The organism is Streptomyces sp. Z423-1 (assembly GCF_013009255.1).
GTDB classification, from domain to species: Bacteria; Actinomycetota; Actinomycetes; order Streptomycetales; family Streptomycetaceae; genus Streptomyces; species Streptomyces gossypiisoli.
The window spans coordinates 5,212,441-5,441,636 of the sequence record NZ_CP053109.1 but is presented as its reverse complement, the minus strand read 5'-3'; the positions used below and the strand labels follow the sequence as shown (position 1 = coordinate 5,441,636).

Sequence of the window (229,196 nt, the reverse complement as noted above, 5' to 3'; positions counted from 1 at the left end):
AGTCACTCAGAGTATTCATCCACGTTTTACGCAAGGCCCTGCCTTCGTAGCTCAGGGGATAGAGCACCGCTCTCCTAAAGCGGGTGTCGCAGGTTCGAATCCTGCCGGGGGCACAGAGAAACACCAGGTCAGGAGCCCTTCCGTCCGGCGGACGGGAGGGCTCCTGCGCTTGCAGCACACATATGGCACACATGCCGTGCGCGCGGATGGTGGGGAGCTGTGCAGGATGCCCGTCAAGGATGAGCTGGCCCGGCGCCGGTTCGAGAAGCTGGTCGACCGCCTTGAGTCGCTGATGCGGACCGCCCTCAAGCCCGAGTACCAGGGCTACTACGGACAGCTGTTCCTGAGCGGCGACGATCTTGCGGAGATGGGCGAGCTCAAGGATGTCCGGCGTGCCGCTCGGGAGGCGGGGCGCCGCCTGGGCTGGAAGGCGACCACCCACCTCGTCGGCGGCCGGCTCTTCGTGCTCGACGAGCGGGAGGTGCCCGAGGAGATCGAGCGGATGGCCGGGGACGCTGCCGCTGCCGCGATTGACCGAGCCTGGGAGGAAAGCCGCCGACCGCGAGGGTGAAGCTACCCGAGGAAGACGCATGGGCCCGCCCCACCACAACAGTGCGGTGGGGCGGGCCCTCCGGTTACGGCTCCCCGGCACGGATCAGGCACACATCACGCGGCATCTTCCTCCAGAGCAGCCACCGCCTCGGCGGCCTCGCGAGCCTTCCGCTCGGCCTTCTCCAGCTTGGCCTTCGCCTTGGCCAGCTGCTTGGCACGGCGCTTGTGCATCTTCTTGGACACCTCGTCGAGGCGGTCCGGGAAGAGGTGTCCGTACGTGTCCAGCGTCAGGGTCGCTGCCTTGTGGCCCAGCATCGTCTGTACGACGTTGACGTCCGCGCCGCTGGCGATGGCGAGCGAGGCCGCCGTGTGGCGCAGCTTGTGCGGGGTCACCTTGAGGTGGCCCAGCCCGGCCTTGACGACCGCCGGCGCGAAGAACCGCTGGCGGAAGTTGCGAGCCCGCAGCGGGCCGCCCTGCGGGGCGGTGAAGAGGAGCTCACCGTCGCTCCGCCCCTCGATGTGGAGCTTCAACTCTTCGGCGAGGAACTTCGGGATGGGCACGGACCGGCGCTCGTGGTTCTTCGGGGTGTCGAGGTAAAGCTTGCCGTTGTCCTCACCGTACGCCTCGACGATGTGCGCTCGGCAGGCGTCGAGGTCCACCCGTCCCACCTTCAGCGCGGACGCCTCGCCCCAGCGCAGGCCAGTGTAGGCCAGCAGCAGGATGAACACCCGGTAGGCGCCTGCCGCGTTCGCCAGCGCGTCGACCTGCATGTCATCGAGGTAGACGTGGTCAGCCGGCACCGCCTTCGGCAGGGGAACACCGACGGCCGGATTTACTGCCAGGCGACGGGACTTGACCGCGTAGCCGAGGACGCGACTGAGGACGACGTACGCCTTGCGGACCGAACGCGGGCTGAGCTTCCGGCCACCGGCCGCCTCGCCGGACAGCATGGCCGCGAGCCACTCGGCGATGTCCTCGAAGTTGATGCGGTCCAGCGGGGTGGTGCCCCACTTCGGGATCACATGGACGTCGAGAACGCCCCGGTATCGGTTGCGGGTTGAGCGCTTGAGGTGGAGCTGGGCGGCCAGCCAGGAGTCCGCCACCTCGGCGAACTTCACGCGTGCGGCAGCCGGATCGCGGTAGGAGCCGTCGTTCAGGCGGGTTTCCATCCTCAGCCGCTCGGCTTCGGCGTCGACCTTGCGGGCCAGGGTCTTCATCTTCGGCTTGCCGTCAGGGTCGTACCAGCGCACGCGGTAGCGCCCCGGCGGCGTACGGCCCACCCGCTTGGCCTCGGCCACAGCTCGTACGTACGCCGTGTGCCCAATGCGGTCCTCAATCCAAACGCGCGCCAACTAGCGCCCCCTCCGGTCAGCATCGGTTGCCAACGCGAGCGGCAGGAGCAGGTTCGCGGGAGGGACGCCGAGTGCGGCGGCGATTGCGATCAGGTCGTCGATGTCGCAGCGGCGGCGGGCGCGCTCGGTGCGGCTGAGAGCGGTGTTGGTCATCGGGCGGCCCAGTGCGGCGCAGCGGGCGGCGAGCTGGTGCTGGGTCAGGCCGCGCGCGAGACGGACGTGCTCGATGGCGCGGGCGGTGTGGAGGCCGGCGGGGCCAATTTCGACAGGTCGAGTTGCCATGACGTGTAGCTGTAACTCGCATCCGGGCGTTATGGCAAGAGTTAGCTCACAAATCCCAAAGAGGTTGCCCGGGGCCAGAGTGGCCCTCGTCTCAGTGCTCCAAGGTGCGCGGCATTTCATTTCGCGGAGGTGCCGTGCTAACTTCCCTCGGCGCGTACGAGATGGGCGATTTGAGCAAGTATCGGATTGAGTGTCCGGCGGCGGGCTGTAGGAGATGTGTCGCCTCTCTGTAGTGCACCGAGCTGTGGCGATGCCAGTCGCCGTTCAATGGCGCGGTCGTTCGGAACGCGACGGCAGGGTCGTGAGGTATACCTCTGCACCCAGGGTCTGCCCGAGGAATTCCGGGCTACCGAGAGCGATTTCGGTAACCGGAGATCGGCCCTTACTGTTATGGCCCCCACCGGCCACACCGAAGGAATTACTACAGACTTCTTGAACTAACTCTGGACTTCTTCGCCCGAGGTGTGGCTGTGTTGTCCAGGCCCGCTGTCCAAGACCGAAAAGGAGCCCTGTGCCGAACCCTTCTCCCCGCCGCACGACCCGCGGCACCACCGCCGCTACCGCCGAGCGCGGCCCGCTGGCCACCCCGGCCGAGGTCGCCGTCTACCTCGGGGTGCCGGTGAAGACCCTCTACCAGTGGAAGTACCGGGGCATCGGCCCCAACGTGCACAAGGTCGGCCGTCACCTGCGCTACCGCTGGAGCGAGGTGGACGCCTGGGTGAACTCCCAGTCCGCGTACGACCTCGCGGTGTGACCCCGCCCTGCCGGGACAGCGAAACGGCTCTCCGCGAGCCACCGCCGAGAGCCGCAGAGTCCCTGCCCCATCGCCCTTGAACCATCGAACCGGTGGGCCGGGCCTTGCCCGTCCGGCCCACCAGGGAGGAACGCCTGTGGACGAACCTACGCCCTCCACAACCCACACAGCATCCTCGACGCCCGCCCTGCCGCCGGTCGTCGCCATCCCCGGCCAGCTGGCCATCCTCGCCGCTCCTCCCGCTGACGGAGACCGCGACGACCGGCCCTCAGCACTATCCGTGCCCGAGGGAACGCGGATTCTGGCCGACCTGCGGGCGCAGGTGAAGCGGTATGTGGTGATGCCGAGCGAGGAGGCCCTCACCGCCGTCACGCTGTGGATCGCGGCGACGCACCTGCAGCGCGCCTGGCAGCACGCGCCGCGGCTGGCGATCGTGGCTCCGGAGAAGCGGTGCGGGAAGTCGCGGTTGCTGGACGTGGTGACCGAGACCGTGTGCAGCCCCCTGATCACGGTCAACGCCAGTCCGGCGGCGATCTTCCGCTCGATCACCGACGAGGACCCGCCCACCCTTCTGGTCGACGAGGCCGACACCCTCTTCGGCACCCCCAAGGCGGCGGAGCGAAACGAGGACTTGCGCGGCCTGATCAACGCCGGCCACCAGCGCAACCGCCCCACCCTGCGCGTGTCCGGGCCCGAGCACAAGCCCACCGCGTTCCCCACCTTCGCCATGGCAGCGCTCGCCGGGATCGATGACCTGCCCGACACGGTGATGGACCGGTCGGTGGTCGTCCGGATGCGACGCCGCGCGGCGGGTGAGAAGGTCGCGGCCTTCCGCACCACCCGTGACACCCCAGCCCTGCACGCGATCCGCGACCGGCTGGCCGCCTGGCTCAGGCCGCTGTACGCGCAGGCGCTGGAGATGGAGCCGCCCATGCCGGTCGAGGACCGCGCGGCGGACACCTGGGAACCTCTGGTGATCATCGCCGACCTTGCCGGGGGCGAATGGCCCGCACTGGCCCGCACCGCCTGCCGCACCATGACCGATTACGAGGTCGGGCAGGACGAGGAGGGCGGGCTGCGCACCCGCCTCCTGGTCGGCATCCGCCGGGCCTTCGCCGCCGAGAACGATCCGGCCGTGCTGAGCACCAAGCGCCTGCTGGAGTCCCTCAACGCGGACAAGGAAGCGCCCTGGGCCGAGTATGGCGCCAGCGGCCTGACCCCGCGTGGCCTGCAACTGCTGCTGAAGCCCTACGGCATCAGCTCGGCCAACCGCCGCTTCCCCGACGGCACCCAGGCCAAGGGCTTCGCCCGCAACCAATTCCTCGACACCTGGGCCCGCTACTGCCCCGAACCGTCGCCTTCGGCCGGGCCCGCCCAGCCGCCTGCCGAGCCTCTTCCCGGCACTGCAGGCTGACCCGACTCGACTCGTCACACTCGTCCCCGCCCAGGTCAGCGCGGGGACGAGTGACAAGCCCGCAACGAGTCGTCTCGACATCACCAGACCACTCGTACCTGCTCTGACCAGGCACGCAACGAGTGGTACGAGTCACCGCCCCTCACGGCGGCCCCCTTCCCGCGCCTGTGGCCGCCGCCCGAGTCTCACCTGGAGTGCCTGCGCTTGACCTCCCGCACCGCCACCACCGCGCCCTCCGCCATACCGGGTGCTGACGCGATCCGCTACGGCATCGCCCTGCTCGCCACAGTGGCCTTCGCCCTCTCCTACGACGCGCTGCGCCAGATGGCCGTCGCCATCCACATCCGCGGACTGCTCACCTACACCTTCCCGCTCGTGATCGACGGCTTCATCGCCATCGGCATCGGTGCCCAGCTCATGCTGCGCACCGCCCCGCTCCGGTCACGGCTGTACGTAGGCACACTCGTCGGCCTGGCCACCGGGGTCAGCATCGGGGCCAACGCCCTGCACGCCATCCGCCTCAACCAACAGACCCGCCCCAACGGCCTGCACCTGGACAACGTCACCGTCGGCGCCCTGTCCGCCCTCGCCCCGCTCGCCCTGGCCGGCGCCGTCCACCTCTACCTCGTCATCCGACGCCACCCCACACCGCACGCCCAGGGCGCCGACGCCACCGAACGCCACAACCCCACCGACCGCAGCCACAACGACGCCCAACCCGCTGCCCTCACCGAAGACGACTCCGGTCAGCGGGAGCCAATACATCTCGACGTGGCGACCCGGCAGGCCAACGTGGCGTGGGGTGCCGCCGAGGTGGCGCAGGGTGCCGCCCATGTGCCGGCCCCGCCGCAGCCTGCCGCCGAGCCGGAAGGCCGTAAGCCTCGCACGGTGCCCGACGAACTGCTCGCCATCGCCCGCACCGCCCCACTGGGACGCGGAGGCCGTGCCTCACGCCGCCACATCGAAGCGACGATCCGCAGCAGGGGCCTCCCGCTCAGCAAGGCCGACGCGGAAGCAATAAAGGACGCCCTGCAGGCCGAACTCGACGAGGCCGCCTCGCAGCGGCAGGCCGAACCCGACAAGTCCCGCGCTGGCGCCCTCTGAGCCCCTGCGCGGCTGCCACCGGTTTAGCGCACGACTCGCATCACTCGTCCCCGTGCAGGTCAGCGCGGGGACGAGTGACCGGCCTGCACCAAGCCGACCCGGCATCACTACCAACCCCATCAGCCTGACCGGGCAGCCAGTCACCAACACCCGTGGAGAACCACCTCGTGCACAACCGGCATCACAAGTTCCCCGCCGCCCACCAGGAGACGACGATCATCCCAGCCACCCACGCGCCAGCAAGGTATCCCGCTGGACCGTCCAAGGACGGCCTCAACGGGGATGCCTCCGCCCCGGGGGTGGCGGAGGCGCTCGGGCACCAGGGGGTGCCCGAGGGGGAACAGCCCGCAGGCACCGCTGCTGCCGCCGCGCCGCAGTTGCCGCGTGCTGCCGAAGCCGCCGCGCTGCACCGTGTCGCCCGACGCCGCAAGCCCGACCCGAACGGCCAGCGCAAGGAACGTGTCGACGCCCGCTACAGCGTCAACGAGAAAGCCGAGATCCTCGCCATGGCCCGGTCGCTGAACATCGCCGGCGCCCACTACGTCGGCGCCGTCGTCATGGCCCACGTCCACGGCGACCTCGCTCTGCCCGGCCAACGGACCCCGCTTGACGACTACATCGACGAGCTGACCGCCCTGCGTGGCGAGGTTGCCAAGATCGGCCACAACATCAACCAGATCGCCAAGAAGCTCAACTCAGGTGGCCATCCACACCCTGTGGACACCGCTCTCCTGGCTCAAGCCGAGGCCACCCTGACAATGGTCGGCGCCACCGTCCGCCACATCGCCACAGCCGCGAACGAAGCTGTCTCCAAGAAGGTGGCCCAGTGATCGCGAAGATCAGCAGCGGCAAGGAGACCGCGGGCCTGATCCGGTACCTGTTCGACACGAAGAGGGCCAGGACCACACCGACCCGCACCTGGTCGCCTCCTGGGACGGCTTCGCCCCCGACCCCGGCCGCGCCGACGACTTCGACGCCACCAGGAGGCTCCTCGTGGCCGACCTCGACCTGCACGTCAAGCAGGCCCGGCGGCTCGGCCGCGCGCCCCAGCGGCATGTGTGGCATTGCTCGATCCGCGCCGCGCCCGAAGACCGCATCCTCAGCGACGAGGAGTGGGCCGACATCGCCCGCCGCGTCGTCGCCGCCACCAGCATCGCGCCGGACGGTGATCCGGACGGATGCCGCTGGGTCGCCGTCCGCCACGCCCGCGACCACATCCACATCGCCGCCACCAAGGTCCGCGCGGACCTGCGCACCGCCCGCCACTGGAACGACTACCTCACCGCAGACCGCGAACTCGCCGCCGTCGAGAAGGAATACGGCTTGTTCCAAGTGGTGCGTGGGGACCGCACGGCCGCCAAGCGCCCCACCCGCGCCGAGCAGGAGAAGGCCCGCCGCGCCGGCCAGGACAAGACCGCCCCTGAGCGGCTGCGCGCCACCGTGCGCACCGCCGTGGCCGCCGCCTCCAGCATGGAGGAGTTCGTCGACCTGCTCCGCCACATTGACGGCGTGCTCGTCGAGATCGTGTACTTCCCCTCCGGCGACGTACGCGGCTACAAGGTCGCCCTCGATGACGAGGCCAACGGCCCCGTCTGGTACTCCGGCTCCAAACTCGCTCCGGACCTGTCCTTCCCCAAGATCCAAGAACGCCTGGCGAACATCGAAGCGCAGCCCGCCGACCAGCCGGGCCGGCGCAGGCCCGACCCCTGGCACCAGGCCACGGCCGCCACCGAGCGTATCCCCCACCGCCTCGACCAAGCCGACGACGAAGCGTCCCAGGGTCACCTCGCCGCCTTCGGTGAAGCCCTCGACGCCCTTCCCCTCCTCGCGCCCCAGGCCCTGCGCCCCCAACTCCGAGAAGCAGCGACTGCATTCGAGCGCGCCACCCGCTCCCGCATCCAAGCCGAACACCACCACGCCCGCGCACTGCGCGGCGCCGTCCGCGCCATGCTCTGCGAGCCCGCCCCGAGGGACGGCGCCGCCCTGGCGATGTTCCTCGACGCTGGGATCCTCGTCGCCATCGCCGCCGCCCGCTGGCACCAGCTCCGCCACCACAACCAGCAGGTCGCCGCCGCCCAGCAGACCCTGCTCCACCTCCAGGCCGCCTACGAGCAGGCAGCAGCCGCACCCCTGGCCGCCCTCGCCCAGCGCCGCCCACCCCAGCAGACCGTGGACCGACACATCCGCCAGATACACCGAGCCGTGCCAGACCACGCGGAGCAGGTCATCGAAGACACCGCCTTCGACGCCCTCACCGCCATCCTCGCCGAAGCCGAAGCAGCCGGACACGACCCGGAACAGCTCCTTATGCATGCGGCCGACCAGCGCGCTCTGGACGACGCCCGCCGCCCCGCACGGGTCCTGACCTGGCGCATCCAACGCCTCAGCGCACGGCCGGCACCCAGCGCACAAGCCCGCGCCGCACAGGCCCGCAGCGCAGCATGGGCTGACAGCGCAGCACAGCGCCCCAACGCTCCTGTCCACCAAGCAGCCGCCGCCCCCGCTCCGCAGCCGCCGAAAGCACGGCACCGCTGATCATGACTCCACGGGCAACGTGGGAGCGCGCTGCGTGGTCTCGCCGATCACCGGGCTCACGGCGCCCAGCCAGTACCGCAGCCGCACGACGAACTCCCGGCTCGCACGCTCATCAGGATCTCTCCACAGGGGGTGTGCGTCCGGGATCGAATGGCCTCGCGAGACTCGTCCGGATCACGCTGTCACTGGCGCGCAAAGCCGACGCCAGTTCTCCTTGCAGCTCATCCGGCATGACCCCTGCTCCGAGGGCGCAGGCATCCACCAGAGCGCGGCAGTCCAGCGCTTGCCGGTCCGTAGCGATCGCGGTGAACAGAGGGTGCGCCAGGGTCTCGCGAGCCGCGTAGCCGTCCTGGGCGTCCGTCGTCCTGCGGTGGAGGTCCTCGACGATGTGGCGCGCGGCCGACACCTCGGCGGAACCGATCGCGTCGAGGACGACAAGTCCCAGACGGATGTCGAAGACGGTCATCCCCGGTTCGGTCTCCCGCGCGGAGTAGGCCGTCACCAGGTCCGCCAGGTGGCGGTCGACCGGCTGCCCGGCGTCGCGGCGGCACAGGACTGTCAGGCATGCCGTGACGGCTTGCTCCCACGGATCGCCGGGCATCGTGTCGGCGAGGAGAACAGCGGCCCGTTCCTTGTCACCCGCAACGAGGGCGGCAAGTACGGCAACTTGGCGCCCGTCGAGCATCCGCTTGCCCACACCGCGGTGGGCTTCGTTGTGCGTCAGGGCCTCGGCCCATCGTCCCGTGGTGGTGAGGGTGCGTGTGCCGTCGGCGAGGAGCACGCGCCACAGCCATGCGCGGACCTCGTGGCGGTCCTCGTCCGTCGCAGCGAGGTCCGCCGGTACGGCGACGCCCTCGAACTGGGCGGCTGTGCCCGCCTCGACGGCCTCGTACAGGTCGAGTAGTCGCTGACGTCCCTCGTCCGCGCGGCCGGCACGGATCTGGAGGCGTGCGAGGTTGACGACCGGTTCCAGGCCCCGGATTGCGCTCATGCCGGGCAGGGGGCAGGCGTGGAGGTAGGCGGCGGCGTGCTGGTGGCACATCTCGCGGGCGAGGTCGGGGAGGCCGAGATCGGAGGCGATGAGCGCGGCCTGGTTGTAGACGGCGGATGCGAGCCCTTGGTCGCTCTTCTTCACCGCCATGTCGGCGAGTTCGACGAGGCCGCCCACGCGTTCGGGCAGGGGCAGACAAGCGGGCCGGAATCGGGCGACGAGCGGGAAGCGCTGGGCTATGGGTCCGTGTGGGTCCATGAGTTCCCCCGGCGTGAGTGCGAACTACGAAGACGACGGTGCCCGCCAGCCGTACGCCGACGGGCACCGTCTGTACATGTGGGGCGTCACTGCCAGTCGACGACGATGCGGTTCAGCGGGGTGTCGAGAGCGAAGAGGCCGGGGCGCTGCTCGATGGCGGGCGCGTCGAGGGGCTGGATTTCGAACGTGGCCTCACGGTCGCGGTACTCCCGGTCCCAGGTGCGGATGGCATCGGCGACGTTCGCGGCCAGCTCGTCGCTGCCGGGACCGTGCCCGATGACACCGAACTCCCACAGCTTGCCGCCCTCAGGCGTCTTCCGCTCCGACAAGCGTCGCGCCAGGTAGGTGACGGCGCCTTTGTCGACGGCCGCGGTCGACGAGGGGTAGGGGTCCTCCGTGAGCAGAGTGCCCTTGGCGCTCCGGGGGAATAGCATCCGGATCAGGCCGGAGGGGAGGGAGCAGGTGACGAAGAGTTCCATCCACTCGGGCGACTCCATGGCGCGGACCATCATGCCGGTCCACTCCTCGGTGCGCGGCTGGTCCAGGACGCCAGCGAGGGCCTCGGCGTCGATGTTCTGCCCGGCTGGGGCCTGCAGTCGTACGGTGCCGTCCGTGCTGAGCGGGATGACGCGGCGGTCGTCGTCGGCGATGCCCCGACGGAGCGGCATGAAGGTGTTCATCTCGCTGCCGAGGGACACCCATCGGCCGTCGCGCTGCTCGTAGGCGATGGAGCGGGAGACTGTGCCTTTGAGGCGCTGGGGGACGAGGAGTCGGCCGCCGGGGGCAAGCTGCTGCAACCACGCGTGCGGCACGCCATGCGCGCCCACGGTGGCAATGATCCGGTCGTACGGCGCTCCTTCGGCGTAGCCGAGGGCCCCGTCGCGGGTCACCGCCTTGACGTCGGTGATCCCGGCGGCGGCGAGGTGCGCGCGGGCGCCCTCTACGAGGTCGTCGTCGACGTCGAGCGTGGTCACGTGTCCGCTCTCGCCGACCAGGTGGGCGAGCAGGCCGGCGTTGTAGCCGGTGCCGGCGCCGAGTTCGAGGATGCGCTCGCCGGGCTGGGCGTCGAGCTGGTCGAGCATCAGGGCGACGACGCCCGGCTGGGAGGCGCAGGAGATCGAGGTGCCGTCGGTGTCGTACTTGATGTGCACCGGTTGATTGGCGTAGGCGTCTTCGAGCGACGCGTCGGGCACGAACACGTGGCGGGGGACGGTCCGCAGCGCATTCTCGACGGCGGGTGTACGGGCGTGTCCGTCCGCACGGAGCTGGTCGACCAGGGCGTTGCGGAGGCGCTCGGCGTCCGCCGTGGGGGTGGTGATCGTGTCGGTGTTCACCGCGCTGACGCTATCGGCGTCGGCCGTTGCCTCGGCGGGCGACGCGGTGTTGTCACTCGTTCCCATGACTACCTCTCGTGCGATGTTGGACATGGCGCTCTGGTCCTCCCTGAGGAGACCGGCGCGGTTGGAGTGGAAGATCACGTGGTGGGCAATGACGGCTCGCAGACCGCGAGTGAGGGCACCACAATGGGCGAGGGAAGCCAGCGCGGCACCCGCCCGTTCGAAGGCGGCCACCCACCCGTCATGCCCGGCCAGCGGGCCGCTCGGGCGATACAGGCCGTGGGCGTCTACGGTCATCAGCTTTCGCATCGCACGTGCCAGTCCGGCGGTCCGCTCGGAGGGCAGGTGGCCAGTCGCCGGCCGGAGTGCGGCGACCTTCGCCCACACGTCGCCCTGCTCGAACCAGTCCAGGTCGGCCGCCCGCATCATCGCGCTCGCCAGCAGCACGGCGGTTTCCCGGCGCCCGAGGTTCTCGTGGCCAGGCTGGTAGGTGAGCAGGTGGCGGCTGTCCTGGTGGAACAGCTCGTGTGCGGCATCCATGGCCTCGGTCCCGCCGAAGGCATCGGTCTCAGGTTCGTAGATGTAGGGCAGCCAGGACACGGCCGTGCCGTCCTGGACGAGGTCGCTCAGCAGCGCTTCGACGACGGGTGATGGCTCATCAGCGCGGTACCGGAGCGGCCAGGGCTGCTTGTTCATGAACCACCAGCCGGTGAGCTGCCCGTCCGCTTCGGCCGCGAGTAGGGCAGGGGCGATGCGTTCGGCGATGGCGCGCTGGGCGCTCTCACGGTCAGCGAAGGTGATGTTGTGTTGCTGCCAGCGGTCGGAGCGGTCCGGGGGCATGCGGGTGTCCTTCGGTCGATGGGGTCAGGCGATGAGCAGGCAGGCGTCCCAGGCGGATCGGGGCGATGCGGCGGTGCTGGGCGCGAGGAGGGCCAGGGCGATACCGGCTGCGCCGTCGAGGAGGCCGGGGCCGCGCTTCTCGTCCTGCATGATCGTCGTGGCGGCGTGTACGGGGTCGGTGCCCGGCGGGTGGACTGCGGCCAGGAGTGCCGGGATCGTCGCGCGGAGCTGTCCGACGGCCGAGGGGTGAGCGTCGTCCGCCGCACGGGCCGCGACGTGGGCGAGGCCGGCGAAGCCGTGGCATAGGGCGTTGTCCGTCGTGGCCTTGAGCTGGGCCGGGTCGGTGAGGGCGGCCACGAGCGCGTTCTCGGCGTCGACCTGGCGGCGGGTGTCGCCGAGGGCGAGCGCGGCGAGTTGCTGGGCGCGGGCGAGGCCGGCGGTGCCGTAGCACCATGACGGACGCCGCGGTGCGGACGGGGTGAGGCGGCCGGTGCGCAGCTCGTCCCGGGTGACCCAGTACGGCCACGCCGGGCCTCGGCCGGTGTCCTCTTGCCATCGGTCCAGCCACACCAGGATCCGGCCCAGTGCATCATCGTGGCAGTCGACGAAGGTGCCCTGCCTGGCGGCGAGCGCCAGCAGCGCGAGCACGCCGCCGATGCCGTGCGCCATGCCGTTGTTGGCGTGTCCGCCTCGAAAACGGTCGTCCGGGCGGCCCGAGGGCCCTGTGTCCGTCCACCAGCCGGGCAAGTTCTCGCCGTCGTGGGTGATCGGTTGGGTGAGGCGTACGCAGTAGTCGAGTACGGCGAGCAGGGCGGGGGTGCGGGGGTTGCGGTGCAGGAGGTAGGCGCCGTAGCCGGTCAGGCCGCGAATGGTGTCGAACTCCGCGAGCGCTGGGAGGAGTCCGGCGTCGATGCGGCGGTGTGCGGCGTCAACGCGGCGGCTCACGTCGTCAGCCATTTGTCGGTCGAGAGTGTCAAGGGCGCGCTGATAGGCGCCGGGCAGGTGATCGGCGGCGCATGCCAGAGCATGCGCGAAGGCGGGCGCCCCGTAGAAGGGGTGGCTGTCGGGGCCGCTGGTGAGCGGTTCGCGGGAGGCGGCGACGAGCCAGTCGTGGGCGCGCTGCCACGGTCCGAGGCCGGCGGCAGCCCGCTCGATGTGCAGGAGTGCGATGCCAGGCAAGCCATAGGCAAGGTGCTGCCGATGAGAGACCGCTGGCCCAACGTACGGCGTGTGGGGGTCGGCGAGCTGCTCGGCGACGGCATCTACCAGGTCCAGCGCAGCCTGTGCGGTCACGGTGTCCTCCCAGTGGTGCGGGCGGTCCAGGCCAGGGCGGCAGCACGAGCGAGGTAGAGGCAGACCTCTTCTTCGGGGAAGTTCACCGCGACGTGCCGTACGAAGTGGACGTGAAGCAGCGAGGTCAGGACGTCGTCGAGGGCGATGCCCTGCGTGTGGGGCCCTGGCAGGTGCCGCCGGTAGGCGGCGAGCGCCGCGTCGCGATCGGCCCACGCCGAAACGATCGCCGCTCCTCCGGGGGCGCCGCGCAGCGCCTCCCAGTCGCTGCCTGGGTCGGCGAGGCGTACAGCGTCGGTGAACAGCGGTCGCGGTACGGGTGCGGGGGCTGTGGGCGGGATGTGGTCGATCAGCCAGCGCATCCCGGCTTGCGTGCTGCCGAGGAACGCGGAGGCGATGGAGACGGTGTGTGCGGCTACGAGCGTGCGATGGTGCGGGCGCCGCGGCTGCGAGAGCTGGGACAGGATGGCGCGCGAATCCGCCCGGAACACTTCCTCGGCCGCGTCCCATGCGGTGCCGGATCCCCAGCGGCCCATCTCACGGTAGGAGGTGGGGTACCGCAAGTCCGCCAGCAGACCGGCGCCGCGCAGCTCGTCGGCCCACGCGCTCACTGTTCGGGTCGTCTCGGCGAATGCCTCCGGAGTGGGGAGCGCGATGCGCAGGCGCAAGTGCTGCTCGGGGTCGCGGAAGCGGATGAACCACCACGGCGGTCCACCGAGACGTTCGAGGAGATCGGGCAAGTGGCGGGCAAGCAGGGTGTCCTGGCGGCGAGCGTCTCCGTACAGGGTCGCCAGTAGCACCGACGAGGCGGCCGGGGTCTGCATCTGGGCCGTGGAGAGGGCGCGAGCCGGGGTGGGGGCGGGCAGCGTCGGCCACACCGGCGGCCGGGTCGCCTTGAGCGGCACCACTACCTCGTGGGCGCGGCCGTCGCACCAACCGAACGCCCCCGGTTCCGCCGCCTCGACGAGCACGGCCAGGCCCACTCGGTCGAGGTGCTGGCGCAGCAGCGTCCGGTGGCCGGCCTCGTCGAGGTCAAGGAAGAGACGCCGGTCGTCCTCAACGAGGTAGACCCACCGAGGTAGCCGCCGCCGGGCCCGCCAGTCGGTGAGGGCGGCGTCCCATGCGGCCCGAGGGCGTGAGCGGCCTGGCAGCTCGGTCGCCTCCAGCCGCCAGCGGGCCGGGGCAAGCACCGTGCGCCCGTACCGCAGGCGCGGCAGGAACGGCATCGCCGCTGCGGCGCCCCAGTCGAACACGGTGACCTGCGCGCATTGAGCGCGGGACAACTCGGTGAGGAATCGCACCAGCGGCGGAGTGTGCGTGTGGAGGTTCAGCGCGTGCATCCCGACGGCCTCGATGCGCTGGCCGCGCTCGGCGGCGGCCAGGTACATGCGGCGGCCGTCGCACCCCACCGCCAGGTCCGCAGGTGTGAGGACATCGTCGGCGGGGGCTCGGTGTTCCTGGAGGCTGATCAGGGTGGGCAGGACTCGCAGGGCCCGAGTGACGTGGGCGCTCTCGGGCAGGAGTGGCGGAAAGGAAAGCTGCGTCGGCACGGTGTTGCTGTCGGCGGTCGGAAGGTCAGCCAGCTCGGCGGCCAAGACCTCACGGTCGGCGGGGTCCAGGACGCTGAGGAACCGACCTGTGGAGACGCCGACGCCGCGAGACACGCTCACGATCTCCAGCCTGAACCGCCCCCGCTGCAACTCGCCCACGCTGGCCGCGTGGACCCGCACCCCCACCTCCAGGTGCGGCGGCACCCGGGGTTCGTCGGGCCCTACGTCCAGGGCGTCGATCAACTCCTCGGTGAGGACCACCTCGTCGCGGCCACCGAGCACGGCGGCCTGCGCCAGCCGTACGAGGGCTTCATCCCGAGCGGAGACGCGAGGTCGATGGGCGCCGGGCGGGGTGCCCGGGTAGCCGTCGGGATAGCCGGTGCCACTGTCCGCGACGGCCTCCTGGAGCGGCACCATCGTGCCGATGCCGTACCGCTCGTAGAACCGCTGGTGGTACGCGCCCCACGCCGCGGTGCCGTACGGGCGGGCGCTGACTCGGGTCAGGAGGAGGGCGGCGCGCTCGACCTCGCGGGCGACCGCGTCCGGCAGTACGAGCTGCGCGTCCAGGCGCAGGTCGAGCGCGACAGGGTGGCGGCGCAGGCCCGGCACGAGTGCCCTCATCCGCGCTGCGACGCTGTCCCGCCCGCCGCGCGAAGTGCACTCATTGAAGCCAGTCCGGATCGCCCGCAGCTCGCGCACCGTCTCCTCGACCGGAAGGAGGGTGCCGGCGTCGATCGCGTCGAGCTGATCGAGCAGATACCCGAGGGCGTCGGTCTCGGTGCTGGGTGCGTGCAAGCTCGTGATCAGCACACGCCGCTGGATCAGCTCCACCAGCAGCCGGCGCACCTTCTCCGGCCCGGCCTCGGGGAACTCCGCCTGGAGCTTGTCCGCGAGGGCCGCGACCGGGATCGGGGCCCTCGTCGCGGCGAGGACCGCGCGCACGGGCTCGGTCAAGGCCAGGGACGCCTCAACCGCGCGAGTCCGATCGTCCTGGGCGTCGGATTGAAACGGCACGATGAGCCGGTCGCCGCGGCTCGTCACGGTGTTGTTGACGACCACAGGCAGCCGTTCGAGGAGGGCTGGGCAGGACTCCAGCCGCTCGACGACGGCGGACAACCACTCTGCGCCCGCATGGCCGACAGCCACGTGTTCCACACCCCAGTCCGCGCGTGCCTGTCGACCGAACTCGGCGGTGGTCACACCGGCGAAGAGCCCGAACGGCGTCGCCCGGTGCTGGGAGCGCAGCAGGTAGCGGGCCACGGATAGTGCCGTACGCAGGACGTCGCGCGTTGACGGCTCATCGGCCGTGCACACGGTCCGTACCTGCGCGGCCAGGACTGGACTGGCGTATTCCAGGGCTTCGGCGAGGACGCCGTTCGCCCAGACCTCGCGCAGCCAGGCGGCACAGGTGGCGGACCCGTTGGGAGAGCGATCGTCGAGGTCAGGGAGCAGAGGACACGGCAGTGTCGGCCGGGCAACGGCTCGTACGAGCGCGGTCGTGCCGGTTCGGAATGCTGCGAGCGGAGCAGCCACCACTACCTCCGTAGATGAGGGACGGGCGGCTGGTGCCGCCACGCCATGGGGCGCGACAGCACCAGCCCGTAGAGACGTGGAGCCTCAGATCAGGCGACGTTGGTGGTGCAGGCGCCGCAGGTGGTTCCGCAGTTGTCGTCGGTCAGGTTGACCAGGCCCGCCGGGTCGGCCACCTCGACGAGGGACACATTCAGGTCGAAGCCGTCCGACGTCCCCGGGGTCTGCTGGCTCACCTGAGTGCTGCTCGGTACTACGGTGCTGCGTGTCATGCCAACTCCTATGAGTGGATGGGATGTTGTTGTGCGGTGGTGCCCGCTGCCGGTCGTACGGCACAGCACCGCACGACCGGCAGCGGGAGTCTGGTCAGACGGCAACTGGCCGCCGTTGCATGAAGTAGGCGAGAGCCTGAGCCTTGAGCCGGTCGAGACACCGCTTGCAGGAGTAGACCGGGGCGTGTTGCCCGTCCCTCTGCAGCGGGCCGAGCCAGATCACGGGCATGCCGGTGCGCTCGCACCCGAGCCAGCAGTCACCGGTGACCCAGTGCTCGTCCACACGCGAGCTCATGCCTAGGCTCCGCTCTGCGGCCTGGGGGTGGGCGACCGGCAGGCGGGCCCACAGACCCAGAGCCGGAACAGCAGGCCCCGATGACGCACATCGACCAAGACCTCGCCGCTCGCACCCAAGTACCGGGCGCAGCGGGCACACTCCATGGCCATCTGCTGGCGTGGCCGGAGGCCCGCGACGTCCGGGATGGGCGGGGTCACCGTGGCCGGGGTACTCACTCGTCGCCCCCTATGAGGAGTTCGGCCCAGACCTCTTTGCCCCATGGGCGCTTGTCCGGGCCGTGCAGGTCATAGCCCCAGCGGTCGGCGATGCCGTCAATCAGGAGCAGGCCACGGCCTGACTCGTCGTCGTCACCAGCCTGACCGAGAACCGGCAGGCGCAAGGGTGCCCGGTCCACCACCCCGACACGCACCCGTATCGCGCTCGGCCGCCCAACGATCAGCCGGATCGAGTGGCACGAGGTGTGCCTGACGGCGTTCGCAATCAGCTCCGACATGATCAGCGCGGCGACATCGGCGAGGTTGTCGAGGCGCCATACGCCGAAGGCGTCACGGACGAGCTGGCGGCCGATCTCGGCCGTGGCCGGCTCGCACGGGAAGGTCTGGCTGTAGGCGGGATGGCCGATGGGCGCGGCATGAAATGGCGTAATGAGACTCGTCATTGGGGTTGAGCCTTCGCGTTGTCTCGGTGCCCGGCTCACCCCTGAGAAGGCGCCAGAGGCGGGCCGGGCCGTCAACAGCCGCCCGCACCGGAGGGAGTAGCGAGCGACCAGCAACCAGACAACTCGCCTTTGCAGCCAGGTGGTTAGGGCGATCAGCCATCCACCCGGAAGAAAGACCTAGGGTGATTTGACCTTCCCTTTACCTGGTGGTGGAAGGGGCGTGAGAGCTACCGTGCGTGCATGGACACCCCGCGCAACAGGGTTCTTGAGGCGTGGATGGCCGAACACGGCTACAGCTCCAACAGCCTTGCCGACGCTGTGAACAGCGCCTTAGAGCGGCTGACCGGGCGGCCTGGCGGCCTCGACGGCTCATCGGTCCGGGCCTGGAAAGCAGGCCGGGTCACGTGGCCCAAATCGGCTACCCGCAAAGCGCTCGAGGACCTCAGTGGCCTGCCCGCCGTCGCTCTAGGGTTCGTGCCACGGGGCCGGACTCCGTCCAGCCCAGCCCCACCGCAGCAGGAGGACCCCGACATGAAGCGTCGTACCCTCGTCGGCGGCATTGCAGCGGCTGCCGCCGTAGCAGCAGCCGCGCCCGGCACCGCATCCCCGCGACGCATCGGCATGAGCGACGTCAACCGCCTGAACACGCGCTTCGCCGAGATCATCGCCAGCGACCACCGCCACGGCGGACAACTCGGCATCGAGCAGCATGCTGCCGCGCTCGCCGACGAGGCGCTGAACCTCCAGAACGCCGGCAGCGCCACCCAACGCGTACGCAGCAGCCTCTATGCCTCCGCGGCGGCATTCCGCTCCTCGGCGATGTGGGCCGCGATCGACGGCCGTCGCTACGACGTCGCCAAGGCGCACATGCGTGAGGCCCAAGCCCTCGCCGAGATGTCTGGCGATCAGGCGATCAAGTTCCGCATCTGGAGCCACGCGGGGGCGATGTACCGGCACATGGGCCGGCCCGCCGACGCGCTCGCCGCCAACGACGTGGCCCGCAATCTGCACATCACGCGCCGTGACCCGCTGTTCGCGTCCCTCGGTATGGCCCGGCAGGCGGCGATTCACGGTACGGCGCAGGACCGTACCAGCACCCGCCGTGCGTTCGATCAGGCACAGGACGCCATGCTGCGCGCCGACCCGGACGAGTACCGGCCGGTGTGGATGCTCGCGTTCTACGATCAGGCAGAGTTGGACTCCTTGGCCCTGTCCGCCTACTTGGCGCTCGGCGACTTCCCGACCGCCGAGTTCCACGCCCACCGCTGCCTGTCCGCCCTGCGACCCCACATGGCCCGTTCCCGGGCCATCACCACGACCCGGCTCGCACACGCCCAACTCGCGCAGGGTGCCGCCGACGCCGCCACGGCCACCGCGATGAAGGTCCCCGCCGACGCCGCTACCCAGCACGCCCGGGTAACGCGCATGCTGCAGGAATTCGGGGCTGCGCTGCGCGCCACCGCGCCGGGTAGCTCCACCGTGCAGACCTGGACCGAGCACACCGCCTCCTGGAGGATGGCCGCATGACCACGGCGCCCGCCATCGAACTGCGCACCTTCACCACCCTCGACACCGTCCGAGGCGATCTCCTCGACGTGTACGCCGATGTGCGCGCCCCGCTGCTCCACATGCCGAACTACGCGGTGACCGCGTTCGGCGAGCGCCTGGACCGGCACGGCGGCGAGCCAGGATTCACGGCCGTCCTCGCGTATGCAGACGGGCATCCGGTCGGCTACGCCTACGGCAACACCATCGAGCACGGTGACCGCTACTGGCAGCGCACGAGTCCCGCGCCGGCGGAGAAGTACACCGAGCGCCCAGCCGTGGCCCTGAAGGAGATCGGCGTCCGGCCGGCCTGGCGCAAGACCGGCACCGCCCGGCGCATTCATGACGCCCTCCTCGCCACACGCGACGAGCCGTACGTCACCCTCATGGTCAACCCGGCCGCCGGGGACGGAAAGGTACACGCGCTCTACAAGTCGTGGGGGTACGAGGACATCGGGCTGAGTCAGCCGTCACCAGCCTCGCCGATCCTCACCGTGATGATCCGCGCCTGTCACTGACCGGTACCCGCGACAGCGCGCGGGTACCGGCGACACGGCCTGGTTGCGGCGGCCCCGGGAGCATGCGGCGACGCCCCGCTGGGGCCGTCGAGCCGGGACCGGAGCTCATACACGTCAGACTCTCGCCATGAGGACGTGGGCGGCACTTCCGGCCGGGGGTCAGGTTGCGGCGCGAAGAGTTCGAGCAGGCGCCAGACGCACCAACCAAGGGTGTTCACGGACTGGCTGGCGCGGATGCACACACATCCACTCTGATCTGGCACGCGAACCCCCATGCATGCCCCCGCATCTGTTAGCCGCTTGTGGCCTTACATGGGCGGCCAGGGTGGCACGAGCCGCCTCTGGTCTCGGGACCGTACAGGTCAGGTCGGGAGCCGGTGTGGCAAGCAGGGCAGTCTTGAAAAGAGGGGCGTTTGTGGGCTCTTGAGTGGTTCTATTGTCGTCTGATGTTGTGCACCGGGGCGGCGTCCACTGTTCGGTAGCAGGACGAAACACCTGCGGAGGCACCGTCCGGTGCACTTCAGCTCGGGGCGGGGCGGCCAGGACTGCGTGCCTCGCCATCGAAGGTGACGCACGATCCTTCGGGGAAGTAGAGCGGGAGCGATGGCAACAGTAGAACAGCAAGTGAAGAGCGCCGACGACGTGATCTGCCGGAACCTTGCCAACCCAGTAGGCGACCGAGGCTTCCTCTCGCAAAACGTGCTGGGGCAACTCCGGAATCTTGTCGAGGGTCTTGCTGTCTGGGCGCACCTTAATGATCGCTCGGCTGAGTTTCACTACAACCAGGTCGGGCCAGCTCTGGATGCCGTTAAGGCGCTCGCCAAGTTCAGGCTCCTGAGTAGATTCCATGGCCTACTCCAGGCCAGCGTCTCGCACTACACGCTGGATCGTGACCCCTCCGAGCGATTGATGCTGAAGTACTACGAGTACCTACTCCGCACCCGCAACCTCGCAAAGGATCAGCTCGGTATAACGATCCTGACCAACGTCGAACAGTTCCCGATCGACCTCGACCCCTCGTTGCGGGAGTACTACGAGAAGATTGCCGCCTGCATCGAGCAGGAAAAGATGAGGCTTTCCTCAAGTCCACGCCACGAGCGGTACTACATTCACAGCTCGCGACCATTCTTCATCGCCGGTCGTATCTACTATGAGGTAACGTTTCATCTCGCCCACAACCGGACAAGCAAGTTCGATCGCATCATTGGGTTCACTGACATCGACGTCACCGATAAATACGCGGCCAGTCTGGAGCTGGCGAGCGACACGATCGAGGTACTCGGCAAGAAAATGCCCATCACGCTGATCCGCTCATGGGAGGTGTCAATTCGACCGTGCGAGTTCGACAACTTCGCACGCCTCTTCGGCGCCTCGCACGGAAAGGTCAGTAGGTCGCATTCCGAGTACCGCAACCTGATGCGGTACCTCACAACAACACGATCAAGTCTGCTTGATCTCATGGATATGACCGACGCTGCTTACGGCTCACTCCGCTCCTGGGCACTAGTCGGCACTCAACGAGATGAGGTTATCTTTCCAGTCCTTGACCGCGCGCGGTCCCTCATCCGCAACAACCGGCCAGGTTCTCGCCTGTTGCGCTACCTCATGCTGCGAATGAACAACCGCATCATCAAGGCACAGTTCGATGTCGACCAGTGTTCCGCACTCTCCGGGTTGCGCGTATCTTGGGGTTGCAAGCCCTTCGACACGATGCCGTTCTGCACATCACCACGCGGACATAACCCGCGCTTTGGGGACCTTGCCGAGAGCTTGGACGCGACAACTCGGCCTCACGAGCTGCTGGCCAGACGAGTCAGGAGTAATGTCGAGCAGCACGGTGTGATCTATACGCCGGCAGCCGAGTTGGAGGACCTCGGTGACCTCGACGAGCTGATCGCGCGTCACAACCGCATGCTCCCCCCCACAGAACGACACGCGCGAAGGAAACTGGCTCAAGCAAATGGGCACGTGTTCATCGTCGGTTACGAGGACGATACGGTCTCGATCATCAACAAACTCCGAGAAATCTCTGCTACTGGCGTCCCCCAACACAGCAGCGACGTGCAGGCATGGATTGACGCGAACCCGGGCGTCATCGATGACCCTTTGAAGGCTGCAGCTCTGACCAAGTTGTTCGAGCACTCGAATGTCGCCCTCGTCTACGGCGCGGCCGGTACGGGAAAATCGACGATGGTGAATCACATCGCGAACTACTTCGAGGGCGCGCGGAAGCTCTTCTTGGCGCATACTAATCCGGCCGTCGACAACCTGAAGAGACGAGTACAGGCGCCGAACTCCGAATTCAGCACGATCAGCAAGCACGTGCGCACCGGTACGCCGTTCGGAGCAACGTACGACGTTTTGGTAATCGACGAGTGCAGCACGGTGAGCAACGCAAGTCTGCTTGATGTACTTGAGAAGACATCCTTCGATCTGCTCGTGCTTGTTGGCGACGTATACCAGATCGAGTCGATTGAGTTTGGCAACTGGTTCAGCATCATCCGGTCGTACATCCCGAGCGAGTCGGTATTCGAACTCACAGCGCCCTTCAGGACGACCGATCAGAGCCTTCTCACGCTGTGGAGTAGGGTGCGGAACCTGGACGACAACATCGAGGAGTCGCTCTCCAAGAATGGCTACTCGACGGTTCTGGGAGACTCACTCTTTCAACATAGAAGCGACGACGAGATCGTACTCTGCCTTAACTATGACGGCCTGTATGGCATCAACAACGTTAACCGGTTCCTGCAGGCGAGCAACCCGAATCCAGCTGTGACATGGAGCGAGTCCACATACAAGGTCGGAGATCCAGTACTTTTCAACGAGTCTGATCGGTTCAGTCCAGTCATCTTTAATAACCTGAAAGGAAAAATCGTCAAGATCGATCGCGTGCCCGGCCGTATCACTTTCGATGTGAATCTCGAACGGGATGTCACTGAAGACGATGTGCTCTTCACCGGTCTGCGCTGGGTGGAAGGCTCGACTGTCCAGTTCGACGTCTTCGAGCGCGGCAACAGCGACGATGACGACGACTCTGTCACCACCATGGTGCCGTTTCAGATCGCTTACGCCGTATCGATCCACAAAGCACAGGGTGTTGAGTACGAGTCAGTAAAGATTGTCATCACGGATGCCAACGAGGAGAGTATCTCCCACAGCATTTTCTACACCGCGATCACACGCGCTCGGGAGCGTCTCGAAATATTCTGGACTCCGGAAACGCAGCATCGAATCCTGAGTCGTCTCGCAGTGCGCGAGAACACGAAGGACGAGCATCTGATGAAGATTCGCCGCGGTTTGGTGGGTCTTCGAATTTAGGCGGGGTGGAGGTATCCGCGGGCTCGTCGGGTGGTGACGCAGCGTGTGCGTAGGCGTTGGTTGGCGGTGTTGCGGAAGCCGTGGGCGGCCCGGGCGACGAGCTTGATCACGCGGTTGATGCCTTCACTCTTGGCGTTGCTGTGGCCGGTGGTGATGAATGCGGCGATCTCGGTCCACCAGCGGTCCACCGTGGTGGCGAGTTGGCGGACTTCGGGGATCTCGGAGTCGGCGCACCAGGTAAGGAACTTCCACCGCAGGTGGCCGATGCGGTGGTGGTCGGCGCCGGTGCGGGCGCAGGCGAGCAGGTCCCGCAGCCGTTCTTTGGCGATCCAGGCGGTCAGCAGTGTCATCCCGATGGTCCCGGCGTCGATCAGTGCGTTCCACATGGTGCTGAACTGGGCATCGGTGAGGTCCTCGCGGTTGCGCAGGAGCCGGCGCCGGGCCTTCCACTCTGGGTCGCAGGCCCGTCCGCGCCGTCCGCGCAGGGCGGCGGTGGTCCGGCGCCGGACGATGTTGAGCATCTTGTTGGCGAGCTGGACCACGTGGAAGTGGTCGACCACGACGGTGGCGTGCGGCAGGCCGGTGCGGATCGCGGCCCGGTAGCCGGGGGACATGTCGATCGCGACGTAGCGGATCTGCCGGCGCCACTCCAACGGGGTGGTGGCCAGCCAGGCCAGCACGTCCGAGGGTGCGCGGCCCTCCACCTGCCCGAGCAGGCCCTGGACGCCGAAAGCGTCAACGAAGCCGGTGTGCCAGCGGTCTGCGGCCGGTTCCCACCTGCTGGTTTCCGGGTTCTGGCGCCATTGCGTGCGGCCGCGGCGGGTCTCGTCGATCCCGAGGACCTCGACCGGTTCGAGGGCCGCAGCTGTCACCGCCTGCCCGGCGGTGCGGAAGGCATCCATCACCGTGGGCCAGGACAGGCCCAGGTCCCGGGCCGCCTGGACGACCGTGGAACCGGCGTCACGCACCCGCCGCCCGGCCGCGCGGCGCAGCCGCTCGGTGATCCTTGCCCCGGCCGGGACCTGGCTCACCTGCTCGGTGAAGGTCCGGCGCGGGCAGCCCGGCTCGGTGCAGTACCAGCGGCGTTTGCGCCACACCAGCTCCAGTTTCCGCTTGCCGTAGGGCAGATCGCGTGGGCGGGTCTGCACGAAACCCTTGACGCGTACGGCGAATACCCCGCAGGTGGGGCAGGCCCGCGCGGCCTCGTCCGCGGTGGTCAGGTGCACCCGCCGGGTGCCGTCCGCGAGCCGCTCGACCTTCTCAACGGCCAGGCCGTCCAGGTCGAGCAGCAACGTCGTATTGTTGTCCAAGCCCGTGTGTCCAGGTGATCAAGCTGCGTAGAGAACAGTCATGATCACCCACGACCGCGGGCTTCCTGCATTCAGGGCCAACTCGCCTGACTATCACGTCCCGTGACGACGCGGCAGGCCACCCGCCGTCACACCCCGCTCAACTTCGAAGACCCGGTTTGGTCCCTGTTGAGAAGCGACCGAAACGCCAAAAGACGCGCCAGCTACCTTAGACGCTGGCAGCGATTGCAATTGTGGCGCCATAGGGCATCTCCCAGTCGACACGAAAGGTGTAGGGTGGAAGTGCCTCATTGCGATTGGCGAACTGGTCTTACAGCGGCTAACCCAACGAGCTGGTTTCAACTGAACTCATTATGTCAGCCGCTGTAAGGGCTCAGCGCGGGCGGCCGACTGCCCCCTCAGCCGCTCATCGCCGCTACGGCGCTTCGTCAGTGTCCTCCTCGCTAAGATCGTGCACTGCGTTCCTCAGCAACCTGAAGGCTGCGGCGTCATCCTTATCGGCCAAGAGACGCAGCGCCGTTTCCCGAGTGCTGTGGTCGGTCATGCCGTGCCTCAGAGCGTTCAAGATCTGCCGAAACTGCACGGACGAGCCTGAGAAGTCGCCAGCGAGTGCTGCCTCCAACAGTGCTGTCAGCTCTTCAGACTCGACGATGATCGGAACGTTAGGGACGTCGTCCCTACTGACCGGGCCAGGACGCTTCGAGTCGAGAATTGTCAAGCTGCTGTCCGAAGCCGTTGGGCTCAGCAGGACGCGCGTCTGCCAAGCGTAGGCAACCCTGTCGCACTCCCTGCCGAACCGGCGAACTTGATGCCCGTCTTCCGCGAACAGCCAGCGCACGGACGCAGTGAACCATTTATGCCCGTCGATCTCGCGGGCGCTGACCTCCGACACAGTGTCGAGAGCAACTGCTCGCGGGTCCCACCCCCGAGCGCTGCTCAGGGTCCCGCGCATTCCGTCCTCGTACAGCACGGATCCATAGACCGTCCGGAAGCGCCGGCTCGCACCCCGGGCAGCTTCCAAGACCGCCGTATGGCTCTCCTCGGTGTCCAGGAGCGCCTGGACGTCCTCGACCTCTGCGTCAACTTCGGTGGCGAACTTCTTCAGGACGCCGTCGAGCGAGGTGAAGAGGAAGAACCGGTTCTCCAGGCCCCGGAGGTCCTTGTCCATGGGTGAGGGGAAGGACGTGCCGTCACCGAAGTCTTCCGTGTTATTGCTAACGAAGTAGACGGTCTCCTTCGGGTGCTTCCTGGCGTACTCGACGGCCGTCAGCCAGATCGCGGCATCTCGGGCACCGGTCTTGTTCTTGCCGTTGTTGACGGTCTTGCACGGGGCGAGGAGGTTCGTCTCGCGGAACATCGCCATCTGGTAGGCGGACGCGGGCGTCTGGATGACATCCGCGATCTCCGAGTACCGTGCCCGCCAGTGCTTGCGTACGTGCTCGTCGTCGAACCGCTTAGGGTGCACGATGTCTGCCCAAGGGGTGGCCTTGCGCAAGGTATCCACTGCCTCCAAGGCCGCATCGTGTTTCGCCTGGTAGCTGAGGACCTGCTGCGCGGCGATTTCCTCCATGGCTATCCAAGGAGCCGCGACCCGCTCCACCTTCGCGGCCCGGATCGCGCGGAGCATGTCGGCGGCGGGACTCCGCAGCGAGGTCGACTTGAGGATGTTCGCGTCCAGAATGATCAAGGCGGGTGGCTCCGTCTCCCTCGGATCCGAGTCGTACAGCCACACTCTCTCAACTTCTGATCACTGAGTGGAGGTGCATTCCTGTTCCAACGCTCTGACGTGGCTGGAGTCGACGACCGCTCTCGACCAGTCGAGGCGGGTGGCGGCATTCAGCTCGGCCAGCAGTACCTCATGCAGCTGCTGCAGACCCCGGCCTCATTCCAGTCCCTCGGCCGTCGCCAGCACGCCATGCCGGACCCGAAGCCGAGCTCCTGGGGAAGGTGTTCCCACTGGACGCCGGTGTGCAGCACGAACAGGATCCCGCACAGCATCTGGCCGGTCCGGGACCGGCTTGCGACCCGGGTACCTGAACCGCCTCTCCCACTCCGGCAGGAGCGGCTCAATCCGCTCCCACAGGCCATCCGACACGATCCACGGCCAAGTCCCCATGGCCCGGACAACGCCGAACCGCCGACCGCCCACGGCGAACCGCTCGGCGGCCATCGAGTAGGGCCAGGGGCGCACGCCAGGGCTCCACCAGGTCCGGCTCTGTCCCGCCCTTGTAGCGCAGCAGCAGATGGATGTGCGGGAATCATCTGCGGCGGATGACGGTGAGCCGACCCTCCGCTCATGGGGAACGCTGGCGCTGAAGCTGGCGCACCACATGTACGGGGGGCCAAGGACCGGCTCCGCCCAAGCCTGCCAGCCGAGCAGGTCAGGGCGCGGGTCGACGTCCTGGATCAGCGGCGGCACCATCTTCAGAGAAACGCTGAAGCAGAAACCGGGATCCGAGGCTCTGGTGTGGGGCCGGTCCACGTCCCGGATCCAGCCCTGCGCGGTCAGCACCACCTCGGGTTCCTTGACATTGGCACAGGGCATCTCCTCGCGGGCATCAAGCGTGGTCAGTGATCGCCTCGTGCGGCACGCCGGCCGTGAAGTACGCGTTCCACTCCGTCATCACGGAGGCCGCGTACGAGCGAGCGCTCAGCTGCAGGGCGACGGGCAGTCCGCCGAGCTCGAGTAGCCGGCGAGGATCCACTCGACGCCGCACAGCTCGTCCGGGCTCACGTACAGGATGGTGTAGCGGGAAGTCGGCCACACGCGCCAGCCAAGGCCGGAGAGGGTCTCGTCGACCCGCTCGGCGAGCGCGTCGTCGTCATCGGCCAGGTGGCGTGGGGCCACCCAGTACACAAGCCGGACGTCCAGTTTGCACCGGAACCGGCCATCATTCGCCGTGGACTAAACCCTCCGTTTCGCAGGCCCGGAGCACCTCGCATGCAAGTACGTGCCGGTATCTCCCGACGACTCTCCGCAGCGCCTCCCACCTGCGTAGAGGCACCTGACGGAAGCACTGCGAAGCGCACCCAGCCAGACCCTTCGGCCCGTACGCGAACAGCCCATTCAGCGACGTGCATGGCGCCGAATCCGTGAAACGGATCCGGTCATTGTGCCCCGAGCTCGTTGTTGTCCTCTCAACCGACCCTCATCCTGAAACGTTCGTCAGCGGCCGAGAGGGGAACGGTGAACGATCCGCGACGCCACGCGAGTGATCCCGATGTCATCGGGCAGACAGCGGGGCTGGTCAACTTCCTACGCGACATGGTCCACAGCAGCCACCAACGACAGCGCGACGACCGCAGCCGTGAACGCCTGTGGCTGGCCAGGCTGCCGGAACCTGTCCGCAGGCCGGCACCGCGCCCTGACGGCGTGCTGCTGACGCTCGACCACGTGCCGCAGAGTGCGCCGCCGGACCTGCCCGATTCGCTCGACGGCTGGGTCGAGCCGACGCTCTGCCTCGACCCCGATTCGGGTGATCCGCCTCTTGCGGAAGAGGGACCGGGGGCGAGCTAGTACGCGTCGCGGACGAGAGGGAGCAGTCGGCCGAGGAAGGCACCCTGCGCCGTGAAGAGGCCGGTGACGTGCTACGGGCCTACGGAACATGGCTGGATCGCTGGCGCCGGTGGGCGGCGCGGGAGCGCGCGGAACGACATCTCCGCGAGCTCTACGACCGGCTGTACGCGTGGCACCAGAAGCTGGCCCGGGAGGACGACCAGACGGAACTCATTCTGGGCATAGGGCTTTTGACCTGGGTCTCCCCGGACGGTGACGTAGTGCACCGCCATCTGTTCACCCATCGGGTAGAGACATCGGTGGATCGCCGCACGGCGCGGCTTACGGTGCAACTCTCACCGGAGAGCGCCCTACGTCTCGAAGACCAGGACTTCCTGGACAGTGATGATGGTTGGGTACGCGAGCGCGGGGCCGCTCTCTCGGAGGAGATCACGGCTCGCGGGATGGATCCGCTGGGGCCCGAGGCACTGGAGCAACTCGCGCAATGGCAGGAGCGGGCGACCACTCGGCCCATGGGCTTCAGCGCAGCGTGGGAGCCACCCCGCGCACCTGAACTGGGGGCGCGTCTTACCTACGCACCGGCCCTGGTCCTGCGCCCGCGCAACCTCAACTCGCTGCTGCGGTTCTACGACCAGATCGCCGAGACGGTGGCCTCGGAGAACCGGGCACCGCTGGGCCTGGCCCAGATGGCCATGAACATCGAAAGCACCGACCGTTCCACCTGGGACGGGACCCAGAGGGCGCCGCTCTTCGGTGACGATCCACTCTTCCCGGGCAAGACGAACGCTCAGCAGCGCAGCGTGCTGGGGCGCCTGGAGCACGACACCGGTGTGGTGGTCCAGGGTCCGCCAGGGACGGGCAAGACCCACACAAGCGCCAACCTTGTGTCGGCACTGCTCGCACAGGGCCAACGGGTCCTCGTCACCAGCGCCCGTGACCAGCCCCTCACCGTGTTGCGGGACAAACTTCCCCACCCTGTAAGGGACTTGTGCGTCCTGCTCCTCAGCTCCACTCGCCACGGCGGCGAGAGCGAGGGCGAGTTGGAGCGCACCATCAACGCACTCACCGACCAGGTGGCCACCAGTGACCCCGCCGAACTACGGGCTGAGATCCGCCGCCTCACCGGCGAGCGGGACGAGGCACGGGGACGGATCGAGACGCTCACTGAGCAAGTGATCTCGCTTCGGGAGGCCGAGTACCGGCATCGGAGCGTGGCGCCGGGATACGCAGGAACGCTCGCCGAGATCGTGGAGCGGGTCCAGGCCGGCGCTGAGGAGTTCGGATGGATCGGCCGCCTCCCCGACACCGCCGAGGACGTCCCGCCGCTGGCCTCCGAGCAGGCCCACGAACTGCTCGTCCTGCTGCGTGACGGCGCGGGTGAACCGCGGGCTGGCGGCGCGCTTCCCGTGCCTGCCGATCTTCCTTCGCCCCGACAAGTCGCGGACGTGTTCGCGGCCAGCCGCCTCAGCGATGAGGGTCTGTCCGCAGAGGCCGTCGAGATCCGGAACGTACTCGCCCATCTCGACGTATCCGTGACCTCCGAACTGGCTTCGCTGCTCGATACCTGCGAGACGGCCCTTCATCACCTCGGGATGCCTGCCGACGCCACACGCTGGGATCTCGGTTCCTGGATCACCCGGGCGCTGACGGACCGGCTCTCCCGATCCGACCTCGGACTGTGGCAGCGGGTGGCAGCCGTCACCGACGACATCCGAGAGGTTGCGGGGGACGTGGATGCGCTGGGTCTGCGCCTGGTGACCATGCCCGAGGACCTGACCGCTCAGAAGGCAGGCCAGCTGACAAACGCCGGTGTAGCTCTCCGAAACCACCTGGCCACAGGCAAGACACTGCGGTCCCGGTTCCCGGGCAAAGCGCAGAAGAACGCCCAGGAGTTGCTGGACTGCTGCACTGTCGACGGCCGTACACCGCAGACGACTGAGGATCTGGACGCCGTGCTGGCCCACCTCCGGGCGCACTCTGCGCTCGCCGGCGCGGCCACGCGCTGGCAGCAAGTGAACGCCGCCGTCCCGCCGGGGGACGTGGAGGTGCGGCTGGCCGAACTGACCGCACGCGCCGAGCGCCTTGAGCACATACAGGCATTCGGCTCGGCCCGGGACCGTGTCGACGCGCTTCTCGTGAGTCACGGGGTACGGCTGACGATCGCCTCCTGCCAGGCGTGGCAGGACTTCAACGCCGGTGTCGCCGCACTCCGTGGGCGACGGGCCGCCGACGAGGCCGTTGCGCAGTTGGCCGCGTGGGACGAACTCCTTCGTACCCCCGTAAGCGGCACGCAGCTGACCGCGGAGTCCATGGCCCTGGCCCAGGCTCTCCGCGACCAGGACGTGGAGGCTTATACCGAGGCCCTGGAGGCACTGGTGACCGCGCACCGGCGGGAGCACCGTACGCGTCGGTGCGCCGAACTGCTTGGCACCCTGCGCGCCGGCCACTCCCTGCTCGCGGGCCGCCTCCTCGACAACGCCGACGATCCCGACTGGGAGGAACGGCTGGGCTCCCTGGAGCGGGCATGGGCGTGGGCGAAGGCTTCACATTTCCTGGACAGGCAGCGCACGCCCGGTCTGGAGCGCAAGCTCGAAGGCGACCTGAGCGAGCACGAAGACCGGTTGGAACAGGTAACCGGTGAACTCGCCGCGGCCTGGGGCCGGTTGCACTGCCTGGAGCGGATGACGCAGCAACAGCGCTCGGCGCTCCAGGCGTACCGGACCCACATGGCGTCCCTCGGCAAGGGCAAGGGGAAGAACACGGGCCTCTTCAGAGCCGCGGCACGCGACGCGATGTCCGTGGCGCAGGACGCGGTGCCCGCGTGGGTCATGCCCATCCCTCAGGTCGCCGAGATGGTGCAGGCGAGGCGGGATGCCTTCGACGTCGTCATCGTGGACGAGGCCAGTCAGGCGGGCATGGACGCACTGTTCCTCCTGTGGCTGGCTCCCCGCGTGATCGTCGTCGGTGACGACAAACAGTGCGCGCCCGCCCTCACACGCAACGGCCGTCACCAAGCCATCCAGGACAAGCTGGCCGCCCATCTACCGGACATGCCCAGCCGACTGCGCCAGCTCTACACGCCGCACACCAATCTGTACCAGTTGCTGTCCACCTTCTTCCCACAGGTGATCCGCCTCGAAGAGCACTTCCGCTGTGTGCCGGAGATCATCAACTGGTCCTCCAACACGTTCTACAACAACAAGCTTCTGCCCCTGCGTCAGTACGGCGCCGAACGGCTGGACCCGCTGCGTACCCACTTCGTCGAGGGCGCCGTGGTCGCGGGCCGCGAAAGCCGCGTCCACAACCCCAAGGAGGCAGAGGCGATCGTCGACTGCCTGGCCCGTCTGGCCGAGGACCCCGCCTACCAAGACAAGACCATGGGCGTGATCGTGCTCCAGGGCTTCGGACAGATCAAGCTCCTGGAGTCCCTCATCGAGCGGCTGCCAGCCACCGTGCGCGAGCGTCACCGGATCCGTGTCGGCAACGCGGCCTCCTTCCAGGGCGACGAGCGTCACGTGATCCTGCTGTCCATGGTCGTGACGAACCCGCCGCGCGCAGCGGGCGGGAACAAGAGCGAGCAGCAGGCGTACAACGTCGCCGCCAGCAGGGCCCAGGATCAGATGTGGCTCTTCTACTCGGTCCCGCCGGACCGTCTCAAGCCGCACGACCTACGGCTCAACCTCCTGACATACATGGAGAACCCACCCGCCGCGCTGGAAGCCGCTGACGACATCGGACCGGTGCTACCGGATATCCGCAGGGCTCCCTTCGACTCGCTCTTCGAACAGCAGGTGTATCTGGAGATCAAGAAGCGGGGCTACCACGTGATCCCGCAGTTCCCGGCCGGCAGCAAGCGCATTGACTTGGTGGTCGTGGGGGCACGCGGCCGTCTCGCCGTGGAGTGCGATGGCGACGCCTTCCACCACGCCACACGGGAGCAGATCGAGAACGACCAGCGGCGGGACCGCGAACTGAAGCGCGTGGGCTGGGAGTTCTGGCGGATACGGGAGAGCGAATTCCGCTTCGATCCCGACGCGGCGCTCGACGGCCTGTGGGAGGAACTCGACCGCCAGGAGATCCGCCCCGCCAGCTACGCGCACTCCGCTCCAGCCGCCCAGGCAGCCGGCTCCCAAGCCGCGTGGAAGCCGCTCGACCTCTCCTCGGTCGACGGGCTCGCCGACGACGAGGACACCGGGGATGAACAGACCGACGACCGAATCGACGACGACACCGCAGAGGACGACGCAGCATGACGCAAGAAGCCGTTCTGGGCCCGCTCGACGGCAACACCTTGAAGGAGCTGGCCCGCATCATCTGCGGTGACGACCACCTCTACTACCGCAGAGGGTTCGAGATCGCCCAGTTCCTGGAGAACGCCGGGTGGCTCAATGTGCCCGAGTACGACGGCGAGTACCGGGGCGAGTGGACTCTCCAGCTCCTCACTGCTCGTCGTGATAGCCCCACCGAGCTGGAGAAGGTACTGGTCAGACTCGCGGACCCACGCGAGTACCTTGACGAACCCGATGTCCTTCCGACCGTCGTCAGCGCAGTCAACACCTTCCTCGTCCACGAGGGTTTCCGCTTGGAGAATCCGGGCGGCCGACCCAGGATCGTTGTCTGCGACCCGGCCATGGCGCACCCCGGCCAGCAGGCGCCGGTCGAGCTCAAGGCCACGATGGCCGAGATCATCCGTGAACCACGGATGGCCGCACTGCTCCAGCGCCGACTGGACGAAGCCCGTACGTGTTACGCCAACGGCGCGCATGTCGCGGCCATCATCATGCTGGGCAGCCTCCTCGAAGGCGTCCTGCTTACGGTGATCGAGGAGCGCGACGTCTCCCTGCTGAGTAACAAGGACCCTAATTTCATCGGCCTCAAGGCCCTCATCGACATCTGCCACCAGGCGGGCTGGATCGACGTCGACATGGAGCGCTTCAGCCAGGCCGTTTGCAAGTACCGCAATTTCGTTCACCCACGGCGTGAGTTCCGCGAGGCGCATACTCCCGACCGCGACACGCTCACCGTGTCCTGGTACGTCGTGAACGGCGCCCTCAACGACCTCGCGGCCAGCCAGCCCGAAGCCGACACATAGGCCGACACACAACAAATCTGCGGCGTGGCTGCCGGGCCACAGTGCTCAATCCAGGCACATCGGATCACGAGGGGGAGCAGATTGAAGATCACGGCAGAAGTGCTGAGAGACCTTGCGGAGCCGTCCAACGTCGCGGTCCACTCGAACCCGGAACTGGCCGGGGACGTGAGCACCGCGGCGGCGGACGACGACAAGCAAAGAGAGGAGAAGGAGCTCGATCGGCTTCGCCGGAAGCCTGGGCTGGCCCCCATAGCTGCAAAGGATCTTGGCCGACTCACGCAGCTCACACCCTGGGGTGTGCTGCACTCTCTTGGACGGGCAATCACCTTGGCACGGCGCGGAGCGGGACGCGGCCTCGCCGAACACTGGGGCTGCCTGAAGTACAACCAAGCTCTGACCGGGAACTCGGACTCCTTCATGGCGCTCTCCACCGAGGGCAAGGAGACCGCAGAGTATTACAAGGCGCTTCAGTCAGGAGAACTCGGCACCGGTTTCGCGCTGGCGCTCGCTACACGGCTCCTAAGCAGGCGCTATCCGAACCACTTCGTCTCTATCGTGCCGGCTGACACAGCTCTGCGCGCAGGGTGGGCCCTGACCAGCAGGGACTCCGGTCAGAAGTCGGGTTACCGATACCGACCGCAGTTCTTCGCCGAGGTGTGGAGGCCCGGCGAGCCCTCTCGCGTCTTCCCGATCGCGTGCAAAGGCAACCACAGCGGGCTCTCCGCCTCTCATACTCAGCTTGCCTCGGCTTCCGCCCACGTGGAGGCAGTGCACATCGGGGCATGGGACGAGACACCGTGTCTGGTGTTCAGCACAGAACTCCCACTCGACGGCCCGCTGACGGTTCACACCCTGGAGGCGGGCGGAGAAGGGGGTTGGCTGGACGCTCCGGAGCACATTCTTGATCACGCGTTGGAGGACGAGAACGTGTATCCCGGCATCCAGCCACCGGCGCAAAGCGACAAGCCCTCGGAGCCCGAACCCGGCTATCACGTGAGTCCCGAACTTTACGGGTGGTTTCAACACGTGCTTGCCCGCACAGCCGCAGCCGGTCTTACGGCCTTCGCCGGAGACACAAGTGCGACCGTCCCGTACCTGACGAAACGACAAGGGCAACGACACTTCGCAGGCTTTACGCACGCGGCCACGGACAGCGTCCAGGATGCACGGCACCGGTTCTTCGGCATCGACTTCGTCGGCACCGACCACGTCTTCCGGCTCAACCGGAAGCGAGTCGAGGCGTTCTCCGGAGTCGCGGAGGATCTCTTCCGCCGCCTTGAGGAAGGACGGGTGGAACAGTACCGCCGGGAAATCTACGCCCGCCGGTCCACATGGCCACGCGACGCCTGGGCACCACGCTGGAACGGTCCCATCTCCATACATCCGGACGGTTCCGTACTGGCTATGCGCCTGCTGCGCGATTAGTCCACGTTGCACGTAGGCACAGGCGTCACTCGGCCCTTTCATGGGCGCAGCTCGTGAGTCTGATTTCGACCCACGGAACAGGCTCACGAGCACCGGCACGGGGCTCACGCCTTGGCATCCCACAGGGCTATGCATCTAACTGAGGAGCCGTCGCCGCACCCCGGACGCTGGATGTCGGCCCGGTGCAGCCGAGTGAGTGGATCCGTAACGCGACCACCGAACCAAGCCTGGACTCCATGCCGTCCAAGCGGTGCCCACACGGAACGGATTCAGCACACATCAGGCCGGGAAGCGCCGTGAACACGTGAGAACTACGGAGGGGTGTTTCCCCAGGCCAGGCACCACGCGGTGGACGTTTCCGCAGGTCACAGCCCCGCCCAGAGAAAACTCCTAAAGCGGGTGTCGCAGGTTCGAATCCTGCCGGGGGCACCAGCCAAAAGGCCCCGGACCGATCATGGTCCGGGGCCTTTGACATCCACTTTTGACATCAACGGGGTCAGTCACGGGCGACCGGGGCGCCTCCGCAGCAGGCGGTCCATGTGGCTCATGGCCTCGCGCTGGGTGTCCTGGACGACGTGCGTGTAGACGTCCATGGTGATGCTGATCTGGGAGTGTCCAAGGATCTCCATCACGACGCGGGGCGCGACCCCGGCCGCCGTGAGGAGCGTCGCCGTCCCGTGCCGGGCGTCATGCAGCCGGATCACGCGGAGGCCGGCCGACTGGGCGACGCGGGTGAAGGAGCGGTACAGGTTGCGTGGCTCGACGGGGCGGCCGGTGCGGGTGGCGAAGACGTAGTCCGACTCCTGCCACCTCTCCCCCGCCTTGGCGCGCGCGTCCGCCTGCCGTAGGCGGTGCCAACGCAAGGGGGCGATGCAGAGGGCGGGCAGAGGGACTGCCCGGCGACGTCGACTCTTGGGGTCGTCGTCGTACAGGACGCCCCGGCGGCGCTGGACCTGGTGGCGGACGTAGAGGACGCGGTTGTCGAGGTCGACGTCCGACCACCGGAGGCCGACGATCTCTCCCCGGCGGAGGCCCATGGCGATGGCGAGGACGAAAGCCGCATAGAGCGGGTCCTTGCGCGAGGCGGCGAGGAAGTCGAGCGTCTCGTCGAGGGTCCAGGGCTTCAGCTCGCGGCTGTCGGTGCGCGGCGGCTCGACGAGCTTGGCGACGTTCCGCGTGATCAGTTCCTCCCGGCAGGCCGAGGACAGCGCCGAACGCAGAACTCGGTGCGACTCCTTGGCGGTTGCGGCGGTGGTCTCCTTTTCCAGGCGGACGAGGAATCGGCGGACGTCTGCGACGCCGAGGGATTCGAGCCGCTTGGCGCCGAGCAGGGGCACCAGGTAGAGCCGGACGTGCGCCTCGTACTTGTCGTAGGTGCTGAGCTTCCGGCGGGGCTTGATGACGTTGTCCAGCCAGTACGGGAGCCACTCCGAGAGCTTCGCCGACTTGGTGGGCACGGGTACGCCCTGGTCCACCTTGTCGAGCAGCTCACGACGCTTGGCGTCGCACTCGGCCCACGTCTTGCCGTAGGCGAACTTACGGGCACGGGTGCCGTCCGGCTGGAGCACGTAGACCGCGCACTGAAAGCGGCCGTCCTTTCGTTTGGTGATGGTGCCCGCCCCGTTGGGGTTCCGCTTGCGTTGCTGCGCCATCAGGCAGCCGCCTCCAGTTCGTTGGTGATGTACTCGCGGACAGCTCGCGCGGGAATGCGACGGCACCGGCCGATGGTGATCGAGGGCAGACGACGGGAGCGGATGAGGTCGTAGACCGTGGAGCGGCCGAGCTTGAGCCGCGCCATCACGTCAGGAACCGTCAGCAGTTCGTCGTCATGCATGGGTGGGTTCTCCTTCCGTTCCGGGGGCGGGTTCGAGGGATGCGGCGAGCCAGGCCTCGCTGTCGGAGAGGCCGGTTCCGGCGAAGACCCAGTGGGCGAGGACGTATGTGGTCTCGGGCGCGGGTCCGTTGGTTGCTGCGGCTTGGGCGCGGCGCCAGTCGGCGCGGGCGGTACGGAGGGCACCGAGGGTGGTGGAGTAGCGGCGGGACTTGGTGGAGAAGTGGCCGCGGAAGCCGAGCATGTGGGCCCAGGCGCGCAGGCGGAGGTGTTCGAGGTCCTTCCGTGCGCCGAGGGTCCAGGCGGTGCGGATGAGGCGGCGGGCGTGGTCGCTGATGTCGAGCTGGGCGAGTTCAGCGGCGAACTTCAGTGGCCGGTCGAGGGCACCGGTCGCTGTCTCGGCGCCCTTGGTGGCGTACTTGGCGACGTACGCGGCGACCGCGCGTTCGGTCAGCTCCTGGCCGTCGTTGAAGTCGGCGGAGCGGATGGTGCGGACGTCGAGCTGGCGGCCGAAGGTGAAGGTGTGGGCGCGTCCGTCGATGACCGGGCCGTCCACGCGGGCCTTGCCAGCGGCGGCGTGGATGGCGTCGGTGAGCAGCTCGGCAGTGGCCCAGGCCGGGGGCGGGGTGTCTCCGCCGCCGGGGCCGTCGAGGCGGATGACGGCGTGGAAGTGGACGGCGCCGCGCTTCTGGTACTCGGCGACCTTGGCGAAGGACACGCGAGCGTGCTCGCGGAAACGTCGCTGGGACAGGCCCGCGCGCTTGGCGACCTCACGGCGTACGTAGGTCGAGAAGCGGCGCCAGAGCGGACCGGCGTGGGCGTTCCAGAGCACGGCCCCTTCGTAGTCGTAGGTGTCCGGGTCGAGTGGGGTGCCGAGTTCGGGGGCGTCCTGACCGTGGCGGGTGCCGCAGCGGCAGGGGCGGCCGCTGGAGGGGCGGTTATGGACCGGGCCGAAGCTCGGCGCGGTGAAGGTGGCGAACACGCGCGGGTGGGTGCCGACCCGCTCGGGGATGCCCTTGCCGCCGCGCAGGCCGGAGGTGATCAGGTGGAAGGTGTCTCGGCGGTAGACCTCGGCGCAGGCCGGGCAGCGGGTGGTGCGGCGGTTGTTGCAGCGGACGAGGAGCTGTCCGGCCGGGAGGGTGGTGGAGTCGAGGTGGTGGAGGACGGGGCCGATCTCGCCGGTACGGGTGTTGACGTCGTACTCGGTGCGGTGGCCGTCGAGCCGAATCGGGTTGGTGCAGCCGCCGAGCCCGGAGAGCTGCCGGAGGATGCCCGGCAGGGTGCCGTGCTGGGCGAGCCTGGCCAGTTCCGGGAGCGGGGGCGGGGTGGTGCGGGTGAAGATGGCGGTCTCCTTCTGGCTCTTGGTTGCTGGCTTGGTCATTAGGGATGGGGCCCGGGGCGGTGATGCTTGGCGGTATCGGGCCGCCCCGGGAGTCGCGTGCGGGCGTTCAGCGGTGGCGCTGCTCGCGTAGAGGGAGCGCAGGATCACGGCGGCGACGGCTACGGAGATGGCCGTGACGGCGACGGCGGCCAGGAGCGCGGTGAGGACCACGCCGCCCGCGAGGACGGCCGCGACCGCTCCGGTGCTGATCGAGACTGGTGGGAGCATGCGTCGCACGGGCGGCGCCGGTTCGGCCGGGGTGTGGGTGTGCGCGGGCGGCGGGGTGGGGCTGTCGGGGTACTTGGGCAGGAACACGGCAGCGATCTCCTTATCTACTCGTCTAGTCATGTGAGCCGTTTATGACGTCCACGCCGGAGCGCGTGCCGGACTCGATGGCCGGGGCAAGGAAGGTGTGCGAGAGCCAGAAGCCGAAGAGGGCGATCAGCACGACGACCCAGGTACGTACGCCGAGGAACTTGACCGCTCCCCAGGCGAAGAAGCCGAGGACGACGACGAGCGGCAGGCTGACGGTCACGGGCGACGAGTCCTTTCAGCGGGCGGGGCAGCGGTGGGTACGGGCGGCCAGCTCGGCGGCGGCGCGGCTGTCGTAGTCGGCGGAGAAGCCGCAGCGCGGGGCGGTGCAGGCGGCGGTGTGCTTCTCGCGGCCCCGGCGGTCGTAGGACGTGCCGACCTGGACGGGGCCGATGCGGATCACGCTGCGGAAGCGGTTCGGGGTGGGCACGTTCAGTCCTCCTGTCGCAGGGTCGGGCCGGGGAATTCGTGCAGGATGCGGGCGGCTTCGGTGGGGTCGGAGACGCGGTCGGCGGCCTCTTCGGCGAGGAGCCGGGCCAGCGTCGTACGGCCGCTGGCGGCCATCTGACGGGCTGCTTCGAGGTAGTCGGCTGCTGTGTTGAAGCAGAGGGGCATGGTTCAGCTCCCTGTGAGGGTGAGGTGGGCGGCGATGGCTTCGGCCATGGGCGCGGGGACGCCGAGGCGGGTGCGCAGGGTCGGGGTGTCGATGGGGGTTCCGGTGCGGGTGTGGTGCTCGGCGGCGACCTTGCGGGCGTGTTCGACGAGCGCGGACGGAACTGGCGGGGCGGGAACTGGCGGGGCGGGCCGCTCGGGTGGTTCCTCTGTGGTGGCCGGTTGTTCGGTGGGCGGCGATTGCTCGATGGCCGGTTGCGGAGTCGAGTCGGGGGATGGTTCGGGGGCGTCGTGCGCCTGGTCGTTGCCGTAGAAGTCCTCAGCGAGCGTGCGACTGTTGTTGGTCGGGGTCGAGTGGGCGAGGAGGGTGCCGCCGAGGAAGGCGACCGCGGGCCAGCCCGCGACGAGGATGCGCAGCCAGGCCGGGACCTGGTTCATGTCGAGTAGGCCGGCGGTGGCGACGTTCGCGCCGAGGGAGGCGGCCAGGGCGATCACGAACCAGCACCACCCGGCCGCTTTCGCCTCGCCGGAGCGCAGTCGGCGCCAGGCGGCGACGAGCAGCAAGTCGACGCTGATCGGGTAGGCCCACGCTTTCCAGCCGTCCTGTCCGGCCGCCAGGGCGACATCGTGCAGGTGGGCGAAGGACAGCGCGGCAGCGATGACCGCTTGGACGAGCACCGCGTCAACGCGGGCCAGGTGGGCGCGCATGATGCGGCTCCTTCCGGGTTGAGGCATGGCAGGGGTAGGGACTTGGCGTGAGTCGGTCACGCCGACCAGGGCGAAGAGGGGGCTCAGTCGGTGACGGCCGAGGCCGGGTTCTCGACCGGCCGTACCAGCACGTCGGGACGGAAGGGCTTGAGTGCAGGCAGCTCGGGCACCAGGTGCGCCGACTCCCGGCAGATCTCGGCGGCATCGCTGAGGGAGAGGTATGGCGTCCGGATGCGGGACCAGCCACCGGAGGTGTCGCCCGCGACGGCGAGGCCGGGCCGCTCGGGCGCGATGGCGCAGGCGGCCTGAACCGCCTCGGGTGCGATGTCACCGAGCGCCATCTTGGCGGAGGCTTCGTCGTTCACTCGGTGGCAGACACGGCCGGTCAGCTGGGCCCGGAGCATGGTTGCGCCCTTGCCCAGCTCGGCGCCGAAGCGCTGCCCGCAAACCTCCAGGTAGATCCCCGCCGCGCGGCCGAGTTGGGCGAGCCGGATGAGCTGGGTGACCATCTCGTCCCGGCGTTCCTCATCCTTCTTCGTGGCGACGAGGAAGAGTTCGGCCACCTCGTCGACGAACAGGACGACGGGCACCGGGCGTTCGCTCTCGGGCAGGCCCCAGATGTCCGAGGTGATCTCCTCGTCCGGGGTGTCCGGAGCGATGCCCTGCCGCGCCTTGATCAGGTCGTATCGGTCCTCCATCTCCTTCACGAGCACGGGCAGCAGCTCGGCCGCTTGCTCCGGATCGGTGGCCAGGGCGGAGAGCCGGGAGGCGAACGGGGCCAGCTCCACACCGCGCTTGCAGTCGATGCCGACCAGGGCGACGGGCTGAGGGGCGAGTCCGGTGATCAGGTGGCGCAGGTACATGGACTTGCCCGACAGGGTGGCGCCGAGGGTGAGTTGGTGGGGGATGGTGCGGTAGTCGCGTACGAAGGGCGTGGCGTCCTCTCGCAGTGCCACCGGCAACTGGAGGAAGTCGGCGTTCAGCTTGCGAGGCATCCGCACCCGCCGCAGCACGTCGAAGCCGACCAGTCGCAGCTCAACCACTCCGGGCTTGACGGTGGAGACGTACACGGCGTGCACGCCCCAGGCGTGGCGGAGCCGTTCCGCCGAGGCGGCGACGTCTGCGGGTTCCTGCCCCGGTGCGAGCCGCAGGCGCAGCCGGAGCCCGGTCGAGGTGGGCCGGATGATGCCCCGGCGAGGCGGCACGGGCCGCACCTCTCGGCGAGTGGTGGCCCTCACGGCAAGGACCCGCAGCCGGGAGGGCGCCATGGTCAGGCCGCATGCCTCCATGACCGAGCCGTACGAGCTGAGCAGCCGGGTGGTGGATATCGGCAGCCCGACCGTGGACCAGTAGACGCTCGGGTGCTTGTCCCGGGCGTAGGCGGCCCCGCCGCCGAGAGCGACGAGGGGGCCACCCACCTCCAGGAGTGTCGTCAGGTCGGGCATCAGGCGGTGGCTCCCACGGCGGCCGGGAACGCGGCCGGAGTCACGGCGGCGGCGCGGAACGCGATGCCGTGCCGCTGCTGCCCGTTGAACACGCTCTCCCACGGCCGGGCAACCAGCCCCGGCAGCGACACCGGCGCCCCCAGGGTCAGCCCCTCGGACACCCCGCTCTCCGGGACGGTGACCTTGATCAGCGACGACTCGCCGTCCTCGATGTAGACGACGCCGATCGTCATCAGCGCCTCGCCGCTCACGGCGTCCTTGGCGACCTCGCCCGTCTGCCGGTCGCGGACCTTGGGCTCGGGAGCCTCGGTCAGCAGGATCGTCGCGGCCGAGGTCTCTACGCGAATGGTGCGCAAGACTTCTTCCCATCTACTCGTCTATACAAGATGCAGCCTTCGAACCCGATCCCCCGGGAACGACGACCACCTTGCCACACAACTTACCCACTCGTCTATACGAGTATGCCTGTTGGGGTGTACGAGTTCGGAGAGGCGTTCCCGCGCACCACCGCCGATCACGCCGTCAGGTGGCCGGGAGCTGGTACGACAGCACGTACGCGTCAGCCGCCATCACTGTGTCGCAGACCTCCACGGCCCGCCCCTCGGTGTCGAAGGCGGTCCGGATGAGGTGGATGACCGGCACGCCCGACGCGAGCCGCAGCGTCTTCACCTCGGCAGGCGAGGGCATCCGGGCCCGGATCTCCTCCTCGAAGTGGTCCAGGCGGTGACCCAGCTCCTCAAGCCGGGCGTAGATGCCACCAGGTCCGGGGTTCGGCTCGGCGATCGGCGTACCGCGCGCGATGTCGAGCGGCAGGTACGAGGTAGCGAACTCCACCGGCCGACCGTCGAGCAGGTAGCGACGCCGCCGAGCGAGCACGCGCCGCACGGACCCGAGCCGGGTGGAGACGTCCTGACTGGCCTTCTCTTCCTTGACTTCCAGGCTGTCGACCTGCGGGTGACTGCCGGCCGCGTCTGCCTCCACGATGAACGCGGACTTGCCCTGCTCACGGTGCCGCCGGGCGAACCGGTCTGAGGCGAGCCGCCTCACTGGTGGCCGTGGTCGCACGAACACACCTTTGCCATGCTCGGCGTGCACGAGACCCTCGCCCTGGAGGATGGAGAAGGAGTTGCGGACCGTCATCCGGGAAACTCCGTAGTGGTCGACAAGCTCAGCCTCGGAGGGCAGCTTTTCGCCCTCACTGAACCGCCCTCGGTCGATCGCCTCACGCAACTGATCAGCGATCTGCCGGAAAACCGCACGATCGCTCGTGGGGTCGAGATCACCGAGGAGGCCGGAAGGAAGAGAGGCCACGAGTACTCCTTTAGGTATCTAGACGAGTGGGCGAGTCTTGTTGCTACGGTGGAGAGCCTAGCCAGCCGAGAGGGCCGAGGAACGTGAGCACCGACCGTCCGCATTCCGTGAGCGTCGCCGGAGTCATCGTCGACGACCAGGGGCGCGCCCTCTTGATCAAGCGCCGGGACAACGGCCACTGGGAGCCCCCGGGCGGAGTCCTCGAACGCGAGGAAACCATCCCGGAAGCTCTCCAGCGTGAAGTCCTCGAAGAGACCGGAATCAAGATCGCGATTCCCGCTACCCTGACCGGCGTCTACAAGAACATGAAGGGCCTGATCGTCTCGCTGGTCTTCCGCTGCGAAGCCGCCGACGGCACGCCCACCACCGGGGACGAGACCCGCGCCCTGCGCTGGGCCACCCGTGAAGAGGTCATTGAACTCGCCGACGAGGCGTACGCGATCCGCGTCCTGGACGCACTCGACGCGGCGTCCCCGCCGGCCATCCGCGCCCACGACGGCGTGAAACTCGTCTAGCCCGAACCCGCTGCACATGGCGGCCTACCAGCACGAAGGAACTTGTATGCACGAGTATACGAGCACCGCCCGGGTGTGGGGACTGTCTTGCCCAGGATTCCCGGAAGAGGTCAGCCGAGCCCGCCGCTGGACCCGCGACATCCTGCGGGGTTCGCCCTTGGCCGACGACGCGGAACTGATCGTGAGCGAGCTGAGCTCGAACGCGATCCTCCACACGGCCAGCGGCGCGGAGGCCGGGAGCTTCCACCTGGCGCTGGCGGTCTCGCCACAGGTAATCGCCCTCTCGGTCACGGACGACGGAGGCACCAGCACGGCCCCCAAGGTCGAGAACCAGGACCAGCACGCCGAGCACGGCCGCGGACTCGGCATGGTCACCGCACTCGCCCACCGAGTCGTAGTCCACAACAGCCACGGCACCGGCTTCACAGTCACGGCAGAGCTCTTCACGACCGCCCACCCGGAAGGCACCCCATGGTGACGCCGACGGCCGCCGAGAACTTAACCGCGACAGGACCCAGCGCCCCGTACACGTGCTGGGCAGTCGCCTACCCCCTGTACGAGGCCAGCTGCATCAACCTGGGCTCCCACCAGGCAGCAAGCCCTCGCCTCGCTCTTCGCTGGATCCGCGACCGGACAAGTCACGTCACCGACCAGCTCGACACGGCGTACGCCCAGCCGGGCCGCCACTGGCTCAGGGACGCGGCAGAACACGAACGCGCACTCGCCTGCCTCACGGCGGGCACCGCCTACCAACTCACCCTGCACGACGAGAGCACGCGCTACGTGCTCGTGGCCTATCCCCCGGGGGTGCTCTCATGACCCGACTTCGCCACGGCTACTGGTGCGAGTGCTGGACCGAAGACCTCACCACCCACGCAGAACACCCCACCCTGCACGCCTCGTTCGACGCGTACTCCGCTCCCCAGGCCGACCGATGGGTAGCAGTCGCTCTCCGGACCATCACGCCAGCCCTGGACCCCGAAGCCTGCGACGAGGCATGGACCTGGCTGTACGACGGACGCACCCAGACCCGAAGAGCCCTCATGCGCTCCGAGCCCTGCTCAGTGACGGTCACTCACGCCAGCACCCGGATCACATGGACGATCCGCCCAGTCCTCTTCCTGCCGCTCGCCCACCGCCAAGCCAGCAAACTCCCCACGTGCGCATATGAGTTCAAGCCCCGCACCACAGTGTCTAGTCCCAGGTGATGTTTGACGTTCTGGTCCCGCACCACAGACTGAGTTACAACCTTCTTCACGGGGTTCAAGGCGGCTCGCTCCGCTCACCGCGCGCGGCACGGGCGCCGGCCGGGCCTGCGCTCCTGTCTCCGCCCCGCTCCAGCCCGGCCGGCGCCCGTGCCGCGCGCACAGCGATCAACTGCTTGATGCCAGAGAAGGGATGTGACGTGGTTAAGGCAGCCGACACCCACTTTCTATTGAGACGGCATAACAACCTTTACTCCCTTCCCCAGGGAAGACGCAGGAGTAGCAAGTTGAACCGGCTCACTGAAACGAATTTGCACATCGCGCATCCCGGCGAAGGGAGAGAGATCCACGGCGCGATTAGGCCGTCCTCGACGAACTAGCACGCGAAGCGATTTCACGCCCTTAATATCCGCAAGCATGGGAAGGGTCTTCTGTCTTACAGAAAACATACCCACACGCAGGTTGGTCATGCCGCTCAGGGCCCCAACGTTTTTGACGCTCTGGACATGCATTAGCTGAAGCAGCATTAGACTGTCAGCGCCCTCGAATTGACCGAAGTCGATTTCGCCACAAAAAGTAAACGTCACCCCTTCCAGGCTCGAGAATTGATCATTCTGCGCGAACCCAGTAACCGAACTGGCCGATCCGATTTGGAGACGCCGCAGATTCTCGAGGGCAGGGAAACGACCGAAGTCAAAGGGCACAGAGTCTTTGATGTGAAGCGTCAAGGTGACTAGGTCCTGCAACTGACCGAGGCTCCGAAACTGTCCCTCTTCTGGATCAAAGTTCCCCAGAGCGAGGCCCCGCAGGTTGGGAAGCTGAGCAATGCGCTCTATGGCCGATCCGGAGTCATTCCAGAGCGCAAGATGCTTGACTGACTGACAGTGTTCAAGCCAATCAGAGTTCTCTATGGGGCAGCCGCATTGGAGGCTTTCCAATTCAGGGAAGTGGCGCAGAGTGGGCAGCAATTGCTCGTGATCAATCACGAGTTCCCTGCGCGCGATGGGCGATTTACTCATGACGCGCTTGGCGTACTCATCTACGTCAAATTGAGTCCAAGCGCGAGATAGCTCCGTGTAGACAGCTTTACGACCGTCGGAACCATAACCGCCCAAAATATCCAGGGCTCCTTCGCCCCCAACCAAGCTCGCTGTCCGCACGGTAGATGCCGCTTGCTGAGCAAGTAGCCGACGCCCGGAGCGAGGCAACAGGGGAAGCACTGACTCACCTACTGCTGCTAGTTCCTTCGCTTCAGATACCTTAGAAGGTGGTATCAATTTCTCCGCATGTTGCCTGACGAGATCATAAGTTGCTCGATCAAGTTGATCGGCATTCTCCAAGCAAGCAGCGGCAAGCAAGTGCAACCTAGTCGTGTTTGCAGGCTCATTCTCTCCACGTTCGATCAACTGATTGAGAATGTTGCTGCATTCCTCTGGTCGAGCATGCCCTACTGCCATGGCAACGACTTCCTGCCATTGATCCAGGTGCGCATTCCTTACCAGTGAACCAATATCGTTGAGCGATACAATCGTCGCAGCCGCGAGGTACTCTAGGAAAGTACGGTGAATGAAATCAACCCGCCCTTCCACAGGCCGTCGCAATAGGCCACTGCGAACCATCAAATATTTGTATACTTCAGGACCGCTAGAGTGAACCGAAGGCATCGACTCCAAGGCCAACCGTACCTGGTCAATTGCTTGATCTTCTGTGGTATCGGTCAACTGGTTACGGAGAAGCCAGTATGCGAAGTGGCCCAGAATTCTCTGTTTCTGGTTAAGCGTCAGAGTTGGCGCATCAGAATGGTTAATACGCCTCTCAACATCACGACGTACCAGGAGCATCTCAAGGGCTGCCGAGTAAAGCTCCATGCGGCCCTGCGGAAGTTGCATACGCCGATCTCTACTGAGCGTGCACAGTAGAGCGCACAGGAGTGGGTTGGATGCCAACTTACGAAGCTGTCGCTGCCCGCGAATAGCCTTTGCAAGCTCACTCTCGTACCTGGCAAGCTCGTCTATCTCTTCATCAGTCGCTTCGGCCGGCAAGCACGAACGAGCAGCGTCATGCCAGTGGCTCACGAAGTTTTCGATGTCCAAGCTGCTCATCGGAAGCATATCAACTGATGTGAAATTCTGCTGACTCAGCCATCGCTCCTCCGCAGCGGCAGGGCGCGACGTGACGATATACCGAGCTGTTGGATAGGTATCAAGTAGCTCATCGAGCCATTCCTTGGCTTCTTCGCGTCGATTCTCCGGCAACTCGTCTACGCCGTCGATCAGAATAAATGCGCGTCCACTTCGAAGAACTCGATTCACCCAACCGCTGGGCATCTCTCCAACGAGATGCTTGCCAATTTCATTCAAAAAGTCGTGTGCAGCCGGAAGGTCGCGATCGGCAAATCGGCGCAACGGTAGCAGAAATGGAATATAGCCATTAAAATGGCGAAGCTCGCCATCAAGCGAGCGGCGCGCAGAATGAACCGACAACCAGCGAAGTAGCGTACTTTTCCCCGAACCTGCGTCTCCGCGAAGCAAGATACGCTGGAAGGTAGCGATAGCACTCTCGGAACGAAGCCCGCCGCCTACTTCCCCTCCAACATCAGCGACACCGGCATGCCAGGAAGTTGCCCCCTCAACATCTAGGCCCACTAGGCCCTTGTCAAATCCGCTTTTCCCGGGATTAGATTTATCAGATCCTGCAACGGACAGACTAATGTAAGCAGTGCTTAGTGGGTAGGCTCGTTGATCTGGCTGGGAGAGCGTTACACCGAAAAGCTCTAGTTGGTCGAGCTTTGCGACAACTACTTCTGAGTACTTTTCCTCGAAGCTAACCTCAACGGAATTCGCGTCATCAATCACTGATTGACGAATATTGCGCAGCTCTTTTGCAACCTGGGTCATGCGCTTGAGTTGCTCAACATTTGCTCTGGCCAGAAAAGACGGCCAGGTCGTCACAAAGTTGAGAATTTGAGCAGAAACCTCTGCCACTAGGCGAGCATAAAGATTGTATCCAGCCTCACTAAGCCCAATCCTCGTGACTCTATCTTGCGTCTCCACTAGGACCTGCTCAGCATACAAACTCGGGTCAAAATCTGTGTCAAAAACATCAATGGAAACGGCCGCGAAGGAATCAATTACCGCCTGGAAGGAAGCGTTGACTTCCGATTCGGGCAAGCCTGAATACTCATTCCGCATGAGCGTTTCCATGATCGAGGAAACGTGCTTCGCAAACTCCTTGATATCCCGATCCGTAATTTCCACTGTTGGGATCAACTTATTTCTGAACCTACCGGTGGATCCTCCAGCTACGATCAGTGCGCCCGACTTCGGTGCTAGCGCAGACTTTACGACGGCAGAGGCAGCGGAACGGAGTGCACCAGTGGCTACCTTGTATGCGAGCTGTTCCCAACTAACCATGCTTTTGCCCCCACTCGCTTGCACCAACTGTCAGCACATCATCTTAGTGGAGTGCTGCTCGAATGGCTGGCATTCGTCACTACTGAACTGATGCACCAGTTGTGCCACCGCACGGTGCGCGGCCATCTCACTCCATCGCAGGTCACCGCCAAAGACGACCCGAGTTGCACAAGATGAGAGCCTCAAGTGTGACGCACCTGCCTACCCGCCGTCATGGGCTCAGCACCCCGTACACCAAAGCAGCAGCACGTCGATAGCGTATGTAGCACTCCCACTCACCGGGGCCAGTGCGGTGGACAAGTGATTGGACATCCGGTACGCCTCGGGCCGACGGCCGCATGCCGACAACGTGGCTGAGGCCGGTGGGGGTACAGCGAGGCATACGCGTGCGTGGTCGACCGGCGCACCCGCCATCGTGGCTGACTGTCGTCGGCTGAGGTTCGTGCCACAGCCGTGCCAGATGCAGGAGTCAGCCACGGTCAGTGAGGGTGTCGAGCGGTCAAGTTTTCAGCTACCTCACCAACTGTCGAAGCTCCAGGTCAGCGGCATGGATCGCCAGCCTCTCTCCTAAAGTGGTTGTCCAGCCCGCTCACCGAGTCCACACGCGCTGGAACTGCTCGGCCGGGATGGTCTCCAGCGGATCCTCTTCGGGGTCGATTGCTTGGTCTGTCAGGAAGCCGTGCTCGTCCTCCAGGTGCTCCCAGCTATACCGGTGGAGTTGGCCGGCCGGAGTCAGCTCGGCTTGCTTGATGACAATCAACTCGCCGCGGTCGGGTACGGCCTCGATGTACCACAAGCCGCCCTCCTCGTCAGCGTGACGGAAGTGGCGCCGCAGGGTGGCGTTCTCATCGAGTGCTCGGAAGTACGCCACGGTCTCTGCTTTGATGCGCTCCAGGTCAACCACGGGACCATCGTGCCAGCGAGCGCGCGCGGGTTGCTCCGTTCTGACATCCACGAGTGACATCAACGACGCCGGACGCCGGCACTCCTGGGCGGTCCGACATGGCCAGCGCGGCCGGGAGGTTCCCCAGCAGCGCCGAGCAGCGATCGAACTCCTAAAGCGGGTGTCGCAGGTTCGAATCCTGCCGGGGGCACCACGCATTACCGCTCTGACCTGGGACTTCTTCCCCAAGGAGGGTTCCCACTCGGCCTCGGACTCCTTGTCCGGGGCCGTTTGCGTGAGCGGACAGAGTTTGACCCCCAAGAATCCCACTGTTCGCCCACCCCGACCGGGCCCTGCGCCACCTCGAAGAACGCGCCGCCGGCTGCCAGGTCGTCCTCCTCGACGTCGGCGGCTACTTCGCCCCTGCGCTCGACGCCCTGTGCGACCATTCCTCCAGCCAGATCCTGGGTGCCGTCGAGGACACCGAGAACGGCCACCGCCGCTACGCCGACCACAGCAGACTCCGCTGCCCGGTGATCTCCGTGCCCGATCTCCGCTAAAGGATCGATCCCGAGGACTTCCTCGTCGGCCGTTCCGTCGTCTTCTCCACCGAGGCCCTGCGGGCCGGGGCGACAACCTGCACGGCCGTCTCAGTCCCGCGCCGCCCCGGCCAGGGACAGGTCCCAGTACGCGGCGTACCGGCCGGCGCGTCGCAGCAACTCCTCGTGGCTGCCCTGTTCGACCACCCGCCCGGCGTCCAGGAAGGCGACGCGGTCGGCCCGGCGCACGGTCCCCATGCGGTGCGCCACCAGCACCACGGTCCGGCCCGCCATCAGCTCATCGATGCCGGCGTGCACGGCCGCCTCGTTCACCGGGTCCAGGGCCGAACTGACCTCGTCGAGCAGCACGATCGGCGCGTCCTTCAGCAGCGCGCGGGCGATGGAGACGCGCTGCCGCTCGCCGCCCGACAGCAGCGCCCCGCCCTCGCCCACCTGCGCCGACCAGCCGCCGGGCATCCGCTCGATCACCTCGTCGAGACGGGCCGCCGCGGCCGCGGCCCGTACCTCGGCGTCGGTGGCGTCCGGGCGGCCGAGGCGCACGTTCTCCTCGATCGTGCCGTCGAAGAGGTAGACGTCCTGGAAGACGATGGCGATCCGCGCCATCAGCGCCGCGGTGTCCATCTCCCGTACGTCCACGCCGCCGATCCGCACCGCGCCCGCGTCGACGTCGTAGAAGCGGGCGAGCAGCTGCAGCAGCGTCGTCTTGCCCGCGCCCGACGGCCCGACGACGGCCAGCCGCCCGCCCTCGGGTACGGACAGCGTCACGCCGTCGGCGACCGTCCGGTCCCCGTGCCGGAAGGTGACCGCGTCGAACTCGACGTCGTGGCAGGACGGTTCGCGCGGCGCGCGAGGCTCCGGCAGCGGCTCGGTGTTGAGGACGTCGTCGAGGCGGGTGAGTTCGGCGCGGGCGGCGCGGATGCCACCACTCATCTCGGCGAGGGACAGCATCGGGTCGGCGCAGCGGGCGGCGAGCACCAGGACCGCGAGCACCTCGGCCGCGCCGATGTCCCCGTCGAGAGCGAGGTACGCACCGAGTGCGAGCAGCACGGTGAACACCGCCTGCACGGTGACCGCAAGACCCAGCACACCCGGCAGCGCCGAGAGGGTGGAACGACCCGAGGCGCGGCGCAGTTCCTTCAGGGAGTCGTCCAGCAGACCGAATCGCTCGCCGGTGCGGCCGCCGGCGCGCAGCACCGGCTGGGCCTGGAGGTACTCGATGACGCGGCCGGTGGCCGCGCGCTCGCGTTCCACGCGCTCCGCGTCGGTCGCCGTCGTCGCGCGAGCCGTGCGCAGCTGGACCGCAGCTACCAACGGCACAGCAGCCAGGCCGGCAAGCCCCAGCTGCCAGTTGAAGGCGAGCATCACGGCGACGATCGTCAGCGGCGTCACACAGGCGGAGATGAACGGCGCCAACAGGTGCGCGATCACGCCCATCGCCTGCAACACGCCCTGGCCGGCGAGGACGGACACCTCGCCGGTGCGGCCGGGTTGATACCAGCCGATGGGCAACCGGGCGAGGTGTTCGCCGAGGCGCTCGTACATGCCGTGCAGCATCGTCGTACCCACGCGGAAACCGGAGCGGTCGCTGACGTACCGCAGCACCGCGTAGACCGCGACCGCCGCGCCGAAGGCGGCCAGCCAGGGCCGGGCGTCCTCGGGTGCGCTGCCGAAGAGCGCGCGCAGCACGGGCACCCAGCAGGGCGTACGACAGTCCCTCGGCGAGGGCGGTCGCCGTCATCAGGGCGACGGTGCGGCGCACCGGCCCGGCGTACTCGTGGCCGAGCACACGCAGCAGTGTGCTGATCATCGGGCCTCTTCCCCTTCCACGGCACCGGCACCGGCACCGGCACCGGCACCGGCGTGGATCTTCCAGAATTCGGCGAACGCGCCGTTCCGCGCGAGGAGTTCTGCAGTCGTGCCCCGCTCCACGATCTCGCCGTCGCGCAGCATCACGACGGTGTCGGCATCGGCGATCGTCTCCAAGCGGTGGGCGATGACCAGCGTCGTCCGCTTCTGACGGGTCTGCGCCAGCGCCTCGCGCACCGCCTGCTCGGTCTGCGGGTCGGCGAAGGCGGTGGCCTCGTCGAGAACCAGGACGGGGGCGTCCGCGAGCAGGGCACGGGCGATCGAGACGCGCTGCGCCTCGCCGCCGGAGAGGCGGGCGTCCTCGCCGATCACCGAGTCGTAGCCGCGGGGCAGTTCGAGGATGCGGTCGTGGATGCTCGCCCGGCGGGCGGCGCGGACGACGGCGTCGCGGTCGGCGTGCGGGACGGCGAGGGCGATGTTGTCCGCGACCGAGGCGCGCAGCATCCGGACGTCCTGGAAGACGAAGGACACCCGCCGGTACAGCTCCTGGCTGCCCACCTCACGCAGGTCGACGCCGCCGAGGAGCACGGAGCCGTGCGTCGGGTCGTAGAACCGCGGCAGGAGCTGCACCAGCGTGGACTTGCCGCTGCCGGACGGCCCGACCACGGCCGTGATCGTCCCCGGCTCCAGCACCAGGTCGATACCGCGCAGCACCTCGCGCCCGGCCGCGGCACTCTCGTACCCGAAGCGGACGTCCCGCAGCTCCACCCTGTGTCCCTCGGGCGCCACCAGCCGTACGGGCTCGGGCAGCGACGGCTCGGCGAGTACGTCCCGGATGCGGCCGACGGCGCGCCGCGCGGCCTGCAGGTCGTCGAAGCCGTGCCCGAGCGCGGCCACGGGCGCGGTCAGCCCGAGGCCGAGGAGCAGGAACGGCAGCAGGTCCGCCGGGGCAAGCCCGCCCCCGGTGATCCGGTACGCGCCGCCGACCAGCACCGCCAGCAGCACGAACGGCGGCGACAGCGCCACCTGCATTGCGGCGGCGATCCCGGAAAGACCGCGCACCATCCGGTAGAAGCTCCGGGTGAAGTCGCCCACGGCGGTACGGAACTTGCCGTGCGCCCGCTCCGATCCGCCGAACGCCTTCACCACCGCGATGCCCTGCACGAACTCGACCACGGACGCCGAGATCCGCCCCATCGCGGCGTCGAACTCCTTCTGCTCGCGCAGCCGCGCAGGGGTCATCATCAGTGGCACCAGCGCGACCGCCAGCAGCACGGGGATCAGTGTGATCAGCGTCAGCCGCCAGTCCACGGTGAGGAGGTAGCCGAGCGAGACCAGCGGCACCACGAAGGCGGAGACCAGCTCGCCCGGCGTGTGGGCGATGAGCGGGTGCACGGCGCTGACGTCCTCACCCACCAGCTTCGCCAGCTCCCCGTTGCGCCGCCGCGCCAGCCGGCCGATCGGCACCCGCCCGAGCCGCGCGGCGAGTTGCCGGCGCAGCGACAGCTGCACCCGGGTGTCGAGGAGGTGTCCGACGCCGGACGAGGCGGCCGTGAACAGCAGCCGTACGAGCAGCCCTGCCGCGCCCGCGATCACGACGTTGCGCACGTGCCCGTCGTCGACCGGCGTCGGCGCCAGCAGCGTACGGCCGAGCTCGACGACCGCGAGCAGCGGCGCCAGGCCGGCGACAGCGCCGATGACCTGCAGGACGACGACGGCGGCGAAGCCGCCCGCGTACGGGCGCAGCAGACGGGCCGCGCCCGGTGGTGGCGGCGCGGTGGTTCCGGTGGAAGTCATGCGCTCACCTTCGCCGCGACTGCGGCCCGCTGGATTGAAGAAATGTTCCGTCCGGATGTTCCGTCCGGGCGGGCCCGTAGCATGGAGGCATGTCAACTGCCGTGCGCCAGCGCGTCGTTGCCCCCGTGTGGGAGGTCACGCGTCCGGCCCGGCCCGCCCGCGTACCCGGCGTCGTCCTGGCGGGGCTGCGCGACCGCGGCCCGGCTCCGGTCGACCACCGGCTCGACCCGCACCCCGTGCTGACGCTGGCGCTGGCCTGCGGCGAGGCGGCGCTCGGCATCGACGAGTCGACGGGGCGGCAGCACCGCGGCAGCCTTGTCACCGGGCTCGGGTTCGGCGTCGGCGGTGCGGCGCGGGTGCGGGCTGCGAACGTCGAGTGGGTGCAGGTGCGCCTGTCCCCCGCCATCGCGCGCGCCGTGCTGGGTGTGGGCCCTGCTGAGCTGGAGAGCTCCGTGGTAGCCCTGGACGACCTGTGGGGAGAGCGGCGGGCAGCCCGGCTGCGCGAGCAGTTGGCCCAGGCCGCCTCGTGGGAGGAACGCTTCGCGCTCGTCGAAGCGTTCCTCGCCCGGCTGACCGCCGCAGGGCCCGCCATCGAGCCGGAGCTGGCCTGGGCCTGGGACCGTATCGTCGCCGGGCACGGGCAGGTGCGGGTCGAGGGGCTGGCCGACGAGCTGGGCTGGAGCCGCAAGCGCCTGTGGTCCCGCTTCCACGCGCAGCTCGGCCTGCCGCCCAAGCGCGCCGTGAAGCTCGTCCGCTTCGACTGGGCCGCCACCCGCCTGGCCGGGGGCCAGGAGGCGGCCGGGGTCGCGGCCGACTGCGGCTACGCCGACCAGTCGCATCTGCACCGGGACGTCGTGGCGTTCACCGGTGTGACCCCCGGGGCCGTGGCCGGCCAGTCGCTCGTCGCGACGGCCGACCTGGCGTGGGTGGACCACGTGCCGCGCCTCTCGGCACGATGGGGCGATGCCCCAGCCTCCCGTGTCGACGGGCCGCACCGGCCACCGCCGCCCGGCGGAGATACCCGAGGTGGACGAGTTCCCGGGCGGAGTACGGATGTACGGTCCCGTCACCGGCGCCGGCAGCCCGCTCGCGCCGCCGATGCGGGCGACTCCGGCTGACGGCGGATTCGTGGGACGGTGCGATCCGGGCATCGCGCACGAACGACTACCCGGCTACGGCCACAGGGAGGGCTCCCACTCGACCTCGGACTCCTCGTCCGGGGCCGTTTTGCGTGAGCGACGGGTTCTGCTCGGCTGTAGCGGGTCTCTGCGCGCAGGTCTGGCTGTCGGGCCTCTTTCCGGTTCGGGCCAGGCCGAGGATTTCGGCGTGGACCTGTCGCACGGGACCCGCAGGTCTCACAGGCCGGCAAGCACGGCCCTGGTCATGGCGGGCGGGCCGCAGACGTACACGTCGCGTTCGGTGATGTCGGGGACCAGGTGGTACAGGCTGAACGGCGGGCGCCGTGCTCTCCGGTCCGGCCAGTGAGCAGGTGGAGCCGTCCACCCCGCGGCGCGACCAGGTGGCGCACCTCGTTCAGCAGCATGGCGTCCACCTCGCTGCGACCCGGTACAGCACGACAACGGCGCCGGTCGCCTCCTCCAGCGTGGCCCGCACGAGCGTGATTCCCACACCGCCCGCACCTTCCCTCGGCAAAGGCGCGGTGGGCGTCCTGTGCCACCGGGTTGGTCTCGCGCGCGAAAGGAACCAGCAGCTCGACCCAGCCGAACGAGAACACGGGGAGCAGTCGAACCAGTCCGCAGCCGATTCGCTTTCCGACGCGAGCAGGGGCGCCCCACTCCCGCAATGGGCTGGGTTGCCCTTCAACGCGTGGCGGCAGTACGAGGCAGGAGCAGGACCACTGCCACACCGACCGCCGCAAATATGGCGCCGAGCGCGAACACGACGGTGAAGGCACCCTCGCTCGGCAGCGCCGAGCCGGTGACTGAATGGGCGCTGAGGATCGCGATGGCGACCTGGGTCCCGATGACACCGCCGACTGTGCGGACGACGGTGTTGAGGCCGTTGGCGGTGGCTATCGCATGTCCCGGAGCGAAGCGGACCACGAGCGACGGCAGTGCCGCGAAGCTGAAGGCAGCGCCCGTTCCCAGCAGTACGGAATCGGCGAGCACCTGCACCGGAGTGGCATGCCAGCGTGCCAGCGCCAAGCTCCCGGTGAGTACGAACAACAGTCCTCCGAGCAAGGGGGCGCGATAGCCGAACGCCCGCTCCAGCGCCGGTACGAGCGGCGCCACCACAACCTGCAGCAGCGCCGAGGGGAGCATGAGCAGGCCGGCGGCGGTCACGGTCAAGCCGAATCCCTGTGCGGCACCCTCCGGCCCGTGCGTCGGCAGTTGGGCGAGGGTCGGCACGAGGAGGAAGAAGATCAGGGCCGCGGCGTAGAAGAGCGCCGCAGCGCAGTGGGTCAGCAGCATCGGCCGGTCGAGGAAGACGCGCGGTTCAAGCAGCGGGTGCCGCGTGCGCGTCTCGGCCACCGCCAGGGCGGCCAGCAATACGGCAGCGGAGATGAAGAGGCCGAGCACCGGGGTGGAGAGCCACCCGGCGTGCGGGCCCTGGGTGATCGCGAGGAGCAGGGCCACCAGGCCGAGCGAGAGCAGAATGGTGCCCAGTGTGTCCTGAGGTTCGTCCCGGCGCGCCGTGTCGTTGGGGATCCAACGGGCCACCAGCAGAAAGGCGACCGCGATGACGCCGGCGAGTACGGCGAACATCCACCTCCATGACGCGTGATCTATCAGGAGGCCGCCGATGACGAAGCCGAGACCGGTGCCCGCGCCGATCATCGCGGATACGATCCCGAGGCCTTGGCCGATCCGCTGCTTGGGGAGCAGGGCGCTGATGAGGCCGAAGGACAGGGGAAGTGCGGCCGCACCGGCCCCCTGCGCCGCGCGCGCCAGTAGCAGGACGGGGAAGTTCCAGGCCAGGGCGGCCAGCACGGTGCCCGCGCCGAAGACGGCGAGTGAGGCGAGCAGGACCCGGCGCTTGCCGCACCGGTCGCCGAGCCGGGCGAGTACCGGAGTCAGTACGGCGCCGGAGAGCAGGTAGAGGGTGAATACCCACGCGGCCCAGTCGCCGCTCACCTCGAAGTGCCGTTGGAACGTGGGCAGGGCCGGAGCGACCAGGGTCTGCAGCAGCCCGTAGGCCAGCACAGCTACCGAGAGCGCGGCGACCACACGGCCGGCAGGCGGGCTGGTGTCCGGGCGGCCGCCCTCGGGAGAGACGGGGGAAAGGGCGGTGGATCGGTCTTCCTGAGACATGACGACCTCTGGTGTGGCACGGGGTGACCGGCAGACCCGTCACCGCGCCGAGGAGAGCTCGGCGCGGTGACGTCCGCGAGGCGCGGTGACGTCCGCGAGCGGAGGAGCAAGCGATGGGCAGAGCGGTCCGCTCGGCGGAGTTACTGGCTCGAGGGGGCGAGCTCGTCCAGCGTCTGTACGCGCTGAACGATCTCCCACTTGCCGTTCAGCTTGCGGAGCTTGTCGGTGTAGGTGCCGGTGGCGTAGACGGCGTGCTCCTTCTCGGTCTCCGCGACCCAGTACCAGGAACGGGCGGTGGCGGTCGTGCCGTTGGTCTCGATCATGACCGGTCCGCTCATGTGCCGCTTGCCCTTGGTGAAGCCCTTCTCGGCCAGGTCGATGAACATGGCCTTGATCTCGCTGCGGCCGTCGGCGGAGCCGAACGGGCTCCGGTAGCGGCCGTCCTTGGCGTACAGGTTGGCGTAGCTGTCGGCGTCCCTCAGATCGATGTACATCTGGTGACGGTCGATCACCTCGCGGATGGCGAACCGGTCACTACGAACGTCGCGGTCCGTGGCGGTGGCGTTCCCACCCAGCAGCAGACCCGTGGCCACAGCACCCGCGAGCACACCGACGACGGGTGCGGCCGCCTTCCGGATGGTCTTCATGTCGACTCCTTCACCCCATTTAGTCAGATCTTTGATAGTCAATAACAGTGACTACATTGATCGTATTCCCATCCGAGGTCCGGCGTCCAGCGCCGAAGGGCCGAAGGAGCAAGGAGCCGGTCAGCGCGAAGCCGCCGGACCAGCGCCCCGCGCGCGGGCGACACACTCCCGGACGGCGGGCACCACTTCTTCGGCGAACCGCGGCAGCTGACGGCCGACAGGCCCCCTGGGGAAGAAGACGAAGGTGTCCATGCCGCCCTCGACGACGAGGCCGGTCAGCTCCTCCACCCACTGCTCGACAGGCCCGACGAGAAAGCCCTGCCCCGGCCCGTCGGTGATCAGGCCGTTGACGTTGTACAAGCGTCGGATGCCCTCGGGGCACCGACCGGCCGACCGGGCGGCGTCGTCGATCCGTGCGTGAGCCTCCGGCAGCCGGGGCGGCGGCAGAAACGGCGACGAGGGCACCCAGCCGTCCGCCAGTCGTCCGGTCAGTTCCAGGGAGCGCGGTCCGAGGGCACCGAGCCAGATACCCATGTCGTGGACGGGGAGCGGCCCCGGGTGCGCGCCCCGCAGTGAATAGAACCGCCCCTCATAGCGCACCGAGGGCCGCTCGCTCCAGAGGAGCCGGATGACCGCGATCGCCTCTTCGAGCGCCGCGACCGCCTCTCCGGCGGTACGCCGCTCGCCGCCGTACGCCTCCACCGCCTCCCATGCGCCCCCAGCCCCCAATCCGAGTTCGAAGCGGCCGCCACTGATGACATCCAGAGTCGCCGCCGACTTGGCGATCAGCGGCGGAGGCCGCAGGGGCAGATTGGACACGTCGGGAAAGAAGCGGATCCGCTCGGTGCGGGCGGCCAGGCTGCTCAGCAGCGTCCATGTGTCCAGGAACCTTCCCTGATACGGATGGTCCTGGATGCCCACGAGGTCAAGTCCCAGCCGCTCAGCCAGCAGGACCGCATCCAGTACCTCGCCGTACCGCCCGGGCTCGGTGGAGTACCCGAACTCCACCGGCCTGCCGTAGTCCGCCATGACGCCTCCCTCTCCGGCACCGGGCCGCCCGGCACCTCGGTCTGCATTCCTCCCGGCCCTGGTGGCGGAACTCCGGTCACCGCCGCACAGTGATCCCAGGAACTCCCCAGGGACACCTCGGAAGTTTGGTCAAGATCAGTGACTATTCAAGTTCTGACGAAAGTGCGAAGCCATGGACACGACCGCCGATGTCATCCAGATCACCGAGTCGCTCAACCGCCACCAGATCTATATCGACCTGCAGGACGCAGACGGGTACGCGGACTTGTACACCGAGGACGGACGGTACGAGAGCCCCTTCACCTCGGCGACGGGACGAGCGGAAATCAGAAGGATGTTCATCGGCCTGCGCGACCAGGGGTTCACGGCCGGCAAACGGCACATGACCGGCCCAATCATGATCGACGTGAACGGCACTCGCGCCACGGCCCGGTCGTGGTACTGGGTCGCCGAGATCGAACAAGCACCCGCCGTCCACGCCACCGGCACCTACACCGACGAACTGCATAAGATCGACGGTCACTGGAAGATCGCTCACCGCGTGCAGACCCTCGATCCAAGCGCGACTCGCACCGGGTGACGGGCGGATCCACGACGGGCGCACGACGGCAGCCCTGACCACCCCCCTCTGTGCCCACTACTATTACGGATGGTGACAGTCAATAACGGTGACGAGGAGGGTGTCGCAGTGCGGCGCAGCGAACGCAAGCTCAAGGATCCGGATCTCGGGATTCTGTCCACGCGCCTGCTCTTCTCGATCCAGAAGGAGCTCTTCGAGACGCTGGCCGAGCAGGGTCACCCCGAGCTACGGCCACAGCACGGCGCCGTGATGGGCTTTCTCGACGAGGAGGGCACCCGCGCGACGGAACTGTCCCGGCAGTCGGGCACTCATAAGCAGGTCATCGGCAACCTGATCGACGAGCTGGAAGCCCTGGAGTACGTCGAGCGCCGGCCCGACCCGCGGGACCGGCGGGCCAAGCTGATCGTCCCCACCCGCCGGGGCCGGGACCAGATGGAGAAGTCGGACGCGATCATGGCCGCCATCGAGCAGCGGCACGCGGAGGCGATCGGAGAACGGAAGTACGCGGCATTCAAGGGCGCCTTCCGGGATATCACCGCCCAGCAGCTCGCACAGTTCGACGAGACCGCGGCCAGCAGGCGGGAGCCGCGGTAGGGCGCCGGGCGCTGATCCCTTGTCACAGCGGGGCCACTTCGAAGGCGACCGCCAGCGGCACTCCCGCGCGGCGTCCGGCGTCAGCGGCCTGGCGGCGCAGGAACTGCTCGGGGTCGAAGCCTCCCGCAAGGTTGACGAGGTACGCCTCGTGCGCCGCCAACGACTCCACACCCCGGTCCAAGTGCGCCGTGACGTCGACGAAGTGCTCAGCCTCCGGCGACGAGCTGAACAAGGCACAGCGGACTCCGGACCACGGCTGGAGTCCCTCGTCGAGCAGCTCGGGGAACACCCACCGGTTCGCCGCGTCACGAACCGCGTCGATCAGCGCCGAGCCCACGGCGCGGTGGTCGGCGTGGTTGAGCGCGCCGTTGTCGAAGCGCTCCCGGAAGTTGAGCGAGATGACCACGTCGGGGCAGTAGCGGCGGATCGCGCGGGCGAGGTCACGGCGCAAGGCGATGCCGTATTCCACCGTGCCGTCGGGGTGGGCCAGGAACTCGACCCGATCCACCCCGACGATCCCGGCGGCGGCGACCTGCTCGGCCGATCGCACCGCCGCGGTGCGATCGGGAGGCATGGACTCGATTCCGGCCTCACCACGGGTGACCAGCAGATCGACCACGGTCTTGCCCTGAGCGGTCCACCGGGCGATCGCCGACGAGGCCCCGAACTCCAGGTCGTCCGGGTGGGCCACCACCGCAAGCCCCCGGCGCCAGTCCTCCGGGACCTGATACCGGAGCAGCCGGTTAGTGGTCATAATCTTGATGGTCACGATCCTTACTATACACGCTCGGCCGTCGGCCGGGTCAGTCAGAGGCATGGATCGAGCAGGATGCGCGCAGCGAGCGATGCCATGGACCAGGTCTGCCGCCGCGGCCGAGGCGCTCAGTTCTTCGGCCGCTGCCCGCTTGGCCCCCAACTGCGAGAAGGGGATGGCCGGGCGTGCCCCGTCGGTGGCGCAGGCGGCGATCACCCCGCCCCCGGCAGCCGTACCGAAAGGCCGGTGCGATTTTGCGTCGTAGCACCACACGCGCTCCCCCACCCGAGCACGGGATCGCCCGGGAGCAGGCCATGCCGTGGCCGATCCAGTCCTGCCTCTTGATCACGTCCCCATGGTTGATGCCCGAGGCGTGCACACGGATCCGCACCTCCCCGGGGCCGGGCTGCGGATCCTCCACCTCGCCGACCCGCAGCACCTCCGACGCGGGGCCCGTCGACTCGTACCAAGCGGCGCGCATGGCGCTCATTCCCCTCCGGTCGGGAGAAGGTCCGGCAGCCGCCGCACTACTCCCTGCCAGGAAGGATGATCCGGATCGATGACATCGAAGTGGTCCGCGTCCGGGACCTGGACGTACTCCACCTGATCGCCACGTTCCAGGGCGGCGGTGATGTACGTGTGGCTCTGGGCGGGTGGAACCCCCGTATCGGCGTCCCCGTGGACGACGAGCTGAGGCACACCCAGGGGCAGGCGTTCGAGGGGCGAGGCCAGCGCGTAGCGGTCGGGCACATCATCCGCGCGGCCACCGAGCAGTGCGGCGGTCGTTCCGTGGGGCGTCAGGCGTACGAGGACCGGGACGAGTTCGGGCCGGGCCGGAGCGGGAGCATTCGCCGGAGGCGGTACGGACGGGTCACCGAACCGCGCCCCCAACTCGTCGGCGTCCGCGGCACGCAGGTCCAGCACGCCTGCCAGTGACACGGCGGCGGCGAGCGGTACGCCAGGGCTGCCGCTGCCCGGCGCCCCAGCGGGCAGACCGGGCCGGGAGGCAAGCCACAGGGCGAGCTGCCCTCCTGCGGAGTGCCCGATCGCCACGACACGGTCCAGGTCCAGCCTGCCCCGGGCGGAATCGACCGCGCCCTGCCCGCCGGGCAGGTCCCCCGCCGCGAGACCGGCCAGCACGTCGACGGCAGCGGCGGCGTCCTCCAGCGTTCCAGGCCAGCCGCCGCCGTCCTCTCCCAGACCGCTGTAGTCGATGTTCCAGACGGCGTAGCCGCGGGCCACCAGGTCATTCGCGAGCGGGGCAAGTTGGCTGCGGTCGAGCATCGCCGTCCAGAACCCGCCGTGGATGAGCACCACGACAGGGTGAGCCTCTTCACCGGGCGGAAGATACAGGTCGCCGACCTGGGCCGGCGCGAACCCGTACCGGACGGTCACCACGGCCGGGCAGTCGCGTCGAGGAGGGTGCCCCGCTCGGAGCTGAGCAGCTCGCTGATCGGCGCGAAGAACGCCTGGATGACGGGGAGGTCACCGCCCTCGGCCTTGGACGTGTCCAGGTCGTCGGCCGCGTCCCCCCACACGTCCGGCCACTGCTCGTCGCCAATGCGGAGCAGCTGTGCGCCGAGGAATCCGTGCCGGTGCGTCTGGAACGCCTCGAGCATCCCCGGCCGCGCGTCGAGAAGTTCCTGGGTCCGGTCGGCCGGGATCCTGAAGCGGGTGAGTTCTACGGTGATCATGATCATCCTCAGTAGTCGTACGATCGCCGGCGCCGTTGGCCGGCGGTCAGAGCAGGAGGACGGACTTGACGACCTCGCCAGAGGCCGCGGTTCGGGCGGCGTCGTTGATGCGGTCGAACGGGGAACGGGGTGTGTCCCTCGAAGTCGGCCCCTGGCTCCCGTACGACGGCGACTGTCACCTGCTTCGGCGCTCCCGTGGCGACTGACCCACAGGCTATTAGTCAGAATGTTGACCGTCAAGATTTTGATCTGAATGGGCGGTTCACCGGGCACGGGTGCCGGGCCGTGCGGAGGAATAGGGCCCGGCACCCGGGGGAGCTCCCGCGGTGCGGTTACGGGGGTGGTGCCCCGCGGGAGCGGCTCGGCGGCTGGACGGGTCAGCCGTTCTTGGAGTAGGCGGAGGACAGCTGACCCACCAGCGTGGCGAACGGCATGTCCAGCGCCCCGTAGACCTCGTAGGCCTTCGGGTCGGAGTTGTCGGCGAGGATCTCGACCATCGTGGTGGCGTAGTCGGTGACGACGACGCCCGCCTGCTGCATCCGCAGCAGACCCGCCGTGCGCTTGGTCTCGCTGAAGGTGCCGGAGGCGTCGATGGCCGCGTACGCGTCATAGCCGGCGGCCGTGGCGGAGATGGCCGGGAAGGCGAGGCAGACCTCGATGGAGATGCCCGCGATGATCAGCTTCTTGCGACCGGTGGCCTCCACGGCCTGACGGACGCGCGGCTCGTCCCAGGCGTTGACGGTGCCACGGTCGATCACCTCCAGATCCGAGGGGAGGACCTCGACCAGCTCCGGTACGAGCGGGCCCCACATGCCGTCCGCCATGGTGGTGGTCACCACGGTGGGGACGTCCAGCACCTGCGCGGCCTTGGCCAGGGCTGCAACGTTGTGCTTCAGCGTGGCGACGTCGATGTCGCGCACACCGGTGAACAGGCCGATCTGGTGATCGACGAGGAGCAGGGCGGCGTTGTCGCGGGTCAGAGGCTCGTGGAAGCGGCTGGTTCCGGCGAGGTTCTCGCTCATGAGGCGTCTCCTGTGTCAGGGGGCGGTCACCCGCCCAGTATCGTCAGAATCTTGACGGTCAAGATAATGACTAGTGGGCACCCTATTCGCGCCTCGGCGGGATAGACAAGATCACGCCACGGGAGACCTCCGGAGCATCCGCCACCCGTCCGGCAGCCCTGAAGAGTGCGCGACCCGAGATGGACCCCGGGCCGCGGTGCTCGGCGTTGACGACGGGCTGGTCACCAACCTGTGTGTGGCGCTCGGACTCGCGGGCGCGAGCGCCACACCCGACGCCGTCCGTGGTGTGCTGACGGTGATACGTGACCTTCGTGCCAGCCCGAGCAGTGTGGAACGGCGCATGCGGGAGGAGTTCGTCCGCAACGAGCACCGGCCCGATTCCGCCGCGCGTGCGGCACGCGATGTCATCGGCCATCAGGACGGCCGGCTGCGGGTGACCTCCCGCGCGCTGCTGGGCATCAATCCCGATGAACCAGGCAGCCCGAAGGCGGCGGCCGCCTGGCGGGGGAGGCGGCCGTCGGGGGCTCGTTGGTGGCGACCGCGCTGGCGGCCGCGGTCGTCGGCGGCGCGCTGCCCCGCTCCTTGCACCGCGGAGGTGCGGGGAGCGGTGCGTCAGCTGGTGGTACTGACAGCCGCCGCCGGTGTGACGTTCGCGCCCGGACGGCTGGTCGGCACGTCGTTGGCCTGATCAGGTCACGAACGCTTGGCGTACGCAGTGGCGAGCTGTCCGACCAGGACCGCGAACGGCATGTCGACCGCCGCGTACAGGTCGGGTGCCAGCGGTGAGGCGTTGTCCTCGAGCATCTCGACGGCGGCGGTGGCGTAGTCGGTGAGGATCACCCCGGCCTGGTGCATACGCAGCAGCCCGGCAGCGCGTTTGGTCTCGCTGAAGGTCCCTGAGGCGTCGACCGGGGCGAACACCGTGTACCCGGCTGCGGTCGCGGCGATGGCCGGGAAGGCGACGCAGACCTCGGTCGACACACCGGCGATGATGATCTTCTGTCGGCGGGTCGCCTCGACGGCCTCCCGCACCCGCGGCTCATGCCAGGCGTTCACCGTGCTCCGGTCGATGATCTCCAGCTCCGGCGGCAGCACTTCGGCCAGCTCCGGGACCAGCGGTCCCCACATGCTCTCGGCTGCCGTGGTGGTGGCCACGATCGGCACTTCAAGCGTCCGCGCGGCCTTGGCCAGGCCCACCACGTTGTGCTTCAGCTGTGCCACGTCGATGTCCCGTACGCCGGTGAGCAGCCCGATCTGGTGGTCGACCAGCAGCAGCGCCGCGTTCTCCCGGGACAGCGGCTCATGGAAACGGGATACGGCGGATGTGTCAGTCATCTCTGTCTCTCTCGAACCCCCTTCCCCCCTCTCCATGCTCTCTCTCATTGCTCCCTTCCTCTTTCTCCGGCAAGCTCAATCCACGTCCCTATGGCCGAGGCGAGCTGAGCGATCCACAGCACCCTGAAGACCGGGTGGGCCAGCGGAGCCCAGACCGCCGGTGCGGGCTCCCCGCTCTGCACCCCGGCTCCGGTACCGCTGCCCCTCGTCTCGCTCATGCCGTCCTCCATGTCCACCCTGATACTTGTGGGCCCGAGTCGCAGGTCCAGCAGGCGAGGACATCGGACGGCTGACGGCGCTGTCCCCCAGGATCAGCCGCACGGCCTCCGGCACCGCGGCGGTCACCGGCGGGGTGAGGCCGATACCCTCCTCCAAGCAGGCGGATTCGCAGCTGGGACTGGACCCGCCCCACGGCGAGCGGCGAAGCCGCTCTGGGTCGCTGACTTGCGAAAACAGCAACTGTGCTCGGTCAGGTGGGACATCGTCGCGGGCGGCTGATCGCGTGGGGTACTTGGCGGTGACCGTGGTGGCCGGGATCCAGCCGGCCGCGATCAGCTCGTAGGCCGGCCATTGCCCGCTGCCGCGTGGCGCGAAGGTGCCCTGCTGCCCAACGTGATGATCGGCACCAGAAGATCGAGTGCGGAGAAGGTGACGTTGGATTCCGGAGCCTGGCCGGCTTCGAGCGGATGGGGCGGATGCAGGCCGACGAACAGTGCGCCGCAGAAGAGCAGAGCCATCAGCCATAGACCTGCCTGGAGAGGCCGGTAGCCGTAGCCGACGTCTGCGTCCTGGACGTGACCCCAGGCGCGTGTGTGCGGGGAGAGGGTCGTGCGGCGGTGGCGTTGTTCGGCGAGGAGCACCGTACGCGCTTCGTCCTCGTGCCTCAGCCTCCAGTACGCCGCTGCGAGTTGCTCGTACAGCTGTGGCCGCCGATGATGCGCCGGATCGACCGGACAATGCCCACCTGGCGAAGCCGCTACCAGGAGATCTAGAGCAATTCCCCTACGCCTAACGCCCTCTGAGGACAGCGGACTCCTTCTGAAAGGGAGGGCGAACTGGATTCCGTGATGGTTGAGGTGGCACCATCAGGGTCGCCGGACACCCGCGAGTCCGAGTCCGTGACCGACGGCCCACAGCAGCAACTCCTCGAAGGATGTGTCCATGCGGCTGGCCCTGAAGACGTCGGACCCTGTGCGAACCCGGTCCGTGCGGAGGGTCCTCATCACACTTCTGGTTGCCGCTGTCGCCGCCGCCCTGGCGATCGGCTGGATTGCGGTGGCCAACGCGGTGAACCAGCCGGAACTCCGGATACGTGGCATCCCGAGCAACGGCGTGCTGAACGCCGCCGAGCTCTCCAAGGCCACGCTCAAGGTGGACGTGGTCGATCGCAACGACGAGGCTCTGGGCAATGAGGCGCTGCGCAACGTCGAGGTCAGGCTGAACGGCGAGATCGTCCCCACCTTGTGGGTCGCAAATCACAGGGTCCTCGAGGTGGGGGCGTTGCGGGACGGGGAGTACGAGCTGACGGTGACCGCCGACCCGGGCCTGCTCTCGCGCGAGATCACTCTCAGTCGCCGCTTCATCGTGGACACCACCCAGCCCTGACCTCGAGGTCGTCGCCCCCCCCTGGAATCAAACCCATCACAAGCTCGCGGACGACTTGTGGACGGTCCGTCGTCACGAGCGGTCATGAACACCCGACGGCGCTCAGCCTCAAAACTGCTCCCCTGCCCTTCGTTGCCGACAGCAGGCAGCCGGGCCGTGTCCGGTGTGCCGGATCACGACGTGATGCCGACTCGGCTCACTGCTTACCGTGTTCGACATCACGGATACGAAGTGCAGTCCACGCGTGAGGCGTGGCACCGCTTCGCCATGAACTGAAAACGGATGGGGAGAGCCCTGGACGGTACAACGAACGCAGGCGTTTCCAGCACGCACCAGCAGAACGCGGCCGTAGGTGGCTTGGGGCCTCGTGCGGCCCTACTGACGTCGCTGGTGCTCGCGCTGCTACTGGGCGCGCTGTCGGCGCTGGTGATGCTTCCGGCGGCCCAGCACCTACGCTCCCTCCAGGACGGCGAGCGGGCTGATGCGATCTTGCATACGAGCGGCGCCTGTATGGCGGGGCGATGCCAGGTCGAGTTCGAGGCCGATGGGCGGACCGTGGTAGCGGATCTGCCGGTGGGCAGCGGCGGCGGCAAGAGTTCCGTCGGCACCCGACTGACCATCCGTTACGAGGCGGACGATCCACAGGTAGTCGCCCGTGAAGATGATGTCGGTGGCGGCGGAGCAGCTGTTCTGGCAGTTGTCTCGGGCGCGGGCGCCCTGCTCTTCCTGATGATGTCGGTCGTGGCGGCGATCTTCGTGGTGCGGCAGCGGCGCGCGGACTCGATACCTGGCCGGAGTTCTCCGGATGGGCAGCGGAACGGCGGCGACTAGGGCGGCGCCGCATCGTGCCCCACCCGGCGGGTCCGGGGTCTTCCCAACTGCTGGTACAGGCCGTGCTCTTCGGCTGTGGCTACTCGGAACAGGCCCTGGAAGCGGCTCGGGCGGCGCTCGGGCGGCGCCCGCGCGCTGAGCGCGGGCACCGCCAGGAGCAACGTCGAGGGCGAGGAGAGCGAAAGGACTTGAGTTCATTTGCAGTGAATGAGAAGGAAGCCCCTTCATGGCCTCGCCGTGGGCAACGCTAGCACTCAGCCCGGGATCAGGTCGCGCAGATTTTCGAGGGTGATGACCCGGGAGTCCGGGTGCAGCCCCTCGGGGCGTTCGAGTCCGATGTACGTCACCGGCTCGTCCGGGACCGGCTCGCCGTCCCACAGGTCCACGGTCGTGGTGTCGCGGGACATCAGGTCGACCAGGTACCGCGTCGTCAGCTGCTCGCGCTCCACGAGGGCACGCACCACCTTGGACACCGACACCTGGTTCTCCTCGACCCGGTTCGCCGACGAAATGCCCTTCAGGTACAGGTGCAGCCACTTCGCACGCCACCTGCCGTCGTCCCGGCGCTGGAAGACCAGAGGCAGCGCCACTCGGCCCGTCCCACGCAGCTCCGACTTCATCCGCACCGTGCGCGGCTCGAACGGGCGGCCCTTCTGCTCACCGTCGCGCAGCATGAACCCGAAGAACGACTCCTCGACGTCCTCGAAGCCCTCGCCCGCGTAGATGTTGACCTGGGGAACGATGAACGTGCCGCGCACCCGGTCCAGGGACAGGTTGATGAACTCCGAGGCCCCGTCGGGCGCGTCGGTGACATCGCCCGAGTGCTCGCCCCCGACGGCTGTGAGGGCCGTGTAGGAGAGCCAGGAGTCGGTGCTGTAGTCGCTGTGCAGGAGCAGCGCCGAAAGGTCGTAGTCGGTCCGGACCTCGCTTTGCTTCCAGTACACGAAGAAGCGCAGCAGTTCGCCGTCGACCTTCGAGACCGAACCCCGCGGCAGTACGCCGAACCCGGCCGCGGTCGCCCTGCCGCTGAGCGGGAGCGCCACGTCGAGGACGTCGGGGTCGAGCAACAGCCGGCCCGGCGCCGGGAGCCGGCGGCGCACCTCGGCGTCGAGGGCGGTGATCAGACGGTCCCGGTCGGCGGCCGGTAGCGGGGGCCGGACGTCGCGGGCCACCCAGGCGCGGCCCCGGCGGTTGACGAAGATGCGGGGCTCGTCGGTCTCCCGCTCCCGGTTGTGGAAGTGCTCACGGACCGAGAGGACGACCCGGCCGGAGACCTCGGGAGCGACCTCCACCGCGGCGGCCACCACCGCGTCCCGCTCCTCCTGGTCGGCGGCGATACGCAGCAGGTGGTCCAGGGCGCGGAACAGCTTGCCGGGAGCGGACTTCAGCAGCTTCACCGCGCCGGTGACGTCGGACTCGTCGAGCAGCTGCTCGACGCGGCTGTCGAAGGACCGCGCCTCCTTCTCGCCCCGCGCGACAGCGAACACATCGGCGGCGTGTGGCCAGCGCGGGTACTCGTGCGGGTGGAGACGCTCGCCGAGCCGCTTGAAGGGCTCCCGGTGCGCGTGCACATCGGCGAGCTTCGCCGGGTTCGCCGCGACCACCGCGTCGAGGCCCGCGAGCAGCCCCCGGCGCACCGGCCGCGACAGCGACCGGAACCGGGTCGGCTCCTGGAGCGTCACGTCGCCGCCCGACAGTGCGCAGGCCAGACGCAGCACATCGGTGACGGTGTCCAGCAGGAGGTCGGCGCCGACGCCGAGGCGGGCCTCGTTGACGACCGCCCGGTTCTCCCGGACGGGGATCGACTCCGGCTGGGGGCCGAGCGCGCATCGCTCGGCGAGGGTCTTGAGGTCGCGCAGGTGGTCCTCGCCCAGTGGCGTCGTGCTGCCCGCCAAGGTCAGGTACAGATCCGTGAGTTCGTCGTCCAAGTCCCGACCGAGGTGCAGGACGGTCACCCGGTCACCCGCCGAGGCGATCAGCTCGTCCTGCGCCGCGAGCATCTCCTCGTAGGTGTGCTGGTAGCGGCCGTACGTGGGGAGGCTGAGCAGGTCCAACACCCCGTGCGCCAGCTGCGTCAGCACGTTCCTGCGCGACTTGTCGTCGCCGAGCGCCTTCGTCACACACCGCATCCAGAACTCTTCGGTGTCCGGCACGTTCGCCGGAAAGTCGATGAAGTACGAGTTGTGCCGGACGTGGCCGCCCACCATCTCGCTCACGGTGCGCAGCGTCCGCTTGGCGGTGTGCACGACTGCGGCCTCGGACAGCCCTGACAGCCGCTCCAGCAACTCCGCCGAGAGCTTGAAGCCCACGGATGTCAGCGCCGCGTCGAACTGCCGTGCGGCGGTGGCTCCGTCCCCGGCTGATCCCTTGGGAGAGGAAAGGCGGTGGGCGTGCCGGATGACCAGCGATTCGAGACTGTGCGCCATTCGGGGATGATCGCAGAGGTGCGAGAGCCGACGCACAGGAGTTTTTTGTACAGAACGGATTCAGCACACGTAAGGCCGGGAAACCCTGCGGGCATGTGAGAACTACGGAGTGGCGTTTGGCCAGATCAGGCCCACCCACCCATCGGTATCGTTCCAGCGGCTGACCGACTCCGCCTGCGGCTCCGTCTTGTACCGCACCGGTATACCGTCCTCCGTCGTGGCCGGGACGGCGGAGCGTACGCCGACGGTGTCCTCGGTGGCGACATCCAGTGCCGTGAAGTCGGGGTTGGACACCGGGGGAGACGGGCGGAGAGCCGATGAAGTCACGGTCCGCGGCGTCCAGTTCCGCGAGCGAGAACCGAGCAGGCTCGATCTCGACGGGCAGGGATACGTTGTTGATGATTGAGCGCACGGGTGCTGGAAGACTCCTCTGAGCCAACTGGATTGGTAGATCGCCATGTTGCGACTGTTGAATACTCCGTGAACGCCGCCGACTCGAAGGAGCGACGTGCTCCCGTCCGGCGGTCGCCTCCCACGCCGTTGCCGGAGATCGTTTCCGGCCGTACGTGGCGCGGGACGTCGTCGAGATGCGCCGTCGTGAGACGAACTCGTCGACGCTGCAGGGGGTTTCGTCGGCGCACTGCGTCAGTGGCGAAGAGCCTGGGCCGCCTCGCGCTCATGGCGCGGCCACACGGTGGTTCTGCGCGGAGCGCCTACGCCCGCATTCGGCTTCGTGATGCCTTGGCCGTACAGGGAACTGGGCCGGCCGCGGGGCCGACACCCTTGCTGGCTGGTCAGACGATCCGGCGTGCCGACGAACAGATATCGGATATTTTGCGCATTATCCTCTCGTCACCTTATGACGTGGCGGATCGCGTACGCGTCCGCTTCAACGCTCGGAGAAGACATGCGCAAGCCTCGCAAGACCGCTGTCGTGGCAGTCCTCGTCAGCGCCATCGGCTTCCTCGGCACCGGCACCGCCTACGCCGACGGGCACGGGCAGAAGCAAGAACACGGGCAGAAGCAAGAACACGGGCAGAAGCAAGAACACGGGCAGAAGCACGGACACGGAGACAAGCACAACGGTAAAGAGAGCAAGACGCTCCTCATCAGCCAGAGCACCTCATGCACGACGACCGAAAAGAACGTCGACGTACAGGGCCAGTCCGGGTTCCAGAACGGCCGGGAGGGCAACCGGTCCAACGGCGAGGGCTCGCCCGGCTCGCAGACCACCATCCTCGGCTCGAGCCAGGGCTGCAACAACACCGTCGTCCTCGGCAAGTAGCTCACAAGGGTCCCGCGCCGGGACCCCGCGGCTCTCTCCTGCCTAGGCGGCGAAGGTGCGGCGGCGGGGAAGGTTCCGCCGCCGACGTCGACGAGGTGCGGCTCGGGGGCATCACGCGTTACGCGCCTGACCTGCGCTTTCTCTCTGGGAGGCGCCCTGTTCGGCCTCGGACTCCCCGTCCGGGGCCGTTTGCGTGGGCGCCGTGCTGTGCTGGCCGGTGCGCATCGAACGTGCCAGTGACCGCGCCTCGGTGCGCGCCGCATGCGCCTACACAGAGCTGCTTGCCGAGTTCGGCGATCGTCTTGTCGCGGGGGGCTTTGCCGGGGGTGCGCAGGACTTGCCGTGCGACCTTCTCAGAAGGGTCACCGGCACGTTCGGCTGCTCGTCGGCGAGGGCGCCGCCGATCGAGGGGCCCGTGCTGCCGATGTTCGGCGGCTCGTAGCCCTGGGTGAGCAGCCGGCGGGTAGGCGGTCTCGGCGTCGTCGAGCTGTGCTTCAGGGGGACGTCGAGCCCCGGCCGGGGTCTCATGCCCATGACTTACGACCGAAGCCGGGCACCGGGTCCCAGCCGGGCGGTGACTTGCCCAGGGGTGAGGGTGGAATGCCCCTCGGAGCACTCGACCACGACGCGTACCGGAGCGTCGCAGTCGGTGTGGCGAACGTCCAGTACGGGGCCCTCGGGGTCGAGGGCGTACGCCTCGCCCCACTGGCGCAGCGCCATCAGGACGGGCCACAGGTCCCAGCCCTTGCTGGTCAGGCGGTACTCGTTGCGGGAGCGGCTGCCCGGTTCCTGGTAGGGGACGGTCTTGAGGATGCCGGCCGCGATCAGCTTCCGGAGGCGGTCGCTGAGGACGGCCTCCGACAGGCCGATGTGGCGGTGGAAGTCGTCGAAGCGGCGGACTCCGTTGACGGCGTCCCGCAGGATCAGCAACGTCCATTTCTCTCCGACCACGTCGAGCGTGCGCCGGACGGGGCAGTTCTCCGTGCTCGCCTCAAGCCACTCCATCCGGCCATCGTAGGGGCCTGGCTTCGTCATTGACAGTCAGGCGAGCCGGAAGCTAGCTTCACTTGCAGAAGTCAGATGGGAAGGCGCTCGGTCGTGGGACGAACACGTACGTATCAATGGGAAGATCCCGCGATCCTGGCGGAAGCCGCCGGACGCATGGCCGGCATCGACTTCCTGCGCGAGTTGCAGGCGGGGCGATTGCCGGGGCCGCCCATCAACTACGCCATCGACTTCAGCCTGGACGAGGTGGAGCCCGGCAGGGCGGTCTTCTCCCTGACGCCGGGCGAGGAGCACTACAACCCGATCGGCAGCGTGCACGGCGGCATCTTCGCCACCCTGCTCGACTCGGCGGCGGGCTGCGCCGTACAGACCACCCTCCCGCAAGGCATGGCGTACACCTCACTCGACCTGACGGTGAAGTTCCTCCGGCGGATCACCGTGGAGACGGGCACGGTGCGCGCCGTCGGCACGGTCGTCAACAAGGGCCGTCAAACCGCCCTCGCCCAGGCGCAGTTGGTCGACGTGAAAGACCGTCTGCTCGCCCACGCCACCAGTAGCTGCCTGCTCTTCCCGGTTCCTCCCACTCAGGGGTGAGCCTCTGCGGGCGACCGGTGAATCGGACCCGAACCTTGTCCTCCGCTCACCGACGCCTCACCCCTCGAACGGCCCAGACGGCGTTGCATGAGGCGTGACCACGACGATGCGCTCACGCCCGTCATCGCTGCACAGCGCAGCGGTAGCGGAACGGTACCCCGCCCCCACACTGAAGCCGATCTTCACCAGCTCGGCCGGGCCCATGGCCCTCCGCGGACGTCCGCTCCGACAGCCCCTGCCAGGCCCCTCTCATCCGGCATCCCTCCCCGCGGCCCGCGCGGAGACGCCCACTCCGCCACAGCCGAGAACGCTCCACACACGTGAGCGATGCATGAACGGACGGTGCGGGACGAGCCGTCGCACGCTGGTTCCTCCCCCCTGTACCGGGCGGCCGCGCTGGTGAACGGCCCTACGCGTAGCCCCGTGAGACACCTCAAACGCTGTGCAGACAGGCGCGGACACCCGGTCGACTACGACACGGTGTCGGTACCAGAGGAGCGGATCGTGGCCTGAGCGGGCACCGGAGGCTGGTCCGGCCAGGCGAACGCGTACTGGGGATCGCCCCCGCGACTCAGCCGTACGAAGCGCAGGAGTTCGCGGACGATGCCCGCATTACCCATCGCCCAGCCGGTGCACGGTTCGAGGTCGCTCGGAGTGTCCCGGTGCTCGAAGTTGGACCAGCGGGCGCCGTCGCTGTCCCGGATCGCACGGGCGACAAGGTCCGCGACGAGGACATGGGCGAAGTCGTAGGGGTCCTGCTGTTCGGAGATCCGGTCGCATGCCAAAGCGAGGACGCCCGCGGTGCCGCAGCAGCGGCCGTTGTTGTCCCAAAAGCCGGGGCGCAGCCGCTGGGGCAGGCCGGAGTGGGTGACCGTATGCCAGCAGCGGTCGGCGAGGGCGGCCCAGACGGGGTCGGCCATGATGTCCCGCAGCAGCCGGAAGACCTGGGCGTCACCGGCCGGTCCGTGACACCAGCCGTAGCTGATGGGATCGATCACATCGGGACGGTACTGCGGGGTGGAGTGCAGCACCAGGAAGCCCTCCGGCCCCCCTGCGTCACGCGCCACGATGTCTGCGGCACCGGCCAGCGCCAGCTCGACCAGGTCCGCACGACCGGTGGCCCCACCGACTCGGGCAAGCGCCAGGACGATGCCGAGCGTGCCGTGCGAGATGTGGTGCAGACGGGAGTCGATACCTGTGCGGTGGGCCCATTGGACGCCCGACGGGGTCTGCTCCGCCGTCCGCAGATACGGCTCCATGGCGAGGACGGCCAGTTCGGCGTCGCCGGCCACAAGGGCGCCGAGGCCGATCCCCGCGTTGCCCCCCATCAGCTCGAACAGGTCTCCCCAGCGGGTCCCGTCGAAGCGTGATCGCACGAGTTCCAGCGCGCGGTCGGCGGCGTCGCCGGCGGCCGCGTCGCCGAGTTCTTCATGCAGGGCGCGCAGGACGAGGGCGATTCCGGTGCGTCCGAAGTAGAGGGAGTCGTCATCGATGCCGTCGATGGAGTTCGCGAGGCTGCGGGCCGCGCGCAGGGCGGAATCGGCGTAGGAGTCGTCGCCGAAGTGCCGCCACGCCTCCAGGAGTACGGGGACGACACCGGCCGTACCGCTGTAGAGCATCGGGGTGAGCTCGTCGTCCGAGGGTCTGGTCGTCCAGGCGAGTCCTCCGTCGGCGGTTTCTCGCGCCGACGCGGTCAGCCAGTGCAACCCCTCCGCCGCCAGCTCCTCGACCTCGTCGACCGCCACGACCGTAGTCCCTGGTGCCGTCATGGACCCACTCTCGCATGATCTTTCTGACCCGCCCAGAGGGCAGTGGTCCTGCGCAGGCCCCTCCGCCCCGCACCACAAACGCACCAGATCGGACGGGGAACAGCGGGGAATCACGGTGAAACCGCCACAGCCTTGCGAGCTCCCGAACCAGCCGTCCGCGCAGGTCAGTCAGGAGTCCACCTCAAATGATCGCAGCTTCCCAGCCGATGGTCCGGGGCCCTCGCCGGACGGGCCTCAGTAGAGGATGATCCGCAACTGCCAGCGTCCATCCGCGAATCCTGCCGGGCACAGAGGGACAACAGACCGGAGCCCCTTGCGCTCGCAGAGCGGAAGGGGCTCCGAGGTTGGACCGCATATCGGGCGGCGGTGGCTGAGCGCGCCGCCGTGACGGTCACTCGACGTCCGCCGCGTCCGGGGCGGTCAGCCTGCCAGGGGTACGGCGGCCGCTATCGCGTTCCGGTCCTTGCGACCGACCAGCGGGAAGATGATCTCCAGGCCCTGCTCATTGCCCGGCGAGGAAACGACGAAGGACGAGTTGAGCAGGCGCTCCTTGATCTCCGAGCGCACGAGACCGGCGCGTGGAATCGTCATCAGGTGCTCTTCCGGCCGGGCGAATGTCGGGTTTGCCCGGAAGATAAAGATGCGACGGTCGGTCATCGCCAGATACATGGGGGTCGGTGCCGGGATTACGGCCATCCCACCGCCGCTCACGATCGCCGAGGCTGCCGCGAACGCGGCGGTCCGGCGCACCGAGACCGAGCTCAGGTTCACAATGGTCGCCACCTCGACCTGCTCCTCGGGCTCGAGCATGGGGTCGATGGCCGCCAGCAGCAATCGGCGGCGCTTTCCGTTCACGGGCGTACTCCTGCGAGGTCGCATAGGAACCGGGCGGGGGAGCAACCAGAGGTCGGACTCCCGCGCGAGGCATGGCCGACGTCAGCCGTCGGCACACCTTGCCACACGCAGTTCCGGGCCCCGCCGCGGCTCCCGTATCCGGGGCAACCGCATTCAGCACACATGAGGCCGGGCCTTCGGCTCAGCCGGCCGAGCAGTTGCCCCAGGCCGCGACCAGGGCTTCGGGGATCTGCGGGACATGGCCGCAGCCGAAGGGGCCGCGAGGGAAGGCGTCGCTGGCGATGTACGTCCAGTTGCCTCCGGACGTGGTGCGGAAGTACTTGGTGACGCTGCCCTCGTCCTGCATGGCCACCAGTTGGTCGTGCGTGGCGCCGGGGGTGGACTCGAAGCGGGTGGCGGCGTAGCGGACGCCGTCGCACTGGCCGTAGAAGAACTGTCGCGGCACCGGCCGGATGTGGGTGAAGCGGGGGAAGCTGCGCCGGTATGCCCCCGTCACGGCGGCCTTCACTTCGTTGCTGACGGTCAGGTTCTGGCAGCCGGGCCGGCTCGCGGGTGTGGGGACGGTGCCTGCGGGAGTGGCTGCGGTGGGCGACGGAGTGACGGTGGTGATGGCTGCCGGGTTCGTGGGCGTGGCGGTGGCAGAGGGCGAGGGCGAGGGGGTGGTGGTGGCAGAGGGCGAGGGGGTGGTCATGGTCGTGGCAGGGGTGTTCGAAGGGGTGTCCGCCGCTACTGAGGCATTCACGGAAGGCTGAGCCGAGGACGGGGCGCCCGAGGCGGAACGGGTTCCTGACTCATCTTGGCAGCCCGTCAACGCCAGGATCCCGGTCATCGCCACCAGCACCGACGCACCTCTGAGACCGGGCATCGCGAATCCTCTCCTCGACCGATGAGCCACGGCACCGCTTGCGGGACCGGGGTGCGGCCACCGGACGGGCGGCCACCGACTCGTTCCTAGACAGCCAGGATGGGTCTGAGGTTGCAGAGAGAGGGATGCGGGATGGTCTCTGTTTCGTATACGTGAGCGGTACGGGTTCGCATACGTGAGCGGTACGGGCGTTACGGGCGGAATGGGGCTATTCGTCTCGCCTGGGGCTGAACTTCAGGATGACCCTCTCGTCGTCCGGGCGGTCGAAGTCGACATGGATGTCGCCGGTTTCGACCGTGCCGGTGCCGCCCACCCAGCCCCTCAGCGGTGACGGCTGATCGTCGGTCGCCGAGAACTCGACTCTGTCGTCCGTGATGCGGTCCACCGTGAAGGTTTCGCTGATGAACTTGGGGGCGAAGCGGATCGTGTCTCCGTCCCTGACTTCCACCTCGCAGCTGCGGTCCAGGCACGCATCCAAGTTCCGCCCGTCCCGCGCCTCCTTGCGTGTCGGAGATGGCGTGGGGGTCGGAGACGGAGTCGGGGTCGGAGACGGACTGGCCGGTGCGGAGTGAGACGCCGAGCGCTGTCCCTTGCCCGTCGTCGGAGTCGCGGCACTTCCCGCATCGTCGCTGTCACTGCCACCGCAAGCTGTGACCATGAGCGCGAGGACCGGCCCGAGCGCCCAGAGCGCCCGGGACCTCGCGAGAGCCGTCCGACGTCCAGCGGCCTGCGCAGTGTCCATGCGTGTCTTCCTTCTCGGTAGCGATTCAACCGATTCCGGTCGCGATTCAGCCGATGGTTCGCTGACGAGGGTCATCCTGGTGCAGGACACCCGGGACCGGTCCCGGACAAACCGCCGGGTGCTGGCGGCAGACAGGGCAGGTAGGGCAGCAAGGCAGATAAGCCGGGCGTGATCCCCGCGAGACCGTGAACGCGTCGTACTGGCACGTCTTCGGCATCGTCGTCGAACGCGCCGGTGACAACGGGATCTTCGTCGGTGGCAGCAACATCTTCGAGCGGACCGTGACGCGCTACAACCGGGACACCGGACTGCAGCTCTCGCGGATGCTCTCCAGCACCCCCAAGGACCAGTGGCCGTCGAACAACCTCGTCCTGAGTGCGGAGTCGCGCGACAACGCCGACTCCGACGGCGAGGACGCCGACGGCTTCGCCGCGAAGCTCACCTCCGGCCCCGGGAACGTCTTCCGCTACGCCGTCGCCCACAACAACATCGACGACGGCTGGGACCTCTACACCAAGTCCGACACGGGCGCCATAGGCCCGGTCACCGTCGAGGACTCCCTCGCCTACGACAACGGCACCCTCTCCGACGGCTCCCAGGCCGGAAACGGTGACCGCAACGGCTACAAGCTCGGCGGCGAGGACATCGCCGTCAATCACGTCATCCGGCGCAACATCGCCTACAACAACGGCAAGCACGGATTCACCTACAACCGCAACCCCGGCACGATGACCGTGTCGGACAACATCAGCGTCGACAACGAACAGCGCAACTTCTCGTTCGACGCCGGCAGCTCGGTCTTCCGGAACAACACCTCGTGCCGCAGCGGCGGCGGGACGAACGACAGGATCGTCGGCAACGCCGACAGCTCCAACCAGTTCCGGACGGGCTCGAACGGCTCCCGGTGCTCCTCCTACTCCGGCGCCCTGAGGTGGTCCTACGCCGCTGACGGCCGCCTCGTCGTGACCTTCGGCGGCAATGCGGTGACGCCGTAAGCGACCGTCCTTCACCCGGTCGGCGCCGGCAAGGTGCCGGCCGGGTCCCGGCGCCGGGAGACGCCGCTGCTCGCGACGGCCGTCCGGCGGATGAACGACCCGGATGCACAGGGATCCGCCTTCACCCGGGCTGCCGGGGGCCGGTCCGGCCGTTCGCCGGCAGCCAGGTCCTCAGGGTGGAGAGCAGGGCGTCCTCGTCGACGGGCTTGGTGAGGTAGGCGGAGGCGCCTGCCTCCTCGGCTCGCGCCCGGTCCTGCGGCATCGCTCGCGCCGTCAGCATGATGACCGGGAGATCGGACAGTTCCGGCGTGGCCCGAATGGCGGCGGTCGCCTCGTAGCCGTCCATCTCCGGCATCATGATGTCCATCAGCACGCCCGCGATGTCGGGGTCCTCCTGCAGGACCTCGATGCCCTCGCGACCGTTCTCCGCGTAGCGCACCGAGAGGCCGTGCCGCTCCAGGAACTCGATGAGGGCGAACAGAGTGCGGATGTCGTCATCGACGAGCAGTACCTTCTCGCCGTGAAACCGAACGCCGGCCGCCGACGGCGCGGGCACACCAGGCCGCTGACGGGGCGAACCCGGCTGCGTGGGTTCCGGCGTCGGCAGTGGCAAGTACAGGCTGAACACCGAGCCGCGCCCCAGCTCGCTCTCGACCGCGATCTCGCCTCCGAGCAAATGCGCTATGTCCCGTGAGATGGACAGACCCAGTCCTGTACCGCCGTATTTGCGGCTGGTGGTGCCGTCGGCCTGTTTGAAGGCGTCGAAGATCACTCCGAGTTTGTCGGCCGGGATACCGATACCGGTGTCGGTGATACGGAACTCGATGACGGGCGCGTCGAGATCGGGCAGGGAACCGGCCTGCGCGAGTTGTCCGAGCAGGGCATTCGGCGCTGCCGTCGCGGGGCGGGCAATCAGTTCCACGGATCCGGCGTCGGTGAACTTGACCGCGTTGGCGAGGAGATTGCGCAGCACCTGGAAGAGTCGCTGCTCGTCGGTGACGAGGCTTTCCGGCAGTTCGGAGGAGATCCGCACGCGGAAGTCGAGGCCCTTCTCCTCCGTCAGCGGCCGGAAGGTGGCCTCCACGTAGTCGGCGAGCTGGTCGAGCGCGACACGCGTCGGTGAGACGTCCATCTTGTCCGCCTCGATCTTCGACAGGTCCAGGATGTCGTTGATCAGCTGGAGCAGGTCGGAGCCCGCCCCATGGATGGTCTCGGCGAACTCGACCTGCTTGGGGGAGAGGTTGCGGTCGGGATTGTCGGCGAGCAGCTTGGCCAGGATCAGCAGCGAGTTCAGCGGCGTACGCAGTTCGTGCGACATGTTGGCCAGGAACTCGTTCTTGTAGCGCATGGTGACCGCGAGCTGCTCGGTGCGCTCTTCCAGGATCTGCCGCGCCTCCTCGATCTCGGCGTTCTTGACCTCCAGGTCACGACCCTGCTGGGCCAGCAGTCTCGCCCGCTCCTCCAGTTCCCCGGACCGGAGGGCCAACTGCTCCGTCAACTCCTGGGATCTGGTGATGAGTTGAATCGTCTGTTGCTGTTGCTGAAGCAGCACCTCGCTGCTGTGCTCGATGAAGGCCGCCACGTCCGGGGGAATGTCGTTCTTGCGTTCGCCCAGCCACCGCTGGGCCTCCGCCACGCGGGTGGCGGACAGCAGGTCGCCCTCGCGGGCCCGGTCCTCCATGACGCTCAGCCACTGCTGGAAGGCCGCGTCCTCCTGGACCCAGCCGGACAGTCTGTCCCACTCCCGGATCAGCGCCTCATGAGCGATCTCGGCCGTGTCGGGCCCGGCGGATCCCAGGACGACGATGCGGTGGTCGGGTTCGGCGAGGAGTCGAGCGACGTGCCAGTCGTCCCCGAGATGGGAACGATGCGTGGTGGCGCGTACGGCGTTGGCGCTTCCGCCCCGCGCACGCACCATGGCGAGCAGAGCACGACGGATCCGGTGCTCCTGCAAGTGCATGTGCTCGCGGAGCCACTGATACACGTTCTCCGCGTGCTGGTTGAGCGCTCCCGACACCCCGCCCAGACCGTGGTAACTGTCGAAGCTGATCTGCCGCTCCTGTTGCAGCGGCCACAGCTCGGTGAGCGTGAACTCCAGCAGCGGCAGGCTTCCCACCGCTTTGCTCGCCTCGGCGGCGATCCGCTCCGGCAGCCCCGGGCTGAAGCTGACCCCGGAGAGATGGGCGGGCTCGACGATGACCCTGGTCAGCGCCGACTCGTCCAAGGGCGACACATTCAGCTGCCGATCCTGTATGCGGCTTCCGACGTCGGGCAGTTCCAGCAGATCCGGCAGGAAGTCCGCACGCAGTGTGCACACGAGGCGCACCCGCGCGTCCGGCGTGCTGTCAGCGGGCGGGAGCAGGCTGTGCAGGAAGTGCAGCGGGTCGGCACCGGACCCGTTTCCGAAGGTCTCCTCGAACTGGTCCCCGACCAGCGCCAGCCGCTGCCCGGTCAGCACGGCGATCCTGGAAGCGACGGGCCAGAAACCCTCCAGCCGCAGCGCGTCGGCCCGGCGCTCCAGCTCTTCGAGTGAGTGCCGGACCCCCGGACGCTCGACGTCGAGCAGGGCCCGGGCCACTGCCTCGAAGGGAGAGGTACCCGGGCGGAAGGTGGCCACCCGCCAGCCGTCCTTCTCCAGCTCGGGCCGCAGCCCGGCCGCCACAAGGGAGGACTTGCCCACTCCCGAGGGGCCCGTGACCATGACCAGCGGCTTGGCCTTCACCATGTTCCGCAGCCGTTCGACCTCGGCCTCGCGTCCCACGAACACCCCGCTCTTGCCGTCCTGGGCGGTGAAGGCCTCCAGCCCACGATAGGGGCAGGGCGGGAGCAGCGTGCGGCCCAGCAGGTCGGGCCAGGCGGCCGCCACTTCCGACAGGGGGATGGCGTAGGCGTCGTGAGCGGCGCCGTCCTTGCCGGCGATCGCCAGCATCCCCACGACCGAGTCGCCCCAGCGGTCCGTGGCGACGACCGGGGCTCCGCTGTAGCCGGGCTGGGCCCGCAGGGCGGACTCGGCCCGCGCGTCCAGCTGGATGAGCCCTCCACCCACGGCGCCCCGCAGGACGCAGGTGCTCCAGGCACCGTTGGCCTTGCGTGGTGGCGTACCGGCGAAGCCGAACACCGCGACGGACGTACCGGTGACCAGGCCACCCGACGCGTCCACCAAGCGCGCCGCCCCCGCCTGCGCCGGGAGGGTGTCACCGGCGACGACCAGCCCGGCGACATCGCGGCCGGAGCCATGGGGGCCCGGCGGCGGGTCCCAGGCCACCACTCGGCACGCTCGCAGCGGCGCACCCTCGCCGTCGCCCAGCAGGACGAACTCGACCTGGACCCGGGCGTCGTCGGGTGGCCGTTCCTGCCGACGTTTGTCAGACCCGAGCGCCGCGTTGACGACATGGGCGCAGGTGACGATGTGCCGCCCACCGACGACGAATCCGACACCGACGGGAGTGTCCGAGGCCCGCGATCGGATCTTGACGATGAACCCTTCACGCTGAACCTGCATGACGGTCAGTTCCGCTTCCAGACCACCCGCACCGCGAAGTTCACTTCGGCCGTCCCCTTGGCGACGATCACCCCGGTCTCACCGCCGATCTTGAGGCCGAACTGGATCTCCGTCTCATCCGGTTCGAGCGCTCTGACCGTCTGCGAGACCTGCACCAGAGCGGGCCGGACACGCGCCAGCGCCTCGTGCAGCGAGGTTTGCGCACGTCTCACCACACCGTCGTCAGCCGCCAGTTCGAGATCCGACCCGACCAGATCGCTCTCGACCTCGAAGACAGCACTGCCTTCGCCGTCGGTAACAGTCATCATGACAAGCTCTGCCACCACGCCCCCCTCGTGTTCGGCCCTGACAGGGCGATACCCATCTTGGCGCATAGGTACGGATCCGCCCGCGAGTTCGTCCGAGTTCGGGTCCGCAGAGGTGGGGCAAGTGGAGTCCGGCGGGGGCGGACCGCCCCCGCCGGGCGCTGTGCCGGCCGGATCAAGCCGCCGCGCAGTCCGCCCCGTTGAGCGTGAACGCCGTCGGAGCCGTGTTCGTCGCCCCCCGCGCCCCCACGAACCCCACCGTCACCGACCCGGCAGCCGGAATCGTGGACGTGTAGGAGGCCGGGGTCACCGTCACCGTCCCGCCCGTCTGACTGGCCGCCCCGCCCCACATGTTCGTGATGGTCTGGCCGTCGGTGAAGGTGAAGGACAGGGTCCAGCCGTCCAGCGATGTCGTGCCGGTGTTGCGGATGACGACCTCGCCCTGGAAGCCGCCGGGCCACTCGTTCACCACGCGGTAGCCGACCGAGCAGGCCACGGCCGGGGCGTCGTCGGTGGTGACGGTGACCGTCGACGAGCGAGGTGAGCGGTTGCCGGCCGCGTCGCGGGCGTAGACGGCGAAGGTGTACGTCGTGTCGGCCGTCAGGCCGGTCACCGTGGCCGTGTTGGTGGTGGCGGAGGCGACCGTCGGCTCGGACGCGCCGGCGACGCGGACCACGTCATAGGCGGTGACGCGTACGTTGTCCGTGGCCGCCGGCCAGGTGAGGATGACCGACGTGGAGGTCACCGCCGAGGCGGAGGGGGTGCCGGGGGCGGTCGGGGGCTGCGTGTCGGTCGGCGTGCCGCCGCCGAAGATCGTGGCCTCCTTCGACGTCTGGGCTATGCCGTTCGCGCCGTGGAAGATGCGCTGTCCCCAGGAGCTGAGCCGGCTCGGGTCGAAGTCGATCGCCAGGTCGAGGATCGGGTCGGTGTTGCCGCTCCAGGACCAGGCCAGGTAGCCGAGGTCGAGTTGTTCGGCCGCGGCCATCATCGTGTCCTCGTCCGGGTCGCCCCACTGGTCGGGCGGTCCGCCGAACTCGCCGATGAGGATGGGGAGGCCGGCGGCCACGAAGGCGTTCAGGTAGTCCGTGATCTCCTGCGCCGTGTCGTAGACGCTGTACATGTGGATCGAGAAGATCAGGTTGCCGGTGGGATCCGCGTCGTACACGGACTGGGCGTTGGCCCGCATCACGCCCTGCCAGTCCTGGCCCCAGTTCGGCGCGTCCACCATGATCGTGTGCTCGAAACCGGCGCTGCGCAGCTTCTCGACGGCGGCGATGGTCGGCTCCGTCCAGCCCGCGGGGTCGGTGTTGCCCCAGGGCTCGTTGCCGATGTTGATGACGACGTAGTCCTCCTCGCCGGTGAGGACGTCCCTGAGGCCGATCCAGTAGTCGGCCGCCTGGTCCAACGTGCCGGCCGCGGGCTCCTCGCCGTAGCCGGTGGTGTCGTGCACCTCCAGCACGCAGATCAGGCGGTTGGCCTTGCACTGGGCCACGACGGAGGCCACGTCCTCTGGGGTGTTCCTGGTCCAGCGGTGGCCGTTGGACAGCACGACGCGCACGCTGTTGGCGCCGAGCGCCTTGATGTCCGCCAGCGACTGTGTCTCGCCGGGATACCAGGTGTGGGCGTGGTTCACGCCGCGCATGACGAAGTCGTTGCCGTTGCCTTCCAGCAGTCGGCCGTCGCTGATGTGCAGGCCGGTCGCGAGCGCGCCGGGCGACTGCGACTGCGCCTGCGACCGGGCCTGCGCCGGGGCCGCGCCGAGGGCGAGGAGGCCGAGGACGGTGGCCAGGGCGGTCAGCAGGGCGGGCACGAGGCTCCTGCGCCTCGTGCCGCGCCATGTTCTTGATCTCGATCGTGATCCTGATCCTTGTGGTGTCACTGCGACTCCAGGAGTGGGCATCAGAAACCTGACATCGAAGCCAATCGAAAACCGTTCGACGTGGGAGCGCTCCCACATCTCCCATGAAACGCACTTAGCCAGGGACACGTCAAGCAATCCGCGGGGCTGGTCGAGGACGACGGCCGAGGGTGAGGAGCGCTCAACCCGGAACAATCGCGCCCCGTTCGGCCCTCCCACGGCCGCCCCTGCGCATCCCCCACCCCAGACACCCCGTCACCGCCACCGACACCCCCGCCATCGCCGTCATCGCCACCGCCGGGGAGGCGACCTGGGCCACCGCCCCCGCGAGCGCCGCGCTCACGCCCTGCGTCGTGAGCATCCCCGCCGAGTGCAACCCCAGGGCGTGGCCGCTGAGTTCCTCGGGGACCAGGGCCAGCAGGCGCTCCTGCTGGACCAGGCTGGCCCCGAAGCCGACCGAGGCCACAGTGACGGCGACGGCGGCGAGCGGGATCGCCGGGCGTGTGAAGAAGAGCAGGTACGGCGCGGCCAGCAGCAACAGCAGCGGTACGCCGAGGCGGGCGCGCACAGCGCGCGGCACCAGGCGGCCGATCGTCACGTCTCCGACGAACATCCCCAGCGCCGCACAGGCGAACAGCAGCCCCGCGGCCCCGGGGGCATACGGCACGAACAGCGACTCGCAGCCGACGATCAGGCCGTTGGGCACCCACAGGGCGAGGTAGAGGCGCCGGCGAGGGGCGGAGGACCACAGGAGGGCGTTGGTGCGCCAGGTCGCCGCCACGGACGGGCGGGCCGACGTGCGCGCCGGCCGGGGCCCCAGGCCCAGCCGGGCGAGGACGGCCGCCGCCAGGAACAGCAGCGCCGACAGCAGCAACGTCACGCGCGCCGACCCGATCGCCACCAGCAGGGCGCCGCCCGTCGCGTATCCGGAGATCTGCATGACGCCGCTCATCATGTTGAACACCGAACGGCCCAGCAGATAGCCGTCCTTGGGCAGGATCTCCGTCAGCAGTCCCCATCGCACTCCTCCGCCCAGCGACGCGATCAGCCCCTGCGCCAGTACGACGACCAGGACCGCCCCGATCGGCAGGCCGGGCAGCGCCAGGAGCGCCGTACCCACCGCGAAGCCCGCCGAGACGGCCGTCAGCGCGTTCCTGGGCGGCAGGCCGTCCGCCCACGACAGGAACAGCGTCGCGCCCAGCACCTGCGCCAGCGACGGCCCGAACATGCTCACCGCCGACAGCAGCGGCGAGCGGGTCGCCTCGTACACCAGCGTGCCCAGAGCCAGGCCGCCGATCGTCTGGCCCGCGATGTGGGCCGAGGAGGAGAGGAAGAGCGGGGTGAACTCGGGTGTGCGGAACAGGTGTCGGTAGCTGCGCATGCGCGGAGTCTCCGGCCGCCCGGCACCGGCGCGTTACTGTTTCGCGCACACGCGAAAGGACCGGGGGGAACGGGACGACCATGGGCTGGTGGCAGGTCGACGCCGACACCCTCGCCCGCAGCCGCTTCCTGCTCTCCCCCTACGCCGAGACCTTCGCGAGCCTCAAGCTCCTGCACGCCGGTGCCGGTGCGCATCCCGGCGAGCAGGCCTGGCTGCGCGCCCATCTGCCGGCGTACCGGGCCCGGCTCGCGGCCGATCCCGTCGCCGCGGCGCTCGTCCGCGCCGGGCTCGGCCGGGACTGGATCGCCGACTTCCTGACGCCGACCCCGTGGGACGGGGAGAGCTTCGCGGACGCGGTCGCGCGGGTGCGCGCGGCACGGCCCGAGGCCGTCCGCGCGCATCTGCGGATGTCCCTCGGCGGTCCGCTGCCCGCCGCGCTGGAGCGGGACGACCTCGCCGAGCGGGCCGCACGGCTGGTCGAGTACGTCTGGGAGGAGGGCGTACGACCGTACTGGGCCCGTCGGCGGCGTGTGCTGGAGGCCGATGTGGTCGCCCGCACCGCGCAGGCGGGGCAAGGTGGCTGGGCGGCCGTACTGGACGCCTTGCGGCCGGGGCGGACGCGGTGGCTCGGGGAGAGCCGGTTGCAGGTCAATCTGCACGAGTATCCACCGCGGGAGATCTCGGGTGCGGAGCTGCTCCTCGTGCCGGTCACCCCGCAGACCGGGTGGGTGTCGTGGGAGGAGCCGCGGCGGGAGCGGTACGCCGTCGTCTACCCGTGCGCGGGCGTCCTCGCCGACGAACGCGCCCGGCCGCCCGTGCCCGCCGCCCTCGGCGCGCTGCTCGGGCGGGCGCGGGCCCAGGTGCTGGTGCTGCTGGAGTCGCCGCTGAGCACGACCCAGGTCGTCGCCGTGACCGGGCTGGGGCTCGGGTCGGTCGGGCGGCATCTGCGGGTGCTGCTGGACGCGGGGCTGGTGCAGCGGCGACGGGCCGGGCGCTCGGTGCTGTACTCACGGACGGCGGCGGGAGAGGTGCTCCTGAGGTCGGCCGACCAGCCGAACCCTCCTGTACGCGGTTCCGACACCCCCCGGCGTTAGCATCCGCCCATGACGACCAATGACGCACACGCATCCGTCCTCGACACCGACATCGACGCGCTCCAGGGCGGCTCCGCCGACCTCAAGCAGTACGCCGGACAGGCCGTGCTCATCGTGAACGTGGCCTCCAAGTGCGGGCTGACCCCGCAGTACGCCGGGCTGGAGCGGCTGCACGAGCGGTTCGCGGACCGCGGGTTCACCGTGCTCGGCGTGCCCTGCAACCAGTTCCTCGGGCAGGAACCCGGCAGCGCCGAGGAGATCGCCGAGTTCTGCTCGGCCACGTACGGCGTGACCTTCCCGATGACCGAGAAGGTGGAGGTGAACGGGGAGGGCAGGCACCCGCTGTACGAGCGGCTGGTCGGCTTCGCCGACGGCGAGGGGCACAGCGGGGACATCCGCTGGAACTTCGAGAAGTTCCTGATCGGGCGGGACGGCAAGGTCGTCGCCCGGTTCTCGCCGCAGACCGAGCCGGAGGCGGCGGAGGTCGTGGCGGCGGTGGAGCGGCAGCTCGCCGCTTGACCTTTCCCCTGGGGCAGACCCGAGTTTCCTGTCACCGGGCGAACGGCGCCCGGTGACGGAGGATGACGTGGTGGACGTGGCAGAGGAACTGCTCACCATCGGGGCGTTCGCCGCCCGGGCGCGGCTGTCGGCCAAGGCCCTGCGGCTGTACGACCGGCTGGGCCTGCTGGCCCCGGCGCACGTCGACGAGGCCAGCGGCTACCGCTACTACCGCGCCGGACAGGTCGAACGCGCCCGGCTCGTGGCGCTCCTGCGCCAGCTCGACATGCCGCTCGCGCGGATCGCCGAGGTCGTCGAGGCGCCGGACGGGGCGGCTGCCGCCGACCGGCTCGACGCGTACTGGGCGGACGTGGAGGCACGGGTGGCGGGGCAGCGGACGCTCGCCGCGTACCTCCGTGGACGACTGTCGGGGAGGAGCTCCGAAATGTACGGGAAGTTCGTGGTCGAGACGGTGGACGTGCCCGAGCAGGTGCTGATCACCGAGACGCGGCATGTGCTGGCGGGTGAGCTGCCGGCCTGGATCGGGGCGTCGCTGGGCCGGTTGGAGGAGGCGGCAAAGGAGTGCGGCGGCAGCACGGCGGCGCCGTTCGTCGTGTACCACTCGGAAGTGTCGATGGAGAGCGACGGACCGGCCGAGTCCTGCGTGCCGGTGGCCGACGAGGCGGCGGCCCGGGCATGGGTGTCGCAGCACGGCCGTACGTGGGAGACGAAGGTCCGCGTGGAACCGGCCCAGCGGCTCGCCTACACCCGGATCACCAAGGCGCAGGTGGCGCATCCCCAGATCCTGGCGGCCTTCGGGGCGGTGGAGGCATGGATCCCGAAGCAGGGGCTGTGGCAGGCGGGCCCGTGCCGGGAGATCTACTTCGCGGACTGGGACGCGGCCGGGGCAGAGGACCCGGTGTGCGACGTGGCGTTCCCCGTGCGGTGACCTGACGGCCCAAGGACGGGCCCGAGGGCGGGCCGAGGACAGCCCCGAGCCCTCTCGGCTAGGACGGCGAACTGGTCGAGAGGGCTCTTGGGGTGCTGCTGTGCAGTTGTCGGGCGGCGTCAGGGAGGTGTCCCCCTCCCCTTACGCCTTGACCGAGGCCACGAAGACGCTCCACGCGGTCGCGGGGAACGCCAGGACGGGGCCCTCGGTCACCTTGGAGTCCCGGACGGAGATTGCGGACAGGACAGGGGACTTGATCTCGACGCACGCGCCGTTGCCCTGGGAGTAGGAGGACTTGACCCACGTGTCCGTCGCGCCCTGCTTGATTGCCATTTTCGCTCCGGTAAGCAGTTGCTGAGTTGCTGTGATTGCGCCAACGTTCTTGCTCGATGGCGTGATCGACGCTACTCGCCAACATCGCCGCACGGAGCGGCCATTCACTCGACCGGCTGGCTTATTCCCGCTAGGACTTCCGCACGAGGCGGGCGAGGGTGTATCTTTCCGCCCCGCATGTCCCGCAGGGCTCAGCGGGCGTAACTCTTCGCCACATCCGAGAGGAATTCCCGGGTTTGGTCGACATTCAGGGCCTGTGCCCGCAAGTGCTCGTACATCACGCTGTACTTCTGGACGTCCTGCGGCTTCTCCAGGTAGAGGTCGCTGGTGACACCCTCGATGTAGACCACGCTGGAATCCGCGGCGTCGGGGAACTCCAGGATCGCGTACTGCCCGCTCACGCCGGGGTGCGCGCCCATCTGGAACGGGATCAACTGCACGGTGACATGCGGCAGCTGGGACATCTCCAGCAGATGCTCCAGCTGGTCGATCATCACCTGCTTGTTGCCGACCTCGCGGCGTACGGCGGCCTCGTCGAGCACCGCCCACAGGCGCAGCGGGTTCTCCTCGGCGGCAATACGTTCCTGCCGACGCAGCCGCACCTGAACGCGTCTGTCGATGTCCGTGGGCGTCGCCTCCGGCAGCGCGCCGCGGATCAGCGACTCGGCGTACTGACGGGTCTGCAACAGGCCGGGGACCACCTGCGGGTCGTACACCCGAAGGCTCGCCGCGTCCGTCTCCAGACCGATGTAGACGCTGTACGGGATGTCACCGAAGGAATGCCACCAGCCCTGCTGGCGCGAGTCCTTGGCCATCTGCATCAGCGAGTCGACGATCCGGTGGTCCTCCACCTCGTAGACACCGCACAGGTCACGGACGTCGCGCTGACTGATGCTGCGCCGGCCGTTCTCCAGACGGCTGATCTTCGACTGGGACACCAGCAGCCGCTCCGCCACCTCCTCGGCCGTCATGCCCTTGAGCTCGCGGAGCCTGCGCAGCTCCTGGCCGAGCCGGCGCCGCCTGACGGTGGGATTGACATTGGACGCCACGGGACGTACACCTCCGGCTGCGTGCCTCGAACTTGCAACTATGCGTATCTGCTGCTGAGCAGACTGCCACCAAGGGGCTACTTACCGCTGGGAAACAGCGGATATGCAGCGGATATGCGGCGGATATGCGGTGGGTACGCGACAGGACGCAAGTTCGCACCACTTCGCACGAGCGGTACGCGAAGGGGCCGCGGACACGCGGCCGCGCGGGGTGGTGGGGCCGTCCGTCGTCCGAACGACGGCTCCCGCCACCCCGCGCGGACCGCTGCGGCTCCCGAACCGGGTCTTGGGGACTCAGGTGCGGCGCTGACGGTGCGTGGTGCGGCCCTGTGGACCGTACCGATGGTGCTGGGTGGTGCCGTTGGGTCGCGTCGGCGCGCTGCCGTGGGACTGCGGCTCAGTGGGCCACGGCGCGTGCCATCGTGCCGCGGCGCGGCTGCACCGGGACACTCCGGGCAGGCTCCGCCGACCTGGCACCGGCGGCGGCCTGACGGCCGGCCGGGGCAGGGCTGCGGCGCGGCTGGGCCGCGACGCCGTTCTGAACGTCCATCACGGCGTGCGCCACGAGGCCGCCCATCGGGTCGTGCCGGATCAGGTCCCGCAGCCGGGAACGGGACGAGCGGCCCTCGTTGCCCGGATAGAGGTGCTTGCCGAGGCCGACCGCGTGGGCCAGTGCGGCGAGCGCAGCGGTCCGCGGGTCCGGCGGTACGCCGGTGCGGATCGCGGAATCCAGCCGGGCCCTGATCTCCCGGCTGATGGCGTTGTCCGTCGCCTGGTAGCGAGTTGTCGGCAACACCCCGCACATCTGACCGGCCACGGCATGCACCATGCCGCACCGCTCCAGATGCGAGAGGTAGGTCTGGCGGAGCCCCAGTCGTGGCCCGCCGATCCAGTGGACCGCCCGTACCGGAGCGCCACGCCTGCGCAGCAACTCCAACGCGCAATCCAGTGTCGGATCTCCTGTCGGCCGTGGTACCACCACGGCGATACGATCCCCGTCTGGGGCTATCCGTCCGGCCAGCGCCAGCTCCACTAGCTGTGCTCCGGCCAGACCGAGGTCGAGCGACTGCGGCTGTGCCGTGGTACCCGTTGCCGGGTCCAGTGCCAGCAGCAGAAGCTCCTCCGGAAGTGTTCTGCGGCTCCTGCCCATCCATGCCTCCCCGCGTGGATGAATGACAGGGTGACCCCTCTCACATTGGTCTGTCGAGGGTGCGTGACCTGTTTGTAAGGGAACCAGTAGGTATGTCGTTCTCGTCTTCGGCGTGGGTCGGGTCCGCACACAGGACACTGGTACATGGTTCGGACAGCGCTTCGGACAGTCCTGTGGGGGCGGCGGTCCGGGCAACGGTTCACGGTTGGGTACGCGCACGGAGGCGTGCGGCGCATGGAGGAGGCATCGGTGGCGGGCGAGTCCCCCGACAGGTCGAAGCAGCGCGAGTCGTCGGCAGAACCGACGTCGGGGAGCGCGAGTCCGGTTCCCGAAGCCAGGAACGGCGCCACCACCCCTGACCCACGGCTCGCCGTGGCACGGGAGTCCGGGGGCGGGCGTGAGGCGGACACGGCGACGCGGGTGCTCTCGGTGAAGGAACTCTCCGAGGAGTCCGAGGGGGCTGCTGCGGAGGCGGCTTCCGAGCAGCCCGCGGGCCGTGCGGAGCGCGAAGCACCCGAGGACGGCGCCGAGTCCGACGCGACGGGCGACGAGCGGCTGCGGGCGGCGGTGGCGGCTTGGGTGACATCCGCCGACGAGGGTGACGCGGACGCGGACGAGCCCGGCGACGGGGCTGCCGACGAGGCCGAGGACGTGACGGCCGCCGACGCCGGGGACTCCAGCGAGGAGGACGGCTCCGAGAAGGGCACCGCCGAGGCCGAGACGGCCGCCGGTCAGGACAACTCCGCCCAGGGAGAAACGCCCGCCCGTCAGGTGAACTCCGCCCAGGGAAAAACGCCCGCCCGTCAGGTGAACTCCGCCCAGGGAAAAACGCCCGCCCGTGCGGTGAACTCCACCCAGGACGAGACGCCCGCCCGTCAGGTGAACTCGGCCCAGGGAGAAACGCCCGCCCGTCAGGTGAACTCCGCCCAGGACGAGACGTCCGCCGTGGAGGAGGCTCCCGCCCAGCGGAGCGGGCCCACCGAGGAACAGGACGCTCACGGCGAGGAGACCGGGAACACCGGCGCCGCAGCCCAGGCGACCAGGAACACGAGCGCCACCGCCGGGAAAGCCGGGGACACCAGCGCCGCAGCCGGCGGGGCCAACGGCCAGGCCGGTGCCGCACGCGAGACGGCCAAGGGTGAGACCAGCTCCGCACGCGAGACGGCCAAGGGTGAGACCAGCGCCGCACCCGAGACAGCCGACAACGACACCAGCGCCGCAACCGTGACAGCCGACAACGACAACGACACCGACGCCGCACCCGAGGACGCCGAGGACGCTCCCAAGGACGGCCCCCGGGACGCCCCCAAGGACGCCGCCCCTGTCGGCGTCAAGGGCGACTCCCAGCACGCCGCCAAGAGCGGCCGCGACGCGCGCTCCGACGCCCCCAAGGCCGACGCACCCGCCGTAGACCAGCCCACGGCCGTCTTCAGGGCCGTGAAGCCGTCGGGACCGGCCGTTGACCAGCCGACCACCATGCTGAAGCTGGGGGGCGCCAGGAAGCCCGCTCCGGCGCCGGAGTCGGACGCCGAGCGCACCAGCAAGTTCGTCGCGCTCAAGCCCCTGGACGACCCGTCGACGCGCAAGCCCCCGCGGGCCGCCGAGGCGACGACCGCCCTGCCGAAGGTCCCGGCGGAGCAGCCCAAGGCGCCCGCCGAGGCCACCACCGCGCTCCCGAAGGTCCCCGCCGACCAGACCGCCTCCGTGCCGCAGGTCGGCCCGGAGCGGACGACGCAGCAGCCCCTGCCGCCGAAGCCGCCGCTGGATCTGCTGGCCGAGCTGACCAACACCCCGCCGCCCCCGGAGACCCCGCTGCGGACGGCGGTGCGGCGGGTCAAGATCTGGACGCCGCTGGTACTGCTGCTGGTGATCGTGTTTGCGATCGTGCAGGCCGTACGACCGGTGCCGACGCCCACCCTCGAACTCACCGCCGAGGAGTCGTACACCTTCGACGGCAGCCAGGTCACCCTGCCGTGGCCGAACGAGGGTCAGGGCGCGATGGACGTCACCGGCGTCGGCACGATGGGCGGCTTCGGCGAGCAGAAGCCGGTCGCCATCGGCTCGGTCGCCAAGGCCATGACGGCGTACGTCGTGCTGCAGAAGCACCCGTTGAAGCCCGGCGAGGAGGGCCCGAAGATCACGGTCGACGCGCTCGCCGAGAAGGAGGGCGGCTACAACGAGGAAGGCGAGTCCACGCTCACCACTGCCAAGGAGGGCGACCAGCTCACCCTGCGTCAGGCCCTGTCCGCCATCATGATCCCCTCCGCGAACAACATCGCGCGTCTGCTGGCCCGTTGGGACGCCGGTACCGAGGCCGCGTTCATCAAGAAGATGAACGACACGGCCAAGGAACTGGGCATGAAGAACACCACGTACACCGACGCCTCCGGACTGAAGGAGACCACCGTCTCCACCGCCGAGGACCAGGTGAAGCTCGGCAACGAGCTGGTGAAGATCCCGGCCCTGGTGGAGATCACCAAGCTGCCCTCGTGGATCGACCCGTCCGGCCAGAAGTGGCGCAACTGGAACGACCTCGTGCCGTACGACGGCGCCATCGGCATCAAGACCGGCACCACCACCGCGGCCGGCGGCAACCTGCTGTTCGCCGCCCGCAAGGAGGTCGGCGGCGAGACGGTCACCGTGGTCGGCGCGATCCTCGGCCAGCACAAGGCGCCGATCATCGACACGGTGAACGCCGTCAGCAAGACCGCGATGCTCGCCGCCCAGGACGCGCTGACCTCGGCGAAGATCCTGAAGAAGGGCGATGTCGTCGGGTACGTCGACGACCAGCTCGGCGGCCGGACACCGGTCGTCGTCACGCAGGACGTCACCGCGGTCGGCTGGGCGGGCCTGAAGGTGAAGCTGTCCTTCGCCTCCGACGCCGTACCGCACACCGCGAAGGCCGGCACCAAGGTCGGCACGCTCACCGTGGGCGACGGCAGCGGCGGCGCGGTCGAGGTGCCCGTGGCCCTGCAGTCGGACCTCACCGAACCGGGCTTCACGGAGAAGCTGACCCGCGTCGCCTGACCCGGCCCACGCCGCCCCACCACCCCACCGCACCCCGTCGGCGGAGCCCTCCCCGGGCGCCCGTCGGCGGGGTGCGTGCTAGCGTCACGAAACGGGACAGGACGCCCGCGCACGGGACGGGCGCCGGAACGCCTCGGCACATGGCCGAAAACGGCCGGGAAACGGGGCGTGCGGCCGAGAAGAGAAGACGGGACACGGGGAGTGCCAACAGGTGGCCACTGCGGAGCCGACACGCGCCGACGACACCGGTCCGGGCCCGGGATCCGGCCCGCGAATACGCGTGCCCGCGGGACCGTCCGAGGGATCGCCCGACGCATCGCCCAGTGGGCCGCCCGGGGTGACCGTCCGTGACCGGCTGAAGCGACTCGCCCGGCATCCCGTCCTGCTCACCACCGCCGTCGCGGGCGTGCTCCACGTCACCTGGTTCTTCACGTTCGCGAACAGCGGTGGAGACCTCGCGGCGCAGGACGCCTGGGCCGAGTTCGTCGGCCGCCACCCCGACTCGGCGTACAACCTCGCCTGGTACGGCGGCATGCACCCGGTGTCGTACAGCGTGGTGTCGCCGTATCTGATGTCGCTGCTCGGTGTGCGGACGACGATGATGATCGCGGGGACGCTCTCCGCGGGGCTGCTGACGCTGATCCTGGTCCGCAGCCGGGCGGTGCGGCAGCCGCTGTGGGCCGGGCTCGCAGGAGTGTTCGGGCTGCTGTGCAACGCGGTGTCGGGGCGGGTGACGTTCGGGCTCGGCACGCTGTTCGCGCTGGCCGCGGTCGCGGTGGTGTTCTGCTGGCCGTACCGCTGGCGCTACAAACGCTGGGCGAAGGCCCTGTGCGCCGCTCCCCTCGCCGCGCTCGCCACCATGTCCTCGCCCGTCGCCGGGCTGTTCGTCGGTCTGGTCGCGGTGGCGCTGTTCCTGCAGAAGCGGCGGCCGGGCGCGTGGGCGCTGGGGCTCGCGCCGTCCGCCGTGGTGGCGGTGTCGGCGTGGGCGTTCCCGTTCTCCGGCACCCAGCCGATGTCCTTCGGGTCGGCGGCCCTGCCCCTGGTCTACTCGGCCCTCGTCTTCCTTCTCGTCCCGCACGACTGGAAGACCGTGCGCATCACCTCCGCCGTGTACGGCCTGTCCGTGCTGCTGGTGTGGGTGATCAGCTCGCAGATCGGGTCGAACATCACGCGGCTGGCGATGCTGTTCGCGGGCGTGGCGCTGCTGGCCGCGCTGCCGTTCGCGGTGCCGCGCTCGCGCAAGTGGTACGCGATCGTGGTGGCCTTCGTCGGTTTCGTCAGCTGGATCGGCTACAAGTCGGTCGACGACGTGGTCCATACGACGCCGAGGGCGTCCTGGGCGCGGGAACTGGCCCCGCTGGTCAACGAGCTGCAGCAGGTCGGCGCCGAGAAGGGCCGCGTCGAGGTGGTCCCGGCCCGCTCCCACCGCGAGGCCTCCGCGCTCGCCCCGTACGTCAACCTCGCCCGCGGCTGGAACCGCCAGGCCGACATGGAGCGCAATCCGCTCTTCTACGACGACACCCTCAACTCGGCCAACTATCACGAGTGGCTCAAGCGCTGGGCCGTGCACTACGTCGTGCTGCCCAAGGACGAGCCGGACGGGGACGGCGGTGAGCGGGAGCGGCAGCTGGTGCAGCGCGGGCTGCCGTACCTGACGCAGGTGTGGGGGGACGCGAACTGGCAGCTGTTCCGGGTGACCGACCCGACCCCGCTCGCCGATCCACCGGCCATCGTGGACCGGGCCGAGCAGGGTGAGATGACGCTCCGGGTGAAGCAGCCGGGCCGGGTGCTGATCCGCGTTCCGTACTCGCCGTGGCTGAAACTGGTCGACGCCAAGGGCGAGGGGGTCGAGGCGCCGCAGGAGACGGAGGCCTCCAAGGACCGTCCCGAGGGCGCGCCGAAGACGTACCTCAACATCAACGGCTGCCTGATGGAGACCGAGGAGGACGCGCAGGGCGACAAGTGGACGGTCCTGCTGGCGCCGCGCGCGGGGACGTACCGGCTGGCGTCGCCCTACGACCTGCCTCGGGGGACGCCGTGTCCGGAGGAGCTGAGGTGATCAGCGGAGCTGGTCGACGTACCGGTCCGTGCCCGGCACGGTGGGAATGAACGGCGCGACCAGTTCCGTCCGCCCCAGTTCCTCCCTCTCGCCCAACCCCGCGAAGTACTGCTCCCAGCACTCCCTGGGATCCGTCTCCAGGAACCACAGCAGGGTCAGCCGGGTGTCGACGCCCTCGACCTGCTTGACGTAGGTCATACGGTCGCCGGGCAGCGGGACCGGCCGGAAGACGGTGACCAGGGCGGCCGGGGAGCCTTTGAGCCGCCTCGGCAGGTGGCGGGTGCGCAGCCACTGCAGCAGTTCGGCGCGCTGCTGCGGCGAGTCGGCGTCGACGACCTGGAGGACCAGTCCGGCGTAGGGGTGGTCGAGGGCGTGGAAGTCCCGGGGCCCGGCGGCACCGTCGCGGTACACGGTGGTCTCGTGGTCCTGGAACGCGGTGAAGACATGGGTGCGGGCGTGATGGACGCGGGCGTCGTGGTTGAGGCGCTTGTTGATCGCGACGGTCCACTTCATGTGGTCGGCGTGGCGGCCGGCGGTGATCCAGTACGTCGACAGGTAGCAGCCGGCGGTGACGGGCTGGGCGATCGCCGACTTCTCGGGGTAGCGCAGGAGTTGCAGATCGCGGGTGGCCACCCAGCGGCGGCCGGCGTACATCCAGGGCATGGCCATCGCGCCGGCGTAGTAGTGGTCGTCCTCGTACCAGCGGTTGTAGGCGTACTCGTGGCCCGGGTGCGGTTCGACCATGGTGATCAGGGCATGGCCGGGGCGGACGCCGTAGGGGCCGACGGCGGCCAGTTCGGCGTAGAGCTCGCTGCGGGTGTCCATGGTGTTCCCCTTTCCTCGCGTCGCCCCTACTCTGACGCTCCGTCAGAAATATGGCCAGAGAGGTGGGGTCCCCGGTGTCGCTGCTGCACGGCAGGACAGTCGTCGTCTCCGGCGTGGGCGCCGGACTCGGCCATCAGGTCGCGGCCGCCGTCGTACGGGACGGCGGGAACGCGGTGCTCGGCGCGCGCACGGAGGCGAACCTCGCCAAGAGCGCGGCCGCGATCGACCCGGACGGGGCGCACACGGCGTACCGGGCGACGGACATCACCGACGAGGGGCAGTGCGCGGCGCTGGCCGGGCTGGCGCGGGAACGGTTCGGGGGGATCGACGCGGTGGTCCATGTCGCCGCCCGGGACAGCTACTTCGGCGGGCTTCAGGACGCCGACTTCGACACCTGGCTGTCGGTGATCGACGTGAACCTGCTGGGGTCGCTGCGGATGACGCGGGCGTGTCTGCCGGGGCTGAAGGAGGGCGGCGGCGGGTCGGTCGTCTTCATCGGGACGCAGTCGGCGGTGGCGGCTCCGTCGCAGGTGCGGCAGGCGGCGTACGCGGCGTCGAAGGGCGCGCTGACCAGCGCGATGTACTCGCTGGCGCGGGAGTTGGGGCCGTACCGGATCCGGGTGAACACCGTGCTGCCGGGGTGGATGTGGGGGCCGCCGGTGCAGGCTTACGTGCGGTTCACCGCGCACACCGAGGGGGTGCCGGAGGAGGAGGTGCTGGGGCGGCTGACCGGGCGGATGGCGTTGCCGGAGCCGGCCACGGACGGGGACGTGGCGGACGCGGCGGCGTTCCTGGCGTCGGACCGGGCGCGGGCCATCACGGGGCAGTCGCTGCTGGTCAACGCGGGGGAGTTGATGCGCTGAGGACACCCACCGCTGATTCATGTGCGTGAACGCAGGTCATCGTACCGAACTTCTTTGCCCGCTCTTGACCTTCCACTTTCTTGTCGTGCTCGCGTCGCCGCACTCACGATGAGCGGGCCGTGCACAAGGCGGACCCCGGAAGGTTGGCACATGAACAGTCTCGACTGGGCCGTGCTCATCGGCTACTTCGGTGTGATGGTCGCGATCGGCGTCTGGTCGCACAAACGCGTCGACAACGTCAGCGACTTCTTCACCGCCGGCGGGAAGATGCCGTGGTGGCTGTCCGGCATCTCGCACCACATGTCGGGATACAGCGCGGTGATGTTCACCGGGTACGCCGGGATCGCCTACACCTACGGTGTCACCTCCTTCGTGACCTGGTCCTTCCCCATCGCGCTGGGCATCGCCATCGGGTCGAAGCTGTTCGCCCCGCGGATCAACCGGCTGCGCTCCCGGCTCCATGTGGCGTCCCCGCTGGAGTATCTGAAAAACCGTTACGACCTGAAGACCCAGCAGGCGCTGGCCTGGTCCGGCATGCTGCTGAAGATCGTGGACGTCGGCGCCAAGTGGGCCGCGATCGCCACCCTGTTGTCCGTCTTCACCGGGGTCTCCCTCAACCAGGGCATCCTCATCACCGGCACCATCACCGCCATCTACTGCACGATCGGCGGCCTGTGGGCGGACGCGCTGACCGAGCTCGGGCAGTTCGTGATCCAGCTCCTCGCCGGGATCGCGATGTTCGTCGCGGTCGTGGCGAAACTCGGCGACTACGGCGGCTTCTTCGGCGTCTGGGACCGGCCGGAGCTGGACGGCCACGAGCAACCGCTGGTGGGCCCGTACGGCACGGTGTTCCTGCTCGCCTTCCTCTTCATCAAGCTCTTCGAGTACAACGGCGGCATGCTCAACCAGGCCCAGCGGTACATGGCGACGCCGACCGCGAAGGAGGCCGAGCGGTCGGCACGGCTGTCGGCGATCCTGTGGCTGGTCTGGCCGCTGGTGCTGTTCTTCCCGATGTGGATGTCGCCGCTGCTGGTGGAGTCGCAGAAGCCGGACGGTTCCGACTCCTACGCCCTGATGACCGAACAGCTCCTGCCGCACGGCCTGTTGGGCCTGGTCATCGTCGGCTTCTTCTCGCACACCATGGCGATGTGCTCCTCCGACGCCAACGCCATCGCCGCCGTCTTCACCCGGGACTGCGCGCCGGTGATCTGGGCCAGGGCGCGGACGTGGACCGAGCGCAGGGGGCTGATCGTGGCGCGGGTCGCGACCGTCGTCTTCCTCGGGCTGTCCATGGCGGCGGCGACGCAGGTCAACTCCCCCACGTTCAAGGACATCATCACCGTCGTGATCAAGTGGGTGGCCGGGCTGATGGGCCCGATGGCCATCCCGATGATGCTGGGCCTGCTGCGGCCGTTCCGCCGCTCCGGGCCGACGGCGGCGCTCACCAGCTGGGCGGCGGGGCTGTTCGCCTTCTGGCTGGTCAACTACCCGATCAACTGGAGCGTCGAGGGCGGTGTGCCGCTCCAGTATCAGGTGTCGATCCCGCTGGCGGTGTCACTGATCCTGTACATCCTCATCGGCCACCTGAAGCCGGAGGACACCCCGGACCGGCTGGCGATCATCGAGAAGATCAACACGGACGAGGACGGAGCGGCGGCGGCCGTACCGGCATCGGCCGGAGCGGCGGACGGCGTGGTGGGGGCCGCGCCGGGCAAGGAGTAGCGGCGGAGTCCGTACGCCGGAAGGGCGGCCACCTGCCGGGTGGCCGCCCTTCGGGGCTGAACGGGGCGGGAGCGGAGCCTGAGCGGCTACTCGCCCTCGTCGCCCGGCTCGGGTGGGCTGCAGAGCGAGTTCCCCATCACCGCCCACTGGGTGGGCGACCGTGCCGCCCCGGTGCGTGCCCGCGACCGGCTGCTCGCCCTGCCGACCGGACCTGCCCGAAGCCATCCGCCACTGCGCGCAGACGGTGACCGGCGTCTCGGATGCCCCGGCCGGCTCGTCAGGCGGGCTGTTGCCCGATCCTGTCGACGATCCCGACCTCCAGCAGGGCCGTCTCGTCCGTGCCGAGGTAGTCCAGGGTGGTCCTGTCGAAGACCCAGGTGTCACGGTCGTCGATGTTCTGGAAGGTGAGCCCGATGCCGTGCCGCCCGGCGGCGTCGGTCGCGTCCGGGACCACCGTGACGCCGGGGATCTTCGCCGCCGCGCGGTAGAGGGCCGCGCTGACGTCGGGGATGAGGACGGCCCGGTCCAGCAGGGTGTCGATCGTCTCCATCGCCGCCCACTCGTGGGTGGGGCCCTGCCCTTCGGTGTCGGCCCAGATCTTCTCGTACAGCTTCTGCGGGTCGGTGGGCAGGGCTTCCAGCCTCCGGTAGTCGGAGGGACCGGGGCCCGGGTACATCGTCATGTCCTGTGTGGACTTGCCGTCGCGGAACGGCCCGCCGCCGGACGGCGGGTCGAGGACCACGGTTCTGGCCAGCCCCGAGCGCCCGCCCTTGATCGCCTGCCAGTCCGTGCGCTCGTACTCCCACTCCTTGCCGGCCTCCTGCAAGTCGGTGCCCCGGACGCGGGTGTAGACGAACTGGTCGTCGCGGACGGGCACGGTCTCCTTGGCGGCGGCGGCCGTGGCGATGCGGTGGAGCAGGGCGACGGCCTCCTGGTCGGTGACCGGCCTGTCGGGTGCGCCGGGCCCCGCGGTGCCGAGGGCTACGGCGACGACGGCGGCCGCGGCGGCGAGGGGGACGGCGATCATCGTCAGGCGGCGGAGGGGGCGTGGACGGGGCGGGGGGATGGGCCGGGGGGAGGTTTCCCGGGCTCCCTGGGCTACTTGGGCTCCGCGGGCTCGGGCTCCCCCGGCGTTCTGGGCTCCCTGCGCTTGGGCTTCCTGGGTGAACTCGCGCATCAGATGGTCCTTCAGCAGGCTCTGACGGTCGCTGGGCAGGACCGGTTCACCCGGGCTCGGCAGCAGCCGGGCCATTTCTTCACGCTCTGCGGGGTTCATCGGCACTTCTCCTGGTTCGACCGGGCCACTCGGTGCGGCCATCCGGTTCCTGTCCGGCGGCGGGAGCGCGTCTCGCGGATTGTTTCGGTGTCTTCCTCAACTCCGCCTCGGCCAGCCGCCGCAGTCGCTGCCGGGCGCGGGCGAGGCGGGACCGTACGGTGCTGACGGGGACGCCGAGGGCGTCGGCGGCGGCCGTGTAGCTCAGCCCCGACCAGACGCACAGCGCGAACACCTCGCGCTCGGCGCGGCGCAGTTGGCGCAGGGCGGTACGGGCGGCCGCGAGCCGTTCGGCGTCCTCCATGCGGCCGACCAGTTCGTCGGCGAAGTCCGGCACCGTCTCGCGGTCCGCGCGCCGGTCCGGGAGCCGGGCGAGGGCGGCGCTGTGGCGGCGGGCGGCGCGGCGGGTGTTGCGCAGGACGTTGGTGGCGATGCCGTACAGCCAGGGCCGCAGTCCGTCGCCGTCCGCCGTGGGGTCGGGGGGCTCGGGTCTGAGCCGCTCCCGGAGCCGCCAGGCCTCCAGGAAGGTCAGCGAGACGACGTCCTCCGCGACGCCACGGTCACCGGACAGCCGGGCGGCGTGACCGTAGAGGGCCTGTGCGTGCGCGGCGAACAGGTCCGCGAAGGCCTCCGGGTCACCGGCCCGTATCCGGGCGCGTAGGGAAAGGTCCACAGTCCGGTCTGTCCGATCGCCGGGCGGGGTCCCTGTGAGGTCGGTCACACCCGGGGGTAGCGGGCCAGCCAGGCCGGGGAGGCGGCCGCCGGGCTGTGCAGGGCCGGGCCCTGGGTCATCTCCATGGCGAAGTCGTCGGCCAGTTCGAGGATCGTGGGGCGGCCCTCCAGCTCGGCCAGCCAGGCCGGCGGCAGGGCGGTCTCGCCGTGCAGGGCGCCGAGGAGGCCGCCGGTGAGGGCGGCGGTGGCGGCGGAGGGCCCGTCGTGGTTGACGGCGAGGCGCAGTCCGTGCCGTACGTCCTCGCCGACCAGGGCGCAGTAGACGGCGGCGGAGACGACCCGGTCGGCGGTGCCGTCGCCGGCCAGTCCGGCGACCCGGTCCGGCGTCGGGATGCCCTGCCGTACCGCACCCAGCGCGTGCTGCAACGCGTCGGCCACCGGCTGGTGCCCGGGCCGGGCGGCGAGCAGCGCGAGCGCCCGCTGCACCGCGCCGTCCAGGCTCTCGCCGCGCGCCAGCGTGTGCACGATCACGGCGTACGCGCCCGCCGCGAGGTAGGCGGTGGGGTGGCCGTGGGTCTGGGCGGCGCACTCCACGGAGAGCTGGGCGACGAGTTGCGGCTCCCAGCCGACGAGCAGCCCGAACGGCGCGGAACGGGCGGCGGCCTCGGGCCCCGCCTCCCCCGGATTCTTCGGCATCTCCAGCGTGCCCATGGTCTCGTCGCCGAGCCCGATCAGCAGGGCCCGGGCCGGGTCCCGCCGGGCGTACAGCCACTCCTCCCGGGCCAGCCACCCGTCGTCCTTGCGCCGCTCGTCCGGCCCCCAGTCGCGCTGGGTGGCGACCCAGCGCAGATACGCCCGGTGCAGATCGGTCGGCGGATGCCAGGCGCCGGTGTCCCGGCGGACCTGGGCGCGGATCAGCCCGTCGACGGAGAAGAGGGTGAGCTGGGTGAGGTGCGTGACGGCACCGCGCCTGCCAAAGGCCGGGGCCAGATCGACGACACCCTCGGGCCCGTGCGCCGCCCGAATACCGTCCATGTCCAACCCGTCGACGGGCGCGCCCAGCGCGTCCCCGACGGCGGCACCGAGCAGCGTCCCGCGCACCCGGCTACGGAAGTCCTGCTGCTCGGCACGCCCCCAGACGGCGCCCGCTGTCGCATCCACCAGACCTCCCCAGGGCACCGTCCGTACGTACGACAGCTCAGCACTGTATTCGACAGGGAAGGGGCGGATCAGGGGGCGTGGGCACTGTCCGACGCTGGTAGAGAATAGGCATGTCCACAACCACCCCAGGCACCACCAGACGCACACTCCCCGTCGTCGCCACCGCCCTCACCGGGACCGTGGCCCTCTACATCGCCCTCGTCGCCTTCGGGAACATCACGGACTTCGGGACGAACCAGGACTTCGTCCGGCATGTCCTGGCCATGGACACCACGTTCAAGGACGAGGACCTGATGTGGCGGGCCGTCACGGACACCGCGCTGCAGGACGCGGCGTATGTCGCGATCATCGCGTGGGAGACGGTCGCCGCGCTCCTGCTCATCGCCGGTACGTGGTTCTGGGCACGCGGCTCCTACGCGCCGGCGCGGCGGATATCGACGTACGGACTGCTGATGGTGATGCTGCTGTTCGGCGCCGGGTTTCTCGCGATCGGGGGTGAGTGGTTCGCGATGTGGCAGTCGGAGGACTGGAACGGGCTGGACGCGGCGACCCGGGTGTTCCTGGTGAGCGGGGTCGTGCTGCTGGTGAACCACCTGCCCAGCGAGCAGGCCGAGCCCACTACTTGACGACCGTCACCGTCGTCCCCGCCGTGCCGAAGGCCCACAGCGCCGTACCGTCGGCCGTCTTCATGCGGATGCCGCCGGTCCGCGTACCGGACGCGGCCGGCGGGGGCGAGGAGCCGTCCACCGCGGCGGAGAAGGCGATGCTGACGCCGGACTTGGCGGCGAAGTAGACGACGTGCTCGATCTGTACGCCGTCGGAGCCGGTGGTGGCCTCGGTGCGGGTGCCGACCGTGTACGTACCGGGGTCGGGGTCGACCGTGCCGGGCCACACCGTGAACGTACGGCGGGAGCTGTCACTGGCGTCGACCAGCCACACCCGCCGCTCCCCCAGCGAGTAGACGATCCGCCGCCCGGTCCCCGAGCCGTCGGGTACGGCCGCCGGGGCCGGCGTGCTCGGCGTGGGCTTGGCGCTCGCGGACGCCGAGGGGCCGGGCCGGGCCGCCGCGGCCGTGGGGCGCGGGCCCTGCTCGGCCTGCACGGTCAGCACGACGACCGCCGCGATCGCCCCCACGGTCAGGCCGGACACCCAGGCCCAGGAGGGAAGCCGTCGGGCAGGCACGGGCACGCATCTCCTCAGTCTCCGACCCCCGACATCGAGGGTCGGATCATCGTACTGTGCGTGCCTGAACGCCCCTCCGTCAGTCCAGCACCGGCAGCAACTCCGGCAGATGCCCGTCCGAGGCTGCCGCGGCCTTTTGCCGTTCCTCCGGGACCTCCCCGTACAGCGTCGTGCGGGGGCGGGACGGGCGGCCCGCCGCCTCCGCCACCGCCACCAGGTCGCGGACCGACTTGTACGATCCGTAGGACGAGCCCGCCATGCGGGAGATCGTCTCCTCCATCAACGTGCCGCCCAGGTCGTTCGCACCGGAGCGGAGCATTTCCGCCGCGCCGTCCGTGCCCAGTTTCACCCAGCTTGTCTGGATGTTGGGGATCCAGGGATGCAGGAGCAGGCGGGCCATGGCCGTGACCGCCCTGTTGTCCCTCGTCGACGGGCCGGGCCTGGCGATGCCCGCCAGGTACACCGGTGCGTTCGTGTGGATGAACGGGAGCGTGACGAACTCCGTGAAGCCGCCCGTGCGCTGCTGTATGCGGGCCAGCGTGCGCAGGTGGCCCAGCCAGTGGCGGGGCTGGTCCACGTGGCCGTACATCATCGTGGAGGAGGAGCGGATGCCCAGTTCGTGGGCCGTGGTGACGACCTCGATCCACGTGGCCGTGGGCAGCTTGCCCTTCGTCAGCACCCAGCGGACCTCGTCGTCCAGGATCTCCGCCGCCGTACCCGGGACGGAGTCCAGGCCCGCCTCCTTCGCCGCCGTCAGCCACTCCCGGATCGACATGCCGGTGCGGGTCGCGCCGTTCACCACCTCCATCGGGGAGAAGGCGTGCACATGCATGCCGGGGACCCGGGACTTCACCGCCTTCGCGATGTCGAAGTACGCCGTCCCGGGCAGGTCCGGGTGGATGCCGCCCTGCATGCAGACCTCCACCGCGCCCACGTCCCACGCCTGTTGGGCGCGGTCCGCCACCTGGTCCAGCGACAGCGTGTACGCGTCGGCGTCGGTGCGGCGCTGCGCGAAGGCGCAGAAGCGGCAGCCGGTGTAGCAGACGTTGGTGAAGTTGATGTTGCGGGTGACGATGTACGTCACGTCGTCGCCGACGGCCGACTTGCGCACGTCGTCCGCCACACGGCACAGCGCGTCCAGCGCCGGCCCGTCCGCGTGCAGCAGCGCCAGCGCCTCCTCGTCCGTCAGGCGTGTCGGGTCGTCCGCCGCCGTCGCCAGCGCCGCGCGCACGTCCGTGTCGATGCGCTCCGGGACCATCCCGGGGGCGGCCGCCTCGCGCAGGGCGCCCCAGTCGCCGTACACCTCGTCGAAGTCGTCGCGGCGGTCGGACGTACGGCCCTCGGTGTCGATCGTGGCGTGCAGGTCCGTACGACCGGACGGCACGAACGCCTCGTCCGGCTCCTGCCACGGGTGACCCTCGACGACCGCGTCCTGGCGGGCCAGGCCCGTCTCCGGGTCGGCCAGGGCCGCCACGTGCGGGCGCAGCCTCGGATCCAGCCAGGGCTCGCCGCGGCGGACGAACTCCGGGTACACGCAGAGACGTTCCCGCAGCTCGAAACCGGCGGCCGCGGACTTCGCCGCCAGTTCCTCGATCTGCGGCCAGGGGCGTTCCGGGTTCACATGGTCGATGGTCAGCGGGGAGACGCCGCCCCAGTCGTCGATCCCGGCGCCGATCAGCCGCTCGTACTCCGCGTCCACCAGGTTCGGCGGGGCCTGCAGACAGGCCGCCGGGCCCATGATGTGCCGGGCCACCGCCACCGTCGCGACCAGCTCGTCCAGCTCCGCGTCCGGCATGCCGCGCATCGCCGTGTCCGGCTTGGCGCGGAAGTTCTGGATGATCAGTTCCTGGATGCCGTGGTACGCCCGGGAGACGCGGCGCAGCGCGAACAGGGACTCGGCGCGCTCCTCGTACGTCTCGCCGATGCCGATCAGGATCCCGGACGTGAAGGGGACGGACGACCGTCCCGCGTCCTCCAACACCCGCAGGCGTACGGCGGGTTCCTTGTCCGGGGAGCCGTAGTGCGGGCCGCCGGGCTCAGACCAGAGGCGGGTCGCCGTCGTCTCCAGCATCATGCCCATGCTCGGCGCCACGGGCTTCAGACGCTGGAAGTCGGTCCACGTCAGCACGCCCGGGTTGAGGTGAGGGAGCAGGCCCGTCTCCTCCAGGATGCGGATGGAGATGGCGCGGACGTAGGCGATGGTGTCGTCGTAGCCGTGCGCGTCGAGCCATTCGCGCGCCTCCGGCCAGCGGTCCTCGGGCTTGTCGCCGAGGGTGATGAGGGCTTCCTTGCAGCCGAGCGCGGCTCCGCGCCGGGCGATGTCGAGGACTTCGTCCGGGGACATGAACATTCCGTGTCCCGCCCGGCGCAGCTTGCCGGGGACGGTGACGAACGTGCAGTAGTGGCACTTGTCCCGGCACAGCCGGGTCAGGGGGATGAAGACGCTCTTCGAGTACGTGATGACGCCGGGGCGGCCGGCCGCTTCCAGTCCCGCGTCCCGCACCCGGGCGGCGGACGCGGCGAGGTCGTCGAGGGCCTCGCCGCGGGCCTGGAGCAGTACGGCCGCCTCGGTGACGTCGAGGGCGACGCCGTCACGGGCGCGTTTGAGGGCGCGACGCAGGGAGTTCTCGGTGGGGCCGGTTCCGGAGGTCGCGGAAGTCGTCATCCTTCGAGGATACGGTCGGGCTGATCAGCGCCGGGAAGTCAGCCCAGGAAGGCGCCGTACCCGTCCAACGCCCGCAGCACCTCCGCCTCCCCGGCCGGCGGCAGTTGCACCACGACCTCCTCGATGCCCAGCTCCGCGTAGTGCGCGAGCTTGCCCGGGGTGGGGTGGACGGCGTACGGGACGACCTGGAGGGCGGACGGGTCGCGGCCCGCGTCGGACCACGCGGCGCGGAGCACTGGCAGCGACTCGGACAGGCCGCGCCCGCCGATCGGCAGCCAGCCGTCGGCGTACTCGCAGATGTGCGCGATCAGCTTCGGGCCCGCGGCGCCGCCGACGAGCGTGCGGGGCCCCACGACCGGCCCGCGCGGCTTCTGCACCGGCTTGGGGTGGGCGTGGCTGGCGCGCACGCCGCCGAACTCGCCCTCGTACGCGGTGGGTTCCTCCGACCACAGCGCGCGCATCAACGCCATCCGGTCCCGGACCAGCTCCCGCCGCGCCTGCCACTCCACGCCGTGGTCGTCGGCCTCCTCGACGTTCCAGCCGAAGCCGACGCCAAGGGTGAACCGGCCGCCGGAGAGGTGGTCGAGGGTCGCGATCTGCTTGGCCAGGGCGATCGGGTCGTGCTGGGCGACCAGCGTGATACCGGTGCCGAGACCGAGGCGCTCGGTGACGGCGGCGGCCTGGCCGAGGGCGACGAAGGGGTCGAGGGTGCGGCCGTACTCGGGGGGCAGGTCGCCGCCCGCCGGGTACGGGGTGGTCCGCTCGACCGGGATATGGGTGTGCTCGGGCAGGTACAGCCCGGCGAAGCCCCGCTGCTCCAGCTCGCGGGCGAGCCGGGTCGGGGTGATGGTCTCGTCCGTGAGGAAGATGGTGACGGCGATGCGCATGTCCCCTCTCTACCCAGGGATGCGCCAGCTGTCCATACCAACCGGTCGGCATCAGGCCGGGAGTGTGGGCGCGCAAGGGCACAATCCCCTTGCGTTGTTACCGAGTTCACGCCGTCCGCCCATCCTGGTCCGCATGTGTGACGACGACGCAGGGATCGGAAGACGCACGCTGTTCGTGACGGGTGCCGCCGCCGCGCTTAAGCTCTCGGGTGTGAGCTTCGCGTCGGCCACGGGCCAGCAGCAGACGAGGACCGTACGGGGCACACTCCCGCCCGGTTCACCCGACTTCGTGTACGTACCGGTGGACATCCCCTCCGGCGTACGGGAGCTCAAGGTCGCCTACACCTACGACCGCCCGTCCGTCCCCTCCGGCACCGCGGGCAACGCCCTCGACATCGGCGTCTTCGACGAACGCGGCACCGAGCTGGGCGGCCGTGGCTTCCGGGGCTGGTCGGGCGGGGCGCGCACGGAGTTCTTCCTCCGCGCGGACGAGGCGACCCCCGGCTACCTCCCGGGTCCGGTGCGGCGCGGCACCTGGCACATCGCGCTGGGCCCGTACACGGTGGCGCCGCAGGGGCTGACGTACGAGATCACGATCACGCTGACGTACGGCGAACCCGGTGCCGCCGCCGAGCCGGCGTACCCGCCGGACCGGGCGAAGGGCCGGGGCCGGGACTGGTACCGGGGCGACTGCCATCTGCACTCCTGGTACTCCGACGGCCGCCGCACCCCCGCCGAGATCGGGGCGCTGGCGCGGGCCGCGGGCCTGGACTTCATCAACAGCTCGGAGCACAACACGCACTCCGCGCACGCCCACTGGGCGGACGTCGCGGGCGACGACCTGCTGGTGATGCTGGGCGAGGAGGTCACGACGCGCAACGGTCACGTGGTCGCGCTCGGCACCGACCCCGGCACCTTCGTCGACTGGCGCTACCGGGCCCGCGACAACCGCTACGGCCGGTTCGCCCGCCGGATCCGCGAGGCGGGAGGCCTGGTCGTCCCGGCCCACCCGCACGCCACCTGCATCGGCTGCAACTGGAAGTTCGGCTTCGGCGAGGCGGACGCCATCGAGGTGTGGAACGGTCCCTGGACGCCCGACGACGAGATGGCGCTGGCCGACTGGGACAGCATGCTGGTCTCGTCCGTGCGGAACGAGGGACGTCAGGCGGGGCGGGACTGGATCCCGGCGATGGGCAGCAGCGACGCCCACCGGGACCCGGACGTCGTCGGCCGCCCGCAGACCGTCGTCCTCGCCGACGACCTGACCCGGGAGGCGATCCAGGAGGGCATCCGCGCGGGGCGTTCGTACGTCGCCGAGTCGGCGAACGTGTCGCTGTCCTTCACGGCGTCCGGCGGGCGGGGGGAACACGCCGGTATCGGCGAGCGGTTGAGGGCCGACCGGGACACGCCGGTGACCGTGCGGCTGGAGGTGAGCGGGGCCCCGCGGTGCGTCGTGCGGTTCGTCACCGACCAGGGCGTCCTGCACACGAGCGCACCGCTGCCGGTGGCGGGTTCGGGGGTCGTGGAGTGGCGTACGACGCCGTCGTACGCGGCGTACGTACGGGCGGAGTTGCGGCACGAGGCGGCGGTGGGGCCGTTGCCGGGGGCGTTGGCGGCGTTCACGAACCCGATCTTCTTGGGGGACACGTGAGTCAGGTGGCTCGACGGAGTCACGGGCCAGGGCTGTCGTGTACGTGTACTCCACAGAGGGGGGCCGCCAGCCGGGGATCTCACGGCCCACCGCCGGGTCGCGGCGGATGGCCACGAGCGCTTCGCGGACGACGTCCCGCTCCCCCTCCGTCAGGTCGCCGAACGCCTTCCGAGCGGGCTCGGCCTCCTCCAACGGGACCTCGTTTCAAGACCGTTCCCTTCGGCCGCTCGGGCGGCCCCCCTCAACGCTACGAACGCATCACGCAAGATTTGGAACGGCAAGCAGGTGTGGGAGTCGCACACCGCCAAAGTCGGTGGCGAAGACATGACCGTCTACCAGTCCTCATGGGGGTGGGTGATCGGGTAACACTGTTCTGCTGACCCGCCGTCATTTCGTCACTTTGACGTGAATAGTGTTGAGTCCCACTGGGTGCGCCGTGTCGGTCTGAGATCCTGGAGGCCGATCGAGAGGGGCCGCAGGTATGGAGTGGAAGACCCACGGCGAGCGACAGGTCTATACCAACAAGTGGGTGAATCTGTGTCTGGTCGACGTCCAGCAGCCTGATGGGCGCAGGTGGGAGTACCACGTCGTTCGCCTCCGGCACTTGGCCGTGGCCGCCGTTGTCAACAATCGCCGAGAGGTGCTGATGATGTGGCGGCATCGCTTCATCACGGACTCGTGGGCCTGGGAGTTGCCCATGGGCCTGGTCGAGGAGGGCGAAACCCCGGAAGAGGCGGCGGCCCGCGAAGTCCTGGAAGAGACGGGCTGGCGCCCTGGCCCCATCAAGCCCCTGATCTACGCCGAGCCCGCCAACGGGATCACCGACTCGCAGCACCACGTCTTTCGCGTCGATGGCGCGACCTACGCCGGGCCGCCCACGGAGAAGAACGAGTCCGACCGCATTGAGTGGATTCCCCTCTCTGAGATCCGGGGCATGATCGACCGCCGGGAGATCGTGAGCAGTGGCTCGCTCGTGGGTCTGCTGTACCTGCTCATGGACGAAGCGACCCGCTGACCGGAGGTAAAAGTTCCCGTAGGCGCGACTCGAAGGCCAGCGCCACGGGCTCCTGCCTGTGCGGAGCCAACTGCCCGTAGAACTCCCTGAGATGGCCCGACACACGCTCAGAGGCCACGGCCGACGCCGGTTCCAGCGCTTGCGTGGCGGTGTGGCATGTCTGGTCGAGCTTGCCCTGGCCCAACTGCGTCCGTGCCAGCCAGAACGAATGAAAGGCGCGGCCTCGCTGGTTGGTGCGTTTCTCCCGCCGCAGGGCATCCGCGATCAAGGGTTCAGCGGTCGCCGCTTCACCCAGTTGGCCATGTGCAATGCCCGTGTCCACGATGAGCTTCGGCTCGTCGAAGTACGTCACCCATGACGGGTCCGGGTCGCTCGACCGGATCTGCTCGAAATGGCGGTGCGCTTCACCGATCGCCCGGTGCGTATCGTCGCGATTCCCGAGGGTGGCATGGGCGAACGCTTCCCGCATGGACAGCATCGACAGGACGCGCGGGGTCGTGCCGAGTGCCGAACGGGCCTGGTCCTGGGCGGCTGTCACGAGTGCCAGGGAGTCCGCGGGCTTGTCCTGGTAGGTGGCCTGCAAGCTCATGCACGCGAGGACGTTGGCCATGAACTGCCGGTCGTCGATCTCCTTGGCCAGGTGCAGGGCCTCAGTGAAGTACGCGCGGGCCTGGTTGTACTGGCGGGCGTCGAAGTACGTCCAGCCGGTGAGGCGTGCCAACTCGGCAGCGATACCGAACAGGCCGTTCTGGATGGACGGCGGCCGGTTCTCCTTCAGGAGGCCGACGACATACCGGAGCTGGCCGACGATGGCCGGCCTCAGCGCCTCGCCACCGTGCTGGTCGTCTCGTCGCCAGTAGTCCTCGATGGAGGAGCGGAACGCTTCGAGGGTTGCTGCGCTGAGCTTGGATCGCGTGGCCAGAGCCAAGATGCTGTCGACATCGGGGCCTGGCAGTGACGCGGGGGTCTGCTGCTCGGGCTCCGGCAGTTGCGGCGCCTCTCGCTCAGAGACCATGAGGGCCTGAGGCGTCTCCCACGGTCTACGGGCAAGCCCCAGCATGTGGCCAGGGATGCGCAAGCCGTCCGAGATCCGCTCGATGACGTCCATGTGCTGCAACTTACGTCGTCCTGCGATGACTTCGCCGACACGGCTCGGCGTCAGGTCGCAGCGCCGGGCGATCATCGACGGATAGATCCCGGCCCTGGTCTTCACCAGCCGGAAGACTCTGGCGAAGTCTCGTACCCGGCACGCATCGATCATCTCCGGATCGGTGAGCAGCCTGGCAGGCAGTTCCTGCGGCCGGTCGGCGTCGGGCATTGGGTGGCTCCCCACTGCGAGGGCTACGCAACGTCGCTGGGTCTCTACTTCCCGCAATGTTACCCAAGTTGGGTAATCAGCCTGACCTTTCCGCCGTGGTGCCCAGATCGCGATGCTCCTGGACATGGCGAGCAACCAGCAGACCAGACCAGGCATCGGTGAACTGGCAAAGGACACCGCCAGTGGACGTATCGGCGCCGTCATGGGTGAGGTCGGCGGCCGTGTGCAGATAAGGCCGATCGGCGGCGGCACGGAGTGGGACGCCATTCCGGGCAACGTGAAGCCGCCGAGTGCGCGGGAGGAACTGAGCGCGCGCCTGGCCATCCGGAACGGCAACAGTCGGGACGGGCTGTGATGCGGGCCATCGGCCGGTACGCCGGAGTCCTGTTCATCGTCATGATCAGTGGGTCGTGCGGCCTGGTGATCGGCATGGCTCTCGCCATCGGCCAGTAGACCGGTCACCCCGGACGGGTGCCAGTTTCCTTGGCTCCCCCCTTTCCCCGTCCGGGGTGGCCTCCCAAGCCCGCCTCTTGGTCGTTCTCAGGTCAAGACTCGGCGACTGATGCGGGCGGCAAGTGCCAAGCACCGCCATACACAAGGGAGTAGTCGCATGACGGCAACGGCGAACGATCAGAAGACCGGTCGCGCGGTGGCTGGTGAGGAGCTCTTCGAAAGCCTCACCCACTTCGTGGTCGTCCACAACGGGCAGTCCCGCGAGCGGGCCGAGCGGATCGCGGACCAGGCGGTGGCCTTCGTGGTCACGGCGGCCACCGCCACCGTCCCCATGGTCCCGTCGGACGACGTGGACCTCGGCCTGCACGCGCTCATCCTGCACACCAAGGAGTACGCCGCACTCTGCAAGCAGTACGCGGGCCGCTTCCTCCACCACAACCCGGCACCGGGCGGTGGGGCCCGCGACCCCGAGAAGGTCGCCGCCTCGGCGCGCGCCATGAAGGCGGCCGGGTTCATGGTCTTCGATGACCTGTGGACCGTGGATGGCACGAACCTGGCGCAGTGCGACTCGGACTGCGGCCGGCCATACGGTCAGGCGTAGCAACACGACAGCAGCGGCGCGGCCGGCCTCAGCTCCTGGTCGGCCGCGTTCGTCCGGAAGGAGAAGAGACGTTGTCCGGGTCATCCCCTGAACTGCCGATCGTGGTGCTCGACGCACTGATGCCCACGACTCAGCGCCTCGTCGTGGACCGCCGTGGCTCCATGGTGTGGGAGGTCGAAAGCCATCGGGGCCACTACGCCGTGAAGGTCGGCTACCCGATCGGGGCCACGGCCCACTGGCCCGCCCAGCCCTGGACCGCGCTCGCACCCGCGCGCGAGGGAGCCGTTCTGCATCGTCTCGGCTTCGATGACTTCGCGTACGGCGAGTGGGAGCGCGGGACGTGGAACTTCCAGCCGTGGCGCGAAGGGCCGGACTTGTACCAGCTGTGGGAGCCCTGCCGTAGGCAGGACTCGTCCGTCGAACCGCCCGCCAGTGTCGCGCTCGGTTGTGTCGAGGCGCTGGCCGAACTCCACGCAAAGGGCTGGTCCCACGGTGACGTACAACCCGCTCACTTCATCATCGGGCCGGAGCGGACTCACCTCATCGATCTAGCCCTGGCTCGGGGCGGACATGTGCCCGAGGGGTACGACTTCCCGTTCCGCGGCTGCCTCGTCCACTACGAGGCGCCGGAGATCGCGCGCAGCGTGCTCGCGACAGGAGAAGCCGAACCGACGCAGGAAGCCGACATCTACGCGCTCGGCGCGTCCCTCCTCATCTCCGCCACCGGCTGGCGAGCTGTCGAGTATCCGGACGACGCTCCGCGCCCCGTCCAGAGAGAGGCCGTGGCAAGCGGCAAGCGTCGTCCCGTGAAAGCCCCCGGTGAGCTGGGCGAGTTGATCGACGCAATGCTCAGCTATGCCCCAGAAGACCGGCCGACCATCTACGAGGTGGGCAAAGCCCTGAGCTGACTCCCAATAGCGAAGACCGGACCACCCACAGCCTGGACAGCATCACGGGTGGTCCGGTCGCGGAATCCCTGGTCAGGACCCCGGTGCCGATGGTACGGGGGCGGTTGGCGTGCTCGGATGCGGGTGCTCCTGCAACTCCCGGCTTCGCGTTGTCGAGCTGGAGAGGGGTCCTGACCTGAGCCACCGAAAGTCAGCCACGGCGGCGGGTACGCCGAAAGAGCACCGTCACGTGTGTCTCCAGCAACCCCGCCGGCCTCTGCCGGGGGGCCGCCGGAGCGGTGGCGGAGACAAGGAGCGGCGGCCACGGGCCGCCAGCGCGCGCGGCCCGCCGTAGGAGGGCGAATTTCTACTTCCGAATGGATCAGGAATTTGGAATCGACTCTGGGGCCCTGAAAAGTGTTGCCGAAACGACCTCGGCGGAGGCGGTGGGATTTGAACCCACGGTGACATCGCTGCCACGACGGTTTCACGCGCCGCTGCCTCCGGCTCGTGCACGCTGATCTCACGCCGCGGGCGGCCCGGCCAGGTCCGCGACCACCGCCGCGTGGTCCGAGGGCCAGACGCCGTCCACCGGGCCGTCGCCCGCCCGGCGGACCGACCGGACGTGGCCGAGGCCGTCCGGGCCGGGTGGGCCGACGTGGATGTAGTCGATGCGGGCACCGGGGTACCGGCCGGGGGCGACGTACGGGTTCGCCGGGTCCCAGGTGTGGGACGGGGCGTTCGGGTCGGCGTACTCCCAGGCGTCGAGGAGGACCTGGCGGGGGACGGCCGGGGCGGTCCGGTAGCCGCCGAAGAGGCGGATCTCGTCGGAGTCGGGCCAGGCGTTGAAGTCGCCGGTGACGACCGGCGGGAAGGGCGTGCCGCCGCAGTGCAGGGCGACGAACTCGGCGAGCGCGGCGACCTGACGGCAGCGGGTCGCCGAGGCGTGCAGGGCGGAGGTGAGGTGGGTGGTGAAGAAGGGCACCGGGTAGGAGGGTGTGGCCAGGCGGGTGTAGAGAGCGAGGCGGCCGTCGTTGACGTCCCTGGGCGCCGGGAGCGGGAGGAGGGCCTGTTCGGTGACGGGCCAGCGACTGAGGACGGCGTTGCCGATACCGACGGTGGGGTCGCCGATGCGGCGCTGCCAGCGCTCGGGGGCGTACGAGGGGGCCCAGGTCCAGTGCAGGCCGAGTTCGCCGGCCAGCCACTCGGCGAGGTTCTCACCGCCCGCGTCCCACACCTCCTGCAGGCCAACGACATCGGGACGCAGCTCGCGCAGCGCGCCGAGGATCGCCTTCTGCCGCTCCGCCCAGGGCCCGAACCGCCACCACAGGTTCCAGGTCACGACCCGCATGCCCACCGTCCTCGTCGCACCGCGTCCGAGGACCATTGAAGCAACAACCACCCCGTTACGACACAGGAGACCTCACGCCGATGAGCCGGATCGACGACCTCAGATTCCGCACCACCACGACCATCCAGCGCCGCCTCGTGAACCCCGTCCTGCGCCGGATCCCCCTCCAGACCCTCCTGGAGACCACGGGCCGCGTCTCCGGTCTCCCCCGCCGCACCCCGGTCGGCGGCCGCCGCGTCGGCGACTCCTTCTGGCTGGTCTCGGAATTCGGCGACCGCTCCCAGTACGTCCGCAACATCCGCGCCAACCCCAGGGTGCGGGTACGGCTCGGCGGCCGGTGGTACGAGGGGACCGCCCACCTCCTGCCCGACGACGACCCGAAGGCCCGGCTGCGCGCCCTGCCGTTCCTGAACAGCGCGGCGGTACGGGCGATCGGCACGGAACTGCTGACGGTGCGGGTGGATCTGGCCGACGGCGACGCCCGCGCCTGACGGCCGTTCGGGGGAGGCCGGTGCGTGGCGTGCCGGGGCCCGGGCATCGGAGTCGTACTTTCACTTCGTATGAAGGATGTCTCCGGAGAGGGTGCGCCCGCGCCCACGCCCACGCCCACCCGCCGCACCGCGCTCGCCGGGCTCGCCGGCGCCGCCGGGGCCGCACTGGCCGCCGGGTGCACCGCGTCGAGCGCGAGCGCGCCCACACCCAGCCCCACGGGCACGGGCGCCACCCCGGCAGGCGGCCCCACGCCCGGGGTGATGACGCTGTTCAAGGACCCGGAGTTCAACTTCAACGGGCTGTGGGCACTCGGTGGCTCCGGTGCCGGCGCCGGAGAGGTGGGCGAGGTGCTCACCGCCGTCAACGCGATCAACAAGGCGGGCCTGTCCGCGCAGTCGTACGTCGAGACCTTCAAAAAGCTCGGCGACCGGCTGAGGACGGCGCCCCAGGGCAGCAAGCCCGACGACCAGACCACGCGGTGGCGGGCGCTGCGGGCCGCGCAGTACTACGGCCAGGCCCTGTTCTACGTCCTCGGCTCCGACGACCCGGGCAGCGAGGAGCAGCTGTACCAGGCCGGACGCGGCGCCTGGGACAAGTTCTGCGAGCTGTGCGACCCGGCGCCGGTGCGGACGAACGTCCCGTACGGGAAGACGCCGCTGCCCGTGTGGTTCTTCCGGCCGGACGAGTCCGAACGGCGCCGCCCCACCGTGATCCTCACGAACGGCAGCGACGGACAGAACGTCGACATGTGGACCTACGGCGTCCCGGCCGCCCTGGACCGCGGCTGGAACGCCCTCGTGTACGACGGACCGGGCCAGGGGCAGTTGCTCTTCGTGAACCGGGTGGTCTTCACGCCGACCTGGGAGAAGGTCGTCGGCCCGCTCGTCGACTGGCTGGTCGCCCGTCCGGACGTGGACCCCGACCGGATCGCCCTGACCGGGCTGAGCATGGCGGGCGACCTGGCGCCCCGGGCGGCGGCCTTCGAGGACCGGCTCGCCGCCGTGGTGGCGATGCCCGGCTGTCTGACGCCCTGGCTGGGCTTCCCTCCGGAGATCCGGGAGATCCTCACCCCGAACAAGGAGGAGACCAACAACATCTGGAACAAGGAGGTCGTTCCCGAGCTGCCCGCCGCCGATGCCGCGACGATGAAGAAGCGCTTCGAGCCCTTCTCCGTACCGGCCATGCTCGCCGCCCGCGAGGGCAGGATGTTCACCGACTTCTACACGCCCGCGAAGCGCATCCAGGCACTGGACATCACGAACGTGGTGCGCCGCATCAAGGTGCCCGCGCTGGTCCTGGACTACGAGGACGAACAGTTCTACCCCGGCCAGGCACGCCAGATGTTCGAGAGGCTGACCTCGCCGAAGGACTACGTGAAACTCACCGCGGCCACCGGCGCGCAGCTGCACTGCTCCCCCATGGCCCCGCAGCAGCACGGCGAGGTCGTCTTCGACTGGCTGGACGAGACACTGGCCGACCGTTAGATGCAGGGGATCCTCATCCCGGCCACACGATCGCCTGCACCTCGCTGTACGCGTGCAGGGCGTAGGAGCCGACGTCCCGGCCCACGCCGCTCTTCTTGAAGCCGCCGAAGGGTGCCTCCATGTTGCGGCCGACGGTGTTGATGCCGACGCCGCCCGCCCGTAGACGGCGGGCGACGCGGAAGGCGCGGGCCACGTCGGCGGACCAGACGTAGTCGATGAGGCCGTAGTCGCTGTCGTTGGCCAGGGCCACGCCCTCCTCCTCGTCGTCGAAGGGGATGACGACGACCACCGGGCCGAAGATCTCCTCCCGGGCCACGCGCATGTCGTTCGTGCAGTCGGCCAGGAGGGTCGGGGACACATAGAAACCGCCGTCCAGGGGCGGTCGTTCGCCGCCGGTCACGACCGTCGCGCCTTCTTTGCGGCCGAGTTCGACGTACGACTCCACGCGGTCCCGGTGTGCGGCGGAGATCAGGGGGCCGACGACCGTGTCCCGCTCACGCGGGTCGCCGACCTTCAACCGCCCTGCGTACGCGGCGAGTTGCTCCACCAGGCGGTCGTACACCCCCCGCTGCGCCAGCACCCGCGTCGGTGCCGTGCAGATCTGGCCGCTGTAGAAGGAGAACGTCGTGCCGATGCCCATGACCGCCGAGCCGAGGTCGGCGTCGTCGAAGACGAGCGCCGCGCCCTTGCCGCCCAGCTCCATCAACTGGCGTTTCATCGACCGCCCGCACACCTCGGCGATGCGCTGTCCGACGGCCGTGGAGCCGGTGAAGCTGACCATGTCGACGTCGGGCGAGGCGACGGCGGCCTCCCCGACCTCCACCGATCGTCCCGAGATCACGTTCACCACGCCCGGCGGAGCCCCCGCCTCCGCCAGCGCCTCCGCCATCCGGTACACGGACAGCGGGTCCTGCGGGGCCGGTTTCACCACCACCGTGTTGCCCATCGCCAGGGCCGGGGCGACCTTGCCGGCCGTGTTCGCCCAGGGGTTGTTGTACGAGGTGATGCAGGTGACGACCCCGACCGGCTGGCGCACGGCCAGTGCCCCCATCACGCCCGCCTTCCCCATCGGACCGGCCTCGTTGATCTGCGGGGGAACGGGCCACTCGGCCGGTTCGGCCCTGGCGTACCGGCGGAAGCGCGCCGCCGCGACGCCCACCTGCATCCCGCGTGCCGTTCCGGTCGTCGCGCCCGTCTCGGCCTGGGCCAGTCCGGCGTACGGCACGAGGCGGGCCCGGATGATCTCCGCGGCCCGCCCCAGCACCGCCGCCCGCTCCTCCGGGGGCGTCGCCGACCACGCCCCGAAGGCCGCGCGCGCCGCCATGCACGCCGCGTGCACCTGATCCCGCGAGGCCTCCGGCGCCCACCCGACGGTCTGCTCGGTCGCCGGGTCGGTCACCTCGTAGTGACCGCCGTCCGGCTCGACCCACGTCCCGCCGATGAACAGCCGCCGGTTCACCGGGTGCTCACCGTCCGGGTGTCCCGCCCGGACCGCAGCACCCGCCCCAGCACCGCGCCCGTCACCACGTCGTCCCGGATCGCCTCGACGCCGTTGACCCAGACCGCCCGTATGCCGACGGCCCTGGAGTCGAGCCGCGGGCTGTCCCCCGGCAGGTCGTGCACCAGGGTGGCCGTACCGGCGTCGATGCGTTCCGGGTCGAGGAGGACCAGGTCCGCGTGGTAGCCCTCCCGGACCCGGCCGCGGTCCCGGAGTCCGAAGAGCCGGGCCGGATCGTCGGTCAGCATCCTCACCGCCTGCTCCAGCCCCACCAGTTTCCGGCCGCGCAGACAGTCCCCGAGGAAGCGGGTCGTGTACGGCGCTCCGCACATGCGGTCCAGATGCGCGCCCGCGTCCGAGCCGCCGAGCAGGACGTCCTCGTGCTGCCAGGTCTCGGCGCGCAGCGCCCAGGACGCGGGGTCGTTGTCGGTGGGCATGGGCCACAGGACCGTCCGCAGATCGTCGTTCGCGCAGATGTCGACCAGGCAGGCGAAGGGGTCCTGCCCGCGCTCCGCCGCGATCTCCCGTACGACCCTCCCCGTCAGCCCGGCGTTCTGCGCGCTGTACGTGTCGCCGATGACGTACCGCCCGAAGTCCGTCAGCCGCCGGAAGACGCCCGCCTCCTTGGACGCGGCCCGCTTGAGCATCCCGGCGCGTACGTCCGCGTCGCGAAGCTTCCGGATCCGCTCGGGCACGGGCAGGCCCAGGATCTCTCCCCACCCCGGGATGAGGTTGAGCGCGCAGAAGGTACCGAGGGACATGTTCATCGGCGTGAGAATCGGCATGGTCAGCGCAACGACCCGGCCGCCCGCCTTCCGGGCCCGCTCACTGGCCAGCAGCTGCCTCGGCACCCGCTGCGGGACCGCCGCGTCGATCGTCAGGACGTTCCAGTTCAGCGGGCGCCCGGCCGCCGCGCTCATCTCCACCAGCAGCTCGATCTCGGCGTCGCTGAACTGATCCAGGCACCCCGCGACGATCGCCTCGATCTGCGTCCCCTCGTGCTCTCCGACCGCCCGCGAGAGCGCCAGCAACTCGGCGGGCTCGGCGTGCCGCGAGGCGACCGGCTGCCCGTCGCCGTCGGAGTGGGTGGACGACTGGGTGGTGGACAGCCCCCACGCCCCGGCGTCCATGGCGTCGTGCAGCAGCCGCACCATGGCGGCGAGCTGGTCGTCGGTGGGCTGTCCGCCTACGGCGTCCGTCCCCATGACGTACCGCCGCAGCGCGCAATGCCCCACCATGAACCCGGCGTTGACGGCGATCCGCCCCTCCAGGGCATCCAGATACTCCCCGAACCCGTGCCAGCTCCAGGGCGCGCCCTCCTCCAACGCGACCAGCGACATCCCCTCGACCTTGGACATCATGCGGCGGGTGTAGTCGGCGTCCTCGGGTCGGGCGGGGTTGAGCGGGGCCAGTGTGAAACCGCAGTTGCCCGCCGCGACGGTCGTCACCCCGTGATTGAGGGACGGGGTCGCGTACGGGTCCCAGAAAAGCTGGGCGTCGTAGTGGGTGTGGGGGTCGACGAAGCCGGGGGTGAGGACGAGGCCGTGCGCGTCCTCGGTCGTGCGGGCGGCCTCGCTGATCTTCCCGATACTGACGATCCGCCCGTCCCTTATCCCGACATCGGCGGTGTAAGCAGCAGCACCGGTCCCATCGACGACGGCGGCACCTTTGATGACGTGATCGAGCATGGGGTTCACCTGCCCTCCGCTCTCAGGCCCCTTGCCGGAACCGCGAAGTCCGATGCACAGGATCCGTATCGATCTTCGGAATCACGTGCTCCCCGATCAACCGGATCGTCTGCAACGTCTCCTCCTTCGGCACCCCCACCGGCAACCCGAAGCTCAACTGATCCGCCCCCGCCTGCTCCCAGCGCTTGCACTGCCGCAGCACCTCGTCCGGATCGCCACAGATCAGCAGCTCCTCCTCGATGAGCACCTCGACGAACTCCGCCGTGTACTCCGGCAACGTCTCCGGCCACACCGGAAACCCCTCGGGCCGCGGAAACGTGTCGTGGTACCGGAAGACGAGCGACGGCAGGTAATGCAGCCCGCCCCCGACAGCGATCCGGATCGCCTCCTCGTGCGTCGGCGCACAGATCGCGGTCGTCGTCACCATCACGTTGTCGTTGACGAAGTCCCCCACCGGCTCCGCGTCCACGGCCGCCGTCTTGTACTGCTCCAGCACCCACTCCATGTCGGACACCTTCTGCACGCTGAAGCCCAGCACCCCGAGCCCCTTCTTCGCCGCCATGGCGTACGACGGCGGCGACCCGGCCGCGTACCACATCGCGGGGTGCGACTTCCCGTACGGCTTCGGCAGCACCTTCCTCGGCGGCAGCGACCAGTGCTTGCCCTGGAAGCCGGCGTACTCGTCCTGGAGCCACATCTTCGGGAATTCGGCGATGGTCTCTTCCCAGATCTCCTTGGTGTAGTTCATATCGGTGACACCCGGTATGAACCCGAGGATCTCGTGCGATCCGGCACCCCGCCCGCTGCCGAACTCGAAGCGGCCCTCGGAGAGGTGGTCGAGCATGGCGACCTTCTCGGCGACCTTCACCGGGTGGTTGACCTGGGCGAGCGGGTTGAAGATGCCGGAGCCGAGGTGGATGCGCTCGGTGGCGTGCGCAAGGTAGCCGAGGAACACGTCGTTGGCGGAGAGGTGCGAGTACTCCTCCAGGAAGTGGTGCTCGGACGCCCAGGCGTACTTGAAGCCCGACCGGTCCGCCTCGATGACGTACTCGGTCTCCTCCATCAGCGCCTTGTGCTCGGCGAGCGGGTCGGTCTCGGCGCGCTTGCCCACGTATCCCTGTACAAAGAGCCCGAATTCCACGGAGGTTCACCGTCCCTCTGTCTCATGAACGAGGCTTTTCTGACGAGTCGTCAGATCACCTGGTTCGCCGACTGTCGCACCGCCCGCTCGCACCGTCAATAGCTGACAGTCAGTCAGATGACCGAGACCCCGGCCAGCCACCCACCGTCGATCACGAACGGCTGCCCCGTGATGTACGAGGAGTCGTCGCAGGTCAGGAAGAGCGCGAGCCGGGCCACCTCCTCCGGCCGCCCGACCCTGCCCAGCGGCACCAGCCTGCGGTACAGCCCGTCGAGGGCCTCGCGCGTCTCCTCGGGGTCCGCGTCCGGGTCCAGGCGGGCCGGGTTGGACATCGCCGTGTCGACGGCGCCGGGGCACACGGCGTTGACTCGGATCCCGCGGTGGGCCAGCTCCAGGGCGGCGACGCGGGTGAGGCCGAGGACGGCATGCTTGGTCGCCGCGTACGTGCCGACGGCGGCCATCCCGGTCATCCCCGTGTACGACGCGGTGTTGACGATCGTGCCGCCGTCCGCCATCTGCGGGGCCACCGTCCGGATACCGAGGAAGCAGCCGACCTGGTTGACCCGCACGACCTCCATGAACTCCTCCAGGGGCGTGTCCACCAGGGCGTTGAAGCGCAGGATGCCCGCGTTGTTGACGAGCCCGTCGATCCGGCCGTACGCCTCCTTGGCGGCGGCCACGGCGGCGGACCACTGATCCTCACGGCGCACGTCGAGATGGACGTACCGCGCCCCGATCTCCTTGGCGAGGGCCTCGCCCTGGTCGTCGAGCACGTCGGTGACCACGACCTCGGCGCCCTCCTCCCGGAACAGCCGGGCCTCCTGCTCCCCCTGCCCGCGCGCCGCGCCGGTGACGATCACGACACGTCCGTCCAGTTTGCCCATGTCTCAGTCCTCCGAAAGCAGCGGGCCGATGTCGCTCCCGAACGCCTCGATCTGGTCGGTGAGTTCGGCGCGGCTCCGGCTGCGCAGCCGCACCTGGATCTGGTGCACGCCCATCGCCCGGTACGCCCGCAGCGACTCGGCGAGGGCGTCGGGCGGGCCGGTGAGCGTCCGCCGTCCGACGTCCCAGGCAGGCGTGCCGACGTACAGCGGCTCGGCGATCGCGCCGACGGTGAACGGTGCCTCACCGCATCCCTGAGCGGCTGCGCCGCGGGCCGCCTCCGCGCGCAGCCGTCGCAGGGCGGCGATCTGCTGCGGCAGCCGGTCACGGGGGTCGCCCTGCGGCAGCCAGCCGTCCCCCTTGAGCGCGGCCCGGCGCACGGCCGCCGGGGACGATCCGCCCACCCAGAGGGGGATGTGCGACTGGGCGGGCCGGGGCCGCTGGCCGAGCCCCTCGAAGTCGTACAGCTTCCCGTGGTGCACGGGGAACTCCTCCGGCCCGAGCGCGGCCCGCAGCGCGTCGATCGTCTCGTCGAGCACGGCCCCGCGCTGCCGGAAGTCCACCCCGAGCGCCTCGAACTCCTCCGCCACGTGCCCGGCCCCGACGCCGAGGATCAGGCGACCCCCGCTGAGGTGATCGAGGGTGGCGTACTGCTTGGCGGTGAGGAGCGGGTGGCGCAGGCCGACGACGGCGACGTGGGAGAGCAGCCGGACGCGTTCGGTGACGGCCGCCAGGTGGGCGAGGGTGGCCACGGGGTCGTACCAGACCGTGCTCATCGCGGAGGCGAGACGGCGCGGGACGGCGACGTGGTCGCAGCAGGCGAGGTAGTCGAAACCGGCCCGGTCGGCGGCGCGCGCGATCGCCACGAGGTCCTCGGGGCCCGCCCCGGCCTCCCAGGGCTCGGCGTAGATCGTGCTCTGGGACTGGACCGGGAGCTGGATGCCGTAGCGGAGTCGGCTCATGGTGCCCACAGGCCGTCCTCCGTCAGCCCCAGCAGCTCGATGGCGTTGCGGCGGACGATCCGTTCGACCGTGTCCGCGTCCAGGTGAGCCATCTGCGCCTCGCCGACCTCCCTCGACTTCGGCCAGGTGGAGTCGGAGTGGGGGTAGTCGGTCTCGTACAGGACGTTGCCGACGCCGATCGAGTCCAGGTTCCTCAGCCCGAAGGCGTCGTCGAAGAAGCACCCGTAGACGTGCTCGGCGAACAGCTCGGACGGCGGTCGGTGGACCTTCTCGGCGACGCCGCCCCAGCCGCGGTTCTCCTCCCAGACGACGTCGGCGCGCTCCAGGATGTACGGGATCCAGCCGATCTGCCCTTCCGCGTACATGACCTTGAGGTTCGGGAAGCGCTCGAACTTGCCGCTCATCAGCCAGTCGACCATCGAGAAGCAGCAGTTGGCGAAGGTGATGGTGGAGCCGACGGCGGGCGGGGCGTCGGCGGAGGTGGAGGGCATACGGCTGCTGGAGCCGATGTGCATCGCGACGACCGTGCCGGTCTCGTCGCAGGCGGCGAGGAAGGGGTCCCAGTCGTCGGTGTGGACGGAGGGGAGCCCGAGGTGCGGGGGTATCTCGGAGAAGGCGACGGCGCGGACACCGCGAGCCGCGTTACGACGGACTTCGGCGGCCGCCAGCTCGGCGTCCCAGAGGGGGATGAGGGTGAGGGGGATGAGCCGCCCCTGCGCGTCCGGCCCGCACCACTCCTCCACCATCCAGTCGTTGTAGGCGCGGACGCAGAGCAGGCCGAGCTCGTGGTCCTTGGCCTCGGTGAAGGTCTGGCCGCAGAAGCGGGGGAAGGTGGGGAAGCAGAGGGCGGACTGGACGTGGTTGACGTCCATGTCGGCGAGGCGGGCGGGGACGTCGTACGACCCCGGGCGCATCTGCTCGTACGTGATGACCTCCAGCTTGATCTCGTCCCGGTCGTACCCCACGGCGGTGTCGAGGCGCGTGAGGGGCCGATGGAGATCCTCGTAGATCCACCAGTCGCCGATGGGCCCGTCGTCGCCGGGCCGGCCCATGACGGGCTTGAAGCGGCCGCCGAGGAAGCTCATCTCCTTCAGCGGGGCGCGGACTGTGCGGGGGCCGGTGTCGGCGTACTTCTTGGGGAGGCGGTCCTGCCAGACGTTCGGGGGTTCGACGGTGTGGTCGTCGACGGAGATGATCCGGGGGAATTGGGTGTCCATGGGGGTGTCCATGGGGGCACGGTAGCGCTGATCTGACGCACCGTCAGCTATCTGATCCGCGGCCGGGGGTGTATCTCGGACGCCCCTTCGTGCTCAGGTCAGTGCGGACGTGTGCGAAGAGGGTGTGTGGGGCTTGTGGGATCCCGTGCACCCAGCTGTGACTGCGGTCTCGGCAGCTGACGCATCTGCCATGTGCAAGGCAAACTGACAGGGTTGCTCAACTGGCAGGGTTGCTCAGAGGCCCTAGGGGGACGGCTATGGACGGGGTGCCGGCACAGCGGCGTCCGGGCGGTACGGAGGAGCCCGTCGCGCTGCGCTTCGGTGTGCTCGGGCCGGTGCGTGCCTGGCGTGGCGGCGAGCCGCTCGCCACGGGTTCCCCGCAGCAACGCGCCCTGCTGGCCGCGCTGCTGCTGCGCGAGGGCCGTACGGCGACCGCGGCGCAGCTGATCGACGCGCTGTGGGGCGCGGAGCCGCCGTCGCAGGCGCTGGCGGCGGTACGGACGTATGCCTCGCGGCTGCGGAAGGCACTGCACCCCGACGTCCTGGTGAGCGAGTCCGGCGGCTACGCGATCCGGTCGGTCGGGGACGGCGCCCTGGACCTGGCGGTGGCGCAGGACCTGGCGGCGGACGCGGAGAAGGCGCGGGGCGCCGGGGATCCGGGCCGGGCGCGGCAGCTGCTGGGGCGGGCCCTGGAGCTGTGGGACGGGGAGGCGCTGGCGGGCGTGCCGGGGCCGTACGCCGAGACGCAGCGCGTACGGCTGGAGGAGTGGCGGCTGCAACTCCTCGAAACCCGCCTGGACCTGGACCTGGAACAGGGCTGCCACGCCGAGGCCGTCTCCGAACTGACCGCCCTGACCGCGGCGCACCCGCTCCGGGAGCGGCTGCGGGAGCTGCTGATGCTGGCGCTGTACCGGTCGGGCCGGCAGGCGGAGGCGCTGGCGGTGTACGCCGACACCCGGCGCCTGCTGGCGGACGAACTGGGCGTGGACCCACGGCCGGGGCTACGGGAGTTGCAGCAGCGGATCCTGACGGCGGACCCCGGGCTGGCGGAGCCGTCGGCGCCGGCCACGGAACCGCCCGCGCCCCCGGTCCGCCCGGCGCAACTTCCCGCGACCGTCCCCGACTTCACCGGCCGCACGTCCTTCGTCACCGAGCTGAGCGAAGTGCTGGCGTCGGCGGAGGGCCGCGTGATGGCCGTCTCCGCGGTGGCCGGGATCGGCGGGGTCGGCAAGACGACCCTCGCGGTCCATGTGGCCCACCAGGCGCGGTCGGCGTTCCCGGACGGGCAGTTGTACGTCGATCTGCAGGGCGCCGGTCCACGGGCGGCGGAGCCGGAGACGGTACTCGGCTCCTTCCTCCGGGCTCTCGGCACGCCCGACTCGGCGATCCCGGACTCGCTTCAGGAGCGCGCGGCGCTGTACCGCTCCGTCCTGGACGGCCGCCGGGTCCTGGTACTCCTGGACAACGCCCGGGACGCAGCCCAGGTACGGCCCCTGCTGCCCGGCACGGAGGGGTGCGCGGCGCTGGTGACGTCCCGGGTGCGGATGGTGGACCTCGCCGGGGCGCACCTGGTCGACCTGGACGTGATGTCCCCCGACGAGGCGCTGTCCCTCTTCACGAAGATCGTGGGCGAGGAGCGGGTCGCCGCCGAACGGGAGGCGGCGCTGGACGTGGTCGCGGCCTGCGGGTTCCTCCCGCTCGCGATCCGCATCGCCGCGTCCCGCCTCGCGGCCCGCCGCACCTGGACGGTCTCGGTCCTGGCGGCGAAGCTCGCGGACGAACGCCGCCGACTGGACGAACTCCAGGCCGGCGACCTGGCGGTGAAGGCCACCTTCGAACTCGGCTACGGCCAACTGGAGCCCGCCCAGGCCCGCGCGTTCCGCCTCCTGGGCCTGGCCGACGGGCCGGACATCTCGCTGGCCGGGGCGGCGGCGGTGCTGGATCTGACAGCGGAGGAGACGGAGGACCTGCTGGAGTCCCTCGTCGACATGTCACTCCTCGAATCGGCGGCACCCGGCCGCTACCGCTACCACGACCTCGTACGCCTCTACGCCCGCGCATGCGCCGAACGGGACGAACACCCGCCGAGCGAGCAGGGAACGGCGATGTCACGGCTGCTCGACTTCTACCTGGCCACGGCGGCGGGCGTGTACGCCATCGAGCGGCCCGGAGACCGGCTGGTGGACCACCTCGCGGCCACCGACCGCCCCGGCCTCACCTTCCCGGACCACGCATCCGCCCGGGACTGGCTCTACACCGAGGCCAACTGCCTGCTGGCGTTCGCCCGGCAGTGCGCCGGCCGGCCGGACAGCCTCCGCCGGGCCATCGACCTGCTGTGGGCCGCGCACGACCTCTCGGAGTCCGGGGCCAACTCCCGGGAGTACGAGGCCACGGCGAAGGCCCTGCTGGACGCCGCCCAACAGGTCGGCGTGGCGCAGGAGGAGGCGCGGGCCCTCATGACGCTGGCCCACGCCCATCTGGACGCCGGGCGGTTCGACATGGCCGACCGGGAAGCCGAGCAGGTCATCCGCCGGGCCCGCGAGGCGGCGGACCTGCTGCCCGTGTGCTGGGCCCACAACGCCCGCGGTGTCATCGCGCTGTACCAGAACCGCAACTCGGAGGGCGAGGAACACCTCTCCCAGGCCATCGAGCACTTCCGCACCCTCGGAGACCGGCCGGGCGAGGCCAGCGCCCTGTGCAACCTCTCCCGGATCCACCTCGCGACCGGGCGTACGCAGAGCGCCGTCACCCTGGCGCAGGAGGGCATGGAGATCTACGACCTCATGGGGAACTCCATGCGCGGCGCCAACGGCCGCTACGCCCTGGGCATGGCGCTCACGCAGAGCGGACAGCTCGACGCGGCGGCCGACCGGCTGCTGGAGGCGCTGGCGGTCTTCCGCGACAGCCGTCAGCGGCTGTGGGAGGGCATGACCCTCTTCCGCCTGGCCGAGGTCGACATCGCAGGGCGTCGCTTCCCGCAGGCGGCGGCGAACGCGGAGATGGCGCTGACCGTGCTGCGCGGCATCGGCGGCGAGTGGCGCCGGGCCAACGTCCTCACCGTCCTCGGCCGCGCGCTCTCCGGCATCGGTCACACCGGACGCGCCCAGGTCTGCTGGCAGGAAGCGGTCCGCGTCTACGAGGAGTTGGACTCCCCGGAGGCCACCGAGGTGCGCGCGCTGATGACGCCCCTGCGAGCGGCCTGAAGGCCTGCCTCGCCGGACGTGTTCATCATTCGTTTATCGCCCCGAGCCATCCTTCTTCCACGGCCCGGATCCGTCGTGTCAGGGGGCAGACGGGTCCGCCGTAACGGGCCGCCGTCCGACTAACCAAGGTGAGCGGCCCGGGACGCCCGTCACGGTCACCCTCGGGGGAGTGACCGGGCGGGCCGGCCCCCAAGCCACGGCCCAACTCCGACTACGACCGGGGAGCGAAAAAGGACATGAGCGACGAGACCGTCGTCAAGCCGCAGGACATCCACGCCACCTCCGAGCCCGCCACGGCCGACGCCGCGCCGGTGAAGAAGGACCAGGACGGCGGTGCGACGACCCAGGGCGACATCCACGCCACCGACGAGCCCCTGGAGACGCAGGACATCCACGCGACGTCGGAGCCGGCGAAGTAGCCCTCCCGCCCCGGCCGCGGCGGCACGGAGGGGAAGCCACCGCGGCCGGGCACGCTTCTTGCGGCACTGGAGGAGTAGGGGAAAGTCCAGGGCGGCGGGCGGTAGTTGATGTCCGGTCACCCCTGCCCCGGAAGTTCACATTCCAATCCCGGGGGCGATCCGAGAGTTCAGGGTTCATTAGGGCCCGCGCGGTGTGAAGAGGGTGTGACCGTGCCGATCATCTTGTCATGAACCTGTTGCCCGACTGGCGGGCAGCAGCCTCATGGAGGTGTGGGAATGCACCGCAGACTCGCCACCGTTCTCGCCACCACGACCCTCTCCCTGGTCACCGTCGTCGCCACCGCGTCGGCCGCCAGTGCCGCGCCGGCCGACAAGCCGCAGGTCCTCGCCAGTTGGACCCAGACCAGCGCGTCCAGCTACAACACCTGGGCGGCCGCCCGTGCCAACCAGGGCGCCTGGGCGGCGTACGGCTTCGACTGGTCGACCGACTACTGCTCCTCCTCGCCGGACAATCCCTTCGGCTTCCCCTTCGCCATGTCCTGCGCCCGGCACGACTTCGGCTACCGCAATTACAAGGCCGCGGGCACCTTCAGCGCGAACAAGTCCCGCCTCGACAGCGCCTTCTACGAGGACCTGAAGCGGGTCTGCAACAACTACAGCGGCGGGACCAAGACCGCCTGCAACAGCACCGCCTGGACCTACTACCAGGCGGTCCGCGCCTTCGGCTGACCTCTTCAGCCACCCACAGCGGGGCGCCAAGCCATCTCCGGCGCCCCGCTCGGGGACCGCACTGCGGCTGTTCTCACCGACGCGGAGGAACGGGGTCCGGCAAGGGCATGGCTGGGTCAAACCTCCTTCACCTACCTGTTGGACCCTGGCCGCGTGGGCGCCGGTGCTCGAGTGAGGACGGTGGAGAAATGAGCGGCAGGCCGCTGCTGAACCGCAGGCTGGACGGGCTCGGGACGACGATCTTCGCGGAGATGTCGGCCCTGGCGATGGCGACCGGCTCGATCAACCTGGGGCCCGGGCTTCCCCGACACGGACGGACCGAAGTCCGTACGATAAGCGGCCGTGCGAGCGATGCGCGAGGGCCGGGGCAACCAGTACCCGCCGGGCCCGGGTGTCCCGGAGTTGCGCGCGGCCATCAGCGAACACCAGCACCGCTTCTACAATCTGAGCTTCGATCCCGACACGGAGGGTCCTGGTCACCGCAGGTGCGACAGGCCATGCTCGCGTTGCTGGAGCCCGGTGACGAGGTGATCGCCTTCGAGCTCTTCTACGACTCCTACGCCACCTGCATCGCGATGGCTGGCGCGAAGTGAGTGCTTCACCTTTTGCAAGAGGGACGACGTCCTCTACGAGGCTGCAAGTCGGCTGCGACGCCTGGCCAGCTGAGGTCATCGTCTCCTTATGAGGCCCTGGGTAGGCGATGTCTCTGCGGTTCGAGCTTCACGTACGGTGGCAGGTCGAGGCCCATCTTGGATGAGTGAACGTTCAGTCGAGGCCGCCATGTGGCGGCGGGTAGGAGGTCTCCTACCCGCCGCCACATGATTCACGACAATCAAGCTGGCCAAGCCCCCGTCAGCTCGGTGGCAAGCGGGACGGCACTCCTACCGCGTGCGAAGCTATTCGGCATTGACCTTAGCGAAGATTCCGCGTGCGGCCTGCAATCCCTTCTCGGCCTCTGCGATCTGGTTACTGTAGGCGCTCTCAGCCTTCCGGAGAGCAGCCGATACCGCTCTCTGTTCCTCCACGCCCGACAGCAAATCGACGACAACTCCGTCCAGCGCCTCTGTTGTCAACTCGATGAGCCCAGTCGACCCAGTGAATAGCCGCTGAATCTGGAGCTGCCCGAAACCGCAGCGCAGGTAGTCGGCCAAGTAGTAGGGGTCAACCCCTACATCCTCTCTGACGCGAATAATCGCTACGTGACCGTCTCCTATAGCGGGGAAATCTAGATCGTATACCGCAGCCTTGCCAAGCGTTCCGTCCCCTGTGGAGGAAACAAGCACGTCACCCTTCTGCAGCACTACACGCGAAGGAATATCTTCGAATACGTCCTTTTGAATCCAATCGGCCCCGCCGGTGACGACTTCACCGAACTTGGAAATATTCGTACCGGACTTGACTACCATTGCATAGCCATCTGCTTCATCGACGTAGTCCGTAGCTTGAGGGCTGCGGCCCCTACTCGTCTCAAGCGAGTTGATCTGTGCGATGGACAGGCCGCGATTCTTCCGAAGCTCAGAAATTCCGTCGCGGACAATCGGGTCCCAGTACTTGAAGTCCAGACGACACCCCGCATCCTTAAGGACCGACTGGTGGGATACGTCGGCTGCACGCCAATGCGCACCGGAGCGGGGCGTACCGGAGCTGGTATCGAGAACTCGGCGAGAGAAGTCCTCCCGTAGCTGAGCAAAGTCGAACTTACGGATCTTCTCGCCTGAACCGATATACCCAAGGCTTTCAAGCCTGCAGAACGTGATCGGCAAGTCATCTTCGCTGTCGATATCATCGCTCTCACGCTTACGCAGAAAGAGCAAACTCGATCGAACATTGATCTTGTTCGGCTTAAATGTTTCCTCGGGCAGTTCAACCACTGCCACGACTTGGGTCTTCTTAAGTAGCCAGCGACGCAGGTCGGCGGCGGATTCAGTATTAAGTACACCTTCGTCGATCACACTGCAAATAAAGCCGCCAGGAACGGTCGCCTTAACCATCCGCTGCAGGAAGAGCAGCTGCCCCTTGGTTGTGGGGATGTCGTATCGCTGCTTATCGCTTTCGGGTAGGGAGGCCGACTCCGAGGTACCGAACGGCGGGTTCGTCATAATCAGCTGGTAGCTCGGCTCGTCGAAGCTCCAGATAGCAGACGCCGAGCTAAGCGAGTCTCCGGCCTTGATATTGGTGTGCCCATCGCCAGCGATGATCATATTCATCTTCGCGGTGGATGCTACTCCGTCATTTGCATCGCCGCCATGGAAAACCTCCTCCATCACCTTTCGCGTCAATTCGTCACGCTTAGCCGCAGTGATCTTTCGATCACGAAAAAGGGTGTTGATCTGCGCGAGAGACTCCTTCATCATGTAAACGAGGAACCCTCCGGTGCCGCAAGCCGGGTCAAGGACCCGAACATCGTCGCCACTACGAAGATTGTCGACTACGAACTCCTCCCCCACGAGCGAATACATGAGTTCGACCAGTGGACGGGGCGTGAAGTACTGGCCGAGCTTCTTGCCTTTAAGGGTCGCCCGAACGAAGTATTCGAAAGCCGCACCCTTGGTATCCAGGCCGCTATCCTCAAAGGAAACGCGTGAAAGCTCCGTCACGAGGTATTTGTAGCTCGCCGAGTTCTTCAAGTGGATGGGGTCAATGAGGACGTCCCCATAACCCATGTCCCGAATGGCCTTGAGCATGCTCGTAACCGCGTCCCGCACCTGGTCGGAATCACTATCCGGCTTGGCGGCAAGCTCGTGGAACCTGTAGGAATAGGGGAGGTGGAACTCCGAGCTGTCGGCTTTTTCCTCGAGAAGCTTCAAGAAAAGGATCTTCGAAAAGTCAGAGAACGCGGTCTCCTCGCTCTTCTCAATGTTCCTTATCTTGCTGTGGCAGCGATAGAACAGCGCGTTAAGCTGCTTGAGCGGAAGCCCGGGACGGAAAGGAAGGCTCTCCTTGTCAGAGAGCGCGATATCAGTGACGTCCGGATTTGCCTTTAGCGTGCGGACGACGAGGGGGATCTGGTCGCGGCGGGGGACCTTCGCCTCCAGCTTCCCGTCCCAGCGAATAGGCTGACCATTCTTGACGTTGAAGCACTGGATGTCCGATCCATTCGTGACGACCACAAATGGCACCCCGACCGACTTGCCGTAACCGAGCGCTTGGTCCCGATCTTTAGCAACGAGCCTCTTGCTGCTGGCTTTGCCTCGACGAGAAAAACCGGCTTCTGCTTTCCGGCCATTACAAGAATGTCGACGTAGCCCTTTAGCGCCATCTCAAGGGTCGCTGAGCGTGATCCCGCTGGAGAGGCCGGAGTGGGCTCTGCTGCTCAGGCCGCACCACCGGTAATGGCCCGAACGGCGGCTCGGCGTCGGTACCCTGGAGCGCATGTCAACTGCCCCGGTTCGCGTTCGTTTCGCCCCGTCCCCGACCGGCATGTTCCATGTCGGTGGTGCACGGTCCGCTCTCTACAACTGGGCGGTGGCGCGACAGTCCGGCGGCAGGTTCGTCTTGCGCATCGAGGACACCGACGCGGCCCGGAACAAGCCGGAATGGACCGAGGGCATCATCAGCGCGCTCGCGGCGATCGGCATCCATAGCGAGGACCCGGCCTTCGAGGGGCCGTACTTCCAGTCGCACAACGCCGACCGGCACCGGGAAGCGGCTCAGCAGCTCTTCGCGGCCGGCCGGGCGTACTACTGCGACTGCACCCGGGAGCAGCTGAAGGAGCGCACGGGGTCGGAGCACCTCGGGTACGACGGGTTCTGCCGGGACCGGAGGCTGGCCTTCGAGGAGGGGCGGGCGCTGCGGTTCCGGACGCCGGACGAGGGCGAGACCGTCGTGGTCGACCTGGTCCGCGGGGAGCCGGCGTTCCCGAACAGCGCGATCGAGGACTTCGTGATCGCCCGTGGCGACGGGTCCCCGGTCTTTCTGATCGCCAACGTCGTGGATGACCTGGATGAGGGAATCACGCAGGTCATCCGAGGCGAGGAGCACCTGTCGAACACGCCGAAGCAGCAGCTGCTGTGGGAGGCGCTCGGAGCCAAGCCGCCTGTGTGGGCGCACCTGCCGGTGATCGTGAACGAGAAGCGACAGAAGCTGTCCAAGCGCCGGGACAAGGTGGCGCTGGAGGACTACCTCGCCGAGGGCTTCCTGCCCGAGGCGATGGTGAACTACCTCATGCTGCTCGGCTGGGGCCCGGGTGAGGACCGGGAGATCAGGCCGTACGAGGAGCTGGAGCAGCTCTTCCGGATCGAGGACGTGAACACCGCGCCGGCCTTCTTCGACGTGAAGAAGCTGACGGCGTTCAACGGCGAGTACATCCGCGCCCTGTCACCGGAGCAGTTCGCCGCCGCCTGCGCGCCGTGGCTCGTTGCCCCCTACGCGCCGTGGCGGCCGGAGGCGTTCGACAAGGACGTCTTCGAGGCTGCGGCTTCCCTGGCCCAGACCCGGCTGGCGCTGCTTTCCGAGATCACCAGCTATGTGGACTTCCTGTTCCTCGACGAGCCGGTCGAGGACGAGGCGTCGTGGAACAAGGCGATGAAGGCAGGTGCCGGCGACATCCTGTCGGACGCCCGCGCCGAGCTGGCCGGCGTCGCGGACTGGAAGGCGGACGACCTGAAGGCCGTGCTTCTCGCCGTCGGCGAGAAGCACGGGCTGAAGCTGGGCAAGGCCCAGGCGCCCATCCGGGTCGCGGTCACCGGCCGGACGATCGGACTCCCGCTGTTCGAGTCCATGGAGCTGCTCGGCCGGGACCGCGTGCTGGCCCGTCTGGAAGCCGCCAGCAAGAAGCTGGCCGCGCAGGCGTAGCCGCTGGTCAGGCGACCTGCGCCAGGAGGTTGCCCCAGGCGTTGCCGAAGTAGTTCAGGTCGAACCGTGCCAGGGCCTCGTACCCCGCCTTGGCCTCGGTATGGGGTGCCGCCGCGAGTTCCCGGATCTGTGCCGGAAGACGGCGCAGGTCCGGGGCCGGCTGGCCGGTCAGTGCGGCGAGGTCGCCCAAACCGGCCACCGGGCGGATGAGGCAGGGAAGGCCGAGCAGCAAAGCCTCGGCCGCGCAGCGGCTCCAGCCCTCCCGCATCCGGGGGAGGAAGACGCCGACGTCACAGGCGCACAGAAGACGCAGGTACCGCTCCCGCTCGACGTCGTAGTGCGCGCTGTCGAGGCCGATGGTGTTGCTGCCGCTGGTGATCACCCGCAGGCCGGGAACGTCGGCCAGGGCTGCGGAGACCTCCTCGGTCCCCTTCCAGTGCACGGCCTTGCCCGCGTAGACGCCGATCACGTCGGGTTGTAGGCCGAACTCGGCGCGGCACTCGGCCCGGTCGTAGCCGCGTGCCTGCTCGATCTCGGTCATGTCGAAGGCGTTGTAGATCACCCGTACGTTGCGAACGCCCCGGGCGCGGAGCTGGTCGGCCCAGTACGGGGCGACGCACACCACGGCTGCGCACTGCGGCAGAACGCGGAACAGCCGTTCCCAGACCATGGCCTCGATGGGGGCGGAGTCATGCTGCAACGGCTCGTAGTGATGCAGGAGGAACACTGTGCGGGCGCGCATCTCGGGCGTGAACAGCAGCAGGCTCAGGTCGTCCCATACGAAGGTGCCGGTGGTGCCGTGCAGCGCCCGTATGGAAGGGACCAGGCGGGCGAGGTGGCGGAGCTTGCGCCAGCGGCGGACCCGGTAGGTCCGCTTGTGGTCCGGGACGGTGCGCCATTCCACGTCGTCGGCCGTCACCTCGTGGAGCATCCGTAGGTAGACCCGGCCGCCGGTCCGGCCGACCGGCTCCATCGAGTAGACGACCCGTTTCACGGACGTACCTCCTGTATGTGGTGGACGTACTCGGCGTGCAGGCGCGCGTGCATGGTCTCCAGATGGGGGCCGAGGTCGCGGGCGGCGTCGGCGAGGGGGAGGTGGAAATCGCCCAGGGTCTGGAGCAACCGTCGGCGTCGGTCGAGGTTCGGGGACGCGGCGAGGTCGCGCAGGTTGTGCAGGCGGTCGGCGAGCCGGACGAGGAGGTCCTCGGGCGGGAGCGCGGCCTGCTTCGCGCGCCAGCGACTCTCGTCGCCGACGGACTTGGGGCGCTGTTCGAGGCGGTGGTCGGCCGTCATGGCACGCAGGCGGGCGGTGAACGGGCCGCCGAGGTGGTGGACGAGCAGTGCTTCCGACTCAGGCGCTACCTCCAAGGCGTCATGGAGGAGGGCGAGTAGGAGGGTCTCGGGGCGCCGGACGCCGATCTCCGTTCGCAACAGCCTGACGACGGCCAGCGGGTGCTCCAGGTATGGGGTGCCCTGGTCGCGGGTGTGGCCGTCGTAGACCGTGAGAGCGAGGCCAGCGGCCACGCGGGCGCGGGACTGTTCGCCCGGGCTCCACGCGGCGGCACCGAGCACGGTCAGGACGTGGTCGAGATCGATGGGGTCCATCCGCCTCACCTCGTACGAGGGGACGCGGCACGGGGATCGGGGACGTGGTCGGCGAGCAGCAGGGTGTCCCCGACGGCGAGGGCGTCGAGGCGCAGGTCCACCGCCGCTGCCACGGCCTGCTCAGCGGTCCGCAGGATCGGGGCGCCTTTGCGGTTGAAGGATGTGTTCAGCAGCAGCGGCAGTCCGGTGAGGTCGCGGAACTGCTCAAGGAGATCGCGCAGGCCCTGGTGGCCGGCGGCGACGGACTGGACGCGGGCGGTGCCGTCGTGGTGGGTGACCGCCGCGACGCGGTCGGCTCGGCACCGTCGGACGGTGGCGACACGGTTCATGAAGGGGTCGCCTGCCGTCATGAACCATTCCGTGGCGTGATCGGCGAGGACGGCCGGCGCGAACGGGCGGTACGCGGCTCGCTTTTTGATCGCGTTGAGCCGGTCCCGCGTGGCGGCGTGACCGGGGTGGGCGAGGATCGAGCGATGGCCGAGGGCACGCGGCCCGAATTCGAGCTGTCCCTGCACCCAGCCGACGATGCGGTGCTCGGCGAGCAGTGCCGCCACCGTGGGTGCCAGGCCAAGCCCGAGGTGGGGCAAGGCGTGGTAGCCGGACGGCACCATTGTCGTCGGCAGCACGCCCGGATCGGGGCCCCAAGCCGCGTCGGTCGGTACCGGCACGCGTTCTTGCCCGAGCCGGTAGTGCCAGCCGTAGAGCGCGGCACCCACGGCTGTGCCGGCGTCGTGCGGGGCCGGTGCGACGAAGAGGGTGTCGAATCCGCTGTCGGCGGCCAACTGGCCGTTGAGGTGGGAGTTCAGGGCGCATCCGCCCGAGAACACCAACGCTGAGGCCCGAGTGAGCCGTTGAAGGTGGCGCGCGATGTGGACGACCGATTCGGCGAAGACCTCCTGGACGGCGGCGGCCAGGTCGGCACGCTTGTGTTCCGGCTGTTCCGCGACGTTGTCGGCGGTCCAGGCCCGGCCATCGAGCAGCAGCGGTGTGCTGCTGTCCGCCGAACCCCACGGGTGATCGATGCGGATCTCGCCCTCGTCGTCGAGCCGGACCAGTTCGCGGATGTGCGCTCCGTAGCGCTGCGGATCGCCGAAGGCCGCGAGCGCCATCATGCTGCCTTCGGGCTCGTCGCCGGGTGGGATCACCCGCCGGGCGAGGTTCCGGTAGAAGTGCCCGAGGGAGGAGTGGACGCGCCTAGGCCCGACCGGGCCCGGCACGACGGCCGGCATACCCTGGTAGAGGCGGTCGATGCGATCGGGCCACAGGTCGTACCCGGTGATGCGCTCCCGCCCCGAGCCGAAGTCGGAGCCCAAGGAGGAGCCGCCGGCGTCGATGACGAGGCCCGCGGCGTGCTCGTGCCCGGAGAGGAGATAGCCGGAGAGCACGTGGGCCGTGTGGTGGGAGAGAAGGCGGAGGTGTTCGCCGAGCGGGGCGGGCAGGAGGGCGGCGAGTTCCTCCCGCTCCTCGGCCAGCCACCAGCCAGCCGCGGGGTTGGGACGCATGGAGGCGGCCCCGACGGCGTCCACGTCCTCCGGTTCGATGCCGGCGGCCTCCAGGCACCACTGCAGCGCGCGTGTCGGGGCCGTGAGCGTGCCCTTGCGGGTGGGGTGGTTGTGCTTGACGCCGCTCCAGCGCTCCTCTTCGGCCGCGTAGAGGCGGCCGTCGACGACTAACGCGGCGGCCGTGTCGTGGTGGAAGTTCAGTCCGAGGACTGCGGGCATGGTGGTGTACCTCCCGATCAGACGGTGAGGGCGGGGACGAGTGCGGCGCCGGAGTCGGTGTACTCGTGGCAGCGCAGACAGAACCGGAAATGGTTCCTGCGGGGCGCGAACACCTTGGCCGCGAAGTCCTCGTCCCAGATGCTGAACTCGCTGTCGTCCTTCGCCATGGCGTTGAAGCAGCGGTAGCAGGACCCGTCCATCTCGATCATCAGGTGCTGGTCGAGGTAGCGGTCGCAGAGGCCGCGCAGCTCGTTGGCGGGCTGGCCGACGTCGACGTGGTGCACGTGGTTCGTGACGTGGATGGCGCCGTACGTGTCGCACAGCGTCCCGAGCTGCGTGAGCCGGGTGGAACTGATGCCTTCCAGGACGCTGTTGACGACCACGGTCTTGCCGGCTTCGCGGAGGCGGGGCACGACGGCGTGCACCTCGTCGTAGTTCCCGTGTTCGTCGTCGCAGCCGATGAGGATCTGGTCGTAGGAACGGAGGGTCGCGTCCATGATCGGCTGGTTGCGGGCCAGGGTGATGGCGTTCGTGCCCAGGACCATGACCTTGTCCGGCAGCCGCGAGCGGGCGGCGTCGCTGAGCGCCGGGAAGTCCCGGTGCACGGTGGGTTCGCCGCCGTTGATGTGCAGCTGCTGGAAGGGGATGGCGTCCAGCCGCGTCAGGATGGTGGAGAACAGCTCCAGGGACATGTTCTCGCCCTGGGCGCCGTCGGCGAAGATGCAGAAGTCGCAGTGCCGGTTGCACTTCGTGGTGATCTTGACCTTCGCCGTTTTCAGGGTGCGGGGCACCGGCGCACGCGCGGTCATTGACGAGGCTCCTTGGATCAGAGGTGGACGTCATCGGGGGTGAAGCTGAGGAAGTCCTGGACGGTGGTCTTCTGCTGGTGCCAGCGCGCGAGGGTCAGGCGCAGCGTGTTGGCGGTGGTCGGTCCGGTGGGGATCAGCGCCGCCATCCGGGCGGCCAGCCGCTGGGCGGCAGTCGCCTCGTCTGCCGCGAGCACGGTCAGCGTTTGTGCGGCGGAGCGGAGTTCCTTCGCCTCCCGCCGGATCAGGTACTCGGTCGCCACGCCGGGCGGCGGATCGAGGTAGTACAGCCAGCGGGCGACGCGCACGCGGAGCATCCCGGCGGTCATCACCCAGTCGGTACGGGCGTCCTCCTGGCCGTGGCCGTCGGGGCGTTCGCCGTCAGGAACGCGACGCATGGCCGCCTCCAGGGCGACATGGGCCGCGCGAAGCAGGTGGCGCGGACTCCGCGGGCGGGCGTCTGAGCGGTTCTCCGAGTGCCGGAGGAACAGCTCGGCGTATCCGTCCAGTCCCTCCGGCCGCCACTGGGTGAGGGCGGCGGTCTTTCCGGGGCAGCGGGTCCGTGTCGCGAGTGCGGCGGCGGCGAACCAGCACGGGGCGAGGTAGTGCCAGGCCACGCAGTGGCGCCGGTACGCGGCGATGTCCTCGACCACGTTGTCCGTACTGTCCGCAGCCAGCTGGTATCGGCCGCCCATCCGGGCCTGGAGGATCCCCCGGTAGAACCGCTCATCGACCTCGCACCAAGGCGCCATCTGGGCCCGGGACTTCCAGCGCTGGAAGTCCCGCGAGCTCCCGCTGATCAGTGACCAGGTCGCGAGTTCGGGCGCGGAGACGAGTCGCCCGTCCGCCTCGGTCACGGTGAACGCGAAGCCGGGCGGGTGCTCCAGGAGACGTCGATGGAAGACTTCCCGGTCGATCGCGGCGGCGTGTGCGGCGGCCAGGCGGTGGTTCCACTCTTCCCAGTCGGCGGGGACCTGGGGAAGGAGGACGCGTACGTCGATGTCGGAGTGCGGAGCCAGCAGGTCGGCCGGCTGCCACTTGTGGGTGAGCATCAGGGCCCCGACGCCGTGGGCGTCCAGCTCGCGTTCGTATAGAGCGCCGAGTCCCTGGTAGAGAGGCGGCGCGTCGACCACGACCATCACCGCTCCCCGGTGGAGGCGGGGGCGCAGAAGGGGCCGGCCGCTCCCGTGGGGAGGACGGGGAGCAGGGGCAGGACCGGAGTGCCTTCGGGGCGCTCCATCCGGTCCCAGCGCAGGTCGTAGTCGACGTAGTGGAAGCCCTGCCAGGCGTCGTTGGTGTTGCGGTCGAGCATGGCCTGGAAGAGGTGGGCGAAGGCGTCGCCGAGTGTGCCGTCGGCGAGGTGGGGCTTCAGGGGGATGTCGCGGTTGTGCAGGATGCAGGGCCGCGCCACGCCCGTGGGCGTGATCTTGATCCTGTTGGCGTCGGAGCAGGTGGCGCAGCTGGAGTTGGAGATGAAGCCGATCGACCCTGCCCAGCCGTCGGGACGGAGATACTGCCCGGGGCTGCGGACGCCCAGCTGGTCCCGGGGGACTTCGCCGGCGTCCGCGAACCACTCGTGGAGACGGTCGCGGACCTCTGCCTCGGTGATGAACTCGATGTCGAACAGCGCCTGGGCGGGACCGATGTTCTGGAGTTCGATCAGGCGGACGGCGACGGGCAGGTCGCGGGCGAGTTCGGCCACGGCGAAGGCGTCGTCCAGGTAGGTGCGCTGAAGAACGCAGTTGATCTTCACGCGCAGGCCGAGGGCGAGGGCGGAGTCGAGGGTGCTCCGGGTGGTGCGCGGGTCGCCGCCGCCCATGATCGAGGCGGACCGCGTCGGGTCGAGGCTGTGGAGGCTGAGGTTGAGGTAGGTCAGGCCGGCGTGGTGGAGCTGTTCGACGCTCAGCCCCCGGCGCAGGTTGCCGTGGCTGGTCATGCCGATCGCGGCGTCGGGCCCGAGGCCGTCGGCGAGGCCCGCGATGACGTCGAGGATGTCCGCTCGCAGGGTCGGTTCACCGCCGGAGCAGTGTGCTTTCCTGATCTTCCAGGCCCCGGCCTCGGTGGCGATGGCCGCGTAGTCGGAGGCGGTCAGGGGCCGGTCCTTGTGCCCGTAGTCCGGCATGCACCGGGGCTTGCAGAACACGCAGTCCAGGTTGCACAGCGAGTTCAGGGTGAAGGCCAGGTAGGGGTGGTTTCGGCCTGCGGCGGCGAAGGCGGCGGCCAGGTCGTCGTGGTCTGCGGTGGGCATTGGTCAGCCTCCTACGAGCGGAGAGCGGGTGGCGGGCGCCTCGGCCAGGCCGTTGAGGGGCTGGCCCGAGAGGTAGCGGTGCAGGTTGTCGGCGAAGAACGTCACCGCCTCGTCCATGTATGCGCGGCAGAACACCGAGCTTTTCGGGGTGAGTACGACCCGGGGGTGGAGCCGAAGCGGATGACGTGCAGGCAGCGGTTTCGGATCGAAAACGTCCAGGGCCGCGCCGCGCAGGTGGCCGGTGTCGAGGGAGGCCAGGAGGGCCGACTGATCGACGGTTGCCGCACGGCCGAGGTTGAGGAAGAGAGAGCGGGGCTTGCACGCAGAGAAGAGGTCGTGGTCGAAGTAGCGGTCCGTGGCAGGGGTCGCGGGCAGCAGATTGACCACTACGTCGGCGACGGACACCGCCTGGTGCACCGCCGTCGTGTGCACCCACGTGATCCCGCCCTCGGAAGCCGCAGGTGGTGTCCGGCGCACTCCGACGACGTTCATGCCGAAGGCCCGAGCGGCCTGGGCGAGGTGGCGTCCGACGCTGCCGCAGCCGACGATGGTCATCGTCGCCCCTGCCAGGTCGAAGAACTCCTCGGCCAGGTCGTCCTTCCACCAGGCACGATTCCGCTGGACACGCTGGCTGATGAACAGCCCGCGGGAGAAACCCAGGACCAGGCCCATGGCGTGCTCGGCCATGGGCCTGCCGTGGAAGCCATACGAGCGGGTCAGGGCCACACCGACGGAGTGCGCCTCGGCGACGGGCAGATGGTCAGTGCCGGCGGCCGGGGAAGCGATCCACTTCAGATGTGGCGCGGCGAACAGCCACGAGGGCGCGAATCGCCACCCGAAGTAGACGTGTGCGTCGGCCAGCTGGTGCGTCACGGCGTCCTCGGTCGCCCTGCGGAACTCGATGCCGGGGAAGGCGGCGGACAGCGCACGCTCGTGCTCGGAGGACAGCCGCCAGAAGAAGTGCGAGGACTCCAGGCTGATCAGCACCACCTGCTGGTTCATCGCGCTCGCCCCTCCGCGGTGGCTGACTGCGCCAGCGTCCAAGGGGCGATGCGGTCCATGACGGAACCGACGCTGGCCTCGTAGTCGTGGCGAGAGCGCACCAGGGCCGCCCCGGCGCTCCGGAGCCGATCGCGTTCTCGGGGCAGGACGGTCAGGGCCCGGTGCAGGGCTGAGGCCAAGGACCTGGGGTCCTGCGGTGCGGCCGTGAAGCCGGTCTCGCCGTCGATAACGGTCTGAGCCAGTCCGCCGGCCGTGGTCGCGACCACCGGGCCCGCACCGGCTGCGAACGCCTCCAGGGGTATCCGACCAAAGGGCTCCTCGCGAGAGGGAACGATGACCGCGCGCAGGGCCGGGCTGTGCAGCCAGGCACGGATCGCAGGGGTGAAGCTAGTGATCAGAGTCGCGTCCAGATCGTGCGCGCGGATGTGCGCTGCCAGGTCCTGCTGATAGGAGGAGGGGTGCTTGTGTTCCTCCGAGGTCACGGCAGCCAGCAGCAGGTGAGGAACGGGGACACCGCGTCCCTTCAGCAGACGCAATGCCTCCAAGAGGTCTTCGAAGCCTTTCGTCGGGACTGCGCGGCCCATGGCGAGTAGGAATCCGGCGCGGGCCTTAAAAGGCAGCGGCAGAGCCGTGGCCGGCCTGATCATCTCTTCACGGATCAGCCCGTTCGGGATGCTCACGATGCTCGACCGAGGGACGGCGTAGTTGACGACGAGGTGGCCTCGCATATGGGAGGAGATGGCCCCGACGCGCCCGCCTCGGAGTGTCGCCGCTCGCAGGGCGTCTCGCTCCCAGCGGACGCGGGAGACATCCTTGGGCCGCGTCAGCGCGGTCGTGGAGCGGGGCACGAGCAGCAGGTCCGTGGTCGGCAACGTGTAGGGGGCGAGCCCGAGGAACGGGATGTCGAGGCCGACGAGGAGGCACCGGCTCGCCCGCGCGGCGATGCGCATGGCCGCCTCGCCCGCCAGGTCGCACAGCTGAACCGAGCCGCGGACCGAGTCCGGCGGCGCGTTGACCTTCGGGATCGTGATGACCTCGGCTGCGGCCTGTCGCAGCATCTGCCGCACCTCGCTGGCCCACCGCTGATTGTGCGCTCCCGCGGTCTCGGGCACGTGCGGGGTGATCACTGAGAGGCGGCCTATCGGCAGGAGCCGGGCCAGTGCCGTGAGGAAGGCTCGGTTGCTGAAGCCGGTGCCCGACTCCGCCCCGTAGAAGCCCTCGTGGAGAACGACGACGACCCTGGGCTGGCGAGCGGCCTCCGGCACAGCCGTGAGTGAGGGTGGGGAAGTCGCATGGTCGATGCGCACTAGGTGGTGCCTCCTTGGAGGACGGGTTTGGGCAGGCGTGGACATCAGGCGCTGATGGACGAAGAGCACGGCCCATGAGTGAGTCGGCACCAGGCACGAGTGCCGTTGGTGCCAGTCGTCAGCGACCAGGCATCGGCCAAGGCATCGACAATGACCAGTCCCCGTCCTGATTCGGCCTGCTCGTCGGGAGCGATAGGAGAGGCGGGTGTGGGGCGGGAGCTGCCGCCGTCGGTGACAGTGATCTCGATCTCCAGGCCGCCGCTGGTCAGACTCCTGCGGTCGACGCACAGAACCAACGGAGGACTGCCCGAGACGAAGGCGTTCGTCGCGAGCTCCGACCCGATCAGGCGGGCGTCAGCAAGTACGTCCGTCTCAGTGCCACGCAGCGCCAGCGTCACGGCACCCCGGGCGACCTCGGCCGCTTCCGGTCCGTACGGCAGATCCGTGATCAGGGTGGTCGTGCCGTCGCCAGCGATGAGCCCGCGTCCGGGGGCGGAGGTTGGTCGGCCGGCGTCTCGGGCCACCACACCGCCCGGTCGGCCTGGGAAGGTGCTCGTGTGCTGTCTCAAGGCCCACCTCTTTCTCCGTCGGCTCGGAAGACGGACGCCTCCGCCGGGATCCAAGAACACAGGAGGGGGACGGTCAGGCAGGACCCGATCAGTGGGTCAACTCGGTCAACTTCCATGCGGCGGTGGTGAATCGTCTGCCCATGGGCATCACCATGGGGCCCGCGAAGTGATGGACGAACCACTGGAGCGAAGGGTGGTCGCACGTGGCACCGCAGACAGGCGAGCCCAACGTCGTACTGGCGGGGTGCCTCGACGAACTCGGGTGGAGCCCGAAGGCGCTCGCTCGCAAGCTCAACCGAGTGTTCGGCGCGGGGACGGTGGCCGAGTCGGCGCCGTACCACTGGCGGGACGCCGGCGCCCTACCGCGCTCGCCGTTGCCGATGATGGCCGCCTACGTGCTCTCCCAGGAGCTGGGTAGGAATGTCTCGGTGGCCGAATTGTGGCAGGGGCGTGTGGGCGACTCGTCAGCGCTGGTCCCTGCGGACACGGATCTCGCGCGGCCATGGACTGTACAGGGCATGGAGGCGATCGTGGAGGACTGGGTGATGGGAGGGCTTGTCGACCGTCGCCGGTTCCTCGCGATCTCGGGTGCGGGACTCCTCGCGATCGTCGCCCAGTACCTCGACGGCACCGCAGGACGCGGTCAGTACACGCCTCGAATGACGTCGTCGTTCGGCACCAATTCGCTCGTGGACCAGGTGGAGCAGCACCTTCCCATGCTCCAGTTGCTCGATGACGAGCACGGAGGGGCACGTCATCTGCCCTACGTTGGAGCCCAGTTCCGGGCTGTCGGGCTGCTGATTCGCGAAGGCGGCCACTCTCCGGCTGTCGCGAGCCGTCTGATCCGCGCGCTCGCGGAGATCGGCCAGCTGGCCGGCTGGATGGCCTTCGACGCGGCCGATCACGGATTGGCACAGCGCTACTTCGTCACGGCGCTTCGGGCCGCGCATCAGGTCAATGATCTCCCCCTGTGTGCCCACATCCTGGGCGACCTCTCCTTCCAGGCGGCGAGTCGAGGACACCCCGCGGACGCCATCGCCCTCGGTGAGGCCGCCCGCCGTGCGAGTGACGCCGCCCCGCTGGCCGTCCGGGCGTCCGTCCTGTCCCGGCTCGCCTACGCGTACGCCGCCGCCGGCCGTGACAACGACTTCGCCCACACACGTGGCGCTGCCCGCGAGCTGATCGCAAGCCGGGACGGCCGCCAAGAAGAGCCCCGTTGGATGTACTTCCTCACCGACAACCACCTGGACTGCCAGGCTGGTTACGGCCTCATTCAGATGGGTCGTGCACAGCAGAAGGCGGAGAGCGGAAGAAGGAGCCGTCGCTTCCTCGCCCAGGGGACCGAGATGCTCAAGTCCGGGGCGTACGACGTTCCGAGCGGCGACCCAAGCCAGCGCCGAGCCATGTACGAGGGAGCGTGGCTGGCCCTGGGGCACAGCGCGCATGGAGACCTGGAGGCAGCCTGCGAGATCGGTCAGATCGCCGCCGATCGCCTTGATGTCGTCCGCTCGCCTCGCAGCGCGGCGCTGCTCCACCAGCTTGCCGCCGACCTCCGTCGCCGACAGCGCAACCCTCACGTTCGCAACTTCCTGCCAGCCCTGGAGAACGCGCTCGCCCACCACGCCCCATCGGCGCAACCCGGCCGTTAGGGTCAGGTTCATGTCCGCAGGGGAGCGCGTTGTCGTTGTCGGGGCTGGGGTGGCTGGGCTCACCACGTCCGTCGTTCTCGCCGAGGCCGGGGCTTCGGTGCACGTGATCGCTGAGCAGGTGCCTGGTGTCACGTCGCTGGCGGCCGGGGCGATGTGGGGTCCGTACCTGGTTGAACCGAAGGACAAGGTCGACCAGTGGGGACAACGGTCTTTGAGGATCTTCCGGGAGCTGGCCGAGGACCCGGCGACGGGTATCCGGCTCACCAGTGGCGTCGAGGCGTCCCGTACGGCCGAGGCCGCGCCAGACTGGGCCACCACTTTGCCGGGTTTCCGGCCGTGCGAACGGGCCGAACTTCCGGCCGGGTTCACGGCGGGTTACCGGTTCACCGTGCCACTGATCGACATGCCCACCTACCTCGACTACCTCCTGCGCCGGCTCCGCGATGCCGGGGGTGTGGTCGAGCAGCGACGGCTGACCTCGTTCACAGACGCCGGTCCGGCTTCGCTGATCGTCAACTGCGCGGGCCTCGGGGCACGCGACCTGGTTCCGGACCCTGACCTCCGACCCATCCGTGGCCAGCACGTCGTCGTCACCAACCCCGGGTTGACCGAGTTCTTCTCCGAGGACACCGGCCTCTCGCCGGACCTGCTGTGCTTCTACCCCCACGGCGACACCGTCGTCTTGGGCGGCACAGCGATCGACGGCGAGGGCGATCTGGCCCCCGACGACAAGGCGGCGGCCGGCATCCTCGCCCGCTGTGCCGAGGTCGAGCCCCGACTCGCCCAAGCCCGCGTCCTGGGACACCGGGTCGGCGCTCGGCCGACCCGCGCCACGATCCGTGTGGAGAGGGACCTGTGGGAAAACGGCACCGTAGTCGTGCACAACTACGGCCATGGTGGAGCCGGCGTCACGCTGTCGTGGGGGTGCGCCGAGGAGACTCGGCATTTTCTCTCGGCCAAGTGACCGAGGCCGGTATGAAAATCGCCGTCCCTCCACCCGCACACCCCCGTTATCCCCCCGGTCACCCCGGCGTCGCACCGGGCCGTCACGCTCGGGTCTCATGGCAACCGACCGGAGCACGCCGGCGGCCCCCGGACCGGCGTACGCGTTCTGGCAGATGGTCCCGCTCGCGGCGCTGTTCATCGTGTTCCTGGACACGGCCACCGACTTCTTCCCCGACGACCCTCTCGTGGGCGTCGTCACCCCGACGCGGCTCGCGCTGCTGGTCGGGCTGCTCGCGGTGGTCGTACCGGTGCGGGGACGGCCCCGGGCGCGGCTGAGGGACTTCCGTACGCGGCTCGATCTGCCGATCGCGCTGCTGCTCGGCGCCGCCGTGGTGACGACGTTCCTCGGCAGGCACCCGACCGCTCCCCTGCGCGGCCTGCTCACCGTCGTCGCCTGCTACTACCTCGTCGTCGGCCTGCGCCGCACCCAGCCCGAGTCCTGGCGCGCGGTCGGGCTGCTCGCGCTGGTCGGTGTCGCCGCCGCCGCCACCTTCGCCTTCTCCCAGGTCACCAACGAGACCCCGACCGGCTTCTGCCGTACCGGCCTCCTCACCGACGTCTCCTGCGACGCGGGCGGCGCCGGTGTCCTGATCCGCGCCACCGGCACCTTCGCCAACCCCAACCTGCTCGCCGCGTTCCTCGTGCTGCTGCTGCCGTTCGTGCTGCTCGCCGCCGTCTCGGTGGACGAGCGCACCGCCCGTACGGTGGTCGTCCTCGTCGGGGTCGTCGGGTACGGCGCCCTGCTCACCACCTTCTCCCGCGCCGGGTACGTCGCCGGAGCCGCCGGCCTGCTCGTCCTGGGCGGCGCCTACTGGCTCGCGCCCCGCCTCGCCGACCGCGCCCAGCGCCGCATCACGGCGACCCTCGGGTTCCTCGCCCTCGGCGGCGCGGCCGCCGCGATCTGGGCCGTGTCGCGGGCCGGGGACTCGCTCGGCGTGCGCGGGCAGGCCTGGGACGCGGCGCTCGACATCGCCGTGCACAACCCGCTCGGCGTCGGCCTCGGCCGCTCCGGCGCCGTCATATCCGCGACCGCGCCCGGCGAACGCGTCTTCGTGCACACCCACAACATGTGGCTGAACTGGCTCGTCGAGACCGGCCCCCTAGGCCTGCTCGCCATCGTCGCCGTGACCGTGATCACCTGGTCCTCGGCCGCCCGCGCCGCCCGCGCCAAGTCGGCCATCGGCACGGTGGGGCTGGCCTCGCTGACCGGCTTCTTCATGATCGGGACGATGGACCACCCGGCCAACCTGGACCGGATCGACATGCTCTGGTGGCTGATCCTGGCAGTGGTGATGGCCGAGGCCCCGGCCGGGTGGCGACGCCGTCGCTCGGAAGCCTTCCCCACACCTGTCCCCGCCCAGCTCAAGCGCCCCAGGCACGGGCCGCAACGCGTCGGTGCCTCGGCATGACCATCGGGCAGGGTCTCCGCTCCCGACCCTCCATCCAGGCGCTTCCCCGGACACCCTGCGTGATCGGCCGACACTGCCGTACCGTGGGCACGGCAAGGCCATGGAAGGACACGGACGATGACCGCACAGCCCTTCGAGCCCGATGGGCCACTCATCCCCCGGCCGGAGCGGACGCCCGCCGCTCTCCGGATCGCTCTGGCGCAGGTCGCCCCGCACCGGCTTGCCGAGATGGAGCGACAGAAGGACGAGGCCATCGCCTTGGCCGCGCGCTCGGCCAGCCTCGGCCCGATCGTGCAGTTCCTGGAAAACTGGGCCGTCGTGGTGGAGATCGCCAGGAACCCAGCCACAGCCGCTCGGCTCCGGGCCGCCGAGTACACGGCGCAGACCGTCGAGCGTGAGGACCCCGCCTGGCGGGCGGCGATGGACGAGATCCATACTCTCCACACCGATGCCCAGGAGTCCCTGAACCGTGGCTGAATGGCGCTGGGAGTACGACCCGGACGAAAGCCACGTCATTGGCGGCCCCACACCAGCACCACCCGCGTTCGTCGCGGAGGTCGAGAAGCGAGCCGACGAGATCGTACGGGCGGCCGAGGTGCTCTACCTGGCTGGATCGGCGTACCAAGGCGTGGGTGAAGGCGTTCAGACCGCTTACGTGCCCGGCGGCATGTTCCTCTATCTGATCGTCCCCCGACACGAGTGCGTCTACATTCTGCAGGTAACCGCCTGGCCCGCCTGACTCGTCATCCTCTCCCGCGCAAGTCCCCCTTCACCACCTTCCCACTCGCATTCCGCGGCAACTCCCCCACGAACTCCACCACCCGCGGCACCTTGTAGTTCGCCATCTCCCGCCGCGCCCACGCGATCAGGTCGTCCCCGGTCAGCACGGCCCCGGCCCGCCGCACCACGTACGCCTTTCCGACCTCCCCCAGCCGGGCGTCCGGTACGCCGATCACCGCCACGTCCGCCACATCGGGGTGCAGGGCGAGGAGTTGCTCGATCTCCGCCGGGTACGCGTTGAAGCCGCCGACGATGAACATGTCCTTGATGCGGTCCGTGATGCGGAGGTTGCCCGCGTCGTCCATGACGCCGACGTCCCCCGTGCGCAGCCAGCCGTCGGCCGTCATGACCTCGTCCGTGGCCGACTGGTCCTCGTAGTAGCCGCGCATGACGTTGAAGCCGCGGACCAGTACCTCGCCGGGGGTGCCGAGCGGTGCGTCCACGCGGACCTCCGTGCCGGGGATCGCCCGGCCCGACGTCGAGGCGATCACCGACGGGTCGTCGCCGCGGCGGCACATCGTCACGATGCCGCTCGCCTCGGAGAGGCCGTACGCCGTCAGGACCGTCTCCACGCCCAGTTCCCCGCGCAGCCGTTCCACCAGGCGCAGTGGTACGACCGCCGCGCCCGTCACCACCAGCCGCAGCGCGGAGAGGTCGTGCGCGTTCCGGGAGGGGTGGTCGAGGAGGGACTGGAGGAGGGTCGGCGGGCCCGGGAGGACCGAGACCCGTTCGGCCGCGATGTTCGCCAGCGCCGTACCGACGTTGAAGACCGGCTGCGGGATCATCGTCGCGCCCCGCATCAGGCAGGCCAGGACGCCCGCCTTGTAGCCGAAGGTGTGGAAGAAGGGGTTGATGATCAGGTAGCGGTCGCCCTGGCGCAGGCCCGCCAGGTCGCCCCAGATGTCGTACGCGCGGAGCGACTGCGCGTGGGTGATCACCGCGCCCTTGGGGCGTCCCGTCGTGCCGGAGGTGAAGATGATGTCGGAGGGTGCGGAGGCGGAGATCGAGGAGACCCGCTCAAGAACCTCGTCCGACCCCACCCCCTCCCCCTCCGCCAGGAAGTCCTTCCAGGTGCGGAAGTCCGGCGGGGCGTCCTCCGCCAGTACGACCACCTGCTCGGGGAGTTGTCCCGGTCCCGCCGCCCGTCGTAGGGACGCCACGTACGACGTCCCGAGGAACGTCCCCGTCACGAACAGCAGCCGCGTCCCGCTCCTGCGCAGCACGTCCAGGGCCTCCGTGCCCTTGAAGCGGGTGTTCAGCGGTACGAGGACGCCGCCCGCCGACACCGCGCCCAGCGCCGCGACGATCCAGTCGAGGGAGTTGGGGGCCCAGAGGGCCACCCGGTCGCCGGGGCGCAGGCCGTGGGCGAGGCAGGCGGCCGCCGCCCGTTCGACTCGGGCGCCCAGTTCGGCGTACGAGATCCGGGTGCGGCCCTCGACCACCGCCTCGACGTCCGCGTAGCGCTCGGCGGCCCACCGGACCAGGCCCGGAATGCTGCCCCACTCCCGGTCTCCGCGCACAACGGCCTCCCAGATCGAGATGAGCTGACGCTTCGTCAGATTAGCTGTAGCCTGACGGTCTGTCAGCAGTTGGCTGTGGTCGCATGGAGGTGCCAGAGACATGGCAGCCCTGAAGGACGCCACCGCGATCGTCGGCATCGGCCGGACCGCCTTCGCCAAGCACCTCCCGGAGGACGAGCGGACCCTCGCCTGCCGAGCCGTCCTCGCCGCCCTCGACGACGCCGGGATCGCGCCGGGCGAGGTCGACGCGCTGGCCTCGTACACCATGGAGGAGACCGACGAGGTCGAGCTCGCGAAGGCCGTCGGGTTCGGTGACCTCACCTTCTTCAGCAAGGTCGGGTTCGGGGGCGGGGGTTCGTGCGCGACCGTGGCGCATCTCGCCGCGGCGATAGCCGCCGGGCAGGCGACCGTGGGTGTGGCCTGGCGGTCGCGGAAGCGGGGCAGCGGGCCCCGGCCGTGGACCAATACGGCAGTTCAGCTGCCCACCCCGGGGCAGTGGACGCGGCCCTTCGGGCTGCTGCGGCCGGCGGACGAGATCGCCATGCTCACGCGGCGCTACATGCACGAGTACGGGGCAACGCGCGATCACCTGTTCAATGTCGCCCTCGCCTGCCGGAACCGGGCCAATCAGAATCCCGCCGCGATCATGTACGACCGGCCCCTCACCCGCGAGATGTACATGACCTCCCGCTGGATCAGCGAGCCGCTCTGCCTCTACGACAACTGCCTGGAGACGGACGGCGCGTTGGCCTGTGTCGTCGTCTCACGGGAGCGGGCCCGGGACTGCCGGCAGCGGCCCGTGTACGTGCACTCCGCCGCGCAGGGGCTGCCCGCCCAGCACCACGGCATGGTCAACTACTGGAACGACGACCCGCTCACCGGGCCCGCCTGGACCGCCGCCCGGCATCTGTGGAAGCACGCCGACCTCACTCCACAGGATGTGGATGTGGCGCAGATCTACGACGCGTTCACACCGCTCGTCCTGCTGTCCCTGGAGGGGTACGGGTTCTGCGGGCGGGGGGAGGGCGGGGCGTTCACCGAGGGGGGCGCGCTGGAGATCGGCGGGCGGCTGCCGCTCAACACCGGGGGCGGGGGGCTGAGCGAGGCGTACGTCCACGGGTTCAACCTCGTCACCGAGGGCGTACGGCAGCTGCGCGGGACCAGTACCGCCCAGGTGCCGGGCGCCGCGACCTGCCTGGTCACCGCCGGTGAAGGGGTCCCCACGTCCGCGCTGCTTCTGAGGAGTTGAGGAGCGAGCATGCTGAGTCCCGTCATCGACCCCGAGGGCGCCCCCTTCTGGCGGTACGCCGCCCAGGGCGAGCTGCGTGTCCAGGCCTGCGCCGACTGCGGTGAGCCCCGCTTCCCGCCCCGTCCGTGCTGTCCGCACTGCCAGTCCTTCGCGGCCGAGTGGCGCCGGACGTCCGGGCGCGGGCGCATCTGGTCGTACGTCGTCCCGCATCCGCCGCTGCTGCCCGCCTACGCCGAGCAGGCGCCGTACAACGTGATCGTCGTCGAGCTGGCGGAGGCGCCGAGGATACGGCTGGTCGGCAATCTCGTCGCCCGTCCCGGCGCGCGCCTCGACTCCGTCGCGCCGGACCGTGTCCGGATCGGTGCGAAGGTGCGGGTCGTGTTCACCGGCGACGGGGTTCCGCAGTGGGTGTACGGATGAGCGGGCTCGGGGTCGCCGTCGACAAGGACACAGGCGTCGCCGTCGTCACCATCGACCGGCCTGAGCGGCTCAACGCCATCGACCTCGCCCTGGCCGACGAACTCGCCGCTGCGTGGCGGGGGTTCCGGTACGACGACTCCGTGCGGGCCGTCATCCTCACCGGCGCCGGGGACCGGGCCTTCTGCACCGGCATCGACCGGGACGTGTCGGTGCCGCAGCCCGGATCGCCGTACATGCAGGACGATCCGCTGCTCGGGGTCGGGCCGAAGGCGAACGATCTGTGGAAGCCGGTCGTCGCGGCCGTGGGTGGGATGGCCTGCGGCGGGGCCTTCTACCTGCTCGGGGAGGCCGAGTTCGTGGTCGCCGACGAGACGGCCACCTTCTTCGACCCGCACACCACGTACGGGATGGTCAGCGCGTACGAGTCGATGCTGATGGCGCAACGGATGCCGTACGGGGAGGCCGCCCGGACGGCACTGATGGGCACGGCGGAACGGATGTCGGCGCGGCGGGCGTACGAGGTGGGGCTGGTGTCCGAACTCGTGCCGCCCGGCGGGGCGTTGGCGGCGGCGACCGCCTGCGCCACGGTGCTCGCCGGGTACCCGCCCGAGGCCGTCCAGGGGACCGTGCGGGCCCTGTGGGCGGGCCGGGAGGCGGCCCTGGCGGCGGCGTTCGCGCAGGCGCCCGCGCTCATCGCGCTGGGGAATCTGCCGGCCGGGCGGCAGGCGGAGCTGTTCCGCGGGCGACGCCGGGAACACCGGACGCGGTGAGGGCAACCCCGGCTGCTGCGGCTACTCCGGGTGCTCCTCCGGCAGCTCACGTGGCAGCTCCCGTTCACGGGGCGTAGCGTCATGTGTGAGCACGGTGAAGGCCGGGCTCGCCCGAGCGACGGCCGCCGTCTGGAAATCCCTTCCGTGCGCCCGGTACGACGGCCGTCCCGTGGCACCCAGCTCAGGCGGTGCGGGCCGTGCCCGTGCCCTTCTCCGCGTCGAGGGCGTAGACGCAGCGGTCCTTGCTGCACGCGTACACGATCCCGTCCTTGACGACCGGGGAGCCGGTGATCTCGCCGCCGGTGGCGAGTTTCCAGCGCAGTCGGCCGTCGTCGGCCTTGAGCGTGTACAGGAGGTGGTCGGTGGCGCCGAAGTGGATGCGGCCCTCGGCGACGGAGGGGGCGCCCACGATGTCGCCGCCCGCCTGGAAGCGCCACTTGGGCGTGCCGGTGACCGCGTCCAGGGTGTAGAGGCCGGTGCCGCTGCCGACGTGGACGTGCCCGGCGGCGACCAGGACCGGGTCGACGGACGCCCGGGCCTCGGTGGCGATGCGCCAGCGGTCGCGGCCGTCGGTGGCGTCGAGGGCGTACACCGTGCCGAGGTAGTCGGCGAGGTAGATGCCGCCGCCGGTGACCGCGGGGCCGGGCGCGAAGGCGGGCGGGGAGAGGAAGACGGCCGGTGCCTCGAAGTGCCAGCGGACGTGGCCGCCGGCGATGTCGACGGCGAGGACGCGGGTGCCGGCGGTGATGTAGACGTAGCCGTCGGGGGCGGGCGCGACACGGACCGGGACGCCGCCGCAGGAGGCCACGTCGCCGATCGGGTACGACCAGCGCTCGTCGCCGGTGCGGGCGTCCAGGGCGCGCAGGCGGGCGTCCCGCCAGACGTAGACGGTGCCGTCGTGGAGCGCGGGCCCGGCCTCGGGGGACTCGAAGTCGCTCTGGCAGCCGGTGATCTCCCACAGCTTGCGGCCGTTGGCGGCCTCCCAGGCCTGGACGCCGCCGCCGCGGGTGCCGGTGACGACGGTGCCGCGCTCGGCCTTCAGGGAGTACACCCAGGCGTCCGTGGACAGCCGCCACAGGTCGGCGCCCCCGCGGGCGTCCAGGGCGAACAGGGTGGGGCCGTCGGAGGCGTGGATCCTGCCGTCCGCGACCGCCATCGACCAGGCCACGTCCCGGGTCTTGAAGCGGCGCCGCCCGGTGGCCACGTCGAGGGCGTGCACCTCGAAGGAGGTGACGTAGACGAGGTCGCCGTCGACGGCCGGGGTGCCCCACACGTCGTTGGACATCCGGAACCGCCAGGGCCGCCAGCCCGCCGGGCTCTCCGGGGATGCCGGGGGCTGCGGTGCCGGTACGGCAGGGCCTACGGCAGGGTCTGCGCCGTTGACTCCGGGGCGCGGCTTGGACCAGGAGGCGGCCAGGCCCGCCTCGGGCGGGGGTGCCTTGACGGCGGCGGCGCGGGCGTCGGCGACGCGCGGTCCCGGGCCGATCGGCACGGCGGCGCCGGCCAGCCGGACCGGGCCGCCGTCGGGGGCGCCGACCGGCGCGGGCACCGGCGGGGCGGAGACGGGCGGCGGCGGGACGACGGGGTCGTGCGACGGTGGGGGCGGCACGGCGGGCGGGCGGGCCGAGCCGCGGCTCGCGCCGGACGTGGGCTTGGCGGCGGGGCGGCCGCCGCGGCGGGCCTCGATGAGGGCGACCGCCTTCTCGGGCAGCCACGCCGACGCCGTACCGCTGTCGTCGGAGCCGGAGCCGAACAGGTGCGGGGCGAGCTGGGCCTGGAGGTCGGCGGGGTTGGGGCGGGCGGTCGGGTCCATCTGCATACAGGACTCGATGAGCGGGCGCAGCTCGTCCGGGAGGCCTTCGAGGTCGGGGCCCTCGCGGAGCAGCATGAAGACCGTCTCGACCGGGTTGGCGCCGTGGAAGGGCGGGTGTCCGGTGGCGGCGAACACCAGCATCGAGCCGAGCGAGAAGACATCGCTGGCGCCGGTGACGCTGCGGGAGTCCTTCGCCTGCTCGGGCGACATGTAGGCGGGGGTGCCGACGGCCACGTTCGTCATGGTCAGACGGGTGTTCGAGACGCCGGAGGCGATACCGAAGTCGATCACCCGGGGGCCGTCCTCGACGACGAGGACGTTGGAGGGCTTGAGGTCACGGTGGACCAGCCCGGCGCCGTGGATCGACTGGAGCGCCTCCGCGACGCCCGCCGCCAGCCAGCGCACCGCCTGGGCCGGGAGCGGCCCGCAGTCGTTCACTATCTCTTCGAGGGAGGGTGCGGGGACGTACGCGGTCGCCAGCCACGGCACGGCGGCGCGCGGGTCGGCGTCGACCACGGCCGCCGTGTAGAAGCCGGAGACCGCGCGGGCCGCCTCGACCTCGCGCGTGAAGCGGACGCGGAACAGCTGGTCCTCGGCGAGCTCCGTCCGCACGGTCTTGATCGCCACGCGCCGGCCGGACGCCGAGCGCGCGAGATAGACCAGCCCCATGCCGCCGGCCCCCAGCCGTCCCAGCACCTCGAACGGCCCGATCCGCCGCGGATCGTGCTGCGTCAGCTGATCCACCACTTGCCTGCCACCTCCCCGTACGAGCCGCGTCACCCACATATGGACGCGACCGAAGTGCAGCGTCTCACCACCGCACCGCCGTGGCGGCACGCACCCCGATTCTTCCTGTCCCGGCCGCAGGTTGCGAACCCGGTGATATATCGGGTGTCTCACCCCATACCGGGGCAAGTGCTGGCGCAGGGGCCTGCGGATCGGGGCTGGATCGGCGGTGGATCGGCGGTGGATCCGCGGTGGTCAGAGCTGGAGCAGCCCGAACGACGCCCCCTGGTCGTCCGTGGCCATCCCCACCGTGCCGTACGAAGTGTCGAAAGGTCCCGCCTGGATCCGGCCACCGAGCCGGTTCACCTCGGCGAGCGCGGCCTCGCAGTCCGTCACCCCGAAATGGACGATGAAGTGCGGCGGCATCTCGGCCGGGAAGACGTCGGCGAGCGGGGCCCGGCCGAAGTCGGGCTCGGCGTCCGGCCCGAACAGGGCGTCGTGGAAGAGATCGCCGTAGAAGGTGTTGGCGGCGGCGGTGTCACGGGCGTACAGCTCGGCCCAGACGAAGGCGCCGGGCGCGTGCCGCAGGCCGAAGCCGGTGTGCGTCCCCGGCTGCCACAGGCCGAACACCGCGCCCTCGGGGTCGGTGGCCAGCGCGGCGACGCCCAGCTCGCCGACCGGCATCGGCGCGGTGACCACCTGGCCGCCGGCCGCCCGGATCCGCCGGGTGAGCGCCTCGGCGTCCGGCGTCGCGAAGTACACCGTCCAGACCGTGGGCAGCCGGCCGTCCGCCTTCTGCGCGAGCGCGGCGACGGGCTCGCCCTCGTGGTACGCCCACACGGTTCCGCCGTACGACGGCTCGAAGGACCATCCGAAGAGCTCACCGTAGAACCGCTTGCCCGCCTCGACGTCGGCGAGCTGCGCGTCCACCCAGCACGGGACGCCCTCGGTGTATGCCGCTTCGCGAGCAGATGTGCTGTTTTCGGCCATGCCGCCAAAGTAGCGGCGCCGTCCGCACCCCGCTCACCGGCCACACCGCGCCCACATACCCCATGCACCCCATTTGCAGTCGGCCGAATCGCGCTCCCATCACCCCTCGGTAAGCTGACGACATGACAGGACAAGTGCGTACCGTCGACGGCCGCGTGGCCGGTCGGCGCGGGCAGGCGACGCGGCAGAAGCTGCTCGACTGCCTCAGCGAGATGCTCAGCTCCTCTCCCTACCGGGACGTCAAGGTCATCGATGTCGCCCGGAGGGCGGGCACTTCGCCCGCGACCTTCTACCAGTACTTCCCGGACGTCGAGGGCGCCGTCCTGGAGATCGCCGAGCAAATGGCCGCCGAGGGCGCCGGGTTGACGGAACTCCTCGAAGGCCGCACCTGGGTCGGCAAGGCCGGCTGGCAGACCGCCCAGGAACTCGTCGACGGCTTCCTGGAGTTCTGGCGCAGGAACGACGCGATCCTGCGCGTCGTCGATCTCGGCGCCGCCGAGGGGGACAAGCGGTTCTACAAGATCCGCATGAAGATCCTGAACTCCGTGAACAACTCCCTGGTGGACGCTGTCACCGAACTCCAGTCCAAGGGCCGCGTCGACAAGGACGTGAACCCGGCGGCGATCGCCGGTTCCCTGGTCGCGATGCTGGCCGCGGTGGCCTCGCACCAGAAGGGCTTCCAGAGCTGGGGCGTCAAACAGGCCGAACTCAAGCCGAATCTCGCCCTGTTGGTACATCTGGGCATCACCGGAAAGAAGCCGACCAGGTAGCCGCGCCGGCCCCTTTTCCTTTTTTTCCTTTCCAAGTCCTGTCAGGCAGGCGGTGGTTCACCCGGGTGGGCCACCGCCTGTCACGTGTCACGCCGGCAGCGGCCGGTCCTTGACCACGTGCTTCATCACCAGCGTGGAGGTGAGCCGCTGCACCCCCGGCAGCGTCGCGAGCCGCTCGTCGTACAGCCGCTGGAAAGCGGCGAGGTCCGCGGTGGCCACCCGCAGCAGATAGTCCGGCTCCCCGAACAGCCGCTGCGCGTCCAGCACGTGCTCCACCTCGCTGACCGCCTTCTCGAACTCGGCGACCGTGGCCCGGTCCTCCTGCCGCATGGACACGAAGACCAGCGCCTCGAAGGTCAGCCCCACGGCCCCCGGATCGACCACGGCCCGGTACCCGCTGATCGCCCGCGACCGCTCCAGCTCCCGCAGCCGCCGATGACACGGCGACACACTCAGCCGCACTCGCGCGGCCAGCTCGGTCACGGTCAGCCGCCCGTCCTGCTGCAGCTCGGCAAGGATCTTCCGGTCCATGTCGTCCATGGGGAAGATTCTTCCCCAGAAATGGCGATCACGGGAAAACTTCGGGAACACTTTCGGGCACTTCCGACCTAATCTCGCCATCATGGACGCCGCAACCCTGATCTCCTTCCTCGCCCTCGACCTGCTGCTGGTGTGCGTACCGGGCGCGGACTGGGCGTATGTGATCTCGGCCGGTCTGCGCGACCGCTCGCCGGTCACGGCGGTGGCGGGCCTGGTCAGCGGCTATGCGCTGCACACGCTGCTCGCGGCGGCGGGTCTGGCGGTCCTGGTGGCGGGATCGCCGGTGCTGCTCACGGCGCTGACGGTGGTCGGGGCGGCGTATCTGGTGTGGCTGGGGTGGGGCGTGCTGCGCCGCCCGGGGACGCCGGAGGCCGGGGACGACACCCCGGTGGCCGGGCGCCGGGTGTTCCTGCGCGGCGCGATGATCAGCGGGCTCAACCCCAAGGGCCTGCTGCTCTACCTCTCGGTACTCCCGCAGTTCCTCGTCCTCGGGCACGGGCACCTGCCGGTTCCGGCCCAGACCGCCGTCCTCGGGCTGCTGCACATGGCGTGCTGTGCCGCGGTCTACCTCGGCGTCGGCCTCGCGGCGCGCGCGGTGCTGGGGGCGCGCCCGGCGGCGGCGCGGGCGGTGGCGCGGACGTCGGGGGCGGCGATGCTGGGAATCGGGGCGTTTCTCCTCGTACAGCGGCTGGCGACGCTGTAGGAGCCACAGCGGGGAGTCCTCTCCGTACGAGCACGATCATTTTCGTACGAGCCGGAAGATCCGGATCTCGCGCGTCACCCGTGCCTGATACGTCGCATACGGCGGCCAGAACGCCAGCACCGCCCGCCAGGCCGCCGCCCGCTCCTGTCCCGCCAGCAGCCGGGCGGTGACGGGGATGTCCCGGCCCTTGAAGTTGATCTCGGCGTCGGGATGGGCGAGGAGGTTGTGGGTCCAGGCCGGGTGACCCGTCCGGCCGAAGTTGGAGCCGACGAGGATCCAGCTCCGTCCGCCCTCCTCCGGCATACACGCGAGCGGCGTACGGCGCCGCTGCCCGCTCCGCGCGCCGGTCGAGGTCAGGATCACGCCCGGCAGCAGCGTCGCGCTGAGCAGCACCTTTCCGCGGGTGAGGCGGTGGACGGCCCGGTCCAGGGCCGGGACGACGTAGGGGGCGACCTTCGCGAAGCCCCTGGTCGAGGAGACCTTCTGCACGATCCCGGCGACACCCATCAGACGGCCACCTCCACCCGCTCGAACAGCCGCGCCGCCTCGGCGGCCTGCGCGCGCAGCCGGTGCACCGGCCCGAACAGCAGCTCGTCGCCGGCCGCGCGCTTGAAGTACAGGTGGGCGTCGTGCTCCCAGGTGAAACCGAGGCCGCCGTGCAGCTGGATGCCCTCGGCGGCGGCGGTCCGCAGCGCCTCCAGCGCCTGGGCGAGTGCCAGCCCGCCGACGCGCTCGCCGTGGCTGGTGGCCCATGCGGCGTAGTACGCCGCCGAACGCGCCGCCTGCACCTGCACGTACACGTCGGCCAGCCGGTGCTTGACCGCCTGGAAGGAGCCGATGGGCCGCCCGAACTGCTTGCGCTGCCCGACGTGTTCGACGGTCCGTTCCAGGGCGCGGTCGGCGGCGCCGACGGCTTCGGCGGCGAGGACGGCGGCGGCGGTGTCGCCGAGCGCGGCGAGGGCGTCGAGGGCATGGGCGTCGATGACAGGGGGCTGATCGGCGCCCAGCAACTCCGCTCTCACGTCCCGCAGTTGGATCCGCGCCCGTGGCCGGGTCGCGTCGAGGGCGGTCTGCCGTACGCGGGTCAGCCCGGCGGCGTCCCCCGGCACGAGGAACAGCAGCGTCCGCGACCGGGCGAACCCCCCGGTGTGCGCGGCGACGACCAGCAGCCCCGCGCTGTGGCCGTCCAGCACCTGGTCGACCTCCCCGTACAGCCGCCAGTCACCGTCCGACCGGCGCGCCTGCACGCCCCCCGCCCGGCCGCCGCCCGCCCAGTCGCCCGCGTTGCCGCCGGTCAGCGCGAGGGCGGTGGCGAGGTGGGGGCCGGGGACGGCGAGGGCGGCGGTGAGGTGGCCGGAGGCGATGCGCGGGAGGAGCTCGGCGCGCTGGGCCGCGGTCCCGAGGGCGAGGAGGAGCGGGGCGGTGAGGACGGCGGTGGGGATCATCGGCGACGGGGCGAGCGCGCGGCCGGTCTCCTCGGCGGCGAGGGCGAGTTCGGTCGCGGAGCAGCCGACGCCGCCGTAGGCCTCGGGGAGGGCGAGGCCGGGCAGGCCGAGCCGTTCGGCGAGGGCGGACCAGAGGGCGGGGTCGTGTCCGGCCGGGGTGTCGAGGGCGGCGCGCAGCTGCTCGGGGGTGCAGCGGCGGCGGAGCAGTTCGCGGAGGGTGCGGCGGATCTCGTCCTGCTCGGGCGTGAAGCTGGCGTCCATGAACGGCCTCCCTCGATCTGACGGCCTGTCATATTAGGCCGACGACAGCCAACCACCCATACCCATTTCTGATGTACCGTCAGAAATATGGCTGCTGCTACCCGGAAAGTCGCCGTGGTGGGCGTGTCCCTGTCCGACTGCGGCCGTGTCGACGACGCAACCCCGTACACCCTGCACGCCCAGGCCGCCCGCCAGGCCCTCGCGGACGCCGGTCTGGACCGGGCGGTCGTCGACGGCTTCGCGTCGGCCGGCACGGGCGTGCTGGCGCCGGTGGAGGTGGCCGAGTATCTGGGCCTGCGCCCCACCTGGGTCGACTCCACGTCGGTCGGCGGCTCGACGTGGGAGGTGATGGCGGCGCACGCGGCAGACGCGATCGCGGCGGGGCATGCGCGGGCGGTGCTGCTGGTGTACGGCTCGACGGCCCGCGCGGACGTCAAGGCCGGGCGCCGCACCGGCAACCTCTCCTTCGGCGCGCGCGGGCCGCTGCAGTTCGAGGTGCCGTACGGCCACACCCTGATCGCCAAGTACGCGATGGCGGCCCGTCGTCACATGATCGAGTACGGGACGACGATCGAGCAGCTGGCGGAGGTCGCGGTGCAGGCGCGGGCGAACGCGGCGCTGAACCCGGAGGCCATGTTCCGCACGCCGATCACCGTCGACGACGTCCTGGACGGCCCGGTGATCGCGGACCCCTTCACCAAGCTGCACTGCTGCCTCCGCTCGGACGGCGGCGCGGCGGTCCTGCTGGCCGCGCAGGACGTCGTACCGGACTGCCGTACCGCTCCGGTGTGGATCCTCGGCACCGGGGAGCACGTCTCGCACTCCGCGATGTCCGAGTGGCCGGACTTCACCCGCTCTCCGGCGGCGGTGAGCGGACGACTGGCGTTCGAGCGGGCCGGGGTGCGTCCGGCGGAGATCGACTTCGCGGAGATCTACGACGCGTTCACCTACATGACGCTGGTGACGCTGGAGGACCTGGGCTTCTGCGGGAAGGGCGAGGGCGGGGCGTTCGTCGAGAAGGGGCGGCTGCTGGTCGAGGGCGGGGAGCTGCCGGTGAACACCGACGGGGGCGGTCTGTCGGCCCAGCATCCCGGGATGCGGGGACTGTTCCTGCTGGTGGAGGCGGTACGGCAGTTGCGCGGAGAGGCGGGGGCACGGCAGGTGCGCGGCGCGGGCGGGGGGCTGCCGCGGCTGGGGGTGGCGTCGGGGACGGGCGGCTGGTTCTGCTCGTCGGGGACGGTGGTGCTGGGTCGCTGACGGAACACCGGCCCCCGGCGTGGTGTTGTGGTCGTCACAGGCTGTTCGACGACGCCGCTGGAGGAGATTCGTATGGCACTGACCCGCGAGGAGCGCGAGGAGTTCCTGGCCGAGCCGCACATCGCCGCACTGGCGGTGGCCGCGGAGGAGGGCCGGGCCCCGCTCAGCGTGCCGATCTGGTACCAGTACGAGCCCGGCGGTGACGTGTGGATCCTGACGGGACAGGACTCCCGCAAGCACCGGCTGATCAGCGCGGCAGGGCGCTTCACGCTGATGGTCGACCGGGTGGAGCCCACCGTCCGCTATGTGTCGGTCGAGGGGCCGGTCGTGGACACCGTCCCCTTCACCGTCGAGCAGCTGCGCGAGATCTCGGCGCGTTATCTGCCGGCCGAGAAGGTCGAGGAATACGTCGAGTTCTCGTTGAAGAACCACGGGGAGATGGTGGTCATCCGGATGCGTCCGGAGCGGTGGGTGTCGTCGGATCTGGGGTCGGTGTAGGCCCCGCCGAGGTGCGCACCTTACCGGCGCCATCACTCACCGCGCGCAGCAAGGCTGCCCCCGACTGATAGTTCTAGACGAACAGTTGGGGGCGTATGTCGGTCCTGGACGGGGGACCAGGACGGGGGTCCCGCGTGCTGCCCGGGTGTCTCGCGGCGCCCCGGAAGGCAGCCATCGGGTTTCGTGCTGGACGCGCTCAGACGCCCTGCGCGTCCAGTTCCCGATAGGGGTTGCCCTCCGCCGGAGTCACGCGCCAATACGTCTCGACCATGGCCTTGTACTGCCGATGCGAGGGATTCAGGCCCGAGTGTTTCAGAGCCCAAATCTCCACAGGTTCAGGGTCGTTGTCCTGTGCCGGCGCTTCTGCACCACAAGCGATGCACACGGCGGAATAGATGGCGTGCGGGGCCTCCTCCCCAGTTTCCGGTCCGAGCGTCCATTCAGCCTCTCTGATGAGAGAACGCGTCACAGTTCCCCCCTGCTGCGCCGGTTTGCTTCGGCCACTTTGACGCGCAGCCTTTCGGCGCTGCCGACGCAGTGCGGGCACGAACACGGCGGGTACTTCTGGCCTACTTCCGGCGCGTCCACAGGCTTGACCGTGTGCTTCCTGATCACCTCAGTACGGACGCCCGTGTTCGGGTTGATCCGGTAGACCTCAATCGTCATCGCCACGGGGCAGCCTCCCGGTGCGCTTCCTGGGCGCCTGCGCGGGCGTCCGCGGGCGCTGCGCCCAGCGCTGCCACGTACGGTCGGACAAGGGCGCCCGTGGGCTCCCAGGCTTCCTCTGCCTCCCAGTCACGGGGCGGGAGCCACTCGGCGCGCCCCTGCGGTTGGGGCCCCCGCGGGGGCGCTGCGTGCCGCTCTTTGCGGTGCCTGCGCGCGGTGACGAGCCTTGCGCCCCGCATGTCCGGCGACAGTCGGTGAAAGGGCACCTGGGGTGCTGCGTGGGGCGGTGCGGAGCGGCTGTGCTCACGGGTGGTGCGCGGTCCGAACAGGACCGCTCTCATCCATTCGAGCGCACGTGATAGGCATTGCATTGTCGACGCTCCCTCTCGGGTTGAGCGTTGGCCATGCCCCGGGGCCGTTCGCGCGGTCGCCGGGGTCTCTTGTGCACGCCACGCTGCCGCTCCGCCGATTCGCTGCCTAGCGGCCCCATGTAGGCCCGTTGTAGGCCAGACTTGAGGCATGCGCGGGGAGACAGCGGCCCACATGATCCGACGTCTACGACAGAACAAGGGGTGGAGTCAGACACGGCTAGCGGCGGAGGCATGCCGCGCGGCTGGATTACCGTCCGACTCTCTGACCCGGCAGGACATTTACCGGTATGAGAAGGGGAAGCGCACACCCCGGGAATGGCTGCCGTTCATTACTGCCGCTCTCGGTGTGCCCCTAGTCGAATTTCAGCAAGCCGCCGGCGCCGGCGCCCAAGAAGGCGTTCCCGTAACGGTCGCCGACTTCCTTCCGGATGGTGATCCGTTGGCTCCGTTGAAGGCTGGACACGGACGCCGGATTGGCGCGCGTGATGTTACCGATCTGGCCGGACGCGTGCACGGATTGCGTCTCGCCGACGACGTCCTGGCGGGGGGAGACCTAATCAGCCCTGCGCTGCGTGAGCTGAAATCAGCGGTGAAGCTATACCGCGAGGGAAGCCACAGTGACGAAGTCGGGCGCGCCTTGCTCTCTCAGATTGGCGAACTGGCCCAGATTGCCGGATGGATTGCCTCTGATGCTGGGCGTCATGAGGAAGCCGAACGCATTTATAAGCTGGGCATGAGTGCGGCCCAGCAGGCGGAGGACAGAACGCTGGTCGGCAATCTTACCGGATCACTCGCCTACCAATACAGCAACACGGGTCAGGAACAGGAAGGGGTGGCGCTTGCTCGGGCGGCGCTCGATCAGACGGGTGAGGATGCGCCCGCGAAGGCGCGGGCGCTTTACCTCGATCGTGTGGCCTGGGCTCATACCAAAGCTAATGAGGCGCAGCCTGCAATGCGTGCCCTGGGCGAGGCGTCCGAGGCGTTGGCCGAAGATGGCGAGGGGCGTGAATCACCCCAGTACCTCTATTGGGTTGATGCAGGCGAGTTGCAAGTCATGGATTCGCGCGTCTATACGGAGCTGAAACGCCCACTGCGCGCGGTGCCGTTGCTGCGGGAAGTCCTCGCCCGGTACGACGCCACGCACACGAGAGAGCTTGCTCTCTACCTGTCTTGGCTTGCCGTTGCATTGGCGGACGCCAACGAACCGGAGGAGGCCGCAGCGACGGCCCAACGGGTCATCACGCTTTCCGCGGACGTTGCGAGCGAGCGAACGGCAGAGCGCGTAAAGGTAGTCCTACAGAGGCTGGAGGAATACCGCGACGTGCCGGAAGTGCGGGAAGTCTTGGACGAGGCAGCGTGAGAGGGCCGGTCATAGAGTCGGTTGTCACTGGTGATTAATACTCCAGCTGTAGATCGTGATCCGAGAGAGGCCCGTCGGCGAGGGACGGCCGTTATTCCAGCCACATTCCGTCGCGCATGATGACTCTCCCGCGTAATTCCGGCTCGCCGCGCCAAGCGCGCACAGTCCTTGGGACCACGCGTACATACAGAAAGGAACCCTCCTCCACGCGCGGATCCCACCCGAACTTGTCGGCGAACGCCTCCGCTGCGCCTTCGGGCACCTCCTCGTCCGGGAAGCACTCCGCCTCACCCTGGAGGAGCACCACGTCGAAGGTGTCCGGTAGCGCCAGACGCACGCGCGGCTCTTTGCGGACGTTCCGCGCAGTCACGGAAGTGGCGCTGGTACACATCCACACCGCTCGTCCATCCCACAAGAACCACAGCGGCACCTGGTGCGGCCCGTGATCAGGGTGAGCCGTCGACACCCATACATCCCGCTCGGTAACGAGCTGCTCCAGAGCGTCGCGCATACGCTCCGCCGTCTGGCGACGAACGATTCCCGTGGTCTCCATGAGGACCGACCCTAGCCAGCAGGCGCGGAGCGCGCCTGAGGCGCAGGACCTACTCCCAGCGACCGATGAACCCCTCAGCTTTTGGCTCGGGGCGACCAACTTCGGTGCTCAGGATGGCCAACTGCAGTGCTCAGTCACACTTGTCTCCGGTAGTGGCTGGCTCGTGATCGCGCCTGGTGACTGCGTCGCCAGGCGGACCAGCTGAGCCGGTGGGCCGGGCCGTGAGCGGGCCGTGAGCGGGCCGTGAGCGGGCCGGACAACAACACTGATGAACAGGCGCTGGATCTCGTTACAGGTCAGCGGGATCAGGTTGGCCGGCGTGGGGCACTGTGCGTGTTCGTCGGCGCGGACGACGGCGAGGAAGGCATGGGCCAGCATCGCGAGGGTGACCCAGCGGGCCCAGGAGGGGTAGCGGCGGACCTGGTGCTCATCCAGTCCGGCCAGCCCCTTCTCACTTTGGAAGGTTTCCTCCAACCGCCATCTGGAACCTGCGACCTTGACCAGGATGGCGAGGGATGCCGACGTCGTGGAGTGACAGCGGTAATAGGCGAGTTCACCGGTGGTGCGGTTGCGGCGGATCAGCAATTGGTGGTGGCCCGGTGCCGCCTCGGCGAGGTCGATGACGGCCCAGTCGTAGAACCGCTGTCCGTAGACCTCGTCACCCGTGACCCAGCCGACGCGGTGTCCAGCGTCCAGGAACCGTTCGATCATCACCCGGGCCAGTTCCGGCTTGGTCGCGAAGACGGTGCCCTCGCCGAGCCCCGCGGCCCGGCAGCGGTCCGGATCGCAGGTCCAGGAGCGCGGGATGTACAGCTCTCGGTCCACCGCCGCGTGCCCGCGCTCGCTGGCGTAGACGAGGTAGACGGCGACCTGAGAGTTCTCGATCCGCCCGGCGGTGCCGGTGTATTGGCGCTGGACCCCGACGGTGCGTGTGCCCTTCTTCACGTCGCCGGTCTCGTCGACGACCAGCACTGCGGCCTCGTCGTGGAGGTGCTCGACGACGTATTCGCGCACGTCGTCGCGGACGGCCTCGGCATCCCAGGCGGCCCTGCACAGCAGATGCTGCATGCCGTGTGGGGTGGCCTCCCCGGCCCACTCTGCGATCGTCCAGCAGTTCTTGCGCGGCAGATCCGACAGCAGGCCCAGCACCAAGCGCTTGGCCCGGAGGCGGGGTTCAACCCGCGCGAACCGCCCGGCTATCCGGCTCATCAGGCCATCGAACGCCTCCTGCCAGCGGGCAGGGTCTACGCTGTGACCTGCGGCCACCGCGTGATCGTTTGTCTTCACACACCGATGATCAACGTGGCCGCACCCGTCTCCACAGCGCGTCAGGGTCGCGCAGCGTCCGCCTGCCGTCCTGTGTCAGGAGGACATGTGCAACGTGGCGAAGTCTGGTGGGTCGAGTTCGACGAGCGGCGGCCGGTCGTACTGCTGTCGGAAGGCGACGCGTCCGGGATCCGGGTGATGCAGGTCGTGGCTCCGGCGGGCGTCGACATCAGCGGTCTGGGCGTCGAAGTGGCAGTAGGCGCCATGGAAGGACTGCCCTTTGAAGGCGTGCTGCGGTTCGCGTTCCCGTGTCCGGGCTTTACCCCTTGCACGTGGCTGACCACCGTGTCCCGGGACGACTTGATCGAGCGGGCGGGCGCCCTGCCCTACGCGAAACTCAACGAGATTGAGGATGCCCTCCGACTCGCTGGACAGGCGAAGGAGCGGACCCCGGCGACGACCGCGAAGCTCAGCGAATTAAGGGACACCCTCCGTCTCGGTGGACTTGAGTAGTCGGGTAGGCGAGAAGGAACGGACACCCTCGGTGGCTTGGTCGATCTCGTCCAGATGATCGACACTGACCACCTGTCTCCTCGGCGCCCCTCACCATCGAGATCACGATCTACAGCTGGAGTATGACGCCCTGCCGTTCGCAGTCGCCCATCACTTGCAGCCACTCCAGAGCCTTACGGCTGTAGTCTCGTTGTCGTTGTGCTGCTCGGTCACGGACCGCCGGCGCCCGGACTTGTCCTCTGACACGCGCAAGTACTCACGGCCCGTGAGGATGTCCACGGTGACGGCTGCGGCGGTCATAGCCGCGGTGTTTGCGCTGTTGAAAGGCATGTCGGCAGGACTCCCGCATACCGACACCTAGAAAAGTGGACGGCCCCGGCCCCGGGGCGCCCGCGATACTCGACGGCATGGAACCGGATCTTCACGAGCTGCTCAGGTCGCTGCGGGTGTGGGCCCCCGGCGTCACGGCCCTGCCCGCCTTCGACCCGGCCGCCGCGCCCGCGGACCCGCTGCCGCTGTTCGCCTCCTGGTTCGCGGAGGCAGTGGCGGCGGGGCAGCCGGAGCCGCACACCATGTCGCTGGCCACGTCGGACGAGGAGGGCCTGCCCGACGTACGGACGGTGATGCTGCACGGCGCGGAGGAGGACTGCTGGTCCTTCGCGACGCACGCCACCAGCCGCAAGGGCCGCCAGCTCGCCGCGCGGCCGTACGCCGCCGTGGGCTTCTACTGGCACGTCCAGGGCCGCCAGATCCGCGTCCGCGGCCCGGTCACGACCGCCCCACCGGCCGAGAGCCTGGCCGACCTGCACGCCCGCTCGACCGGCGCGCTGGCCGCCGCGCTGACCGGGCGGCAGAGCGAGCCGATGGAGTCCCTGGAGGCCCTGGCGCAGGCGTCGGAAACGGCGTGGGCCAGGGCCCAGGAGGACCCCGAGGCCCCGTCACCGACCTGGACGCTGTACCGACTGCGCGCGGACGAGGTCGAGTTCTTCCAGGGGGACGAGCGGCGGCGGCATGTGCGGCTTCGGTACGTCAGGGGTGGTGGGGGGTGGGGCAAGGAGTTGCTGTGGCCATGAGGCGGCACGCCCTACTGGCCGTCGAAGGCGTACGTCGCGAACTCCACCACCGGCTCGTAGCCGATCCTCCGATAGAGGGCGTTGCTGGTCGGATTGGCCAGGTCCGTGAAGAGCAGCACCTCCTCGGCACCCGCCGCCAGTGCCGCGCGGCTCACCTCGGCCGTCACCGCTCCCGCGTAACCGCGTCGCCGGAAGGGAGCCGGGGTGTACACGGGCGCCACCCGTACCTGACCGGCGATCTCGGGCATCACGCCGGCCATGGCGACCGGGGTGCCGTCAGGCCTCTCCCAGAGGGTGACGCCGCCGTGGGCGATGCGGGCGTCGGCCCAGGCGGCCGGGTCCCGGAGCGGGTTCCCGCCTACGTCACTCGTGAACTCGACGTACCAGCGGGCGAGTTGCTCGCGGTCCCGCTCGTCCGCCACCCTCGCCCGGCCCGGCGGGGCGGGCTCCGGGACCGTCAGCGAGCCGAGCCGGTAGAGCAGCTGGCGCCCGCGCGGCATCGCGGCGGCGCCAGTGCGACGTTGCCAAGCCCCGGCGAAGGCGGCGGCTGTGTCACGGACCCCGGCGACGCCGGGAAGTCGCTTCGACCGGGCCGCCAGGTGGGCGGCGAAGACGTCGGCCTCGTCGGGGGTGAGGGCGGTGAGGTACAGGCCGTGCGGTGGCGTACGGAAGCAGACCGCTCGTACGGCTCCGGCGCGCTCCAGGAAGCCGAAGAACGGCGGCTCGTCCCCGTACGTGCGGAGTCCGTGCCTGCGCAGGGCGTCGGTCACGGTGAGGGGAACGGTGTGCCGGGCTGGGCGGGAGCGCAGGAAGGGGCCGGCGTGGGCGAGGAAGGCGTCGAGGTCCTCCGTGAGGGTCCAGGTGGCGGCCGCGTACTCGCCGGATGCGCGCCTCACGGCTCGTCCACGACAGCACCGGTCTCCGGATCCGTCGCCAGGCGGGCGTGCAGATGGACGTCGCGGAAGGCGTCCCGGCGGTCCGCCTCCCACATCGCGTCGCGCAGGGTGCCCTCGGGCGCGAAGCCGCAGCGGTCGGCTATGCGGCAGGAGGCGTCGTGGCCCACGGCGTGACCGAGTTCCAGGCGGTGCAGGCCCAGGTCGGTGAGGGCCCAGTGGGCGGCGAGGGTGAGGGCGCGGGTGGCGGCGCGCCGGCCGCGGGCCTCGGGGAGGATCCAGTAGCCGACGCGGGCGACGCGGAAGACGTGGTCGATCTCGTTGATGCCGATGTGGCCGAGGGTCGTACCTGTCTCCGCGTCGGTTATGCGGAAGGACGCGCTGGTGCCGTTCGCCGCGTTGTCGGCCTTGGCGCGGAGGGACGCGCGGGCGGAGGCGAGGTCGGTGACCGGGTTCAGGGGTGTGTTCCAGCGCCGGAACTCCGGGTCGGACAGGCCGCGCAGCCAGGTCGCGACGTCCGCGTCGGAGGCCGGGTCCCAGCGGTGCAGGCGCAGACCGTGGCCGTACGGCTCGGGGTGGTGGGGATGGGTGAGGGACCGCGAGTTCATGAGGGCCATCGCCCCATTGAATCCCGTCGGCCGCCGCGTTTCACCCCGGATTCGGCTGGATCCGGAAGACCGGGACGCCCTCCCGGAAGTCGACCTCCAGTGCGGCACCGGCGCGCAGCTCGCTCTCGTCGCCGTAGTCGCCGTACCCGACGATCTCCGTCATCATCCGCGGGCCCTCCGCGAGGTCGACGACCGCGGCGACGTACGGGGTGCGCTCGCCGAAGGGCGGGAGGTCGTTGCGGTGGACCACGGACCAGGTGTAGAGGGTGGCGCGGCCGCTCGCCTCCTCCCAGGTCACGTCCTCGCTCCAGCAGTACGGGCAGAACTCGCGGGGGTAGTGATGCGCCCGCCCGCACGCCCAGCACCGCCGCACCAGCAGCCGCCCGTGCGCAGCCGCGTCCCAGTACGTCCGCGTGAAGGCGTCCGCCTCCGGTACGTCGTACCGCGCACTCATCCGAACCACCCGAGCGCGCCGTCCAGTGACCAGGTCTGCCAGGACATCCCGAACAGCGCGACCACCGAGATCAGCGCCATCATCAGGTTCTGCCCCTGCTCGGCCCAGTCGTGGATCATGAGCACGAAGTAGACGGCGTTCAGCAGCAGCCCGCCGACCAGCGCGATCGGGGTCAGGAAACCGGTGATCAGGCCCAGGCCCAGGGCGAGTTCGGCGTAGGCGACGACGTACGCCATCACGCGCGGCCGGGGTGCGACCACGGTCTGGAAGCCCGAACGCACCGTCTTCCAGCGGTGTTTGGCGGCCACGTCGGCGGCCCAGGCGATGCCGGAGCCGCGTTCGAACCACGCCTTCTTGTCCTTGTGCCGCCAGCTCTCCAACCACCACAGCCCGAGCCCGATCCGCAGCACGGCCAGCCATTCGGCACCGGTGAGCCAGATCGTGTCCATGGATCTGACGGTACGTCAGATTGCGCGGGCGAGGAAGACCTGTGCCCTCACGTGAAGCACCGGCCAGTGGAGCGCAGGACCGTCGTCATGACGGTCGGACGTAACACCTCAGAGGGAACTCCTCCCCGAACGCGGCTTCCGTCTCTCCGTCACGGCCGGAGGCCGCCCAGCCGCTCTCACCTCCCCGGATCGCACACAACCGATCTCCCTACGCCACAAGCCCCACCCACTCCTCCCCCACCCGTGATCGATCCGCAACCAATTCCGGTCTTGACCGAGACCCATCAACCCGGCATGTGGTTACGCTCCGTACCATGCCCGACTCCACAGCGCCCACCAACGAAGAGGAACCGCAGGCCGCGAGCCCGGAGATCGCCGCCTCGGAGGCCGCGCCAACGGCCGCGAGCCCGGAGGCCGTGAAAGTTCCGCGGCAGAAGGGCAGCCGTACCGCTCGGCAGGCGCCCGTCGATCGGCCCGTCTACGTGATCGGCGCCGGGCCCGGTGGACTCGCGGCCGCCCATGCCCTGCGGGCCCGGGGGATTCGGGCCGTCGTCCTGGAGAAGTCCGACCGCGTCGGTGCCTCCTGGCGGCGGCACTACGACCGGCTGCACCTGCACACCACCCGGCGCCTGTCCGCCCTGCCCGGGCTGGCGATGCCGCGCCGGTTCGGCCGGTGGGTGTCCCGGGACGATGTCGTGCGGTATCTGGAGAAGTACGCCGAGCACCACGAACTGGAGATCGTCACCGGAGTCGAGGTCTCCCGCGTCGAGCGCGCACCCGACGGCACCGGCTGGCTGCTGCACGCCACCGGCGGCCGTCGGCTGACCGGCGGCGCGGTCGTCGTCGCCACCGGCTACAACCACACCCCGCGCATCCCGGACTGGCCCGGCCGGGACACGTACACCGGCGCGTTCCTGCACGCCTCCGCGTACCGCAACCCCGCGCCCTACGCCGGCCGGGACGTCCTGGTCGTCGGTGTCGGCAACACCGGCGCCGAGATCGCCGTCGACCTCGTCGAGGGCGGGGCGTCGCGCGTACGGCTCTCGGTGCGCACCGCGCCGCACATCGTCCGCCGTTCCACCGCCGGCTGGCCCGCCCAGTACAGCGGCATCCTCGTCCGCCGCCTCCCGGTCGGCCTGGTGGACCGGCTCGCCCGGCCGCTGGCCAGGCTCAGCCTGCCCGACCTCACCGAGTACGGCCTGCCCCGCCCCGACACCGGCCTGTACAGCAGGGTCACCGAGGGCGCGGTCCCGGTCCAGGACGTCGGCCTCATCGACGCGGTCCGCAAGGGCAGGGTCGAGGTCGTGGCCGCGGTGGACGGCTTCGACGGCGACAAGGTCGTCCTCGCCGACGGCGACCGCATCGGGCCGGACGCGGTGATCGCCGCCACCGGTTACGTCCGCGCACTGGAACCGCTGGTCGGCCATCTCGACGTCCTCGACGACCGGGGCAGGCCGGTCGTGCACGGCGCCCGCGCCCCGAAGAACGCCCCCGACCTGTACTTCACCGGCTTCACCAACCCCATCAGCGGCATGCTCCGCGAACTCGCCCTCGACGCGGAGAAGATCGCCAGGGCGATCGCCCGAAGAAGCGGCGACCGGGTGTCCCGCATCCCCGGCTGACCGGCAGGACCCGCAAGCGCATCAATTCCGCCCGCACGACCATTTCCTGACCCTACGTCAGTTCAGTAATCTGACACTGCGTCAGTTACTCATGCCGTCACACAGAAGCGGGCGGACCGATGCTTGGATCAACCCACGGCACCCTCACCACCGACGCCCGCCGGGCCCGGGTCATCGCCTGTGGCGACGGGCGGCCCGGCCCCGCCGTCCACGGCCGTGCGGCCGACGTGGACGACCTCGACGTCAGCGGCCGACCGCTGCACGCCGACGTCCCCGACCTGGACCGCTTCTTCCGTCCCGAGTCCGTCGCCGTGATCGGCGCCTCGGACGCCGAGGGGCGTCCGAACACCGGCATCACACGGCAGCTGATCGCTTGGGCCGAGCGGGTCGGCGCGCGGCTGCACCCGGTGCACCCCACCCGTCAGTCCGTCTTCGGCATACCCTGTGCTCCTTCCGTCTCCGACCTGCCCGAACAGGTCGACCTCGCCGTACTGCTGGTCGCCGACCCCCTTCCCGTCGTCGAGGAACTCGCGGAGGCCAAGGTCAGGTTCGCGGTCGCGTTCGCCTCCGGTTTCGCGGAGACCGGCGAGGAGGGCGCCGCCGCGCAGGCCCGTCTCGCCGCCGCCGTCCGCCGCTGCGGCCTGCGTCTGCTCGGCCCGAACACCAACCTCAACGCCTTCGAGGACTTCCGGCAGGACCTGGACGGACCGGCGATCGCGCTCATCACCCAGTCCGGCCACCAGGGCCGCCCCGTCTTCGCCCTCCAGGAACTCGGCATCCGCCTCTCCCACTGGGCCCCCACCGGCAACGAGGCCGACCTGGAGACCGCCGACTTCATCTCCTACTTCGCCGAGCGCCCCGAGGTCGGCGCCATCGCCGCCTACGTCGAGGGTCTGAAGGACGGCCGTTCCTTCCTCCTCGCCGCCGACCGGGCCGCCCGGCGCAGGGTGCCGGTGGTCGCGGTCAAGGTGGGCCGCACGGAGACCGGCGCCCGCACGGCCGCCTCACACACCGGCAAGCTGACCGGCGCGGACGCGGTGGTGGACGCGGCGATGCGGCAGTACGGCGTGATCCGGGTCGACGCCCTCGACGAACTCCAGGACACCGCCGCCCTGTTGGCCCGCGCCCGCCCGCCGCGCGCCGACGGTGTGGCCGTCTATTCGATCTCGGGCGGCACGGGCGCGCACGTCGCCGACCTGGCGACGGCGGCGGGACTGCGCCTCCCGGTGCTGTCCGAGGCCCGGCAGGCCGAGCTGCACCAGTGGATCCCGCCGTATCTGAGCGTGGCCAACCCCGTCGACAACGGCGGGCACCCGGTGGGCGACTGGCGCGGCCGGAAGATCATCGACGCGATCCTCGCCGATCCGGAGGTCGGGGTGCTGATCTGCCCGATCACCGGCCCGTTCCCGCCGCTCAGCGACCGGCTCGTGCGGGACCTGGTGGACGCGGCCGAGCAGACGGAGAAGCTGGTGTGCGTGGTGTGGGGTTCGCCGGTCGGCACCGAGCCGGCGTACCGGGAGGTGCTGCTCGGCTCCTCGCGCGTGGCCACCTTCCGCACGGTCGGCAACTGCCTCACCGCCGTCCGCGCCTACCTCGCCCACCACCGCTTCGTCCGCGACTACCGCTCCCCCTTCGACGACGCCCCGCGCACGCCCTCGCCCTCCTTCCGCAAGGCGCGCGAGCTGATGCGCCCAGGACAGCAGCTGAGCGAGCACGCGGCCAAGCAGCTGCTGCGGGCGTACGGCATCCGGGTGCCGCGCGAGCAGCTGGTGACCAGCGCGGCGGCGGCCGTGCGGGCGGCGGGGCTGGTGGGCTACCCGGTGGTGATGAAGGCGTCCGGCGCCCAGCTCGCCCACAAGACGGAGCTGGGCCTGGTGAAGATCGGCCTGACCTCGGCCGCCCAGGTCCGCGACGCCTACCGCGAACTGACCGACATCGCCCGCTACGAGGACGTCTCCCTGGACGGCGTCCTGGTCTGCCAGATGGTCGAGCAGGGCGTCGAGATGGTCGTCGGCATCACCCACGACGACCTCTTCGGCCCGACGGTGACCGCGGGTCTCGGCGGCGTCCTCGTCGAGGTCCTGCGGGACGCGGCGGTACGGATCCCGCCCTTCGGCGAACACGAGGCCCACGACATGCTCACCGAACTCCGCGGCCACCCCCTCCTCAACGGCGTCCGCGGCCGCCCCCCGTCCGACGTCGACGCCCTCGTCGAGGTCATCCTGCGCGCCCAGCGCATCGCCCTGGAACTCGGCGACCAGCTCGCGGAACTGGACATCAACCCGCTGATGGTCCTGCCCCGCGGGCAGGGAGCGGTGGCGCTGGACGCGCTGGCGGTGTGCAGCTGAGACGAACACGCGTGATGAGCCGAATACGCGTGATGAGCCGAACATGCCTGATCCCCCCGTACTTACGCAGACCAGAAGAACCGGAGAATTCCGTGGAGCCGGAAAAATCCGCTGAGTCATTGATACGGCACACCACTGACAATCACGTCGCGCGCATCACCCTCAACCGGCCCGAAGCTCTCAACGCCATCACCCCTGACCAGCGTGAACGCATCATCCAGCTGCTCTCCGACGCCTCCGCCGACCCGGACGTACGAGCCGTCGTCCTCACCGGCACCGGACGCGGTTTCTGCGCGGGCGCGGACCTCCGCAACGGCGCCGCGGCCGGGGAGCGGATCGCCGGTGACGTGGCCCGCACCCTCCGCGTGGGTGCCCAGCGGCTGATCGCCGCCGTCCTCGACTGCGAGAAGCCCGTGATCGCCGCCGTGAACGGCACGGCGGCGGGCCTCGGCGCTCATCTCGCGTTCGCCTGCGACCTCGTACTCGCCGCGGAATCGGCCAGGTTCACCGAGGTGTTCGTACGCCGGGCCCTCGTGCCGGACGGCGGCGGTGCGTATCTGCTGCCGCGCCTGATCGGACCGCAGCGGGCGAAGGAGCTGATGTTCTTCGGCGACGCCCTCACCGCCGCCGACGCCGAACGCCTCGGCCTGGTCAACCGGGTCGTGCCGGACGGGGAGTTGGATAAAACGGCAGGCGAGTGGGCGGCCCGTCTCGCCGTCGCCCCCACCCGCGCCCTCTCCCTCACCAAACAGCTCGTCAACGCCTCCCTCGACACCGACCGCGCCACCGCCTTCGCCGCCGAGGCCGCCGCCCAGGAGATCAACATGGCGACGGAGGACGCCCGGGAGGGCCTGGCGAGCTTCGTGGAGCGCAGGAGTCCTGAGTACCGGGGGCGGTGAGAGCGGTCGTCAGTCCCGCTGGAGGATCCACAGGTCCGGCGCGTCCAGATCACCGAACGGCACGAACAGCTCCGGCTCCTGCTCCGTGCCGCCGATCACCCAGTACGTCTGCTGCCCACACCCGTCGTCGAGCCGTACGACCACACCGTCCCGCTCCTCGGGGCCCTCCACGCCGTCGGAGTCGTGACGGCCCTCGGTGTCGAGGAACCACGTGCCGGTGCCGTCGCACACCACGAATGTCGGGTCGCCGAACACTTCGGGCTCGGCCGGCAGGTCGACGAACTCGGCCAGCCCACCCGGCTCCAGCCGCAGCACCGTCCCGTCCACGCCCCGCCAGACCCCGGCCAGCTGCCCGGCGGACAGCTTCGGAGGCTCGTACTCCTCGATGAGTCCGACTGCGGTGGCCAGCGCCCCGCCTCCGAAGGCCAGCACGAACAGCCCGAAGCAGCCGAAGCAGCCGCTCCCCCACACGCCCACCGCCCCCCACCTGTGGCCGGTTATCCGGGCGCGCCGGCGGGCGAACGCGACGCCGAGCACGGGGAGCGCGCCCAGCGCCGCGAACGCCAGGGCCGTCGCCATGAACGGCCAGTCCCACAGCGCCGCGAACAGCGCCGCCCAGGCGGCGCCGAACACCACGGCGTACAGCAGATGCCAGGCCCAGCCAGGCCCCCGGAATCGCACGGCCGACGGATGCGCCAGCAGGGCCGCCGGGCTGATCTGCGCGACCGTCTGCACCATGCCCAGCACCGGCAGCACGAGCGGCGCGAGGACGAGCGCCAAGAACCCGCCCAGAGGCTCATAGCCGACGCGGTAGTTGTCCACTTGGGCGTCGGTGATCCACCACCACAGCAGCCAGGCCGCGGGCAACTGCGCCGCACACACCGCGACGGCGACCGTCCGATCGGCGTCCGTCCAGCTCAGCCAGGCACACCGGACCGCCCGGCCGTTGTCTCCCCACCCCATGAGGCGGAGCGTACGCCGGGGTCCGGCGAGGTCCGTCACGAGGCTTCCTATCTGACGATCCGTCAGCTTCAATGATAAACGTGATGGGACAAGCAGGGACAGCCGAAGCCGCCGTCCGCTACCTCAGGGCGACCGGGACCCACGGCCCCGTGGGGGCCCTGCCGCGCCCGGTGCTGCGATGCGTCCGCGACGACGAGCGGGCGCCCGTGGACCAGCAGGAGTTCCGCCGCGTCCTCGGAAACTTCGCCACCGGCGTCACGGTCGTCACCGCACCCGCCGCCGACGGCCCCGCCGGTTTCGCCTGCCAGTCCTTCTCCTCCCTCTCCCTCGACCCACCCCTCGTCGCCTTCATGGTCGGCCGCACGTCGACGACCTGGCCGCGCATCGCCCGCGCCGGGGTCTTCTGCGTCAACGTGCTGAGCGCGGGCCAGGGCGAACTGTGCCGGGGCTTCGCGGTGAGCGGCGGGGACAAGTTCGCGGGGGTCGCGTACGACACCGCGCCCGTCTCCGGCTCACCCCGCCTCGCGGGCACCCTCGCGTGGGTCGACTGCACGATCCACGCGGTGCACACGGGCGGGGACCACCTCATCGTGGTGGGGCGGGTGGCGACGCTGGGCGTGGGCGACAACGAGGACGGGGCGCCTCTGCTGTTCCACAAGGGGAGATTCCTCTGAGCTCTGAGGCCGCTCTGGCCAGAACGAGGCCGCTCTGGCCAGAACTACGGGATGGCCAGCTCGGCCCAGATGGTCTTCCCGGACCCGGTGTACCGCGTGCCCCAGCGCTGGGACATCTGGGCGACGAGGAACAGGCCGCGGCCTCCCTCCTCGTCCCGACGCGCTCGCCGCAGGTGAGGTGCGGTGTGGGCATGGTCGGAGACCTCGCACAGCAGGGAGCGGTCCCTGATCAGCCTCAGCATGACCGGCCCGCCTGCGTACCGGATGCTGTTGGTGACCAGTTCGCTCACCACGAGTGCGGCGGTGAAGGACAGTTCGGGCAGGCCCCAGGTCTCCAGCTGGCGCTCGGCGACCGCGCGGGCGTGCGCCACCATGGCCGGGTCGGACGGCAGCTCCAGGTCCGCCACATGGTCGGCGTCGAGCCGCCGGGTGCGGACGAGCAGCAGCGTGGCATCGTCCGCCTGCGGTCCGGGCGGCAGGGTCGACAGCGCCCGGTCACACAGTTCCTCCAGTGGGCTTCGTTGCCAGGTGAGCACATGGGCGAGACGGTCGATTCCGGTGTCGATGTCGGTGCGCCGGTCCTCGACGACGCCGTCGGTGAAGAACGCCACGATGCTGCCGTTGGACAGGCTCAGCTCCACGTTCTCGTAGGGCAGGGTGGCCAGCCCCAGGGGCGGTCCCGGCGCCAGCGCGGACAAGGCCACCGCGCCGCTCGCATCGGCCACGAGCGGCGGGGGATGGCCCGCGCTCGCCCAGACGCAGCGGCCGCTGACCGGGTTGTAGATCGCGTACAGGCAGGTCACCCCGAGCCCCTCGTCGCTGCCCCCGTCGTCCGCGCGGGGTTCCGAGTCCTGCGCGACCAGGCCGTCCAGCCGGGTGAGCAGCTCGGCCGGGTCCAGGTCCAGCAGGGCCAGGGTCCGTACGGTGGCGCGCAGTCGGCCCATGGTCGCGGCCGCGTGCACGCCGTGGCCCACCACGTCGCCGACCGTCAGGCCCACTCTGGCACCGGACAGCGGGATCAGGTCGAACCAGTCGCCGCCCACACCCACGCGACTGTCGGCGGGCAGGTAGCGGTACGCCACGTCGACCGCGCTCTGCTCGGGCAGGTGCTGTGGCAGCAGGCTGCGCTGCAGTACCAGGGCCGCCGCATGCTGGCTGGTGTAGCGGCGGGCGTTGTCGATGCCGACGGCGGCTCGCTCGGCCAGTTCCATGGCGAGCGTCTGTTCCTCGGGTCCAAAGGGGTCGGGGTTGCTGCTGCGCCGGAAGGTGGCAAGGCCCAGGACCGCACCGCGGGTGAGCAGCGGGACGAAGAGGCAGGAGTGCGGGGCGGCCGATCCCGTTCTCCCCGGTTCGTCGGGCGGGGCGGCTTCGACGACGAGGCCGCTGGTGGCCAGGCTCAGAGCCTGCGGTGACGATGGTGGGTAGGAGACGGGAGTGGTCCGGAAGTCTTCCGGGGTCCGGCCGTGCATCCGCAGCATATTGTGCCCCGGCGCCGAGCCCGTCGGCGGCTGCCGGCCCTCGATGACCGCCGGCGGCAGGTCCACCAGCACCTCGTCGGCCAGCTGCGGTACGGCCACGTCGGCAAGCTCCGCGGCTGTGCGACGCACGTCCAGCGAGGCGCCGATGCGCTTTCCCGCCCGCACCAGCAGTGACAGTCGTTCCTGGGCGCGGTAGCGGTCGGTGATGTCCAGGGACTCCTCGAACAGCCCCAGCGGTTCGCCTCGGGCGTCCACCAGCCGGTGGTACGAGCAGGACCAGACGTGCTCGCGCACCGGGTCGACGGGGGCGCGTCCGCGATAGTGCATGCCCATGATCGGTTCCCCCGTGGCCAGCACGTGCTCCATCACCTGGTCTTCGTCCGGGGGGTGGTGGCGGGAGATGAATTCGCCTTCGGGAAAGAGATCCGCGGCCGGTCGGCCGATGTACTGGGCGACCCCCGCGAGTTCCAGATCGGTGGAGACGTTCCCCCAGACGACGCGCTTGTCGGTGTCGAAGATCGTCAGGCCCACGGGAGACTCGGTCGCCAGTCCCTGCAGCATCGCCAGCTGCGCCTCCCAGCCGCGCAGCGCCTCCAGGTCGGCCGCGACCACGACGGTGGCGGCGGCGCCCTGGTTCACGAGCGGGCTGAAGGTCACGGCCGCGCGCAGGACGCGTCCGTCCCGGCAGCAGAGGTCCAAGACGGTGCTGCGGGGCTTGCGCGCCTTGCAGAGGGCGGCCAGTCGCTGGCCGGGGGTCGTGCCGGGGGTCGCCGCCAGCAGCCGGGCGGCCGACTGGCCGAGCACGTCCTCGGGTGGGTGTCCGAGGAGGCGCTGGGCCGAGGATCCCCATCCGGAGATGCGGCCGTCGGCGTCCAGTACCGCGGCGGCGGCCCTGGAGAGGTCCAGAGGGCTGTGGAAATCGACGTTGGCCGCATTCGGAAAACGATCCATGGCACCGCTTCCCTTCGTGCACCCTCAGCATCCCGTGCCGCACGACGGACGACAACCGCACACGCGATCACCACCTGGGTACGTACATCTAGCCCGCGGCGGTCGCTGTCTGCGTGGGCGTGCCAGTGCCCCGCCGGATCACCAGCGCCATCAGTGCCGCCGCCGCGCACAGTGCCCCGCTGGCGTACCACACCACGTCGTACGACCCGAACACATCCCGCGCGACCCCGCCCAGGAAGGCCACCGCTGCCGCGCCGACCTGGTGGGACGCCAGTACCCAGCCGAACACGATCGCGCTGTCCTCCCCGTAGTGCTCCCGGCACAACGCCATCGTGGGCGGCACCGTGGCGACCCAGTCGAGGCCGTAGAAGACGATGAAGAAGATCATCGGCGGGTGCACGCTGGGCGCCAGCAGGAAGGGCAGGAACACCAGTGAGATGCCCCGGAGCGCGTAGTACACCGCCAGCAGCCGCCGCGCGTCGTAACGGTCGGTGAACCAGCCGGAGGCCACCGTGCCGACCACGTCGAACACCCCGATGACCGCGAGCAGCGAGGCCGCCGTCGTGATCGGCATGTGGTGGTCGTGGGCGGCGGGCACGAAATGGGTCTGGATCAGGCCGTTCGTGGAGGCGCCGCAGATCGCGAACGTACCGGCCAGCAGCCAGAAGGGCCCCGTCCGGACGGCGGAGAAGAGCACGGTCACCGCCCGCCGCGCCGCGCCCGGCACGGGAGGCGGCTTCGGTACGAACTCCTTCGCGCCGTACGGCTTCAAACCCACGTCCGCCGGGTGGTCCCGCAGCAGCAGCCACACGAACGGCACCACCGCGAGCGCGGAGAGCGCCACCGTGACGGCGGCCGGGCGCCAGTTGTGGTGCACCACGATCCAGGACAGCACCGGCAGGAAGATCAGCTGCCCGGAGGCCGAGGCGGCGGTGAGAATGCCGGTCACCAGGCCGCGCCGCTCCGTGAACCAGCGGTTGGTGACGGTCGCCGCGAACGCCAGCGCCATCGAGCCGGTGCCGAGGCCGACCAGCAGGCCCCAGCACAGCAGCAGCTGCCAGGGCGCGGTCATCCACACCGTCACGCCCGAGCCGATCGCGATCACGGTCAGCGCGACCGCGACCACCCGCCGGATGCCGAAGCGGTCCATCAGCGCGGCGGCGAAGGGCGCGGTCAGGCCGTACAGGGCGAGGTTGACGGAGACCGCCGCGCCGATCGTGCCGCGCGACCAGCCGTACTCCTGATGCAGCGGGTCGATCAGCAGCCCCGGCAGGGAACGGAAGGCGGCGGCACCGATGATCGTCACGAAGGTGACGGCGGCGACGAACCACGCGCGGTGGATGCGCGGACGACTTGGCTCCGGTTTCTGGGCAACTGCGGCGGCTTCGCTTGTCTGGGTCACGTCATAGAGCTTCGGGTCCGGAAACGACCGCATCCAGTGGCCCGAAGGTCAGCGTTCGTTAGGATCGGGCCATGCATCAGGTCACGGACAAAGTCATGGATCAGGTCATGGATCAGGTCACGGATCGAGCCATGGAGACAGCCGTCGGCCCCTTCCGCCCCCACCGTGTCGTCGTCCTCGCACTCGACGGTCTGCTCCCCTTCGAGCTGGGCATCCCGCACCGGATCTTCGGCCGGCCCAGGGACGCCCAGGGGCGGCATCTGTACGAGGTCGTCACCTGCTCGGTCCGGCCGCCGGGCCCGGTCGAGACCGACGCCGACTTCTTCCTCCACGTCGGCAACGGCCCCGAGACCCTCGCCACCGCCGACACGGTGATCATCCCGGCGTCGTACGAACTCGGCCCGGTCTACGAGGAGGGCGTGCTGACCGACGAACTGGCCGCCGCCCTCGCCCACCTCCGCCCCGGCACCCGCCTCGCCTCCATCTGCACCGGCGTGTACGTCCTCGCCGCCGCCGGCTACCTGGACGGCCGCCCGGCGACCACGCACTGGGCCGACGCCGACCGCCTCCAGCGGCTCTTTCCGCGCGTCAAGGTCGACCCGGACGTGCTGTTCATCGACGACGGCGACATCCTGACCTCGGCGGGCGTCGCGGCCGGCATCGACCTGTGCCTGCACATGGTGCGGCGCGACCACGGCACGGCGGTCGCCAACGACGTGGCCCGGCGTACCGTCGTACCGCCGCATCGCGACGGCGGGCAGGCGCAGTACATCCAGCGGCCGGTGCCCGATCCGCAGCAGGCCTCCACGACCACCGCGCGCGTGTGGGCGCTCGGCCGGCTGCACGAGCCGATCCAGTTGCGGGACATGGCCGCGCAGGTGTCCATGTCGGTACGCACCTTCACGCGCCGGTTCCGTGAGGAGGTCGGCGTCAGCCCCGGCCAGTGGCTCACCCAGCAGCGCGTCGAACGCGCCCGGCACCTGCTGGAGTCCACCGACCTGTCCGTCGACCGGGTGGCCCACGACGCGGGCTTCGGCACGGCCCAGTCGATGCGACAGCACCTCCAGGCGACGCTCGGGGTGACACCGACGGCGTACCGGCGGACGTTCCGGACGGGGGAACCCCGCCCTCAGGATGTGAGCACCGCCCTCAGAACGTGAGCACCGCCCGCGCCACCCGCCCCGCCTCCGCGTCGGCCCGCGCCTTGTCGAAGTCCTCGATCGGGTAGGTCTCGCTCACCAGTTCGTCGAGGAGGAGGCGGCCCTGCCGGTACAGCTCGGCGTACAGGGCGATGTCCCGCTGGGGGCGCGAGGAGCCGTAGCGGCAGCCGAGGATGGACTTGTCCAGGTACATCGACGACACCCGGAAGGACGCCTCGGCCGTGGCGGACGGGACGCCGAGGAGGACCGCCTGGCCGTGCCGGTCCAGCGCGTCGATCGCCTGCCGGATCAACTCCACCCGCCCGACGCACTCGAAGGCGTGGTCCGCGCCGGTCGGCAGCAGCTCCCGCACGCCGTCCATCGACGTCAGGAAGTCGGTCGCCCCGAACTGCCGGGCCGCCGCCTCCTTCGCCGGGTTGGTGTCCACCGCCACGATCCGCAGGGCGCCCGCGAGCCGCGCGCCCTGGAGGACGTTCAGCCCGATGCCGCCCGTGCCGATCACGAGGACGCTGTCACCGCGGTCCACCCGGGCCCGGTTCAGCACGGCACCCATCCCGGTCAGCACCCCGCACCCGATGAGCGCGGCGGGCGTCAGCGGAATGTCCGCGGGAATGCGCACCGCCTGCACGGCCTTCACCACGGTCCGTTCGGCGAAGACGGACGTCGAGGCGAACTGGTGCACCGGCAGACCGTCCCGCGTGAACGGCCGCCCCGGCTGCCCGATCGCCCGCCGGCACATCGTGGGCCGCCCCCGGTCGCACTCGGCGCACGTCCCGCAGTTGGCGAGCGTGGACAGTGACACATGGTCGCCGGGCGCCACATGGGTGACGCCGTCCCCCACCGCCTCCACCACACCGGCGCCCTCATGTCCCAGCACCACAGGAACCGGGAAAGGTATGGTCCCGTCCACCACCGACAGATCGCTGTGGCACAGCCCGGCCGCCGCGACCGCCACCCGCACCTCACCGGCCCCGGGATCCCGTACCTCCAGGTCGTCCACGACCTGGACCTGCTTGCCGTCGAAGACCACGCCCCTCATCACGACGCTCCCTTGGGTTCCCTCGGCAGGCCGAGCACGCGCTCGGCGATGATCGTGCGCTGGATCTGGTCCGAACCGCCGTAGATCGTGTCGGCCCGGCTGAACAGGAACAGCCGCTGGAGTTCGTCGAGTTCGTACGGCGCCGACACCGACCACTCCGTCGGCCCGACCCCCGCCACCGCCCCCCGCACCTGCATCGCCAGCTCCCCGAGCCGCTGATGCCAGCCACCCCACAGCAGCTTGGCCACACTCGACGCCCCCGCCTCCGCCGCCGAACCGCCCAGCGTCCGCAGCGCGTTCCACCGCATCACGCGCAACTCGGCCCACTGCCGCACCAGCCGCTCCCGTACGACGGGATCGCGCACCGCCCCCGAGTCGACCGCCGCCCGCACCACCCGCCCCAACTCGGCGGCGAAACCGACCTGCTGGGCCAGCGTCGACACGCCCCGCTCGAACCCGAGCAGACTCATGGCGACCCGCCAGCCCGCCCCCTCTCCCCCCACAACGTGCTCCACGCGCGCGTGCGCCCCGTCGAAGAACACCTCGTTGAAGTCGCTCGTGCCGGTCAGCTGCCGGATGGGCCGCACCTCGATCCGCCCCGGCTGGTCCATGGGCACCAGCAGAAAGCTCAGCCCGTGATGCCGTCGCGACCCCGCCTCCGTCCGCGCCAGCACGAAACACCAGTCCGCCTCGTGCGCCAGCGAGGTCCAGATCTTCTGCCCGGTGACCCGGTAGTACGCCCCGCCCGGCGCACGCACCGCCGAGGTGCGCACCCCCGCCAGATCCGAGCCCGCGCCCGGCTCGCTGTACCCCTGACACCACAACTCGTCCCCGGCGGCGATCGGCGGCAGGAAGCGGGCCTTCTGCTCCTCGGTGCCGTGCGCGATGAGAGTGGGTGCGAGCAGGTTCTCGCCAATGTGCCCGGACCGCGGCGGCGCGGCCGACCGCGCGTACTCCTCGGCCCAGACGACCTGCTGAGTCAACGACGCCGCCCGGTTCCCCCACCCGTCCGCAGCCCACCCGAGCCCTATCCACCCGGCCTTGCCGAGGGTCCGCTCCCAGCCCCGCCGATCCGCCGCATCACCGGCATGCGCGGCCAACCAGCCCCGAGCCTCACCCCGAAACGCCTCGTCCTCAGCGGTAAACGCGAACTCCATGCGGGGCCTCCTAGAAATCCCGGTCAAGACCAGCGCCGCCAAGGGGCGCGGGGAACTGCGCGACAAGCCACGAACAACCCGCACTCGCCAAGCCAGAGAAACCACCCGAGCTCTCAGGCGTTGGGCCGCTCCCCACGCCGCGCGGCCCGCTCCAAATCCGCCACCCGCTCCAACATCGGCATCGGATCCACCCCCACCGACCCCGGCAGGACCGCCGCAATCCGCTCCGGCGTCCACGACCCCTCGGCATAAGCAGAGCGCAACTCCCTCGGCTGCGCCCACACCGCGATCTTCGGCCCGGCAACGGTGTACACCTGCCCAGTGACCCCCTGCTCGCGAGCCGCATCCGACAGCAGATAGACCACCAGCGCCGCGACATCCTCCGGCTCGCCGATCTCCGTCAGCTCCGCAGGAACATTCGCCGACATCCGCGTACGAGCAACCGGCGCCACCGCGTTCGCGGTCACCCCGTACTTGTGCAGGCCCAGCGCAGCGCTCCGCACCAGCGAGATGACCCCGCCCTTCGCCGCGCTGTAGTTGGCCTGCGACACGGACCCCTGGTGATTGCCGCTGGTGAACCCGATCAGGTTCCCGCCCCGCTGCTGACGCATCACCGCCGACGCCGCCCGGAACACCGTGAACGTGCCCTTCAGATGAGTGGCGACCACCGGGTCCCACTCCTCCTCGGTCATGTTGAACAGCATCCGCTCCCGCAGGATCCCGGCGACGCAGACCGCCCCGTCGAGTCGTCCGTACGACGACAGCGCCACGTCGACGACCCGCTGCCCGCCCGCCATCGTGGAGATGTCGTCGGCCACCGCGACCGCCTCGCCGCCCGCCGCCTCGATCTCCTTGACCACGGACTCGGCGACCTCACTGGTCGGTGAGACCCCGTCGACGGCCACCCCGTAGTCGTTGACGACGACCCGCGCCCCCTCGGCGGCCGCCGCGAGCGCCACCGCCCGGCCGATGCCCCGTCCCGCCCCTGTCACGACGACGACCTTGCCGGTCAAGAAGTTCCCCACGCCCGGCCCCTTCCCGCAGTTTCTGACGGTCCGTTAGATTCTATGTCCCGTCGGATGCCCGGACACAAGCCCCGGGGAGGGTCCATGTCACTGCCGGCCGAGTTCCACGAGATCGCCAAAAACGTCAACAACTGGGGCCGCTGGGGGGCGGACGACGAGATCGGGACGCTGAACCTGATCACCGACGAGGTGGTCCGCGAGGCCGCCGCCGAGGTCCGCACCGGACGACGCGTCCCGCTCGCCCTGCCCCTCCGGCAGGACGGAGTGCAGACCGGGATGATCCCCGGCCGGGTCAACCCCCTGCACGTCATGGTGCAGATCAACCACGAGCTGTTCGGCCCCGGCACGGTCGCGTGCAGCGACGACGCGGTGACCATGGGACTGCAGGCGGCCACCCATTGGGACGCGCTCACCCATGTCTCGCACTCGGGCCGGCTCTACAACGGCCGCCCGGCGGACACCGTCACCGCGCACGGCGGCGCCGAGTTCAGCGGTATCGACACGGCGCGCCACATCGTCTCGCGCGGGGTACTGCTGGACGTCGCCCGCGCGCGGGGAACGGACCGGCTGGACGGCGGCCACGCGGTCACCCCGGAGGACCTGGACGCGGCGGAGGAACTCGCGGGCACGCGCGTGCGTGCCGGTGACATCGTGCTCGTACGGACGGGGCAGATCCAGGCATATCTCGCCGGGGACAAGCACGGGTACGCGTTTCCCTCGCCGGGGCTGTCGATCCGAACGCCGGAATGGTTCCACGCGCGCGATGTCGCAGCCGTCGCGAACGACACCCTCACATTTGAGATGTTTCCGCCGGAGATAGAGGATTTGTGGCTGCCGGTGCATGCGCTGCATCTGGTGGAGATGGGCATGCCGCAGGGCCAGAACTGGAATCTCGAAGAGTTGTCCACAGCCTGTGGAGAAACGGGCCGCTACGCGTTCCTGCTGTCGGCGATGCCCGAACCGTTCGTCGGCGCGACGGGGTCACCGGTGGCGCCGGTCGCCCTTTTGTGAGAACCGCACAGAATCCCGGAGAGTCCGCACCCGTTGGTGAATCCGGATGGCGGCGCGTGCGCGTTCGCCCCGAGCGCGGCGCCACACGCCACCATCCGGCTCCGGCGTACCCGCCCCGGTTCCTCTGCCTGATGCCGGAACCAACGCCGAATCGCGACGCGCACTCGACGAGGGCTCCCGTCACCGAAACCCTCGCCGTCCCCTCGCGGCGAATCGCTCCCCCCAGCGTGATCAGCCGGGCACGACCCGTCAACAGCGGTTCGGGAATTTGCCGCTTACGCCCTGTTCGGCGTAGGCGCGCACGGAAGCACACACGGGCGCACAGCCCCTCGTCGGACCTGGTGAGCCCGGCACCCTTGCCACCGTGCCCCGGTCACGACACCGGCCGCCTCAGACGGCCTCGTACGCCAGCCCCTCGTAGCCCTCGTATCCGTCGAGCCCTTCCAGACCCTCGCAGGCGGCGGCCGTGCCGCCCCCGTACGCCACCGCCGCCGCGGGCGGTTCGGCGCAGCGGTCGAGTTCGCACCAGATGTGCTTGCCGACGCCCTCGGGGCTCCAGCCCCAGCGGTCGGCGAGGCCGTCGACGAGTGCCAGGCCGCGGCCGCCGGTCTCCTCGCAGCCCACCCACCGGGGCACCGGGGCGCGGGTGCTGCCGTCGGCCACCTCCAGGCGGACGGTGGCGGGGTCGGCCTTCGGCTGGGGCAGGGAGAGCCGCAGCACGGCGGGGCAGCCGGTGTGCACGACGGCGTTGGTGACGAGTTCGGAGACGAGCAGGATCAGCGCCTCGGCGAGCGGTTCGTCGGCCGCTATCCCGCACCCGGCGAGCCGCGATCGGGCCCACCGCCGGGCGCGCCCCACTTCCGCGGGGTCGGGCCGGATCTCCAACTGCACTTGAAGCACCTGCACCGCTCACACCATCCGAACCGGTGAACACAGAGGCTCGCGCCTCATGAGGGCCACGATCGTAGCCATTTTCTGCATGACCAGAACAACGGCCAGAGCAGGGATCACGGAACGTGATTCCCTTACGCAACAGCATGGTTGACGTACAGTCACCCCAACAAGCGCTTCGGGCATATTCCAGCGCGAAGGAGTACCCGTGCGGCATACTGTGCGACGCTCGTCGCAGAGAGTCGAACAGGCGGCGGAACAAGGCCCGTCACCGGCTCGGCTCGTGCTCGGAACCTCTCGCATCTCACACAAGGTACCGGAGTGGACCTTCGACTCCAGGACGTGACGAGTCACACCTAGGACACAAGCCGATATCAACGCTCCGTAATTCCGGTATGCCACAATCCGCGACATCCGTTTCCCAGGGTTCGCCGATACCGCAGGCCGGCGCCCTGTCAGCCCGTCCCCGCCACCAGGTCGCACGCGAGCATTTCCTCACTCTCCGTGTTCCCACCCGCACGCTGGGTCCGCACCCAGGCCCGCTTCAGATGCAGATGCACCTCTGCCTCCCAGGTGAAGCCCATGCCGCCGTGCACCTGGAGGCAGTCGCGGGCGCCGCGCACGGCCGCCTCGTCGGCGAGCAGCCGGGCCGCCGCGATGTCCACGGGGTCCGCCGTCACGGCCGCCGCGTACACGGCGGCGCGGGCCACCTCCACCCGCACGAGCGTGCGTGCGCAGAGCTGCTGTACGGCCTGGAAGGCGCCGATCGGCCGGCCGAACTGCTCACGGGTCCGGGCGTGTTGCGCCGCCAGCTCGCACACCCGCACGGCCGTGCCGAACTGCTCCGCCGCCGTGAGCAGCACGGCCACCGGATCCGCCGCTCCCCGGACCCCCGGCACCCGGTGCAGCGGCGTCAGCGGATCCACCGACCGCAGCGGTACGGCCCCGGAGGCGTCCCCGCGGACGACGTCGGCCTGCGTCAGCCACTCCGCCACGCCACCCCCGTCGACGGACGCGACGACGACCGACCCGTCGGCCGCGCCGGGCACCTCCCCGGCCGCGAGGTGCGTGGCCACCAACGGGCCCGGCAGCAGCGCCCGCCCGGCCTCCTCGAACGCCAACACCGCCTCCGGCAGGCCGAGTCCGACGCCGCCCTGCGCCTCCGGCAGGCGCAGCGCGAAGAACCCCGCCGCGCCCAGCTCCCGCCACAGGGCGCGATCAAGGGCGGGTGCCTCCACAGCCGCCCGGAGCGCCTCAGGACCGAAGCGCCGGTCGAGCAGCTGTCGTAGCGCGGCCCGCACCGCGCGCTGCTCGTCGGTGAGTTGGAAGCGCACGGCTACCGCCCCCTCGGGAGGCCGAGGATGCGTTCGGCCACGATGGTGTGCTGGATCTGCGAGGTGCCGGCCGCGATGGTGTACGACAGCGAGGACAGCCGGTCGAGAACCCATGGCCGGTCCAGGTCGAGCGAGTCGGGGCCCAGGACGTCGGCGGCGGTGTCGTAGAGGTCCTGACGCGCGCGCGAGTACCTCAGTTTGAAAACCGAACCCCCCACACCGGGGACCCCGCCCGAGGCCTCCGCCTCGCTGACGTTCCATTGGGTGAGCCGCCACAGCGCCCGGAACTCGGCGTTCAGCCGCCCCAGCCGCCGGCGCAGGACGGGATCGTCCCAGCGGCCGTTCTTGCGCGCCTCCCGGGCGAGTTCGCCCAGCACCCGGCGGCAGGCCACCACCTCGCCCACGAACGCCGTGCCGCGTTCGAACGACAGCGTCACCATGGTGACCCGCCAGCCGTCGTTCTCGTCCCCGACCCGGTTGGCGACCGGCACTCGCACCTCGTCGAGGAACACCTCGGCGAACTCGGCCGACCCGGCGAGGGTGCGCAGCGGCCGTACGGTGATGCCCGGCGCGTCCATGGGCATGGCCAGCCAGCTGATCCCCCGGTGCCTGGGTGCCTCCGGGTCGGTGCGCACCAGCAGTTCGCACCAGTCGGCGACTTCCGCATGGGACGTCCAGATTTTGGACCCGCTCACCACATAGTCGTCGCCGTCCCGCCACGCGCGCGTGCGCAGGGCCGCGAGGTCGCTTCCGGCGTCCGGTTCGCTGAAGCCCTGGCACCAGACTCGCTCGCCGCGCAGGATGGGCGGCAGCCAGCGGGCCCGCTGTTCTGCCGTCCCCTCGGCGGCGATCGTGGGCCCGGCGTGCAGCAGCCCGACGAAGTTGGCGCCCACATAGGGAGCGCCCGCCTTCTCGGTCTCCTCCAGGAAGATCAGCCGCACGGTCGGCGGCGCATCCCAGTGAACGTCCCCGTACCCGGCGTCGTACAGCATCCGCTGCCACCCGAGGTCGTACGCGCGCCGCCCGGGCCAGTCGTCCGGGGACGGCTTGGGCGGCAGGGTGGGCAGCACGCCCCCCAGCCACTCCCGGAGCCGGGCCCGGAAGTCCTCCTCCTCGGGCGTGTACGTCAGGTCCACTACCGGTCCAGGTCGAGATCCAGCATGCGGATCGCGTTGCCCCGCATCAGCTTGTGGACGGTCTCGTCGTCGAGGCCCTTGACGTGGTCGAGGGCGACCTCCTTGGTGTGCGGGAAGGTGGAGTCGACGTGCGGGTAGTCGGTCTCGAAGGTGGCGTTGTCGCGCCCGACGACGTCCAGGGACGCCACGCCGTGCTTGTCGCGGAAGAAGCAGCAGAAGATCTGCCGGTAGTAGTACGTCGACGGCGGCTCCGGGACGAGATCCCGGACACCGCCCCACGCGCGGTGCTCCTCCCAGACGTCGTCCGCACGCTCCAGGGCGTACGGGATCCAGCCCATCTGGCCCTCGGAGTAGGCGAGTTTGAGCCGGGGGAAGCGCACCAGGACCCCGCTGAAGAGGAAGTCCATCATCGAGGCCATCGCGTTGTTGAACGACAGCGAGGCCTGCACGGCGGGCGGCGCGTCCGGGGAGGCGGCCGGCATCTGGGACGACGACCCGATGTGCATGTTGATCACCGTCCCTGTCTCCTGGCAGACCGCGAAGAACGGGTCCCAGTAGCCGGAGTGGATCGACGGCAGCCCCAGGTGGGTGGGGATCTCGGAGAAGGTCACGGCCTTCACCCCGCGCGCGGCGTTGCGCCGGATCTCCGCGACGGCGAGGTCGATGTCCCACAGCGGGATCAGGCACAGCGGGATGAGCCGCCCGCCGCTGTCGCCGCACCACTCCTCGACCATCCAGTCGTTGTAGGCGCGCACACAGGCCAGGGCGACCTCCTTGTCGTGCGCCTCGGCGAAGGTCTGCCCGCAGAAGCGGGGAAAGGTCGGGAAGCACAGGCTGCCCTCGACATGGTTGAGGTCCATGTCCGCGAGCCGCGCCTTGGGGTCCCAGCAGCCGCGCCGCATCTCCTCCCGGGTGATGCCCTCCAGGGTCATCTCGTCGCGGTCGAAGCCGACGGCGGCGATGTTGCGCTTGTAGGGGAACTTCAGGTCCTCGTAGATCCACCAGTCGGTGGGCTGGCCGTCGGGGTCCATGGTGATCTGGTACTTGCCGCCGACGTAGGCGAGTTCCCCGATGCCCGCGGTGAGCGGCTTGGGCCCGCGGTCGCGGTACTTGGCCGGCAGCCAGGTCTCGAAGAGGTGCGCGGGTTCGATCACATGGTCGTCGACGCTGATGATGCGGGGCAGTTCGGTCATGGGTCCCCCTCACCGGACGGTACTTATCTGATGGTGCGTCAGATAACATGCTACCTGACGATCCGTCAGCCACGCAGGGGGCACATGTGAACGAGACCCCGCACTCCCTGAGTTCCTCCCGCACGCTGTGGGAGCTGCTCCACCGCCGCGCGGCCCTCACCCCCGGCCGCCCGGTCTTCCACCAGGACGACCGCACCCTGACCTTCGGCGAGCTGCGCGACCGCGCCGAACGCGTGGCGGCCGGGCTGTACCGCATGGGCGTACGCCCCGGCACGGTGGTCGCCTGGCAACTGCCCACCCGCATCGAGACGGCCCTGCTGTCCTTCGCGCTGGCCCGCCTGGGCGCCGTACAGACCCCGGTCATCCCCTTCCACCGGGACCGTGAAGTCGGCTTCGCGCTGCGGGAGTCGAGGGCGGAGTTCTTCGCGGTGCCGGGCGAGTGGCGCGGCTTCGACCACACCGGGATGGCGCGGCGACTGGGCGCCAAGGGCATCTTCGAGGCCTACGACGACCTGCCCGACGGTGACCCGTCGATCCTGCCCGCCCCACCGCGGGACGGCACCGAGGTCCGCTGGATCTACTGGACCTCCGGCACCACCTCCGACCCCAAGGGCGTGCTGCACACCGACCGTTCCCTGATCGCGGGCGGATCGTGTCTCGCGCACGCGTTGCGCCCGTCACCGGACGACGTGGGGTCGATCGCCTTCCCGTACGCGCACATAGGCGGCCCCGACTACACGGTGATGCTGCTGCTGTACGGCTTCCCGGCGCTGCTGGTCGAGCAGTTCGCGCTGCCGGACGCGCTGGCCGCGTACCGCGCGCGCGGGGTGACGATCGCCGGCGGTTCGACGGCGTTCTACGCGATGTTCCTGGCCGAGCAGCGCAAACAGCCGGCCGTTCCCGTCGTACCGACCCTGCGGCTGCTCGCGGGCGGCGGGGCGCCGAAGCCGCCGGAGCTCTACCACGCCGTCGTCCGCGAGATGGGCGTCCAGCTCACCCACGGATACGGCATGACCGAGGTGCCGATGATCACCATGGGGGCGCCGGACGACACGCCCGAGAACCTGGCGACGACCGAGGGACGGCCGCCCCAGGGCATGGAGATACGCATCGCCGACGGGGAGGTGCGGCTGCGCGGGGAGGCCGTCTGCCGGGGCTATCTGGACCCGGCGCAGACGGCGCAGGCCTTCGACGAGAACGGCTTCCTGCGCACCGGCGACCTCGGGCATCTCACCGAGACCGGCCATCTGGTCCTCACCGGCCGCCTCAAGGACGTGATCATCCGCAAGGGGGAGAACATCTCCGCCAAGGAGATCGAGGACCTGCTGCACCGGCATCCGGCGGTCGCGGACGTGGCGGTGATCGGTCTGCCGGACGCCGACCGCGGCGAACGGGTCTGCGCGGTCGTCGAACAGCCCCCAGAAGCCGCCGCCCTGACCCTGGAGGCGGTGACGGCGTACCTGCGCGCGGAAGGACTCTCGGTCCACAAACTGCCGGAGCAGCTGGAGGTGGTCGACGCCCTTCCGCGCAACGACACCCTGCGCAAGGTGCTCAAGTACAAGCTCAGGGAGCGTTTCTCGGCTACTCGGGCACGGTGAAGTAGCGGGCGAACGCGGGGATGATCTCCGCCTCGCTCACCTTGCCGTCGCCGTCGGCGTCGAGGGTGGCGGCCGCGGCCCGCGCGATGTCCTCGGACACGCCGAGCACCTGCAGCACGCGCGCGAGGTCCTCGACGGTGGCCGCGCCGTCGCCGTCCGGGTCGGCGACGTCGAGGGCGGCGTGCAGGAAGGGGCGGGCGATCTCGGCGAACCGGTCGGGGTTGTCGCGCAGCCGCTTGACCGCGCCGGTGACGAACTCCTCCCGGGTGATCCGCTGGTCACCGTCCCGGTCCGCGATCCCCGCCATGCCCTGCCAGAAGGCCTCCGCGCCGCCGTACAGCGCCTGCCCCTTGTCGGAGCGGGACGCCGTGCCGAACTCCGCGAGCAGCGCCTTGGCCGCGCCGCTGAAGTCCTCGCGGTCGATGTAGCCGTTGCCGTCCTGGTCGAAGGTGGCGAACCGGGCCGCGATCCTGCGCTCGTACTCGCTGCTGACCATGTCTTTTCAGGCCGCCTCACGTGATGTCGGGGTGCGTCTCGCGAGGGAGCGTACGACGTGGGAGGCGGTTCACGAGGGGGAAAACGACGGTTGTGCCAAGACCGGGGGAATTTTGGGACAACGGTGTGGCAGTCGGTTCACGCCGACAGGGGACTGGCGTCGTCCGAGGTCGCGGACGGCAGATCGGCGTGCACGTCGAACAGCCGCCGAACGCCCAGCGCGCCGAGCACGCGGTTGACGTGCGAGCCGTCGGCCGCGCCCTGCGCCGGGAGTATCAGCCGCAGCCGCCCCTGACAGGAGCGCAGCAGCCTGCGCGCCGCGATCAGCACGCCCACGCCGCTGGAGTCGCAGAACCAGACCTCGGAGAGGTCGAGGACGAGACTGTGGCGGCCCTCGGCCACCGCGTCGTGCACCCGCTGACGCAGCACCGGCGACGTCACCAGATCCAGCTCGCCCGACACCTGGAGCACGGCCCAGTCGCCCTGCTCACCGCCGGTCACTTTGAACGCCACCACCATGCCCTTCGCCGCCGGAACATATAGAAAACGGCCGGAACCACCCGGAAACGGAATCAGCTCCTTCGCTTCCTTGCGGCGCGGCTGCCCAGCGGCCGTTCCCTGAAACACCCCGCCGAAAACGAAAGCCGAACATAAAAGGCTTGATTCAGTCGCATTCGATCCGATTCGATCAGGCCTGGTCTCGTCCACGCTGGGTAGGCGCGGCCCGAAAGCGCACTATCACCCACGGCTCGTCGAGGGGCGCGCCTTGCCACAAAGGGGCGTGCGTTGTCAGACGTGCCGACTACATTCGAGGTGGCGATGCACACAGGCCGGACACCGGGACGAGGCATGGGGAGGGGGCCGCATGGCGAAGAAGGACGCGCCGCCCCGCTGGGACCGCAAGATGCAGCAGCGACTCGCGCGCGGTGAGGCGGCCGCCCTGGGCGAGCTCTACGACCGTTTCGCCTCCCTCGTCCACGGCCTGGCCCACCGCGTGCTCGGCGACGAGCGGGCCGCCGACGGCATCACCCGCGACGTCTTCGTCCACCTCTGGGAACACCCCGACGCCTACGACCCCAAGCAGGGCCCCCTGCGCTCCTGGATCGCCACCCTCACCAACCACCTGGCCGTCCAACGCCTGCGCGCCACCGAGACCGCCGCCCTCACCGAAACCGGCCACGGCTCCGCCCAGGAACTGGAACGCAAGGTCCGCCACGCCTCGGTCGCCGCCCGCGCCGACTACATCGTCCAGTCCATGCCGGCCCCGCTGCGCGCCGCCCTGGAGGGTGCCTACTTCCAGCGCCGCGACTACCGCCAGACCGCCACCGACCTCGGCATCACCGAGGACGAGGCACGCCGCCGCCTCCGCCTGGGCCTGCAACTCCTCGCCACGGCCCACGACGCCGGCACACCGCCCGGACACGGAGGTGCGGTGTGACCGACCCGGACCACCACGAGGAGCACGAGCAGGACCACACCCAGCCCCGCATACCCACACCGAGGACCTCGGTCGAGGACACGGGCCTGCCCCTGCCCACCCTCCACCCGGCACCCCTTGGCCACCATGTACTGAAGTCCCTCCTGGGCGCCTGGGCGCTGGCAGCCTGCTCCCCCGAGGAAACGACGGCGGTGGAGGACCACCTGGGCACGTGCGGAAGCTGCGCCGACGAGGCCCTCCGGCTCCGCGAGGCGGTCGGCCTGCTGCAACGCCCCGACAGTCTCGACCTCGACCCCGGCCTGCGCGCCCGCGTCCTGGAGTCCTGCCTCGACCGACGCCCACCGCGCATCCCGGTCCCCGAGTGGGCCATGCCCTACGACGCCGAGACCGCCCGTCTCGACGCCCTCCTGCAGGACTTCGGCGACGCCGAGTGGCACGCGCCGGTACGGCTGCGCTGGTTCGACGGCACGAAGCCGACCAGCCGCCGCACGACCGTCGCCGGCGTCATCGCCCACCTCATGGCGGTCGACGGCCTGATCGCCCTCGCCCTCGGCCTGGACGACCCCCTCGGCGACACCGACGCCGACCCGCCGACCCCCACGGGCCGCACGGAGGCGTACTGGCGGGCCTCCCACTTCCCACCGACCCGCACCGTCCGGGCCCCCTGGCGCGAACAGAGCCACGGCGTCGTACGCACGGTGTCCTTCACCGGCGGCAGCGCGGGCGGGCTGGGCGTGCCGTACGGCGACTGCGAGCTGCCCCTGCACGACGCGATGATCGACCGGGCGTTCGAGTGCTGGGTGCACGCGGAGGACATCGCGAACGCGGTGGACTACCCCTACGACCCCCCGTCGCCCCGCCACCTCAACCGCATGATCGACCTGGCGGCCCGCGTACTCCCCACCACCCTCGCGGAACGCCGGCGCGCGGGCCTGGCGTCCCCCGCCCACACCCCCCACCACCTGGTCCCCGTCGGCAAACCCGGCCGCACCCTCCGCCTGGAAATCGAGGGCTCGGGCGGCGGCGAATGGCTCATCCCTCTGGACTCCCCCGCAGCGATCGGCTCCACCGACCACGAGGTGGCCCACGTAGCCCTGGACGGCGCCGAATTCTGCCGCCTGGCCGCGGGCCACGTCTCCCCCGACGAAGCGGCAACAGGCCAACTGGGCGACCGCGAGGCCATCAGAGACGTCCTGTTCGCAGCGGCGTCCTTGAGCCGCATGTAGGCAGGTCCTGCCCGCAGCTAGGGCGGATAACGGGAGGGCCCACGGCGCCGCACTCGCGCACGGCGGGAAGGGGCCGTGTCGGGGGGTGTCCACCCGCAGCGGTTGGCGCGTCAACACGGGCGAGTTGGTAAGAGACCGAGTCGCGCCGTTCCGAGGACGGACACCCCCCGGCGCGGCCCCGACGCACCCCGCACCGGAGGCGCTACAGCAACCACGCACCCACAGCCACAGGCCGCCGCAGGCAAGGCGCCGCACCCACCACCTACGCGAACACGACAGTCCGCCGCCCGTTCAACAGAATCCGCCGCTCAGCGTGCCACTTCACGGCCCGAGCCAACGCCTGGCACTCCACATCCCGCCCGACCCCGACCAGCTGATCCGGGGTGACACCGTGCCCCACCCGCTCGACCTCCTGCTCGATGATCGGCCCCTCGTCCAGATCCGCCGTGACGTAGTGCGCTGTAGCCCCGATCAGCTTCACACCCCGAGCATGCGCCTGGTGATACGGCTTCGCCCCCTTGAAGCTCGGCAGGAACGAATGGTGGATATTGATGATCCGCCCGCTCAGCTGCTTGCACAGATCGTCCGACAGCACCTGCATGTACCGAGCCAGCACCACCAGCTCCACCCCCTCCTCCCGCACGATCTCCAGCAGCCGCGCCTCAGCCTGCGGCTTCGTGTCCTTCGTCACAGGAATGTGGTGGAACGGAATCCCATAAGAACCCACCAGCTCAGCGAAGTCCGTGTGGTTCGACACCACACCTGCGATCTCCACCGGCAGCGCCCCGATCCGCGCCCGGAACAGCAGATCGTTCAGACAGTGCCCGAACTTGCTGACCATCAGCAGAATGCGCATCTTCTCGTCGGCCCGGTTGATCTGCCAGTCCATCTGGAACGAGTCACCGATCGCCGCAAAGCTGGCCCGCAGCTTCTCCACCGTCACCGGCGGATCCGCCGAGAAGTGGACCCGCATGAAGAACAGCCCCGTGTCATGGTCACCGAACTGCTGACTGTCCTCGATGTTGCACCCGGTCATGAACAGATAGCTCGACACGGCGTGCACAATGCCCTTCTTGTCCGGGCACGACAGAGTGAGGACGTACTGATCGGCCGGCACGGCCGCGGCTCCGCTGGTGGACTGCTCGTTCATGCAGCACAGGGTCCCACACGGACCACAGCACCCCGAAAAAAGCCGACCTCAAAAACCTCAAGCCGACCGCGTCAGAAACAAGCTCAAGCCGACCGCGTCATGATCCGCAGCACCTCAAGCGTCCGAGGCACCGCATCCGGATCCTCCCCGTCGCTCACAGCCATCCGCACATGCGCGTCCCGAGCCGCCCGCACCGCCTCCGGCCACGCCGGATGCTCGACGTACGACGACACCGGCGCATCCGGCCCCACCTGGTGCATGATCCGCAGCACCCGCAGCACGGCGGTATCCACCAGCGCCGCCTCCTGCGAATCCCGGAATATCGTCCCGACGTACTTCTCGGCGGACCAGTGATCCAGCCAGGTGTCCTCGACCAACCGGTACACGGCGTCGGTGACGTCCCCGTACCCCTCGACGCCCGCCAGCCAGACGTCCCGCTGGAACACCGGATCGGAGAGCATGTGCAGCGCGGAGCGCACATTGCTGCGCCAGCGCCACCACGGCATGTCGTTCAGTGGCATGCCACCCATCGTGGATGAGCGATGCCCGCGACGGGAAGAGTTCGCCGAACCTTGTACACCTTGCACACCTTGCACGGTCATCGATCGTACGTTCCTCGCCACGCGCCGTTCACCGGACCCCGCAATTCACCTGGACGTCACCCATCGTTGACCGAGGGTCACTCGTGGGTTAGCGATGTGGCGGAATCGTGCGGATACATGACCGGCAGGCGACGCACCCGCAGCACATTCCTCCCCGCCCTCAGCAGGCCTGTCAGGGCCCTGCGCACAGCGGCCGCCCTGGTGGCGTGCGCGTCGCTCGCCGTCGGATGCGGAACCGTCCCCGGCTTCACGGGGGGCGCCGGGGACGACCCGATCACCGTCATGACCTGGGCCCCGCAGGACACCAACGCCACGAACAAGCCCGGTATGCCGGCCCTGGCCCTCGCCTACGCCCGCCAGGTCAACGAGGACGGCGGCATCAACGGCCGCGAGCTCAAGGTCATCATCTGCAACGACCGCAACGACGGCGTGCACGCCGCGAAGTGCGCCCGGCGTGCGGTCAAGGAGAAGGTCGTCGCGGTCGTCGGCTCCTACAGCCAGTTCGCCGACTCGTTCTTCCCGATCCTGGAGGGCGCGGGCATCCCGTACATAGGGGGCTACGGCATCACGAACGCCGAGTTCACCAGCCCGCTGTCCTACCCCGTCAACGGCGGCCAGCCCGCACTGCTGGCCGGCCTCGGCAGGCAGCTCGCGAGCGACTGCGGCCCGGTCGCGCTGGTCCGGCCGGACACCATCGCCGGTGACGAACTTCCCAACCTGCTCAATTCGGGCCTTGAGACGGGCGGTCACCGGGACGTCGCCGATGTGCGCGCGGCGGAGGACGCCACCGAGTTCTCCACGCAGTCCGAGCAGGCCCTGACCCGGGCCACCACGGACCCGGCGGAGACGGGCTGTGTGGTGCCGGCGCTCGGCGACCGCACCAACACCTTCATGGACTCCTTCCGGCGCGCCCGCAAGGACTACCCCGAGGTGCGCCTGGGCACCGTGCTCGGCAGCGTCGACCAGACGGTCATCGACTTCACCGGCGGCGCGTCGAGCCCGTACGAGGGTGCGTACATCACCGGCTGGTACCCGGTGGAGACCGACAAGCGCTGGGACCCGATGAAGAAGGTCATCCGCGAACAGGCCTTCACCGACAACCGTATCGACCCCGCCGACGCGGGCGTGCAGACCACCTGGATCGCGTACACCGTCCTGGAGGCCGTCGTGAAGGCGCTCGGCGACGACGAGGTGTCCTCCGACACGGTACGGCGCACCCTGGACGACGGTTTCAAGGTCACCACCGGCGGGCTCACCCCGACCCTGCGCTGGCAGTTCCAGGACGTCCTGGCCTCCGTCGGCTTCCCGCGGCTGGTCAACACCGACGTGACCGTCCAGGTGGTGCGGGACGGCCAGCTGGTGGCGGCACGCCGGGGCGCCCTCGATGTGACGAAGACCCTCCAGGGGACCGAGCAGCAGGGCTGACCGGCCGCCTCACAGCTGGGTCGGCCGGCGCTCGGTCAGTCCGTACGTCCGGGCGATCGCGTTCCACAGCTTGGCGGCCTCGGCCTTCTGCGTGGTGGCGACGCCGCTCTCCCGGTTCCCGGCGGCGGTCTGGCCGGTGGCGCGGGCCTGCCCCTTCTTGCAGAGCTTGCCCTTCTGCCCGGCGACCTGGTCGGCCCAGGCGGCGTAGTGGTTGTCGGCGGCCGCGGAGGCCTTCCAGGCCTTGTTGAGCGCGGCGGTCAGCGCGGCGTGCTCGGGCAGCTTGTCGACGCTGAGCCCGGACAGCTGGGTGATCAGGTCGTTGCGCTGCTGGGCCGCACCGCGCAGATCCTTGGCGGCCTGGGCGAGCTTGTCGCAGGACTTCACGTCGTCGACGGCGTTGATCACCGTGGCGCGGCTGGCGCCGCTGTCGGCGAGCAGCTTGTCCAGGGCGATGGCCTGCTGCTCGGCCGGGTCGGCGGACGGCGAGGCGGAGGGCTCGGCAGTCCCGGAGGTCGCGGGGGCCGTGGCGGAGACGGTCTTGGGGTCGTCCTGCCCACCGCCGCCCTCGGCGAGCAGCGCGCCGGCGCCTATGCCGACGACGGCGATGGCGATCCCGCACGCCGCGATGAGCGGCACCTTCGAGCCGCTGCGGCGGCCCCCGCCGTCCCGGGAGGCCCGCCGCCCCTGAGCCGGGCCGGGTCGCTGCGCGACGGCGTGTCCGGCGTCCTGCGGCCCTTGGTAGCGGGGCATGTGCTGGGTGGCCCCGGCCGGGCCGCCGTCGGCGCCGCCGGGCCCACTGCGGAAGAGGTTGTCGAACTCGGCGGGCGGCTGCCGGTCCCCGTACGCCCCCTGCCCGGGCACGGGCGGGATGTACTGCGTGGCCTCGGCATCCGCTCCCGGGGCGGCGGGCGGCGGTCCGGCCGGCGCGCCGCCCTCCTGGGCCCGTCCGAGGTAGGTGGTCGTCTCGACGTGCCGGTCCGCGGACCCCCCGGACGGCATCTCGGGCGGCAGGGCTCCGGGCCCGACCGGCGGGATGTACTGCGTGGCCCCGTCGTCGCCGGAGGCGGACACGGGCGGCAGGTACTGAGTAGCACCGCCGTCACCGGGCCCACCCGCGACGGGCGGGATGTACTGGGTCGCGCCGTCCGGGGCGTGGTACGGAGCGCCCCCGACCGGCGGAATGTACTGCGTGGCCCCCTCGTCGCCGGACGCGGCCGCGACCGGCGGTATGTACTGGGTCGCCCCGTCGTCGGCCGACGGCAGCGGCAGCCCGGGCGCCCCGTGCCCGGCAGGCGGCAACGACGCCGATGCCCCCGGCGCGGGCAGGGACGCGGGAGCGTCCTGACCCGGTGTCCCATAGGCTCCGTAAGCCCCGTAGGGCCCTTGCGTACCATCGCCGTACGCCTGCCCCGGTGCCCCCTCCGGCGGGAGCGGCCCCGGCTGCGGCCCCGGCTGCGCTGCCGTCTGGTCCTGCCCGCCCCAGGGAGCCTGCTGCTGTGGGCCCCACGGCTCGGCGGGCGGTGTCTGCCAGTCCTGGCCCGGCTGCGGGGCCGGGGCCTGGGGCCGGCCGGGGCCCCACGGCTGGCCCCAGGCCTGGCCGCCGGGCGGGGCCGAGGCCGGGGCGGGGCCGTCGGGACGGGCACCGTGCTGCGGGCCGGCGGGCCGGTCGGCAGGTCCGCCCGTCATGCCCGGCAGCAGCGGCTCGCCACCGTCGGAGGGCAGCACGATGCCTTCGCGCGCGGGCCGCGCCGAGGGCTCCTCGCCCTGTCCACTCTGCGTCACCGGGACTCCTACGAATGGGGGACCATCGGAATCGTCGGCTCACGCTACCGGGTCCCCCGAGCCCGTTGCCACGCAGCACAGGACCTGACCTCCTGCCCTGTGACCGCCGTAACAAAACCGGCCCGCAGCACGCTGCTTATGTCACCTCCTGCTCCCCGAGCCCTCGTTTCCCGCACGTTCACGCACCCGCGGGGCACATTTCACGCGGCCGCCTGGAGGTCCAGCCGCGCGCCGAACTCCCTTACCACGGACTCCTCCTGGAACGGCTCCAGCCGCTGCTGGAGGTCCTCCAGATACTCGGCGCCCCGGTTGGAGCGGAGGGTCCCGAGGAGCTCCACCGCCTTCAGTCCCGTGTGACAGGCCTGTTCGATCTCGCGCTGCTGCACCTGTGCCGTGGCGAGCAGCACATAGCCGATCGCACGCCTGCGCGCGCGGGACTCGGGGTGGCCGTCCAGGGACTCCTGCGCGCAGCGCGCCGCCGCCTCGGCCTGGCCGAGGTCGCGGTGGCAGTGGGCCAGTTCGTCGGCGAGGTAGGCCTCGTCGAAGTGCGCGATCCACGCCGGGTCGTCGCCGGAGGAGTCGTCCGCGTGTTCCATGGCGGTCACCGCGCGCCCGGACGCCGCCTGGGCGGCGCGCGCGTCGCCCATCAGGGCGTGCCCGCGTGCCTCGGCCGCATGGAACATGGCTTCTGCACGCGGGGTCACGCGCCCCCGCGCTCCCTCCTGCGCCGCCCGCGCCAACTGTGCGATCTCCCGCGGGTTTCCGAGCTGCGCGGCCAGGTGGCTCATGGACGCGGCGAGCACATAGCCGCCGTAACCACGGTCCCCGGCGGCCTGTGCGAGCCGCAGCGCCTGGATGTAGTAGCGCTGGGCGAGGCCCGGCTGACCGGTGTCGATGGCCATGTACCCGGCGAGTTCGGTCAACCGCGCCACGGACGCGAACAGTTCCCGCCCGACGGCCTCCCGGTACGACCCGGCCAGCAGCCCCGAGACGACGCTGTTGAGGTAGTGCACGACGACCGGGCGCACATGCCCGCTGCCGTACTGGTGGTCCAGGTCGACCAGCGCCTGGGTCATCGCCCCCACGGCCGCCACGTCGGACTGGCCCACGCGCGGGCCCGCCGAGCGCGCCACCTGCGCGTCGGGCGCGGAGATCAGCCAGTCGCGGCTCGGCTCGACCAGCGCGGAGGCCGCGACGGACGAACCGGACAGGAAGTCCCGGCGCCCCACGTCGCTGCGCCACAGCTCGCAGACCTGCTCGATGGCTCCCAGTACCGTCGGCGAGAACTGGAGGCCGACCCCCGAGGCGAGGTTCTTGCCGTTGGCCATGCCGATCTCGTCGATCGTGACCGCACGGCCGAGTTTGCGGCCGAGCGCCTCGGCGATGATCGCCGGCGCGCGTCCGCGCGGCTGCTGTCCGCGCAGCCAGCGGGCCACGGACGTCTTGTCGTAACGCAGGTCGAGACCGTGCTCGGCGCCGCACATGTTGACCCGGCGGGCCAGCCCGGCGTTCGAGCAACCCGCTTCCTGGATGAGCGCCTGCAGCCGTTCGTTCGGCTGCCGCGCGACGAGAGGCCTTGCGGCCATGGCGTACCCCCTGTTTTCCGGCCGTTCGCCTACCTGAGGCTGCGGTGCCTGCCCACGCACCGAGTTGTTGTGTCTTCCACGACCGGGACCCCCGGCCCCCTGCGGGAGCGGGAAATTCCGGCCGTGAAGATCAATGCCCCGCGGACATACCGAAAATGCGAGGCTTGCGAGGCTTGCCGGGGTAAAGGCGGTTGCCGACCCCACACCTGGCTACCCAGCTGCCGCCGCCGATCCTCCTGCGCGCCCCCACACATGCACCCATGCGCCCCACATGCCGAATCGATGCTCCTCCCCCGTCGCGCGGTCCGGCCGTAACCCCAGGTTGGGCTGGGAGTTGAGTGGGGCGTGGAAGAGACGATCCCGGCCACCGAAGCCGCACAGATTCCGAAGCAGCGTGGGGAATCGCTGCTGGACACCGCCGTTCGCTACGCCGAGGAACGCCACTGGGACGTGTTCCCCGGCACCTGGCTGGAAGCCGCCGACGGGGTGCAGCGCTGCTCCTGCGGCGACGCCGCGTGCGGTGCGCCGGGGGCGCATCCGGCCCGCCCGGACTGGGCGACGCAGGCGACCGGCAGCGCGACGGTCGCGCGGCGGATGTGGCAGAAGCAGCCGAACGCGTCGATCCTGCTGCCGACCGGGCGTACGTTCGACGCGATCTCCGTGCCGGAGACCGCCGGATTCCTGGCGCTGGCCCGGATGGAGCGGATGGAGCTGACGCTGGGGCCGGTGACACTGACCCCGGACCGGCGGATGCAGTTCTTCGTGCTGCCGGGCGCGTCGGTGAAGGTTCCCGACCTGGTGCGCAAGCTGGGCTGGTCGCTCGGGTCGCTCGACCTGGTCGCGCTGGGCGAGGGCGGTTACGTCGCCGCGCCACCCACCCGTTACGGCTCCCGCGGCCGCGTCCAGTGGGCCTGCCGCCCCACCCCCGCGAACCGCTGGCTGCCGGACGCCGAGGAGCTGATCTCACCCCTCGCGTACGCCTGCGGACGCGACCGCTGACCTGATCCCCGGCACACGGCTCCCCTTAGGGTTCTCACATGAACGAGGGAGCACGGGTGGGGACAGCCGCCGTACGCATACAGGGGCTCTGGAAGCGGTTCGGGGAACAGGTCGCCGTCGCCGGGATCGATCTGGAGCTGCCCGCAGGCCGGTTCATCGGGCTGGTCGGGCCCAACGGCGCCGGTAAGACCACCACGCTGTCGATGGTGACCGGGCTGCTGCGGCCCGATCAGGGGACCGTCGAGGTGGTCGGGCACGACGTGTGGCGGGACCCGGTGGAGGTCAAGGCCCGGATCGGGGTGCTGCCGGAGGGGCTCCGGCTGTTCGAGCGGCTGTCGGGACGGGAGTTGCTGGCGTACACGGGCCGGCTGCGTGGCCTGCCCGGCGCCGAGGTCGACAAGCGGGCCACCCAGCTGCTCGACGTCCTCGATCTGGCCGGTGCGCAGCACAAGCTGGTCGTCGACTACTCGACCGGGATGCGCAAGAAGATCGGGCTCGCGGCCGCGCTGCTGCACAACCCCGAGGTGCTGTTCCTCGACGAACCGTTCGAAGGCGTCGACCCGGTGTCCGCGCAGACCATCCGGCGCGTACTGGAGCGGTACACCGCGTCCGGCGCCACCGTCGTCTTCTCCTCCCATGTGATGGAGCTGGTCGAGTCCCTGTGCGACTGGGTGGCCGTGATGGCCGCCGGCCGGATCCGCGCCCACGGCCCGCTCGCCGACGTCCGCGGCGACGCCCCGACCCTTCAGCAGTCCTTCCTCGAACTCGTCGGCGCGCACGACCGCGACGCCGGTTCCGACCTGGACTGGCTGGGCGGCGGCATCCGATGACGAGCACGACCACCACCCTCGTACAGCTGAAACTGTCGCTGCTGCGGGGCGGCCTGCGGCAGTCCTCCAAGCGGCGCGCCGCCTACATCGCGTCCGCGGTCTTCACCCTGCTGTTCGCCGCGCTGCAACTGCTGGGCCTGATCCTGCTGCGCGGCAACGCGCACGCCGACGCCGTGATCGTGCTGCTGGTGGCCGTGCTGGCGCTGGGCTGGGCGGTGATGCCGCTGTTCTTCCCCGGCGGTGACGAGACGCTCGACCCGACCCGGCTGGTGATGCTGCCGCTGCGGCCCCAGCCGCTGGTGCGGGCGCTGCTCGCGGCTTCGCTGGTGGGCATCGGGCCGCTGTTCACGGTGTGCATGCTGATCGGTTCGGTTTTCGCGGTGGCGCACGGGGCGGCGGCGTACGTCGTCGGAGTCGTCGCCGTCGCCCTGGCCCTGCTGGTGTGCGTGGCCCTCGCACGGGCCGTCGCCGCCGCCAACCTCCGGCTGCTGACCAGCCGCAAGGGACGCGATCTGGCGGTGCTGAGCGGGCTTGTCATCGCCGTCGGCGCGCAGCTGGTCAACTTCGGGGTGCAGCGGCTCGGTTCGGCCGGTCTTGGCCAGCTCGAACCGGCGGCCGACGTGCTGCGCTGGGTGCCGCCCGCCTCGGCGCTGGGGGCGGTGGACGCGGCGAGCGAGGGGTCGTACGGCATCGCCGTCGCCCAACTCGCGCTGACCGCGCTGGCCCTGGCGGCGCTGCTCGCGGTGTGGGCGCGGCATCTGAACCGGCTGATGACCTCGCCGGACGGATCGACGCTCCAGGCCATGGCCGACACGACCGTACGCGACCGGTCGTCGACCGGCATGGCGCGGCTGCTGCCGGGCGGGCGGACCGGGACGGCGATGGAGCGCAGCCTGCGGTATGTGTGGCGCGACCCGAAGACCAAGGCGGCCTGGGTGACCTCGCTGGCCATCGGGCTGATCGTGCCCGTGTTCAACGCGTTGCAGGGCACCGGGTCGATCTACTTCGCGTGCTTCGCCGCGGGCATGCTCGGCATCCAGATGTACAACCAGTTCGGGCAGGACACGTCCGCGTTCTGGATGGTCGCCATGACCATCTCCTCCACCCGGGACGCGTACGTCGAACTCCGCGCGCGTGCGCTGGCCCTGCTGGTGATCACCCTGCCGTACGCCACGCTCGTCACCGTCCTGACCACGGCGATGCTCGGCGACTGGCCCCGGCTGCCGGAAGTGCTGGGGCTGTCGTTCGCGCTGCTCGGCGCGATGCTGGCGACCGGGGCGTGGACGTCGGCGCGCTTCCCGTACTCCATCCCGCAGGAGGGCTACAAGAACGTCGCGCCCGGTCAGGTGGGGCTCGCCTGGATCGCGATCTTCGGCGGGATGGTGGCCGCGGCCCTGCTGTGCGCGCCCGTCATCGTCCTGACCATCCTCATCAACACCAGCGCCGACGGCAACGCGTGGAGTTGGCTGCTGCTGCCGGTGGGGACGGCGTACGGGGTGGCGCTCGCCTACCTGGGGCTGCGGCTGGCGGCGCCGCGCACGGCTCAGCGGCTGCCGGAGATCCTGACGGCGGTCAGCAAGGGCTGAGGGGTCCGGGGGCGACGCCAACTTTGGCGGCGCCGCGGGCGGCGGCCGCAGCGTGGCCTGCCCGGCGGCTCGTTTGGACCGCGCCGTCCGGACCGCCCTCGGTGACCACACACGGACACCAAGAGGTTGGACCCCGCCCCCGCGGTAGTCCGTTCATGCGTCACGAGGCATGGTGGGCAGACGCTCCGTAACGCCGCCAAAGGGAAGGAACACGGCTCGGGTGGCGAGGAGCCACTCGCCGTCGACCTTCTGAAAACGTGTCCTCATAGTGGCCGACGTTGGCAGGGAGCCGCGGCGGAAGCATCCCGTCAACGTAACCGTCGACACGGTAAGTCGCCAGGTATGAGGTCGCGGTCGCCGCCGTTGCGGAGCCCACGGTGACGAGGATGTTTGTCATCATGCGACGCGACAACCGGTCCGTCGGCCGAGAGCCGAAGTATGCGCGCAACGCTTCCCGGCCCTCGATACGACGGCCCCCGTGGGGCCACTCCCAGACCCCGTTGGCGGTGAACAGATCGGCTACCGAACCGGGTTCTCCGAGATCGAGACGGCGGACGAAGTCGACGATCAGCCGTTCGCAGGCGCTCGCTCCGCGAGCAAGCGGTCCATGGGGTCAATCGCTTCACTGATCATCTTCGCTTCCTACCAGCCCCGCCCCGCTGCGGTGGTCGTTGGGCGTGATGGAAGGATCTTCGGTCTGCGAGTGGGGGTGGAGGGGTGGGTGGGCTGCGGGAGGTGGCGGCGCCGTTCGTGGTGCCCGGCCCGGCGGGAGTCGTGATCCGTACCCGCCTCAAGCTCCTGAGCGCCGCGGATGAGGAGGTGCTGCGTCTGGTCGGCGACCTGCTCGGTTCGCTCGCCTCCCGCGACTTGAAGGCGCGGTGCGCGGCCGGGCTGGACCACGACAGTGAGCGGTGGGCCGAGCGCAAGCGCACGCTCACCAAGGAGTCGTCCTCGCGCTGGGCTGGGTCGATCACGAAGGCCAGCCACGACCAGTGGGCGCTGGCCCGGCGCGGCCAGCTCGCGCACATCCGGAGCCTGGAAGCCGGGATCGCGACGATCATGCACCGGCTGTCCCTACCGGTGGGTGAGAAGGGCAGCAAGAAGGCACCGGGCGGCTACCGCAGCAAGCACGAGTGGCACGCCAAGTCCCGCCGCCTGCAGCTGCTCGATGACCGACTGCAGGCGGTGCGGGCGGACCGGGAGGCCGGGGTCGTGCGCGTGGTGCGCGGCGGGAAGCGGCTGCTGAACGCCCGTCACCACCTGGAAGCGTTCGGCTGAGCACGAGTCCTGGCAGCAGGACTCACTCCCGCTCAGTTTTTAGGAACGGTTCCTGACGGTCACGGGGAAGTGACCTCGGCACGGGCAGGTGTCCCCAGGGCCGTCACTCGCCGAACGCCGCCTCCAGAAACGGCTCGATCGCCGCCCGCCACGCCTCCGGCTGGTCGTAGTGGACGAGATGACCGGCGTCGGCGACCTCCGCGTACTCACCGCGGGGCAGCACGCGCACCATCTCCTGGGCCTCGGCCCGCCCGAGTTCGCCGTCGAGGCCGCGGACGACCAGGGCGGGACACCGGACTTGGGCCAGCTCGTCCCAGTGGGCGTCGTACACCCAGGTCTCGCGGGACTTCAGCATCTGCTCGACGTCGAAGACGGGCCGCCAGCCGTCGGGCGACTCGTGCATCACCTCGGCGTAGAACGCGCCACGGGCCGGATTCGGCCGCTCCACCCAGGGGTCGTCCTCGCCGAACCACTTGCGTACGTCGGCCAGGGTGGCGAAGGGGACGGGCCAGGACGTGAACCAGTCGGCCCACTCGCGCTGCGAGGCGGCGCCGAGGGCGGAGGCCCGCATGTCACAGATGACCAGGCCGCGGACCAGGTCGGGGCGTTTGGCGGCGAGCTGCCAGGCGGTCAGCGCGCCCATGGCGTGGCCGATCAGCACGGCGGGGGCGAGGCCGAGCTGTTCGAGGGCGGCCTCGGCGTCGTCGACGTACGCCTCACGGGTGTACGCGGCCTGCGGGGGCTTCTCGCTCTGGCCGTGGCCGCGCTGGTCGAGCGCCACGGCGCGGTGGCGTTCGGAGAGCCAGCGGGCGGTGGAGGCCCAATGGGAGGCACGGCCCATCAGGCCGTGGAGTAACAGCACGCCGGGTGACGGGTCGGGGGCGGGGTCGGGGTCGGTCTTGGGTGGGTCGCCGAACTCCCAGGCCGCGAGTCGTACGCCGCCCGCCCCGGTCACGTCGATGCGTCGCGCCATTCGTGCCGGCACCCCCCAAGCTCCGCTCGGACCCTCGTACCTGTGCTAGCCGTGCTCTCGCTCTACGGTCCTGCTTCCCCGGAACCGGCTCCGCCCCCGCAGACTATCGAATGTGTATTCGAGAATGGGCTTTCTGGCGGCAACACCCCTCGTTTGAGTGACGCCGCTCCAGGAATGATCCCGGTCCCCCAGGGGAGATCTTCAGCGGGAGGCGGACCGCTCGGGGAAAACGGTCCGAGGGGAATGACCCTGAGAGCTCGGGGCTCCGGGTCAGAACAGGGGAGGGACAGGCCCCGGCGCCGCACGGCGCCGGGGCTCTCCACTCGACTCCGGCACATCCCACCCCGCCCCCTCAGGCCCTCTGCCTCAGGCCCTCTTCACTCACGCGACAGCCTGGCACGTCAGACGTCCGGGCGCTGCGATTCGGCACACCGCGTCCAGGATTCGACGCGTTCGACGAACCCCGCGAGACGAACACTCAGCGCTTGGCGACGAACACGTGGGAGGCGACGTCCGACTCCAGCTCGGCCGCCTCGCCGCCACTGCCCACCAGGACCCCGCCGGCCGACTCCGTCACGCTCACCACCGAACCGGGCTGCACACCCGCCCGGCGCAGCGTGTACATCAGCTGCGCGTCCGTCTGGATCGGCTCACCGATCCGGCGTACGACGACCGTCTTGCCCTCCAGGCCCGGGTCGAGGTCGGCCAGCGAGACCATGCCCTCGTCCAGGAACGGGTCGGCGCCGTCCTTCTCGCCCAGCTCCTCCAGGCCCGGGATCGGGTTGCCGTACGGCGACTCGGTGGGGTGGCGCAGCAGCTCCAAGACCCGGCGCTCCACGGCCTCGCTCATCACGTGCTCCCAGCGGCAGGCCTCGGCGTGCACCTGCTCCCACTCCAGGCCGATCACGTCGACGAGCAGACACTCGGCGAGGCGGTGCTTGCGCATCACGCGGGTCGCCAGGCGGCGGCCCTCGTCGGTGAGCTCCAGGTGCCGGTCGCTGGCCACGGACACCAGACCGTCGCGCTCCATCCGCGCCACCGTCTGGCTCACCGTCGGCCCGCTCTGGTCGAGCCGCTCGGCGATACGGGCACGCATGGGGACCACACCTTCCTCTTCCAGCTCGAGGATGGTGCGGAGATACATCTCCGTAGTGTCGATCAGTCCGGACATACGTGCCCCTCGATTAGCTCTGCCGGAGGCTCGACCGCTCTCCGGCGCGTGCGCTGGCCCTGGCTTCAATTCTGCCGGATACCACCGACAACCGTGCCGCGCCGCCGAAACCAGGGGGTTACATGCTGATACGTGACAGTGGGCCGCACGGCGCGAACGCCGCCTGTACGCCCCTGTCGACACCCGCGCGGCGTCCGTATTGACATCCCACTGGTCCAGACCGCACGGTGATCCGCGACACAGTGCGTCAAGCGGAGCGAAGGAGCTCAGATGGGCGACAGCACGCCGGCCGACCAGTATCTCGATGCCGCGATCGGTCTGCTGCAGCGCGTCCGCGAGGAGGAGGCCGAGGCCATCGCGGCCGCCGGTGCGCTCCTCGCCGACACCGTCGCCGCCGGGGGCCGGCTGTTCGCCTTCGGCGCCGGGCACTCCTCGCTCGCCGCGCAGGACGTCGTCTACCGCGCCGGCGGGCTCGCCCTGATGAACCTGCTCGCCGTGCCCGGGGTCGTCGGCGTCGACGTGATGCCCGCGACGCTGGGCTCCGCCCTGGAACGGGTCGACGGCCTCGCCGCCGCCGTCCTCGACTCCTCCCCGCTGCGCGCGGGCGACACCCTGGTGATCATCTCGCTGTCCGGCCGCAACGCCCTCCCCGTGGAGATGGCGATCAGCGCCCGCGCCCTCGGCGTGCGGGTCGTCGGCGTGACCTCGGTGGCGTACGCCACGCAGACGACGTCACGCCACGCCTCCGGGACGTACCTGAAGGACCACTGCGACATCGTCCTCGACTCGAAGATCGCGGTCGGCGACGCGGAACTCACCCACGACTCCGTCCCCGCCCCCTTCGCCCCCGCCTCCACGGTCGTGACCGCCGCGCTCCTCCAGGCGGTCATGGCCACAGCAGCCGTCAACCTGGCCGACCGCGGCATCGAGCCCCCGCTCCTGCGCTCGGGGAACGTGGACGGCGGGCACGACTGGAACCGGCGGGTGCTGGAGCAGTACGGGGACCGGATCTTCTATCGGCACTGAGGGCGGGGGCTGGGGCGGGGGCTGACGCCGGGGCCGGGGCGGCGTCAGTCCGGCCGCTCCCCCAGTAGCTCCGCCAGATCCAGCGCCGCCGCGATCCGTACGGCCACATCCTCGGCGTACACCGTGTCCGACCGTTCGAACGCGCTGCGCCCGCTCCCCCGCAGAAACGTCACGACACCGAGCGTCCGCCCCCGGCTGCGCAGCACCGCGCACAGCGCGTGCACCGCGTCGGCCGGCCACTGCCGGGCCAGCGCCCACGCGCGCGCCTGCTCCGCCGACACACTGCCGACGCTCGCCCGCACCGTGCCGATCCGCTCCACGCACTGCAACGCCGGATGCCCCTCGCCGTACCGAGTCGGCAACCCGGCCTGCCCCGCGAGCAGGCTCGGCCCCGGCGCACCCGACGGCGTACCCGCCACGCGTACCAGCCGGACCGGCCCCGCCGACTCGGCGTCGGACAGCGCACCGCCCGCCACCCGGTCGATCAGCGCGTGGTCGGCGAAACCGGCCAGCGCGAAGTCGAGGTGGACGGTCGCCGCCTCCGCCGGGTCCTCGCACTCCGCGGCCGCGCGGGCGGCCCGGTGCAACTGGTTGCCGCGGAACCGCAGCAGCGCCGCCTCCTGCTCACCCTGCTTGGCCTCGGTCACGTCCTGGAACAGCCAGCCGACCCCGAGCGGAACCGGTTCCTCCGCCAGCGGCGAGGCCAGCCGCAGAAAACCGCTGCGCCAGCAACGCCGCTTCTCGCCCTCCGGCGTCCGCACGCTCACCCAGATCTCGGCCGGCGCGGGCGGCGCACCCTCCGCCAGCACATGCGTGAGCGCGCTCTCCAGCTCCTCCACACCCTGCGCCAGCAACTCCCCGAGCGGCCGCCCCAGCACCGACGTACGCCCCGTGCCCAGCGCGCGAGCCGCGTGCGCGTTCACCACCGCGGGCCGCAGATCGGCGTCGACGAGGACGACACCCCAGCTCGCGTCCTCGAACAACGCCTCGCTCAGCGCGATGGACCGCTCCAGATCGATCTGCGCGTGCACCTCACTGAAGGCGCAGTACACCCCCGCGGGCTTGCCGTCCGGCCCCCGCACCGCCGCCGACTGCGTCCGTACGAGCACCCGCCCGCCATCCTTCGTCAACAGCGCGAACTCGTGCACCTGGCGGCCCGGCGCGTGCATGGCGGACATCAGCCGCCCCTCGACCTCCTCGGCGTCGGCGCTGCGCACCGCCCACCCGGCGAAGCCGTGCCGCCCCACCGCCTCCTCCGCCGTCCAGCCGAGAATCCGCTCGGCCTCGCGGTTCCAGTGCGTCAGCACCCCGTCGGCGTCGAAGGCGCACAACGCCGCGTCCATGCCGTCCAGCAGGGCGGCAAGCAGATCGGAACCACCCGAGCCCTCCGGGCCGTCCGGCCCGGGCTCGTCCGGTCCGAGTTCGTCCGTGGTCCCACTACGCCGGGAAGCACTCACCTGGACCCCCTGCAGGCTGCGTCAGCACGAACGGCGCGTCGGTTCGCTCACTTGCAATCATTCAACTCGAACGTGACGCAGCCCACACATGGTTCCCGCAATATTGCAGGAATCGTTGTACGCGGGAGACAGCACGACAACCGCACGACAACCGCCCACTAACTCTCGATGACCGAAAGCCGCAGGTCAACCCACTCGTCCCGGTCCCCGGGCAGCACATACCGGTCAACCTCGACGAACCCACGCGTCTCGGCGAACCGCAACCCGTCCCCATTGGCCGCCAGCACACACGTCTCCACCACACCGGCCCCCAGCACGCGCGCGTACGCGAACCCGTTCTCGTACAGCACGCGCCCGATCCCCCGCCCCCGCCACTCGGGCAGCACCCGCGCGATCACGGTCACCGCACCCCCGTCCCGCTCGGCCGGCCGCACGGTCGAACACCCCACCAGCACGTCACCGACGTACGCGTTCTCCAGCCGATACCGCCCGCTCCGCTCCCGCACCTCGTCGAGCGAAAGCGCACCCGGCGGCACCACGGCGTTGTGCACACGCCGCCACTGCTCCAGCATCCGCTCCCCGTCGACGACCTCGATCCGCACGCCCTCCACAGGCCCGCGCCGCGCGTACACCTCGATCTCGATCTTCATCCGCGGGTCCGCCAGCCCACACACCATCATCGTCGCGGCCGGTCGTACCTCCCCGAACACCCGCCGCAACACCGGCCAGCACGGCTCGAAGTCCTCCCGCTCGGGCAGCAGATACCGCACCCGCACGACGTCGGCGAACGTACACCCCGCCTCGGCCAGCGCCGCGCCTATGTTCCGCAGACACTGCTCGGCCTGCTCCACAACATCGTCCGAGATGGTCATGCTCGCGTAATCGAACCCGGTCGTCCCCGACACATGCACCCAGTCCCCGTCGACAACGGCCCGCGCATACCCGATCCGCTCCTCGAACACCGACCCGCTGAGAACTGCCCGCCGCTTTGTCATGCCCGGAACGGTAACGGCCGTCGCTCAAGTTCTCGGAAAAACAGTTGATGGGTTGCCGAACCGCTTCCTAGGGTGGCGCGTACACGAGAAGGGAGGTGGTTCGGCAGATGTATGAGAACCGGACGCGTGAGGTGGCTGCGGGCTAGCGGTCCGTCACCACACTCTGTGCGGTGCCGGACCAGCACGTGAACGGCGCGTGCAGCCGGCCCAATCCCAAGCAGTCACCCGACCCGCGAGTCGCCGGTACGTCCGGCCGGCTCCTCCTTGGAGGAACCAGGCTCGCGGGTCGTCTGCGTTTCTGGGGGCCTTTCGCCGCCTTACTGGGCGATCTCCGTGTAGCCCTCGATGGCGCGCGGGTCGCGTGGGCCCGGGCCGATGTAGTGGGCGGAGGGGCGGACCAGGCGGCCGGTGCGCTTCTGTTCGAGGATGTGGGCCGACCAGCCTGCCGTGCGGGCGCAGGTGAACATCGATGTGAACATGTGGGCCGGGACCTCGGCGAAGTCGAGCATGATCGCTGCCCAGAATTCGACGTTCGTGGCCAGGACTCGGTCCGGGCGGCGGTTGTGGAGTTCTTCGAGGGCCGCCTTTTCAAGGGCTTCCGCGACCTCGTAGCGCGGCGCGCCCAGGTCGCGGGCCGTGCGGCGGAGGACTCGGGCTCGGGGGTCCTCGGCGCGGTAGACGCGGTGGCCGAAGCCCATCAGGCGTTCGCCCTTGTCCAGGGTCTTCTTGACGTAGGCTTCGGCGTCGCCCGTGCGTTCGATCTCCTCGATCATGTGCAGGACACGAGAGGGGGCGCCGCCGTGGAGGGGGCCGCTCATGGCTCCTACGGCGCCGGAGAGCGCGGCGGCTACGTCCGCGCCGGTGGACGCGATGACGCGCGCCGTGAAGGTGGAGGCGTTCATGCCGTGTTCGGCGGCGCTGGTCCAGTAGGCGTCGACGGCCGCGACGTGCTTCGGGTCGGGCTCGCCGCGCCAGCGGATCATGAAGCGTTCGACGACGGACTGGGCCTTGTCGATCTCGCGCTGCGGGACCATGGGGCGGCCCTGGCCGCGGGCGGACTGGGCGACGTAGGAGAGGGCCATGACGGCGGCGCGGGCGAGGTCCTCGCGGGCCTGTTCGGCGTCGATGTCGAGGAGGGGTTTGAGGCCCCACACCGGTGCGAGCATGGCGAGGGCCGACTGGACGTCCACCCGGATGTCGCCGGAGTGCACGGGGATGGGGAAGGGCTCGGCGGGCGGCAGGCCGGGGTTGAAGGCGCCGTCGACGAGCAGGCCCCAGACGTTGCCGAACGAGACGTGACCGACCAGGTCCTCGATGTCGACGCCCCGGTACCTGAGGGCGCCGCCCTCCTTGTCCGGTTCGGCGATCTCCGTCTCGAACGCGACGACTCCTTCGAGGCCGGGTACGAAGTCGGACATCAGGCGGCTCCTCGGATCTGTACGGAATGTGTACGGGATGTGTATGGATGTGTGCGAGGTGTGCGAGGTGTGCTGCGAGGCTGGTTGTGGGTCACGGGGTGGGTGCGGCTGCTGCCCTTAGTGCCCTGTGACGTGTGCCCTGTGACGTGTGCCCTGTGATGTGTGCTCGTGACGTGTGATCGGTCGGTGGTGCCGGGGTGTGGCGAGCGTGTTTCGGGTGGGGAAACGGGTGATCGCCCGGTGGATCCACGGTCGGTTGCGGCTCGCGGTCCTGGGCGGTCACTGGGGTGATGCCCCGCGGGGCGCGCGGTCACCCAACCGGAGCGGCATCTGCACGATATCCCCGAGTGCCACCCTTGGGGAGAGGTGACGGCACTCGGTGCCAGGCCGTGACGAACACCACCCTGCCGAGCGTCCGCCGCGTATACGGCAGGATGACCGCGTGACCGACGAAGATTCCGTCCCCGCGCCGCCCGATCCCGCCGCGATGCGCAAGCACTACCGGGCGGAGGGGCTTTCCGAGACCGAGCTGGCCGCGACGCCGGTGCAGCAGTTCGCGCGCTGGTTCAGGCAGGCCGCGACGGAGGGCCGGCTGTTCGAGCCGAACGCCATGGTCGTGTCGACGGCGGACGCGGAGGGGCGGCCCAGTTCCCGTACGGTGCTGCTGAAGCACTTCGACGACGCGGGTTTCGTCTTCTACACCAACTACGACTCCCGCAAGTCCCGCGATCTCGCCGAGAACCCGTACGTCTCGTTGCTCTTTCCGTGGTACACGATGGCCCGCCAGGTGATCGTCACGGGCATCGCGCGGCGCACCGGCCGGGACGAGACCGCCGCGTACTTCCGTACCCGCCCGCACGGCTCCCAGCTCGGCGCCTGGGCGAGCGCCCAGTCCTCGGTGATCGCCACCCGCGCCGATCTGGACGCGGCGTATGCCGAGCTGGCGGCCCGCTATCCGGAGGGCGAGCAGGTCCCGGTGCCGCCGAACTGGGGCGGCTTCCGGGTGGCGCCGCAGACGGTGGAGTTCTGGCAGGGACGCGAGAACCGGCTGCACGACCGGCTGCGGTACGTGGCGGAGCAGGACGGGAGCTGGCGGGTGGAGCGGCTCAGTCCGTGAGGCCCACTGGGGCTGCCGGGCTCAGCCCAGCGCCTCCTCCAGAAGCTGCGCCCACTGCGCCACCACCCGCTCGCGGCGCTGGCCGTCGTCGGTGAGGAGGTTGGCGAGGCCGAGGCCGCGGGCCATGTCCAGGAAGCCCTGGACCGTTTCCCGTACGCCTGATCTGGTCTCGTCGGCGTCGAGGAGGTCGACGGCTATGCGGTGGGTCTCGCGGCCGACGCGGGCTTCCAGTTCGGTGACGCGGGGGCGGAGCTGGTCCTCGTTCGACGCGGCTACCCACAGGTGCAGGGCCGCGCGGAACAGCGGGCCCGTGTAGAGGTCGACCAGGGCGGAGACGACCGCCTTCCGGTCGCCCGCCGCGCCCTGGGGGAACAGGGCCCGCAGGGCGGTCGAGCGTTCCTCCGCGACGTACTCCACCGCCGCCGTGAACAGGTCCTCGCGGGTCGGGAAGTGGTGTTGGGCGGCGCCTCTGGAGACGCCTGCGCGTTCGGCGACGACGGTGACCGTGGAGCCCGCCCAGCCGTGTTCGGCGAGGCAGGCCACGGCGGCTTCGAGGAGCCGTTGCCGGGTGGCCCGGCTGCGGTCCTGCTTGGGCACGCGGTCGACGCGGTCCACGGCGGTCACCGTCGTGGCCGTGTCGACCGTGTCGACCGGGTTCACAGCACCCATGGAGGATCCCGTCGTTCGAGGAAGGCCGTCATGCCCTCGCGGGCGTCGGCGGAGGCGAACATCCGGGCCGAGAGGGCGGTCAGCTCCGCCGCGTCCCGGTCGAATGTCTGCAGCACCTTAGCCGTGAGCAGCCGTTTCGTCTCGGCCAGGGCCTGCGGGGAGGAGCGCCGCAGGCCGTCGAGGATGGGTTCGAGTACGGCGTCGGCGTCGTCGCCGGTGGCGGTGAGCAGGCCGATGCGGGCCGCCTCGGCGGCGTCGAGGCGCTCGCCGGTGAGGTAGTAGCGGGCGAGGGCGCGCGGGTCGGTGCGGGGCAGCAGCGGGAGGGAGATGACCGCGGGGGCGACTCCGATGCGTACTTCCGTGAAGGCGAAGGTGGCGGTGCCGGACGCGGCCGCGATGTCGCAGGCGGCCAGCAGGCCGAGGCCGCCCGCGCGTACGTGTCCGGTGACGCGGGCGACGACCGGCTTGGGCAGCTCCACGATCCGCCGGAGCAGGCCCACCAGGGCGTCGGGGTCGGGTGGGTCGCGCAGGTCGGCGCCGGCGCAGAAGGTGGTGCCGGTGTGGGTGAGGACGATCGCGCGGACGTCGCCGTCCTTGGCGCTGTCGGCGAGCGCGTCGGCGAGTTCGCCGACCAGGGCGGCCGACAGGGCGTTGCGGTTGGCCGGGGAGTCGAGGGTGAGCGTTTCGACTCCCCGCGCGCGGGTGCGGCCGATCAGGGTCACGCGCCCTCCCGGAGTCGGCGGCGCAGTATCTTGCCGGAGGCGGCGCGGGGCACGCCGTCGATGAAGGTGACCTGGCGGACGCGTTTGTAGGGGGCGACGCGTTCGGCGACGTACAGCATGATCTCGTTCTCGGTGAGGTCGGGCGCGGTCGGCTGGCGGACGACGTACGCGCGCGGGATTTCGTTTCCGTCCTCGTTGTAGACGCCGATGACGGCGGCGTCGGCGATGCCCGGGTGGGTGAGGAGCAGGGCCTCCAGTTCGGCGGGGGCCACCTGGAAGCCCTTGTACTTGATCAGTTCCTTGACGCGGTCCACGACGAACAGCCAGCCGTCGCCGTCGACGTGACCGACGTCCCCGGTGTGCAGCCAGCCGTCGGCGTCGATCATCGCGGCGGTGTCGTCGGGGCGGCCCAGGTAGCCCTTCATGACCTGGGGGCCGCGGATGAGGATCTCGCCGGCCTCGCCGGTGCCGAGGTCCTTGCCGGGGTCGTCGAGGGAGACGATGCGCATCTCGGTGCCGGCGATGAGCCGGCCGACGGTCCCGGGCGGTGCGTCCGCCATGGCGTCCAGGGGGACGACGTGCGTGCCCGGGGACAGTTCCGTCATGCCGTACGCCTGGCCGACCGGCGGCAGGTTCAGGCGGCGGGAGCAGGCGGCGGCGAGGGTGGCGTCCAGCGGGGCGGCGGCGCTGATGACGTACTTCAGGGACGACAGGTCGTAGCGCGTGACCGCCGGGTGCTTGGCGAGGGCGAGGACGATCGGCGGGGCGACGTACAGGCCGGTGATGCGGTGGTTCTGGATGGCCGCGAGGAACTGCTCCAGGTCGAAGCGGGGCAGGACGACGACCGTGGCGCCCACCCTCAGGGGCGCGTTCATCAGGGCGGTGAGGCCGTAGATGTGGAAGAAGGGCAGTACGGCGAGGATGCGGTCGCCGGGGCCCGCGGAGATCGCCGGTTGGAGCTGGGCGAGGTTGGTGGCGATCTGGCGGTGGGTGAGCATCACGCCCTTGGGGGTGCCGGTGGTGCCCGAGGAGTACGGGAGGGCCGCCACGTCCGCGACGGGGTCGATGGCGATCTGCGGTTCGGGGGCGGCGGACGCCAGCATGTCGATCAGCGAGCGGTGTCCGGTCGCGCTGTCGCAGACGAAGATCTCCCTGACGCCGCCCGCGAGTTCGGCGGCCCTGCGGGCGATGTCCAGTAGCGGTGAGACGGTGACGATCCAGCGGGCGGCCGAGTCGCGCAGCTGCCCCGCGAACTCCTCGGCCGTGGCGAGCGGGTGCACGGTGGTGACGGCGGCACCCGCGCGCGTGGCGGCGTAGAAGGCGATGGGGAAGGAGACGGTGTTGGGGCTGTGCAGGGCGAGTACGTCGCCCTTGCGCACGCCCGCCTCGGCGAGGGCGGCGGCTATGCGCCGGTGGAAGCGGTCGACTTGCTCGTAGGTGAGGGTGGTGCCGTCCGTGCCGTCGATGAGCGCGGGCGCGTCACCGAATTCGGCGGCCCGGCCCAGCACCGCTTCGTGGATGGGGAGTTCTACGGGTGGGACGTCTGCGTACTCGCTGCGGAACATGCGGTTCCTCCTCGCACAACGCCGTGCTGGTTCAGTACGACTTGGGCAGGCCCAGGGTCTGGTGGGAGACGTAGTTGAGAATCATCTCCCGGCTCACCGGGGCAATACGAGCCACGCGCGCGGCCGTGATCAGGGAGGCGAGGCCGAACTCGCGCGTGAGGCCGTTGCCGCCGAGGGTGTGCACGGCCTGGTCGACGGCCTTCACGCAGGCCTCGCCTGCCGCGTACTTGGCCATGTTGGCGGCCTCGCCCGCGCCGACGTCGTCCCCCGCGTCGTACAGGTGCGCCGCCTTCTGCATCATCAGGCGGGCGAGTTCGAGGTCGATGTGCGCCTGGGCGAGGGGGTGGGCGATGGCCTGGTGGGCGCCGATGGGGGTGTTCCAGACGGTGCGGTCGCGGGCATACGCAATCGCTTGCGCGAGCGCGTAGCGGCCCATGCCGATCGCGAACGCGGCCGTCATGATGCGTTCGGGGTTGAGGCCGGCGAAGAGTTGCAGCAGGCCTGCGTCCTCGTCGCCGACGAGCGCGTCGGCGGGCAGGCGTACGTCGTCCAGGACCAGCTCGAACTGCTTCTCCGCGGCGTTGAGTTCCATGTCGATGGGGCGGCGGGTGAAGCCGGGCGCGTCGCGCGGGACGATGAACAGGCAGGGCTTGAGGCGGCCGGTGCGGGCGTCCTCGGTGCGGCCGACGACGAGGGTCGCGTCCGCGATGTCGACGCCGGAGATGAAGACTTTGCGGCCGGTGAGGAGCCAGTCGGGGCCGTCCTTGCGGGCCGTTGTGGTGATGCGGTGGCTGTTGGAGCCGGCGTCGGGTTCTGTGATGCCGAAGGCCATGGTGCGGGTGCCTTCGGCGATGCCGGGGAGCCATTGTTGTTTCTGGTCGTCGGTGCCGAAGCGGGCGATGACCGTGCCGCAGATGGCCGGGGAGACGACCAGCATGAGGAGGGGGCAGCCTGCTGCGCCGAGTTCTTCGAGGACGATGGAGAGTTCTGTGATGCCGCCGCCTCCGCCGCCGTATTCCTCGGGGAGGTTGACGCCGAGGTAGCCGAGTTTGCCTGCCTCGGACCACAGGTCTGCCCGGTTGTGGTTGCGGCCGTGGCGCTTGCCCAGGGTGGCCACGGCTGATCGCAGGGCCTTGTGTTCCTCGGTTTCGGTCGTGGTCATGTGACTCCTTCGTCGTGGCTGGTCGCGCAGTTCCCCGCGCCCCTTAGGTCGGCTGCACCACCGCCAGTAGCGTGCCGACCGTGACCTGTTGTCCAGGTGCGGCGTGCAGGGCTGTGAGGGTGCCTGTGGTCGGGGCCGAGATCTGGTGTTGCATCTTCATTGCCTCCAGCCAAACGAGCGGCTCTCCGGCCCTCACCGGCGCTCCTACGGCCAATCCCTCGGCCACTCGGACCACCGTTCCCGGCATGGGGGCAAGGAGCGAGCCCGGGGCGTGCTCGGTCGTCGGGGCGGGGAAGCGAGGGAGGGCGGTGAGACGGCTGCCGTTGACGTAGATGTCGTCGCCGTATCTCGCCACCCCGAACTTCCTTGTCACGCCCTCCACTTCGAGTACGACCAGACCGGCGTCCGCGTGCACCACCCGGACGCCCTCCGCCCTGAGGCCATCCCGTGTCTGCCAGTAACGGGCCTCGTGTTCCTCGCCCGCCATCGTGTAGCGCTTTGTCTGGGGCTGGGAGGGGACGTTGCGCCAGGCGCCGAAGCGGGAGCGGGTGTGGGCGTCGGCGAGGGCGGCGGCGAGCGGGGCGTACGGGTCGGGGGTGGGCCCGGTCAGTTCACCCAGGTGCCGGTCGTAGAAGCCCGTGTCCATGCGGGCCGTCGTGAACTCCTTGTGGCGCAGGGAGCGGATCAGGAGGTCGCGGTTGGTGGTCGGGCCGTGGAGGGTCGTGCGTTCCAGGGCTCCGGCCAGTTTGCGGATGGCCTCCGCGCGCGTGGGGGCGTGGGCGATGAGCTTGGCGAGCATGGGGTCGTAGTGGACGCCGATCTCGTCGCCGTCGGTGTAGCCCGTGTCCAGGCGGATGCCTTCGGGGGCGGTGAGGCGGTGCAGGGTGCCGGTCTGCGGGGCCCAGTCCTGGGACGGGTCCTCGGCGTAGAGGCGGGCCTCTATGGCGTGACCCCGCGCGCGGGGCGGGTCGGCTTCCAGCGTGTGGCCCTCGGCGATCCGGAGTTGGAGGGCCACCAGGTCGATGTCGAAGACGGCTTCCGTGACGGGGTGTTCCACCTGGAGGCGGGTGTTCATCTCCAGGAAGTGGGCCTTGTCGTCGGCGACGAGGAACTCGACCGTGCCGGCGCCGGTGTAGCCGACGGCGCGGGCGGCTCGTACGGCCGTCTCGTGGAGGGACTCGGTGAGTTCGAGTTTCAAACCCGGTGCGGGGGCCTCCTCGATGACCTTCTGGTGGCGGCGCTGGAGGGAGCAGTCGCGGGTGCCGAGCGCCCACACCGTGCCGTGGGTGTCGGCGAGGATCTGTACCTCGACGTGCCGGCCGTCCTCGATGTACGGCTCGACGAACACCTCGTCGTCGCCGAAGGCACCGCGCGCCTCCGCGCGGGCGGCCGCGAGCTCGGCGTCCAGGTCCCGCAGGCGCCGTACGATCCGCATCCCGCGTCCGCCGCCGCCCGCGGCCGCCTTCACCAGCACCGGGAGGTCGGCCTCGGTGACGTCCTGGAGGGGTGTGAGTCCCAGCAGCTCCTTCGCGCGCGTCTTGGACGCCATCGCCTCGATGGCCTCCGGCGGCGGGCCGATCCACAGCAGCCCCGCGTCGGTCACCGCGCGCGAGAAGTCGGCGTTCTCGGAGAGGAAGCCGTAGCCGGGATGCACCGCGTCGGCTCCGGACGCGAGCGCGGCCCTGACGATCAGGTCGCCGCGCAGATACGTCTCGGCGGGCGCCGCCCCCGGCAGCCGTACCGCGGCGTCGGCCACGCGCGCGTGGCGGGCGTTCGCGTCGGCGTCCGAGTGCACCGCGACCGTTCGGATTCCCAACTCACGGCAGGTGCGGAAGATCCGGCAGGCGATCTCGCCCCGGTTGGCAACAAGAACGGAAGTAATCACTGGGCCTCACATCCGGAAGACGCCGAAGCCGCCGCGCACGCCCTCGTAGGGGGCGGTGTGGAGGGCGGACAGGCACAGGCCGAGGACGGTTCGGGTGTCGCGCGGGTCGATGACGCCGTCGTCGTAGAGGCGCCCGGACAGGAACATCGGCAGGGACTCGGACTCGATCTGCTGCTCGACCATCGCGCGCAGGGCGGCGTCCGCCTCCTCGTCGTACGGCTGCCCCTTCGCGGCGGCGGACTGGCGGGCCACGATGGACAGCACGCCCGCGAGCTGCTGCGGGCCCATGACGGCGGACTTGGCGCTGGGCCAGGCGAAGAGGAAGCGGGGGTCGTAGGCGCGGCCGCACATGCCGTAGTGGCCGGCGCCGTAGGAGGCGCCCATGAGGACGGAGAGATGCGGGACGCGTGAATTGGAGACCGCGTTGATCATCATCGCGCCGTGCTTGATGATGCCGCCCTGCTCGTACTGGCTGCCCACCATGTAGCCGGTGGTGTTGTGCAGGAACAGCAGCGGGATGTCGCGCTGGTTGGCGAGCTGGATGAACTGGGCCGCCTTCTGCGACTCCGCGCTGAACAGCACCCCTTGGGCGTTGGCCAGGATGCCGACCGGGTAGCCGTGCAGGGCGGCCCAGCCGGTCGCCAGGCTGGTTCCGTACAGCGGCTTGAACTCGTCGAAGTCGGAGGCGTCGACGATCCGGGCGATGACCTCGCGCGGGTCGAAGGGCACCTTCAGATCGCCGGGGACGATGCCCAGCAGCTCGTCCGCGTCGTACTTCGGGGGCTCCGCGGGACCGGGATCCGGATACGCCTTGCGGTGGTTGAGGCGGGCCACCACCCGCCGCGCCTGCCGCAGCGCGTCCCGCTCGTCGAGGGCGAAGTAGTCCGCGAGGCCGGACACGCGCGCGTGCATGTCGGCGCCGCCCAGGGACTCGTCGTCGCTCTCCTCGCCGGTGGCCATCTTCACCAGGGGCGGGCCGCCGAGGAACACCTTCGCGCGCTCCTTGACCATGATCACGTGATCGGACATGCCGGGGATGTACGCGCCACCGGCCGTGGAGTTCCCGAAGACGACGGCGACGGTGGGGATCCCGGCGGCCGACAACCGCGTCAGATCCCGGAAGATCGCGCCCCCGGGGATGAAGATCTCCTTCTGGGATGGCAGATCCGCGCCGCCGGACTCGACCAGGCTGATGCAGGGCAGGCGGTTGGTAAGGGCGATGTCGTTCGCGCGCAGCGCCTTCTTCAGGCTCCACGGGTTGCTCGCGCCGCCCCGGACGGTCGGGTCGTTGGCGGTGATCAGGCACTCCACGCCCTCGACGACGCCGATGCCGGTGACGAGGGAGGCGCCGACGGTGTACTCGCTGCCCCAGGCGGCCAGCGGGGACAGTTCCAGGAAGGGCGTGTCGGGGTCGAGGAGCAGTTCGATGCGCTCGCGGGCGAGGAGCTTGCCGCGTTTCCTGTGCCTGGCCACGTACTTCTCGCCGCCGCCTGCGAGGGCCTTGGCGTGCTCGGCGGCCAGTTCGGCGAGCTTGGCGAGCATGGCCTCGCGGTTGGCCGTGTAGTCGGGGCCGTTGGTGTCCAGGGTGGAGCTGATGACCGTCACAGGAGGGCCTCCGGGATGTCCAGGTGGCGGGAGCGCAGCCATTCGCCGAGGGCCTTGGCCTGCGGGTCGAAGCGGTGCTGGGCGGCGACGCCCTGGCCGAGGATGCCCTCGACGACGAAGTTGAGGGCGCGGAGGTTGGGGAGGACGTGACGGGTGACCTTCAACTCGCGGCACTCGGGCAGGAGTTGCTGGAACCCGTCGGCCGTCAGCTCGTGCGCGAGCCACCGCCAGGCGTCGTCCGTACGGGCCCACACCCCGACGTTGGCGTTCCCGCCCTTGTCGCCGCTGCGGGCACCGGCGACGAGTCCGAGAGGGGCGCGCCTTCTGGGTCCGTCCGGCAGCGGCTCGGGCAGGGGAGGCTCCGGCACGTCGTCGAGTACGGCGGTCTCGTGGGGCGGGGCCACAGGGGTACGGCGGCCGTCGTGGAGGACCGCCATATGGGGGACGGCGCTATGGGGGACGTACACATCCTCGAAGACCCCATACGGGGTGCCCTTTCCGGGTGGCGCCAGCACATGGAAGCCGGGGTAGCTGGCGAGCGCCAGTTCGACGGCGGCCGCGCTGAGGGTGCGGCCGACGGTCTCCTGGTCGGGGTCGCGTACGACGAGCCGGAGCAGGGCGCTGGCCGTCTCCTCGGTGTCGGCGTCGGGGCGGTCGGTACGGACGAGGTCCCAACGGACGTCGGCGGGCGGTGACTTGGCGAGTGCGTCCGCCATTTGCCGCCGTACCAGCGCGGCCTTCGCCTCGATGTCGAGTCCGGTGAGGACGAAGGTGACCTCGCCCCGGAAGCCGCCGAGGCGGTTGAGGCCGACCTTGAGGGTCGGGGGCGGGGCCTCTCCTCGTACGCCCTCGATCCGGACCCGGTCGGGTGCCTCCTGGGTGAGGCGGACGGTGTCGAGGCGGGCGGTGACGTCGGGGCCCGGGTAGCGGGCGCCGGCGGTCTCGTAGAGGAGCTGGGCGGTGACCGTGCCGATGTCGACGAAACCGCCGGTGCCGGGGTGTTTGGTGATGACGGAGGTGCCATCGGGGTGCAGCTCGGCGAGGGGGAAGCCGGGGCGGCGGAGGTCGGCCTGGCGCTCGTGGAAGAAGGAGTAGTTGCCGCCGGTGGCCTGGGTGCCGCACTCCAGGACGTGCCCGGCGACGACGGCGCCCGCGAGGCGGTCGTACTCCCCCGGTTGCCAGCCGAAGTGCGCGGCGGCGGGGCCGGTGACCAGGGCCGCGTCCGTCACCCGCCCGGTGACGACGATGTCGGCGCCCTCCCTCAGGCAGGCGGCGATGCCGAAGCCGCCGAGGTAGGCGTGGGCGGCGAGGCTGCCGGGGTGGGCGGCGGTGAGGTCGTCGCCCTCGACGTGCGCGACCCGTACGGGGATGCCGAGGCGGTCGGCCAACTGCCGTACGGCGTCGGCGAGTCCGGCCGGGTTGAGGCCACCCGCGTTGGTGACGACGCGCACGCCCCGGTCGTGGGCGAGGCCGAGGCACTCCTCCAGCTGGCGCAGGAAGGTACGGGCGTATCCGGCGCCGGGATCCTTCAGACGGTCCCGGCCGAGGATCAGCATGGTCAGCTCGGCGAGGTAGTCGCCGGTGAGGACGTCGAGTTCGCCGCCGGTGAGCATGTCGCGAAGGGCGTCGAAGCGGTCGCCGTAGAAGCCGGAGGCGTTGCCGATGCGCAGCGTCACCGGGCGTCCTCCTTCGGCGGGCGGCCGCTGCCGGGCGGTCCCGCGAAGGCCTGGGCGATGTCCAGCCAGCGGTCGGCGTCGGGGCCCTGGGCGCGCACGGCGAGGTCGTCGCGGTGGGCGCGGTGGGTGACCAGGAGGGCGAAGTCGAGGGCGGGGCCGGTGACGCGCTGGGCGGCGCCTTCGGGGCCGTACGTCCACAACGCACCCGAGGGGCTGGTCAGTTCCACACGAAACTCCTCCCCCGGCGCCGTCAGGCCGTGCACGCCGAAGGCGAAGTCGCGGGCGCGGACCCCGATGCGGACCACATGCTTCAGCCGGTCGGTGGGTGGGCGGACCACACCCAGGGCGTCGGCGATGTCCTGGCCGTGGGCCCAGGTCTCCATGATCCGGCCGGTGGCCATGGCGGCGGCGGACATGTGAGGGCCGTACCAGGGGAAACGCCCGCCGCGCGGGGCCGCGCGCAACGCCGTGTCCAGGGCGGTACGCCCCTCCCGCCACGTCTCCAGCAGCTCGCCGGGCGGGAGCCGGGCGCCCTCCTCGGCACCGTCGTCGACGAAGGAGTCCGGCGCGGCAAGGGCCTTCTCAACCAGCGTCCGGAACGCGTCGGCGTCGGTGACGGCGAGCAGGGCGGAGCGGTCGGTCCAGGCGAGGTGGGCGATCTGGTGGGCGACGGTCCAGCGGGGCGCGGGGGTGGGGAGTGCCCACTGGTCCGGTTCCAAGTCGGCGACGAGCCGGTCGAGTTCGTCGCTTTCGGCACGCAGGTCGTCGAAGACGGGGGTCGGGTCGGCCATGGGGAGGAGCGTGGCAGCGACCCCGGAACAAATCAAGCACGCTTGCATGATTTTGTTTTCCACAACACCGGCACCCGTGTGCGTCCGTGCGGCTACTCTCGGTCACGGGAGGTGGTTGGCGTGCGGAGTCGTGAACTGGACCCGAGTGCATCGCCGTTGGACTACTACGGCTACGAGCTGCGGCGCTGCCGGGAGGCGGCGGGGCTGACGCTGGCGCAGCTCGGCGCGATCGTCTTCTGTACCGGGTCACTGATCGGGCAGATCGAGACGGCGGCGAAGGTTCCCCAACGGGACTTCTCGGAGCGGGTGGACGCTGCGCTGGGGACGGACGGGTTGTTCTCCCGGCTGGTGGGGTTGGTGCTGCGGAGTCAGTTGCCGGGGTGGTTTCAGCCGTATGCGGACATGGAGGGGAGGGCTGCGTATATCTCCACGTACCAGGCGCAGTTGGTGCACGGGCTTCTCCAGACGGAGAGTTACGCACGTGCGGTGCTAGGGACGCGGGACGAGGGCGACCTCGACGGCAAGGTCGCCGCCCGGCTGGACCGCCAGCGGATCCTGGATCGGGAGCACCCCCCGGTGACGTGGGTGGTGCTGAGCGAGGCGGTGCTGCATCAGCAGGTCGGCGGCCGGGAGGTCATGCGCGAGCAGTTGGCGCACCTCATGTCCTTGCAGAAGCGCCGGTGGTTGGAAATCCAGGTGCTGCCTTTCGAAGCGGGGGCGCACGCCGGACTGATGGGCTCGTTCAACCTGCTGCGCTTCGAGAACGACCCGGACATCGTCTACACCGAGGACTTCGTCCAGGGCCACATGACGGCCAATCCGGAAGCAGTCAAGGAGGGTTCGGTCCGTTACGATCACTTGCAGGCCGCCGCTCTTTCCGTGGACGACTCGGCGGCTCTGATCGCCCGCGTGATGGAGGAACGGTATGGGGACCAACCTGAACCTGACGGGCGCGACCTGGCGTAAGTCGTCGTACAGCGGCGACACCGGCGGCCAGTGCATCGAATGCGCACCTCTGGGCACCGCCGCCTGGCGCAAGTCCTCCTACAGCGGCGACACCGGAGGCGACTGCGTCGAGGTCGCCGACCTCACCGCCCACGTAGCCATCCGCGACTCCAAGAACCCCGCCCACGGGGCCCTCACCGTCGCCCCGGAGACCTTCACCGCGTTCGTGTCGGCGGCCTCGCGGGGCGACTTCACAGCGCTCGACGGATGAACCACCCGCCGCTCAGGCCTCGGCGTCGCCCGTCCTGCGGCGGCGGACGATGAACACCGCTCCCGCGCCGAGCGCCACGGCGGCGGCGCCCGCGAGGGCGAACTGCGGCAGGGCGGAGGACGAACCGGTCTCGGCCAGGCTGCCGGACGCGGTCGTAGCGCCCGTCGGCGTGGCGGCCGCGCCGCCCTGCTGCTTCACGGCACCGTCGGACTTGACGGCCTCGGCACCGTCGTTCTCGCCGTCCTTGTCCTTGGCGCCCTCGGACTCGTTGCCGCCCTTGGTGTCGTCGCCCTTGTTCCCGCCCGCGCCGGTCTCGCCCTCGGCGTCGTCGCCCTTGTCGCCCTCTTCCAGGGCCTTCTTGGCGTCGGCGAGGGCCTTGTCGGCGGCCTGCTTGTCGGCGAGCGCCTGCTCCTGCGCCTTCTTCAGCTCCTCGTACTTCCGGACCTCCGCGACGCGTTCGTCGTCCCGCTTCGTGTCGGCCTCGATCGCCTTGGCCCGGGCGGCGGCCGCCGTCTCCGCGGCTGCCGCGGCCGCGGCCTTCGCCTCGGTCACCCGCTGCTCCGCCGCCGCCTTCTCCTCCGCCGTCGCGGACTCACCCAGTGCGGCGAGCGCGGCCTGAGCGTCGGACAGCTCCTTGTCGGCGGTCGCCTTGGCCGCCTCGGCGGCGTCCGCCTCCTCGTTCGCGGCCTTGGCGGCCACGTCGAGCGGAGTGCCCCCGTCGAGCGTCTCCTCAAGGTACGCGTATTGGGCTTCCCTGGCGGCCACAGCCTTTTCGTACGCCTCCTGCGCCGCCTTCGCCGCCTGCTCCAGCTCGGCGATCGACGGCGTGGACGTCGCCCCTGCCGTGTCCGACTGCACCGCGGTGGCCGACGGCTTGTCGGCGGCGAGGGCCGGAGTGGCGGAAAGCAGCGCGAACGGCGCGGTCACGGCGACAGCTACGGCAGTGGAGACGGTGCGGCGCAGATTCATACGAGCCCTTTGGTCGAAAGGCGGAAGCGTGAATGGCGGTGATCATAAGACCCTGTTGTCGGGGAGGCACAGCCGAATTTCCCCTGCTCCAGCGCGCCGCACGATGGCCGCTCAGAGATAAACGTCCTGATTCGGACAGTTGCCCACGGAAACTGGGTTTCTCCTGTGAGTCATGTCATTCGTTCGGCTCCCGCCCTCCGCGCGCGCCGCGTCTGCGTCCGCACCGCCCCCATGCTCGCCGCGATGACCAGGGCGATGGCCGCGGCCTCCGTCGCGGTGAGGGCCTGGTTGAGGATCAGGAAGCCTGCCGCGGCGGCGATGGCGGGTTCGAGGCTCATGAGGACGGCGAACGTGGAGGCGGGCAGGCGGCGCAGGGCGAGGAGTTCGAGGGTGTAGGGGAGGACCGAGGAGAGGATCGCGACGGCCGCGCCGAGGGCCAGCGTCACCGGGTCCAGCAGCTTCGCGCCCGACTCCGCGATGCCCAGCGGCAGGAACAGCACCGCCGCCACCGCCATGGCCAGCGCCAGCCCGTCGGCCTGCGGGAAGCGGCGGCCCGTCCGCGCGCTGAAGACGATGTACGCCGCCCACATCGCGCCCGCCCCCAGCGCGAAGGCCACGCCGACCAGGTCGAGGCTGTCGAAACCCCCGCCGCCGAGCAGGAAGACGCCGGCCAGCGCGAGTCCCGCCCAGACGAAATTGATCGCGCGGCGGGAGGCCAGCACGGAGAGGGCCAGCGGGCCGAGGACCTCCAGCGTGACCGCGGGGCCGAGGGGAATGCGGGCGAGGGCCTGGTAGAAGAGGCCGTTCATCGCGCCCATCGTGATACCGAAGGCGATGACCGTGCCCCAGTCGGTGCGGGAGTGGCCGCGCAGCCGGGGCCGGCACACCAGCATCAGCACGATCGCGGCCACCGCCAGCCGCAGCGTCACGATGCCCAACGCGCCCGCCCGCGGCATCAGGCTGACCGCGAGCGCGCCGCCGAACTGCACCGACAACCCGCCCGCCAGCACCAGGCCGACCGGACCGAGGGAGCCCCGGCGACGCGGGGCGCCGACCGTCGGCTCGGGCACGGCCCGCGGGGTGCGGGTCGGCGAGGGTGTGGCGGCGTCAGGGATGCTCACGGGCTGTCCAGGGCTCGACTCGGATATGTTCACCACGATGCACTATCGAGTCCAGATTAATGGACTACGTCAGGCGTGTGAAGTCGTTTTGCCACTGTCCCGGAGTGTGGACGGGATGGCTCCAACCGGCGGAGCAGCCCACCGCCTGGGCGGAGCCCCTCGGCCGGTCTCAGCCCTTGACGGCCGAGCCGGCCACCCCCTGCACGAACCACCGCTGGAAGAACGCGAAGACGATCAGCACGGGCAGGACCAGCAGTACGCCGAAGGCGAGGATCTGGCCCCAGTCCGGGGGCTGCTGGCCCTGGAAGACGCTCATCTCCAGGGGGAGCGGACGCACCGACGGGTCGGAGACCATCAGCACCGGCCATAGGAAGGAGCCCCACTGGATGAGGAAGGTGAGGATCGCGACCGAGGCGAACACCGGCTTGGACATCGGCACGATGATCGCGAAGAAGGTCCGCCAGGGGCCCGCGCCGTCCAGCCGGGCCGCCTCTTCGATGCTCGGCGGGATCTTCCGGAAGAACGTGTGGAACTGGTAGATGGCGAAGGCGTTGGCGATGAACGGCAGCGCCTGGATGTAGATCGTGTTGCGCTGGCCGTTGAACATGTAGAACAGCGGCACCGCCACCGACTCGAACGGGATCAGCATCAGCAGCAGGACGAGCATGAACACCGCGTTCTGGCCCCGCCACTTCAGCCGCGTCAGCCCGTACGCCGCCATCGAGTTGACGATCAGCCCGCCCGTGACCACCACGAACGCGAGCAGCACCGACACGCCCATGAACTGCCAGAAGTAGCCGGTGCTGTCGGAGCTGAGGCTGTCGAAGACGGCGGCGTAGTTGTCGAAGGAGAGGTGGGTGGGCAGGAAGCCGGACAGGCCGTTCAGGACCTCGTCGGACGGCTTGAGGCTGCCGAGGAAGAGGTAGAGCGCGGGGAGGGCGAAGATGAACGCCAGGACGCTCAGGACGGTGTAGTCGACGACGCGGCGTACGGGCGTACGGGTCATGGCCATGGGTCAGTCAGTCCTCGTTGTCGGGCCGGACGACGCGGCGCTGGACGATCGTCAGGGCGACGACGATCAGGAAGAACACCACCGTGACGGCCGAGGCCTGGCCGATGTTGTTCTGGTCGAAGGCCGTGGTGACGGCCTGGTACATCACCGTGCGGGTGGCGTCCTCGTCCAGGCCGCCGCCGCGGATGAGGATGTACACCTGGTCGAAGACCCGGAAGGACAGCACCGAGGTGAGCATCGCGACGAACACGAGGGTGCCGCGGATGCCGGGCAGGGTGACATGCCGGAACTGCTGCCAGCGCGAGGCCCGGTCGAGCTGGGATGCCTCGTAGAGCTCGCCCGGGATCTGCTGGAGCCCGGCGAGCAGGATGACCATCTGGAAGCCGACGCCCTGCCACACCGACAGCACGATGATCGAGGCCATCGCGGTGAGGCCGTCGCCGAGCCAGTCGAAGGCGCCCCAGTTGCCGAAACTCACCGCGTCCAGCAGGGAGTTGAGCATGCCCTGCTCGCTGCGGGCGAGGATCAGCCGCCAGATCACGGCGACCAGCGCCATCGGGAAGACGACCGGCATGAAGAAGAAGGACCGGAACACGCCGATGGCCTTCAGCTTGCGGTTGAGGAGGATCGCGAGCACCAGCGCCAGACCCGTCTGCAGCGGTACGACGACCGCGGCGAAGGTCAGGTTGTTCAGCAGCGCCCGCAGGAACGGGCCGGACAGATCGGGGTCGGTGAACAGCCGCCGGTAGTGCTCCACGCCGAAGAAGGTGGGTTCCAGCGGCGAGCCGAGGCGGACGTTGTAGAAGGAGAGCACCACGGCGTAGCCGAACGGGATGCCGACGAAGGCGATCAGCCCGCCGACGGCCGGGGCCGACATCAGCAGCCCGTGCAGCCAGTCGCGGTTCCCGCGCGACGGACGCGAGGGCTTCGCGGAGGACGCGGACGAGGCCGACGCCCGGCCAGGGGCCGCAGCGTGCGCGGGTTCCACAGTTTTCACGGGTGGGTCCTCTGCGGGGTTACGGGATCTCGTATCCGGCGTTGTCGGAGAAGTCCTGGTCGATGGCGCGGGCGGCCTTCTCCAGGGCTTCCTTCGGGTCGGTGCCGCCGTAGACCGAGTTCAGGGCCTCGTTGAACTTGGCGGTGACCGTGGGATATCCGGCGGTCACCGGGCGGGTGACGGCGACGCAGGACTCGCTGATGTCGCTGTCGCCGCACGGCTTGGCGAGCTGGTCGGCGAAGAGCTGGAGCGGGCCGCCCTGCTGGTACAGCTCGCTCTTGGCGAGCGCCGACTTGGTGGCGGGCACCGCGCCGTTGGCCTTCGTCATCGCGCCGACGTTGGTGTCGTTCAGGAGGTAGTCCAGGAAGGCCCCCGCGGCCTTGGCGTTCTTGGTGCCCGCTCCGATGCCCCAGGCCCACGAGCCCTGCCCGGTCTTCGGGCCGTTGCCGAAGTCCGGCAGCGGCAGGACGACGAGGTCGTCACCGAGGGCCTCGCTGTAGGCGGGGTACATCCAGTGGCCGACCCAGCTCAGCGCCACCTTCTTCTTCGCGAAGGCGTTGCCGTCGGTGTTGGGGTCGACGTACGTCTTCCAGGACTGGAAGGTCTTCAGCGCCGAGACCACGTCCGGGCTGTCGAGGGCGCCTTCGGCCTTGCCGTCCTTCAGCAGGGCGCCGCCGGCCGACCAGACGATCGGGGAGAAGCCGTAGGTGCCCCACTCGGTGGCCAGGCCGTACTGCTCCGAGATGTCGAGGACCTTGCCGTCGGAGTCCTTGGCCTTCAGCGCGTCGAGCGCCTTGCCGAACTCGGCCGCCGTCCAGGCGTCGTCCACGCTCGTCGGGTACTTCACACCGGCCGCGTCCAGCAGCTTCTTGTTGGCGTACATGCCGAGACCGGAGTCGAACATGCCCAGGCCGTAGTGCTTGCCGTCGATCTCGCCCTGCGCCTTGATGGCGTCGGTGGCGTTGTCGAGGGTCTTGGCGGAGAGGTAGTCGTCGACCGGGGCGAGCTTGCTGTTGTAGACGAAGTTCGCCATCGTCGGGCCGTCGAACTCCAGCACGTCCGGCAGCTCGGAGGCGTCGGTGGCGGTGATGGTCTTGGTGTAGTCGTTCTCGGGTATCAGCTTCAGCTCGGCCTTGATGTCGCTCTGCGAGGAGTTGAAGGACTTCACCGCGTTCTGCAGCGCGGTCGCCTCGCCGGCCTGGCCCTGGTGGGCCCAGATGCTGATGGTGCCCTTGCCGCTGCCCTCTTCGGCGGAGGCGCCGCTGCCGCCGCCTCCGCCACAGGCGGCCAGCGCGGTCAGGGGCAGGAGAGCCAGGGCTGTCAGGCCCGTGCGACGGTACCTTCTGGGGCCGGTGATCATGGTTGTGCCTCCGAGCGGGTGTGCGGTGGGTGCGAGGAGCGTGGTGGTTGCGAGGACGTGGGGGCCCGGGGGCCGAGGGCTGAAGCGACCCTCCGGGGCGGGACAGTGACGGACGTGGGGGGCTACCGCTGTCTGCCGGGGTTCGGCGGAGCGGTGGTCTCGCGGAGGACGAAGCGGATGGGCATCTCGACGGGGCGGGCGGGCCCGGCGTCCGGGGCGTCCAGCTGCGCCAGCAGCAGCCGGGCGGCCTCCCGGCCCTGGGCCGCGACCGGCTGGGCCACGGTGGTCAGCCCGACCACCTCGGACAGTTCGTGATCGTCGAAGCCGACGACGGACACGTCCTCCGGAACCCTCAGCCGGTGCCGGCGCAGGGCGCGCAGCGCCCCCATCGCCATCTCGTCGGACTGGGCGAACACGGCGGTCGGCGGGTGCCGCAGGCCCAGCAGCTCGGTCATGGCCCGCTCGCCGCCCTCGACCGTGTAGCCGCCGTCCGCCTCCAGGGCGCGATCGTGCTCGATCCCGGCGTCGGCCAGCACGTCCAGGTACCCCTGCCGACGGTCGAGGGGCGTGGTCCAGTGCAGCGGCTCGCTGGCCCCGGAGATCATGCCGATCCGCCGGTGACCGAGGTTCACCAGATGCCGTACGGCGCTCTCCGCGCCGCCCCGGTCGTCGATGCCGACCACCGTGAAGCCGGGCCTGGCGCCGCCGACGGTGGTGGCCAGCGGCACGTCGAGGGACCGCAGGGCGGCGGCCTCCTCCAGGTCCGGGATCAGCAGGGACAGCACGGCGTCGACCCGCTTGCGGATCGGCAGCTTGGTGAAGAAACGCTTGCGTGCCTCCGGTGAGCCGAGGTTGTACAGCAGGACGTCGTAGCCGGCGGCGCTGAACACCTTCTCGGCGGCGTCCAGCACGGTGCCGAAGAACCAGCGGCCCACGTACGGGACGACGACCCCGATGGTGTAGGTGCGCCCGCTGGCCAGGCTGGAGGCCGAGCGCGAGGCGGTGTAGCCCAGCTCGGCGGCCGCCGCGACGATCCGTGCCCGCATCTCCTCCGACACTCCGGGACGGCCGCGCAGGGCGCGGGACACGGTGGACGCCGAGACCCCGGTGGCCTCGGCGACATCGGTGATGCTGACCGTCACGGGACGCTCCTTGATCAGGTGCACGCCGCGCGGCCGGGATTCGGCTTCACATCGGCGTGAGGGGGAGTGACGAGACCGTAAACCCGCCCACCCAGTTGCGCAAGCGTTTGCGTTCAGATTTACTTCGCCTCACTTCCAGAAAACGTCTCACCAGCCAGAACAGAGCGCACACGCTTGAGTGCCGCCCGAGCAGACAGGACCTGTCCATGCGATACGCCCCGCCCGGCCTCTGCGTGAACGACTTCGACCTCCTGCGCGACGCGGACGGCACCTACACCGTGCTGCACCTGCAGGGGCCGTGGACGACGGAGTTCGACCACCTGCGGATGGAGACCTCCTACGGCCGGGCCACCTCCACCGACCTGGTCCACTGGCGGCCGCAGGGCACGGCCTTCGGCAACGGCCTGCCGGGCCGCTTCGACCAGCAGGCGGTGTGGACCATGCACGTCGTCCCGCACGGCTCCGGCATGGCGATGTTCTACACCGGCGTCTCCGGGCTGACCCGGGACGGCTGGCCGCTCCAGTCGGTCGGCCTCGCCTACTCCGACCGCACCGACGGCACCGGCTGGCGCCGCCACGGCACGGGGCCGGTCGTGGCGGCCGACCCGCGCTGGTACCGCACCGGCGAACGCATGGGCTGGCGCGACCCCTTCGTCGTACGCGACGACGAGTCCGACGGCTGGGTCATGCTGGTCTGCGCCGCCGACGCCTCCCTGCCGGTCGAGGTCAGCGGCTGTGTCGCCTGGGCCACCGCCGACGACCTGGAGCACTGGACCGTCCACCCGCCGCTCATCTCTCCCGGCGACGTCGACGAGTTGGAGTGCCCGGTCCTCGAACGCCTCGACGACGGCAGCTGGCTGCTGCTCGGCTCCATCGGCGCCACGCGGGGCTTCGAGGCGTGGACCGCCCCGCGCCTGCGCGGCCCGTGGACCCGCCGCGGCCCCCTCGGCCCGACGGGTTCGTACGCTCCCCGCGTCATCGCCGCCCCCGACGGCTCCCGCGTCGTGCTGCACACCACCCCGCGCCGCGTCGGCCTCACCGACTCCGGCGACCGCTGCCGCGGCATGCTCGCCCAGCCCAAGTCCCTCGTGGTGCCGCGCGATTCGGCACCACGCCTGGAGTGGTGGCCGGGCCTGGAGTCCTGGCTCGGCGAGGAGACGTACGACGCGACTCTGCACGCGGTCGGCGACCTCGACGTCTCCGGCCGTACCGAGATCACCCTGCGCACCGACACGCCCGACGCAGACCGCCCCGCCCTCACCGTCGGCTGCGACGGCAAGAACGTCTGGGTCACCGGCCCCGACGGAGCGCACCTCGGCGAGACCGTCCTGACGGAACCCGCCGCGTCCCTGCGTATCCTCACCATCGGCGAGTACGTCGAGGTCTACGCCGACGGCGTCTTCGCCCTCACCACTTTGGGCTACTCCGGCCACCCCGCCCCGTGGACGGCCGTCACCGAGGGCGGCAGCCGTCCCCTTCCCGTCCGCCCGATCCGCCTGCCCGACCCGCACCGCGACGACGCCTCGGCCGTCTGGCCGGGCCCGCCGCAGCGCGCTGACTGAAACAGAGGGCCGCTGCTGAACGCCGGCCGGCGCCGCCCCCAGGGACGACGCTCGCCGAAACGCCGTCTCACCCGACGGACGACGCTTCGACCAGGTTTCCCCCACCGGCTAGTCTCACTTCGTGGCTGAGATCCGGATTCCCTCTGACATCAAGCCCGCGGACGGTCGTTTCGGCGCGGGTCCCTCCAAGGTGCGGACGGAGGCGCTGGACGCCCTCGCCGCGACCGGCACGTCCCTCATGGGCACCTCCCACCGCCAGGCCCCGGTCAAGAACCTGGTCGGCCAGGTCCGCGAGGGCATCCGCGAGCTGTTCCAGCTCCCCGACGGCTACGAGGTGATCCTCGGCAACGGCGGCTCGACCGCGTTCTGGGACATCG

The 229,196-nt window shown here is 69.9% G+C and carries 201 protein-coding genes, 1 tRNA gene and 8 pseudogenes (1 of these 210 running past the window's edge); 83 read left to right on the top strand and 127 right to left on the bottom strand.

Annotated elements, in window-relative coordinates; genetic code table 11:
• Positions 1-40 precede the first annotated feature (40 nt).
• A tRNA-Arg gene (locus HJD23_RS24420) sits at positions 41-113 on the top strand.
• A 113-nt stretch (positions 114-226) separates the two neighbouring features.
• Positions 227-571 carry a hypothetical protein gene (locus HJD23_RS24415; RefSeq protein ID WP_171116597.1) on the top strand — a complete coding sequence of 115 codons (345 nt, stop codon included), beginning with the start codon at positions 227-229 and terminating at the stop codon, positions 569-571.
• A 95-nt stretch (positions 572-666) separates the two neighbouring features.
• Here HJD23_RS24415 and HJD23_RS24410 read toward each other — a convergent pair whose 3' ends face one another.
• Positions 667-1,851 carry a site-specific integrase gene (locus HJD23_RS24410; protein ID WP_240980800.1) on the bottom strand — a complete coding sequence of 395 codons (1,185 nt, stop codon included), beginning with the start codon at positions 1,849-1,851 and terminating at the stop codon, positions 667-669.
• 54 nt (positions 1,852-1,905) lie between these two features.
• A complete protein-coding gene (locus tag HJD23_RS24405; protein WP_171116593.1) occupies positions 1,906-2,187 on the bottom strand; it encodes a helix-turn-helix transcriptional regulator in 282 nt (93 codons plus the stop codon).
• 511 nt (positions 2,188-2,698) lie between these two features.
• Here HJD23_RS24405 and HJD23_RS24400 point away from each other — a divergent pair.
• The 5 genes and pseudogenes from HJD23_RS24400 to HJD23_RS24380 all read left to right on the top strand — a co-directional run bounded on the left by HJD23_RS24400 (position 2,699) and on the right by HJD23_RS24380 (position 7,994).
• The gene (locus HJD23_RS24400) at positions 2,699-2,941 is read left to right on the top strand and encodes a helix-turn-helix domain-containing protein (protein ID WP_171116591.1); all 243 of its coding nucleotides are present in this window, start codon (positions 2,699-2,701) and stop codon (positions 2,939-2,941) included.
• 136 nt (positions 2,942-3,077) lie between these two features.
• The gene (locus tag HJD23_RS24395; protein WP_171116589.1) at positions 3,078-4,355 is read left to right on the top strand and encodes a DUF3631 domain-containing protein; all 1,278 of its coding nucleotides are present in this window, start codon (positions 3,078-3,080) and stop codon (positions 4,353-4,355) included.
• A gap of 204 nt (positions 4,356-4,559) precedes the next feature.
• On the top strand, positions 4,560-5,459 hold the full coding sequence (locus HJD23_RS24390; RefSeq protein WP_171116588.1) for a DUF2637 domain-containing protein: 900 nt from the start codon (positions 4,560-4,562) through the stop codon (positions 5,457-5,459).
• A 215-nt stretch (positions 5,460-5,674) separates the two neighbouring features.
• Positions 5,675-6,289 carry a plasmid mobilization relaxosome protein MobC gene (gene mobC, locus HJD23_RS24385; protein WP_171119017.1) on the top strand — a complete coding sequence of 205 codons (615 nt, stop codon included), beginning with the start codon at positions 5,675-5,677 and terminating at the stop codon, positions 6,287-6,289.
• Positions 6,286-7,994: pseudogene (locus tag HJD23_RS24380) on the top strand (mobilization protein). The gene mobC and the pseudogene HJD23_RS24380 overlap by 4 nt, the downstream one beginning before the upstream one ends.
• 112 nt (positions 7,995-8,106) lie before the next feature.
• On the opposite strand, the gene HJD23_RS24375 reads toward HJD23_RS24380, so the two are convergent.
• The 7 genes from HJD23_RS24375 to HJD23_RS24345 form a co-directional block, all read right to left on the bottom strand.
• Positions 8,107-9,243 carry a hypothetical protein gene (locus tag HJD23_RS24375; protein WP_171116585.1) on the bottom strand — a complete coding sequence of 379 codons (1,137 nt, stop codon included), beginning with the start codon at positions 9,241-9,243 and terminating at the stop codon, positions 8,107-8,109.
• Between the two features lie 86 nt (positions 9,244-9,329).
• Positions 9,330-11,420 carry a methyltransferase, FxLD system gene (gene fxlM, locus HJD23_RS24370; protein ID WP_171116583.1) on the bottom strand — a complete coding sequence of 697 codons (2,091 nt, stop codon included), beginning with the start codon at positions 11,418-11,420 and terminating at the stop codon, positions 9,330-9,332.
• A gap of 24 nt (positions 11,421-11,444) precedes the next feature.
• Complete coding sequence (locus HJD23_RS24365; protein ID WP_171116582.1) at positions 11,445-12,713, bottom strand: lanthionine synthetase C family protein; 1,269 nt, start codon at positions 12,711-12,713, stop codon at positions 11,445-11,447.
• Entirely contained in the window at positions 12,710-15,655 is a 2,946-nt protein-coding gene (locus HJD23_RS24360; RefSeq protein WP_171119015.1) for a lantibiotic dehydratase, read from the bottom strand. Before HJD23_RS24360 ends, HJD23_RS24365 begins: the two co-directional genes overlap by 4 nt.
• Before the next feature lie 227 nt (positions 15,656-15,882).
• Positions 15,883-16,062 (bottom strand): FxLD family lanthipeptide, encoded by a 180-nt coding sequence (locus HJD23_RS24355; protein ID WP_171116581.1) that lies wholly within the window; start codon positions 16,060-16,062, stop codon positions 15,883-15,885.
• Positions 16,063-16,156: 94 nt separating this feature from the next.
• Entirely contained in the window at positions 16,157-16,357 is a 201-nt protein-coding gene (locus HJD23_RS24350) for a hypothetical protein (RefSeq protein ID WP_206326311.1), read from the bottom strand.
• Positions 16,358-16,571: 214 nt separating this feature from the next.
• The gene (locus HJD23_RS24345; protein WP_171116580.1) at positions 16,572-17,018 is read right to left on the bottom strand and encodes an ATP-binding protein; all 447 of its coding nucleotides are present in this window, start codon (positions 17,016-17,018) and stop codon (positions 16,572-16,574) included.
• Positions 17,019-17,258: 240 nt separating this feature from the next.
• On the opposite strand from HJD23_RS24345, the gene HJD23_RS24340 reads away from it, so the two are divergent.
• The 3 genes from HJD23_RS24340 to HJD23_RS24330 all read left to right on the top strand — a co-directional run bounded on the left by HJD23_RS24340 (position 17,259) and on the right by HJD23_RS24330 (position 22,399).
• A complete protein-coding gene (locus tag HJD23_RS24340) occupies positions 17,259-18,545 on the top strand; it encodes an XRE family transcriptional regulator (RefSeq protein WP_171116578.1) in 1,287 nt (428 codons plus the stop codon).
• A complete protein-coding gene (locus HJD23_RS24335; protein ID WP_171116576.1) occupies positions 18,542-19,081 on the top strand; it encodes a GNAT family N-acetyltransferase in 540 nt (179 codons plus the stop codon). Before HJD23_RS24340 ends, HJD23_RS24335 begins: the two co-directional genes overlap by 4 nt.
• A gap of 603 nt (positions 19,082-19,684) precedes the next feature.
• The gene (locus HJD23_RS24330; RefSeq protein ID WP_171116574.1) at positions 19,685-22,399 is read left to right on the top strand and encodes an ATP-dependent RecD-like DNA helicase; all 2,715 of its coding nucleotides are present in this window, start codon (positions 19,685-19,687) and stop codon (positions 22,397-22,399) included.
• Here the strand turns inward: HJD23_RS24330 and HJD23_RS24325 are convergent.
• The 4 genes and pseudogenes from HJD23_RS24325 to HJD23_RS44075 form a co-directional block, all read right to left on the bottom strand.
• A complete protein-coding gene (locus HJD23_RS24325) occupies positions 22,396-23,709 on the bottom strand; it encodes an ISL3 family transposase (protein ID WP_171110071.1) in 1,314 nt (437 codons plus the stop codon). The two genes, HJD23_RS24330 and HJD23_RS24325, sit on opposite strands and share 4 nt — an antisense overlap.
• A 415-nt stretch (positions 23,710-24,124) precedes the next feature.
• Positions 24,125-25,396, bottom strand: a complete 1,272-nt coding sequence (locus HJD23_RS24320; RefSeq protein ID WP_171114552.1) for a PIN domain-containing protein — start codon at positions 25,394-25,396, stop codon at positions 24,125-24,127.
• 87 nt (positions 25,397-25,483) lie between these two features.
• Positions 25,484-25,825: pseudogene (locus tag HJD23_RS24315) on the bottom strand (transposase); the annotation flags it as partial.
• A 534-nt stretch (positions 25,826-26,359) separates the two neighbouring features.
• Positions 26,360-26,557 carry a hypothetical protein gene (locus tag HJD23_RS44075; RefSeq protein ID WP_240980799.1) on the bottom strand — a complete coding sequence of 66 codons (198 nt, stop codon included), beginning with the start codon at positions 26,555-26,557 and terminating at the stop codon, positions 26,360-26,362.
• Positions 26,558-26,896: 339 nt separating this feature from the next.
• On the opposite strand from HJD23_RS44075, the gene HJD23_RS24305 reads away from it, so the two are divergent.
• The 4 genes from HJD23_RS24305 to HJD23_RS24290 all read left to right on the top strand — a co-directional run bounded on the left by HJD23_RS24305 (position 26,897) and on the right by HJD23_RS24290 (position 33,743).
• Positions 26,897-27,226, top strand: a complete 330-nt coding sequence (locus HJD23_RS24305; protein WP_171114553.1) for a hypothetical protein — start codon at positions 26,897-26,899, stop codon at positions 27,224-27,226.
• 68 nt (positions 27,227-27,294) lie between these two features.
• Positions 27,295-31,479, top strand: a complete 4,185-nt coding sequence (locus tag HJD23_RS24300) for an AAA domain-containing protein (RefSeq protein ID WP_171114554.1) — start codon at positions 27,295-27,297, stop codon at positions 31,477-31,479.
• On the top strand, positions 31,476-32,318 hold the full coding sequence (locus HJD23_RS24295; protein ID WP_171114555.1) for a hypothetical protein: 843 nt from the start codon (positions 31,476-31,478) through the stop codon (positions 32,316-32,318). The genes HJD23_RS24300 and HJD23_RS24295 overlap by 4 nt, the downstream gene beginning before the upstream one ends.
• An 81-nt stretch (positions 32,319-32,399) precedes the next feature.
• Positions 32,400-33,743 carry a hypothetical protein gene (locus HJD23_RS24290; protein WP_171114556.1) on the top strand — a complete coding sequence of 448 codons (1,344 nt, stop codon included), beginning with the start codon at positions 32,400-32,402 and terminating at the stop codon, positions 33,741-33,743.
• A 500-nt stretch (positions 33,744-34,243) separates the two neighbouring features.
• Here the strand turns inward: HJD23_RS24290 and HJD23_RS24285 are convergent, their stop codons facing one another.
• The 10 genes from HJD23_RS24285 to HJD23_RS24235 all read right to left on the bottom strand — a co-directional run bounded on the left by HJD23_RS24285 (position 34,244) and on the right by HJD23_RS24235 (position 41,343).
• Positions 34,244-35,395, bottom strand: coding sequence for a site-specific integrase (locus tag HJD23_RS24285; RefSeq protein ID WP_171114557.1), 1,152 nt, complete (start codon positions 35,393-35,395; stop codon positions 34,244-34,246).
• Positions 35,395-35,577, bottom strand: a complete 183-nt coding sequence (locus tag HJD23_RS24280) for a helix-turn-helix domain-containing protein (RefSeq protein WP_030250171.1) — start codon at positions 35,575-35,577, stop codon at positions 35,395-35,397. Before HJD23_RS24280 ends, HJD23_RS24285 begins: the two co-directional genes overlap by 1 nt.
• The gene (locus HJD23_RS24275; protein WP_171118834.1) at positions 35,570-36,853 is read right to left on the bottom strand and encodes a replication initiator; all 1,284 of its coding nucleotides are present in this window, start codon (positions 36,851-36,853) and stop codon (positions 35,570-35,572) included. The genes HJD23_RS24280 and HJD23_RS24275 overlap by 8 nt, the downstream gene beginning before the upstream one ends.
• A gap of 442 nt (positions 36,854-37,295) precedes the next feature.
• A complete protein-coding gene (locus tag HJD23_RS24265) occupies positions 37,296-37,490 on the bottom strand; it encodes a hypothetical protein (RefSeq protein WP_171114558.1) in 195 nt (64 codons plus the stop codon).
• A 15-nt stretch (positions 37,491-37,505) separates the two neighbouring features.
• Entirely contained in the window at positions 37,506-37,697 is a 192-nt protein-coding gene (locus HJD23_RS24260; protein WP_171114559.1) for a mobile element transfer protein, read from the bottom strand.
• Positions 37,698-37,699: 2 nt separating this feature from the next.
• A complete protein-coding gene (locus HJD23_RS24255; RefSeq protein ID WP_171114560.1) occupies positions 37,700-37,882 on the bottom strand; it encodes a hypothetical protein in 183 nt (60 codons plus the stop codon).
• Between the two features lie 3 nt (positions 37,883-37,885).
• Positions 37,886-38,587, bottom strand: a complete 702-nt coding sequence (locus HJD23_RS24250) for a DUF2637 domain-containing protein (RefSeq protein WP_171114561.1) — start codon at positions 38,585-38,587, stop codon at positions 37,886-37,888.
• Between the two features lie 83 nt (positions 38,588-38,670).
• The gene (locus tag HJD23_RS24245; RefSeq protein ID WP_171114562.1) at positions 38,671-40,032 is read right to left on the bottom strand and encodes an FtsK/SpoIIIE domain-containing protein; all 1,362 of its coding nucleotides are present in this window, start codon (positions 40,030-40,032) and stop codon (positions 38,671-38,673) included.
• Entirely contained in the window at positions 40,032-40,388 is a 357-nt protein-coding gene (locus HJD23_RS24240) for a hypothetical protein (RefSeq protein ID WP_171114563.1), read from the bottom strand. The genes HJD23_RS24245 and HJD23_RS24240 overlap by 1 nt, the downstream gene beginning before the upstream one ends.
• 166 nt (positions 40,389-40,554) lie before the next feature.
• Positions 40,555-41,343, bottom strand: a complete 789-nt coding sequence (locus HJD23_RS24235) for a GntR family transcriptional regulator (RefSeq protein ID WP_171114564.1) — start codon at positions 41,341-41,343, stop codon at positions 40,555-40,557.
• Positions 41,344-41,450: 107 nt separating this feature from the next.
• Here HJD23_RS24235 and HJD23_RS24230 point away from each other — a divergent pair, with 107 nt between their 5' ends.
• The 4 genes from HJD23_RS24230 to HJD23_RS44070 are packed head-to-tail and all read left to right on the top strand — an operon-like array spanning position 41,451 to position 43,066.
• Complete coding sequence (locus HJD23_RS24230) at positions 41,451-41,858, top strand: NUDIX hydrolase (protein WP_171118836.1); 408 nt, start codon at positions 41,451-41,453, stop codon at positions 41,856-41,858.
• Between the two features lie 46 nt (positions 41,859-41,904).
• The gene (locus tag HJD23_RS24225; protein WP_171114565.1) at positions 41,905-42,336 is read left to right on the top strand and encodes an ATP-binding protein; all 432 of its coding nucleotides are present in this window, start codon (positions 41,905-41,907) and stop codon (positions 42,334-42,336) included.
• Positions 42,330-42,677, top strand: coding sequence for a hypothetical protein (locus HJD23_RS24220; protein ID WP_171114566.1), 348 nt, complete (start codon positions 42,330-42,332; stop codon positions 42,675-42,677). The genes HJD23_RS24225 and HJD23_RS24220 overlap by 7 nt, the downstream gene beginning before the upstream one ends.
• Positions 42,674-43,066, top strand: coding sequence for a hypothetical protein (locus tag HJD23_RS44070; protein WP_240980798.1), 393 nt, complete (start codon positions 42,674-42,676; stop codon positions 43,064-43,066). Before HJD23_RS24220 ends, HJD23_RS44070 begins: the two co-directional genes overlap by 4 nt.
• A 224-nt stretch (positions 43,067-43,290) precedes the next feature.
• Here HJD23_RS44070 and HJD23_RS24215 read toward each other — a convergent pair whose 3' ends face one another.
• The 4 genes from HJD23_RS24215 to HJD23_RS24200 all read right to left on the bottom strand — a co-directional run bounded on the left by HJD23_RS24215 (position 43,291) and on the right by HJD23_RS24200 (position 51,522).
• Entirely contained in the window at positions 43,291-46,320 is a 3,030-nt protein-coding gene (locus HJD23_RS24215) for an NACHT domain-containing protein (RefSeq protein WP_171114567.1), read from the bottom strand.
• A 745-nt stretch (positions 46,321-47,065) separates the two neighbouring features.
• Positions 47,066-47,380, bottom strand: coding sequence for a hypothetical protein (locus HJD23_RS24210; RefSeq protein WP_171114568.1), 315 nt, complete (start codon positions 47,378-47,380; stop codon positions 47,066-47,068).
• A gap of 629 nt (positions 47,381-48,009) precedes the next feature.
• Positions 48,010-49,611 (bottom strand): ABC transporter ATP-binding protein, encoded by a 1,602-nt coding sequence (locus HJD23_RS24205; RefSeq protein ID WP_346770314.1) that lies wholly within the window; start codon positions 49,609-49,611, stop codon positions 48,010-48,012.
• Positions 49,612-49,722: 111 nt separating this feature from the next.
• Positions 49,723-51,522 (bottom strand): ABC transporter ATP-binding protein, encoded by a 1,800-nt coding sequence (locus HJD23_RS24200; RefSeq protein ID WP_171114569.1) that lies wholly within the window; start codon positions 51,520-51,522, stop codon positions 49,723-49,725.
• An 89-nt stretch (positions 51,523-51,611) separates the two neighbouring features.
• Here HJD23_RS24200 and HJD23_RS24195 point away from each other — a divergent pair, with 89 nt between their 5' ends.
• A complete protein-coding gene (locus tag HJD23_RS24195; protein WP_332108905.1) occupies positions 51,612-52,640 on the top strand; it encodes a helix-turn-helix domain-containing protein in 1,029 nt (342 codons plus the stop codon).
• 702 nt (positions 52,641-53,342) lie between these two features.
• Here the strand turns inward: HJD23_RS24195 and HJD23_RS24190 are convergent.
• From HJD23_RS24190 to HJD23_RS24180, 3 genes are all read right to left on the bottom strand, one after another.
• Positions 53,343-54,794 (bottom strand): MFS transporter, encoded by a 1,452-nt coding sequence (locus HJD23_RS24190; RefSeq protein WP_171114570.1) that lies wholly within the window; start codon positions 54,792-54,794, stop codon positions 53,343-53,345.
• 140 nt (positions 54,795-54,934) lie between these two features.
• Positions 54,935-55,441: a nuclear transport factor 2 family protein gene (locus tag HJD23_RS24185; protein ID WP_171114571.1), complete on the bottom strand. Its 507-nt coding sequence runs from the start codon at positions 55,439-55,441 to the stop codon at positions 54,935-54,937.
• A 120-nt stretch (positions 55,442-55,561) separates the two neighbouring features.
• Positions 55,562-56,470: an LLM class flavin-dependent oxidoreductase gene (locus HJD23_RS24180; protein ID WP_171114572.1), complete on the bottom strand. Its 909-nt coding sequence runs from the start codon at positions 56,468-56,470 to the stop codon at positions 55,562-55,564.
• Positions 56,471-56,642: 172 nt separating this feature from the next.
• Here HJD23_RS24180 and HJD23_RS24175 point away from each other — a divergent pair, with 172 nt between their 5' ends.
• The gene (locus HJD23_RS24175) at positions 56,643-57,050 is read left to right on the top strand and encodes a nuclear transport factor 2 family protein (protein ID WP_141315577.1); all 408 of its coding nucleotides are present in this window, start codon (positions 56,643-56,645) and stop codon (positions 57,048-57,050) included.
• Positions 57,051-57,119: 69 nt separating this feature from the next.
• A complete protein-coding gene (locus tag HJD23_RS24170) occupies positions 57,120-57,644 on the top strand; it encodes a MarR family transcriptional regulator (protein ID WP_171114573.1) in 525 nt (174 codons plus the stop codon).
• A gap of 22 nt (positions 57,645-57,666) precedes the next feature.
• Here the strand turns inward: HJD23_RS24170 and HJD23_RS24165 are convergent, their stop codons facing one another.
• From HJD23_RS24165 to HJD23_RS24150, 4 genes are all read right to left on the bottom strand, one after another.
• Complete coding sequence (locus HJD23_RS24165) at positions 57,667-58,413, bottom strand: PIG-L deacetylase family protein (protein ID WP_240980797.1); 747 nt, start codon at positions 58,411-58,413, stop codon at positions 57,667-57,669.
• A 471-nt stretch (positions 58,414-58,884) separates the two neighbouring features.
• Positions 58,885-59,793 carry an alpha/beta fold hydrolase gene (locus HJD23_RS24160; RefSeq protein ID WP_197972568.1) on the bottom strand — a complete coding sequence of 303 codons (909 nt, stop codon included), beginning with the start codon at positions 59,791-59,793 and terminating at the stop codon, positions 58,885-58,887.
• A complete protein-coding gene (locus tag HJD23_RS24155; protein ID WP_171114574.1) occupies positions 59,790-60,092 on the bottom strand; it encodes a hypothetical protein in 303 nt (100 codons plus the stop codon). Before HJD23_RS24155 ends, HJD23_RS24160 begins: the two co-directional genes overlap by 4 nt.
• Before the next feature lie 377 nt (positions 60,093-60,469).
• Positions 60,470-61,114, bottom strand: coding sequence for an isochorismatase family protein (locus HJD23_RS24150; RefSeq protein ID WP_171114575.1), 645 nt, complete (start codon positions 61,112-61,114; stop codon positions 60,470-60,472).
• Positions 61,115-61,310: 196 nt separating this feature from the next.
• On the opposite strand from HJD23_RS24150, the gene HJD23_RS24145 reads away from it, so the two are divergent.
• Positions 61,311-61,802 carry a hypothetical protein gene (locus HJD23_RS24145; protein WP_171114576.1) on the top strand — a complete coding sequence of 164 codons (492 nt, stop codon included), beginning with the start codon at positions 61,311-61,313 and terminating at the stop codon, positions 61,800-61,802.
• A 5-nt stretch (positions 61,803-61,807) separates the two neighbouring features.
• On the opposite strand, the gene HJD23_RS24140 is transcribed toward HJD23_RS24145, so the two are convergent.
• The 3 genes from HJD23_RS24140 to HJD23_RS44060 all read right to left on the bottom strand — a co-directional run bounded on the left by HJD23_RS24140 (position 61,808) and on the right by HJD23_RS44060 (position 63,186).
• On the bottom strand, positions 61,808-62,449 hold the full coding sequence (locus HJD23_RS24140; RefSeq protein WP_171114577.1) for an isochorismatase family protein: 642 nt from the start codon (positions 62,447-62,449) through the stop codon (positions 61,808-61,810).
• 44 nt (positions 62,450-62,493) lie between these two features.
• Positions 62,494-62,667 carry an MFS transporter gene (locus HJD23_RS24135; RefSeq protein WP_171114578.1) on the bottom strand — a complete coding sequence of 58 codons (174 nt, stop codon included), beginning with the start codon at positions 62,665-62,667 and terminating at the stop codon, positions 62,494-62,496.
• A gap of 333 nt (positions 62,668-63,000) precedes the next feature.
• Positions 63,001-63,186, bottom strand: coding sequence for a hypothetical protein (locus tag HJD23_RS44060; RefSeq protein ID WP_232107707.1), 186 nt, complete (start codon positions 63,184-63,186; stop codon positions 63,001-63,003).
• 424 nt (positions 63,187-63,610) lie between these two features.
• Here HJD23_RS44060 and HJD23_RS24125 point away from each other — a divergent pair, with 424 nt between their 5' ends.
• Positions 63,611-64,054, top strand: coding sequence for a hypothetical protein (locus tag HJD23_RS24125; protein ID WP_171114579.1), 444 nt, complete (start codon positions 63,611-63,613; stop codon positions 64,052-64,054).
• Between the two features lie 390 nt (positions 64,055-64,444).
• Positions 64,445-64,885: a hypothetical protein gene (locus HJD23_RS24120; RefSeq protein WP_240980796.1), complete on the top strand. Its 441-nt coding sequence runs from the start codon at positions 64,445-64,447 to the stop codon at positions 64,883-64,885.
• 254 nt (positions 64,886-65,139) lie between these two features.
• Here the strand turns inward: HJD23_RS24120 and HJD23_RS24115 are convergent, their stop codons facing one another.
• Together HJD23_RS24115 and HJD23_RS24110 are read right to left on the bottom strand one after the other, a co-directional pair.
• Positions 65,140-67,311, bottom strand: a complete 2,172-nt coding sequence (locus HJD23_RS24115; protein ID WP_171114580.1) for a TerD family protein — start codon at positions 67,309-67,311, stop codon at positions 65,140-65,142.
• Between the two features lie 102 nt (positions 67,312-67,413).
• Complete coding sequence (locus HJD23_RS24110) at positions 67,414-67,605, bottom strand: hypothetical protein (protein WP_171114581.1); 192 nt, start codon at positions 67,603-67,605, stop codon at positions 67,414-67,416.
• A gap of 565 nt (positions 67,606-68,170) precedes the next feature.
• Here HJD23_RS24110 and HJD23_RS24105 point away from each other — a divergent pair.
• The gene (locus HJD23_RS24105; RefSeq protein WP_171114582.1) at positions 68,171-68,596 is read left to right on the top strand and encodes a hypothetical protein; all 426 of its coding nucleotides are present in this window, start codon (positions 68,171-68,173) and stop codon (positions 68,594-68,596) included.
• Positions 68,597-68,789: 193 nt separating this feature from the next.
• A complete protein-coding gene (locus HJD23_RS24100; protein WP_171114583.1) occupies positions 68,790-69,038 on the top strand; it encodes a hypothetical protein in 249 nt (82 codons plus the stop codon).
• 95 nt (positions 69,039-69,133) lie between these two features.
• Here HJD23_RS24100 and HJD23_RS24095 read toward each other — a convergent pair whose 3' ends face one another.
• The gene (locus HJD23_RS24095; protein ID WP_171114584.1) at positions 69,134-69,601 is read right to left on the bottom strand and encodes a helix-turn-helix domain-containing protein; all 468 of its coding nucleotides are present in this window, start codon (positions 69,599-69,601) and stop codon (positions 69,134-69,136) included.
• Positions 69,602-69,694: 93 nt separating this feature from the next.
• Between HJD23_RS24095 and HJD23_RS24090 the strand changes: the two genes are divergently transcribed.
• Positions 69,695-70,195, top strand: a complete 501-nt coding sequence (locus HJD23_RS24090) for a PaaI family thioesterase (RefSeq protein ID WP_171114585.1) — start codon at positions 69,695-69,697, stop codon at positions 70,193-70,195.
• A gap of 470 nt (positions 70,196-70,665) precedes the next feature.
• Here HJD23_RS24090 and HJD23_RS24085 read toward each other — a convergent pair whose 3' ends face one another.
• The 4 genes from HJD23_RS24085 to HJD23_RS24070 all read right to left on the bottom strand — a co-directional run bounded on the left by HJD23_RS24085 (position 70,666) and on the right by HJD23_RS24070 (position 74,132).
• Positions 70,666-71,964: a lanthionine synthetase LanC family protein gene (locus tag HJD23_RS24085; RefSeq protein ID WP_171114586.1), complete on the bottom strand. Its 1,299-nt coding sequence runs from the start codon at positions 71,962-71,964 to the stop codon at positions 70,666-70,668.
• 420 nt (positions 71,965-72,384) lie between these two features.
• Positions 72,385-72,819, bottom strand: coding sequence for a hypothetical protein (locus HJD23_RS24080; RefSeq protein WP_171114587.1), 435 nt, complete (start codon positions 72,817-72,819; stop codon positions 72,385-72,387).
• Between the two features lie 181 nt (positions 72,820-73,000).
• The gene (locus HJD23_RS24075; RefSeq protein WP_171114588.1) at positions 73,001-73,510 is read right to left on the bottom strand and encodes a hypothetical protein; all 510 of its coding nucleotides are present in this window, start codon (positions 73,508-73,510) and stop codon (positions 73,001-73,003) included.
• 382 nt (positions 73,511-73,892) lie between these two features.
• Positions 73,893-74,132 (bottom strand): hypothetical protein, encoded by a 240-nt coding sequence (locus HJD23_RS24070; protein ID WP_171114589.1) that lies wholly within the window; start codon positions 74,130-74,132, stop codon positions 73,893-73,895.
• Positions 74,133-74,611: 479 nt separating this feature from the next.
• On the opposite strand from HJD23_RS24070, the pseudogene HJD23_RS24065 reads away from it, so the two are divergent.
• Positions 74,612-75,421, top strand: a pseudogene (locus tag HJD23_RS24065) (silent information regulator protein Sir2); the annotation flags it as partial.
• 121 nt (positions 75,422-75,542) lie between these two features.
• Here HJD23_RS24065 and HJD23_RS45040 read toward each other — a convergent pair.
• The 5 genes and pseudogenes from HJD23_RS45040 to HJD23_RS24045 all read right to left on the bottom strand — a co-directional run bounded on the left by HJD23_RS45040 (position 75,543) and on the right by HJD23_RS24045 (position 82,467).
• Entirely contained in the window at positions 75,543-78,350 is a 2,808-nt protein-coding gene (locus tag HJD23_RS45040; protein ID WP_332108907.1) for a response regulator, read from the bottom strand.
• A gap of 12 nt (positions 78,351-78,362) precedes the next feature.
• Positions 78,363-78,923: pseudogene (locus HJD23_RS45035) on the bottom strand (trypsin-like peptidase domain-containing protein); the annotation flags it as partial.
• Positions 78,924-78,928: 5 nt separating this feature from the next.
• On the bottom strand, positions 78,929-79,246 hold the full coding sequence (locus HJD23_RS24055; RefSeq protein WP_171114591.1) for a CU044_2847 family protein: 318 nt from the start codon (positions 79,244-79,246) through the stop codon (positions 78,929-78,931).
• Between the two features lie 157 nt (positions 79,247-79,403).
• Complete coding sequence (locus tag HJD23_RS24050) at positions 79,404-81,128, bottom strand: cellulase family glycosylhydrolase (protein WP_171118843.1); 1,725 nt, start codon at positions 81,126-81,128, stop codon at positions 79,404-79,406.
• Positions 81,129-81,267: 139 nt separating this feature from the next.
• Positions 81,268-82,467, bottom strand: coding sequence for an MFS transporter (locus HJD23_RS24045; protein ID WP_171114592.1), 1,200 nt, complete (start codon positions 82,465-82,467; stop codon positions 81,268-81,270).
• 80 nt (positions 82,468-82,547) lie between these two features.
• Between HJD23_RS24045 and HJD23_RS24040 the strand changes: the two genes are divergently transcribed.
• From HJD23_RS24040 to HJD23_RS24030, 3 genes are read left to right on the top strand one after another with little or no spacing between them, the layout of a single operon-like run.
• Positions 82,548-83,561, top strand: coding sequence for a winged helix-turn-helix domain-containing protein (locus HJD23_RS24040; protein WP_171114593.1), 1,014 nt, complete (start codon positions 82,548-82,550; stop codon positions 83,559-83,561).
• Between the two features lie 9 nt (positions 83,562-83,570).
• A complete protein-coding gene (locus HJD23_RS24035; protein WP_171114594.1) occupies positions 83,571-84,080 on the top strand; it encodes a glutathione peroxidase in 510 nt (169 codons plus the stop codon).
• Between the two features lie 52 nt (positions 84,081-84,132).
• On the top strand, positions 84,133-85,008 hold the full coding sequence (locus HJD23_RS24030; protein WP_171114595.1) for a MerR family transcriptional regulator: 876 nt from the start codon (positions 84,133-84,135) through the stop codon (positions 85,006-85,008).
• Positions 85,009-85,149: 141 nt separating this feature from the next.
• Here the strand turns inward: HJD23_RS24030 and HJD23_RS24025 are convergent, their stop codons facing one another.
• From HJD23_RS24025 to HJD23_RS24015, 3 genes are all read right to left on the bottom strand, one after another.
• Positions 85,150-85,341: a DUF397 domain-containing protein gene (locus HJD23_RS24025; RefSeq protein ID WP_141311170.1), complete on the bottom strand. Its 192-nt coding sequence runs from the start codon at positions 85,339-85,341 to the stop codon at positions 85,150-85,152.
• 191 nt (positions 85,342-85,532) lie between these two features.
• A complete protein-coding gene (locus HJD23_RS24020) occupies positions 85,533-86,390 on the bottom strand; it encodes a helix-turn-helix transcriptional regulator (RefSeq protein WP_141311171.1) in 858 nt (285 codons plus the stop codon).
• A gap of 397 nt (positions 86,391-86,787) precedes the next feature.
• Entirely contained in the window at positions 86,788-87,540 is a 753-nt protein-coding gene (locus HJD23_RS24015; RefSeq protein WP_171114596.1) for a GPP34 family phosphoprotein, read from the bottom strand.
• Between the two features lie 234 nt (positions 87,541-87,774).
• On the opposite strand from HJD23_RS24015, the gene HJD23_RS24010 reads away from it, so the two are divergent.
• Together HJD23_RS24010 and HJD23_RS24005 are read left to right on the top strand one after the other, a co-directional pair.
• Positions 87,775-90,567, top strand: a complete 2,793-nt coding sequence (locus tag HJD23_RS24010) for a D-alanyl-D-alanine carboxypeptidase (RefSeq protein WP_171114597.1) — start codon at positions 87,775-87,777, stop codon at positions 90,565-90,567.
• 211 nt (positions 90,568-90,778) lie between these two features.
• The gene (locus tag HJD23_RS24005) at positions 90,779-92,626 is read left to right on the top strand and encodes an MFS transporter (protein WP_171114598.1); all 1,848 of its coding nucleotides are present in this window, start codon (positions 90,779-90,781) and stop codon (positions 92,624-92,626) included.
• Here the strand turns inward: HJD23_RS24005 and HJD23_RS24000 are convergent, their stop codons facing one another.
• Positions 92,627-93,451, bottom strand: coding sequence for a hypothetical protein (locus HJD23_RS24000; RefSeq protein WP_171114599.1), 825 nt, complete (start codon positions 93,449-93,451; stop codon positions 92,627-92,629). It abuts the gene before it with no gap.
• 74 nt (positions 93,452-93,525) lie between these two features.
• On the opposite strand from HJD23_RS24000, the gene HJD23_RS23995 reads away from it, so the two are divergent.
• Together HJD23_RS23995 and HJD23_RS23990 are read left to right on the top strand one after the other, a co-directional pair.
• Positions 93,526-94,314: an SDR family oxidoreductase gene (locus HJD23_RS23995; RefSeq protein WP_171118845.1), complete on the top strand. Its 789-nt coding sequence runs from the start codon at positions 93,526-93,528 to the stop codon at positions 94,312-94,314.
• Positions 94,315-94,464: 150 nt separating this feature from the next.
• Complete coding sequence (locus HJD23_RS23990; RefSeq protein ID WP_171114600.1) at positions 94,465-96,036, top strand: sodium:solute symporter family protein; 1,572 nt, start codon at positions 94,465-94,467, stop codon at positions 96,034-96,036.
• Positions 96,037-96,313: 277 nt separating this feature from the next.
• Here HJD23_RS23990 and HJD23_RS23985 read toward each other — a convergent pair whose 3' ends face one another.
• From HJD23_RS23985 to HJD23_RS23975, 3 genes are read right to left on the bottom strand one after another with little or no spacing between them, the layout of a single operon-like run.
• Positions 96,314-97,312 (bottom strand): CU044_5270 family protein, encoded by a 999-nt coding sequence (locus HJD23_RS23985; RefSeq protein ID WP_171114601.1) that lies wholly within the window; start codon positions 97,310-97,312, stop codon positions 96,314-96,316.
• Positions 97,293-97,982 carry a sigma-70 family RNA polymerase sigma factor gene (locus HJD23_RS23980; protein WP_171114602.1) on the bottom strand — a complete coding sequence of 230 codons (690 nt, stop codon included), beginning with the start codon at positions 97,980-97,982 and terminating at the stop codon, positions 97,293-97,295. Before HJD23_RS23980 ends, HJD23_RS23985 begins: the two co-directional genes overlap by 20 nt.
• Positions 97,983-98,026: 44 nt before the next feature.
• Complete coding sequence (locus HJD23_RS23975) at positions 98,027-99,142, bottom strand: ADP-ribosylglycohydrolase family protein (RefSeq protein ID WP_171114603.1); 1,116 nt, start codon at positions 99,140-99,142, stop codon at positions 98,027-98,029.
• 110 nt (positions 99,143-99,252) lie between these two features.
• Between HJD23_RS23975 and HJD23_RS23970 the strand changes: the two genes are divergently transcribed.
• The gene (locus tag HJD23_RS23970; protein ID WP_171114604.1) at positions 99,253-99,768 is read left to right on the top strand and encodes a DUF2165 domain-containing protein; all 516 of its coding nucleotides are present in this window, start codon (positions 99,253-99,255) and stop codon (positions 99,766-99,768) included.
• On the opposite strand, the gene HJD23_RS23965 is transcribed toward HJD23_RS23970, so the two are convergent.
• The 3 genes from HJD23_RS23965 to HJD23_RS23955 form a co-directional block, all read right to left on the bottom strand.
• Entirely contained in the window at positions 99,761-100,330 is a 570-nt protein-coding gene (locus HJD23_RS23965) for a hypothetical protein (protein WP_171114605.1), read from the bottom strand. The two genes, HJD23_RS23970 and HJD23_RS23965, sit on opposite strands and share 8 nt — an antisense overlap.
• A 73-nt stretch (positions 100,331-100,403) precedes the next feature.
• Complete coding sequence (locus HJD23_RS23960; protein ID WP_171114606.1) at positions 100,404-102,989, bottom strand: bifunctional FO biosynthesis protein CofGH; 2,586 nt, start codon at positions 102,987-102,989, stop codon at positions 100,404-100,406.
• Between the two features lie 38 nt (positions 102,990-103,027).
• Positions 103,028-103,876: an LLM class F420-dependent oxidoreductase gene (locus HJD23_RS23955; protein WP_171114607.1), complete on the bottom strand. Its 849-nt coding sequence runs from the start codon at positions 103,874-103,876 to the stop codon at positions 103,028-103,030.
• A 133-nt stretch (positions 103,877-104,009) separates the two neighbouring features.
• Here HJD23_RS23955 and HJD23_RS23950 point away from each other — a divergent pair, with 133 nt between their 5' ends.
• Complete coding sequence (locus HJD23_RS23950; RefSeq protein WP_171114608.1) at positions 104,010-105,527, top strand: CehA/McbA family metallohydrolase; 1,518 nt, start codon at positions 104,010-104,012, stop codon at positions 105,525-105,527.
• A 481-nt stretch (positions 105,528-106,008) separates the two neighbouring features.
• Positions 106,009-106,542 (top strand): NUDIX hydrolase, encoded by a 534-nt coding sequence (locus HJD23_RS23945; protein ID WP_171114609.1) that lies wholly within the window; start codon positions 106,009-106,011, stop codon positions 106,540-106,542.
• Here the strand turns inward: HJD23_RS23945 and HJD23_RS23940 are convergent.
• Positions 106,520-107,860 carry a hypothetical protein gene (locus tag HJD23_RS23940; protein ID WP_171114610.1) on the bottom strand — a complete coding sequence of 447 codons (1,341 nt, stop codon included), beginning with the start codon at positions 107,858-107,860 and terminating at the stop codon, positions 106,520-106,522. The genes HJD23_RS23945 and HJD23_RS23940 overlap by 23 nt on opposite strands.
• Positions 107,861-107,984: 124 nt before the next feature.
• Here HJD23_RS23940 and HJD23_RS23935 point away from each other — a divergent pair, with 124 nt between their 5' ends.
• From HJD23_RS23935 to HJD23_RS23925, 3 genes are all read left to right on the top strand, one after another.
• A complete protein-coding gene (locus HJD23_RS23935; protein WP_240980795.1) occupies positions 107,985-108,215 on the top strand; it encodes a hypothetical protein in 231 nt (76 codons plus the stop codon).
• A 255-nt stretch (positions 108,216-108,470) separates the two neighbouring features.
• A complete protein-coding gene (locus tag HJD23_RS23930) occupies positions 108,471-108,914 on the top strand; it encodes a hypothetical protein (protein ID WP_171114612.1) in 444 nt (147 codons plus the stop codon).
• 71 nt (positions 108,915-108,985) lie between these two features.
• The gene (locus HJD23_RS23925; protein ID WP_171114613.1) at positions 108,986-109,822 is read left to right on the top strand and encodes a protein kinase; all 837 of its coding nucleotides are present in this window, start codon (positions 108,986-108,988) and stop codon (positions 109,820-109,822) included.
• A gap of 502 nt (positions 109,823-110,324) precedes the next feature.
• Here HJD23_RS23925 and HJD23_RS23920 read toward each other — a convergent pair.
• Positions 110,325-111,152, bottom strand: a complete 828-nt coding sequence (locus HJD23_RS23920; protein WP_171114614.1) for an endonuclease/exonuclease/phosphatase family protein — start codon at positions 111,150-111,152, stop codon at positions 110,325-110,327.
• Positions 111,153-111,232: 80 nt separating this feature from the next.
• Between HJD23_RS23920 and HJD23_RS23915 the strand changes: the two genes are divergently transcribed.
• Together HJD23_RS23915 and HJD23_RS23910 are read left to right on the top strand one after the other, a co-directional pair.
• Positions 111,233-111,643 carry a nitroreductase family deazaflavin-dependent oxidoreductase gene (locus tag HJD23_RS23915; protein WP_171114615.1) on the top strand — a complete coding sequence of 137 codons (411 nt, stop codon included), beginning with the start codon at positions 111,233-111,235 and terminating at the stop codon, positions 111,641-111,643.
• 69 nt (positions 111,644-111,712) lie between these two features.
• The gene (locus HJD23_RS23910; RefSeq protein WP_171114616.1) at positions 111,713-113,128 is read left to right on the top strand and encodes an alpha/beta hydrolase; all 1,416 of its coding nucleotides are present in this window, start codon (positions 111,713-111,715) and stop codon (positions 113,126-113,128) included.
• A 13-nt stretch (positions 113,129-113,141) separates the two neighbouring features.
• Here the strand turns inward: HJD23_RS23910 and HJD23_RS23905 are convergent, their stop codons facing one another.
• The 6 genes from HJD23_RS23905 to HJD23_RS23880 all read right to left on the bottom strand — a co-directional run bounded on the left by HJD23_RS23905 (position 113,142) and on the right by HJD23_RS23880 (position 120,528).
• On the bottom strand, positions 113,142-114,587 hold the full coding sequence (locus HJD23_RS23905; RefSeq protein ID WP_171114617.1) for an aldehyde dehydrogenase family protein: 1,446 nt from the start codon (positions 114,585-114,587) through the stop codon (positions 113,142-113,144).
• On the bottom strand, positions 114,584-116,368 hold the full coding sequence (locus HJD23_RS23900; RefSeq protein WP_346770341.1) for a D-aminoacylase: 1,785 nt from the start codon (positions 116,366-116,368) through the stop codon (positions 114,584-114,586). The genes HJD23_RS23905 and HJD23_RS23900 overlap by 4 nt, the downstream gene beginning before the upstream one ends.
• Positions 116,337-117,455, bottom strand: a complete 1,119-nt coding sequence (locus HJD23_RS23895) for an LLM class flavin-dependent oxidoreductase (protein WP_171114619.1) — start codon at positions 117,453-117,455, stop codon at positions 116,337-116,339. The genes HJD23_RS23900 and HJD23_RS23895 overlap by 32 nt, the downstream gene beginning before the upstream one ends.
• 113 nt (positions 117,456-117,568) lie before the next feature.
• Positions 117,569-118,339, bottom strand: a complete 771-nt coding sequence (locus tag HJD23_RS23890; protein WP_171114620.1) for a glucose 1-dehydrogenase — start codon at positions 118,337-118,339, stop codon at positions 117,569-117,571.
• Positions 118,340-118,342: 3 nt separating this feature from the next.
• Positions 118,343-119,299, bottom strand: a complete 957-nt coding sequence (locus HJD23_RS23885) for an LLM class F420-dependent oxidoreductase (protein ID WP_171114621.1) — start codon at positions 119,297-119,299, stop codon at positions 118,343-118,345.
• Positions 119,296-120,528, bottom strand: coding sequence for an amidohydrolase family protein (locus HJD23_RS23880; RefSeq protein WP_171114622.1), 1,233 nt, complete (start codon positions 120,526-120,528; stop codon positions 119,296-119,298). The genes HJD23_RS23885 and HJD23_RS23880 overlap by 4 nt, the downstream gene beginning before the upstream one ends.
• 245 nt (positions 120,529-120,773) lie before the next feature.
• Here HJD23_RS23880 and HJD23_RS23875 point away from each other — a divergent pair, with 245 nt between their 5' ends.
• The 4 genes and pseudogenes from HJD23_RS23875 to HJD23_RS23860 all read left to right on the top strand — a co-directional run.
• Positions 120,774-123,719, top strand: a complete 2,946-nt coding sequence (locus HJD23_RS23875) for a BTAD domain-containing putative transcriptional regulator (protein ID WP_171114623.1) — start codon at positions 120,774-120,776, stop codon at positions 123,717-123,719.
• 236 nt (positions 123,720-123,955) lie between these two features.
• Positions 123,956-124,138: a hypothetical protein gene (locus HJD23_RS23870; RefSeq protein ID WP_171114624.1), complete on the top strand. Its 183-nt coding sequence runs from the start codon at positions 123,956-123,958 to the stop codon at positions 124,136-124,138.
• A gap of 276 nt (positions 124,139-124,414) precedes the next feature.
• Positions 124,415-124,867, top strand: a complete 453-nt coding sequence (locus tag HJD23_RS23865; protein ID WP_171114625.1) for a phospholipase — start codon at positions 124,415-124,417, stop codon at positions 124,865-124,867.
• 188 nt (positions 124,868-125,055) lie between these two features.
• Positions 125,056-125,454 (top strand): annotated as a pseudogene (locus HJD23_RS23860) (aminotransferase class I/II-fold pyridoxal phosphate-dependent enzyme); the annotation flags it as partial.
• 309 nt (positions 125,455-125,763) lie between these two features.
• On the opposite strand, the gene HJD23_RS23855 reads toward HJD23_RS23860, so the two are convergent.
• Entirely contained in the window at positions 125,764-127,977 is a 2,214-nt protein-coding gene (locus tag HJD23_RS23855) for an N-6 DNA methylase (protein ID WP_171114626.1), read from the bottom strand.
• A gap of 310 nt (positions 127,978-128,287) precedes the next feature.
• On the opposite strand from HJD23_RS23855, the gene gltX reads away from it, so the two are divergent.
• Positions 128,288-129,661, top strand: a complete 1,374-nt coding sequence (gene gltX, locus HJD23_RS23850) for a glutamate--tRNA ligase (RefSeq protein ID WP_232107717.1) — start codon at positions 128,288-128,290, stop codon at positions 129,659-129,661.
• Between the two features lie 7 nt (positions 129,662-129,668).
• On the opposite strand, the gene HJD23_RS23845 is transcribed toward gltX, so the two are convergent.
• Genes HJD23_RS23845 through HJD23_RS44045 form a run of 9 tightly spaced genes read right to left on the bottom strand, consistent with a single transcriptional unit; the run spans position 129,669 to position 138,748 of the window.
• Positions 129,669-130,655 carry a glycosyltransferase gene (locus tag HJD23_RS23845; protein ID WP_171114628.1) on the bottom strand — a complete coding sequence of 329 codons (987 nt, stop codon included), beginning with the start codon at positions 130,653-130,655 and terminating at the stop codon, positions 129,669-129,671.
• Positions 130,652-131,266, bottom strand: coding sequence for an HD domain-containing protein (locus HJD23_RS23840; RefSeq protein WP_171114629.1), 615 nt, complete (start codon positions 131,264-131,266; stop codon positions 130,652-130,654). Before HJD23_RS23840 ends, HJD23_RS23845 begins: the two co-directional genes overlap by 4 nt.
• A 5-nt stretch (positions 131,267-131,271) precedes the next feature.
• Positions 131,272-132,987, bottom strand: coding sequence for a carbamoyltransferase C-terminal domain-containing protein (locus tag HJD23_RS23835; RefSeq protein ID WP_171114630.1), 1,716 nt, complete (start codon positions 132,985-132,987; stop codon positions 131,272-131,274).
• A 17-nt stretch (positions 132,988-133,004) separates the two neighbouring features.
• Positions 133,005-133,796 (bottom strand): radical SAM protein, encoded by a 792-nt coding sequence (locus tag HJD23_RS23830; RefSeq protein ID WP_171114631.1) that lies wholly within the window; start codon positions 133,794-133,796, stop codon positions 133,005-133,007.
• A gap of 17 nt (positions 133,797-133,813) precedes the next feature.
• On the bottom strand, positions 133,814-134,932 hold the full coding sequence (locus HJD23_RS23825) for a hypothetical protein (protein WP_171114632.1): 1,119 nt from the start codon (positions 134,930-134,932) through the stop codon (positions 133,814-133,816).
• A complete protein-coding gene (locus HJD23_RS23820; RefSeq protein ID WP_171114633.1) occupies positions 134,932-136,041 on the bottom strand; it encodes a radical SAM protein in 1,110 nt (369 codons plus the stop codon). The genes HJD23_RS23825 and HJD23_RS23820 overlap by 1 nt, the downstream gene beginning before the upstream one ends.
• A gap of 3 nt (positions 136,042-136,044) precedes the next feature.
• Positions 136,045-137,043 carry a D-2-hydroxyacid dehydrogenase gene (locus HJD23_RS23815; protein ID WP_171114634.1) on the bottom strand — a complete coding sequence of 333 codons (999 nt, stop codon included), beginning with the start codon at positions 137,041-137,043 and terminating at the stop codon, positions 136,045-136,047.
• Positions 137,040-138,350: a glycosyltransferase family 4 protein gene (locus tag HJD23_RS23810; RefSeq protein ID WP_171114635.1), complete on the bottom strand. Its 1,311-nt coding sequence runs from the start codon at positions 138,348-138,350 to the stop codon at positions 137,040-137,042. The genes HJD23_RS23815 and HJD23_RS23810 overlap by 4 nt, the downstream gene beginning before the upstream one ends.
• A 44-nt stretch (positions 138,351-138,394) precedes the next feature.
• Positions 138,395-138,748, bottom strand: a complete 354-nt coding sequence (locus tag HJD23_RS44045; RefSeq protein WP_240980793.1) for an ATP-binding protein — start codon at positions 138,746-138,748, stop codon at positions 138,395-138,397.
• 374 nt (positions 138,749-139,122) lie between these two features.
• Here HJD23_RS44045 and HJD23_RS23800 point away from each other — a divergent pair, with 374 nt between their 5' ends.
• The 5 genes from HJD23_RS23800 (at position 139,123) to HJD23_RS23780 (ending at position 143,721) form a co-directional block, all read left to right on the top strand.
• On the top strand, positions 139,123-140,568 hold the full coding sequence (locus tag HJD23_RS23800) for a transcriptional regulator (protein WP_171114637.1): 1,446 nt from the start codon (positions 139,123-139,125) through the stop codon (positions 140,566-140,568).
• A 10-nt stretch (positions 140,569-140,578) separates the two neighbouring features.
• Complete coding sequence (locus HJD23_RS23795) at positions 140,579-141,532, top strand: FAD-dependent oxidoreductase (RefSeq protein WP_171114638.1); 954 nt, start codon at positions 140,579-140,581, stop codon at positions 141,530-141,532.
• A gap of 97 nt (positions 141,533-141,629) precedes the next feature.
• Positions 141,630-142,982, top strand: coding sequence for an O-antigen ligase family protein (locus tag HJD23_RS23790; protein ID WP_171114639.1), 1,353 nt, complete (start codon positions 141,630-141,632; stop codon positions 142,980-142,982).
• A gap of 117 nt (positions 142,983-143,099) precedes the next feature.
• Positions 143,100-143,459 (top strand): hypothetical protein, encoded by a 360-nt coding sequence (locus HJD23_RS23785; protein WP_171114640.1) that lies wholly within the window; start codon positions 143,100-143,102, stop codon positions 143,457-143,459.
• Positions 143,452-143,721, top strand: coding sequence for a hypothetical protein (locus tag HJD23_RS23780; RefSeq protein ID WP_171114641.1), 270 nt, complete (start codon positions 143,452-143,454; stop codon positions 143,719-143,721). Before HJD23_RS23785 ends, HJD23_RS23780 begins: the two co-directional genes overlap by 8 nt.
• 4 nt (positions 143,722-143,725) lie before the next feature.
• On the opposite strand, the gene HJD23_RS23775 is transcribed toward HJD23_RS23780, so the two are convergent.
• Complete coding sequence (locus tag HJD23_RS23775) at positions 143,726-145,282, bottom strand: FadD3 family acyl-CoA ligase (protein ID WP_171114642.1); 1,557 nt, start codon at positions 145,280-145,282, stop codon at positions 143,726-143,728.
• 100 nt (positions 145,283-145,382) lie between these two features.
• On the opposite strand from HJD23_RS23775, the gene HJD23_RS23770 reads away from it, so the two are divergent.
• From HJD23_RS23770 to HJD23_RS23760, 3 genes are read left to right on the top strand one after another with little or no spacing between them, the layout of a single operon-like run.
• A complete protein-coding gene (locus HJD23_RS23770) occupies positions 145,383-146,531 on the top strand; it encodes a lipid-transfer protein (protein ID WP_171114643.1) in 1,149 nt (382 codons plus the stop codon).
• 9 nt (positions 146,532-146,540) lie between these two features.
• Positions 146,541-146,951, top strand: a complete 411-nt coding sequence (locus tag HJD23_RS23765; RefSeq protein ID WP_171114644.1) for an OB-fold domain-containing protein — start codon at positions 146,541-146,543, stop codon at positions 146,949-146,951.
• Positions 146,948-147,721: an enoyl-CoA hydratase/isomerase family protein gene (locus HJD23_RS23760; protein ID WP_171114645.1), complete on the top strand. Its 774-nt coding sequence runs from the start codon at positions 146,948-146,950 to the stop codon at positions 147,719-147,721. The genes HJD23_RS23765 and HJD23_RS23760 overlap by 4 nt, the downstream gene beginning before the upstream one ends.
• Positions 147,722-147,902: 181 nt before the next feature.
• Here the strand turns inward: HJD23_RS23760 and HJD23_RS23755 are convergent, their stop codons facing one another.
• Together HJD23_RS23755 and HJD23_RS23750 are read right to left on the bottom strand one after the other, a co-directional pair.
• Positions 147,903-150,281, bottom strand: coding sequence for a serine/threonine-protein kinase (locus HJD23_RS23755; protein WP_171114646.1), 2,379 nt, complete (start codon positions 150,279-150,281; stop codon positions 147,903-147,905).
• Positions 150,282-150,515: 234 nt separating this feature from the next.
• The gene (locus HJD23_RS23750; protein ID WP_171114647.1) at positions 150,516-151,250 is read right to left on the bottom strand and encodes a VOC family protein; all 735 of its coding nucleotides are present in this window, start codon (positions 151,248-151,250) and stop codon (positions 150,516-150,518) included.
• 134 nt (positions 151,251-151,384) lie between these two features.
• On the opposite strand from HJD23_RS23750, the gene HJD23_RS23745 reads away from it, so the two are divergent.
• Positions 151,385-152,020, top strand: a complete 636-nt coding sequence (locus HJD23_RS23745; protein ID WP_171118847.1) for a TetR family transcriptional regulator — start codon at positions 151,385-151,387, stop codon at positions 152,018-152,020.
• 87 nt (positions 152,021-152,107) lie between these two features.
• Here HJD23_RS23745 and HJD23_RS23740 read toward each other — a convergent pair whose 3' ends face one another.
• Positions 152,108-152,560, bottom strand: a complete 453-nt coding sequence (locus HJD23_RS23740) for an Lrp/AsnC family transcriptional regulator (RefSeq protein ID WP_171114648.1) — start codon at positions 152,558-152,560, stop codon at positions 152,108-152,110.
• Between the two features lie 82 nt (positions 152,561-152,642).
• Here HJD23_RS23740 and HJD23_RS23735 point away from each other — a divergent pair, with 82 nt between their 5' ends.
• Complete coding sequence (locus HJD23_RS23735) at positions 152,643-153,263, top strand: LysE family translocator (protein ID WP_171114649.1); 621 nt, start codon at positions 152,643-152,645, stop codon at positions 153,261-153,263.
• 36 nt (positions 153,264-153,299) lie between these two features.
• Here the strand turns inward: HJD23_RS23735 and HJD23_RS23730 are convergent, their stop codons facing one another.
• Both HJD23_RS23730 and HJD23_RS23725 read right to left on the bottom strand, forming a co-directional pair.
• The gene (locus HJD23_RS23730) at positions 153,300-153,770 is read right to left on the bottom strand and encodes a nitroreductase family deazaflavin-dependent oxidoreductase (RefSeq protein WP_171114650.1); all 471 of its coding nucleotides are present in this window, start codon (positions 153,768-153,770) and stop codon (positions 153,300-153,302) included.
• Positions 153,770-154,969, bottom strand: a complete 1,200-nt coding sequence (locus tag HJD23_RS23725) for an acyl-CoA dehydrogenase family protein (protein WP_171114651.1) — start codon at positions 154,967-154,969, stop codon at positions 153,770-153,772. The genes HJD23_RS23730 and HJD23_RS23725 overlap by 1 nt, the downstream gene beginning before the upstream one ends.
• An 87-nt stretch (positions 154,970-155,056) precedes the next feature.
• On the opposite strand from HJD23_RS23725, the gene HJD23_RS23720 reads away from it, so the two are divergent.
• Both HJD23_RS23720 and HJD23_RS23715 read left to right on the top strand, forming a co-directional pair.
• Complete coding sequence (locus HJD23_RS23720; protein WP_171114652.1) at positions 155,057-156,226, top strand: acetyl-CoA acetyltransferase; 1,170 nt, start codon at positions 155,057-155,059, stop codon at positions 156,224-156,226.
• 72 nt (positions 156,227-156,298) lie between these two features.
• Positions 156,299-156,724 carry a pyridoxamine 5'-phosphate oxidase family protein gene (locus HJD23_RS23715; RefSeq protein ID WP_171114653.1) on the top strand — a complete coding sequence of 142 codons (426 nt, stop codon included), beginning with the start codon at positions 156,299-156,301 and terminating at the stop codon, positions 156,722-156,724.
• A 196-nt stretch (positions 156,725-156,920) separates the two neighbouring features.
• On the opposite strand, the gene HJD23_RS23710 is transcribed toward HJD23_RS23715, so the two are convergent.
• Positions 156,921-157,193 carry a hypothetical protein gene (locus HJD23_RS23710; protein WP_171114654.1) on the bottom strand — a complete coding sequence of 91 codons (273 nt, stop codon included), beginning with the start codon at positions 157,191-157,193 and terminating at the stop codon, positions 156,921-156,923.
• A complete protein-coding gene (locus tag HJD23_RS23705) occupies positions 157,190-157,396 on the bottom strand; it encodes a hypothetical protein (protein WP_171114655.1) in 207 nt (68 codons plus the stop codon). Before HJD23_RS23705 ends, HJD23_RS23710 begins: the two co-directional genes overlap by 4 nt.
• Positions 157,397-157,909: 513 nt before the next feature.
• Between HJD23_RS23705 and HJD23_RS23700 the strand changes: the two genes are divergently transcribed.
• Positions 157,910-159,121 carry a helix-turn-helix transcriptional regulator gene (locus HJD23_RS23700; RefSeq protein WP_171114656.1) on the top strand — a complete coding sequence of 404 codons (1,212 nt, stop codon included), beginning with the start codon at positions 157,910-157,912 and terminating at the stop codon, positions 159,119-159,121.
• A gap of 91 nt (positions 159,122-159,212) precedes the next feature.
• Here HJD23_RS23700 and HJD23_RS23695 read toward each other — a convergent pair whose 3' ends face one another.
• Positions 159,213-159,674 (bottom strand): pyridoxamine 5'-phosphate oxidase family protein, encoded by a 462-nt coding sequence (locus HJD23_RS23695; RefSeq protein WP_171114657.1) that lies wholly within the window; start codon positions 159,672-159,674, stop codon positions 159,213-159,215.
• Between the two features lie 134 nt (positions 159,675-159,808).
• Positions 159,809-160,883: pseudogene (locus HJD23_RS23690) on the bottom strand (IS701 family transposase).
• Positions 160,884-161,048: 165 nt separating this feature from the next.
• Here HJD23_RS23690 and HJD23_RS23685 point away from each other — a divergent pair.
• Both HJD23_RS23685 and HJD23_RS23680 read left to right on the top strand, forming a co-directional pair.
• Complete coding sequence (locus tag HJD23_RS23685; protein WP_171114658.1) at positions 161,049-161,453, top strand: type II toxin-antitoxin system PemK/MazF family toxin; 405 nt, start codon at positions 161,049-161,051, stop codon at positions 161,451-161,453.
• Between the two features lie 407 nt (positions 161,454-161,860).
• Complete coding sequence (locus HJD23_RS23680) at positions 161,861-162,526, top strand: pyridoxal 5'-phosphate synthase (RefSeq protein WP_171114659.1); 666 nt, start codon at positions 161,861-161,863, stop codon at positions 162,524-162,526.
• Between the two features lie 11 nt (positions 162,527-162,537).
• Here the strand turns inward: HJD23_RS23680 and HJD23_RS23675 are convergent, their stop codons facing one another.
• From HJD23_RS23675 to HJD23_RS23660, 4 genes are read right to left on the bottom strand one after another with little or no spacing between them, the layout of a single operon-like run.
• Entirely contained in the window at positions 162,538-163,422 is an 885-nt protein-coding gene (locus HJD23_RS23675; protein WP_171114660.1) for a GNAT family N-acetyltransferase, read from the bottom strand.
• The gene (locus HJD23_RS23670) at positions 163,419-164,036 is read right to left on the bottom strand and encodes a GNAT family protein (RefSeq protein WP_171114661.1); all 618 of its coding nucleotides are present in this window, start codon (positions 164,034-164,036) and stop codon (positions 163,419-163,421) included. Before HJD23_RS23670 ends, HJD23_RS23675 begins: the two co-directional genes overlap by 4 nt.
• Positions 164,037-164,067: 31 nt before the next feature.
• The gene (locus tag HJD23_RS23665) at positions 164,068-164,481 is read right to left on the bottom strand and encodes an OB-fold domain-containing protein (protein WP_171114662.1); all 414 of its coding nucleotides are present in this window, start codon (positions 164,479-164,481) and stop codon (positions 164,068-164,070) included.
• The gene (locus HJD23_RS23660; RefSeq protein ID WP_171114663.1) at positions 164,478-164,930 is read right to left on the bottom strand and encodes a DoxX family membrane protein; all 453 of its coding nucleotides are present in this window, start codon (positions 164,928-164,930) and stop codon (positions 164,478-164,480) included. The genes HJD23_RS23665 and HJD23_RS23660 overlap by 4 nt, the downstream gene beginning before the upstream one ends.
• Before the next feature lie 314 nt (positions 164,931-165,244).
• Here HJD23_RS23660 and HJD23_RS23655 point away from each other — a divergent pair, with 314 nt between their 5' ends.
• The 3 genes from HJD23_RS23655 (at position 165,245) to HJD23_RS23645 (ending at position 169,799) form a co-directional block, all read left to right on the top strand.
• A complete protein-coding gene (locus HJD23_RS23655) occupies positions 165,245-166,552 on the top strand; it encodes an NAD(P)/FAD-dependent oxidoreductase (RefSeq protein WP_171114664.1) in 1,308 nt (435 codons plus the stop codon).
• A gap of 119 nt (positions 166,553-166,671) precedes the next feature.
• Positions 166,672-168,900: an acetate--CoA ligase family protein gene (locus HJD23_RS23650; RefSeq protein WP_171114665.1), complete on the top strand. Its 2,229-nt coding sequence runs from the start codon at positions 166,672-166,674 to the stop codon at positions 168,898-168,900.
• Between the two features lie 32 nt (positions 168,901-168,932).
• Positions 168,933-169,799, top strand: a complete 867-nt coding sequence (locus tag HJD23_RS23645; RefSeq protein ID WP_171118849.1) for an enoyl-CoA hydratase-related protein — start codon at positions 168,933-168,935, stop codon at positions 169,797-169,799.
• Positions 169,800-169,808: 9 nt separating this feature from the next.
• On the opposite strand, the gene HJD23_RS23640 is transcribed toward HJD23_RS23645, so the two are convergent.
• Positions 169,809-170,762: a hypothetical protein gene (locus tag HJD23_RS23640; RefSeq protein ID WP_232107704.1), complete on the bottom strand. Its 954-nt coding sequence runs from the start codon at positions 170,760-170,762 to the stop codon at positions 169,809-169,811.
• A gap of 83 nt (positions 170,763-170,845) precedes the next feature.
• Between HJD23_RS23640 and HJD23_RS23635 the strand changes: the two genes are divergently transcribed.
• The gene (locus HJD23_RS23635; protein WP_171114666.1) at positions 170,846-171,436 is read left to right on the top strand and encodes a flavin reductase family protein; all 591 of its coding nucleotides are present in this window, start codon (positions 170,846-170,848) and stop codon (positions 171,434-171,436) included.
• Between the two features lie 44 nt (positions 171,437-171,480).
• Here HJD23_RS23635 and HJD23_RS23630 read toward each other — a convergent pair whose 3' ends face one another.
• Together HJD23_RS23630 and HJD23_RS23625 are read right to left on the bottom strand one after the other, a co-directional pair.
• Positions 171,481-173,865, bottom strand: a complete 2,385-nt coding sequence (locus HJD23_RS23630) for a SpoIIE family protein phosphatase (protein ID WP_171114667.1) — start codon at positions 173,863-173,865, stop codon at positions 171,481-171,483.
• An 88-nt stretch (positions 173,866-173,953) separates the two neighbouring features.
• Positions 173,954-175,267 carry an MFS transporter gene (locus HJD23_RS23625; RefSeq protein WP_171114668.1) on the bottom strand — a complete coding sequence of 438 codons (1,314 nt, stop codon included), beginning with the start codon at positions 175,265-175,267 and terminating at the stop codon, positions 173,954-173,956.
• Between the two features lie 131 nt (positions 175,268-175,398).
• On the opposite strand from HJD23_RS23625, the gene HJD23_RS23620 reads away from it, so the two are divergent.
• Entirely contained in the window at positions 175,399-176,427 is a 1,029-nt protein-coding gene (locus HJD23_RS23620; RefSeq protein ID WP_171118853.1) for a helix-turn-helix domain-containing protein, read from the top strand.
• Here HJD23_RS23620 and HJD23_RS23615 read toward each other — a convergent pair.
• From HJD23_RS23615 to HJD23_RS23605, 3 genes are all read right to left on the bottom strand, one after another.
• Positions 176,417-177,466 carry a Zn-dependent alcohol dehydrogenase gene (locus HJD23_RS23615; RefSeq protein WP_171114669.1) on the bottom strand — a complete coding sequence of 350 codons (1,050 nt, stop codon included), beginning with the start codon at positions 177,464-177,466 and terminating at the stop codon, positions 176,417-176,419. The genes HJD23_RS23620 and HJD23_RS23615 overlap by 11 nt on opposite strands.
• On the bottom strand, positions 177,466-178,623 hold the full coding sequence (locus HJD23_RS23610) for an acyl-CoA dehydrogenase family protein (protein ID WP_171114671.1): 1,158 nt from the start codon (positions 178,621-178,623) through the stop codon (positions 177,466-177,468). The genes HJD23_RS23615 and HJD23_RS23610 overlap by 1 nt, the downstream gene beginning before the upstream one ends.
• A gap of 113 nt (positions 178,624-178,736) precedes the next feature.
• On the bottom strand, positions 178,737-179,648 hold the full coding sequence (locus HJD23_RS23605) for an SDR family NAD(P)-dependent oxidoreductase (protein WP_171114673.1): 912 nt from the start codon (positions 179,646-179,648) through the stop codon (positions 178,737-178,739).
• 84 nt (positions 179,649-179,732) lie between these two features.
• On the opposite strand from HJD23_RS23605, the gene HJD23_RS23600 reads away from it, so the two are divergent.
• On the top strand, positions 179,733-180,659 hold the full coding sequence (locus tag HJD23_RS23600; RefSeq protein ID WP_171114675.1) for a cyclase family protein: 927 nt from the start codon (positions 179,733-179,735) through the stop codon (positions 180,657-180,659).
• Positions 180,660-181,049: 390 nt separating this feature from the next.
• Here HJD23_RS23600 and HJD23_RS23595 read toward each other — a convergent pair whose 3' ends face one another.
• The 4 genes from HJD23_RS23595 to HJD23_RS23580 form a co-directional block, all read right to left on the bottom strand.
• Positions 181,050-181,550, bottom strand: coding sequence for an ATP-binding protein (locus HJD23_RS23595; RefSeq protein ID WP_171118855.1), 501 nt, complete (start codon positions 181,548-181,550; stop codon positions 181,050-181,052).
• A 455-nt stretch (positions 181,551-182,005) separates the two neighbouring features.
• Positions 182,006-182,884, bottom strand: a complete 879-nt coding sequence (locus tag HJD23_RS23590) for an acyl-CoA dehydrogenase family protein (protein WP_171114676.1) — start codon at positions 182,882-182,884, stop codon at positions 182,006-182,008.
• Between the two features lie 2 nt (positions 182,885-182,886).
• Positions 182,887-184,020, bottom strand: coding sequence for an acyl-CoA dehydrogenase family protein (locus tag HJD23_RS23585; protein ID WP_171114678.1), 1,134 nt, complete (start codon positions 184,018-184,020; stop codon positions 182,887-182,889).
• Entirely contained in the window at positions 184,020-185,213 is a 1,194-nt protein-coding gene (locus HJD23_RS23580; protein WP_171114681.1) for an amidohydrolase family protein, read from the bottom strand. The genes HJD23_RS23585 and HJD23_RS23580 overlap by 1 nt, the downstream gene beginning before the upstream one ends.
• An 86-nt stretch (positions 185,214-185,299) precedes the next feature.
• On the opposite strand from HJD23_RS23580, the gene HJD23_RS23575 reads away from it, so the two are divergent.
• Positions 185,300-186,811 carry an AMP-binding protein gene (locus HJD23_RS23575; RefSeq protein ID WP_171114683.1) on the top strand — a complete coding sequence of 504 codons (1,512 nt, stop codon included), beginning with the start codon at positions 185,300-185,302 and terminating at the stop codon, positions 186,809-186,811.
• On the opposite strand, the gene HJD23_RS23570 is transcribed toward HJD23_RS23575, so the two are convergent.
• Both HJD23_RS23570 and HJD23_RS23565 read right to left on the bottom strand, forming a co-directional pair.
• Positions 186,795-187,307, bottom strand: coding sequence for an EF-hand domain-containing protein (locus HJD23_RS23570; RefSeq protein WP_171114685.1), 513 nt, complete (start codon positions 187,305-187,307; stop codon positions 186,795-186,797). The genes HJD23_RS23575 and HJD23_RS23570 overlap by 17 nt on opposite strands.
• 137 nt (positions 187,308-187,444) lie before the next feature.
• Positions 187,445-187,825: an STAS domain-containing protein gene (locus tag HJD23_RS23565; RefSeq protein ID WP_171118857.1), complete on the bottom strand. Its 381-nt coding sequence runs from the start codon at positions 187,823-187,825 to the stop codon at positions 187,445-187,447.
• A gap of 346 nt (positions 187,826-188,171) precedes the next feature.
• Here HJD23_RS23565 and HJD23_RS23560 point away from each other — a divergent pair, with 346 nt between their 5' ends.
• Positions 188,172-188,744: a sigma-70 family RNA polymerase sigma factor gene (locus tag HJD23_RS23560; RefSeq protein ID WP_171114687.1), complete on the top strand. Its 573-nt coding sequence runs from the start codon at positions 188,172-188,174 to the stop codon at positions 188,742-188,744.
• The gene (locus HJD23_RS23555) at positions 188,741-189,970 is read left to right on the top strand and encodes a zf-HC2 domain-containing protein (protein ID WP_171114689.1); all 1,230 of its coding nucleotides are present in this window, start codon (positions 188,741-188,743) and stop codon (positions 189,968-189,970) included. The genes HJD23_RS23560 and HJD23_RS23555 overlap by 4 nt, the downstream gene beginning before the upstream one ends.
• 262 nt (positions 189,971-190,232) lie before the next feature.
• On the opposite strand, the gene purU is transcribed toward HJD23_RS23555, so the two are convergent.
• On the bottom strand, positions 190,233-191,120 hold the full coding sequence (gene purU / locus HJD23_RS23550; protein ID WP_171114691.1) for a formyltetrahydrofolate deformylase: 888 nt from the start codon (positions 191,118-191,120) through the stop codon (positions 190,233-190,235).
• An 83-nt stretch (positions 191,121-191,203) separates the two neighbouring features.
• On the bottom strand, positions 191,204-191,722 hold the full coding sequence (locus HJD23_RS23545; protein ID WP_141313372.1) for a hypothetical protein: 519 nt from the start codon (positions 191,720-191,722) through the stop codon (positions 191,204-191,206).
• A 117-nt stretch (positions 191,723-191,839) separates the two neighbouring features.
• On the opposite strand from HJD23_RS23545, the gene HJD23_RS23540 reads away from it, so the two are divergent.
• Positions 191,840-193,147, top strand: coding sequence for an ABC transporter substrate-binding protein (locus tag HJD23_RS23540; protein ID WP_171114693.1), 1,308 nt, complete (start codon positions 191,840-191,842; stop codon positions 193,145-193,147).
• Positions 193,148-193,156: 9 nt separating this feature from the next.
• Here HJD23_RS23540 and HJD23_RS23535 read toward each other — a convergent pair whose 3' ends face one another.
• Both HJD23_RS23535 and HJD23_RS23530 read right to left on the bottom strand, forming a co-directional pair.
• Positions 193,157-194,929 (bottom strand): hypothetical protein, encoded by a 1,773-nt coding sequence (locus tag HJD23_RS23535; RefSeq protein WP_171114695.1) that lies wholly within the window; start codon positions 194,927-194,929, stop codon positions 193,157-193,159.
• 200 nt (positions 194,930-195,129) lie between these two features.
• Entirely contained in the window at positions 195,130-196,515 is a 1,386-nt protein-coding gene (locus tag HJD23_RS23530; protein ID WP_171114697.1) for a transcriptional regulator, read from the bottom strand.
• A 345-nt stretch (positions 196,516-196,860) separates the two neighbouring features.
• On the opposite strand from HJD23_RS23530, the gene HJD23_RS23525 reads away from it, so the two are divergent.
• Genes HJD23_RS23525 through HJD23_RS23515 form a run of 3 tightly spaced genes read left to right on the top strand, consistent with a single transcriptional unit; the run spans position 196,861 to position 199,930 of the window.
• On the top strand, positions 196,861-197,514 hold the full coding sequence (locus HJD23_RS23525; protein ID WP_171114699.1) for a bifunctional DNA primase/polymerase: 654 nt from the start codon (positions 196,861-196,863) through the stop codon (positions 197,512-197,514).
• Positions 197,515-197,552: 38 nt separating this feature from the next.
• A complete protein-coding gene (locus HJD23_RS23520; protein WP_171114701.1) occupies positions 197,553-198,344 on the top strand; it encodes an ABC transporter ATP-binding protein in 792 nt (263 codons plus the stop codon).
• Positions 198,341-199,930 (top strand): transporter, encoded by a 1,590-nt coding sequence (locus HJD23_RS23515; protein WP_171114703.1) that lies wholly within the window; start codon positions 198,341-198,343, stop codon positions 199,928-199,930. The genes HJD23_RS23520 and HJD23_RS23515 overlap by 4 nt, the downstream gene beginning before the upstream one ends.
• A gap of 153 nt (positions 199,931-200,083) precedes the next feature.
• On the opposite strand, the pseudogene HJD23_RS23510 reads toward HJD23_RS23515, so the two are convergent.
• A pseudogene (locus HJD23_RS23510) lies at positions 200,084-200,563 on the bottom strand (nuclear transport factor 2 family protein).
• Between the two features lie 84 nt (positions 200,564-200,647).
• Between HJD23_RS23510 and HJD23_RS23505 the strand changes: the two are divergent.
• Positions 200,648-201,196 (top strand): annotated as a pseudogene (locus HJD23_RS23505) (IS200/IS605 family accessory protein TnpB-related protein); the annotation flags it as partial.
• A gap of 115 nt (positions 201,197-201,311) precedes the next feature.
• On the opposite strand, the gene HJD23_RS23500 reads toward HJD23_RS23505, so the two are convergent.
• Both HJD23_RS23500 and HJD23_RS23495 read right to left on the bottom strand, forming a co-directional pair.
• The gene (locus HJD23_RS23500) at positions 201,312-202,181 is read right to left on the bottom strand and encodes an alpha/beta hydrolase (RefSeq protein WP_171114705.1); all 870 of its coding nucleotides are present in this window, start codon (positions 202,179-202,181) and stop codon (positions 201,312-201,314) included.
• Positions 202,182-202,659: 478 nt separating this feature from the next.
• Positions 202,660-203,352 carry a metal-dependent transcriptional regulator gene (locus HJD23_RS23495; protein WP_020130217.1) on the bottom strand — a complete coding sequence of 231 codons (693 nt, stop codon included), beginning with the start codon at positions 203,350-203,352 and terminating at the stop codon, positions 202,660-202,662.
• Positions 203,353-203,622: 270 nt separating this feature from the next.
• Between HJD23_RS23495 and HJD23_RS23490 the strand changes: the two genes are divergently transcribed.
• Positions 203,623-204,378 (top strand): SIS domain-containing protein, encoded by a 756-nt coding sequence (locus tag HJD23_RS23490; protein ID WP_171114707.1) that lies wholly within the window; start codon positions 203,623-203,625, stop codon positions 204,376-204,378.
• Positions 204,379-204,422: 44 nt separating this feature from the next.
• Here HJD23_RS23490 and HJD23_RS23485 read toward each other — a convergent pair whose 3' ends face one another.
• From HJD23_RS23485 to HJD23_RS23475, 3 genes are all read right to left on the bottom strand, one after another.
• Positions 204,423-205,835: a PAS domain-containing protein gene (locus tag HJD23_RS23485; RefSeq protein WP_171114709.1), complete on the bottom strand. Its 1,413-nt coding sequence runs from the start codon at positions 205,833-205,835 to the stop codon at positions 204,423-204,425.
• 158 nt (positions 205,836-205,993) lie between these two features.
• Positions 205,994-206,830: a GNAT family N-acetyltransferase gene (locus tag HJD23_RS23480; protein WP_171114711.1), complete on the bottom strand. Its 837-nt coding sequence runs from the start codon at positions 206,828-206,830 to the stop codon at positions 205,994-205,996.
• 317 nt (positions 206,831-207,147) lie between these two features.
• Positions 207,148-208,248, bottom strand: coding sequence for a citrate synthase 2 (locus HJD23_RS23475; RefSeq protein ID WP_171114713.1), 1,101 nt, complete (start codon positions 208,246-208,248; stop codon positions 207,148-207,150).
• Positions 208,249-208,690: 442 nt separating this feature from the next.
• Here HJD23_RS23475 and pdxH point away from each other — a divergent pair, with 442 nt between their 5' ends.
• Entirely contained in the window at positions 208,691-209,365 is a 675-nt protein-coding gene (pdxH, locus tag HJD23_RS23470; RefSeq protein WP_171114714.1) for a pyridoxamine 5'-phosphate oxidase, read from the top strand.
• A 21-nt stretch (positions 209,366-209,386) separates the two neighbouring features.
• On the opposite strand, the gene HJD23_RS23465 is transcribed toward pdxH, so the two are convergent.
• From HJD23_RS23465 to HJD23_RS23430, 8 genes are read right to left on the bottom strand one after another with little or no spacing between them, the layout of a single operon-like run.
• Positions 209,387-210,034 (bottom strand): TetR/AcrR family transcriptional regulator, encoded by a 648-nt coding sequence (locus HJD23_RS23465; RefSeq protein WP_171114716.1) that lies wholly within the window; start codon positions 210,032-210,034, stop codon positions 209,387-209,389.
• Positions 210,022-210,756 (bottom strand): enoyl-CoA hydratase family protein, encoded by a 735-nt coding sequence (locus HJD23_RS23460; RefSeq protein ID WP_171114718.1) that lies wholly within the window; start codon positions 210,754-210,756, stop codon positions 210,022-210,024. The genes HJD23_RS23465 and HJD23_RS23460 overlap by 13 nt, the downstream gene beginning before the upstream one ends.
• Positions 210,753-212,321, bottom strand: coding sequence for a 4-coumarate--CoA ligase family protein (locus HJD23_RS23455; protein ID WP_171114720.1), 1,569 nt, complete (start codon positions 212,319-212,321; stop codon positions 210,753-210,755). Before HJD23_RS23455 ends, HJD23_RS23460 begins: the two co-directional genes overlap by 4 nt.
• Before the next feature lie 31 nt (positions 212,322-212,352).
• Positions 212,353-213,483 (bottom strand): acyl-CoA dehydrogenase family protein, encoded by a 1,131-nt coding sequence (locus HJD23_RS23450; RefSeq protein ID WP_171114722.1) that lies wholly within the window; start codon positions 213,481-213,483, stop codon positions 212,353-212,355.
• Positions 213,484-213,526: 43 nt separating this feature from the next.
• A complete protein-coding gene (locus HJD23_RS23445) occupies positions 213,527-215,368 on the bottom strand; it encodes a biotin carboxylase N-terminal domain-containing protein (RefSeq protein WP_171114724.1) in 1,842 nt (613 codons plus the stop codon).
• Positions 215,369-215,374: 6 nt separating this feature from the next.
• A complete protein-coding gene (locus HJD23_RS23440) occupies positions 215,375-216,973 on the bottom strand; it encodes a carboxyl transferase domain-containing protein (protein ID WP_171114726.1) in 1,599 nt (532 codons plus the stop codon).
• Complete coding sequence (locus HJD23_RS23435) at positions 216,970-218,649, bottom strand: acyclic terpene utilization AtuA family protein (protein WP_171114728.1); 1,680 nt, start codon at positions 218,647-218,649, stop codon at positions 216,970-216,972. The genes HJD23_RS23440 and HJD23_RS23435 overlap by 4 nt, the downstream gene beginning before the upstream one ends.
• Positions 218,646-219,440, bottom strand: a complete 795-nt coding sequence (locus HJD23_RS23430; protein WP_171114731.1) for a TIGR03084 family metal-binding protein — start codon at positions 219,438-219,440, stop codon at positions 218,646-218,648. The genes HJD23_RS23435 and HJD23_RS23430 overlap by 4 nt, the downstream gene beginning before the upstream one ends.
• Before the next feature lie 111 nt (positions 219,441-219,551).
• Here HJD23_RS23430 and HJD23_RS23425 point away from each other — a divergent pair, with 111 nt between their 5' ends.
• Both HJD23_RS23425 and HJD23_RS23420 read left to right on the top strand, forming a co-directional pair.
• Complete coding sequence (locus HJD23_RS23425; RefSeq protein ID WP_171118859.1) at positions 219,552-220,406, top strand: helix-turn-helix transcriptional regulator; 855 nt, start codon at positions 219,552-219,554, stop codon at positions 220,404-220,406.
• Positions 220,366-220,656 (top strand): DUF397 domain-containing protein, encoded by a 291-nt coding sequence (locus HJD23_RS23420; protein WP_171114733.1) that lies wholly within the window; start codon positions 220,366-220,368, stop codon positions 220,654-220,656. Before HJD23_RS23425 ends, HJD23_RS23420 begins: the two co-directional genes overlap by 41 nt.
• Before the next feature lie 12 nt (positions 220,657-220,668).
• Here HJD23_RS23420 and HJD23_RS23415 read toward each other — a convergent pair whose 3' ends face one another.
• The 6 genes from HJD23_RS23415 to HJD23_RS23390 form a co-directional block, all read right to left on the bottom strand.
• Complete coding sequence (locus HJD23_RS23415; RefSeq protein WP_171114735.1) at positions 220,669-221,625, bottom strand: LAETG motif-containing sortase-dependent surface protein; 957 nt, start codon at positions 221,623-221,625, stop codon at positions 220,669-220,671.
• 170 nt (positions 221,626-221,795) lie between these two features.
• A complete protein-coding gene (locus HJD23_RS23410; protein WP_240980994.1) occupies positions 221,796-222,695 on the bottom strand; it encodes an EamA family transporter in 900 nt (299 codons plus the stop codon).
• A gap of 220 nt (positions 222,696-222,915) precedes the next feature.
• The gene (locus tag HJD23_RS23405) at positions 222,916-223,758 is read right to left on the bottom strand and encodes a carbohydrate ABC transporter permease (protein ID WP_171114739.1); all 843 of its coding nucleotides are present in this window, start codon (positions 223,756-223,758) and stop codon (positions 222,916-222,918) included.
• Between the two features lie 7 nt (positions 223,759-223,765).
• Entirely contained in the window at positions 223,766-224,755 is a 990-nt protein-coding gene (locus tag HJD23_RS23400; RefSeq protein ID WP_171114741.1) for a sugar ABC transporter permease, read from the bottom strand.
• Between the two features lie 19 nt (positions 224,756-224,774).
• On the bottom strand, positions 224,775-226,115 hold the full coding sequence (locus HJD23_RS23395; RefSeq protein WP_171114743.1) for a sugar ABC transporter substrate-binding protein: 1,341 nt from the start codon (positions 226,113-226,115) through the stop codon (positions 224,775-224,777).
• 122 nt (positions 226,116-226,237) lie between these two features.
• Entirely contained in the window at positions 226,238-227,257 is a 1,020-nt protein-coding gene (locus HJD23_RS23390) for a LacI family DNA-binding transcriptional regulator (RefSeq protein WP_171114745.1), read from the bottom strand.
• Between the two features lie 206 nt (positions 227,258-227,463).
• Here HJD23_RS23390 and HJD23_RS23385 point away from each other — a divergent pair, with 206 nt between their 5' ends.
• Positions 227,464-228,819, top strand: coding sequence for a mucin-1 (locus tag HJD23_RS23385; protein WP_171114747.1), 1,356 nt, complete (start codon positions 227,464-227,466; stop codon positions 228,817-228,819).
• Between the two features lie 121 nt (positions 228,820-228,940).
• Positions 228,941-229,196, top strand: the 5' portion of a protein-coding gene (gene serC / locus HJD23_RS23380) for a phosphoserine transaminase (RefSeq protein ID WP_171114749.1). 863 nt of this gene lie beyond the right edge of the window; 256 of the gene's 1,119 nt are visible here — the first part of the coding sequence; it begins with the start codon at positions 228,941-228,943; its stop codon lies beyond the right edge, outside the window.

What these genes read in the sequence shown, in the direction of transcription:
- HJD23_RS24415 (WP_171116597.1), top strand. Translation starts at nt 227, where the DNA reads ATGCCCGTCAAGGATGAGCTGGCCCGGCGCCGGTTCGAGAAGCTGGTC.
- HJD23_RS24405 (WP_171116593.1), bottom strand. Translation starts at nt 2,187, where the DNA reads ATGGCAACTCGACCTGTCGAAATTGGCCCCGCCGGCCTCCACACCGCC.
- HJD23_RS24375 (WP_171116585.1), bottom strand. Translation starts at nt 9,243, where the DNA reads ATGGACCCACACGGACCCATAGCCCAGCGCTTCCCGCTCGTCGCCCGA.
- fxlM (WP_171116583.1), bottom strand. Translation starts at nt 11,420, where the DNA reads ATGCCCCCGGACCGCTCCGACCGCTGGCAGCAACACAACATCACCTTC.
- HJD23_RS24355 (WP_171116581.1), bottom strand. Translation starts at nt 16,062, where the DNA reads ATGACACGCAGCACCGTAGTACCGAGCAGCACTCAGGTGAGCCAGCAG.
- HJD23_RS24350 (WP_206326311.1), bottom strand. Translation starts at nt 16,357, where the DNA reads ATGAGCTCGCGTGTGGACGAGCACTGGGTCACCGGTGACTGCTGGCTC.
- HJD23_RS24345 (WP_171116580.1), bottom strand. Translation starts at nt 17,018, where the DNA reads ATGACGAGTCTCATTACGCCATTTCATGCCGCGCCCATCGGCCATCCC.
- HJD23_RS24340 (WP_171116578.1), top strand. Translation starts at nt 17,259, where the DNA reads ATGGACACCCCGCGCAACAGGGTTCTTGAGGCGTGGATGGCCGAACAC.
- HJD23_RS24335 (WP_171116576.1), top strand. Translation starts at nt 18,542, where the DNA reads ATGACCACGGCGCCCGCCATCGAACTGCGCACCTTCACCACCCTCGAC.
- HJD23_RS24330 (WP_171116574.1), top strand. Translation starts at nt 19,685, where the DNA reads ATGGCAACAGTAGAACAGCAAGTGAAGAGCGCCGACGACGTGATCTGC.
- HJD23_RS24295 (WP_171114555.1), top strand. Translation starts at nt 31,476, where the DNA reads ATGACGCAAGAAGCCGTTCTGGGCCCGCTCGACGGCAACACCTTGAAG.
- HJD23_RS24285 (WP_171114557.1), bottom strand. Translation starts at nt 35,395, where the DNA reads ATGGCGCAGCAACGCAAGCGGAACCCCAACGGGGCGGGCACCATCACC.
- HJD23_RS24280 (WP_030250171.1), bottom strand. Translation starts at nt 35,577, where the DNA reads ATGCATGACGACGAACTGCTGACGGTTCCTGACGTGATGGCGCGGCTC.
- HJD23_RS24255 (WP_171114560.1), bottom strand. Translation starts at nt 37,882, where the DNA reads ATGCCCCTCTGCTTCAACACAGCAGCCGACTACCTCGAAGCAGCCCGT.
- HJD23_RS24250 (WP_171114561.1), bottom strand. Translation starts at nt 38,587, where the DNA reads ATGCGCGCCCACCTGGCCCGCGTTGACGCGGTGCTCGTCCAAGCGGTC.
- HJD23_RS24245 (WP_171114562.1), bottom strand. Translation starts at nt 40,032, where the DNA reads ATGCCCGACCTGACGACACTCCTGGAGGTGGGTGGCCCCCTCGTCGCT.
- HJD23_RS24225 (WP_171114565.1), top strand. Translation starts at nt 41,905, where the DNA reads ATGCACGAGTATACGAGCACCGCCCGGGTGTGGGGACTGTCTTGCCCA.
- HJD23_RS24220 (WP_171114566.1), top strand. Translation starts at nt 42,330, where the DNA reads ATGGTGACGCCGACGGCCGCCGAGAACTTAACCGCGACAGGACCCAGC.
- HJD23_RS44070 (WP_240980798.1), top strand. Translation starts at nt 42,674, where the DNA reads ATGACCCGACTTCGCCACGGCTACTGGTGCGAGTGCTGGACCGAAGAC.
- HJD23_RS24200 (WP_171114569.1), bottom strand. Translation starts at nt 51,522, where the DNA reads ATGACTTCCACCGGAACCACCGCGCCGCCACCACCGGGCGCGGCCCGT.
- HJD23_RS24195 (WP_332108905.1), top strand. Translation starts at nt 51,612, where the DNA reads ATGTCAACTGCCGTGCGCCAGCGCGTCGTTGCCCCCGTGTGGGAGGTC.
- HJD23_RS24190 (WP_171114570.1), bottom strand. Translation starts at nt 54,794, where the DNA reads ATGTCTCAGGAAGACCGATCCACCGCCCTTTCCCCCGTCTCTCCCGAG.
- HJD23_RS24185 (WP_171114571.1), bottom strand. Translation starts at nt 55,441, where the DNA reads ATGAAGACCATCCGGAAGGCGGCCGCACCCGTCGTCGGTGTGCTCGCG.
- HJD23_RS24180 (WP_171114572.1), bottom strand. Translation starts at nt 56,470, where the DNA reads ATGGCGGACTACGGCAGGCCGGTGGAGTTCGGGTACTCCACCGAGCCC.
- HJD23_RS24175 (WP_141315577.1), top strand. Translation starts at nt 56,643, where the DNA reads ATGGACACGACCGCCGATGTCATCCAGATCACCGAGTCGCTCAACCGC.
- HJD23_RS24170 (WP_171114573.1), top strand. Translation starts at nt 57,120, where the DNA reads ATGGTGACAGTCAATAACGGTGACGAGGAGGGTGTCGCAGTGCGGCGC.
- HJD23_RS24155 (WP_171114574.1), bottom strand. Translation starts at nt 60,092, where the DNA reads ATGATCACCGTAGAACTCACCCGCTTCAGGATCCCGGCCGACCGGACC.
- HJD23_RS24150 (WP_171114575.1), bottom strand. Translation starts at nt 61,114, where the DNA reads ATGAGCGAGAACCTCGCCGGAACCAGCCGCTTCCACGAGCCTCTGACC.
- HJD23_RS24140 (WP_171114577.1), bottom strand. Translation starts at nt 62,449, where the DNA reads ATGACTGACACATCCGCCGTATCCCGTTTCCATGAGCCGCTGTCCCGG.
- HJD23_RS24135 (WP_171114578.1), bottom strand. Translation starts at nt 62,667, where the DNA reads ATGAGCGAGACGAGGGGCAGCGGTACCGGAGCCGGGGTGCAGAGCGGG.
- HJD23_RS44060 (WP_232107707.1), bottom strand. Translation starts at nt 63,186, where the DNA reads ATGGCTCTGCTCTTCTGCGGCGCACTGTTCGTCGGCCTGCATCCGCCC.
- HJD23_RS24125 (WP_171114579.1), top strand. Translation starts at nt 63,611, where the DNA reads ATGCGGCTGGCCCTGAAGACGTCGGACCCTGTGCGAACCCGGTCCGTG.
- HJD23_RS24115 (WP_171114580.1), bottom strand. Translation starts at nt 67,311, where the DNA reads ATGGCGCACAGTCTCGAATCGCTGGTCATCCGGCACGCCCACCGCCTT.
- HJD23_RS24105 (WP_171114582.1), top strand. Translation starts at nt 68,171, where the DNA reads ATGACGTGGCGGATCGCGTACGCGTCCGCTTCAACGCTCGGAGAAGAC.
- HJD23_RS24095 (WP_171114584.1), bottom strand. Translation starts at nt 69,601, where the DNA reads ATGGAGTGGCTTGAGGCGAGCACGGAGAACTGCCCCGTCCGGCGCACG.
- HJD23_RS24085 (WP_171114586.1), bottom strand. Translation starts at nt 71,964, where the DNA reads ATGACGGCACCAGGGACTACGGTCGTGGCGGTCGACGAGGTCGAGGAG.
- HJD23_RS24075 (WP_171114588.1), bottom strand. Translation starts at nt 73,510, where the DNA reads ATGACCACCCCCTCGCCCTCTGCCACCACCACCCCCTCGCCCTCGCCC.
- HJD23_RS45040 (WP_332108907.1), bottom strand. Translation starts at nt 78,350, where the DNA reads ATGCTGGCGATCGCCGGCAAGGACGGCGCCGCTCACGACGCCTACGCC.
- HJD23_RS24050 (WP_171118843.1), bottom strand. Translation starts at nt 81,128, where the DNA reads ATGCCCACTCCTGGAGTCGCAGTGACACCACAAGGATCAGGATCACGA.
- HJD23_RS24045 (WP_171114592.1), bottom strand. Translation starts at nt 82,467, where the DNA reads ATGCGCAGCTACCGACACCTGTTCCGCACACCCGAGTTCACCCCGCTC.
- HJD23_RS24040 (WP_171114593.1), top strand. Translation starts at nt 82,548, where the DNA reads ATGGGCTGGTGGCAGGTCGACGCCGACACCCTCGCCCGCAGCCGCTTC.
- HJD23_RS24035 (WP_171114594.1), top strand. Translation starts at nt 83,571, where the DNA reads ATGACGACCAATGACGCACACGCATCCGTCCTCGACACCGACATCGAC.
- HJD23_RS24025 (WP_141311170.1), bottom strand. Translation starts at nt 85,341, where the DNA reads ATGGCAATCAAGCAGGGCGCGACGGACACGTGGGTCAAGTCCTCCTAC.
- HJD23_RS24015 (WP_171114596.1), bottom strand. Translation starts at nt 87,540, where the DNA reads ATGGGCAGGAGCCGCAGAACACTTCCGGAGGAGCTTCTGCTGCTGGCA.
- HJD23_RS24010 (WP_171114597.1), top strand. Translation starts at nt 87,775, where the DNA reads ATGGAGGAGGCATCGGTGGCGGGCGAGTCCCCCGACAGGTCGAAGCAG.
- HJD23_RS24000 (WP_171114599.1), bottom strand. Translation starts at nt 93,451, where the DNA reads ATGGACACCCGCAGCGAGCTCTACGCCGAACTGGCCGCCGTCGGCCCC.
- HJD23_RS23990 (WP_171114600.1), top strand. Translation starts at nt 94,465, where the DNA reads ATGAACAGTCTCGACTGGGCCGTGCTCATCGGCTACTTCGGTGTGATG.
- HJD23_RS23985 (WP_171114601.1), bottom strand. Translation starts at nt 97,312, where the DNA reads ATGAACCCCGCAGAGCGTGAAGAAATGGCCCGGCTGCTGCCGAGCCCG.
- HJD23_RS23970 (WP_171114604.1), top strand. Translation starts at nt 99,253, where the DNA reads ATGTCCACAACCACCCCAGGCACCACCAGACGCACACTCCCCGTCGTC.
- HJD23_RS23960 (WP_171114606.1), bottom strand. Translation starts at nt 102,989, where the DNA reads ATGACGACTTCCGCGACCTCCGGAACCGGCCCCACCGAGAACTCCCTG.
- HJD23_RS23955 (WP_171114607.1), bottom strand. Translation starts at nt 103,876, where the DNA reads ATGCGCATCGCCGTCACCATCTTCCTCACGGACGAGACCATCACCCCG.
- HJD23_RS23950 (WP_171114608.1), top strand. Translation starts at nt 104,010, where the DNA reads ATGTGTGACGACGACGCAGGGATCGGAAGACGCACGCTGTTCGTGACG.
- HJD23_RS23945 (WP_171114609.1), top strand. Translation starts at nt 106,009, where the DNA reads ATGGAGTGGAAGACCCACGGCGAGCGACAGGTCTATACCAACAAGTGG.
- HJD23_RS23940 (WP_171114610.1), bottom strand. Translation starts at nt 107,860, where the DNA reads ATGCCCGACGCCGACCGGCCGCAGGAACTGCCTGCCAGGCTGCTCACC.
- HJD23_RS23935 (WP_240980795.1), top strand. Translation starts at nt 107,985, where the DNA reads ATGGCGAGCAACCAGCAGACCAGACCAGGCATCGGTGAACTGGCAAAG.
- HJD23_RS23930 (WP_171114612.1), top strand. Translation starts at nt 108,471, where the DNA reads ATGACGGCAACGGCGAACGATCAGAAGACCGGTCGCGCGGTGGCTGGT.
- HJD23_RS23920 (WP_171114614.1), bottom strand. Translation starts at nt 111,152, where the DNA reads ATGCGGGTCGTGACCTGGAACCTGTGGTGGCGGTTCGGGCCCTGGGCG.
- HJD23_RS23915 (WP_171114615.1), top strand. Translation starts at nt 111,233, where the DNA reads ATGAGCCGGATCGACGACCTCAGATTCCGCACCACCACGACCATCCAG.
- HJD23_RS23910 (WP_171114616.1), top strand. Translation starts at nt 111,713, where the DNA reads ATGAAGGATGTCTCCGGAGAGGGTGCGCCCGCGCCCACGCCCACGCCC.
- HJD23_RS23890 (WP_171114620.1), bottom strand. Translation starts at nt 118,339, where the DNA reads ATGGGCAAACTGGACGGACGTGTCGTGATCGTCACCGGCGCGGCGCGC.
- HJD23_RS23885 (WP_171114621.1), bottom strand. Translation starts at nt 119,299, where the DNA reads ATGAGCCGACTCCGCTACGGCATCCAGCTCCCGGTCCAGTCCCAGAGC.
- HJD23_RS23880 (WP_171114622.1), bottom strand. Translation starts at nt 120,528, where the DNA reads ATGGACACCCCCATGGACACCCAATTCCCCCGGATCATCTCCGTCGAC.
- HJD23_RS23875 (WP_171114623.1), top strand. Translation starts at nt 120,774, where the DNA reads ATGGACGGGGTGCCGGCACAGCGGCGTCCGGGCGGTACGGAGGAGCCC.
- HJD23_RS23870 (WP_171114624.1), top strand. Translation starts at nt 123,956, where the DNA reads ATGAGCGACGAGACCGTCGTCAAGCCGCAGGACATCCACGCCACCTCC.
- HJD23_RS23865 (WP_171114625.1), top strand. Translation starts at nt 124,415, where the DNA reads ATGCACCGCAGACTCGCCACCGTTCTCGCCACCACGACCCTCTCCCTG.
- gltX (WP_232107717.1), top strand. Translation starts at nt 128,288, where the DNA reads ATGTTCCATGTCGGTGGTGCACGGTCCGCTCTCTACAACTGGGCGGTG.
- HJD23_RS23840 (WP_171114629.1), bottom strand. Translation starts at nt 131,266, where the DNA reads ATGGACCCCATCGATCTCGACCACGTCCTGACCGTGCTCGGTGCCGCC.
- HJD23_RS23835 (WP_171114630.1), bottom strand. Translation starts at nt 132,987, where the DNA reads ATGCCCGCAGTCCTCGGACTGAACTTCCACCACGACACGGCCGCCGCG.
- HJD23_RS23830 (WP_171114631.1), bottom strand. Translation starts at nt 133,796, where the DNA reads ATGACCGCGCGTGCGCCGGTGCCCCGCACCCTGAAAACGGCGAAGGTC.
- HJD23_RS23825 (WP_171114632.1), bottom strand. Translation starts at nt 134,932, where the DNA reads ATGGTCGTGGTCGACGCGCCGCCTCTCTACCAGGGACTCGGCGCTCTA.
- HJD23_RS23820 (WP_171114633.1), bottom strand. Translation starts at nt 136,041, where the DNA reads ATGCCCACCGCAGACCACGACGACCTGGCCGCCGCCTTCGCCGCCGCA.
- HJD23_RS23815 (WP_171114634.1), bottom strand. Translation starts at nt 137,043, where the DNA reads ATGAACCAGCAGGTGGTGCTGATCAGCCTGGAGTCCTCGCACTTCTTC.
- HJD23_RS23795 (WP_171114638.1), top strand. Translation starts at nt 140,579, where the DNA reads ATGTCCGCAGGGGAGCGCGTTGTCGTTGTCGGGGCTGGGGTGGCTGGG.
- HJD23_RS23790 (WP_171114639.1), top strand. Translation starts at nt 141,630, where the DNA reads ATGGCAACCGACCGGAGCACGCCGGCGGCCCCCGGACCGGCGTACGCG.
- HJD23_RS23785 (WP_171114640.1), top strand. Translation starts at nt 143,100, where the DNA reads ATGACCGCACAGCCCTTCGAGCCCGATGGGCCACTCATCCCCCGGCCG.
- HJD23_RS23770 (WP_171114643.1), top strand. Translation starts at nt 145,383, where the DNA reads ATGGCAGCCCTGAAGGACGCCACCGCGATCGTCGGCATCGGCCGGACC.
- HJD23_RS23765 (WP_171114644.1), top strand. Translation starts at nt 146,541, where the DNA reads ATGCTGAGTCCCGTCATCGACCCCGAGGGCGCCCCCTTCTGGCGGTAC.
- HJD23_RS23760 (WP_171114645.1), top strand. Translation starts at nt 146,948, where the DNA reads ATGAGCGGGCTCGGGGTCGCCGTCGACAAGGACACAGGCGTCGCCGTC.
- HJD23_RS23750 (WP_171114647.1), bottom strand. Translation starts at nt 151,250, where the DNA reads ATGGCCGAAAACAGCACATCTGCTCGCGAAGCGGCATACACCGAGGGC.
- HJD23_RS23740 (WP_171114648.1), bottom strand. Translation starts at nt 152,560, where the DNA reads ATGGACGACATGGACCGGAAGATCCTTGCCGAGCTGCAGCAGGACGGG.
- HJD23_RS23735 (WP_171114649.1), top strand. Translation starts at nt 152,643, where the DNA reads ATGGACGCCGCAACCCTGATCTCCTTCCTCGCCCTCGACCTGCTGCTG.
- HJD23_RS23730 (WP_171114650.1), bottom strand. Translation starts at nt 153,770, where the DNA reads ATGGGTGTCGCCGGGATCGTGCAGAAGGTCTCCTCGACCAGGGGCTTC.
- HJD23_RS23725 (WP_171114651.1), bottom strand. Translation starts at nt 154,969, where the DNA reads ATGGACGCCAGCTTCACGCCCGAGCAGGACGAGATCCGCCGCACCCTC.
- HJD23_RS23720 (WP_171114652.1), top strand. Translation starts at nt 155,057, where the DNA reads ATGGCTGCTGCTACCCGGAAAGTCGCCGTGGTGGGCGTGTCCCTGTCC.
- HJD23_RS23715 (WP_171114653.1), top strand. Translation starts at nt 156,299, where the DNA reads ATGGCACTGACCCGCGAGGAGCGCGAGGAGTTCCTGGCCGAGCCGCAC.
- HJD23_RS23700 (WP_171114656.1), top strand. Translation starts at nt 157,910, where the DNA reads ATGCGCGGGGAGACAGCGGCCCACATGATCCGACGTCTACGACAGAAC.
- HJD23_RS23695 (WP_171114657.1), bottom strand. Translation starts at nt 159,674, where the DNA reads ATGGAGACCACGGGAATCGTTCGTCGCCAGACGGCGGAGCGTATGCGC.
- HJD23_RS23680 (WP_171114659.1), top strand. Translation starts at nt 161,861, where the DNA reads ATGGAACCGGATCTTCACGAGCTGCTCAGGTCGCTGCGGGTGTGGGCC.
- HJD23_RS23670 (WP_171114661.1), bottom strand. Translation starts at nt 164,036, where the DNA reads ATGGCCCTCATGAACTCGCGGTCCCTCACCCATCCCCACCACCCCGAG.
- HJD23_RS23665 (WP_171114662.1), bottom strand. Translation starts at nt 164,481, where the DNA reads ATGAGTGCGCGGTACGACGTACCGGAGGCGGACGCCTTCACGCGGACG.
- HJD23_RS23660 (WP_171114663.1), bottom strand. Translation starts at nt 164,930, where the DNA reads ATGGACACGATCTGGCTCACCGGTGCCGAATGGCTGGCCGTGCTGCGG.
- HJD23_RS23655 (WP_171114664.1), top strand. Translation starts at nt 165,245, where the DNA reads ATGCCCGACTCCACAGCGCCCACCAACGAAGAGGAACCGCAGGCCGCG.
- HJD23_RS23650 (WP_171114665.1), top strand. Translation starts at nt 166,672, where the DNA reads ATGCTTGGATCAACCCACGGCACCCTCACCACCGACGCCCGCCGGGCC.
- HJD23_RS23645 (WP_171118849.1), top strand. Translation starts at nt 168,933, where the DNA reads ATGAGCCGAACATGCCTGATCCCCCCGTACTTACGCAGACCAGAAGAA.
- HJD23_RS23640 (WP_232107704.1), bottom strand. Translation starts at nt 170,762, where the DNA reads ATGGGGTGGGGAGACAACGGCCGGGCGGTCCGGTGTGCCTGGCTGAGC.
- HJD23_RS23635 (WP_171114666.1), top strand. Translation starts at nt 170,846, where the DNA reads ATGGGACAAGCAGGGACAGCCGAAGCCGCCGTCCGCTACCTCAGGGCG.
- HJD23_RS23630 (WP_171114667.1), bottom strand. Translation starts at nt 173,865, where the DNA reads ATGGATCGTTTTCCGAATGCGGCCAACGTCGATTTCCACAGCCCTCTG.
- HJD23_RS23620 (WP_171118853.1), top strand. Translation starts at nt 175,399, where the DNA reads ATGGAGACAGCCGTCGGCCCCTTCCGCCCCCACCGTGTCGTCGTCCTC.
- HJD23_RS23615 (WP_171114669.1), bottom strand. Translation starts at nt 177,466, where the DNA reads ATGAGGGGCGTGGTCTTCGACGGCAAGCAGGTCCAGGTCGTGGACGAC.
- HJD23_RS23610 (WP_171114671.1), bottom strand. Translation starts at nt 178,623, where the DNA reads ATGGAGTTCGCGTTTACCGCTGAGGACGAGGCGTTTCGGGGTGAGGCT.
- HJD23_RS23600 (WP_171114675.1), top strand. Translation starts at nt 179,733, where the DNA reads ATGTCACTGCCGGCCGAGTTCCACGAGATCGCCAAAAACGTCAACAAC.
- HJD23_RS23580 (WP_171114681.1), bottom strand. Translation starts at nt 185,213, where the DNA reads ATGACCGAACTGCCCCGCATCATCAGCGTCGACGACCATGTGATCGAA.
- HJD23_RS23570 (WP_171114685.1), bottom strand. Translation starts at nt 187,307, where the DNA reads ATGGTCAGCAGCGAGTACGAGCGCAGGATCGCGGCCCGGTTCGCCACC.
- HJD23_RS23565 (WP_171118857.1), bottom strand. Translation starts at nt 187,825, where the DNA reads ATGGTGGTGGCGTTCAAAGTGACCGGCGGTGAGCAGGGCGACTGGGCC.
- HJD23_RS23560 (WP_171114687.1), top strand. Translation starts at nt 188,172, where the DNA reads ATGGCGAAGAAGGACGCGCCGCCCCGCTGGGACCGCAAGATGCAGCAG.
- purU (WP_171114691.1), bottom strand. Translation starts at nt 191,120, where the DNA reads ATGAACGAGCAGTCCACCAGCGGAGCCGCGGCCGTGCCGGCCGATCAG.
- HJD23_RS23545 (WP_141313372.1), bottom strand. Translation starts at nt 191,722, where the DNA reads ATGACCGTGCAAGGTGTGCAAGGTGTACAAGGTTCGGCGAACTCTTCC.
- HJD23_RS23540 (WP_171114693.1), top strand. Translation starts at nt 191,840, where the DNA reads ATGACCGGCAGGCGACGCACCCGCAGCACATTCCTCCCCGCCCTCAGC.
- HJD23_RS23530 (WP_171114697.1), bottom strand. Translation starts at nt 196,515, where the DNA reads ATGGCCGCAAGGCCTCTCGTCGCGCGGCAGCCGAACGAACGGCTGCAG.
- HJD23_RS23520 (WP_171114701.1), top strand. Translation starts at nt 197,553, where the DNA reads ATGAACGAGGGAGCACGGGTGGGGACAGCCGCCGTACGCATACAGGGG.
- HJD23_RS23515 (WP_171114703.1), top strand. Translation starts at nt 198,341, where the DNA reads ATGACGAGCACGACCACCACCCTCGTACAGCTGAAACTGTCGCTGCTG.
- HJD23_RS23500 (WP_171114705.1), bottom strand. Translation starts at nt 202,181, where the DNA reads ATGGCGCGACGCATCGACGTGACCGGGGCGGGCGGCGTACGACTCGCG.
- HJD23_RS23495 (WP_020130217.1), bottom strand. Translation starts at nt 203,352, where the DNA reads ATGTCCGGACTGATCGACACTACGGAGATGTATCTCCGCACCATCCTC.
- HJD23_RS23490 (WP_171114707.1), top strand. Translation starts at nt 203,623, where the DNA reads ATGGGCGACAGCACGCCGGCCGACCAGTATCTCGATGCCGCGATCGGT.
- HJD23_RS23480 (WP_171114711.1), bottom strand. Translation starts at nt 206,830, where the DNA reads ATGACAAAGCGGCGGGCAGTTCTCAGCGGGTCGGTGTTCGAGGAGCGG.
- HJD23_RS23475 (WP_171114713.1), bottom strand. Translation starts at nt 208,248, where the DNA reads ATGTCCGACTTCGTACCCGGCCTCGAAGGAGTCGTCGCGTTCGAGACG.
- HJD23_RS23465 (WP_171114716.1), bottom strand. Translation starts at nt 210,034, where the DNA reads ATGGGTGCTGTGAACCCGGTCGACACGGTCGACACGGCCACGACGGTG.
- HJD23_RS23455 (WP_171114720.1), bottom strand. Translation starts at nt 212,321, where the DNA reads ATGTTCCGCAGCGAGTACGCAGACGTCCCACCCGTAGAACTCCCCATC.
- HJD23_RS23450 (WP_171114722.1), bottom strand. Translation starts at nt 213,483, where the DNA reads ATGACCACGACCGAAACCGAGGAACACAAGGCCCTGCGATCAGCCGTG.
- HJD23_RS23430 (WP_171114731.1), bottom strand. Translation starts at nt 219,440, where the DNA reads ATGGCCGACCCGACCCCCGTCTTCGACGACCTGCGTGCCGAAAGCGAC.
- HJD23_RS23420 (WP_171114733.1), top strand. Translation starts at nt 220,366, where the DNA reads ATGGGGACCAACCTGAACCTGACGGGCGCGACCTGGCGTAAGTCGTCG.
- HJD23_RS23415 (WP_171114735.1), bottom strand. Translation starts at nt 221,625, where the DNA reads ATGAATCTGCGCCGCACCGTCTCCACTGCCGTAGCTGTCGCCGTGACC.
- HJD23_RS23405 (WP_171114739.1), bottom strand. Translation starts at nt 223,758, where the DNA reads ATGGCCATGACCCGTACGCCCGTACGCCGCGTCGTCGACTACACCGTC.
- HJD23_RS23395 (WP_171114743.1), bottom strand. Translation starts at nt 226,115, where the DNA reads ATGATCACCGGCCCCAGAAGGTACCGTCGCACGGGCCTGACAGCCCTG.
- HJD23_RS23385 (WP_171114747.1), top strand. Translation starts at nt 227,464, where the DNA reads ATGCGATACGCCCCGCCCGGCCTCTGCGTGAACGACTTCGACCTCCTG.